201 protein-coding genes and 5 tRNA genes are annotated in these 198,298 nt (G+C 72.0%); 64 read left to right on the top strand and 142 right to left on the bottom strand.

The window, feature by feature from the left end; genetic code table 11:
• Window positions 1-167 precede the first annotated feature (167 nt).
• The 3 genes from guaB to ABZ497_RS05320 all read right to left on the bottom strand — a co-directional run bounded on the left by guaB (window position 168) and on the right by ABZ497_RS05320 (window position 3,627).
• Window positions 168-1,670, bottom strand: a complete 1,503-nt coding sequence (gene guaB / locus ABZ497_RS05330) for an IMP dehydrogenase (protein WP_359803510.1) — start codon at window positions 1,668-1,670, stop codon at window positions 168-170.
• A gap of 260 nt (window positions 1,671-1,930) precedes the next feature.
• On the bottom strand, window positions 1,931-2,515 hold the full coding sequence (shbA, locus tag ABZ497_RS05325) for an RNA polymerase sigma factor ShbA (RefSeq protein ID WP_329492134.1): 585 nt from the start codon (window positions 2,513-2,515) through the stop codon (window positions 1,931-1,933).
• A gap of 500 nt (window positions 2,516-3,015) precedes the next feature.
• The gene (locus tag ABZ497_RS05320; RefSeq protein ID WP_014136228.1) at window positions 3,016-3,627 is read right to left on the bottom strand and encodes a response regulator transcription factor; all 612 of its coding nucleotides are present in this window, start codon (window positions 3,625-3,627) and stop codon (window positions 3,016-3,018) included.
• Between the two features lie 559 nt (window positions 3,628-4,186).
• Between ABZ497_RS05320 and ABZ497_RS05315 the strand changes: the two genes are divergently transcribed.
• On the top strand, window positions 4,187-4,513 hold the full coding sequence (locus tag ABZ497_RS05315; protein WP_329488083.1) for a WhiB family transcriptional regulator: 327 nt from the start codon (window positions 4,187-4,189) through the stop codon (window positions 4,511-4,513).
• A 79-nt stretch (window positions 4,514-4,592) separates the two neighbouring features.
• Here ABZ497_RS05315 and ABZ497_RS05310 read toward each other — a convergent pair whose 3' ends face one another.
• The 3 genes from ABZ497_RS05310 to groES form a co-directional block, all read right to left on the bottom strand.
• Window positions 4,593-5,612 (bottom strand): LysR family transcriptional regulator, encoded by a 1,020-nt coding sequence (locus tag ABZ497_RS05310; RefSeq protein ID WP_359803509.1) that lies wholly within the window; start codon window positions 5,610-5,612, stop codon window positions 4,593-4,595.
• Window positions 5,613-5,744: 132 nt separating this feature from the next.
• On the bottom strand, window positions 5,745-7,373 hold the full coding sequence (groL, locus tag ABZ497_RS05305) for a chaperonin GroEL (RefSeq protein ID WP_329488086.1): 1,629 nt from the start codon (window positions 7,371-7,373) through the stop codon (window positions 5,745-5,747).
• A gap of 132 nt (window positions 7,374-7,505) precedes the next feature.
• A complete protein-coding gene (groES, locus tag ABZ497_RS05300) occupies window positions 7,506-7,811 on the bottom strand; it encodes a co-chaperone GroES (RefSeq protein WP_014136232.1) in 306 nt (101 codons plus the stop codon).
• Between the two features lie 369 nt (window positions 7,812-8,180).
• Between groES and ABZ497_RS05295 the strand changes: the two genes are divergently transcribed.
• A complete protein-coding gene (locus tag ABZ497_RS05295; protein ID WP_352291289.1) occupies window positions 8,181-9,356 on the top strand; it encodes a class I SAM-dependent methyltransferase in 1,176 nt (391 codons plus the stop codon).
• Between the two features lie 12 nt (window positions 9,357-9,368).
• On the opposite strand, the gene ABZ497_RS05290 is transcribed toward ABZ497_RS05295, so the two are convergent.
• The 5 genes from ABZ497_RS05290 to tsaB form a co-directional block, all read right to left on the bottom strand.
• Window positions 9,369-10,307, bottom strand: coding sequence for a polysaccharide deacetylase family protein (locus tag ABZ497_RS05290; RefSeq protein ID WP_359803507.1), 939 nt, complete (start codon window positions 10,305-10,307; stop codon window positions 9,369-9,371).
• 60 nt (window positions 10,308-10,367) lie between these two features.
• Window positions 10,368-10,703 carry a hypothetical protein gene (locus ABZ497_RS05285; protein WP_359803673.1) on the bottom strand — a complete coding sequence of 112 codons (336 nt, stop codon included), beginning with the start codon at window positions 10,701-10,703 and terminating at the stop codon, window positions 10,368-10,370.
• Between the two features lie 14 nt (window positions 10,704-10,717).
• Window positions 10,718-11,806, bottom strand: coding sequence for a tRNA (adenosine(37)-N6)-threonylcarbamoyltransferase complex transferase subunit TsaD (gene tsaD, locus ABZ497_RS05280; RefSeq protein ID WP_329488090.1), 1,089 nt, complete (start codon window positions 11,804-11,806; stop codon window positions 10,718-10,720).
• Complete coding sequence (gene rimI / locus ABZ497_RS05275; protein ID WP_359803671.1) at window positions 11,799-12,278, bottom strand: ribosomal protein S18-alanine N-acetyltransferase; 480 nt, start codon at window positions 12,276-12,278, stop codon at window positions 11,799-11,801. Before rimI ends, tsaD begins: the two co-directional genes overlap by 8 nt.
• Window positions 12,279-12,358: 80 nt before the next feature.
• Entirely contained in the window at window positions 12,359-13,015 is a 657-nt protein-coding gene (gene tsaB, locus ABZ497_RS05270) for a tRNA (adenosine(37)-N6)-threonylcarbamoyltransferase complex dimerization subunit type 1 TsaB (RefSeq protein WP_329488092.1), read from the bottom strand.
• A 174-nt stretch (window positions 13,016-13,189) separates the two neighbouring features.
• Between tsaB and ABZ497_RS05265 the strand changes: the two genes are divergently transcribed.
• Window positions 13,190-13,762 carry a hypothetical protein gene (locus tag ABZ497_RS05265; protein WP_329492136.1) on the top strand — a complete coding sequence of 191 codons (573 nt, stop codon included), beginning with the start codon at window positions 13,190-13,192 and terminating at the stop codon, window positions 13,760-13,762.
• Window positions 13,763-13,854: 92 nt separating this feature from the next.
• Here the strand turns inward: ABZ497_RS05265 and ABZ497_RS05260 are convergent, their stop codons facing one another.
• From ABZ497_RS05260 to glmS, 6 genes are all read right to left on the bottom strand, one after another.
• Window positions 13,855-14,052 carry a hypothetical protein gene (locus ABZ497_RS05260; protein ID WP_359803504.1) on the bottom strand — a complete coding sequence of 66 codons (198 nt, stop codon included), beginning with the start codon at window positions 14,050-14,052 and terminating at the stop codon, window positions 13,855-13,857.
• 171 nt (window positions 14,053-14,223) lie between these two features.
• Window positions 14,224-14,721, bottom strand: a complete 498-nt coding sequence (tsaE, locus tag ABZ497_RS05255; protein ID WP_352291294.1) for a tRNA (adenosine(37)-N6)-threonylcarbamoyltransferase complex ATPase subunit type 1 TsaE — start codon at window positions 14,719-14,721, stop codon at window positions 14,224-14,226.
• A gap of 103 nt (window positions 14,722-14,824) precedes the next feature.
• Window positions 14,825-16,306, bottom strand: coding sequence for an alpha/beta hydrolase (locus ABZ497_RS05250; RefSeq protein ID WP_359803502.1), 1,482 nt, complete (start codon window positions 16,304-16,306; stop codon window positions 14,825-14,827).
• Window positions 16,303-17,559 (bottom strand): alanine racemase, encoded by a 1,257-nt coding sequence (gene alr / locus ABZ497_RS05245; protein ID WP_359803500.1) that lies wholly within the window; start codon window positions 17,557-17,559, stop codon window positions 16,303-16,305. Before alr ends, ABZ497_RS05250 begins: the two co-directional genes overlap by 4 nt.
• A gap of 720 nt (window positions 17,560-18,279) precedes the next feature.
• The gene (locus ABZ497_RS05240) at window positions 18,280-19,854 is read right to left on the bottom strand and encodes an NAD(P)H-hydrate dehydratase (protein ID WP_359803498.1); all 1,575 of its coding nucleotides are present in this window, start codon (window positions 19,852-19,854) and stop codon (window positions 18,280-18,282) included.
• Window positions 19,855-20,649: 795 nt separating this feature from the next.
• Complete coding sequence (gene glmS, locus ABZ497_RS05235; protein WP_329488100.1) at window positions 20,650-22,506, bottom strand: glutamine--fructose-6-phosphate transaminase (isomerizing); 1,857 nt, start codon at window positions 22,504-22,506, stop codon at window positions 20,650-20,652.
• A 99-nt stretch (window positions 22,507-22,605) separates the two neighbouring features.
• Between glmS and coaA the strand changes: the two genes are divergently transcribed.
• Window positions 22,606-23,601: a type I pantothenate kinase gene (gene coaA, locus ABZ497_RS05230; protein ID WP_352286377.1), complete on the top strand. Its 996-nt coding sequence runs from the start codon at window positions 22,606-22,608 to the stop codon at window positions 23,599-23,601.
• A 79-nt stretch (window positions 23,602-23,680) separates the two neighbouring features.
• Here coaA and glmM read toward each other — a convergent pair whose 3' ends face one another.
• The 41 genes from glmM to rfbB all read right to left on the bottom strand — a co-directional run bounded on the left by glmM (window position 23,681) and on the right by rfbB (window position 52,399).
• Window positions 23,681-25,045, bottom strand: coding sequence for a phosphoglucosamine mutase (gene glmM / locus ABZ497_RS05225; RefSeq protein ID WP_329488103.1), 1,365 nt, complete (start codon window positions 25,043-25,045; stop codon window positions 23,681-23,683).
• Between the two features lie 179 nt (window positions 25,046-25,224).
• Entirely contained in the window at window positions 25,225-25,728 is a 504-nt protein-coding gene (gene rpsI / locus ABZ497_RS05220) for a 30S ribosomal protein S9 (protein ID WP_329488104.1), read from the bottom strand.
• Window positions 25,729-25,774: 46 nt separating this feature from the next.
• Window positions 25,775-26,218: a 50S ribosomal protein L13 gene (rplM, locus tag ABZ497_RS05215; protein WP_329488106.1), complete on the bottom strand. Its 444-nt coding sequence runs from the start codon at window positions 26,216-26,218 to the stop codon at window positions 25,775-25,777.
• A gap of 287 nt (window positions 26,219-26,505) precedes the next feature.
• Window positions 26,506-28,179 (bottom strand): ATP-binding cassette domain-containing protein, encoded by a 1,674-nt coding sequence (locus ABZ497_RS05210; protein WP_359803494.1) that lies wholly within the window; start codon window positions 28,177-28,179, stop codon window positions 26,506-26,508.
• 41 nt (window positions 28,180-28,220) lie between these two features.
• A complete protein-coding gene (gene truA, locus ABZ497_RS05205; protein WP_329488110.1) occupies window positions 28,221-29,132 on the bottom strand; it encodes a tRNA pseudouridine(38-40) synthase TruA in 912 nt (303 codons plus the stop codon).
• 77 nt (window positions 29,133-29,209) lie between these two features.
• Window positions 29,210-29,698, bottom strand: coding sequence for a 50S ribosomal protein L17 (gene rplQ, locus ABZ497_RS05200; protein ID WP_329488111.1), 489 nt, complete (start codon window positions 29,696-29,698; stop codon window positions 29,210-29,212).
• A 126-nt stretch (window positions 29,699-29,824) separates the two neighbouring features.
• A complete protein-coding gene (locus tag ABZ497_RS05195) occupies window positions 29,825-30,847 on the bottom strand; it encodes a DNA-directed RNA polymerase subunit alpha (protein WP_030232516.1) in 1,023 nt (340 codons plus the stop codon).
• Window positions 30,848-30,976: 129 nt separating this feature from the next.
• Window positions 30,977-31,384: a 30S ribosomal protein S11 gene (rpsK, locus tag ABZ497_RS05190; RefSeq protein ID WP_030232513.1), complete on the bottom strand. Its 408-nt coding sequence runs from the start codon at window positions 31,382-31,384 to the stop codon at window positions 30,977-30,979.
• A gap of 72 nt (window positions 31,385-31,456) precedes the next feature.
• On the bottom strand, window positions 31,457-31,837 hold the full coding sequence (gene rpsM / locus ABZ497_RS05185) for a 30S ribosomal protein S13 (protein ID WP_329488114.1): 381 nt from the start codon (window positions 31,835-31,837) through the stop codon (window positions 31,457-31,459).
• A gap of 179 nt (window positions 31,838-32,016) precedes the next feature.
• Complete coding sequence (gene rpmJ / locus ABZ497_RS05180; protein ID WP_003956441.1) at window positions 32,017-32,130, bottom strand: 50S ribosomal protein L36; 114 nt, start codon at window positions 32,128-32,130, stop codon at window positions 32,017-32,019.
• A gap of 33 nt (window positions 32,131-32,163) precedes the next feature.
• Window positions 32,164-32,385, bottom strand: coding sequence for a translation initiation factor IF-1 (gene infA / locus ABZ497_RS05175; protein WP_003956442.1), 222 nt, complete (start codon window positions 32,383-32,385; stop codon window positions 32,164-32,166).
• Window positions 32,386-32,581: 196 nt separating this feature from the next.
• The gene (mscL, locus tag ABZ497_RS05170) at window positions 32,582-33,007 is read right to left on the bottom strand and encodes a large conductance mechanosensitive channel protein MscL (protein ID WP_329488115.1); all 426 of its coding nucleotides are present in this window, start codon (window positions 33,005-33,007) and stop codon (window positions 32,582-32,584) included.
• 138 nt (window positions 33,008-33,145) lie between these two features.
• On the bottom strand, window positions 33,146-33,985 hold the full coding sequence (gene map, locus ABZ497_RS05165) for a type I methionyl aminopeptidase (protein WP_329488116.1): 840 nt from the start codon (window positions 33,983-33,985) through the stop codon (window positions 33,146-33,148).
• Between the two features lie 131 nt (window positions 33,986-34,116).
• Window positions 34,117-34,770, bottom strand: coding sequence for an adenylate kinase (locus ABZ497_RS05160; protein ID WP_329488117.1), 654 nt, complete (start codon window positions 34,768-34,770; stop codon window positions 34,117-34,119).
• Complete coding sequence (secY, locus tag ABZ497_RS05155) at window positions 34,770-36,080, bottom strand: preprotein translocase subunit SecY (protein ID WP_329488118.1); 1,311 nt, start codon at window positions 36,078-36,080, stop codon at window positions 34,770-34,772. The genes ABZ497_RS05160 and secY overlap by 1 nt, the downstream gene beginning before the upstream one ends.
• Before the next feature lie 320 nt (window positions 36,081-36,400).
• Window positions 36,401-36,856 carry a 50S ribosomal protein L15 gene (rplO, locus tag ABZ497_RS05150; protein WP_329492137.1) on the bottom strand — a complete coding sequence of 152 codons (456 nt, stop codon included), beginning with the start codon at window positions 36,854-36,856 and terminating at the stop codon, window positions 36,401-36,403.
• Window positions 36,856-37,038, bottom strand: coding sequence for a 50S ribosomal protein L30 (gene rpmD, locus ABZ497_RS05145; protein ID WP_030300409.1), 183 nt, complete (start codon window positions 37,036-37,038; stop codon window positions 36,856-36,858). The genes rplO and rpmD overlap by 1 nt, the downstream gene beginning before the upstream one ends.
• Window positions 37,038-37,661, bottom strand: coding sequence for a 30S ribosomal protein S5 (gene rpsE / locus ABZ497_RS05140; RefSeq protein ID WP_030055834.1), 624 nt, complete (start codon window positions 37,659-37,661; stop codon window positions 37,038-37,040). Before rpsE ends, rpmD begins: the two co-directional genes overlap by 1 nt.
• A 48-nt stretch (window positions 37,662-37,709) precedes the next feature.
• Window positions 37,710-38,093, bottom strand: coding sequence for a 50S ribosomal protein L18 (rplR, locus tag ABZ497_RS05135; protein WP_359803488.1), 384 nt, complete (start codon window positions 38,091-38,093; stop codon window positions 37,710-37,712).
• A gap of 3 nt (window positions 38,094-38,096) precedes the next feature.
• On the bottom strand, window positions 38,097-38,636 hold the full coding sequence (gene rplF / locus ABZ497_RS05130) for a 50S ribosomal protein L6 (protein WP_329488120.1): 540 nt from the start codon (window positions 38,634-38,636) through the stop codon (window positions 38,097-38,099).
• 22 nt (window positions 38,637-38,658) lie between these two features.
• Entirely contained in the window at window positions 38,659-39,066 is a 408-nt protein-coding gene (rpsH, locus tag ABZ497_RS05125) for a 30S ribosomal protein S8 (RefSeq protein ID WP_031063036.1), read from the bottom strand.
• Window positions 39,067-39,340: 274 nt separating this feature from the next.
• Window positions 39,341-39,526: a type Z 30S ribosomal protein S14 gene (locus tag ABZ497_RS05120; protein WP_030393303.1), complete on the bottom strand. Its 186-nt coding sequence runs from the start codon at window positions 39,524-39,526 to the stop codon at window positions 39,341-39,343.
• Between the two features lie 4 nt (window positions 39,527-39,530).
• A complete protein-coding gene (gene rplE / locus ABZ497_RS05115; protein WP_030300393.1) occupies window positions 39,531-40,100 on the bottom strand; it encodes a 50S ribosomal protein L5 in 570 nt (189 codons plus the stop codon).
• Window positions 40,100-40,411: a 50S ribosomal protein L24 gene (rplX, locus tag ABZ497_RS05110; RefSeq protein WP_030055828.1), complete on the bottom strand. Its 312-nt coding sequence runs from the start codon at window positions 40,409-40,411 to the stop codon at window positions 40,100-40,102. The genes rplE and rplX overlap by 1 nt, the downstream gene beginning before the upstream one ends.
• Window positions 40,412-40,426: 15 nt before the next feature.
• Entirely contained in the window at window positions 40,427-40,798 is a 372-nt protein-coding gene (gene rplN / locus ABZ497_RS05105; protein ID WP_030393301.1) for a 50S ribosomal protein L14, read from the bottom strand.
• A gap of 102 nt (window positions 40,799-40,900) precedes the next feature.
• Complete coding sequence (gene rpsQ, locus ABZ497_RS05100) at window positions 40,901-41,173, bottom strand: 30S ribosomal protein S17 (RefSeq protein ID WP_030055826.1); 273 nt, start codon at window positions 41,171-41,173, stop codon at window positions 40,901-40,903.
• Entirely contained in the window at window positions 41,173-41,397 is a 225-nt protein-coding gene (rpmC, locus tag ABZ497_RS05095) for a 50S ribosomal protein L29 (RefSeq protein WP_063348970.1), read from the bottom strand. Before rpmC ends, rpsQ begins: the two co-directional genes overlap by 1 nt.
• Window positions 41,397-41,816, bottom strand: coding sequence for a 50S ribosomal protein L16 (gene rplP / locus ABZ497_RS05090; RefSeq protein WP_030393299.1), 420 nt, complete (start codon window positions 41,814-41,816; stop codon window positions 41,397-41,399). Before rplP ends, rpmC begins: the two co-directional genes overlap by 1 nt.
• A 5-nt stretch (window positions 41,817-41,821) precedes the next feature.
• Window positions 41,822-42,646 (bottom strand): 30S ribosomal protein S3, encoded by an 825-nt coding sequence (gene rpsC / locus ABZ497_RS05085; RefSeq protein ID WP_327677868.1) that lies wholly within the window; start codon window positions 42,644-42,646, stop codon window positions 41,822-41,824.
• Window positions 42,646-42,993 (bottom strand): 50S ribosomal protein L22, encoded by a 348-nt coding sequence (rplV, locus tag ABZ497_RS05080; RefSeq protein WP_329488124.1) that lies wholly within the window; start codon window positions 42,991-42,993, stop codon window positions 42,646-42,648. The genes rpsC and rplV overlap by 1 nt, the downstream gene beginning before the upstream one ends.
• A gap of 50 nt (window positions 42,994-43,043) precedes the next feature.
• Window positions 43,044-43,325: a 30S ribosomal protein S19 gene (gene rpsS, locus ABZ497_RS05075; RefSeq protein WP_030055821.1), complete on the bottom strand. Its 282-nt coding sequence runs from the start codon at window positions 43,323-43,325 to the stop codon at window positions 43,044-43,046.
• 11 nt (window positions 43,326-43,336) lie between these two features.
• Complete coding sequence (rplB, locus tag ABZ497_RS05070; RefSeq protein WP_327677872.1) at window positions 43,337-44,173, bottom strand: 50S ribosomal protein L2; 837 nt, start codon at window positions 44,171-44,173, stop codon at window positions 43,337-43,339.
• Window positions 44,174-44,216: 43 nt separating this feature from the next.
• A complete protein-coding gene (gene rplW, locus ABZ497_RS05065; protein ID WP_352286400.1) occupies window positions 44,217-44,540 on the bottom strand; it encodes a 50S ribosomal protein L23 in 324 nt (107 codons plus the stop codon).
• Entirely contained in the window at window positions 44,537-45,214 is a 678-nt protein-coding gene (rplD, locus tag ABZ497_RS05060) for a 50S ribosomal protein L4 (protein WP_329488126.1), read from the bottom strand. Before rplD ends, rplW begins: the two co-directional genes overlap by 4 nt.
• 4 nt (window positions 45,215-45,218) lie before the next feature.
• Window positions 45,219-45,866 carry a 50S ribosomal protein L3 gene (gene rplC / locus ABZ497_RS05055; RefSeq protein WP_327677876.1) on the bottom strand — a complete coding sequence of 216 codons (648 nt, stop codon included), beginning with the start codon at window positions 45,864-45,866 and terminating at the stop codon, window positions 45,219-45,221.
• Between the two features lie 14 nt (window positions 45,867-45,880).
• On the bottom strand, window positions 45,881-46,189 hold the full coding sequence (rpsJ, locus tag ABZ497_RS05050) for a 30S ribosomal protein S10 (protein ID WP_012785157.1): 309 nt from the start codon (window positions 46,187-46,189) through the stop codon (window positions 45,881-45,883).
• Between the two features lie 542 nt (window positions 46,190-46,731).
• A complete protein-coding gene (locus tag ABZ497_RS05045) occupies window positions 46,732-48,546 on the bottom strand; it encodes a phospholipid carrier-dependent glycosyltransferase (RefSeq protein ID WP_359803482.1) in 1,815 nt (604 codons plus the stop codon).
• A 280-nt stretch (window positions 48,547-48,826) separates the two neighbouring features.
• Entirely contained in the window at window positions 48,827-49,606 is a 780-nt protein-coding gene (locus tag ABZ497_RS05040) for a glycosyltransferase family 2 protein (protein ID WP_329488129.1), read from the bottom strand.
• Complete coding sequence (locus tag ABZ497_RS05035) at window positions 49,603-50,004, bottom strand: DUF2304 domain-containing protein (protein WP_329488130.1); 402 nt, start codon at window positions 50,002-50,004, stop codon at window positions 49,603-49,605. The genes ABZ497_RS05040 and ABZ497_RS05035 overlap by 4 nt, the downstream gene beginning before the upstream one ends.
• Window positions 50,005-50,111: 107 nt before the next feature.
• A complete protein-coding gene (locus tag ABZ497_RS05030) occupies window positions 50,112-51,428 on the bottom strand; it encodes a hypothetical protein (RefSeq protein ID WP_329488131.1) in 1,317 nt (438 codons plus the stop codon).
• Entirely contained in the window at window positions 51,425-52,399 is a 975-nt protein-coding gene (gene rfbB / locus ABZ497_RS05025) for a dTDP-glucose 4,6-dehydratase (protein WP_329488132.1), read from the bottom strand. Before rfbB ends, ABZ497_RS05030 begins: the two co-directional genes overlap by 4 nt.
• Window positions 52,400-52,480: 81 nt before the next feature.
• Here rfbB and rfbA point away from each other — a divergent pair, with 81 nt between their 5' ends.
• The 5 genes from rfbA (at window position 52,481) to ABZ497_RS05000 (ending at window position 57,380) form a co-directional block, all read left to right on the top strand.
• Window positions 52,481-53,356, top strand: a complete 876-nt coding sequence (gene rfbA, locus ABZ497_RS05020) for a glucose-1-phosphate thymidylyltransferase RfbA (protein ID WP_329488133.1) — start codon at window positions 52,481-52,483, stop codon at window positions 53,354-53,356.
• Window positions 53,353-53,952 carry a dTDP-4-dehydrorhamnose 3,5-epimerase gene (gene rfbC, locus ABZ497_RS05015; RefSeq protein WP_329488135.1) on the top strand — a complete coding sequence of 200 codons (600 nt, stop codon included), beginning with the start codon at window positions 53,353-53,355 and terminating at the stop codon, window positions 53,950-53,952. Before rfbA ends, rfbC begins: the two co-directional genes overlap by 4 nt.
• A gap of 156 nt (window positions 53,953-54,108) precedes the next feature.
• Entirely contained in the window at window positions 54,109-55,011 is a 903-nt protein-coding gene (locus tag ABZ497_RS05010; protein WP_329488136.1) for a glycosyltransferase, read from the top strand.
• A gap of 67 nt (window positions 55,012-55,078) precedes the next feature.
• Window positions 55,079-56,035 (top strand): NAD(P)-dependent oxidoreductase, encoded by a 957-nt coding sequence (locus ABZ497_RS05005; protein ID WP_329488137.1) that lies wholly within the window; start codon window positions 55,079-55,081, stop codon window positions 56,033-56,035.
• Window positions 56,036-56,147: 112 nt separating this feature from the next.
• Complete coding sequence (locus ABZ497_RS05000; protein ID WP_359803477.1) at window positions 56,148-57,380, top strand: acyltransferase family protein; 1,233 nt, start codon at window positions 56,148-56,150, stop codon at window positions 57,378-57,380.
• Here the strand turns inward: ABZ497_RS05000 and ABZ497_RS04995 are convergent.
• The 9 genes from ABZ497_RS04995 to ABZ497_RS04955 all read right to left on the bottom strand — a co-directional run bounded on the left by ABZ497_RS04995 (window position 57,367) and on the right by ABZ497_RS04955 (window position 68,502).
• A complete protein-coding gene (locus ABZ497_RS04995; protein ID WP_359803475.1) occupies window positions 57,367-57,834 on the bottom strand; it encodes a GtrA family protein in 468 nt (155 codons plus the stop codon). The two genes, ABZ497_RS05000 and ABZ497_RS04995, sit on opposite strands and share 14 nt — an antisense overlap.
• A gap of 29 nt (window positions 57,835-57,863) precedes the next feature.
• On the bottom strand, window positions 57,864-60,269 hold the full coding sequence (locus ABZ497_RS04990) for a hypothetical protein (protein ID WP_359803473.1): 2,406 nt from the start codon (window positions 60,267-60,269) through the stop codon (window positions 57,864-57,866).
• A gap of 94 nt (window positions 60,270-60,363) precedes the next feature.
• On the bottom strand, window positions 60,364-61,371 hold the full coding sequence (locus tag ABZ497_RS04985) for a glycosyltransferase family 2 protein (protein ID WP_329488142.1): 1,008 nt from the start codon (window positions 61,369-61,371) through the stop codon (window positions 60,364-60,366).
• Between the two features lie 204 nt (window positions 61,372-61,575).
• Entirely contained in the window at window positions 61,576-62,769 is a 1,194-nt protein-coding gene (locus tag ABZ497_RS04980; protein ID WP_359803471.1) for an acyltransferase, read from the bottom strand.
• A 209-nt stretch (window positions 62,770-62,978) separates the two neighbouring features.
• Window positions 62,979-64,172 carry an elongation factor Tu gene (gene tuf, locus ABZ497_RS04975; protein ID WP_329488145.1) on the bottom strand — a complete coding sequence of 398 codons (1,194 nt, stop codon included), beginning with the start codon at window positions 64,170-64,172 and terminating at the stop codon, window positions 62,979-62,981.
• A 236-nt stretch (window positions 64,173-64,408) separates the two neighbouring features.
• Window positions 64,409-66,514, bottom strand: a complete 2,106-nt coding sequence (gene fusA, locus ABZ497_RS04970) for an elongation factor G (protein WP_329488147.1) — start codon at window positions 66,512-66,514, stop codon at window positions 64,409-64,411.
• A gap of 39 nt (window positions 66,515-66,553) precedes the next feature.
• Window positions 66,554-67,024, bottom strand: coding sequence for a 30S ribosomal protein S7 (rpsG, locus tag ABZ497_RS04965; protein WP_148644378.1), 471 nt, complete (start codon window positions 67,022-67,024; stop codon window positions 66,554-66,556).
• Between the two features lie 2 nt (window positions 67,025-67,026).
• The gene (rpsL, locus tag ABZ497_RS04960; RefSeq protein ID WP_014144289.1) at window positions 67,027-67,398 is read right to left on the bottom strand and encodes a 30S ribosomal protein S12; all 372 of its coding nucleotides are present in this window, start codon (window positions 67,396-67,398) and stop codon (window positions 67,027-67,029) included.
• Between the two features lie 513 nt (window positions 67,399-67,911).
• A complete protein-coding gene (locus tag ABZ497_RS04955; protein WP_329488149.1) occupies window positions 67,912-68,502 on the bottom strand; it encodes a DUF1707 and DUF4190 domain-containing protein in 591 nt (196 codons plus the stop codon).
• Between the two features lie 239 nt (window positions 68,503-68,741).
• On the opposite strand from ABZ497_RS04955, the gene ABZ497_RS04950 reads away from it, so the two are divergent.
• The 4 genes from ABZ497_RS04950 to ABZ497_RS04935 all read left to right on the top strand — a co-directional run bounded on the left by ABZ497_RS04950 (window position 68,742) and on the right by ABZ497_RS04935 (window position 73,829).
• Window positions 68,742-69,545 carry an ABC transporter ATP-binding protein gene (locus ABZ497_RS04950; protein WP_359803468.1) on the top strand — a complete coding sequence of 268 codons (804 nt, stop codon included), beginning with the start codon at window positions 68,742-68,744 and terminating at the stop codon, window positions 69,543-69,545.
• Window positions 69,542-71,188: a transporter gene (locus ABZ497_RS04945; protein ID WP_359803466.1), complete on the top strand. Its 1,647-nt coding sequence runs from the start codon at window positions 69,542-69,544 to the stop codon at window positions 71,186-71,188. The genes ABZ497_RS04950 and ABZ497_RS04945 overlap by 4 nt, the downstream gene beginning before the upstream one ends.
• A 121-nt stretch (window positions 71,189-71,309) precedes the next feature.
• The gene (locus ABZ497_RS04940; RefSeq protein WP_359803464.1) at window positions 71,310-72,623 is read left to right on the top strand and encodes a DUF2786 domain-containing protein; all 1,314 of its coding nucleotides are present in this window, start codon (window positions 71,310-71,312) and stop codon (window positions 72,621-72,623) included.
• Between the two features lie 99 nt (window positions 72,624-72,722).
• Entirely contained in the window at window positions 72,723-73,829 is a 1,107-nt protein-coding gene (locus ABZ497_RS04935; protein WP_359803462.1) for an ADP-ribosylglycohydrolase family protein, read from the top strand.
• A 48-nt stretch (window positions 73,830-73,877) separates the two neighbouring features.
• Here ABZ497_RS04935 and ABZ497_RS04930 read toward each other — a convergent pair whose 3' ends face one another.
• From ABZ497_RS04930 to ABZ497_RS04830, 21 genes are all read right to left on the bottom strand, one after another.
• Window positions 73,878-75,221: a serpin family protein gene (locus ABZ497_RS04930; RefSeq protein ID WP_359803460.1), complete on the bottom strand. Its 1,344-nt coding sequence runs from the start codon at window positions 75,219-75,221 to the stop codon at window positions 73,878-73,880.
• 58 nt (window positions 75,222-75,279) lie between these two features.
• Window positions 75,280-75,432: a hypothetical protein gene (locus ABZ497_RS04925; RefSeq protein ID WP_359803458.1), complete on the bottom strand. Its 153-nt coding sequence runs from the start codon at window positions 75,430-75,432 to the stop codon at window positions 75,280-75,282.
• A 9-nt stretch (window positions 75,433-75,441) separates the two neighbouring features.
• Window positions 75,442-76,656: a cytochrome P450 gene (locus ABZ497_RS04920; RefSeq protein ID WP_329488156.1), complete on the bottom strand. Its 1,215-nt coding sequence runs from the start codon at window positions 76,654-76,656 to the stop codon at window positions 75,442-75,444.
• Window positions 76,657-76,725: 69 nt separating this feature from the next.
• Window positions 76,726-77,466, bottom strand: coding sequence for a Sir2 family NAD-dependent protein deacetylase (locus ABZ497_RS04915; RefSeq protein WP_329488158.1), 741 nt, complete (start codon window positions 77,464-77,466; stop codon window positions 76,726-76,728).
• 97 nt (window positions 77,467-77,563) lie between these two features.
• Complete coding sequence (locus ABZ497_RS04910; RefSeq protein ID WP_359803456.1) at window positions 77,564-78,172, bottom strand: hypothetical protein; 609 nt, start codon at window positions 78,170-78,172, stop codon at window positions 77,564-77,566.
• A gap of 133 nt (window positions 78,173-78,305) precedes the next feature.
• Window positions 78,306-78,995, bottom strand: a complete 690-nt coding sequence (locus ABZ497_RS04905; protein WP_329488160.1) for a response regulator transcription factor — start codon at window positions 78,993-78,995, stop codon at window positions 78,306-78,308.
• Entirely contained in the window at window positions 78,992-80,197 is a 1,206-nt protein-coding gene (locus ABZ497_RS04900) for a sensor histidine kinase (protein ID WP_359803454.1), read from the bottom strand. The genes ABZ497_RS04905 and ABZ497_RS04900 overlap by 4 nt, the downstream gene beginning before the upstream one ends.
• Window positions 80,198-80,273: 76 nt before the next feature.
• Window positions 80,274-80,942, bottom strand: coding sequence for a hypothetical protein (locus ABZ497_RS04895; protein WP_359803452.1), 669 nt, complete (start codon window positions 80,940-80,942; stop codon window positions 80,274-80,276).
• 172 nt (window positions 80,943-81,114) lie between these two features.
• Window positions 81,115-81,188: transfer RNA gene (locus ABZ497_RS04890), tRNA-Met, on the bottom strand.
• Window positions 81,189-81,401: 213 nt separating this feature from the next.
• Entirely contained in the window at window positions 81,402-85,292 is a 3,891-nt protein-coding gene (locus ABZ497_RS04885; protein ID WP_329488164.1) for a DNA-directed RNA polymerase subunit beta', read from the bottom strand.
• 103 nt (window positions 85,293-85,395) lie between these two features.
• Window positions 85,396-88,872, bottom strand: coding sequence for a DNA-directed RNA polymerase subunit beta (gene rpoB, locus ABZ497_RS04880; RefSeq protein WP_329488165.1), 3,477 nt, complete (start codon window positions 88,870-88,872; stop codon window positions 85,396-85,398).
• 836 nt (window positions 88,873-89,708) lie between these two features.
• Window positions 89,709-90,089 carry a 50S ribosomal protein L7/L12 gene (gene rplL / locus ABZ497_RS04875; RefSeq protein ID WP_329488166.1) on the bottom strand — a complete coding sequence of 127 codons (381 nt, stop codon included), beginning with the start codon at window positions 90,087-90,089 and terminating at the stop codon, window positions 89,709-89,711.
• Window positions 90,090-90,179: 90 nt separating this feature from the next.
• Window positions 90,180-90,743, bottom strand: coding sequence for a 50S ribosomal protein L10 (gene rplJ, locus ABZ497_RS04870; RefSeq protein WP_359803449.1), 564 nt, complete (start codon window positions 90,741-90,743; stop codon window positions 90,180-90,182).
• A gap of 339 nt (window positions 90,744-91,082) precedes the next feature.
• Window positions 91,083-91,943: a hypothetical protein gene (locus tag ABZ497_RS04865; protein WP_359803447.1), complete on the bottom strand. Its 861-nt coding sequence runs from the start codon at window positions 91,941-91,943 to the stop codon at window positions 91,083-91,085.
• A 169-nt stretch (window positions 91,944-92,112) separates the two neighbouring features.
• Window positions 92,113-92,937 carry a hypothetical protein gene (locus ABZ497_RS04860; protein ID WP_359803445.1) on the bottom strand — a complete coding sequence of 275 codons (825 nt, stop codon included), beginning with the start codon at window positions 92,935-92,937 and terminating at the stop codon, window positions 92,113-92,115.
• Window positions 92,938-93,029: 92 nt separating this feature from the next.
• Window positions 93,030-93,854, bottom strand: coding sequence for a hypothetical protein (locus tag ABZ497_RS04855; RefSeq protein ID WP_359803443.1), 825 nt, complete (start codon window positions 93,852-93,854; stop codon window positions 93,030-93,032).
• 171 nt (window positions 93,855-94,025) lie between these two features.
• Window positions 94,026-94,748: a 50S ribosomal protein L1 gene (gene rplA, locus ABZ497_RS04850; RefSeq protein WP_359803441.1), complete on the bottom strand. Its 723-nt coding sequence runs from the start codon at window positions 94,746-94,748 to the stop codon at window positions 94,026-94,028.
• A gap of 76 nt (window positions 94,749-94,824) precedes the next feature.
• Window positions 94,825-95,259 (bottom strand): 50S ribosomal protein L11, encoded by a 435-nt coding sequence (gene rplK, locus ABZ497_RS04845; RefSeq protein ID WP_148644356.1) that lies wholly within the window; start codon window positions 95,257-95,259, stop codon window positions 94,825-94,827.
• A 180-nt stretch (window positions 95,260-95,439) separates the two neighbouring features.
• Window positions 95,440-96,309 (bottom strand): transcription termination/antitermination protein NusG, encoded by an 870-nt coding sequence (nusG, locus tag ABZ497_RS04840; protein WP_352286398.1) that lies wholly within the window; start codon window positions 96,307-96,309, stop codon window positions 95,440-95,442.
• 275 nt (window positions 96,310-96,584) lie between these two features.
• The gene (secE, locus tag ABZ497_RS04835; protein ID WP_329488174.1) at window positions 96,585-96,941 is read right to left on the bottom strand and encodes a preprotein translocase subunit SecE; all 357 of its coding nucleotides are present in this window, start codon (window positions 96,939-96,941) and stop codon (window positions 96,585-96,587) included.
• Window positions 96,942-97,090: 149 nt separating this feature from the next.
• Window positions 97,091-97,163: transfer RNA gene (locus ABZ497_RS04830), tRNA-Trp, on the bottom strand.
• Between the two features lie 274 nt (window positions 97,164-97,437).
• Between ABZ497_RS04830 and ABZ497_RS04825 the strand changes: the two genes are divergently transcribed.
• Both ABZ497_RS04825 and ABZ497_RS04820 read left to right on the top strand, forming a co-directional pair.
• On the top strand, window positions 97,438-98,685 hold the full coding sequence (locus ABZ497_RS04825; protein WP_352286320.1) for a pyridoxal phosphate-dependent aminotransferase: 1,248 nt from the start codon (window positions 97,438-97,440) through the stop codon (window positions 98,683-98,685).
• A gap of 106 nt (window positions 98,686-98,791) precedes the next feature.
• Window positions 98,792-99,889, top strand: coding sequence for an adenosine deaminase (locus ABZ497_RS04820; protein ID WP_329488176.1), 1,098 nt, complete (start codon window positions 98,792-98,794; stop codon window positions 99,887-99,889).
• On the opposite strand, the gene ABZ497_RS04815 is transcribed toward ABZ497_RS04820, so the two are convergent.
• The 6 genes from ABZ497_RS04815 to ABZ497_RS04790 all read right to left on the bottom strand — a co-directional run bounded on the left by ABZ497_RS04815 (window position 99,886) and on the right by ABZ497_RS04790 (window position 102,436).
• A complete protein-coding gene (locus tag ABZ497_RS04815) occupies window positions 99,886-100,935 on the bottom strand; it encodes a UDP-N-acetylmuramate dehydrogenase (RefSeq protein ID WP_329488177.1) in 1,050 nt (349 codons plus the stop codon). The genes ABZ497_RS04820 and ABZ497_RS04815 overlap by 4 nt on opposite strands.
• A gap of 63 nt (window positions 100,936-100,998) precedes the next feature.
• Window positions 100,999-101,421 (bottom strand): MaoC family dehydratase, encoded by a 423-nt coding sequence (locus tag ABZ497_RS04810; RefSeq protein ID WP_329488178.1) that lies wholly within the window; start codon window positions 101,419-101,421, stop codon window positions 100,999-101,001.
• Window positions 101,422-101,425: 4 nt separating this feature from the next.
• On the bottom strand, window positions 101,426-101,884 hold the full coding sequence (locus ABZ497_RS04805) for a MaoC family dehydratase N-terminal domain-containing protein (RefSeq protein WP_329488179.1): 459 nt from the start codon (window positions 101,882-101,884) through the stop codon (window positions 101,426-101,428).
• 115 nt (window positions 101,885-101,999) lie between these two features.
• Window positions 102,000-102,164, bottom strand: a complete 165-nt coding sequence (gene rpmG, locus ABZ497_RS04800) for a 50S ribosomal protein L33 (protein WP_006604855.1) — start codon at window positions 102,162-102,164, stop codon at window positions 102,000-102,002.
• An 83-nt stretch (window positions 102,165-102,247) separates the two neighbouring features.
• A tRNA-Met gene (locus tag ABZ497_RS04795) sits at window positions 102,248-102,320 on the bottom strand.
• Between the two features lie 43 nt (window positions 102,321-102,363).
• Window positions 102,364-102,436 (bottom strand) — tRNA-Thr (locus tag ABZ497_RS04790).
• Window positions 102,437-102,690: 254 nt separating this feature from the next.
• Here ABZ497_RS04790 and ABZ497_RS04785 point away from each other — a divergent pair.
• Window positions 102,691-103,962 carry a hydrolase gene (locus ABZ497_RS04785; RefSeq protein ID WP_359803437.1) on the top strand — a complete coding sequence of 424 codons (1,272 nt, stop codon included), beginning with the start codon at window positions 102,691-102,693 and terminating at the stop codon, window positions 103,960-103,962.
• 303 nt (window positions 103,963-104,265) lie between these two features.
• Here the strand turns inward: ABZ497_RS04785 and ABZ497_RS04780 are convergent, their stop codons facing one another.
• The 7 genes from ABZ497_RS04780 to ABZ497_RS04750 all read right to left on the bottom strand — a co-directional run bounded on the left by ABZ497_RS04780 (window position 104,266) and on the right by ABZ497_RS04750 (window position 114,653).
• Window positions 104,266-104,940, bottom strand: coding sequence for a response regulator (locus ABZ497_RS04780; RefSeq protein WP_359803435.1), 675 nt, complete (start codon window positions 104,938-104,940; stop codon window positions 104,266-104,268).
• Window positions 104,937-107,486 (bottom strand): ATP-binding protein, encoded by a 2,550-nt coding sequence (locus tag ABZ497_RS04775; RefSeq protein ID WP_359803433.1) that lies wholly within the window; start codon window positions 107,484-107,486, stop codon window positions 104,937-104,939. Before ABZ497_RS04775 ends, ABZ497_RS04780 begins: the two co-directional genes overlap by 4 nt.
• A gap of 113 nt (window positions 107,487-107,599) precedes the next feature.
• Window positions 107,600-108,229, bottom strand: a complete 630-nt coding sequence (gene kdpC / locus ABZ497_RS04770; protein WP_359803431.1) for a potassium-transporting ATPase subunit KdpC — start codon at window positions 108,227-108,229, stop codon at window positions 107,600-107,602.
• Between the two features lie 15 nt (window positions 108,230-108,244).
• Window positions 108,245-110,362, bottom strand: coding sequence for a potassium-transporting ATPase subunit KdpB (gene kdpB / locus ABZ497_RS04765; protein ID WP_359803429.1), 2,118 nt, complete (start codon window positions 110,360-110,362; stop codon window positions 108,245-108,247).
• Window positions 110,362-112,023: a potassium-transporting ATPase subunit KdpA gene (kdpA, locus tag ABZ497_RS04760; protein WP_359803427.1), complete on the bottom strand. Its 1,662-nt coding sequence runs from the start codon at window positions 112,021-112,023 to the stop codon at window positions 110,362-110,364. The genes kdpB and kdpA overlap by 1 nt, the downstream gene beginning before the upstream one ends.
• A 1-nt stretch (window position 112,024) precedes the next feature.
• Window positions 112,025-112,114, bottom strand: coding sequence for a K(+)-transporting ATPase subunit F (kdpF, locus tag ABZ497_RS04755; protein WP_238863773.1), 90 nt, complete (start codon window positions 112,112-112,114; stop codon window positions 112,025-112,027).
• Window positions 112,115-112,574: 460 nt separating this feature from the next.
• The gene (locus ABZ497_RS04750; RefSeq protein ID WP_359803425.1) at window positions 112,575-114,653 is read right to left on the bottom strand and encodes an APC family permease; all 2,079 of its coding nucleotides are present in this window, start codon (window positions 114,651-114,653) and stop codon (window positions 112,575-112,577) included.
• 529 nt (window positions 114,654-115,182) lie between these two features.
• Here ABZ497_RS04750 and ABZ497_RS04745 point away from each other — a divergent pair.
• The 4 genes from ABZ497_RS04745 (at window position 115,183) to ABZ497_RS04730 (ending at window position 118,225) form a co-directional block, all read left to right on the top strand.
• Complete coding sequence (locus tag ABZ497_RS04745; RefSeq protein WP_359803423.1) at window positions 115,183-115,857, top strand: HAD family hydrolase; 675 nt, start codon at window positions 115,183-115,185, stop codon at window positions 115,855-115,857.
• A gap of 49 nt (window positions 115,858-115,906) precedes the next feature.
• On the top strand, window positions 115,907-116,128 hold the full coding sequence (locus tag ABZ497_RS04740; protein ID WP_329488197.1) for a hypothetical protein: 222 nt from the start codon (window positions 115,907-115,909) through the stop codon (window positions 116,126-116,128).
• 514 nt (window positions 116,129-116,642) lie between these two features.
• A complete protein-coding gene (locus tag ABZ497_RS04735) occupies window positions 116,643-117,311 on the top strand; it encodes a GntR family transcriptional regulator (RefSeq protein WP_359803421.1) in 669 nt (222 codons plus the stop codon).
• Window positions 117,311-118,225 (top strand): aminoglycoside phosphotransferase family protein, encoded by a 915-nt coding sequence (locus ABZ497_RS04730; protein ID WP_359803419.1) that lies wholly within the window; start codon window positions 117,311-117,313, stop codon window positions 118,223-118,225. Before ABZ497_RS04735 ends, ABZ497_RS04730 begins: the two co-directional genes overlap by 1 nt.
• Window positions 118,226-118,242: 17 nt before the next feature.
• Here the strand turns inward: ABZ497_RS04730 and ABZ497_RS04725 are convergent, their stop codons facing one another.
• Window positions 118,243-119,604, bottom strand: coding sequence for a regulator (locus tag ABZ497_RS04725; protein WP_359803417.1), 1,362 nt, complete (start codon window positions 119,602-119,604; stop codon window positions 118,243-118,245).
• A gap of 989 nt (window positions 119,605-120,593) precedes the next feature.
• Between ABZ497_RS04725 and ABZ497_RS04720 the strand changes: the two genes are divergently transcribed.
• The 21 genes from ABZ497_RS04720 (at window position 120,594) to ABZ497_RS04620 (ending at window position 135,505) form a co-directional block, all read left to right on the top strand.
• Window positions 120,594-120,923, top strand: coding sequence for a hypothetical protein (locus ABZ497_RS04720; protein WP_359803415.1), 330 nt, complete (start codon window positions 120,594-120,596; stop codon window positions 120,921-120,923).
• Window positions 120,920-121,168, top strand: coding sequence for a hypothetical protein (locus ABZ497_RS04715; protein WP_359803413.1), 249 nt, complete (start codon window positions 120,920-120,922; stop codon window positions 121,166-121,168). Before ABZ497_RS04720 ends, ABZ497_RS04715 begins: the two co-directional genes overlap by 4 nt.
• On the top strand, window positions 121,165-121,503 hold the full coding sequence (locus ABZ497_RS04710) for a WhiB family transcriptional regulator (protein WP_359803411.1): 339 nt from the start codon (window positions 121,165-121,167) through the stop codon (window positions 121,501-121,503). Before ABZ497_RS04715 ends, ABZ497_RS04710 begins: the two co-directional genes overlap by 4 nt.
• Window positions 121,503-121,769 carry a hypothetical protein gene (locus tag ABZ497_RS04705; RefSeq protein WP_359803409.1) on the top strand — a complete coding sequence of 89 codons (267 nt, stop codon included), beginning with the start codon at window positions 121,503-121,505 and terminating at the stop codon, window positions 121,767-121,769. The genes ABZ497_RS04710 and ABZ497_RS04705 overlap by 1 nt, the downstream gene beginning before the upstream one ends.
• Window positions 121,766-122,926, top strand: a complete 1,161-nt coding sequence (locus ABZ497_RS04700; RefSeq protein ID WP_359803407.1) for a hypothetical protein — start codon at window positions 121,766-121,768, stop codon at window positions 122,924-122,926. The genes ABZ497_RS04705 and ABZ497_RS04700 overlap by 4 nt, the downstream gene beginning before the upstream one ends.
• Before the next feature lie 22 nt (window positions 122,927-122,948).
• Window positions 122,949-123,188: a hypothetical protein gene (locus tag ABZ497_RS04695; protein ID WP_359803405.1), complete on the top strand. Its 240-nt coding sequence runs from the start codon at window positions 122,949-122,951 to the stop codon at window positions 123,186-123,188.
• A gap of 93 nt (window positions 123,189-123,281) precedes the next feature.
• Window positions 123,282-125,627: an FtsK/SpoIIIE domain-containing protein gene (locus ABZ497_RS04690; protein WP_359803404.1), complete on the top strand. Its 2,346-nt coding sequence runs from the start codon at window positions 123,282-123,284 to the stop codon at window positions 125,625-125,627.
• Window positions 125,628-125,892: 265 nt separating this feature from the next.
• Window positions 125,893-126,084 (top strand): hypothetical protein, encoded by a 192-nt coding sequence (locus ABZ497_RS04685; RefSeq protein ID WP_359803402.1) that lies wholly within the window; start codon window positions 125,893-125,895, stop codon window positions 126,082-126,084.
• A 19-nt stretch (window positions 126,085-126,103) separates the two neighbouring features.
• Entirely contained in the window at window positions 126,104-126,646 is a 543-nt protein-coding gene (locus tag ABZ497_RS04680; protein WP_359803400.1) for a hypothetical protein, read from the top strand.
• 21 nt (window positions 126,647-126,667) lie between these two features.
• Window positions 126,668-126,982 (top strand): hypothetical protein, encoded by a 315-nt coding sequence (locus tag ABZ497_RS04675; RefSeq protein ID WP_359803398.1) that lies wholly within the window; start codon window positions 126,668-126,670, stop codon window positions 126,980-126,982.
• Between the two features lie 117 nt (window positions 126,983-127,099).
• The gene (gene ssb / locus ABZ497_RS04670; RefSeq protein WP_359803396.1) at window positions 127,100-127,606 is read left to right on the top strand and encodes a single-stranded DNA-binding protein; all 507 of its coding nucleotides are present in this window, start codon (window positions 127,100-127,102) and stop codon (window positions 127,604-127,606) included.
• A 107-nt stretch (window positions 127,607-127,713) separates the two neighbouring features.
• Window positions 127,714-128,298, top strand: coding sequence for a hypothetical protein (locus tag ABZ497_RS04665; RefSeq protein WP_359803394.1), 585 nt, complete (start codon window positions 127,714-127,716; stop codon window positions 128,296-128,298).
• A complete protein-coding gene (locus tag ABZ497_RS04660) occupies window positions 128,295-128,648 on the top strand; it encodes a hypothetical protein (RefSeq protein WP_359803392.1) in 354 nt (117 codons plus the stop codon). The genes ABZ497_RS04665 and ABZ497_RS04660 overlap by 4 nt, the downstream gene beginning before the upstream one ends.
• A complete protein-coding gene (locus ABZ497_RS04655; RefSeq protein WP_359803390.1) occupies window positions 128,639-130,204 on the top strand; it encodes a DNA cytosine methyltransferase in 1,566 nt (521 codons plus the stop codon). Before ABZ497_RS04660 ends, ABZ497_RS04655 begins: the two co-directional genes overlap by 10 nt.
• The gene (locus ABZ497_RS04650; protein ID WP_359803389.1) at window positions 130,192-130,551 is read left to right on the top strand and encodes a hypothetical protein; all 360 of its coding nucleotides are present in this window, start codon (window positions 130,192-130,194) and stop codon (window positions 130,549-130,551) included. The genes ABZ497_RS04655 and ABZ497_RS04650 overlap by 13 nt, the downstream gene beginning before the upstream one ends.
• Before the next feature lie 23 nt (window positions 130,552-130,574).
• Complete coding sequence (locus tag ABZ497_RS04645) at window positions 130,575-131,276, top strand: hypothetical protein (protein ID WP_359803388.1); 702 nt, start codon at window positions 130,575-130,577, stop codon at window positions 131,274-131,276.
• A gap of 8 nt (window positions 131,277-131,284) precedes the next feature.
• On the top strand, window positions 131,285-131,551 hold the full coding sequence (locus ABZ497_RS04640; protein WP_359803387.1) for a hypothetical protein: 267 nt from the start codon (window positions 131,285-131,287) through the stop codon (window positions 131,549-131,551).
• Window positions 131,552-131,625: 74 nt separating this feature from the next.
• A complete protein-coding gene (locus tag ABZ497_RS04635) occupies window positions 131,626-132,522 on the top strand; it encodes a bifunctional DNA primase/polymerase (RefSeq protein WP_359803386.1) in 897 nt (298 codons plus the stop codon).
• Window positions 132,523-132,843: 321 nt separating this feature from the next.
• Window positions 132,844-133,758 (top strand): AAA family ATPase, encoded by a 915-nt coding sequence (locus ABZ497_RS04630; protein ID WP_359803385.1) that lies wholly within the window; start codon window positions 132,844-132,846, stop codon window positions 133,756-133,758.
• A 143-nt stretch (window positions 133,759-133,901) separates the two neighbouring features.
• Window positions 133,902-134,075 carry a helix-turn-helix domain-containing protein gene (locus ABZ497_RS04625; RefSeq protein ID WP_359803384.1) on the top strand — a complete coding sequence of 58 codons (174 nt, stop codon included), beginning with the start codon at window positions 133,902-133,904 and terminating at the stop codon, window positions 134,073-134,075.
• 59 nt (window positions 134,076-134,134) lie between these two features.
• Entirely contained in the window at window positions 134,135-135,505 is a 1,371-nt protein-coding gene (locus ABZ497_RS04620; RefSeq protein ID WP_359803382.1) for a site-specific integrase, read from the top strand.
• A gap of 171 nt (window positions 135,506-135,676) precedes the next feature.
• On the opposite strand, the gene ABZ497_RS04615 is transcribed toward ABZ497_RS04620, so the two are convergent.
• A tRNA-Tyr gene (locus tag ABZ497_RS04615) sits at window positions 135,677-135,757 on the bottom strand.
• A 216-nt stretch (window positions 135,758-135,973) separates the two neighbouring features.
• Between ABZ497_RS04615 and ABZ497_RS04610 the strand changes: the two genes are divergently transcribed.
• Entirely contained in the window at window positions 135,974-136,462 is a 489-nt protein-coding gene (locus tag ABZ497_RS04610; protein ID WP_329488198.1) for a YajQ family cyclic di-GMP-binding protein, read from the top strand.
• Between the two features lie 75 nt (window positions 136,463-136,537).
• Here the strand turns inward: ABZ497_RS04610 and ABZ497_RS04605 are convergent, their stop codons facing one another.
• Window positions 136,538-137,221: a hypothetical protein gene (locus ABZ497_RS04605; RefSeq protein ID WP_359803381.1), complete on the bottom strand. Its 684-nt coding sequence runs from the start codon at window positions 137,219-137,221 to the stop codon at window positions 136,538-136,540.
• 95 nt (window positions 137,222-137,316) lie between these two features.
• On the bottom strand, window positions 137,317-137,817 hold the full coding sequence (locus ABZ497_RS04600; RefSeq protein ID WP_359803380.1) for a hypothetical protein: 501 nt from the start codon (window positions 137,815-137,817) through the stop codon (window positions 137,317-137,319).
• A 581-nt stretch (window positions 137,818-138,398) separates the two neighbouring features.
• Here ABZ497_RS04600 and ABZ497_RS04595 point away from each other — a divergent pair.
• From ABZ497_RS04595 to mug, 6 genes are all read left to right on the top strand, one after another.
• A complete protein-coding gene (locus tag ABZ497_RS04595; RefSeq protein ID WP_359803667.1) occupies window positions 138,399-139,844 on the top strand; it encodes an APC family permease in 1,446 nt (481 codons plus the stop codon).
• Window positions 139,841-140,278 carry a hypothetical protein gene (locus ABZ497_RS04590; protein ID WP_359803378.1) on the top strand — a complete coding sequence of 146 codons (438 nt, stop codon included), beginning with the start codon at window positions 139,841-139,843 and terminating at the stop codon, window positions 140,276-140,278. The genes ABZ497_RS04595 and ABZ497_RS04590 overlap by 4 nt, the downstream gene beginning before the upstream one ends.
• A gap of 43 nt (window positions 140,279-140,321) precedes the next feature.
• Window positions 140,322-141,674, top strand: coding sequence for a dipeptidase (locus ABZ497_RS04585; protein ID WP_359803376.1), 1,353 nt, complete (start codon window positions 140,322-140,324; stop codon window positions 141,672-141,674).
• A gap of 217 nt (window positions 141,675-141,891) precedes the next feature.
• A complete protein-coding gene (locus tag ABZ497_RS04580) occupies window positions 141,892-143,010 on the top strand; it encodes an aminopeptidase P family protein (RefSeq protein WP_359803374.1) in 1,119 nt (372 codons plus the stop codon).
• A 200-nt stretch (window positions 143,011-143,210) separates the two neighbouring features.
• Entirely contained in the window at window positions 143,211-144,215 is a 1,005-nt protein-coding gene (locus tag ABZ497_RS04575; RefSeq protein ID WP_359803372.1) for a phosphatase PAP2 family protein, read from the top strand.
• A gap of 74 nt (window positions 144,216-144,289) precedes the next feature.
• Window positions 144,290-144,844, top strand: a complete 555-nt coding sequence (mug, locus tag ABZ497_RS04570; protein ID WP_359803370.1) for a G/U mismatch-specific DNA glycosylase — start codon at window positions 144,290-144,292, stop codon at window positions 144,842-144,844.
• A gap of 48 nt (window positions 144,845-144,892) precedes the next feature.
• On the opposite strand, the gene ABZ497_RS04565 is transcribed toward mug, so the two are convergent.
• The 4 genes from ABZ497_RS04565 to ctaD all read right to left on the bottom strand — a co-directional run bounded on the left by ABZ497_RS04565 (window position 144,893) and on the right by ctaD (window position 148,710).
• The gene (locus ABZ497_RS04565; RefSeq protein WP_329488206.1) at window positions 144,893-145,294 is read right to left on the bottom strand and encodes a YccF domain-containing protein; all 402 of its coding nucleotides are present in this window, start codon (window positions 145,292-145,294) and stop codon (window positions 144,893-144,895) included.
• Between the two features lie 197 nt (window positions 145,295-145,491).
• Window positions 145,492-146,526, bottom strand: coding sequence for a M56 family metallopeptidase (locus ABZ497_RS04560; protein WP_359803368.1), 1,035 nt, complete (start codon window positions 146,524-146,526; stop codon window positions 145,492-145,494).
• A 3-nt stretch (window positions 146,527-146,529) separates the two neighbouring features.
• A complete protein-coding gene (locus ABZ497_RS04555) occupies window positions 146,530-146,955 on the bottom strand; it encodes a BlaI/MecI/CopY family transcriptional regulator (protein WP_329488209.1) in 426 nt (141 codons plus the stop codon).
• Window positions 146,956-147,051: 96 nt separating this feature from the next.
• Window positions 147,052-148,710 (bottom strand): cytochrome c oxidase subunit I, encoded by a 1,659-nt coding sequence (ctaD, locus tag ABZ497_RS04550; protein ID WP_359803665.1) that lies wholly within the window; start codon window positions 148,708-148,710, stop codon window positions 147,052-147,054.
• A 327-nt stretch (window positions 148,711-149,037) separates the two neighbouring features.
• Between ctaD and ABZ497_RS04545 the strand changes: the two genes are divergently transcribed.
• On the top strand, window positions 149,038-149,508 hold the full coding sequence (locus ABZ497_RS04545; RefSeq protein WP_352286288.1) for a hypothetical protein: 471 nt from the start codon (window positions 149,038-149,040) through the stop codon (window positions 149,506-149,508).
• 59 nt (window positions 149,509-149,567) lie between these two features.
• Here the strand turns inward: ABZ497_RS04545 and ABZ497_RS04540 are convergent, their stop codons facing one another.
• Window positions 149,568-150,512, bottom strand: a complete 945-nt coding sequence (locus tag ABZ497_RS04540; RefSeq protein ID WP_359803366.1) for a DMT family transporter — start codon at window positions 150,510-150,512, stop codon at window positions 149,568-149,570.
• Between ABZ497_RS04540 and ABZ497_RS04535 the strand changes: the two genes are divergently transcribed.
• On the top strand, window positions 150,511-151,980 hold the full coding sequence (locus ABZ497_RS04535) for a PLP-dependent aminotransferase family protein (RefSeq protein WP_359803364.1): 1,470 nt from the start codon (window positions 150,511-150,513) through the stop codon (window positions 151,978-151,980). The genes ABZ497_RS04540 and ABZ497_RS04535 overlap by 2 nt on opposite strands.
• 57 nt (window positions 151,981-152,037) lie before the next feature.
• On the opposite strand, the gene htpX is transcribed toward ABZ497_RS04535, so the two are convergent.
• The 11 genes from htpX to ABZ497_RS04480 all read right to left on the bottom strand — a co-directional run bounded on the left by htpX (window position 152,038) and on the right by ABZ497_RS04480 (window position 163,201).
• Complete coding sequence (htpX, locus tag ABZ497_RS04530; RefSeq protein ID WP_359803363.1) at window positions 152,038-152,901, bottom strand: zinc metalloprotease HtpX; 864 nt, start codon at window positions 152,899-152,901, stop codon at window positions 152,038-152,040.
• A gap of 140 nt (window positions 152,902-153,041) precedes the next feature.
• Window positions 153,042-154,643 carry an NADH-quinone oxidoreductase subunit N gene (locus tag ABZ497_RS04525; RefSeq protein ID WP_359803361.1) on the bottom strand — a complete coding sequence of 534 codons (1,602 nt, stop codon included), beginning with the start codon at window positions 154,641-154,643 and terminating at the stop codon, window positions 153,042-153,044.
• A 1-nt stretch (window position 154,644) separates the two neighbouring features.
• A complete protein-coding gene (locus ABZ497_RS04520; protein ID WP_329488215.1) occupies window positions 154,645-156,201 on the bottom strand; it encodes an NADH-quinone oxidoreductase subunit M in 1,557 nt (518 codons plus the stop codon).
• A 66-nt stretch (window positions 156,202-156,267) separates the two neighbouring features.
• A complete protein-coding gene (locus tag ABZ497_RS04515; protein ID WP_359803359.1) occupies window positions 156,268-158,319 on the bottom strand; it encodes an NADH-quinone oxidoreductase subunit L in 2,052 nt (683 codons plus the stop codon).
• Window positions 158,316-158,684, bottom strand: a complete 369-nt coding sequence (gene nuoK, locus ABZ497_RS04510; RefSeq protein ID WP_352286278.1) for an NADH-quinone oxidoreductase subunit NuoK — start codon at window positions 158,682-158,684, stop codon at window positions 158,316-158,318. Before nuoK ends, ABZ497_RS04515 begins: the two co-directional genes overlap by 4 nt.
• Window positions 158,684-159,382 (bottom strand): NADH-quinone oxidoreductase subunit J, encoded by a 699-nt coding sequence (locus ABZ497_RS04505; protein WP_359803357.1) that lies wholly within the window; start codon window positions 159,380-159,382, stop codon window positions 158,684-158,686. The genes nuoK and ABZ497_RS04505 overlap by 1 nt, the downstream gene beginning before the upstream one ends.
• Window positions 159,379-159,933: an NADH-quinone oxidoreductase subunit I gene (locus ABZ497_RS04500; RefSeq protein WP_329488219.1), complete on the bottom strand. Its 555-nt coding sequence runs from the start codon at window positions 159,931-159,933 to the stop codon at window positions 159,379-159,381. The genes ABZ497_RS04505 and ABZ497_RS04500 overlap by 4 nt, the downstream gene beginning before the upstream one ends.
• Window positions 159,934-160,006: 73 nt before the next feature.
• The gene (nuoH, locus tag ABZ497_RS04495; protein WP_359803663.1) at window positions 160,007-160,960 is read right to left on the bottom strand and encodes an NADH-quinone oxidoreductase subunit NuoH; all 954 of its coding nucleotides are present in this window, start codon (window positions 160,958-160,960) and stop codon (window positions 160,007-160,009) included.
• Window positions 160,961-160,962: 2 nt separating this feature from the next.
• Window positions 160,963-162,144, bottom strand: a complete 1,182-nt coding sequence (locus tag ABZ497_RS04490) for an NADH-quinone oxidoreductase subunit C (protein WP_359803355.1) — start codon at window positions 162,142-162,144, stop codon at window positions 160,963-160,965.
• Window positions 162,141-162,794 (bottom strand): NADH-quinone oxidoreductase subunit B family protein, encoded by a 654-nt coding sequence (locus ABZ497_RS04485; RefSeq protein WP_359803354.1) that lies wholly within the window; start codon window positions 162,792-162,794, stop codon window positions 162,141-162,143. The genes ABZ497_RS04490 and ABZ497_RS04485 overlap by 4 nt, the downstream gene beginning before the upstream one ends.
• Window positions 162,785-163,201 carry an NADH-quinone oxidoreductase subunit A gene (locus tag ABZ497_RS04480; protein ID WP_329488224.1) on the bottom strand — a complete coding sequence of 139 codons (417 nt, stop codon included), beginning with the start codon at window positions 163,199-163,201 and terminating at the stop codon, window positions 162,785-162,787. Before ABZ497_RS04480 ends, ABZ497_RS04485 begins: the two co-directional genes overlap by 10 nt.
• 383 nt (window positions 163,202-163,584) lie before the next feature.
• Between ABZ497_RS04480 and ABZ497_RS04475 the strand changes: the two genes are divergently transcribed.
• A complete protein-coding gene (locus ABZ497_RS04475; RefSeq protein ID WP_329492144.1) occupies window positions 163,585-164,724 on the top strand; it encodes a sensor domain-containing protein in 1,140 nt (379 codons plus the stop codon).
• 164 nt (window positions 164,725-164,888) lie between these two features.
• On the opposite strand, the gene ABZ497_RS04470 is transcribed toward ABZ497_RS04475, so the two are convergent.
• Window positions 164,889-166,031, bottom strand: a complete 1,143-nt coding sequence (locus ABZ497_RS04470; RefSeq protein WP_359803353.1) for a trypsin-like peptidase domain-containing protein — start codon at window positions 166,029-166,031, stop codon at window positions 164,889-164,891.
• A gap of 173 nt (window positions 166,032-166,204) precedes the next feature.
• Here ABZ497_RS04470 and galE point away from each other — a divergent pair, with 173 nt between their 5' ends.
• Window positions 166,205-167,191: a UDP-glucose 4-epimerase GalE gene (galE, locus tag ABZ497_RS04465; RefSeq protein WP_359803351.1), complete on the top strand. Its 987-nt coding sequence runs from the start codon at window positions 166,205-166,207 to the stop codon at window positions 167,189-167,191.
• Between the two features lie 45 nt (window positions 167,192-167,236).
• On the opposite strand, the gene ABZ497_RS04460 is transcribed toward galE, so the two are convergent.
• Complete coding sequence (locus ABZ497_RS04460; RefSeq protein WP_359803350.1) at window positions 167,237-169,603, bottom strand: PQQ-binding-like beta-propeller repeat protein; 2,367 nt, start codon at window positions 169,601-169,603, stop codon at window positions 167,237-167,239.
• Between the two features lie 426 nt (window positions 169,604-170,029).
• Between ABZ497_RS04460 and ABZ497_RS04455 the strand changes: the two genes are divergently transcribed.
• Window positions 170,030-170,677, top strand: coding sequence for a TetR family transcriptional regulator (locus ABZ497_RS04455; protein ID WP_329488227.1), 648 nt, complete (start codon window positions 170,030-170,032; stop codon window positions 170,675-170,677).
• Window positions 170,678-170,949: 272 nt separating this feature from the next.
• On the opposite strand, the gene ABZ497_RS04450 is transcribed toward ABZ497_RS04455, so the two are convergent.
• The 6 genes from ABZ497_RS04450 to ABZ497_RS04425 form a co-directional block, all read right to left on the bottom strand.
• The gene (locus tag ABZ497_RS04450) at window positions 170,950-171,894 is read right to left on the bottom strand and encodes a beta-ketoacyl-ACP synthase III (protein WP_359803348.1); all 945 of its coding nucleotides are present in this window, start codon (window positions 171,892-171,894) and stop codon (window positions 170,950-170,952) included.
• 131 nt (window positions 171,895-172,025) lie between these two features.
• Window positions 172,026-173,297: a L,D-transpeptidase family protein gene (locus ABZ497_RS04445; RefSeq protein WP_359803346.1), complete on the bottom strand. Its 1,272-nt coding sequence runs from the start codon at window positions 173,295-173,297 to the stop codon at window positions 172,026-172,028.
• Window positions 173,298-173,422: 125 nt separating this feature from the next.
• Window positions 173,423-174,586, bottom strand: a complete 1,164-nt coding sequence (gene mqnE / locus ABZ497_RS04440) for an aminofutalosine synthase MqnE (RefSeq protein WP_329488230.1) — start codon at window positions 174,584-174,586, stop codon at window positions 173,423-173,425.
• A 62-nt stretch (window positions 174,587-174,648) separates the two neighbouring features.
• The gene (locus tag ABZ497_RS04435) at window positions 174,649-175,611 is read right to left on the bottom strand and encodes a threonine/serine dehydratase (RefSeq protein WP_329488231.1); all 963 of its coding nucleotides are present in this window, start codon (window positions 175,609-175,611) and stop codon (window positions 174,649-174,651) included.
• Between the two features lie 4 nt (window positions 175,612-175,615).
• Window positions 175,616-176,077 (bottom strand): Lrp/AsnC family transcriptional regulator, encoded by a 462-nt coding sequence (locus ABZ497_RS04430; protein ID WP_329488232.1) that lies wholly within the window; start codon window positions 176,075-176,077, stop codon window positions 175,616-175,618.
• Window positions 176,078-176,218: 141 nt separating this feature from the next.
• Complete coding sequence (locus tag ABZ497_RS04425; protein WP_352286264.1) at window positions 176,219-176,872, bottom strand: UbiX family flavin prenyltransferase; 654 nt, start codon at window positions 176,870-176,872, stop codon at window positions 176,219-176,221.
• A 67-nt stretch (window positions 176,873-176,939) separates the two neighbouring features.
• On the opposite strand from ABZ497_RS04425, the gene ABZ497_RS04420 reads away from it, so the two are divergent.
• Complete coding sequence (locus tag ABZ497_RS04420) at window positions 176,940-177,683, top strand: cyclase family protein (RefSeq protein WP_359803344.1); 744 nt, start codon at window positions 176,940-176,942, stop codon at window positions 177,681-177,683.
• Between the two features lie 57 nt (window positions 177,684-177,740).
• Window positions 177,741-178,451, top strand: coding sequence for an MOSC N-terminal beta barrel domain-containing protein (locus ABZ497_RS04415; protein ID WP_359803343.1), 711 nt, complete (start codon window positions 177,741-177,743; stop codon window positions 178,449-178,451).
• Window positions 178,452-178,466: 15 nt separating this feature from the next.
• Here ABZ497_RS04415 and ABZ497_RS04410 read toward each other — a convergent pair whose 3' ends face one another.
• Window positions 178,467-178,859, bottom strand: a complete 393-nt coding sequence (locus tag ABZ497_RS04410; RefSeq protein ID WP_352286258.1) for a VOC family protein — start codon at window positions 178,857-178,859, stop codon at window positions 178,467-178,469.
• A 171-nt stretch (window positions 178,860-179,030) separates the two neighbouring features.
• Here ABZ497_RS04410 and gcvH point away from each other — a divergent pair, with 171 nt between their 5' ends.
• The gene (gene gcvH / locus ABZ497_RS04405; RefSeq protein WP_359803342.1) at window positions 179,031-179,429 is read left to right on the top strand and encodes a glycine cleavage system protein GcvH; all 399 of its coding nucleotides are present in this window, start codon (window positions 179,031-179,033) and stop codon (window positions 179,427-179,429) included.
• Between the two features lie 31 nt (window positions 179,430-179,460).
• Here the strand turns inward: gcvH and ABZ497_RS04400 are convergent, their stop codons facing one another.
• Window positions 179,461-180,348, bottom strand: a complete 888-nt coding sequence (locus ABZ497_RS04400) for a hypothetical protein (protein WP_359803340.1) — start codon at window positions 180,346-180,348, stop codon at window positions 179,461-179,463.
• 116 nt (window positions 180,349-180,464) lie between these two features.
• On the opposite strand from ABZ497_RS04400, the gene ABZ497_RS04395 reads away from it, so the two are divergent.
• Window positions 180,465-180,959 (top strand): GNAT family N-acetyltransferase, encoded by a 495-nt coding sequence (locus ABZ497_RS04395; RefSeq protein ID WP_359803339.1) that lies wholly within the window; start codon window positions 180,465-180,467, stop codon window positions 180,957-180,959.
• A 10-nt stretch (window positions 180,960-180,969) separates the two neighbouring features.
• Here the strand turns inward: ABZ497_RS04395 and ABZ497_RS04390 are convergent, their stop codons facing one another.
• Window positions 180,970-181,590 carry a DJ-1/PfpI family protein gene (locus ABZ497_RS04390; protein WP_359803338.1) on the bottom strand — a complete coding sequence of 207 codons (621 nt, stop codon included), beginning with the start codon at window positions 181,588-181,590 and terminating at the stop codon, window positions 180,970-180,972.
• 283 nt (window positions 181,591-181,873) lie between these two features.
• Here ABZ497_RS04390 and ABZ497_RS04385 point away from each other — a divergent pair, with 283 nt between their 5' ends.
• Window positions 181,874-182,086 (top strand): DUF4287 domain-containing protein, encoded by a 213-nt coding sequence (locus ABZ497_RS04385; protein WP_359803336.1) that lies wholly within the window; start codon window positions 181,874-181,876, stop codon window positions 182,084-182,086.
• A 57-nt stretch (window positions 182,087-182,143) separates the two neighbouring features.
• On the opposite strand, the gene mqnP is transcribed toward ABZ497_RS04385, so the two are convergent.
• On the bottom strand, window positions 182,144-183,052 hold the full coding sequence (mqnP, locus tag ABZ497_RS04380) for a menaquinone biosynthesis prenyltransferase MqnP (protein ID WP_359803661.1): 909 nt from the start codon (window positions 183,050-183,052) through the stop codon (window positions 182,144-182,146).
• Complete coding sequence (locus ABZ497_RS04375) at window positions 183,049-184,500, bottom strand: menaquinone biosynthesis decarboxylase (RefSeq protein WP_329488243.1); 1,452 nt, start codon at window positions 184,498-184,500, stop codon at window positions 183,049-183,051. The genes mqnP and ABZ497_RS04375 overlap by 4 nt, the downstream gene beginning before the upstream one ends.
• Before the next feature lie 113 nt (window positions 184,501-184,613).
• Between ABZ497_RS04375 and ABZ497_RS04370 the strand changes: the two genes are divergently transcribed.
• The 4 genes from ABZ497_RS04370 to ABZ497_RS04355 all read left to right on the top strand — a co-directional run bounded on the left by ABZ497_RS04370 (window position 184,614) and on the right by ABZ497_RS04355 (window position 188,186).
• Window positions 184,614-185,009, top strand: coding sequence for a PLD nuclease N-terminal domain-containing protein (locus ABZ497_RS04370; RefSeq protein ID WP_359803335.1), 396 nt, complete (start codon window positions 184,614-184,616; stop codon window positions 185,007-185,009).
• Between the two features lie 441 nt (window positions 185,010-185,450).
• Entirely contained in the window at window positions 185,451-187,052 is a 1,602-nt protein-coding gene (locus ABZ497_RS04365) for an acyl-CoA carboxylase subunit beta (protein ID WP_329488246.1), read from the top strand.
• Window positions 187,053-187,112: 60 nt separating this feature from the next.
• Window positions 187,113-187,325, top strand: a complete 213-nt coding sequence (locus ABZ497_RS04360; RefSeq protein WP_329488248.1) for an acyl-CoA carboxylase epsilon subunit — start codon at window positions 187,113-187,115, stop codon at window positions 187,323-187,325.
• Between the two features lie 237 nt (window positions 187,326-187,562).
• The gene (locus tag ABZ497_RS04355) at window positions 187,563-188,186 is read left to right on the top strand and encodes a ScbR family autoregulator-binding transcription factor (protein WP_329488249.1); all 624 of its coding nucleotides are present in this window, start codon (window positions 187,563-187,565) and stop codon (window positions 188,184-188,186) included.
• Window positions 188,187-188,216: 30 nt separating this feature from the next.
• Here the strand turns inward: ABZ497_RS04355 and ABZ497_RS04350 are convergent, their stop codons facing one another.
• Window positions 188,217-188,822: a ScbR family autoregulator-binding transcription factor gene (locus ABZ497_RS04350; RefSeq protein WP_329488250.1), complete on the bottom strand. Its 606-nt coding sequence runs from the start codon at window positions 188,820-188,822 to the stop codon at window positions 188,217-188,219.
• A gap of 349 nt (window positions 188,823-189,171) precedes the next feature.
• Between ABZ497_RS04350 and ABZ497_RS04345 the strand changes: the two genes are divergently transcribed.
• A complete protein-coding gene (locus ABZ497_RS04345) occupies window positions 189,172-190,224 on the top strand; it encodes a ScbA/BarX family gamma-butyrolactone biosynthesis protein (RefSeq protein ID WP_359803331.1) in 1,053 nt (350 codons plus the stop codon).
• A gap of 54 nt (window positions 190,225-190,278) precedes the next feature.
• Here the strand turns inward: ABZ497_RS04345 and ABZ497_RS04340 are convergent, their stop codons facing one another.
• From ABZ497_RS04340 to hemL, 7 genes are all read right to left on the bottom strand, one after another.
• Window positions 190,279-190,683 (bottom strand): hypothetical protein, encoded by a 405-nt coding sequence (locus ABZ497_RS04340; protein WP_329488253.1) that lies wholly within the window; start codon window positions 190,681-190,683, stop codon window positions 190,279-190,281.
• A gap of 123 nt (window positions 190,684-190,806) precedes the next feature.
• Window positions 190,807-191,940 carry a c-type cytochrome biogenesis protein CcsB gene (gene ccsB, locus ABZ497_RS04335; protein ID WP_329488254.1) on the bottom strand — a complete coding sequence of 378 codons (1,134 nt, stop codon included), beginning with the start codon at window positions 191,938-191,940 and terminating at the stop codon, window positions 190,807-190,809.
• A gap of 3 nt (window positions 191,941-191,943) precedes the next feature.
• Window positions 191,944-193,743 carry a cytochrome c biogenesis protein ResB gene (locus ABZ497_RS04330; RefSeq protein WP_359803329.1) on the bottom strand — a complete coding sequence of 600 codons (1,800 nt, stop codon included), beginning with the start codon at window positions 193,741-193,743 and terminating at the stop codon, window positions 191,944-191,946.
• 2 nt (window positions 193,744-193,745) lie between these two features.
• Complete coding sequence (locus ABZ497_RS04325) at window positions 193,746-194,519, bottom strand: cytochrome c biogenesis protein CcdA (RefSeq protein ID WP_329488256.1); 774 nt, start codon at window positions 194,517-194,519, stop codon at window positions 193,746-193,748.
• Window positions 194,516-195,124, bottom strand: coding sequence for a TlpA disulfide reductase family protein (locus ABZ497_RS04320; RefSeq protein ID WP_359803327.1), 609 nt, complete (start codon window positions 195,122-195,124; stop codon window positions 194,516-194,518). The genes ABZ497_RS04325 and ABZ497_RS04320 overlap by 4 nt, the downstream gene beginning before the upstream one ends.
• A 110-nt stretch (window positions 195,125-195,234) precedes the next feature.
• Complete coding sequence (locus tag ABZ497_RS04315; protein WP_329492147.1) at window positions 195,235-195,882, bottom strand: histidine phosphatase family protein; 648 nt, start codon at window positions 195,880-195,882, stop codon at window positions 195,235-195,237.
• Window positions 195,883-195,944: 62 nt separating this feature from the next.
• The gene (gene hemL, locus ABZ497_RS04310; protein WP_352286241.1) at window positions 195,945-197,276 is read right to left on the bottom strand and encodes a glutamate-1-semialdehyde 2,1-aminomutase; all 1,332 of its coding nucleotides are present in this window, start codon (window positions 197,274-197,276) and stop codon (window positions 195,945-195,947) included.
• Between the two features lie 431 nt (window positions 197,277-197,707).
• Between hemL and ABZ497_RS04305 the strand changes: the two genes are divergently transcribed.
• The gene (locus tag ABZ497_RS04305) at window positions 197,708-198,196 is read left to right on the top strand and encodes a hypothetical protein (protein WP_218198242.1); all 489 of its coding nucleotides are present in this window, start codon (window positions 197,708-197,710) and stop codon (window positions 198,194-198,196) included.
• The last annotated feature ends 102 nt before the right edge of the window (window positions 198,197-198,298 follow it).

The following is a 198,298-nucleotide window of genomic DNA, read 5'->3' as shown; positions in this document are numbered from 1 at the left end:
GCTCGGGCAGGCAGCACCGGCGCGCCCCTTCGGCTCGGCGCGGGCCCCGATCTGGCTCCGCGGGCCGGGTCGTCCTCGCTTCCTCCCCTACGGCACCGGTCCGCACCCCGGACAAGCACGAGGGACCCACCGCCGGGTGGCGGTGGGTCCCTCGGTGTCGGGCGGTGTCAGCGGCTGGTGTAGTTCGGCGCCTCGACGGTCATCTGGATGTCGTGCGGGTGGCTCTCCTTGAGGCCCGCCGAGGTGATCCGGACGAACCGGCCCTTGCTCTCCATCTCGGCGATGGTGGCCGCACCGACGTAGCCCATGGTCTGGCGCAGGCCGCCGACCAGCTGGTGCAGCACCGCGGACAGCGGCCCGCGGTAGGGCACCTGGCCCTCGATGCCCTCGGGGACGAGCTTGTCGTCCGAGGCCACCTCGGCCTGGAAGTAGCGGTCCTTGGAATACGAGCGGCCCTGGCCGCGGGACTGCATGGCGCCCAGCGAGCCCATGCCGCGGTAGGACTTGAACTGCTTGCCGTTGATGAACAGCAGCTCGCCCGGGGACTCCTCGCAGCCGGCCAGCAGCGAGCCCAGCATCACGGTGTCGGCACCGGCGGCGAGCGCCTTGCCGATGTCGCCGGAGTACTGCAGGCCGCCGTCACCGATCACCGGCACGCCGGCCGCCTGGCACGCGACCGCGGCCTCGTAGATGGCGGTGACCTGCGGGACGCCGATGCCGGCGACCACGCGGGTGGTGCAGATGGAGCCGGGGCCGACGCCGACCTTGACGCCGTCCACGCCGGCGTCGATCAGCGCCTGGGCGCCGTCACGGGTGGCGACGTTGCCGCCGACCACGTCGATGCCGACGGCGGCCTTGATCTTGGCGATCCAGGCCAGCGCGTTGTGGCTGTGGCCGTGCGAGGTGTCCACGACCAGGAAGTCCGCGCCGGCCTCGACCAGGGCCTGGGCCCGGTCGAACGCCTCGGCGCTGGCGCCGACCGCGGCACCGACGAGCAGCCGGCCCTCGGCGTCCTTGGCGGCGTTCGGGTACTTCTCGGCCTTGACGAAGTCCTTGACGGTGATCAGGCCCTTGATCCGGCCCTCGTCGTCGACCAGCGGGAGCTTCTCGATCTTGTGCCGGCGCAGCAGCCCGATCGCGTCCTCACCGGAGATGCCGACCTTGCCGGTGATCAGCGGCATCGGGGTCATGATCTCGCGGACCTGGCGGGTGCGGTCCGACTCGAAGGCCATGTCACGGTTGGTGACGATGCCGAGGAGCCGGCCCGACCCGTCCGCGATCGGTACGCCGCTGATCCGGAACTTGGCACAGAGCGCGTCCGCCTCGGCCAGGGTGGTCTCCGGGCCGACCGTGATCGGGTCGGTGACCATGCCGGACTCGGAGCGCTTCACCAGGTCGACCTGGTTGGCCTGGTCCTCGACCGAGAGGTTGCGGTGCAGGACGCCGACGCCGCCCTGCCGGGCCATCGCGATCGCCATCCGCGCCTCGGTGACCTTGTCCATCGCCGCGGACAGCAGCGGGATGTTGACGCGCACGTTCCGGGAGACCCGCGAGGAGGTGTCGACCTGGTTCGGCAGCACCTCGGAGGCCCCGGGCAGCAGCAGCACGTCGTCGTACGTGAGCCCGAGCATCGCGAACTTCTCGGGTACGCCTGCGGCGTTGTAGGACATTTGGGGGTACCTTCCGTGGCCGGCCTAATCCGCTCGCGCCCTGAGGGTGGGGGCGCACTCCATCGCTCACTCGCTCAGGCCGCCGAAAGCTCGGTGCCATTGGAGGAACCTCCAGGGAAACCCCGCTCGCACCCACGGAACTTTGGCGACCCGCCCAGGCGCCGATACCCCATGGTACTGGCACCGCGAATGTGTCCTCGTGTGCCCTTGACAACACCGACCGCCCATGGGCCATTCCGGCCCCCCACCAGGGCGGACGATCAGGAGGACTCCTCCGCGAGCGCCCGCAGCCGGCTGAGCGCCCGGTGCTGGGCGACCCGGACCGCGCCGGGCGACATCCCGAGCATCTCGCCGGTCTCCTCCGCCGACAGCCCGGCGGCCACCCGCAGCAGCACCAGCTCACGCTGACGGGCCGGCAGGTTGGAGAGCAGCTCCTTGGCCCAGGCCGCGTCGCTGCTGAGCAGCGCTCGCTCCTCGGGGCCGAGCGCCTCGTCCGGCACCTCCGGCAGGTCGTCCTGCGGGACGACCGTCGAGCCGGGGCCGCGCATCGCGGCCCGCTGCAGATCGGCGATCTTGTGCGCGGCGATGCCGTAGACGAAGGCCTCGAACGGGCGGCCCTGGTCCCGGTAGCGCGGCAGTGCGCAGAGCACCGCGACGCAGACCTCCTGGGCGACGTCGTCCACGTGGTGCCGGGCCCCGCCCGGCAGCCGGACCAGCCGGCCGCGGCAGTAGCGCAGTGCCAGCGGGTGGACGTAGGCGAGCAGCGCGTCGATCGCCGGGCCCTCGCCCCGGACGGCGGCCGCGACCAGCTCGCCGACCAACGGGGAGCTGCCGGTGCCGAGCACCGGGGGGCGGCCGGGGCCGATGTCGTCGGGGCCGTGTTCGGGGCCCTGGTCGGAGCCGTGGTCCGGCTCGCCGCCACCGAGATCCGCGTACGACGGACCGCGGCCCGGACCGGAGGGCTCGGCCTCCACCGGGTCAGCCTCGCCGGGAGTACCGGCAACGTCGTCACGCATCGGTCCATGGTGCCTGGTCGAACGGGAAAACGCGGCACCGCGTCCGGAGTTGTGCACCGGAACGTTATGCGGTGCGACGCCGGGCACCGCGCCGTCGCGCACCACCGGCCCCTCCTGCACCGTGCCACCTCCCGCCCCGCTGCCGTCGGTGGTCCCGTCCGTCGCGCCGTCCGCCGAATGCGCTGCGGCTCCGTGGTTCGCCGCAGTGCCTGTCCGCTGGTCCCCGAGGTGCTCCACACCTCCATGGTGCAACCTCGGGACCGTAACGTCACACGCCCCTGCGGGGGGAACCGCGACGAGCGCGCCGCAGCCGGCGGAGCCGGCGGTGGTCAGCGGACCAGGCCCCACCGGAAGCCCAGGGCCACCGCGTGCGCGCGGTCCGAGGCGCCGAGCTTCTTGAACAGCCGTCGGGCGTGGGTCTTCACGGTGTCCTCGGAGAGGAAGAGCTCGCGGCCGATCTCGGCGTTGCTGCGGCCGTGGCTCATGCCCTCCAGCACCTGGATCTCACGCGCCGTCAGCGTCGGCGCGGCGCCCATGTCGGGGCTGCGCAGCCGGCGCGGGGCGAGCCGCCAGGTCGGGTCGGCGAGGGCCTGGGTGACGGTCGCCCGCAGCTCGGCGCGCGAGGCGTCCTTGTGCAGGTACCCGCGGGCACCGGCGGCCACCGCGAGGGCGACGCCGTCGAGGTCCTCGGCGACGGTGAGCATGATGATCCGCGCGCCCGGGTCGGCGGACAGCAGCCGCCGGACCGTCTCGACCCCGCCGAGGCCGGGCATCCGGACGTCCATCAGAACGAGATCGGAGCGGTCGGCCACCCAGCGGCGGAGGACCTCCTCCCCGTTCGTCGCGGTGGTGACCCGGTCGACGCCGGGTACGGTCGCGACCGCGCGGCGAAGCGCCTCGCGGGCGAGCGGGGAATCGTCGCAAACGAGAACGGAAGTCATGACCGTCGTCCTCCGCAGCTGATCCGCGTCACGTTGAGCCTCCTGGCTGGTACGAATCTCTCCGACACGGCCGATTGGCGACGGACTCCGTGCCGATCGCCTGAACTTCCCCGCGATCGTTCCCGACGTCCGGCGCCCGCTAACCGCCTCCGCACTTCCAACGACCGTCACTCGAATGAGTTACGGCTTTCAGGGCCATCTCCACCACTGTACGTGGCCAACCCGTTACCGATCAGCTACCTCGCGGTGCACACGCCGCTCTTTTGTGCAGCTCGCGCGCGGTGGGCGCACCACCCGCACACCGGTGCGGATCGTCGCGCGCCCGTCGGCCACCCGATTGCCACGTCTGCGCCCGCCGAACTCCATGCCCACTTTGCCCGCTTTTATAGCTTTTGTATGGTCATTGACTGTTGTGCCACTCTGTGGGTGACTTGTCCATGGAGTTGCCGTAAGTCATATTTCCAGGTGTCCACACCAGCGCATCGATGCCTCGCCGTGCCGTGCAGCCCCGCCCGCCGATGGCCGGTCCGCGGCCGCGAGCCTCTGAAGGGAATGAGCCATGGCAGATTTCTCCCGCCTCCCCGGCCCCAACGCCGATCTCTGGGACTGGCAGCTCTCCGCGGCCTGCCGCGGCGTGGACAGCTCGCTCTTCTTCCACCCCGAAGGGGAGCGCGGCGCCGCGCGGAGTTCGCGTGAGGCGAGCGCCAAGGAGGTCTGCATGCGCTGCCCGGTACGCACCGAATGCGCGGCGCACGCACTGGCCGTCCGCGAGCCGTACGGCGTCTGGGGAGGCCTGACCGAGGATGAGCGCGAGGAGATGATGGGCCGCTCGCGCAACCGCCTCGTGGAAGTACCGCTGGTCGCGCCGACGGGGCTGCCGCGCTAGGCACGCACCCGCTCCGCGCCATGAAGAAACGTTTCTTCATGGCGCTTCGAGCCGCCGGTGCGCCCGGGCGAACGCCCGGTCAGTGCCCGGCCGCCGCGCCCGCCAGCCGCTCCAGCATCAGCGCCACCGCCGGCACCTCGGCGAGGTCCGGCAGGGTCAGGGCGACCACCTGCCGCACCGCCGGCGCCCCCGAGGCGGTCCGCACCGGCACCGCCGACACGCCGTCGGGGCGCACCGACTCCAGCGCCAGCCCCGGCAGCACCGCCACCCCGAGCCCGGCCGCCACCAGGCCGACCACCGCCGGGTAGTCGTCGGTCGCGAAGTCGATCCGGGGCTCGAAGCCCGCCCCCGCGCAGAGTTCCACCAGGTGCCCCCGGCACTGCGGGCAGCCCGCGATCCACTGCTCCCCCGCCAGTTCGGCGAGTTCCACCGGCCCGCGCCCGTCGCCGCGCCCCGACAGCGGGTGCGCGGCGGGCAGCAGGCCGACCATCGGGTCGTCGAGCAACGGGGTGACCACCAGGTCGGACCAGTCGGTGGTGGCGCTGAGCTGCTGGGCCTCCAGATTGGCCTCGGCCCGCGCCTCGCGCGGCGTGCCGTGCCCGGGAGCGGACGCCGGAAGGGGCGTCGGCGCGCCGCCGGGGGCCTGCGGATACCTGAAGGCCAGCGCGATCTCGCACTCGCCGCCGCGCAGCATCGCCAGCGACTCCGGCGGTTCGGCCTCGACCAGCGACACGCGCACCCCCGGATGGCTGTCCCGCAGCCGGGCGACGGCCGGCGGCACCAGGGTGGAACTCGCGGTGGGGAAGGAGACCAGCCGCACCCGCCCGGCCCGCAGTCCGGCGATCGCCGCGACCTCCTCCTCGGCGGCGGAGAGCCCGGCCAGGATGCCGGTGGCATGCTTGAGGAGCACCCGCCCGGCCTCGCTCAGCTGCATGCCGCGCCCCGAACGGACCACCAGCGGGGTGTCGACGGACTTCTCCAGGGCCTTCATCTGCTGGCTGATGGCGGGCTGCGTACAGCCCAGCTCACGAGCGGCGGCGGAGAAGGAGCCGGTGCGGGCGACGGCACGCAGAACGCGCAGGTGGCGGGCCTCGATCATGCCTCAGTTATAAGGCAATCTTTGCTTTATGCAAAATTCAACTGATAGTTGAAGAGTCAAACGCCCCACACGCCGCAGGCCCGGCCCGTACCCCGAGGGGCGCGGACCGGGCCTGCGGTCACTGATCAGGCGTCAGTGGGAGTGGCCGTGGCCGCCGTGCGAGTGGCCGTTGTCGGCCTCCTCTTCCTTCTTCTCCACCACGAGGGTCTCGGTGGTGAGCAGCAGGGAGGCGATCGACGCGGCGTTCTCCAGCGCGGAGCGGGTGACCTTGACCGGGTCGATGACGCCGGCCTTCAGCAGGTCGCCGTACTCACCGGTGGCGGCGTTGAAGCCGTGACCGGCCTCCAGCTCGGCGACCTTGTGGGTGATGACGTAGCCCTCGAGGCCGGCGTTCTGGGCGATCCAGCGCAGCGGCTCGGCGAGCGCCTTGCGGACGACCGCGACACCGGTCGCCTCGTCGCCCGACAGGCCCAGGCCGCCCTCCAGCACCTTGGCGGCGTGGACGAGGGAGGCGCCACCGCCGGCGACGATGCCCTCCTCGACCGCGGCACGGGTCGCCGAGATGGCGTCCTCCAGGCGGTGCTTGCGCTCCTTCAGCTCCACCTCGGTGGCGGCGCCGACCTTGATGACGCAGACGCCGCCGGCCAGCTTGGCCAGGCGCTCCTGCAGCTTCTCGCGGTCCCAGTCGGAGTCCGTGTTGGCGATCTCGCCCTTGATCTGGGCGACGCGGCCGGCGACGGCCTCGCTGTCACCGGCGCCGTCGACGACGGTGGTCTCGTCCTTGGTGATGGTCACGCGGCGGGCGGTGCCCAGCACGTCCAGACCGGCCTGGTCGAGCTTGAGGCCGACCTCCTCGGAGATGACGGTGGCACCGGTCAGGGTGGCCAGGTCGCCCAGGATCGCCTTGCGGCGGTCACCGAAGCCCGGGGCCTTGACGGCGACCGCGTTGAAGGTGCCGCGGATCTTGTTCACCACGAGGGTGGACAGCGCCTCGCCGTCGACGTCCTCGGCGATGATCAGCAGCGGCTTCGAGGCACCGCCCTGCAGGATCTTCTCCAGCAGCGGGAGCAGCTCCTGGATGGAGGAGATCTTGCCCTGGTTGATCAGGATGTACGGGTCCTCCAGGACCGCCTCCTGCCGCTCCGCGTCGGTGACGAAGTACGGCGACAGGTAACCCTTGTCGAACTGCATGCCCTCGGTGAAGTCCAGCTCCACGCCGAAGGTGTTGGACTCCTCGACGGTGATGACACCGTCCTTGCCGACCTTGTCGATCGCCTCGGCGATGAGCTCGCCGACCTGGGTGTCCTGCGCGGAGAGGGACGCGACGGCGGCGACGTCGTCCTTGCCCTCGATCTCGCGGGCGATGGACAGCAGGTGCTCGGAGACCGCGGCGACGGCCTTGTCGATGCCCTTCTTCAGGGCGGCCGGGCCGGCGCCCGCGGCGACGTTGCGCAGACCCTCGTTGACCAGGGCCTGGGCCAGCACGGTGGCGGTGGTGGTGCCGTCGCCCGCGACGTCGTTGGTCTTGGTGGCGACCTCCTTGACGAGCTGCGCGCCAAGGTTCTCGTACGGGTCGTCGAGCTCGACCTCACGGGCGATGGTGACACCGTCGTTGGTGATGGTCGGCGCACCGAACTTCTTGTCGATGACGACGTTGCGGCCCTTGGGGCCGATGGTCACCTTGACGGTGTCGGCCAGCTTGTTGACACCGCGCTCCAGCGAGCGGCGGGCGTCCTCGTCGAACTGCAGGATCTTCGCCATGTTCCCTATTCCCTCGGGGCTGCGACCGGCACGCCGGCCACCGGACTACGTGAACCAACAACCACGCCCCGGGCCCCTGTCACTGGGACACGGATCCGGGGCGGGCTGGAACGTCTTACTTCTCGGTGCTGCTTACTTCTCGATGATGGCGAGAACGTCGCGCGCCGAGAGGACGAGGTACTCCTCGCCCTGGTACTTCACCTCGGTGCCGCCGTACTTCGAGTACAGGACGATGTCACCGACGGCGACGTCGAGCGGCAGACGCTGGCCGTCCTCGAAGCGGCCCGGGCCGACAGCCAGGACGACGCCCTCCTGGGGCTTCTCCTTGGCGGTGTCCGGGATAACCAGGCCGGAGGCCGTGGTGGTCTCGGCGTCGAGCGGCTGGACCACGATGCGGTCCTCGAGCGGCTTGATGGCAACCTTGCTGCTGGTGGTCACGTCCGAGCTCCCCTTCGGAGATTACGGGGTTGTCTAACGGGTAGTGGCGAACCTACGGGCCTGCCGTCGCGGGGGTCAGACACGCTTCTTCGCGTTAGCACTCTCCTGGTGGAGAGTGCCAAGGACGACCATAGGCCGCGGTTAGCACTCAGTCAACCAGAGTGCCAACGGCGCGCCCGAAACGGTTCTCGCGGGCGGCTGCCGGGCCGCACTCCCGTACGACGCCGCCGATGATCCGCACGCGTGTGCGTCCGATCAGGGCCCACTCCACCAGTGCGCTCGCCCCTCCGCCCCGGTCCGGTCCGGTCCGTCCGCCCCGGGCGGGCCGGCCCCGGGCGGCCCGGCGCACCGACCGGGGAGAATGAGCGGGTGGAGACCGAGAACCTGCAGCCCCTGCTGACCCCCGAGGGGCAGTCCCTGCTCGCCGAGCTGCGCGAGTTCGCGCCCGAGGAGGAGCTGGCGCTGGCGACCAGGCTGCGCCGGGAGCACTCGGCGGAGCTGGTCTCGGCGGCGTTCGGGCAGGCCCGGCTGCGGCAGCGGGCGCGGGCGAAGTTCGGCGCGGACGCCGACCTGATGTACTTCACGCCCAACGGCGTCGAGCAGTCCACCCGGCGCAGCGTCGCGGAGTGGCGGGCACGGCGCTTCGCCGAGCTGGGCGTGCGGCGGCTGGCCGACCTCTGCTGCGGGATCGGCGGCGACGTCCTCGCGCTGGCCCGGGCCGGGATCGAGGTGCTCGCCGTGGACCGGGACCCGGCGGCCTGCGCGGCCACCGCCGCCAACGCCGCCGCACTGGGCCTGGCGGACCTGGTCGAGGTGCGCTGCGCGGACGTCGCCGACGTCGACGTCACCGGCTACGACGCGGTCTTCACCGACCCGGCCCGCCGCACCTCGCGCGGCCGGGTGTTCGACCCCGAGGCGTACGCCCCGCCGCTGTCCTGGGCGATCGAGGCCGGCCGGCGCACCCCGATCGGCGCGCTCAAGGTGGCCCCCGGCATCCCGCACACGGCCGTGCCGGGCGATGCGGAGGCCGAGTGGGTCTCCGACCACGGCGACGTCAAGGAGGCGGTGCTCTGGTTCGGCACCGGGGCCGACCGCCCGCACCGCGCCACCCTGCTGCCGCACGGCGACTCGCTGACCGGCGGCGACCTGCCCGACCCGCCGGCCGGACCGGTCGGCCGCTACCTCTACGAGCCGGACGGCGCGGTGATCCGGGCCCACCTGGTCGCCGAGGTGGCCGAGCGGGTGCACGGCCGGCTGATCGACCCGAAGATCGCCTACCTCACCTCGGACCGGCTGGTCGCCACCCCGTACGCGCACGCCTTCGAGCTGACCGACGTGCTGCCGTTCCACATCAAGAAGCTGAAGGCGCTGCTGCGCGAGCGGGCCGTCGGCACCGTGGTGATCAAGAAGCGGGGGATGGCGATCACCCCGGAGGAGCTGCGCCGCCAGCTGAAGCCGAGCGGGCCGAACAGCGTCACCGTGATCCTCTGCCGCACCGACCAGGGCCCGCTGATGATGCTCGGCCGGCCGGTGGCGCTCCCGTAGGCGGACTCCCGGTCAGCCGGCGGGCGGCCGGATGTAGTCCTCCAGCCGGGCCACCGCGAAACCCTGCTCCTGGATGCGGGCCAGCAGCTCCCCGAACATCTGCGTCATCGTCTCGCCCTTGAGGTCCTTGGGCCCCCGGAAGTGGGCGAGGACGATGTCGCCGGGCCGCAGCTTCTTGTCCGCCGCCTGGTACTGCATGTCGTGGATCTGCATCGACTCGCGCCAGAGCACGATCGCGCGCGGCCCGCACTGCTGCACCGAGGTGTTCAGCGCCGGGGTGTTGGCGCCGTCCCCGTACGGCGGGCGGAACAGCAGCGGCGCGGTGCCGTACTGCTGGGTCAGCGCGGACTGGGCGTCGCAGATCTCGGACTTCTGCTTCTCCGGCGCGACCTTGCTCATCTGGGCGTGGTCGACGGTGTGGTTGTGGATGTGGTTGCCGAGCGCCTGGAGCGGCTTGAAGTAGCCGTAGTTGTCCTTGACGATGTCCCGGGTCAGGAACATCGAGACCGGCACCTTGAGGTCGGTCAGCATCTCGACGAACTTCGGGTCCTTCTCGGCGCCGTCGTCGATGGTGACGAAGACGACCTTGTCGGTGGTCTTCACCTCGCTGAACACCGGTACGGGGCCGGTCCGTTCGAGCTTGACCGGCTTGTCGGCCGGCGCCGGCGGGGCGGGCGGCAGCGGCTTGAGGTTCCACTTCGCCCAGGCCGCCGCGTCCCCGGCGGCGGGCACCGCGGCGGGCGTCGCCGTGGGTGTCGGACTCGCCGCGGCGGACGGCCGCTGCCCGGCCGCCGGCGTCGTCGCGGCGGTCGCCGCGGGCCCGGCGCCCGTGCCGCCGCTGCCACAGCCGGTGGCGGCGGCCAGCAGCGCCAGCGCCCCCACCGCGTACGTCCTCGTCCTGCCCCGCCCGTACCGCTCCACCGCGCCGCGCTCCCAGCTACCGTCCAGCATGCTCTCAGCTATGCACGGTAGTGGCCGGCCGTTCGGTTCCCGGACAGGCCCGGCAGCTCGCTACTCCGGGTCCGCCCCGGACGCCGGGTTCGCGCAGGTCTCCGGGGGCTCGCTGGACTCCACGTACTCGCTGGACTCCACGTGCTCGTTGGACTCCAGGTGCTCGCTGGCGAAGGACCAGCGGTGCACCGGGCGGCCGATCAGCGCGGCGGGCGGCTCGGGGACGGGCACCGGCTCCGCCGTCCACCAGGTGATCAGCAGCACCCGGTCGCCCGGCGCACCGAACAGCTCGGCGCGGACCAGACCGGCCGAGCCGCGCAGCGCGGGCAGCGCGACCTCGCGGACCCAGGCCGACAGCTCGGCCCCGCGGCCGTCGGCGGCCCGCGCCTCCCACATCGCGGCGGTGGTGGTCACCGACCGCCGCCCAGCGCCTGGTACGCCTGGCCGTGCACGTCCGTGTGCGGGACGTGCACCTCGGTGACGGGCAGCGAGGAGTCGGCCGACAGGTCGAAGGACGAGGGCGCGCGGTCGCGCCAGACCATCTCGGACCCCAGCGCGGCGACCATCGCGCCGTTGTCGGTGCACAGGCCCGGACGCGGCACCCGCAGCCGGATGCCCGCCTTGTCGCAGCGCTGCTGGGCCATCTCGCGCAGCCGGGAGTTGGCCGCCACGCCGCCGCCGATCATCAGGTGGTCGACGCCGTTCTCCTTGCAGGCCTTGACCGCCTTGCGGGTCAGCACATCGGTAACCGCCTCCTGGAACGAGGCCGCGACGTCCGCGATCGGCACCTCCTCGCCGGCCCGGCGCTTGGCCTCCACCCAGCGGGCGACGGCGGTCTTCAGGCCGGAGAACGAGAAGTCGTACGCCGGGTCCTTCGGGCCGCTCAGGCCCCGGGGGAAGGCGATCGCCTTGGGGTCGCCCTCACGGGCGGTGCGGTCGACCACCGGACCGCCGGGGAAGCCGAGGCCGAGCACCCGGGCGACCTTGTCGAAGGCCTCGCCGGCCGCGTCGTCGATGGTCGCGCCGAGCGGGCGGACGTCACGGGTGATGTCCTCGCTGAGCAGCAGCGAGGAGTGCCCGCCGGAGACCAGCAGGGCCATCGTCGGCGAGGGCAGGCGGCCGTGCTCCAGCTGGTCCACGCAGATGTGCGAGGCCAGGTGGTTGACCCCGTAGAGCGGCTTGTCCAGCGCCCAGGCGTAGGCCTTGGCGGCACTCACGCCGACGAGCAGCGCACCCGCCAGGCCGGGGCCCGCGGTGACGGCGATGCCGTCGAGGTCGCTCGCCTTGATGCCGGCGGTGTCCAGGGCGCGCTGGATGGTCGGGACCATCGCCTCCAGGTGCGCGCGGCTGGCGATCTCGGGCACCACACCGCCGAACCGGGCGTGGTCGTTGACGCTGGAGGCCACCGCGTCGGCGAGCAGGGTGGTGCCGCGCACGATGCCGACGCCGGTCTCGTCGCAGGAGGTCTCGATACCGAGGACGAGCGGTTCGTCAGCCATGGCGGTCTTCCTTCAGGTCCTTCGGGTCAGTACTGGGGTGGTCGAGGCGCATCACCAGCGCGTCGATGCCGGCCGGCTGGTAGTAGTTGCGCCGGATGCCGACGGGTTCGAAGCCGAAGCGCTCGTAGAGCCGCTGGGCGCGCGGGTTGTCCACCCGCACCTCCAGCAGCAGTTCCGCGCAGTCGCGCCGGGCGGCCTCCCGGATCAGGTCCGTGAGCAGCAGCGCGCCGAGGCCGGTGCCCTGGTGCCGCGTGTCGACGGCGATGGTCTGCACATCGCCCTCGCCGGCCACCGCCATCAGCCCGGCGTAGCCGACGACCGCGCCGTCCGGGGTGGTGGCCACGGTGTAGTGGCGGGTGCCGCCGCGATGGGCCTCGGCCAGCTCGGACCAGTACATCCCGGTCGACCAGGCGTCCTCGGGGAAGAGCGCCAGCTCCAGCTCCATCACCGGCGCGATGTCCCACCAGCGCATCGGGCGCAGCGTGGTGCCGTGGCCCGGTCCGTCGGGGCCGTGGCCTGGTCCGCCGGAGCCGGTCACGCCGTTCGGGCCGGTCACGCCGGGAGCACCGCCTTGTAGCCGGCGGGCACCTGGGCGTCCGGGCGGCGCAGGTACAGCGGCACGTTGGGCAGCAGCTCGCGCCCGGCGGCCAGCTCGGCGGCGGCGAAGTCGGCCAGCGCGCCGGCCGAGACGTGCTCGGGCCCGTGCGCGCCGGGGAAGGCCTCCGGGTACAGCAGCGCACCGGCACCGACGGCCCGCGGCCGCGGCGTCAGCTCGGCCGGGCGGTCCACGGCGGGGCCCTCGGCGCGACGGCCGTCCGCGTCGTACGAGGCCCAGTAGACCTCCTTGCGGCGCGCGTCGGTGGCCACCGTGAACGGCTGCCCGGCGAGGCCCTCGGCGCGCGCCCGGTGGGCGATCGCGTCCAGGGTGCAGACGCCGTGCACCGGGACGCCCAGCGCGTGGCCGAGCGCGGCGGCGGTCACCAGGCCGACCCGCAGGCCCGTGTAGGGGCCGGGGCCGACGCCCACCGCGATGCCGGTCAGCCGGTGCTTGTCGACACCGGCCTCCCGCAGCACCCGGTCGATGGCGGGGAGGAGCAGTTCACCGTGGCGCCTGGCGTCGACCTGGTCGGTCTCGGCGAGGACGGCCGTGCCGTCGTGGACGGCGGCGGTGACGGCAGGGGTAGCGGTGTCGAACGCGAGCAGCAGCACGGGTCAAGGTTAGACCGGTCGGAGCCGTGGACCGCCTCCGGTCCTGGTCCGCCCGATCGACAAGGTGTGCTGGTTCGGAACACACGTCCTACGGGGTGCGGGCGGGAACGAGCGGACCTGGCACGATGGGGCCGACGGGTTTTGGGACGGCGGTGGGAGCGACACGTGGCGAAGATGGGTCCTGGAGTGGTGGTCACGGGGCTGACCCTGGGGGCCCTGGCGGTGGTGAGCCTGCTGGCCTTCCAGGCCAACGGCGCACAGGACCGCGCAGGCGCCACCGGGCCGACCGCGAGCACCACCGCCTCGTCCGGCGGACCGTCCGCGTCGGCCACCCCGACCGCCTCGGCCACCCCGACCGTCCCCGCGCTCCCGACCACCTCGGGCGCCGGTCTGCGGGTCGTCTACTCGGCCGGCAGCCACTACGTCTGGCTGGTCGACCCCAAGAAGAACCCGCAGGTGGTGGCCTCCTTCGCGGTCACCCCGGGATCGGTGGAGCCGACCCCCGGCAGCTACCCGGTGTACAGCCGGGCCGCCACCAGCACGGGCACGGACGGACGGCAGATCGAGCACGTGGTGCGCTTCGCCCAGCAGAACGGCGTGGTGTTCGGCTTCAGCGCGGCCGTGGACGGCGCCACCCCCGCCGCCGACCCGAAGACCAAGACCGGCGGGATCCGCAGCGGTCGGGCGGAGGGGCAGCTGCTCTGGGACTTCGCGCCGAGTGGCACCAAGGTCGTCGTGATCGCCTGAGGACGCGCGACCCGCAGGCCGGGCCGGGGGGCGGCGGGCCCGAGGCGGTATCCGGCTCGGGTGCGGCCCCGGTTCGGGGCGGGTGCCGAGTGTCAGGCCGCGCGGGGCGTGTCGGCCACCGGTTCGGCCGGTGCCGTGCTCTCCCGGCGCTCCGGCGGAGTGGAGACCGCCTCCGCGGCCGCACACGCGGCCAGCAGGGCCCGCATCGGCGCACCCTGGACGCTGCGGGCGGGCTCTCCGGCCCCGGTACCACGCGACGCGCGCTCCGGGGCGGGGGTGGTGCTCGACATGGCGCCTCCCTAGTTAGGCAGACCTAACCGCGACACCCATCCCATCACGCCCGGCACCCCGCCCGCAACACTTTGCCGACAGCCTGTCGGCAACCGTCGGTGTCGGCCCGTGCCCGCGGGTATTCACTTGTGTCGGCCGACGGGCGTCCGTGCCCGCCGGCGCTCGTCGGCTCAGGCCAGCGCGGCCAGCTCCACCCCGGTCCAGCGCGACCCGATCCCGTTCAGCAGCACCCGGCGCGGATCCAGATCGTCGTCGTCCGCCTCGGCGCCGATGGCGCGCTCGATCCGGACCTCCAGCCGGCTCTCGGCGAGCCGTTCGACCTTGCCCTCGCCCCACTCGACCACGACCACCGACTCCGGCAGCGAGACGTCCAGGTCGAGGTCCTCCATCTCGTCCAGGTCCCCGCCCAGCCGGTACGCGTCCACGTGCACCAGCGCCGGGCCGCCGACCAGCGACGGGTGCACCCGGGCGATCACGAAGGTCGGCGAGGTGACCGCCCCGCGCACCTGGAGGCCCTCCCCCAGGCCCCGGGTGAGCGTGGTCTTCCCGGCCCCCAGCTCCCCCGAGAGCAGCACCAGGTCCCCCGGCCGCAGCAGCGCGGCCAGCTCCCGGCCGAGTCGGCCCATCCGCTCGGGAGTGGCGACGGTGAGAGTGGCGTGCGAGCCCATGCGCGATTCAAGCCCTTCGATCCGTACTGCGGCGCACCGACCGCCGGGCGCCTCCGCTACGGTGCCACATCCCCGGCCGGGCGTGCGCCGGTGGCCCGGGCCGCTACGGCGTCTCGCCCACCGAGGAGGGCAGCGGCGCCGCGCCGCGGTAGTCGACCGCCTGTTTGAGCAGCGCGACCAGCCGCTGGTCGACGAGGTCCGGGCGCTCCAGCATCACCAGGTGCCCGGCGTCCTCCACCAGGAGCAGCTCGGCACCGGGCAGCTGCTCGGCCATCGCCTCGCTGTGCGCGGGCGGGGTCAGCAGGTCCTTGGTGCCGGCGAGCACCAGGGTGGGGATGCCTCGCAGGGCCGCCAGCGCGGCGGTCTTCTCGTGCGCGCCGAACACCGGGTAGAACTCGGCCACCACGTCGATCGGCGTGGCGTCGAGCAACTGTTCGGCGAACCGCACCACGCCCGGGTCGACGTCCTTCCCCCCGAAGGAGAACTTCCGGTAGAAGACGGCGCTGACGTCCGCGCCGAGCCGCCGGGTGGCCTCGACCAGCTCGACCTGGCGGCCGAGCAGCTTCATCACGCCGGGTGCGACCTTCTTGAACAGCTTGGCGCCGACCGCCGGCAGACCGAGCGTCACGGCCTCCCAGTCCCCCGCCAGCGTGCCGATCAGCGCGACCCCGGCGACCCGTTCCCGGAACAGCTCCGGCTCCTGGTCGGCGAGTGCCATCACCGTCATCCCACCCATCGAGTGGCCGACCAGGACCAGCGGGCCGGTCGGCGCGACGGCGTCGATCACCGCCTTGAGGTCCCCGCCCAGCTGGTCGATGCTCGCGAGTTCACCGGCCAGGAACGAGCGGGAGCGCTCGGACCGGCCGTGGCTGCGCTGGTCCCAGAAGACCAGGCGCATGCCCTCGCGCAGCGCGGCCCGCTGGAAGTGCCAGCTGTCCTGGTTGAGGCAGTAGCCGTGGCAGAACACCACGGTCAGCGGTTCGCGCCGCCCGACGGCGGCGGCGGGGCCGAGGCCCGAGCGCCGGCCGGCCCGCACCAGCGCGCCGGAGCCGCCCAGCAGACCGGGCAGCCCGCTCCGGTCGACCGGTCCGTCGCCGGTGCCGGTAGCGGTGCCGGCGCCAGAGCCGGTAGCGGTGCCGGGGCCGTCCGTCCGGCGGCGGACGAACCAGCCGCGGCGGGCGGCGGCACTGGTACCGGGGGCCGGGCCTGGGCGTGGGGCTGCGACGACCTCGTCGTCCGGGCGTTCTTCCGGGTGCTCTTCCGCGTCCTCCTCGGGCCGGACGCTGACGGGCTCGGGCCAGCCGGTGCCGTCCAGCTCGACGTACAGCTCGGTGCCGTCGGCGGCGGTCACCGTGCACGGGCGCCCGCGGAGCGAGCCGTACGGGGCGTTGGCGTCCAGCTCCGCGCGGGCCCGGCGGCGGGTGGCCCGGCCGACGGTCAGCCGCTCGATCGCCACACCGGCGGCCGCGCCGGCCGCGACCACGCCGACCGAGATCCCGATCAGACCGGCCCGGCTCACCCCGGAGGCCGCACCGGCCGCCTTGGCCACCGCCGCGACCGGACCGGAGCCGGCCTCCTCGCTCATACGCTCGCGCCCTCGGTCGCCGCGCCCGCCGTCGGCACGCCCTCCGCGGCAGGGGCGTCGGCCGTCGGGGCCTCGGCGGTCGCGCCCAGGTAGCGGCGCGGCACCCGGGCACCGATCCGGGTCACGATCTCGTAGGAGATGGTGCCGCAGGCCCGGCCCCAGTCCTCGGCGGTCGGCTCGCCCTGCTCGCCGTTGCCGAACAGCAGCACCTCGTCGCCGACCGCGGGGGTGTCGCCGCCGAGGTCGACGACGAACTGGTCCATCGCCACCCGACCGGCCACCGTGCGCCACTTGCCCGCGATCTGCACCGGGCCGGTGCCGCTGGCGTGCCGGGGGATGCCGTCGCTGTAGCCCACCGGCACCAGACCCAGGGTGGTCGGGCCGGGCGTGGTGTAGTGGTGGCCGTAACTGACGCCGTGCCCGCCGGGCACCTGCTTGACCAGGGCCAGCCGGGCGGTCAGCGCCATCACCGGGCGCAGCCCGAAGTCGGCCGGCGAGCCGACCTCCGGGACGGGCGAGAGCCCGTACATCGCCAGGCCGGTACGGACCAGGTCGTAGTGCGACTGCGGGAGCAGCAGGGTGGCCGGGGAGTTGGCGAGGTGCCGCACCGCGGGGCGCAGCCCGGCCGCCTCCGCGTACGCGAGCGCCTCGCGGAACGCGTCCAGCTGGGCCTGGATGGACGGGTGGCCGGGCTCGTCCGCCGCCGCGAAGTGCGACCAGACGCCGACCACCGTGAGCAGGCCCTCGGCCTCGGCGCGGCGCGCCGCGCCGACCAGCTCCGGCCAGTCGTGCGGCTGGCAGCCGTTGCGGCCGAGGCCGGTGTCGGCCTTCAGGTGCACCCGGGCCGGGACACCGGTCGCGCGGACGGCGGCGAGCAGCTCGTCCAGCGCCCACTGGGCGCTGACGGAGACGTCGATGTCGGCGAGCAGCGCCTCGCGCCAGGGGCCGCCCGGCGTCCAGAGCCAGCAGAGGATGCGGGCCTGGTCGGGGCGGATCCCGGCGGCGCGCAGAGCCAGCGCCTCCTGCGGGAGGGCGGTGCCGAGCCAGCCGACGCCTGCGGCGACCGCCTCGCGGGCACAGCGGACCGCGCCGTGGCCGTAGGCGTCCGCCTTGACCGTGGCCATCACCGTGGCGGCGCCGACGCGCTCGCGCAACGCGGCGAGGTTGCCGCGCAGGGCGGCCAGATCGATGGTCGCCTCAGCCCGTACGCCGTCGGTGAGAGTGGCCGTGCCGGTCGTGTTCGCAGTTGTCATCAGGGTCAGTCTCCCAGACGTCTCATGGTCCTCGCCGAACGGCCCGTCGGCGCGGCGGCCCGGCCCCCACCCGCCGACCCGCCCCTACACCCCGCCACCTCGTCCCCGACGCCCCCGAAGCACCACCGGTTCCCGCCGGGGCCGGAGCACCCGCGGCACCCTCGGCACCGGGGAGCGGGCGCCGCCGGGGCGGCCGGGGCTGGGCCAGGCGTGGGAGCAGGAAGTCGGCCCGGTCGACTTCCTGCTCCTGCTCGTTCTCCGCCCGGCCCCTCCGGGCTCCGCCGTGCTCCGACCGGACCCGCCGCCGGGGGCAGGAATATGTAGACCGGTCTACCTTTCGGTCCTCGTTCTTCAATTCACCGCACAGGAAGTCGGCCCGACCGACTTCCCACTCCCCCGGCGGTCGCCGCCCGCCCCCGCCCCCGCACTCGCACTCGCTACCGAGCGAATCACCACAGGAAAATATGTAGACCGGTCTACCTTCCGAGGCCAGCCCCCCCAGGACCAACTCGCCGGAGTGGGAAGTCGACCTGTCCGACTTCCCACTCCGGCCTCCACTCTTCAGAGGCTCACAGGCATCCGCCGACCAAATATGTAGACCGGTCTACATCGCCAGTCACTCTCCGCCCCACCTGCACGAGAAGTCGGCCCGGTCGACTTCCCACTCCGCTCCGGGCGCGGCGAGCGCACGCGATCCGCCCACTATGTAGACCGGTCAACCTATTCCCCGCCAGCCCCCACGGCCCCAGCGACCCCCGCGGACGACCGCACATCGCGCCAGACCGCCGACAGGGCGCCCGCCACCTGCAACGCCGTGACTGGCGCACCCGGCCCGCCCAGCGCCCCCTCGTCGCTCGCCATGCCCACACCTGCGCCAACACCCCCCGCCAACCCTGCTGCGCGGCGGCCGGCCAGGCCGTGCAGGTACGCCGCCACCGATGCCGCGTCCAGCGTGGACAGGCCGGCCGCCAGCAGGGAGCCGGCCAGGCCGGCGAGGACGTCGCCGCTCCCGGCCGTCGCCAGCCACGGGGTGCCGGTCGGGTTGACCCGCACCGCGCCTCCCGGGTCCGCGATCACCGTGGTGGAGCCCTTCAGCAGCACCGTCGCCCGGTACGCGGCGGCGAGTCGGCGCGCGGTGGTCAGCCGGGCGGCGGCCAGGTCGTCGGCCGGCGGCGGTGCGGTGCCCGCAGCCCCCGCCCCCGCCAGCAGCCGGGCCGCCTCACCGGTGTGCGGGGTGAGCAGCGTGGGCGCCGTCCGCCCGGTCAGGGCCTGCGGGCCGAGTCGGCCCAGTTCGGTGAGCCCGTCCGCGTCCACCAGCACGGGCACGTCGCTCGCCAGCGCCTCGCCGAGCGCCTGCCGGGCTCCGTCCCCGCCGCCCGGGCCGACCACCCGGGCCTGCACCCGCCCGGCCCCGGCCGGTCCGCCCTCGGTGACCAGCACCTCGGGGAACCGTCGCACCACCTCCTCGGCCGCCGAGCCGACGTACCGCACCGCCCCCGCGCCACCGCGCAGCGCCCCGGCGACCGCCAGCAGTGCGGCCCCCGGATAGGTCGCCGAGCCGGCCGCCACCCCGACGACGCCGCGCCGGTACTTGTCGCTCTCCACTCCCGGGACCGGCAGCAGCGCCGCCACCTCGGCGTGCTGCAGGGCCTCCACGTCGGCCGTCGGCAGCTCCAACCCGATCTCCACCAGTTGCACCGCACCGGCGTAGGAGGCTCCTGGATCGATCAACAGCCCGGGCTTGTGGGTGCCGAAGCAGACCGTGACGTCCGCCCGCAGCGCCACTCCCGCCACCTCACCGGTGTCGGCGTCCACACCGCTGGGCACGTCCACCGCGACCACCACACCCCGACGCGCCGCCCGTGCGTACGGCTCCGCCTCCGGGCGCAGCCCGCCCCGGCCGCCGATGCCGACGATGCCGTCCAGCACCAGGTCCGCGCGCGAGAAGTCGGCCAGGCCGACTTCCTGCTCCAGTACGACCCGCCCGCGCGCGGCCCGCAGCGCGGCCAGCCCGTCCACGTGCGCGCGCTCGGGCGCGAGCAGTACCGCCGTCACCCGCGCGCCCCGCCGCGCCAGTGCCGCGCCGGCGTACAGCGCGTCACCCCCGTTGTCCCCGCTGCCCGCGAGCACCACGACCCGGCTCCCGTACACCCGGCCGCGACGGCGCGTCAGCAGCCGGGCGCAGGTGGCGGCGAGACCGGCGGCGGCCCGTTGCATCAGGGTGCCCTCGGGCAGCCGGGCCATCAGTTCGGCCTCGGCGGCCCGGACCTGTTCGACACGGTGAGCACGGCGCATGCGCAAGCCCCTAACCCTCGGCTGACCCTCGGCAACGACTACCGCCGACGCTACGCCCGCGTCGTGGCCGAGCGACACCTGCCGCGAGCCGACGCCGCGTTCGGCTGCCCCGCAGACCCTCCCACCACGGTGCTCCCCCGCTTCGCGAACACCTACCGTGTCGCCCACGAGGGCCGGCGGAAGGAAGGAGAGGCAGTAAGGAGAAGGGCCGGGCTCGCCACGCCGGCGGTCGAGCGCCCCGCCGGGCCCGGGGAAGTCCTCCAGGCGTTCCTGGGGCCGGGAACACCGCCGGCTTCAAGGCCGTGCCGATCGGGGGCGACATCGTCCTGACGCCACGCCGGACGGAGCGCACGAGGCCGCGTCCGCACCGCTCGACCGGCAGTTCATCCGAAAGGCCGCGATCGAGTTCGACCCGCCGGGCCACCAGGGCCCGATCGCGCGGGGCCCCATGGCGCGGGGTGTGGCCCGATCGAGCGGGGCCCGACCGCGCCGACCGGACGATTCACCCCGGCGGCACCATCAGTCCGGTCGGGGCACTTCCCGAGCCCGAGCGCCGGCTCCCGGCCGGAGGCCTTCGGCGTCCGGCGTCCGGCGTCCGGCGTCCCCCTAGTCTTCGAGGTGACGTCGCCCGACCCGGTCAAGGACCGGCCGACCACGGCAGCCACCGCGACCGCGACGAGGCCCCGTTCAGCGAAGCTGATCGACCCGCCCCGTTCCCCCCGCCGCTCGACACGGTGCCCCTGCGGTAGGACGCAGCCACCGCAGGGGCACCACCCGAGTCAGAACGGCGATCGGCTACTCGACGGTGACCGACTTCGCCAGGTTGCGCGGCTGGTCGACCTCGTGGCCCTTGGCCGTGGCCAGCTCGCAGGCGAAGACCTGCAGCGGCACGGTGGAGACCAGCGGCTGCAGCAGGGTCGGCGTCACGGGGATGCGGATCAGGTGGTCCGCGTACGGGACGACCGCCTCGTCGCCCTCCTCCGCGATGACGATGGTGCGCGCACCGCGGGCCCGGATCTCCTGGATGTTGGAGACGATCTTGTCGTGCAGGATCGACCGCCCGCGCGGCGACGGCACGACCACCACGACCGGCAGCCCCTCCTCGATCAGCGCGATCGGCCCGTGCTTCAGCTCGCCCGCCGCGAAGCCCTCGGCGTGCATGTACGCCAGCTCCTTGAGCTTGAGCGCGCCCTCCAGGGCCACCGGGAAGCCGACGTGCCGGCCGAGGAACAGCACGGACTTGGCGTCGGCCAGCGAACGCGCCAGCTCGCGCACCGGCTCCATGGTCTGGAGCACCTGCTCGACCTGCTTGGGCGCGTCGCCGAGCTCCTTGATGACCGCGGAGATCTCGTCGCCCCACTTGGTGCCGCGCACCTGGCCCAGGTAGAGCGCGACCAGGTAGCAGGCGACCAGCTGGGTCAGGAACGCCTTGGTGGAGGCGACCGCCACCTCCGGGCCGGCGTGCGTGTAGAGCACCGCGTCCGACTCGCGCGGGATGGTCGAGCCGTTGGTGTTGCAGATCGCCAGCACCTTGGCGCCCTGCTCGCGCGCGTGCCGCAGCGCCATCAGGGTGTCCATGGTCTCGCCGGACTGCGAGATCGCGATGACCAGCGTGCCCGGGCCCATGATCGGGTCGCGGTAGCGGAACTCCGAGGCGACCTCGACCTCGCAGGGGATGCGGGTCCAGTGCTCGATCGCGTACTTGGCGATCATGCCGGCGTGGAAGGCCGTGCCACAGGCGACGATGACGACCTTGTCCACCGAGCGCAGGTCAGCGTCGGAGATCCGCAGCTCGTCGAGGGTGAGCCGGCCGTCGGTGCCGATCCGGCCGAGGAGGGTGTCGGCGACGGCCTTCGGCTGCTCGGCGATCTCCTTGAGCATGAAGTAGTCGTAGCCGCCCTTCTCGGCGGCCGAGGCGTCCCAGTCGACGTGGTACTCGCGCACCTCGGCCGGGTTGCCGTCGAAGTCGGTCACCGTGACGCCGTCCCGGCGCAGCTCGACGACCTGGTCCTGACCGAGCTCGATCGCCTCACGGGTGTGGGCGATGAACGCGGCCACGTCCGAGGCGAGGAAGTTCTCGCCCTCGCCGCGCCCGACCACCAGCGGCGAGTTGCGGCGCGCGCCGACCACGACGTCCGGCGCGTCGGCGTGCACGGCGACGAGGGTGAACGCGCCGTCCAGCCGGCGGCAGACGATCCGCATGGCCTCCGCGAGGTCGCCCTCGTACACCTCGGCCAGCAGGTGCGCGACGACCTCGGTGTCCGTCTCGGAGCGCAGCGTGCGGCCGCGCTCGGTCAGCTCCGCCCGCAGCTGGGCGAAGTTCTCGATGATGCCGTTGTGGACCACGGCCACCCGGACGGCGTCGTCCAGGTGGGGGTGGGCATTGGCGTCCGTCGGGCCGCCGTGGGTGGCCCATCGGGTGTGACCGATGCCGGTGGTGCCGCCGGGAAGAGGGGTCTCGGCGAGCGACTTCTCCAGGTTGGCGAGCTTGCCCGCCCGCTTGTCGGTGGCGAGGCTCCACTGCCCGTCGGAGCCCTGCACCTGCACCGCGACACCGGCCGAGTCGTAGCCCCGGTACTCCAGTCGCTGCAGGCCTGCGATTACTACATCAAGGGCGGGCTGAGAGCCCACGTATCCAACGATTCCGCACATGCGTGCCAGCATAAGGGCGCCCGGGACGCCCCATTCGCACCCTTCCCCCACCGTGCGTGACCGACACCACAGCCACCGTGAACGCCGCTACGGCCCACAATGGAGCATGTGCTGACCGAACTCTGTACGCGGGGCGCCGCCACGCCCGGCCCGTCGCCGTCCCCCTACGTGGACCTCAGCCGGGCCGAGTGGAGCGCGCTGCGCGAGCGTACGCCGCTGCCGCTGACCGCCGAGGAGGTGGAACGGCTGCGCGGTCTCGGCACCGCCCTCGACCTGGACGAGGTCCGTGACGTCTACCTGCCGCTGTCCCGCCTGCTGAACCTCTACATCCACGCCACCCACGACCTGCGGGGCGCGCTGGGCACCTTCCTGGACACGCCGGACACCGAACGCACCCGCACGCCGTTCATCATCGGCGTGGCCGGCTCCGTCGCGGTCGGCAAGTCCACCACCGCCCGTCTGCTCCAGGCGCTGCTGGCCCGCTGGCCCGAGCACCCCCGGGTCGAGCTGGTCACCACCGACGGGTTCCTGCTGCCCAACGCCGAGCTGCGCAGGCGCGGTCTGATGGCCCGCAAGGGCTTCCCGGAGTCCTACGACCGCCGTGCGCTGATGCGCTTCGTGGCGGACGTGAAGGCCGGCAAGGAGCTGGTCACCGCGCCGGTGTACTCGCACCTGGTGTACGACATCGTGCCCGGCGAGCGGCTGACCGTGGAGCGTCCGGACATCCTCATCGTCGAGGGCCTGAACGTGCTCCAGCCGGCCCTGCCCGGAACGGACGGCCGGACCAGGCTCGCGGTCACCGACTACTTCGACTTCTCCATCTACGTCGACGCCCGCACCGACGACATCGAGAACTGGTACCTGGACCGCTTCCGCAAGCTGCGGCAGACCGCCTTCCAGGACCCGAACTCCTACTTCCGCCGCTTCACCGAGGTGCCGGAGGAGGAGGCGATGGAGTACGGCCGCCAGGTCTGGCGCACCATCAACAAGCCGAACCTGCTGGAGAACGTGCTGCCCACCCGCGGCCGCGCGACCCTCGTCCTGCAGAAGGGCCAGGACCACAAGGTCCGCCGCGCGCTGCTGCGCAAGCTCTGACCTGGGCCGCCCCGACAGAACGCCGCAGGGCCCCCGCCGTTCGTCACGGCGGGGGCCCTGCTCACACGCTGAGCGGGCGTCAGCCCAGGTACGTGCGGACGGCCTCGGCCAGCCGCTCGGCGACGGCCTTGGCCTGCACCTGGTCGGCGGCCTCGACCATCACCCGGACCAGCGGCTCGGTGCCCGAGGGGCGCAGCAGCACCCGGCCGGTGGAGCCCAGCTCGGCCTCGGCCTCGGCGACCGCCGCGGACAGCTCGACGCAGGAGTTCACCCGGCCCTTGTCCACGCCCTTGACGTTGATCAGCAGCTGCGGAAGCCGGGTCATCACGGCGGCCAGGTCGGCCAGCGGCTGCTTGGTGGCGGCCAGCCGGGCGCCCAGCATCAGACCGGTCAGGGTGCCGTCACCGGTGGTGGCGTGGTCCAGCAGGATGACGTGGCCGGACTGCTCGCCACCGAGCGCGAAGCCGTGCTCCTTCATCGCCTCCAGCACGTAGCGGTCGCCGACCGCGGTCTGCACCAGCTCCACGCCCTCGCGCTCCATCGCCAGCTTGAAGCCCAGGTTGGACATCACGGTGGCGACGGCGGTGTTGCCGCGCAGGGTTCCGGCCTCCTTCATGGCGACGGCCAGGATCGCGATGATCTGGTCGCCGTCGACCTCGTTGCCCTCCGCGTCGGCGGCCAGGCAGCGGTCGGCGTCGCCGTCGAGCGCGATGCCGAGGTCGGCCCGGTACTCCTTCATCGCGGCCTGCAGCCGGTCCAGGTGGGTGGAGCCGACGCCGTCGTTGATGTTGAGACCGGTGGGCTCCGCCCCCAGGGTGTGGACGACCTCGGCGCCGGCCCGGGCGAACGCCTCGGGGGCGACGTAGGCGGCCGCGCCGTGCGCGCCGTCGATGACGACCCGGATGCCGTCCAGGCGGTTGGGCAGCACGCCGATCAGGTGGGCGACGTACTTGTCGAAGCCCTCGGTGTACTCGCGGACCCGGCCGACGGCCTCGCCGGTCGGGCGCTTCCACTCCTCGCCGCCGACGGCGTGGGCGCGGTAGTGCGCCTCGATGGCGTCCTCGATCCGGTCGTCCAGCTTGTGGCCGCCCCGGGCGAGGAACTTGATGCCGTTGTCCGGCATGGCGTTGTGGCTGGCGGAGAGCATCACGCCGAAGTCGGCGCCGAGGGCGCCGGTGAGGTAGGCCACCGCCGGGGTGGGCAGCACGCCGACCCGCAGTACGTCGACGCCCGCGCTCGCCAGGCCGGCGATGACCGCGGCCTCCAGGAACTCGCCCGAGGCGCGCGGGTCGCGGCCGACCACCGCGACCGGCCGGTGGCCGTCGAAGGCCCCCGCCTCACCGAGGACGTGCGCCGACGCGACGGACAGCCCGAGCGCCAGCTCCGCCGTCAGCCCCACGTTGGCCACACCGCGTACGCCGTCCGTACCGAAGAGTCGTCCCACTGTCCCGTCCTCCATCACCGCTGCTGGCAGGTAAACCCGGCAGTCCATTCGATCGAATCCCCGGCCTTCGCACCATGCGCGGGGAGCACGACGCCCCGGAGTACACGGGGTACTCCGGGGCGTGAGAGCGCAACCGGGGGTGTGCACCACCAGGGCGGCACACACCCCCTCGGGCGCGACTAGCGCTTGCTGTACTGCGGGGCCTTACGGGCCTTCTTGAGACCGGCCTTCTTGCGCTCGACGGCACGCGCGTCACGCATCAGGAAGCCGGCCTTCTTGAGGGCGGCGCGGTTGTTGTCCACGTCGGCCTCGTTCAGGGCGCGGGCCACGCCGAGGCGCAGCGCGTAGGCCTGACCGGAGGTGCCGCCACCCGAGATGCGGGCGACGACGTCGTAACGACCGTCCAGCTCCAGCAGCTTGAAGGGCTCGTTCACGGTCTGCTGGTGCACCTTGTTGGGGAAGTAGTTCTCCAGGGTGCGACCGTTGATCTTCCAGACGCCGGTGCCCGGGACGATGCGCACGCGGGCGATCGCCTCCTTGCGGCGGCCAAGGCCGGCGCCGGGGACGGCCTCGCCGAAGCGGCCGGCCAGCGACTCGGAGGTGTAGCTCTCCTCGGAGGTGAACTCGCCCTCGACGACGGTCTCGTCGAAGTCGACCTCAAGGGTTTCAGTGGTCTCGGCCACGGTGTTCCTCAGCTCTTTTCAGTGTTGGGGGGCTAGGTGGCCGGAGTTACTGCGCGACCTGGGTGATCTCGAACGGCACCGGCTGCTGCGCAGCGTGGGGGTGCTGGTCGCCCGAGTAGACCTTCAGCTTCGAGAGCATCTGGCGACCCAGGGTGTTCTTGGGGATCATGCCCTTGATGGCCTTCTCGACGGCCTTCTCCGGGTTGTTCGCCAGGAGGTCGTCGTAGCGGACCGAGCGGAGACCGCCCGGGAAGCCGCTGTGGCGGTACGCCAGCTTCTGGGTCTTCTTGTTACCCGACAGGTGCACCTTGTCCGCGTTGATGATGATGACGAAGTCACCGGTGTCAACGTGCGGCGCGTAGATCGCCTTGTGCTTACCCCGGAGGATGTTGGCGGCCTGGGAGGCCAGGCGGCCGAGCACGACGTCGGTCGCGTCGATGACGTGCCACTGACGCTGGACGTCGCCGGGCTTGGGGCTGTACGTACGCACGGTCGTAGCCTCTGCTTTTCAGTGAGTGAGTCCTGACAGGAGCACCCGGTCGAGGGCATCAGCCTGGCCGCCTTGGACGCAATTCAAGGGGAGCCGCTGGGGTCGTCGACCTGATATCTCCGGCGTACCGACCTCTCACGTGAGATAGAGCGAGCCAATACGCACAACAAGCCCCCAGGCTACCGGGCGCGCCGGGGTCGGTCAAAATCCCCCCTCGGCGTCCGGGCCGGAAAGCGGCCCGGACGGCCCCCGATCGGTGCTCCCGCACCGCCCGGGCGGGGCTCCGGTCAGCGCTCGCGCTCGACCCGGGTGACGTCCCAGACCGGGTCCGCGGACTCGTACACACGGCCGTCCGCACCGAAGACCAGGAAGCGGTCGAAGGTCTTGGCGAACCACCGGTCGTGCGTGACGCACAACACGGTGCCGTCGAAGGCCTCCAGGCCGGCCTGCAGCGCCTCGGCGCTCTCCAGGTCCAGGTTGTCGGTCGGCTCGTCCAGCAACAGCGCTGTCACGCCGTCCAGTTCGAGCTTGAGGATCATCAGCCGGGCCTGCTGGCCGCCGGACAGCGACTCGAACTTCTGCTCCTCCTGGCGGTCCAGCTCGTAGCGCCGCAGCGCCCCCATCGCGGCGCCGCGGCTGAGCGCGTGCTCCTCCTCGACGATCGAGCGCACCGTGCGGCCGAAGAGCTCCGGGTGGGCGTGGGTCTGCCGGAAGTGGCCCGGCACGACACGGGCGCCGAGCTTCCACTGACCCGTGTGGGCGACCGTCTCGTCGCCGGCGAGCAGCCGCAGGAAGTGCGACTTGCCCGAGCCGTTGGAGCCCAGCACGCCGATCCGCTCGCCGTAGAAGACCTCCAGGTCGAACGGCTTCATCAGGCCGGTGAGCTCCAGCTGCTCCATGGTGAAGGCCCGGACGCCCGTCCGGCCGCCCTTGAGCCGCATGGTGATGTTCTGCTCGCGGGGCGGCTCCTCCGGGCGGCCCGCCTCCTCGAACTTCTTCAGCCTGGTCTGCGCCGCGGCGTAGCGGGTGGCCAGCGCGTGGCTGACCGAGGCGGCCTGGCGCAGGGTGACCACCAGCTTCTTGAGCTTGGCGTGCTCCTCGTCCCAGCGCCGGCCGAGTTCCTCGAAGCGGGCGAAGCGGTCCTTGCGGGCCTCGTGGAAGGAGTCGAAGCCGCCGCCGTGCACCCAGACGCTGCTGCCGGCCGCGCCGGACTCGACGCTGATGATCTTCTCGGCGGTACGGGAGAGCAGTTCGCGGTCGTGCGAGATGTAGAGCACGGTCTTGGAGGTGGCCTTGATCGCCTCCTCCAGCCAGCGCTTGCCGGGGACGTCCAGGTAGTTGTCCGGCTCGTCCAGCAGCAGCACCTCTTCGGGGCCGCGCAGCAGGGCCTCCAGGACGAGGCGCTTCTGCTCCCCGCCGGAGAGCGTGTTCAGCCCGCGCCACTGGGCCTTGTCGAAGGGCATCCCGAGGGCCGCCGTGGTGCAGACGTCCCAGTCGGTCTCGTAGTCGTAGCCGCCGACGTCGGCCCAGTCGGAGAGCGCCTGGGCGTAGGCCATCTGCGTCTTCTCGTCGTCCTGGGCGATCATCGCCAGCTCGGCGGCGTCGACCGCGCGGGCGGCGACGGCGATCCGCTCGGGGGCCACCGAGACCAGCAGGTCGCGGACGGAGGCGTCGGCGGCCAGCGGGGCCGGGCCCTGCCGGTCCTCGTCGGCCTGCTTCGCCTCGCGCCCGGTGGTGCCGACGAACTGGCGCATCACGCCGAGGCCGCCGCTGATCGTGACCGAGCCGCCGTGCGGCTGGAGGTCGCCCGCGATCATGCGCAGCAGGGTGGTCTTGCCGGCGCCGTTGGCGCCCACCAGGGCGACCGCGGAGCCCTCGCCGACCCGGAAGGACGCGTCGTCGAACAGCACCCGCCCGTCCGGCAGGTAGTACTCAAGGTGCGAAATCTCGACGTGTCCCATGCGGACGATTCTCCCAAGCCGCGGCCCAGGACCAAAACGGATTAGCCGACCACCGGCTGTCCCGGCAGCGTCCTGATCCGGCGGGCCAGCCGGCTGCGCTCGGCGAGCTGGTCGTCGGCCGGGTAGCCGACCTCCTCCAGCGTCAGCCCGTACGGCCGGATCACGTTGACCGCGGAGTTGCGCACCCCGCCGGCCAGCACCTCGCCGGGGAACTCCACCGGCCGGTGCCCGTCGCCGACCAGCAGCATCGCGCCGACCAGGGCCCGCACCATGTTGTGGCAGAAGGCGTCGGCGCGGACGGTGGCGACCGCCAGCGAGCCCTCCTGCGAGGCGTAGGAGTCGACCGGGACGCGGTCCCAGCGCAGTTCCAGCAGCGTGCGGATGGTCGTCGCGCCCTCGCGCTTCTTGCAGTACGCGGCGAAGTCGTGCTCCCCCAGCAGCAGTGCCGCGGCCGCGTTCATCCGCTCGACGTCCAGCGGCCGGTCGTGCCAGAGCACATGGCCGCGCAGCAGCGGGTCCACCCCGCCGGGGTGGTCGGCGACGCGGTAGGCGTAGCGGCGCCAGATCGCCGAGAAGCGGGCGTCGAAGCCGGCCGGCGCCTCGCCGATCCGGTAGATCCGGACGTCCCCGGGCAGCCGCCCGGCCAGCCTGCGCAGCAGCTTCTCGCGGTGCGCGGCCCACAGCTCGGCCGGCAGGTCGACGTGCGCGACCTGGCCGCGCGCGTGCACGCCGGCGTCGGTCCGTCCGGCGACCGTCAGCGGGTACAGCTCGGTGCTGCGGGTGACGATCTGCAGCGCGCTCTCGATCTCCTCCTGCACCGTGCGGCGGCCACCGCGCTGGCGGGCCCAGCCGGAGAACTCCGCGCCCTGGTAGGCGAGGTCGAGCCGGACCCGGACGTACCCGTCGGCCGGGCCGTCCTTCACCGGCGGACGCTCGGCGCAATCGTCGATCACTGCTTCACTCCAGACAGAAGGAACGGGCCCGCTCCCCCACGGAATGGGAGAGCGGGCCCGCACTGCACCCAAAGGCGTCAGGCCTGCTCGGCCTCGGCCTCGTCGGCCTTGGTGTCCTCGACCTTGGTCTCCTCGACCTTGGCCTCGGCCTCCTTGACGGCGCGCTTGGTGGCACCCTCGGCCTCGCCGACGGCGGTCTGCGCGACGGTCAGCGCCTCGACCAGCTCGATCACGGCCATCGGGGCGTTGTCGCCACGACGGGGACCGATCTTGGTGATACGGGTGTAGCCACCCGGGCGGTTCTCGTAGCGCGGCGCGATCTCGGTGAAGAGGGTGTGCAGCACGGAGATGTCGGTGATCGTCTTGCGAACCAGACGACGGTTGTGGATGTCGCCCTTCTTCGCCTTGGTGATCAGCTTCTCCGCCAGCGGGCGCATCCGACGGGCCTTGGCCTCGGTCGTGGTGATGCGGCCGTACTGGAACAGCTCCCGGCACAGGCCGGCCAGCAGCAGCGGCTCGTGGTGGGGGCCGCCGCCGAGGCGGGCACCCTTGGTGGGACGCGGCATGGAATTACTCCTTGAATCTCCGACTGCGGCCGTACCAGGTACCGCAGCGGGCGTACGGACACGGTGCCCGTACGGCTTTCATGATGACGGGGGCGGCTCCGGGGAACCGCCCCCACCAGCAAACTCTTAGTACTGCTCGGTCTCCGCGTAACCCGCGTCGTCCAGGTCGTCGGCGCCGAAGGCGTCGGCGGCGGCGGTCGGGTCGAACCCGGGCGGGCTGTCCTTGAGGGCCAGGCCCATGCCGGCCAGCTTCGCCTTGACCTCGTCGATCGACTTCGCACCGAAGTTGCGGATGTCGAGCAGGTCGGCCTCGGAGCGGGCGACGAGCTCACCCACGGTGTGGATGCCCTCGCGCTTGAGGCAGTTGTACGACCGAACGGTGAGCTCGAGCTCCTCGATCGGCAGCGCCAGGTCGGCGGCCAGGGCGGCGTCCGTGGGGGACGGGCCCATGTCGATGCCCTCGGCGTCGATGTTCAGCTCGCGGGCGAGACCGAACAGCTCCACCAGGGTCTTGCCGGCCGAGGCCATGGCGTCACGCGGGCGCATGGCGGGCTTGGTCTCGACGTCGACGATCAGCTTGTCGAAGTCGGTCCGCTGCTCGACACGGGTCGCCTCGACCTTGTAGGTGACCTTCAGCACGGGGCTGTAGATCGAGTCGACCGGGATGCGGCCGATCTCCTGGCCGGAAGCCTTGTTCTGCACGGCGGAGACGTAGCCGCGACCGCGCTCGACGGTCAGCTCCATCTCCAGCTTGCCCTTGCCGTTCAGCGTGGCGAGGACCAGCTCGGGGTTGTGCACCTCGACACCGGCCGGCGGCGCGATGTCGGCGGCGGTGACCACACCCGGGCCCTGCTTGCGCAGGTACATCACGACCGGCTCGTCGTGCTCCGAGGAGACGACCAGCTGCTTGATGTTGAGGATGAGGTCGGTGACGTCCTCCTTGACGCCCGGCACGGTGGTGAACTCGTGCAGGACGCCGTCGACCCGGATGCTGGTGACAGCGGCACCGGGGATCGAGGAGAGGAGCGTGCGGCGAAGGGAGTTGCCGAGGGTGTAGCCGAAGCCCGGCTCCAGCGGCTCGATCACGAACCGCGAGCGGAATTCGTCGACGACCTCTTCGGTCAGCGAGGGACGCTGAGCGATCAGCATGTTTTCAGATCCTCCAGTTGTCTTCGGCACCCACTATTTGATGCCGAACAGAACCAGCGTACGGGGTCCCGGACGAACCGGGACCCCGTACGCGGTGTCAAGCGAACACCAGTGCCCGAAGGCGCTGCGTCAGACGCGGCGGCGCTTCGGCGGACGGCAGCCGTTGTGCGGGGTGGGGGTGACGTCCTGGATCGAGCCCACCTCCAGGCCGGTGGCCTGGAGCGAGCGGATCGCGGTCTCACGGCCGGAGCCCGGACCCTTGACGAAGACGTCGACCTTGCGCATGCCGTGCTCCTGCGCGCGACGGGCAGCGGCCTCGGCGGCCATCTGCGCGGCGAACGGGGTGGACTTGCGCGAGCCCTTGAAGCCGACGTGGCCGGCGGAGGCCCAGGAGATCACGTTGCCCGCGGGGTCGGTGATCGAAACGATGGTGTTGTTGAACGTGCTCTTGATGTGCGCGTGGCCGTGAGCGACGTTCTTCTTTTCCTTGCGGCGGATCTTCTTCGCGCCGGCAGCCTGACGACCCTTGGGGGGCATAAGTCTGTTCTCCTACTGAGGTGGTCGGTCCGCTGACCCGCGGGCCGGAGGGATGTCCGGTGACGGGACGGACTACTTCTTGCCCGGCTTCTTCTTGCCGGCGATCGCGCGACGCGGGCCCTTGCGGGTACGCGCGTTGGTGTGGGTGCGCTGACCGCGGACCGGCAGGCCGCGGCGGTGACGCAGACCCTCGTAGCAGCCGATCTCGACCTTGCGGCGGATGTCGGCGGCCACCTCACGGCGGAGGTCACCCTCGACCGTGTAGTTGGCGTCGATGTACTGACCCAGCTTGACGAGGTCTTCCTCGGAGATGTCGCGAACGCGGACATCCGGGCTGACACCGGTCTCGGCCAGGGTCTGCTGGGCGCGGGTACGACCGATGCCGTACACGTAGGTAAGGGCGATCTCGATCCGCTTCTCACGGGGGAGATCAACGCCGGCGAGGCGTGCCATTCAAGGCTCCTGTGTTTCTTCAGAGGTCTTGCGTGCTACCTACTCCGACACCTCACGGTGTGGGAGCCCCGGCCTCTGACCGGGGGTGGCAGTCCGCCCTGCGAAGGGCGGATCGGGTAGCCCGCTTATGACGTTTTCGCGTCGCGCGAAGTACTACGAGAAATGCTGGGGAGAACTGATCAGCCCTGGCGCTGCTTGTGGCGCAGGTTGTCGCAGATCACCATGACCCGGCCGTGACGGCGGATCACCTTGCACTTGTCGCAGATCTTCTTGACGCTCGGCTTGACCTTCATGCTTCAGGTTCTCCGGGTCTAGATCTGACGTTCTTACTTGTAGCGGTAGACGATCCGGCCACGCGTGAGGTCGTAGGGGCTGAGCTCCACCACGACCCGGTCGTCCGGCAGGATGCGGATGTAGTGCATGCGCATCTTGCCGCTGATGTGCGCGAGGACCTTGTGACCGTTCTGCAGCTCGACCTTGAACATCGCGTTCGGAAGAGACTCGATCACGGTGCCCTCGATCTCAATGGCGCCTTGCTTCTTAGCCATGAACTGCGAGATCCACCTTCCGGGACCGGCTACCGTATGCGGCACGCTCGTGCGAACCTGGGTCCACCCCGTCCCCCGAGAGGGAAGAGGGCGTGCTGGAGCACGCTACGAGTGAGCCGACGGTCCATCCTACGCCAGTGCGCCCGATGGGCCAAAACGAGGCCGCCGGACGCGACCGACGCCGCCCGTCCGGCCGTCACAGGCCGGGGCTGACCACCAGCGGCTCGACGTGGGCGGTGCAGGCGCTGCAGCGGCGCGCGGCCTGCGGTATCTCGGTCAGGCACTCGGGGCAGGGGCGCTTCGGGGACTTCGGCTTCTTCGGCAGGTAGCGGGCGGTGGCCTTGGTCACCGGCAGCACGACGCAGAAGTACAGCACCGCGGCGGTCATGAGGAACGCGATCAGCACGTTGAGGAACTGCCCCCACGGGAAGATGACCCCGCCCAGGTTGGCCTTGTAGGAGCTGAAGTCGCCGGCGGCACCGACCACCACGCCGACCAGCGGGGTGAGGAAGGCCGACACGAAGCCGGTCACCACGCCGGTGAAGGCCGCACCGATGACGACACCGACGGCCATGTCGACCACGTTGCCGCGCATCATGAAGTCGCGGAATCCCTTGAGCACTGCACTCTCCTGCTTGATCGAAGCCGCTGAAGCCAGTGAAGCCACTGCCAGCCGATAAAAATAGGACAAAAGCCCTCGAGGTCCAAACCCCCAGGGCTCTGATCCGTTGTCGGGCGCGGTAGTTGACCGCCTCCGCGACTACCCGAGGGGGTCCGGAGCTGCGGTGATGCCCAGCTTCGCGAGTTCGGCGCGGCCGCCGTCGAAGGCCGTCAGGACCAGCGGGCCCTGCTCGGTGACGGCCACCGAGTGCTCCCAGTGCGAGGCCCAGGTGCCGTCGGTGGTCACGACGGTCCAGTCGTCCTCCAGCACGGTGGTGTGCGGAGTGCCCAGCGAGACCATCGGCTCGATCGCCAGCACGGTGCCGGGGATCAGCTTGGGGCCCTTGCCGCGCCCCCGCTCGACGTAGTTCAGCACGTGCGGCTCCATGTGCATCGCGGTGCCGATGCCGTGGCCGCCGTAGCCCTCGGTGATGCCCCACTTGCCCTTCGGCGGGAGCGGCTGGCGCCGGATGAAGCCCTCGATCGCCTTGGAGACGTCCGCCAGGCGGTTGCCCTTCTTCATCTGGGCGATGCCGGCCCACATCGAGCCCTCGGTGACCCGGCTGAGCATCTCCACCTCGGGGCGGACCTCGCCGACCGCCACGGTGATCGCCGCGTCGCCGTGCCAGCCGTCCACGATGGCGCCGCAGTCGATCGAGATGACGTCGCCCTCCTGGAGCACCCGGTCGCCGGGGATGCCGTGCACGACCTCGTTGTTCACCGAGGCGCAGATCACCCCGGGGAACCAGAGCCCGCCGTGGTCGGCGCGGAAGTTCGAGGTGGCGCCGTGGTCGGTGATGACCTTGTCCGCGATGTCGTTGAGCTCCTGGGTGGTCACCCCCGGAGCGACCGCCTCCCGGCAGGCCTTGAGCGCCTCGGCGACGACCAGCCCGGCCACTCGCATCTTCGCGATCTGCTCGGGGGTCTTGATCTCCACCATCTGGTCACGCCTTCCTAGGGTTCCCGCCCGGTCCTTGCCGGACGGCCGTGCACTCGTTCCACCGTACGACGCCGTACGGCCGCGCTGCCCCGGCGAGGGGCGGCGCGGCCGTACGGCGTCGCTCGGTAATGTCAGTTGTCCTGCTTCAGCGCCTCGATCGCGCGCTGGGTCACCTCGTCCACCTTGCCGAGCGCGGGGATCGTCGCCACCAGGCCCTGCTGGGCGTAGTAGTCGATGATCGGCTCGGTCTCGGTGTGGTAGACCTCCAGCCGCGTCCGCACCTTCTCCTCGGTGTCGTCCGAGCGCTGGTACAGCTCGCCGCCGCACTCGTCGCAGACGCCCTCGGCCTTCGGCGGGTTGTAGTCCACGTGGAACACGTGGCCCCCGTCGTTGCGGCACAGGCGACGGCCGGCGATCCGGCGGACGACCTCGTCCTCGGGGACCTCCAGGTCCAGCACGCCGTCCAGCGCGATGCCCTGCTCGGCCAGGAACTCGTCCAGCGCCTTGGCCTGGCCAAGGTTGCGCGGGAAGCCGTCGAGCAGGAAGCCGTTGCCGGCGTCGGGCTGGAGCATGCGGTCCTTGGCCATCCCGATGGTGACCTCATCCGGTACCAGGCGACCCGCGTCCATGAAGCTCTTGGCCTCGAGCCCCAGCGGGGTGCCCTGACCGATGTTGGCGCGGAACAGGTCGCCGGTGGAGATGTGGGGAATGGACAGGGTCTTGGCGAGCAGGTGCGCCTGAGTACCCTTCCCGGCCCCGGGAGGTCCGACGAGGACGATACGCATCAGCGGAGGAACCCTTCGTAATTGCGCTGCTGGAGCTGGCTCTCGATCTGCTTCACAGTTTCGAGTCCGACGCCGACGACGATGAGAACGCTGGTGCCGCCGAACGGGAAGTTGGTCTGCTGCCCGAAGGCCACCAGGGCGATCATCGGGATCAACGCGATCAGGCCCAGGTAGAGCGAACCCGGCCACGTGATGCGGGTGAGCACGTAGTTCAGGTACTCGGCCGTCGGCCGGCCGGCCCGGATGCCCGGGATGAACCCACCATACTTCTTCATATTGTCGGCAACTTCTTCGGGGTTGAAGGAGATGGCGACGTAGAAGAAGGCGAAGAAGACGATCAGCAGGAAGTAGGTGGCCATGTAGACCGGGTGGTCACCCTTGACGAAGTTGGTCCTGATCCACGTCGCCCAGCCGGCCTGGCTGCTGGTCAGCTGGACCACCAGGGCGGGGATGTACAGCAGCGACGAGGCGAAGATGACCGGGATGACACCGGCCTGGTTCACCTTGAGGGGGATGTAGGTCGAGGTGCCGCCGAAGGCGCGGCGCCCGATCATCCGCTTCGCGTACTGCACCGGGATCCGGCGCTGCGCCTGCTCCACGAAGATGACCAGCATCACAACGATGACGCCGACCGCGACCACGGAGAGGAACTCGACCCAGCCGCCGCCGATGGTGCCGGAGGTCTTGATCGCCCACATCGAGCCCGGGAAGCCCGAGGCGATCGAGGTGAAGATGAGGATCGACATGCCGTTGCCGATGCCGCGGTCGGTGATCAGCTCACCCAGCCACATGATGAACGTGGTGCCGGCGGTCATCGTGATCACCATGACGGCGATCCGGAACACCGACTGGTCCGGCACGATCTGGTTGGCGTAGACGCAACCCGAGAACAGCGCGCCGCTGGAGGCCGTCGCCACGATGCCGGTGCCCTGGAGCACGGCGAGCGCGATGGTCAGGTAGCGCGTGTACTGGGTGATCTTCGCGGTACCGGCCTGCCCCTCCTTCTTCAGCGCCTCGAGCCGCGGGATCACGACGGTGAGGAGCTGGAGGATGATGCTGGCCGTGATGTACGGCATGATGCCGAGCGCGAAGATCGTGAGCTGGAGGAGCGCGCCACCACTGAACAGGTTGACGAGCCCGAACAATCCGCTGCTCTTGGTGTCCTTCACACATTCGTTGACAGCTTGGAAGCTGACCCCGGGTACCGGGACGTGGGAGCCCAGCCGGAACAGCACCATGATGCCCAGCGTGAACAGCAGCTTCTTGCGCAGGTCGGGCGTCTGGAACGCCCGCGCGAACGCACTGAGCACGGTGCCTCCTGCGCCTCCCGCGCGTCGTCGGCGGGAGGGTCGGTCCTGAATGGGGAGTTTGCGGTTCGGGCCCCCGTACAGACGGCACAGGCGAGCCTACGCGCAGCCTACAAGGGAACTCCACGGACTCTAACAGTGCGCGGCCGCTCGAAAGAAGCGCGTACGGCCCCTCCCCCACTCACGGGGTACGGGATGCCCGGGTTTGCCACACAAAAGAACGAGGCCCGTACCCGCTTGAGTGCGGCTACGGACCACCGGGACAACGCACGAGCCCCGCACCTCCGTGAAGGAGGTGCGGGGCTCGTGGGGAGTCAGCGGGCTCAGACGAGCTCGGTGACGGTACCGCCGGCGGCGGTGATCTTCTCGGCGGCGGAGCCGGAGACGGCGTCGACCGTCACCTGCAGCGCGACCGAGATCTCGCCGGTGCCGAGCACCTTGACGAGGGAGTTCTTGCGAACCGCGCCCTTGGCGATCAGGTCCTCGACAGTGACCTCGCCACCCTGCGGGTAGAGCTCGGCCAGCTTGTCGAGGTTGACAACCTGGAACGTGATCTTGAACGGGTTCTTGAAGCCCTTCAGCTTCGGCAGGCGCATGTGGAGCGGCATCTGGCCACCCTCGAAGCGCTGCGGAACCTGGTAGCGGGCCTTGGTGCCCTTGGTACCACGACCGGCGGTCTTACCCTTGGAGCCCTCACCACGACCGACACGGGTCTTGGCGGTCTTGGCACCCGGGGCGGGACGCAGGTTGTGAACCTTGATCGGCGAGTCGCCCATAATCAGTCCACCTCCTCGACCGTGACGAGGTGACGCACGGTCTGGGCCATCCCGCGGATCTCGGGACGGTCCTCCTTGACGACCACATCGTGCATGCGCTTCAGACCCAGCGAGCGCAGCGTCTCGCGGTGGTTCTGCTTGCTGCCGATGTAGGACTTGGTCTGCGTGATCTTCAGGCGAGCCATCAGGCACTCACCCCTGCAGCACGAGCCCGCAGCAGAGCGGCGGGAGCCACGTCCTCCAGCGGCAGGCCACGACGGGCGGCGATCTCCTCGGGGCGCACGAGGCCCTTCAGAGCGGCCACCGTGGCGTGCACGATGTTGATCGCGTTGTCGGAGCCGAGCGACTTCGACAGGATGTCGTGGATACCGGCGCACTCGAGCACGGCACGCACCGGGCCACCGGCGATAACACCGGTACCGGGGGCAGCCGGCTTCAGGAGCACGACGCCGGCAGCCTTCTCGCCCTGGATCGGGTGAGGGATGGTGCCCTGGATACGGGGGACCTTGAAGAAGTTCTTCTTGGCCTCCTCAACACCCTTGGCGATGGCGGCCGGAACCTCCTTCGCCTTCCCGTAACCGACACCTACGGTGCCGTCACCGTCGCCCACCACGACCAGCGCGGTGAAGCTGAAACGACGACCACCCTTGACAACCTTGGCGACACGGTTGATCGCAACGACGCGCTCGACGTAAGCGGTCTTCTCGACGGCGGGGGCATTGCCCCGGTCGTCACGCTTACGGTCACGCCGCTCGCCACCGCCGGTGCCGCCGCCGGCGCCGCTACCGCGGCGCTGGGGTCCAGCCATTGGAATTACCTCTCTCGATTACGTCCGTCGACTGAGCCGACGAGCGGCTTAGAAGTCGAGCCCGGCCTCACGGGCAGCATCGGCCAGAGCGGCGATGCGGCCTGCGTACCGGTTGCCCGCGCGGTCGAAGACGACCGACTCGATGCCGGCGGCCTTGGCGCGCTCGGCGACCAGGCTCCCGACCTTCTTGGCCAGCTCGGTCTTGTCGCCCTCGACGCCCTTGATGGACACGTCGAGGGTGGACGCCGACGCCAGGGTGTGACCCTTGGCGTCGTCGATGACCTGGGCGACCATGTGACGGTTCGAGCGCGTCACAACGAGGCGCGGACGCACCTCGTTGCCGACGACGCGCTTGCGAACGCGGATCGCGCGGCGCTTGCGAGCGGCGCTCTTGTAGGCGTTGCCCTTGCCGATCTTGACAGAGACGCTCATCGCTTACTTACCACTCTTTCCGACCTTGCGGCGGATGACCTCGCCCGCGTACTTGACGCCCTTGGCCTTGTACGGGTCGGGCTTGCGCAGCTTGCGGATCTTCGCGGCGACCTCGCCGACCTTCTGCTTGTCGATGCCGTCCACGTGGAACTTGGTGGCCGACTCGACGACGAAGGTGATGCCCTCCGGGGCCTCGACCAGGATCGGGTGGCTGTAGCCGAGCTGGAACTCCATGTTGGAGCCCTTCGCCAGGACTCGATAGCCAACACCGCTGATCTCCAGCGACTTGCGGTAGCCCGCGGTCACGCCGGTGATCATGTTCGCCACCAGCGTGCGGGAAAGGCCGTGCAGGGCCTTCGACAGACGCTCGTCGTTGGGGCGGGTGACGAGCAGCGTGCCGTCCTCGCCCTTGCCGATCTCGATCGGCGCGGCGACATGGTGGGTGAGGGAGCCCTTGGGGCCCTTCACCGAGACCGCCTGGCCATCGATGGTGACGTCCACGCCGGCGGGAACCGGGATGGGCAGCCGTCCAATGCGCGACATTGCTGTACCTCCGTTTCCCGAATTACCAGACGTAGGCGAGAACTTCTCCGCCTACGCCCTTCTTGGCTGCCTGCTTGTCGGTGAGGAGACCGGAGGACGTGGAGATGATCGCCACGCCCAGGCCGCCGAGCACCTTCGGCAGGTTGGTGGACTTTGCGTAGACCCGCAGGCCCGGCTTGCTGATCCGCTTGATGCCAGCGATCGAGCGCTCACGGTTGGGACCGAACTTGAGCTCGATGGTCAGCTTCTTGCCGACCTCGCCCTCGACGGGCTCCTCAACCTTGTAGGAGGAGATGTACCCCTCCTGCTGCAGGATCTGGGCGACGTGCGCCTTGATCTTGCTGGCCGGCATCGCCACGGAGTCGTGGTACGCCGAGTTAGCGTTACGCAGACGCGTGAGCATGTCTGCGATGGGGTCGGTCATGGTCATGATGGCCTCAGGCCTCTCTCGCCGTGGTTTCTCCGCACCAGGTCCCCCGTGTTCCTGAGGAACACGGGGCACAGGCGCAGGGGACCTGCGACGTAGTAAGTCTGGGTGCGAGCCCTCGAAGAGGGTCAGCGGCCGCTACGGAGCGACCGTGACAGGGGGCCCGACCCCACTACCTTACGGGATTCCGTACGGGAGCCCAAAAACGGGCGGTGTGGGATCGGGCACCCTGCTTCGCGTGATGCGACTAGAGCGGTTGCCCTCTAAGGGAAGAGGACTACCAGGAGCTCTTGGTCACGCCCGGCAGCTCGCCGCGGTGCGCCATCTCACGGAGGCACACACGGCACAGGCCGAACTTGCGGTACACCGAGTGCGGGCGACCGCAGCGCTGGCACCGGGTGTAGGCCCGGACGCCGAACTTCGGCTTCCGCTCGGCCTTTGCGATGAGGGACTTCTTCGCCATTGGCTCACGCCTCCTTGAACGGGAAGCCCAGAGCGCGCAGGAGCGCCCGGCCCTCGTCGTCGGTCTGAGCGGTGGTCACGACGGTGATGTCCATACCGCGCTGACGGTCGACCTTGTCCTGGTCGATCTCGTGGAACATAACCTGCTCGGTCAGACCGAAGGTGTAGTTGCCACGGCCGTCGAACTGCTTGGGGGAGAGACCACGGAAGTCACGGATACGCGGCAGAGCCAGCGACACCAGACGGTCCAGGAACTCCCACATGCGGTCACCACGGAGGGTGACGTGGGTGCCGATCGGCTGGCCCTCGCGCAGCTTGAACTGCGCGATGGACTTACGAGCCTTGGTCACGGCCGGCTTCTGACCGGTGATCGCGGTCAGGTCGCGGATCGCGCCCTCGATCAGCTTGCTGTCACGGGCGGCCTCGCCGACACCCATGTTGACGACGACCTTGACCAGGCCGGGCGTCAGCATGACGTTCTCGTACGAGAACTGCTCCTGCAGCTGACCCTTGATCTCGGAGTTGTAACGCTCCTTGAGACGGGGGGTCACCTTCTCAACAGACGTCTCAGACATCAGATGTCCTCACCGGTTCGCTTGGCAACGCGGATCTTGTTGCCCTCGTCGTCGAAGCGGTAGCCAACGCGGGTGACGACCTTCTTGCCGTCCTTCTCCACGACCAGCTGGACGTTGGAGACGTGCACCGGGGCCTCGACGGTGACAATGCCACCCTGAGTACCCGGGCCCGGCTTGGTGTGCTTCTTGACCCGGTTGACACCCTCGACCAGGACCTTGTTCTCGGCGGGCATGGCCTGGATGACCTTGCCCTGCTTGCCGCGGTCCTTGCCGGTGATGACCTGGACCAGGTCACCCTTCTTGATCTTCATGCTGTTCGCCATGGGTTAGAGCACCTCCGGCGCCAGCGAGATGATCTTCATGAACTTCTTGTCGCGCAGCTCGCGGCCCACCGGGCCGAAGATGCGGGTACCGCGGGGGTCACCATCGGTGTTCTTGAGAACCACGGCGGCGTTCTCGTCGAACCGGATGTACGAACCGTCGGGACGGCGGCGCGACTTCACGGTACGGACGACGACGCACTTGACGACGTCACCCTTCTTGACCGAACCGCCGGGGATCGCGTCCTTGACGGTCGCGACGATGACGTCCCCGATACCGGCGTAGCGGCGACCGGAACCACCGAGAACGCGGATGCAAAGGATTTCCTTCGCGCCCGTGTTGTCGGCGACACGCAGTCGCGACTCCTGCTGGATCACAGCTTTCTCCTGATCGTCAACGAGAGCTGACGGGCCGGCCGCTGCTCACACCGGCGCCCGCGAGGGACCCGTTGCACATACGGCCGTACCACATCGACTTCGTTACTTGGCCTTCTCGAGGATCTCGACGACGCGCCAGCGCTTCGTCGCGGACAGCGGGCGGGTCTCCGCGAGGAGGACCCGGTCGCCGATGCCGCAGGCGTTCGCCTCGTCGTGCGCCTTCAGCTTGTTCGTACGGCGGATGACCTTGCCGTACAGAGCGTGCTTGACGCGGTCCTCGACGGCGACGACGACGGTCTTGTCCATCTTGTCGCTGACGACGAGGCCCTCACGGGTCTTGCGGAAACCGCGCGTCTCGTTGGTGTTCTCAGTCATCAGGCGTTCTCCACCGTCTCGATGCCCAGCTCGCGCTCGCGCATCAGGGTGTAGATCCGCGCGATGTCCTTACGGACGAGCTTGAGCCGTCCGTGGTTGTCGAGCTGCCCGGTCGCCGCCTGGAAGCGGAGGTTGAACAGCTCCTCCTTGGCCTCACGGAGCTTGGCAACGAGACCCTCGTTGTCCAGCTCGCGGAGGTCAGCAGCCTTGGTGCCGGCCGACATCAGCTCTCACCTGCCTCGCGCCGGATGATCCGGCACTTCATCGGGAGCTTGTGAGCTGCGCGGGTCAGCGCCTCACGAGCCACCTTCTCGTTGGGGTACGACAGCTCGAACATGACCCGACCCGGGTGCACGTTCGCGATCCACCACTCGGGCGAACCCTTACCGGAACCCATGCGGGTCTCGGCCGGCTTCTTGGTGAGCGGACGGTCCGGGTAGATGTTGATCCAGACCTTGCCGCCACGCTTGATGTGACGGGTGACGGCGATACGAGCGGACTCGATCTGCCGGTTCGTCACGTAGGCCGGGGTAACGGCCTGGATGCCGTACTCGCCGAAGGCGAGCTCGGTGCCACCCTTGGAGGCGCCGCGGCGCTTCGGGTGGTGCTGCTTGCGGTGCTTGACCCGACGGGGGATCAGCATTTGGGTCAGGCCTCCGTTCCGGTGTTCTCGGCAGCCGGGGTCTCGGCGGCGACCGGGGCCTGAGCCTCGGTGCCGGCGGGACGACGGCCACGGCCACCGCGCTCGCCACCACGGCGCTCGCCACCGCGGGCGGGACGACCACCCTCGGGACGGGCCGGACGGTTGCCCGAGCGGGCAGCGGCGTTCTCAGCGCGGACCTCGGCGATGTTCTTGACGTCGCCCTTGTAGATCCAGACCTTCACGCCGATACGGCCGAAGGTCGTCTTGGCCTCGAAGAAGCCGTAGTCGACGTTCGCGCGCAGGGTGTGCAGCGGCACACGGCCTTCGCGGTAGAACTCCGAACGGCTCATCTCGGCGCCGCCGAGACGACCGGAGCACTGGACCTTGATGCCCTTGGCGCCGGACTTCATGGTGCCCTGCATCGACTTGCGCATGGCACGGCGGAAGGAGACGCGGGAGGACAGCTGCTCCGCGACGCCCTGAGCCACGAGCTGGGCGTCCAGCTCGGGGTTCTTGACCTCGAGGATGTTCAGCTGGACCTGCTTGCCGGTCAGCTTCTCCAGGTCGCCGCGGATGCGGTCGGCCTCGGTGCCACGGCGACCGATGACGATGCCGGGGCGCGCGGTGTGGATGTCGACGCGGACGCGGTCGCGGGTGCGCTCGATCTCAACCTTCGAGATGCCGGCGCGCTCCATGCCCTTCGTCATCATGCGACGAATGGCGACGTCTTCCTTGACGTAGTCCTTGTACAGCTTGTCGGCGTACCAGCGGGACTTGAAGTCCGTGCTGATGCCGAGGCGGAACCCGTGCGGGTTAACCTTCTGGCCCATTACCGGGTCCCTTCCTTGCTGCTGACGACCACGGTGATGTGGCTGGTCCGCTTGCGGATCCGGTAGGCACGGCCCTGGGCACGCGGACGGAACCGCTTCAGGGTCGGGCCCTCGTCAACGTACGCCTCGCTGATGACGAGGTCGTCCACGTTGGAGTGGTTGTAGTTGTGCGCGGCGTTGGCAATGGCGCTGTTGAGCACCTTGCTGACCGGCACGGTAGCGGCCTGCGGAGCGAAACGCAGGACCGCCTGGGCCTCCGTGGCGTTCAGGCCACGGATGAGGTCCACCACGCGGCGGGCCTTCATGGGCGTGACGCGGATGTACCGCGCCTGGGCCCTGGCTTCCATGGTTGTCCCCTTGCTGGTGTAAGTCATTGAGTCGGTAATCTCGCTGGCGACTAGCGACGCTTCGACTTGCGGTCGTCCTTGACGTGACCGCGGAAGGTACGCGTCGGCGCGAACTCGCCGAGCTTGTGGCCGACCATCGACTCGGTGACGAACACCGGGACGTGCTTGCGGCCATCGTGCACCGCGATCGTGTGGCCGAGCATGGCCGGGAAGATCACGGAGCGACGGGACCAGGTCTTGATGACGTTCTGGGTACCCGCCTCGTTCTGAGCGTCCACCTTCTTGAGAAGGTGGCCGTCAATGAAGGGGCCCTTCTTGAGACTGCGCGGCATCTGACCTGCTCCTAGCGCTTCTTGTTGGTCTTGCGGCGGCGCACGATGAGAGCGTCCGACGCCTTCTTCGGGCGACGGGTACGACCCTCCTTCTGGCCCCACGGCGAGACCGGGTGGCGACCACCGGAGGTCTTACCCTCACCACCACCGTGCGGGTGGTCGATCGGGTTCATGGCCACACCACGCACGGTCGGGCGAACGCCCTTCCAGCGCATACGGCCGGCCTTGCCCCAGTTGATGTTCGACTGCTCGGCGTTGCCGACCTCGCCGACCGTCGCGCGGCAGCGCGCGTCGACCAGGCGGATCTCACCGGAGGGCATGCGCAGGTGCGCCATCTTGCCCTCACGCGCCAGCAGCTGGATGCCGGCACCGGCGGAGCGGGCCATCTTGGCACCGCCGCCGGGACGCAGCTCCACCGCGTGGATGGTGGTACCGACCGGGATGTTGCGAAGCGGCAGGTTGTTGCCGGGCTTGATGTCGGCGCCAGGGCCGTTCTCGACCCGGTCGCCCTGCGCGATGCCGCGCGGCGCGATGATGTAGCGCTTCTCGCCGTCCGCGTAGTGCAGGAGCGCGATGCGCGCGGTGCGGTTCGGGTCGTACTCGATGTGCGCGACCTTGGCCGGCACGCCGTCCTTGTCGTGACGACGGAAGTCGATCACGCGGTAGGCGCGCTTGTGACCGCCACCCTGGTGGCGAACGGTGATCCGACCGGCGTTGTTACGGCCGCCCTTGCTGTGCAGGGGGCGAACCAGCGACTTCTCCGGCGTGGACCGCGTGATCTCTACGAAGTCGGCCACGCTGGAGCCACGACGGCCCGGCGTAGTCGGCTTGTACTTGCGGATGCCCATTTGGCTCTCTCGTCCTCGTCCTTATCGACGATCACGATCTCCGTTAGGAGACCGGACCACCGAAGATGTCGATGCGGTTGCCCTCAGCCAGCGTCACGATGGCGCGCTTGGTGTCCTTGCGCTTGCCAAAGCCCGTCTTGGAGCGCTTGCGCTTGCCCTGACGGTTGAGCGTGTTGACGGACTCGACCTTGACCGAGAAGACCGTCTCGACGGCCTGCTTGATCTGGGTCTTGTTGGCACCGGGCGACACGACGAACGTGTACTTGTTCTCGTCGAGGAGCGAGTAGCTCTTCTCCGAGATGACCGGCTTCACCAGGACGTCACGGGGGTCCGTGAACGTCTTGCTCGTGATCTCTGCAGCCATCAGGCGGCGCTCCCTTCGAGCTCGCCCTCAGCAGCCACGGCCTTGGCGGACGCGGCGGGACCCGCCACGAAACGCTCGAAGGCGGCCTGGGTGAAGACCACATCGTCGGAGACGAGCACGTCGTAGGTGTTCAGCTGGCCGGCGTCCAGGATGTGCACGTGCGGCAGGTTACGAGCGGACTTGAGGCCCAGCTCGTCCGCGCGCTCGACGACCAGGAGGACGTTCTTGCGCTCGGTGATCTTGCCGAACAGGCTCTTGGCGGCCTTGGTCGACGGCGCCTCGGTCGCGGTCACGTCGGTGATGACGTGGATGCGGTTGTGGCGGGCCCGGTCGGTGAGCGCACCGCGCAGGGCGGCGGCGATCATCTTCTTCGGGGTCCGCTGCGAGTAGTCGCGCGGCACGGGACCGTGCACGACGCCACCGCCGGCGAACTGCGGCGCGCGGGTCGAGCCCTGACGGGCGCGGCCGGTGCCCTTCTGGCGGTACGGCTTCTTGCCGCCACCGCGGACCTCGCCACGCGTCTTGGTCTTGTGGGTGCCCTGACGGGCCGCAGCGAGCTGCGCCACGACGACCTGGTGCATCAGCGGAACGCTGACCTTCGCGTCGAAGATCTCGGCCGGCAGCTCAAGGCTGCCGGTCTTGTCGCCCGAGGGCGACAGGATGTCAATGGTGCTCATATCCTCACAGCCCCTTCGCCGCGGTGCGGACGAGGACGAGGCCGCCGTTCGGGCCCGGGATTGCGCCCTTGATCAGGAGCAGCCCCTTCTCCGCGTCAACGGCATGGATGGTCAGGTTCTGGGTGGTCACGCGCTCGTGGCCCATCCGGCCGGCCATCCGTACGCCCTTGAACACACGACCCGGGGTGGCGCAGCCACCGATCGAGCCGGGCGAGCGGTGCTTGCGCTGCACACCGTGACCGGCGCCGAGGCCCCGGAAGTTGTGGCGCTTCATGACACCGGCGAAGCCCTTGCCCTTGGAGGTGCCGGTCACGTCGACCTTGACACCCGCCTCGAACAGCTCGGCGGTGATCTCCTGGCCCAGCGTGTACTCGGACGCGTCCGTGGTACGCAGCTCGACCAGGTGCCGGCGCGGGGTGACACCGGCCTTGGCGAAGTGACCCGCGAGGGGCTTGTTCACCTTGCGGGGGTCGATCTCGCCGAAGCCGATCTGGACGGCGTCGTAGCCGGCCGGGCTGTCGGCGGTGTGGACCTGGGTCACGACATTGGGCCCAGCCTTGACGACGGTCACCGGAACGATCCGGTTGTTCTCGTCCCAGACCTGGGTCATGCCGAGCTTCTCGCCCAGGATGCCCTTAATCTGCTTAGCCATCTTCGGTGTGCCTCTCAGAGCTTGATCTCGATGTCGACACCAGCCGGCAGGTCGAGACGCATCAGCGAGTCAACCGTCTTCGGCGTGGGGTCGAGGATGTCGATCAGACGCTTGTGAGTGCGCATCTCGAAGTGCTCGCGCGAGTCCTTGTACTTGTGCGGCGAGCGGATGACGCAGTACACGTTCTTCTCAGTGGGCAGCGGCACCGGGCCCGCGACCTGCGCACCAGTGCGAATGACGGTCTCGACGATCTTCTTCGCCGAGGAGTCAATCACCTCGTGGTCGTAGGCCTTGAGCCGGATGCGGATCTTCTGTCCCGCCATGGCTACTCAGTAGTCCTTTGTGTCGTCTGCTGCTTCTACGGCCGGATTCATCCAGGTGGACTGTGTCCGGTGGTGCCTGTGGATGGTTTCCTCCGACCCACGCGGTCGGGCGTGTCGCCCTGTCGCTTGCAAAAAGTCCGCGAAGAGGTTTCCCTCTGCGGATTTCCTACGGATCGGTGAGGTCTTGCATCCACCAGGCGCCGGATCGAGGCCCCGCCCACGCTTCCCGGAAGATTCCCGTACGTCCGCCCCGCAGCTGCCGCGGTGTCGCCTTCACACCACTGCGTCCACATACCTCACGTGAACACATGAACGGCCATCACGGGAACGACGAGTACATGGGACTCGCTTCCAGTCCTCCCGGCGGGAGGCGCGTAGCATCGGCACTCAACCGAGCAACTTGGACATACTGCCACATGGAGCAGCGACAAAGCCAATCGGGGCCGGCGGGGATCTCCCCCGCCGGCCCCGATGGGGTCCGTCCCGGTCAACCGGCGCGTCCGGTCACCCGGTGCGCACGGTCAACCGGCGCGTCCGGTCGCTCAGCGCTTGCGCCAGATCATCCAGCCCTGCTGCTTGTTGGTCCGCTCCACGTACCACTCGTCCGGATGTTCCTTCCAGTAGGACTCCGGCGCCTTCCCCTCCTCGGCGAGCGGGGTGACGATCGCGGTCGCCGCGGCGGGGACGGGCTGCCAGCGCGGGTCCAGGTACCAGACCCGGCCGTCGTAGACCTCGAAGGCCTGGGCCATCCGCAGGCTGCCGTCGAGGTCCCAGGCGAGCACCAGGTTGTCCTTGGGCTTGATCCCGGCGGCCTTGGTGAAGCCCGTCGCGAGCGGCTTGCGCCAGTCCGAGTGCGGGTAGGCGACCTGCTCGGTGATGGTCGCGGTGGCGAACCCGGCGAACAGCGCGAGCGAGAGGCCGACCGCCCAGAGCACCCGGCGGCCGCCGGCCACCAGCATCAGGGCGACGGCGCCGAGGATGATGAACGCCGCGGCGGTCGAGCGCATCATGTTCAGCCTGGACCAGTCGGCGGCCAGGAAGGTCACGTCCGGCATGCCCCAGCCGATGAAGACCTGGGTGTGGAGCAGCTTGCCGGCGGACCAGATCACCAGCTTGGCGAGGACGAGGGTGAGCACCACCGAGCCCGCCACCGTCAGGACGACGTTGCGCAGGCTGAACCGGGCGAGCACCGCGACCCCGGCCACGAAGGCCACCGGGACGAGGTAGGCCACGTAGCGGGCGTAGACCCAGTTGTCGATGCGGGCGTCGTCCGGCAGGGCGGCGGCCGAGGCGAGCGCGGTGCCGACCAGCAGGGCGACCATCACGCCGCCGACGATCCGGTGCGGGCGCGGGAAGCGGCCGCTGAACAGCGCGAACAGGCAGACCACGACCGCCAGGCCGCCGATCCCCCAGGTGGAGACGATGAAGTACCAGATCTGCCCGGTGGTCCTGGTCAGCGTGCGCTGCAGGATGTCGGGGTTCTTCAGGCCGTCGATCAGGTAGCTGCCGACCTTGCTCGGCTCGACGGTGAACTGGCGGTCGAGCCACCAGGAGAGCGCCTTGGCGCCGACCGAACCGACGCCGAGCGCGCCCAGGCCGACCAGCGTGGTGCGCCACGGGGCCCAGCGCAGCACCAGGACGCCGACGAGGACCACTCCGGTGAGCGCCACCACGACACCGCCGCGGTCGTGCGTGGCCATCGTGTACGCGGCGGCCGCGCCGGTGCCGGCCGCGTACCAGTAGCGGTGCTTGACCGGGCCCTCGCTCAGCCAGCCGTGCATGCAGAGCAGCCAGGCCAGGATCAGCACCGGCAGCACGGTGTCCGACATGACGAACTCGGAGTAGAAGATCACCGGCGGCAGCAGCGCGGTGGCCCCGGCGAAGACGTACGCCAGCAGCCGGCGCAGACCGAGCCGGCGCAGCGCCAGGTAGGCCAGCGGGAAGACCAGCGCGTTCAGCAGCGCGTTGATCCCCATGATCAGGTGGTAGGCCATGACCGGGTCGTCGGCGATCCGGAACGCCGGGGAGATCAGCAGCGGGTAGCCGCCCGGGATCACCACGCCGACCGGCATCTCGGTGGTCGGCCGACCGGCCAGCACGCGGGCCAGTACCAGGTACCCGTCCTCGTCCGCGTGGACGGAGGGGTAGCTCATGTGCCGGACGAGGACGAGCCGGAAGAGCACCTCCGCGGCGTACCCGGCCACCAGCGCGGCCGGCCAGAACCAGCGCCGCCCGCGGGCCTCCTCGAACCGCCGCACCGCCCGGGCCGCCAGACCCGCCGACCGCGAGGCGCCGACCCGTCTCGTCCCCTGGACACCGTCCAGCTGCTCGTCGACGGTCTCTGCTGAAGTCTGCACTGAACTCCGACTCTTCCCCTGGTAGCCCGGCTCTGAGGTGGATCCGGCAGGCCGCCCGGCCCGTTCGATGGTGGAGGTCACGCTAACAACTCGCGGAGGGCCCGTGCCCGGGCGCCCCGGCCCGCGGCACGTGCCGGGACCTCACCGCTGCGGTGGACCCGGCACCCATAGCACACTCCGCGCAGCGCTCAGCCTAGCGGCACGCGGCGGAGGTGCCCCGACGACCACCGGCGGCCGGCCCGTGGGGCCGACCGCCGGAGTCGTGTCGATCGCGGTACCGCTAGGCCTTGCCGACCAGCTCGCGCCGGTTCGCCGCCGCCGTGCGGGTGGCGGGCTCGATGGTCTTCAGGTGCTTGGGCATCCGGCGGATCATCGCGAGCAGGAGCACCAGGCCGGCGCGGGCCAGGTAGATCGTCGCCTTGATCGGGGAGGCGCTGGGCGTACCGGTGGTCCGCTCGCGCATCGCCACCGGGACCTGCCGGATGACGAAGCCGCAGCGGGCGGCGCCGACCATGCTCTCGATGGTGTCGCCCAGGTACTCGACCGGGTACCACTGCGAGAAGAACTCGATCATCGGCTTGTTGCAGGCCTTGAAGCCCGAGGTGGTGTCGGTGAGGCGGGTCCGGGTGACCCTCGACAGCACCACCGAGAGCAGCTTCATCGCCCAGCTGCGCGGGCCGCGCACCTTGTAGCTGCCCTGGCCGGCGAACCGGGCGCCGATGACCAGGTCGGCCTCCTGGAGCTTCTCCAGCAGCGCCGGCACGTACGCGGGGTCGTGCTGGCCGTCGGCGTCGCACTGGATGGCGACGTCGTAGCCGTGCAGGTGCGCGTAGCGGTAGCCGAACCGCATGGCGCCGCCGACACCGAGGTTGTACGGCAGCTGCGCGACCCGGGAGCCGGCCGCGGCGGCCACGGCGGCGGTGTTGTCCACGGAGCCGTCGTCGACCACCAGGGTGTCCACGCCGGGGAGCTTCTGCTGGATCTCGTGGAGGATCTTGGGCAGACCCTCCGCCTCGTTCCAGGCGGGGAGGATGATCAGAACCCGCTTGCCGTCGATCATGCCGTCACCCCGGAGTCCGTCGCCTTGCCGGCGTCGTTGCTGCTGCGTGCGATCGGGTACCCGTGGTGCTCGGCCAGGTGGGCCCGCATCATGGCGACGTCCTCGGCCAGGGTCCGGGTCTCCGCCTCCAGCCGGGAGGCCTCCCAGCTCAGGTGCAGCGAGACCATCAGGACCAGGACGAAGCCCGCGAAGAGCACGAGGCTCACGCCGGAGGCGATGCCGAGCCGGCGGGCGGTCGAGTCGAGGATCGTCGGGAAGAACCCGAGCGGCGCCACGACGACGCCGATCGCGAGCCAGATAGCCGCGTACTTCTCCCGGAGCTGCTGTCGGCGCAGCAACTCCAGGATGTAGACGAGCACCAGCACGCCGGTGATCGAAGTGATGACGGTGAGATGCACGACTGGAGGCGCCTTTCAGCGGCAGTGGCGTGGCCAAGGGTAATCACATATTAAAGGCGCGGCGTGAACGTCCCGCCGCCGCCGGCTGTGGGCCCGGCGAACGGGCGTCATACCTCCGACGACTGGTGCGCCGCCAGTGGTGCCCGGTGTTCCGCCACGGGCCGGGCCGGGGCGGACAGCGAGCGGGCCAGCGCCCACAGCATGGCAGCAGCGCTGACCGCCGCACCAGCCAGGTAGGCGAGTTCGACCCTGGTGGCGATCGCCCCGGGTACCAGGGTGACGGCCACCAGCACCACGGAACCGGCCAGCCAGGAGAGCAGCTGGCGCTGGTGGCGCCCGAGCGCGAGCAGGGCCTGGCCGAAGACGGTCGCCAGCATGTAGCAGAGCGTGCCGAGGGCCAGCCAGAGGAAGTCCACCGAACCCAGCACGTCCTGCGCCTTGAAGAACAGCCGGATCGCCCAGGGGCCGAGGATCACCGTCGGCAGGCCCGCCGCGGCGCTCATCAGCACCACGATGCCGCCGGTGCGCAGCAGGACCTTGCGGAACTCCCCGTGGTTGCCGGCCGCGGCGGCGCCGGAGAGCGAGGAGACCAGGGAGGCCTGGATCGCCGCGTAGGCGAAGAGCGGCACCCGGGCCAGCACCACGGCGTTCAGCAGGGCGGCGATCAGCGCCTTGGAGGACGGCGAGAGCACGCCGACGCTGACCACGGCCGCGTTGACCATCAGCTGGGCCAGCAGCGTCGAACCGGTCAGCAGGCCGAGCCCGGTGACGACGTCGCGCCAGACCGGGGCCGGACCGCCGCGCCGGTCCGCGAGGACCGAACGCATCCCGATCGCCGAGGCGGCGAGCGGTGCGGCGACCAGGATCAGCGCGAACGCGAACGCGGAGTGCGCGCCGAACACCGGGATCAGCGCGGCGAGCCCGATCCGCAGCCCGCCGTCGACGGCGAGCTGCATGCCGTACGCGCCGAAGTTGCCCAGGCCGGCCAGTGCCCCGCGGGCCACCGAGCTCACGGCCAGACCGACCAGGGCGCCGCCCAGGCCGGCCACCAGGCCGAGGTCGCCGGAGAAGAAGCGGTCCGCGATCGGCCGGGCGGCGGCCGCGATCACGGCCAGCACCGCCACCAGGACCCCGGCGGTGACCAGCAGGACCCGCCGGATCGCCGGTCCGGGGCCCTGTCCCGCCACGTCACGGGCGGCCACCAGGCGGGTCAGCTCCAGCTCGACCGGCGAGAACAGCCCGTACCCGACGGACATGACCACGGTCCAGAGCATCGAGACGCCGGCGACCTGGGTGGTGTCCAAGCTGTGCCCGGCCAGGGCCAGGAAGATGTACGAGGAGACACCGAGGACCACGGTGCCCCCCGCGACGAGCCGCACACCGGGGGGCAGCGCCCCCAGCAGCTTGGCCACCGGGTTCGTCATCGCAGGGTGGCCTTGGCCTTCAGCGGCTCCCACCAGGCGCGGTTCTCGCGGTACCAGGCGATGGTGGCGGCGAGGCCGTCCTCGAAGCGGACCTGCGGGGCGTAGCCGAGCTCCTCGCTGATCTTGGTGATGTCCAGCGAGTAGCGCAGGTCGTGGCCCTTGCGGTCGGCGACCGGCTCGACCATCGACCAGTCCGCGCCGGCGGCCTGGAGCAGCAGCTCGGTGAGCTCCTTGTTGGTGATCTCGGTGCCGCCGCCGATGTTGTAGACCTCGCCGGAGCGGCCCTTGCGCATGGCCAGCTCGATGCCGCGGCAGTGGTCGGAGACGTGCAGCCAGTCCCGGATGTTGCCGCCGGTGCCGTAGAGCGGCACCTTCCTGCCGTCCAGCAGGTTGGTGGTGAACAGCGGGATGACCTTCTCCGGGAACTGGTAGTGCCCGTAGTTGTTGGAGCAGCGGGTGACCACCACGTCCATGCCGTGGGTGCGGTGGTAGGCGAGCGCCAGCAGGTCCGAGCCGGCCTTCGACGCCGAGTACGGGGAGTTGGGCGCCAGCGGCCACTCCTCGGTCCAGGAGCCCTCGGAGATGGAGCCGTAGACCTCGTCGGTGGAGACGTGGACGAAGCGGCCGACGCCGTGCTTCTTGGCCGAGTCCAGCAGCACCTGGGTGCCCAGGACGTTGGTGACCACGAACGGGCCGGCGCCCTCGATGGAGCGGTCCACGTGCGACTCGGCCGCGAAGTGGACGACCACGTCGTGGCCGGGCATGACCTGGTCGACGGCCTCCGCGTCACAGATGTCGCCACGCACGAAGGAGTAGCCGCTGTGACCGGCGACGGGCGCCAGGTTGGCCTCGACGCCCGAGTAGGTGAGCTTGTCGAAGACGGTGATCTGATCCGTTGCGTCGGCGCCGAGCAGCTGGCGGACGAACTCTGAACCGATGAAGCCGGCGCCGCCGGTGACGAGGATGCGCATAGTGCGGGCAGTCTACCGGTGTGCCCCGGGGCCCTCGCCCCGGGTCAGCGGCGGGCTCCGAACCTCACATAAGCTGCGCGCATGCGTGGAATCCTCTTGGCGGGCGGCACCGGGTCACGACTGTGGCCGCTGACCCGAGCAGTCTCGAAGCAGCTCCTCCCCGTCTTCGACAAGCCGATGATCTACTACCCGCTGTCGACCCTGGTCATGGCGGGCATCAGCGAGATCCTGATCATTACCACCCCGCAGGACCAGGAGCAGTTCCAGCGGCTGCTCGGCGACGGCTCCCAGTTCGGCCTCAAGCTGGAGTACGCCGTCCAGGAGAAGCCGGAGGGCATCGCCCAGGCCTTCGTGCTCGGCGCCGACTTCATCGGTGACGAGCCCGTCGCGCTGATCCTCGGCGACAACATCTTCCACGGCAGCGGCCTCGGCACCCGGCTCGCGCAGCGCACCGCGCCGCAGGGCGGCATGGTGTTCGCCTACCCGGTCGCCGACCCGACCGCGTACGGCGTGGTGGAGTTCGACGACAACGGCCAGGTCATCTCCATCGAGGAGAAGCCCACCCAGCCCAAGTCCCGCTACGCGGTGCCCGGCCTGTACTTCTACGACAACCGCGTGGTCAAGATCGCGGCCGGCCTGCGCCCGAGCGCGCGCGGCGAGCTGGAGATCACCGCGGTCAACGAGGAGTACCTCAAGACCGGTGAGCTGCACGTCACCATCCTCGACCGCGGTACCGCCTGGCTCGACACCGGCACGTTCGTGTCGATGGTGCAGGCCTCCGAGTTCGTCCGGGTCATCGAGGAGCGCCAGGGCTTCAAGATCGGCTGCATCGAGGAGGCGGCCTGGCGGGCCGGCCTGATCGACGACGCGCAGCTGCGCGAGCTGGCCGAGCCGCTGTGCAAGAGCGGCTACGGCGACTACCTGATCGCGCTGCTCGAAGAGGAGGCGGCCCGGTGAAGTTCCGTGAGCTCTCGATCCCCGGCGCCTTCGAGGTCACCCCGCAGCAGCACGGCGACCCGCGCGGCCTGTTCATGGAGTGGTACCGCTTCGACCGGCTCGAAGAGGTGGTCGGCCACCCGCTGAAGTTCGCCCAGGGCAACCTGTCGGTGTCCGCCAAGGACGTCGTGCGCGGCATCCACTTCGCCGACGTCCCGCCCGGCCAGGCCAAGTACGTCAGCTGCGTGCGCGGCGCCGTGCTCGACGTGATCGTGGACCTGCGGGTGGGCTCCCCCGCCTTCGGCCGCTGGGAGTTCGTCCGGCTGGACGACGCCGAGCGCAGGTCGGTCTACATCCCCGAGGGCCTCGGCCACGGTTTCTGCGCGCTGACCGACGACGCCACGCTGTCCTACGTCTGCTCCGAGACCTACAACCCGACCGGTGAGCACGCGGTGCACCCGCTGGACCCGGACCTCGGGATCGAGTGGCCCACCGACGCCCCGCAGCTGTCCGCCCGGGACGACGCCGCGCCCTCGCTGGCCGAGGCGCTCGCCACCGGCCTGCTGCCGGACTACGAGAAGTGCCTCGCCTTCACCGAGAGCCTGCGCACCCGCTGAACCGCCCGATGCCCGGGCCCGCCGCCCTCCGGCGCGGGCCCGGGCATCGTCGTCCGCCCCGGCGGGAGCCGCCGACCGGCTCAGTATGATGGGCCCGCCGCGGGGTCCTCGCCCCGCACCCGGCCCCGACTCAGACCAGCGGATGTGCCCTCCACCATGACCACTCTGGAAATCCTGCTTCCGTACTACGGCGACGTCGCACTGATGCAGGCCGCGGTCCGCAGCGTGCTGGCGCAGAGCGATCCCGACTGGCGGCTGACCGTCGTCGACGACGGCCGGGAGCCCGGCGTCCCGGAGTGGTTCGCCGAGCTCGGCGACCCGCGGGTGCGGTACTTCCGGAACGAGCAGAACCTCGGCGTCACCGGCAACTACCGCAAGTGCCTGGGCATGGCCGAGTACGAGTACATGATGTTCATGGGCACCGACGACATCATGCTGCCCAACTACGTCGCCACCATCCGCTCGATCCTGGCCCAGTACCCCGGCGTCGCGATGATCCAGCCGGGCGTCCAGGTGATCGACGGCGACGGGAAGCCGACCAGCTCGCTGGCCGACGAGGCCAAGCGCCGTATCTACGCGCCCAAGCAGCAGGGCCGCACCCTGCGGGGCGGCGAGGAGCTCGCGGTCAGCCTGCTCAAGGGCAACTGGCTGTACTTCCCGTCGATCTGCTGGCGCACCGAGGCCGTGCGGACCACCGGTTTCCGCGACAACCTGGAGATCATCCAGGACCTCGCGCTCGTCATCGACCTGCTCCAGGCCGGCGAGCACATGGTCGTCGACGACGTCCGGGCGTTCCAGTACCGCCGGCACACCGTCAGCATCTCCTCGAAGTCCGCCTACAGCGGCACCCGGTTCACCGAGGCCCGCCGGTACTTCCTGGACGCCGCCGACCGCCTGGACGCGCACGGCTGGCCGCGGGCCGCCAAGGCCTCCCGGATGCACCTCTCGGCCCGGATCCACGCCCTCACCCTGGTCCCGGGCGCGATGCGCGCCGGCCAGTGGGACGGGGCGAAGGCCCTGCTGCGCAACGCCACCAGCACCGCCGCCCGCCCCCGCTGACCCAGCCGCCACCGTCCCGGGCCCGTCACCGTCCCGGGCCCATCACCGCCCCAGGGAGTCACCGCACATGACCGCACCGCACCCGGCCCCCTCCCGGGTCGCCGTCCTCGGCGGCACCGGCTTCATCGGCCGCGTGGTCGGCGCCCGCCTGCTGGAGCAGGGCGCCGAGGTCGTCAGCCTCGCCCGCAAGGCCCCGGCCGTACCGGCGCCCGGCCGGTTCGTCGCCTTCGACATCTCCTCCGACGCCGCCGCCGACCTCACCGCGCTGCTCGACCGCGAGCGGATCGACACCGTCGTCAACGCGGCCGGCGGCATGTGGGGCCTGAACGACGAGCAGATGTACCAGGCCAACGTGGTCCTGGTGGACCGGCTGATCGAGGCCGTCTGCGCGATGGCCTCCCCCGCCCGCCTGGTCCACCTCGGCACCGTGCACGAGTACGGCATGGCGCCGGTCGGCACCAGCCAGCGCGAGAGCGACCCCGCCGCGCCGGTGATGGAGTACGGCAAGCTCAAGCTCACCGCCACCGAGGCCGTCGTCCGCGCCGTCGAGGCCGGCCGGCTGGACGCGGTGTCGCTGCGGCTCGGCAACGTGGTCGGCGCCGGCCAGCCCGGTCACAGCCTGCTCGGTGTGATGGCCGCCAAGCTGGACGCCGCCCGCCGGGCCGGCGAGACCGCTCAGCTCTCGCTGCAGCCGCTCACCGCCCAGCGCGACTTCGTCGACCTCGGCGACACCCTGGACGCCGTGCTGCTCGCCGCCGTCCGCCCGGACGTGCCGCCGGTGGTCAACATCGGCACCGGCGCCGCGTCCTCCGCCCGGCTGCTGGTCGAGCTGCTGATCGAGGAGAGCGGGGTGCCCACCGAGATCACCGAGGTCCCCGCGCCGGACGGCACCGGCCCGGAGACGGAGTGGCAGCAGCTCGACATCACCGTCGCCCGGGAGCGGCTCGGCTGGGAGCCCCGGCGCACCCTGCGCGAGGCCGTCCGCGACCTCTGGGAGGCCCAGATCGCCGCTCCGCAGGCGTAGGGCCCCGGCCCCCTCGTCCGACGAGCACCGCACGCCACCACGGGGCGGCGTCCGCGACGACCGCGGGCGCCGCCCGGCCGATCCGCCGGGGGGAGCCATCAGCCGACCAGCAGTGCTCCGCCCGCGCGGCACCCTCGCGCGGATCCTCGACGACCGGGCGAACGGGCTCGGCGCGCTCCGCCTCCTACTGGCCGCCACCGTCGTCGTCTCGCACGTCTTCCCGCTCGGCTGGGGACGCCCCGATCCGCTCTGGCTCTGGAGCGGCCGGCAGACCGACCTCGGCAAGGCCGCCGTCCTCGGGTTCTTCGCACTCTCCGGATTCGTGATCACCGAGAGCGCCCGGCGGCTCCCGCCCGGCCGCTACCTCTGGCACCGGGCCCTGCGCATCGGGCCCGGCCTCGGCGGCTCGCTGCTGTTCTCGGCCGCCGTCCTGATGCCCGCCCTGTACTGGTGGCAGCACGGCACCCTGGGCGGCTTCTGGACCCGCCCGGACGGTCCGCTGAGCTATCTGACCAGCCTCGGCAGTGCCGCGCCCACCACCGGCTGGGACGTCTCGGGCGTGATCGCCGAGGGCGTCCGCAGCGGGACCAACTTCGACCGGAGCCTCAACGGCGCCCTCTGGTCGCTCAAGTACGAGCTGCTCTGCTACCTGGCGGCGGGGCTGCTGGCCGCCCTGGGGCTACTGCGCCGGCGGGCGTTCGTCGCCTCGGCGGCGCTCGCGCTCTGGCTCCTGGTCGCGAGCGGCGCCGTGGACCTCCCGGCCGAGGTGCCCCCGGCGGGCGGGCCCGGGGTGGCGCTCCCGCTGCTGGGCCTGGTCACCTTCCACCTCGCCGCCACCCTCGGCCTGGCCTTCCTGCTCGGCGGCGTGCTGCGGCTCTACGCCGAGCGGATCCCGCTCCACGACGCCCTGGCGCTGACCGCCGCGCTCGTCCTGACCGGCTCGGCCCGCTGGGGCGGCTTCGCGGTGCTCGGCGTCCCCGCGCTGGTCTATCTGCTGTTCTGGGCCGCGTCGGCGCTCCCCCGCCGCTGGCGGGCGATCGGCGTGCGCGGCGACTACTCGTACGGCGTGTACGTCTTCGGCTTCCCGGTCGAGCAGGCGCTGGCGCTGACCGGCGCGGCCCGCTTCGGTCCGCTCGGCTTCCTGGCCGGCGCGCTGGCCGTGACCGGTCTGCTGGCGGCGCTCTCCTGGCACCTCGTCGAGGCGCCCGCGCTGCGGCTGCGGTCCTGGACCCCGGGGCAGCGGCGGCGGGCCGCCGGGCGCGGGCCCCGGCCCCCGGCACCGCCGCGGCAGCCCCGGACGCCGTCCCAGCCGCCGCCGAAGCCGCCCGGGGTCACTTCTCCCTGAAGACCCAGACCTTCATCAGCAGGAACCGGACCACCGTCGCCAGACCGTTCGCGGCGATCAGCCCGGCCACCTCGACCGCCTTCGAGGCGTTCGGCGCGGCCAGGTCGAGCAGCGCCAGCGCCCCGGAGCTCAGACCGAGGCCGATCAGGAAGGCCACCGCGCCCTGGAGCTGGTGACGCAGCGCGCCCTCTTTGCCGGTGATCCCGAAGGTGAACCGGCGGTTGGCCGCGGTGTTGGCGACCGCGCTCACCGCGAGCGCGATGAGGTTGGCCGCCTGGGGGTCGACGAAGCGCCGGGCCACCACGTAGAGGAGCAGGTAGAAGAGGGTGCTCAGGACCCCGATCACCAGGAAGGACGGGACCTGGCGCTTGGCCGTCCCGGTGTCGGAGGGCCGCGGGCCCTGGCCGGCCGGCGGCACCTCGGCCGCTTCGGTCGGCTGGTCGGTGGAAACCATGTGAGCACCCATGCGATCGGTTCGGCGGTTCAGGAAATCTCGTACACGGCCATCCGGCCGTTGTCGAAGACCGGCTTGGCGAGGGTCTTCAGGTCCGGCGACTCCGGCGCCACCTTGCGGTTCACCACGACGTAGCGGACGTGGTGCCGCTCGCTCAGCCGGTCGAGGATAGCGGCCGTCGGCCGGTAGACGGAGTCCTCGTTGAGCTTGAGCAGCTCCTGGTCCCAGAAGGACGCGGACTTCGCCGACATCAGCCGCGGCGAGTAGGCCCAGCCCTCCACCAGCACCGAGCGCTCGGAGTAGGCGCTCAGGTAGAAGGACAGGGAGTTCCAGCAGTTCTCCCCGGGGACGGTGTAGTCGCTCTCCGACCGGCAGTGGCCGTTGGTCACCAGGACGTCGGTCGGGTCGCTGTGCGCGCGGACCCAGCGCGCGGCCTCCACCTGACTGGCCGGGAGCGGCCACGCGCCGTCCCACGGGACCTGCCGGGACTGCTGGACGTCGAGCAGCAGCGAGGGCGCGCCGGCCGCCAGCGCCGCGGTGAGCAGCACCACGGCGCCGCGGCCGCGCAGCGCCGGCAGCGCCCGGCCGGCCGCCCACCAGAGCAGGCCGCAGACCGCCGCGGCCCCGGCCAGCGCCGCCGCCGCGGCCAGCGCCGGCACCAGCGCCGTGTAGGACTCGGTGCCGTCGGCGTCGCCGACCGCCTTGAGCGCGAAGGCCGCCCAGTCGTCCGCGTAGTGGTAGATGCCGAGGGTGAGCAGGAGGACGAAGGCCACTGTGCCGGCGCCGAGCGCGAACTTGCCCCGGGTGGGCAGCGCGGCCCGCTCGAAGACCTCGCAGTAGCCCCAGGCCGAGAGCAGCACGCCGAAGGAGAGGCCGGCGAGGGTGAAGTAGCTGGCGTTGAAGCCGTTGACCACCAGGTAGACGGCCGGGCCGGCGATGGCCCCGCCGAGCAGGAACCACTGGGTCTGCTCCAGGCGGAGCCGGCGGCGCCACAGGAGCGGGATCATGCCGACCATCCGCAGCTGGTGGTTGAGCAGGAACGCGATCAGCGTGGCGGCGACGACCACGCTCTGGGTCACCGCCGTCCGGGTCTGCTGCGGATCGGCCCAGTACTTCTCGATGTTGCCGAAGGGCACCACTTCGAGGCCGTAGCTCTCGAAGCGGAACAGCACCGCGGTGGCGAACACCTGGGCGCCGGCGATGACCGCGCCGAGGCCGACGATGGTCCACGGGATGCGCCGCGTGCCGATCAGCACCATCAGACCGGCGAAGGCCAGCGCGGCCAGCGTCACCGGCAGGGAGCTCGCCTTCGCCGCGCTGGAGGCCACCGCGAACAGCGCGGCGAGGACGAACGCGCCCCGGCCGAGCGCCGGGATCCGGGCGGGCCCGTCCTCCTCGGCCCGCGCCTCACCGCCGCGCCCGCGCAGGGCGTCACCGACCACCCCGATCAGGGCCATCAGCAGCGGCTGGCTGTACGTCAGCGAGAGGCTCGCCCAGGACATCAGCGGTACCGCCGGAGCCCCGAAGGTCCAGTGGCCGACGTTGTTGGGGTAGATCGCGTTGAACTCGCCGACCGCGAAGATCAGCAGGGCGGCGACCGGCCCGGCCCACGGCCGCCCGGTCAGCCGGTGCGCCACCACGGCGGTGATCACCATGGCCAGGGCGGCGAGCGCCGGGACCATCAGGCGCATCTGGACCACGGTCAGGTCGATGTGCCCGACCAGGTCGGTCATCGCCATGTGGACGAAGGTGAACCAGTGGTAGTGCAGCGGCTCCCCGGCGGCCTGCGGGAAGGTCAGCGGGAAGTTGTGCTTGGCGTTCCCGGCCAGCGACAGCAGGTAGGGCAGGTCGATGTACTGCCGGGTGGTCTCGCTGTCCGGCACGACCGGGTTCCGGCTGAGCACCGCCCCGTACATGTAGGCACTGGTGAACGCGACGGTGCCGGCGACCGACCAGGACCAGCCCGGCGAGGGGCGGCGGTAGCCGCGCGGCCGCCAGTGCCGCCGCAGCCCGGGCACGGCGGCGAACGGGATCAGCACCGCCAGCGGCCAGGCCGTGGCCACCGACTGCAGGCCGAGCCCGACCAGAACGGCCCAGGCGGCCAGCTCCAGCACCAGGCCGACCACGGCGCCGAAGGCCAGGTCCTCGACCAGCGTGTGCGGACGGCGCCGCAGCAGGCGGAAGACCAGCGTGCCCGGGAGCATGACGCCCCACAGCACGTAGAAGGTGTACCGCGCGATGTCACTGACCGAGGTGTCGGCGGCCAGCAGCAGGACGACCAGGAAGAGGTAGGCCGCGAGCGCGGGCAGGAACGCCACCACCCGGTCGCGCGGGCTCAGCGGGGCACCGCCGGCGTCCGGCGCGGAACTGCCGGTCCGCCCGGCGGGCGGGGTCGGCGTGCCCAGGGCGGGCGCGGTGCTGTCGGTAGTGCCCATCGCTCTTCTTCTCCTGCGGGCTGTGCGTCGGCTTCCTGGCGGTCGGCGGCCGGTCCGTCCCGCGGCGGCCGGCGCCGCGGGACGGACCGGGGGGTCACACCGCGTACTCGGAGACCTTCGCCGCCTTCGCGCGGTCCTCGGCCGAGTCGTACCCGACGAAGTAGGCCGGGCGGGCCTGCGCCGCCGAGTAGATCCGGCCGACGTACTCGCCCAGCAGACCGATGCAGACCAGCTGGACGGCGCCGAGGAAGAGCATGCCGACGAACAGCGAGGACCAGCCGGGCACGGTCTTGCCGAGCGCGTACTCGACCGTGGTGTAGATCCCCAGGCAGAAGCAGAGCACGAAGCTCAGCAGGCCGAGCCAGGTGGCGAGCCGCAGCGGGCTGGCGGAGAAGTTGGTGATGCTGTCGATGGCGAGACGGACCATCTTGGACAGCGGGTAGTGCGTGCTGCCCGCGACCCGCTCCTCGCGGACGTAGACGACCTCGCCGCTGGGGAAGCCCAGCCACGGGACCAGCAGGCGGTAGACCGGCTGGTGCTCGGGCATCGCCTTGAGCGCGTCCACCGCGGCGCGGCTGAGCAGGCGGAAGTCACCGGCCTGGTTCGGCATGTTCTTGCCGACCAGCTTGCGCATCAGCCAGTAGTAGGCGCCGGCCGTACGCCGCTTGAAGAAGGTGTCGGTGCCGCGGTCGCCGCGCACGCCGTAGACGATGTCGAGGTTCTTCTCGCGGGCGAGCGCGAGCATCTCGGGGATCTTCTCCGGCGGGTCCTGCAGGTCGGCGTCGATGGACACCACGTAGTCGCCGTAGGCCCGGTGGATGCCCGCGGTCAGCGCCGCCTGGTGACCGGAGTTGCGCGCGAAGCGGACGATCCGGAACTCCGGCCAGTCCTGGTGGATCTTCTGCATGATCGCCGGGGTGGCGTCGGTGCTGCCGTCGTCGATACCGACGACCTCGTAGTCGATCCCCAGCTCGTCCAGGATCGGGCGCAGGCGCTGGACCGTCAACGGCAGGGCCTCCTGCTCGTTGTAGATCGGCATCACGACCGACAACAGCGGCGCCGGCGGGACGGCCTGCTCTGCCGATACTGCTGCGTTGTACATCAGTTGTCGCCTGTCCCTTATGTCTTTGAGAACGATCGATCGATCCCGGAGTGCGGCCGGGTGGCCCGGACGACCGAGCTGATGGTTGCGAAGGAGGGGTGCGCGGCCTGGGTCCACCCCGTGATGGCGGCCAGGCTAGCAGCAGGATTTTGCGATTGCATGAATGATTCTTGGGACGCCGAATTCACGCGTCCCCCTGCGTTGTCAGTGCTTCACCGGAGCGGGTTCGTCCGAGGCCCGGCGCAGGGTCGCCATCGAACGGTCCAACGCGTTCTTCATCATCTTCGAGACCGGCCGCTCGACCAACCGGTGGATCAGCCAGGCCGCCACCATCACCGCGAGCAGGGTCGTCCCCAGGGCCGCCCGGACACCGAAGTCCTTGGTGAGCAGCCAGTGGATCAGCGTCCAGCCGATCTCCTGGTGGATCAGGTAGAGCGGGTAGGTCAGCGCACCGGCGACCGTCAGCCACTTCCACTGCACCCAGTCGAACACGCCCAGCGCGGCACCCAGCACCAGGGCGAACGCGGCCGTCACCGCACCGGCCATGACGTTCCACGAAAGGGGGTGGCCGAGAACGTTGACGTACACCTCCTGGATGGAGGTCAGGCGGGTCAGCGCGAGGATCCAGGAGAATCCGACGATCCCCCAGAGCAGCAGGTTCTGACCGAAGCGGTACATCAGGAACATGCCGACGCCGGCGATGAAGAACGGCGACTCGTTCGGCATGGCGAGGGTGGTCAGCAGCGGGAGGTCCGCCTGCGGGGCGAGCACCGCGAGGATCGTCCAGATCCCGCAGAACGCCACCACCTTGCGGTAGGTGAGGCCGGTCGCCACGACGATCGCGAAGAGCAGGTAGAACCGCATCTCCACCCAGAGCGTCCAGTAGACGCCGTCGACGTGCCGCATCCCGAGCGGAGTCTGAAGCATGGTCAGGTTGCCCAGGATGGTGCCGGCGTTGAGCCCGTCACCGGCCCCCGAACGGGCGAACTGCTTGAGGTTCAGCACCACCAGGCTGGTGAGCGCTATGCCCGCCCAGTAGCCGGGGTACAGCCGGACCACCCGGGAGACGAAGAACTCCCCCGGCCGCTTCCCCCAGCAGCTCATGCAGATCACGAAGCCGCTGATGACGAAGAACAGCTCCACCCCGAGCCAGCCGTAGGCCGCCATCCGGTTGACCGTCGGCAGTACGTCCTTCGGAGTGACGCCCTGCCACACCCCGGAGATGCCGACGTAGGCGGTCCAGTGGAAGGAGAGCACGCTCAGGGCCGCGAAGAGACGCATCCCGTCGAGCGCGTACAGCCGGGGGCGCTTGGCCCGACCGTCGGGCGACTGGCCCGCACGCGCGGCCGAACGGCGCCGGAGAAGCGAGGGCTTCGTGAGAAGGGGGGCAGAGGTCATTCCGGAGCGCTTTCAGCGAGTGGGGCGGAGAGCCTCGGTCAGCCTCGCCCTGGCGACGGCTGCGGGTGGCTCAGTCTATCCGCAGCGCGATCGCCCTACGCACAGGACCCCCGCGCGCTCCGCGCGACACGCCGAAGGGCCCCGCACACCGAGGTGTGCGGGGCCCTTCGGGCTTCACCTGTGTGACACAGGCAGGTCCAGAGCCTCGATTACTTGAGGATCTTGGTGACCTGGCCGGCGCCGACGGTGCGGCCACCCTCACGGATGGCGAACTTCAGGCCCTCCTCCATGGCGATCGGCTGGATCAGCACGACCGTCATGGCGGTGTTGTCGCCCGGCATGACCATCTCGGTGCCCTCGGGGAGGGTCACGACGCCGGTCACGTCCGTGGTACGGAAGTAGAACTGCGGGCGGTAGTTGTTGAAGAAGGGGGTGTGACGGCCACCCTCGTCCTTCGACAGGATGTAGGACTGGGCCTCGAACTCGGTGTGCGGGGTGACCGAACCGGGCTTGATGATGACCTGGCCGCGCTCGACATCCTCGCGCTTGATGCCACGGAGGAGCAGACCGACGTTCTCACCGGCCTGGCCCTCGTCGAGCAGCTTGCGGAACATCTCGATACCGGTGACCGTGGTGGTGGTCTTGGTCTCCTTGATGCCGATGATGTCGACAGTCTCGTTGACCTTGAGGATGCCACGCTCGATACGACCGGTGACGACGGTGCCACGACCGGTGATCGTGAAGACGTCCTCGATCGGCATCAGGAACGGCTGGTCCACGGCGCGGGCCGGGGTCGGGATGGCCTCGTCGACCGCGTGCATCAGGCCGAGGAGCTTCTCGCCCCACTCCTTGTCGCCCTCCAGCGCCTTCAGCGCGGAGACGCGGACGACCGGCAGGTCGTCGCCCGGGAACTCGTACTCGGAGAGGAGCTCACGGACCTCGAGCTCGACGAGCTCCAGGATCTCCTCGTCGTCCACCATGTCGGCCTTGTTCAGGGCGACGACGATGTAGGGGACGCCGACCTGGCGGGCCAGGAGGACGTGCTCCTTGGTCTGCGGCATCGGGCCGTCGGTGGCGGCGACGACGAGGATCGCACCGTCCATCTGGGCCGCACCGGTGATCATGTTCTTGATGTAGTCCGCGTGACCCGGGCAGTCGACGTGGGCGTAGTGACGCGCCTCGGTCTGGTACTCGACGTGCGCGATCGAGATGGTGATACCGCGCTGCCGCTCCTCCGGCGCCTTGTCGATCTGGTCGAACGGCGTGAAGGGGTTGATCTCCGGGTACGCGTCGTGCAGCACCTTGGTGATGGCCGCGGTAAGGGTCGTCTTACCGTGGTCGATGTGACCGATGGTGCCGATGTTGACGTGGGGCTTCGTCCGCTCGAACTTCGCCTTCGCCACTGCAGTCCTCCTGAGGACAGTTCTGTACGCCGTGCTGACGTCAGTTGGTCTTTGATCGGGTTGGGTATGCGGCGCTGGAGTGCGCCCCATGCCGTCCCGCGGGTGGGGGCGGAGGCCCCCGGGGGAATCCGAGTGGGTTCCCCCGGGTTCGCCTCCTAATAGCCTAAGGGTTCGCAATCGTCCCGAATGTCGGGATGTCCTGCGAGCTCGGGCAAGGACTCGGCTCGCGCCGGTCCTTACTCGCCCTTGGCCTTGGCGATGATGTCGTCCGCCACGTTCCGCGGAACCTCGGCGTACGAGTCGAACTGCATCGAGTAGCTTGCGCGACCAGAGGTCTTGCTGCGCAGGTCACCGACGTAGCCGAACATCTCGGAGAGGGGCACCAGCGCCGAAACGACGCGGGCACCGTAACGCTCGTCCATGGACCGGATCTGGCCACGGCGAGAGTTGATGTCGCCGATCACATCGCCCATGTAGTCCTCGGGCGTGGTGACCTCGACGGCCATCATCGGCTCCAGCAGAGTCGGAGAGGCCTTGCGGGCGCCCTCCTTGAATGCCATCGAGCCGGCGATCTTGAACGCGAGCTCGGAGGAGTCGACGTCGTGCGAGGCACCGTCGAGCAGCGTCACGCGGACACCCTGGAGCGGGTAGCCGGCGAGCACGCCGAACTCCATGGCCTCCTGGCAACCGGCGTCGACCGAAGGGATGTACTCCTTCGGCACGCGGCCACCGGTGACCTTGTTGACGAACTCGTAGCCCTCGCCGGACTCGATCGGCTCGATCGCGATCTGGATCTTCGCGAACTGGCCGGAGCCACCGGTCTGCTTCTTGTGCGTGAAGTCGATGCGCTCGACGGCCTTGCGGATCGTCTCGCGGTACGCGACCTGCGGCTTGCCGACGTTGGCCTCGACCTTGAACTCACGCTTCATACGGTCGACCAGCACCTCGAGGTGCAGCTCGCCCATACCCGCGATGATGGTCTGGCCGGTCTCCTCGTCCGTGTTGACCTGGAAGGACGGGTCCTCCTCGGCCAGGCGCTGGATGGCGGTACCGAGCCGCTCCTGGTCGCCCTTGGACTTCGGCTCGATCGCGACGCGGATGACCGGGGCCGGGAAGTCCATGGACTCCAGGATGACCGGGTGCTTCTCGTCGGACAGGGTCTCACCGGTGGTGGTCTGCTTGAGACCCATGACGGCGACGATGTCGCCGGCGCCCACCGACTCGATCTCCTCACGCTTGTTCGCGTGCATGCGGTAGATCTTGCCGATGCGCTCCTTGCGGCCCTTCACCGCGTTGAGGACGGCGGTGCCGGCCTCAAGGCGCCCGGAGTAGATCCGGACGAAGGTGAGCTTGCCCAGGTGCGGGTCGGACATGATCTTGAACGCCAGAGCCGCGAGCGGCTCGTCGTCCGACGCCTTGCGGGAGATCTTGACCGTGTCGTCGCCGGGCTTGGTGCCCTCGATGGACTCGATGTCCAGCGGCGACGGCAGGTAGTTGACGACCGCGTCGAGCAGGGGCTGAACGCCCTTGTTCTTGAAGGCGGTGCCGCAGAAGATCGGCGTGAAGTCCGAGTTCAGCGTGCCCTTGCGGATCGCGGCGATCAGGAGCTCCTCGGGGACGGCCTCGCCCTCCATGGCGAGCTCCATCACCTCGTCGCTGACGGTCGACACGGTGTCCAGCAGCTGCTCGCGGTACTCCTCGGCCTGGTCCACCAGGTCGGCCGGGATGTCGACGATGTCGTACATCTCGCCCTTGGCGGCCTCGGCCGTCCAGACCAGCGCCTTCATGCGGACCAGGTCGACAACGCCCTGGAAGTCCGCCTCGGCACCGATCGGGAGCTGCATCACCAGCGGGGTGGCGCCGAGGCGCTCCACGATGGTGTCGACGCAGAAGAAGAAGTTCGCGCCCGTGCGGTCCAGCTTGTTGATGAAGCAGATGCGCGGGACGCCGTAGCGGTCAGCCTGCCGCCACACGGTCTCGGACTGGGGCTCCACGCCGGCGACACCGTCGAACACCGTGACGGCACCGTCGAGGACGCGCAGCGAACGCTCCACCTCGACGGTGAAGTCGACGTGACCCGGGGTGTCGATGATGTTGATGGTGTTGTCGACGCCGTCGAGCGTCCAGTGACAGGTCGTCGCGGCCGACGTGATCGTGATGCCGCGCTCCTGCTCCTGCTCCATCCAGTCCATGGTGGCAGCGCCATCGTGGACCTCACCGATCTTGTACGAGACACCGGTGTAGAACAGGATCCGCTCGGTGGTGGTGGTCTTGCCCGCGTCGATGTGCGCCATGATCCCGATGTTGCGGACCCTGGCGAGGTCAAGGGAGGTTGCAGCCATGGTGGCTCGTTCTCTCTCTGTCTAGTGACGGGGTTCGGACTACCAGCGGTAGTGCGCGAAGGCCTTGTTGGACTCGGCCATCTTGTGGGTGTCCTCGCGACGCTTCACGGAAGCGCCCAGGCCGTTGCTGGCGTCGAGGATCTCGTTCATCAGGCGCTCGGTCATGGTCTTCTCGCGACGGGCGCGGGAGTAACCGACCATCCAGCGCAGCGCCAGGGTGCTGGCGCGGCCCGGACGGACCTCAACCGGAACCTGGTAGGTCGCGCCACCGACACGGCGGGACTTGACCTCAAGAGCCGGCTTGACGTTCTCCAGCGCGCGCTTCAGCGCCACGACGGGGTCGGAGCCGGTCTTCTCGCGGACGCCCTCAAGGGCGCCGTAGACGATCCGCTCGGCGGTGGAGCGCTTGCCGTGCAGCAGGATCTTGTTGACCAGCTGGGTGACGACCGGGGAGCCGTAAACCGGGTCGATGATGACCGGGCGCTTCGGGGCGGGGCCCTTACGAGGCATTCTTACTTCTCCTTCTTGGCGCCGTAGCGGCTGCGAGCCTGCTTGCGGTTCTTGACACCCTGGGTGTCGAGCGAACCGCGGATGATCTTGTAGCGGACACCAGGAAGGTCCTTCACACGACCACCGCGCACCAGCACGATGGAGTGCTCCTGCAGGTTGTGGCCCTCGCCCGGGATGTAAGCGGTGACCTCGATCCCGCTGGTGAGGCGCACACGGGCGACCTTACGAAGCGCCGAGTTCGGCTTCTTCGGGGTGGTCGTGTACACACGCGTGCAGACGCCGCGACGCTGGGGCGAGCCCTTCAGCGCGGGAGTCTTGTTCTTCTCGACCTTGTCCTGCCGGCCCTTTCGGACCAGCTGCTGGATCGTAGGCACCGTTTCTCCGTTTTCTGTGTGCCAAGGCTTGGTAAAACTAACCTGCGGTGTCTCCATCGCACACGACCCCGTGGTCGACCCACGCGGTCGGGTGTGTTGGGCTTATTCCGACACGGAATCCCATGAGCTGATGTACAGCGACGGCGCTCAACGCGCGGAGCACTGGGAGGCGCTCCGGCTCGGCGCGGCGGCCGGTGTGCATGCACGCACAAGGACCCGGGGACACCCCAGGCACAAGGTCAGAGCGTACCTAGCGCATCGGGCTCGGTCAAAACAAATGCAACGCCGCAGGTCGCGGCGGTGGCCGGGCGGCGCCGGGGTGTCGCGGGCACGACTTCCCGGTGACGAACCGCTCTTCTGCCGCTCTACCACACCCCGGCGGGCGCCGCCACCGGGGCGGGCGCCGGCCGGGGGGCCGGGCGGGCGAGGGCGATCGGCCGGTCAGGCACTCAGGCGCTCAGGCGCTCAGGCGCTCAGGCGCTCAGGCGATCAGGCGATCAGGCGCTCAGGCGATCAGGCGATCAGGGCCAGCATCAGCAGGGTGTAGACGGCGCTGGCCAGGTAGCCGAAGACCAGGCCGACCGTGGCCATGGTGTCGCCCTCCTCGTTGCGCTCCCGGATCTGGGCCTTGGCGATGTGCCCGGTGATCACGGCCGGCAGCCCGAGCCCCATCAGGCCGAGCACCATCGACGCCACGGCCGTGCTGTTGGTCGGGCGGGTCGGCACCGGCGGGGGCGGCAGCAGGAAGGTCTGCGGCACCGGCTGGCCGACCGCCGTCATCGGCGGCATCGGCGTCACCATCGGGCCGGAGGGCAGATCGGCCACCAGCCGGGCCAGCTCGCCGTACGTCTGCGCGGCGCTCGCCGCGTCGAAGCGCTGGCCGTACTCGTCGGCGGAGAGCCGGCCCTCGGCGTACGCGGCCTTCAGCACGTCGACGGTGCGGTCCCGGTCGGTGTGGGCCGCCCGCATCGCCGACTGCGGCATCGGCGCCGGCTGCGCGTAGGACTGGGCGTACGGCTGCGGTTGCGCGTACGGCTTGGCCGGTACCTGGGGCGGCCGTCCTCCGTACCCGGGGCCCTGCTCGCCCCACGGTTGAACGGCCATCCGCCACCTCCGACACCCCGGCGCGCCGTGCGCGCTCACTGGCCTTCATAGTGCAGGACGAACAGGGGGCCTGAGTAGTTGCCACTTTCCGCGACCTGCCTCGGCGGCCCCCGAGGGGCGCCTCACACTCACCCGTTCGGCCCAGCCCAGCCCAAGATCATCGATCCGGACGACAGCCCGCCCCGGGCGATGGCAGGCTGGCCTGGACATTCACCCGTTTCCCAGCAGAGAAGGCCGCCATGCAGGCGTCAGCACCGCCGTCCCCGGTCCCCGCGTCCCCGGTCCCCGCCGCCGTCAGCATCCAGGGGCTGTGGAAGCACTTCGGCAGCCAGGCGGCGGTCGCCGGACTGAGCCTGGAGCTGCCGGCCGGCGCGTTCATCGGGCTGGTCGGCCCGAACGGCGCCGGCAAGACCACCACGCTCTCCATGGTCACCGGCCTGCTCCGGCCCGACCAGGGCACCGTCCTGGTGCACGGCGCCGACGTCTGGGCCGACCCGGTCACCGCCAAGGCCCGGATCGGCATCCTGCCCGAGGGCCTGCGGATGTTCGAACGGCTCAGCGGCCGCGAACTGCTGCAGTACAACGGCCGGCTGCGCGGCCTGCCCGGGGCCGAGGTGGACCGCCGCGCCGAGGAGCTGCTGGCCGTCCTGGACCTCGCCGGTGACGCCGACAAGCTGGTCGCCGACTTCTCCACCGGGATGCGCAAGAAGATCGGCCTGGCCGCCGCGCTGCTGCACAACCCCGACGTGCTCTTCCTGGACGAGCCCTTCGAGGGCGTCGACCCGGTCTCCGCCCAGACCATCCGCGGCGTGCTCAAGCGCTACGCCGCGGCCGGCTCCACCGTCATCTTCTCCAGCCATGTCATGGAACTCGTCGAGCAGCTCTGCGACTGGGTCGCCGTGGTCAACGCCGGCCGGGTGATCGCCCAGGGCCCGCTGGACATCGTACGCGGCGACCGCAGCCTGCACGAGGCCTTCCTGGACCTGATCGGCGTCCGCGAGGACGACGGCCAGGCCCTCGGCTGGCTCGGGGGCGAGCGGTGAGCTCCACCCGCGCCGACACCGGGGTCCGCACCGCCCGCGCGACCGTGCCCGACGGGCGCGTGGTCGTCCGCACCCTGGTGTCGCTCAAGCTGCGACTGCTCCGCAACGGCCTGCGGCGCAGCCGCGGACGCGCCGTGCTCTACGTCGTCGGCACGGTGGCCGGCCTGCTGTTCGCCTCGCTGATCGCGTTCCTGCTGGCCCTGCTGAACGGGCACGCCGGCGCCGGCGACGCGGGCGTGATGCTGGTCGGCGCCCTCACCATCAGCTGGGCCGCGCTGCCGCTGTTCCTCTTCGCCAGCGACGAGAGCGCCGACCCGACCCGGCTCACCATGCTGCCGCTGCGCCCCGGCCCGCTGCTGCGCGGCTCGGCGCTGGCCGCGCTGCTCGGGCCCGGCCCGCTGGTCGCCCTGGTGCTGGTCACCGGCGCGGCGCTGTCCGGCGCGGACGGCGCCGCCTCGGCGGCGGCCGCGGTGGTCGGCGTCCCGCTGACGGTGCTCACCCTGGTGACGCTCTCCCGCGCGGTCGCGGCGGGCAACGCCCGGCTGCTCTCCAGCCGGCGCGGCAAGGACTTCGCGATCTTCGGCGGTCTGCTCTTCGCGCTGCTGATCCAGGTCGCCAACGTCGGTTCGCAGAGCGTCTTCGGCAAGCCGGGGAAGGACGGCCTCGACCTCAGCCCGCTGGCACCGATCGCCTCGGTGCTGCGCTGGGTGCCGCCGGTCGGCGCGGCGGACGCCGGACGCACCGCCGGTGAGGGGCGGTACGGGCTGGCGCTGCTCCAGCTGGCCTCCACGGCCGTCGTGCTGGCCCTGCTGCTGCGCTGGTGGCGGGCCAGCCTCCAGCAACTGATGGTCACCGCCGACGCCTCCACCCTGGAGGTGGCGCGCGGCGTGCAGGCCTCGCGCGGCTGGGGCTTCCTGCCCGCCGGCCGGACCGGCGCGGTGATGCAGCGCCACCTGCGCTACGCCTGGCGGGAGCCGCGCGCCAAGGCCGCCGTCTTCACCAGCATCGGGATGACGGTGGTGATCTGCGTGCTCTCGGTGGTCCAGGGCTGGTCGACCGTCTACCTGGTGGCCGCCACCGGGATGTTCCTCGGTCTGCAGATGCTCAACCTGTTCGGCATGGACGGCTCGGCGTTCTGGATGGTCGCCGCGACCCTGCTGACCCCCGCCGACGCCCGCGAGGAGCTGCGCGGGCGGGCGTTCGCGATCCTCTCCTACGCGGTGCCGGTCACCCTGGTGCTGGCGCTGCTGCTGGCCGCCGTCACCGGTGACTGGGCCGGTCTGGCGCCGGCGTTCGGCCTGGCGCTCGGCCTGCTCGGCTGCGGCATCGCGATCGGCGCGGTGCTCAGCGTGCTGGCCCCGTACACCATGCCGTCCGACAACAACCCGATGCGCAACGCCGCCCCCGGCCAGGGCGGGCTGGTGATGCTCAACAGCTTCGGCTCGATGTTCGGCGCCGCGCTGCTCAGCCTGCCGGTCTCCGGCTACCTCGGCTGGGCACTGCTCTCCGACGGCCCGGCCTGGCCGGTGCTGGCGCTCGGCCCGCTGTACGGCGCGCTGGTCGCCTTCCTCGGCATCCGGCTGGCCGCCGGCCGCCTGCTGGAGCGTGCCCCGGAGATCCTGGCCAAGGCCGTCGAACGCTGACGGCCAGCCCGTCGGGCACCCCCGTGAGCGCCCGGTCCCCGTCCTCGGGGCCGGGCGCTCCGGCATCATGGGCGGAGGCCGCCCCGACCGCGGGACGGGCACGACGAGAGCAGGCGACACCGTGGGCAAGCGCAGGCAGCAGGGCGGGACCGGGGCGGACGGGAGCGCCGGACCGCTACTGGAGCAGGCGGTGCGAGCGGTGCTGACCGCACCGGACGAGGGGCTGGACCTCGCCCTGGACACCGGCGCCTCGCTGCTGGCCGCCTCCCCCGCCCAGTGGCCGGCGGTGAGCCGGGCACTGCTCGGGTACGCGGACACGGCGGTCGGGCGCTGCTGGTCGGCGGGCTGGCGGCCGGCCGACCTGGCCCGGGTGGTGCGGCGGGAGCTGAAGCCGGTGCACCTGGCCCTCGCGGTGGACCTCATCGCCGCCGAGAACCGCCGCCACCCGGCGGCCACCACCGACCGGCGCTGGCAGGAGCAGCTGCGCGAGCTGGAGACCGCGGTGTGGTGGCCGGGCGACGAGGCGTACCTGGGTGCCTTCGCCGACCGCCACCGGCTGGACCGGTTCGCGCTGGCCACCCACGTGCTGGAGCTGTTGCGCAGCTGGGGCCGGCTGCCCCCGATCGCCCCGGTCGGCCCGGCTCCCGGGCCGGGCGGGCAGGCCCCCCGGACGGAGCGGCGGGCCGCGGGCCCGGTGCCGGGCGAGCCGCGGATGCTGTCCCGGATCCGGGCGCTGCTGGCGAAGGCCGAGTCGACCGAGTACCCGGAGGAGGCCGAGGCGCTGACCGCCAAGGCCCAGCAGCTGATGGCCCAGCACAGCATCGACGACGCGCTGCTGGCGGTCGGCGGCGAGGACCGCGACGCCCCGGCGGCGCTGCGGATCGGCGTGGACAACCCCTACGAGGTCCCGAAGACGATGCTGCTGGACGCGGTGGCGGCGGCGAACCGGTGCCGGGTGGTCTGGGCGAAGGAGTTCGGCTTCTGCACCATCATCGGCTTCGACGGCGACCTGGACGGCGTCGAGCTGCTCTACACCTCGCTGCTGGTGCAGGCGACGCACGCGATGAACAAGGCCGGTTCGCGCCAGCACCTGGACGGCGCCTCCCGCACCAAGGCGTTCCGGCACTCCTTCCTGGTCGCGTACGCGGCGCGGATCCGTGAGCGGCTGACCGCCGCGACCGAGCAGGCCACCAGCGACGCGGCGGCCGGCCGGCACCTGCGCGAGGACGGCACCGAGGAGCAGCTGGTGCCGGACGAGCGGCTGCTGCCGGCGCTGGCGGCCCGGACCGAGGCGGTCGACCAGCAGGTCGGGCGGATGTTCCCGAAGCTGGTCTCGCAGCGGGTCCGGGTGAGCGACGGCGAGGGCTGGGTGGCGGGCCGGGCGGCGGCCGACCGGGCCGCCCTGCACGGCCGGGCCGGGGAGATCCGGCGGTAGCGGTCGGGCCTGATAGAACGGACGTCGGCAGGGCCGGTCCGGCCGGTCCGGCCTCGGCCCGACCGGCCGGGCGGGCCCCGGGAGCAAGGGGGAGCGACGGTGGCGGTGACGGAGTCGGGGTATGCCGACCGGGTACGCGGGGCGCTGCTCGGCGGGGGCGTCGGCGACGCCCTGGGCTGGCCGGTGGAGTTCCAGCAGCTGCAGCAGATCCGGGAGCAGTACGGCCGGGCCGGGGTGACCGGGCTGCCCGGTGGCGGCCGGATCGCCGAGGTCACCGACGACACCCAGATGACGCTGTTCACCGCCGAGGGGCTGATCCGCGGCTTCGTCCGGGGCTGGTCGGGCGGCGGCGGATCGGTGCCGGAGGCCGTCCACGGCGCCTACCGGCGCTGGCTGCTGACGCAGCAGCAGGGCGCTCCGGACCAGGGCCCGCTCCCCCGCCCGTACGACGGCTGGCTGCTGCGGCAGCCGTTCCTGTACGCGCGGCGGGCGCCGGGCAACGCCTGTCTGAGCGGGGTGTCGTACCACCCGGAGTTCCGGGCACCGGCGCCGTTCGGGCAGCCGGGGCCGATCAACGCGCACTCCAAGGGGTGCGGCACGGTGATGCGCTCGGCGCCGTTCGGGCTGGCCCGGCTGGGCGTCGAGCAGTCCTTCGGGCTGGCCGCGCAGTGCGCGCAGCTCACCCACGGGCACCCGACCGGCTACCTGGCGGCGGGCGCGTTCGCGTCGCTGGTCGAGCGGCTGGTGGACGGGGTCGAGCCGTGGACGGCGGTCGGGCAGGTCGTCGAGCAGACCCGGGACTGGCCGGGCTCCAAGGAGACCGTCCTGGCGCTGCACCGGGCGGTGCGGGTGGCCGAGGAGGCCGAGCCCTCGGCGGAGGCGGTGGAGCGGGTCGGGCTCGGCTGGATCGCCGAGGAGTGCCTGGCGATCGCGGTGTACTGCCTGCTGGCCGCCGCGTCCGGGCCGGACCCGGCCCGGACCGCGCTGCTGCTGTCGGTGAACCACTCCGGGGACAGCGACTCCACCGGCGCGGTCTGCGGCAACCTGGTGGGCGCGGCGTACGGCGCGGCGGCCCTGCCGACGGCCTGGACCGAGGCGGTCGAGGGCACGGAGACGCTGCTGCGGGTGGCGGACGACCTGCTGGTGCTGTTCGGCAGCCGCGAGCCGACCCACCCTGCCCTGGACGGGCGCTACCCGGCCTGGTGACCGGGCGGGCCGCCGGGGCGGGCCGCCGCACGGCCCCGGCGGCGCCGGTCACCCGGCCTGCGGGTCGGTGACCTGGCCGAGGAAGAGCGGGCGGCCGGTCGTGGTGTCCCTGATCAGGAACAGGAACGGCCGGTCGATGTGCAGTTCCTCGGCCCTCTTGGGGACCGCCCCGGCCGCCGCCTCGATCCCGGCGCCGCTTCCGGCGGCGGCCACCGTGCCGTCCTCGTCCACCTGCACGGTGGCCTTCTGCACCACCGTGCCGACCTTCAGCCGCTCGTCCGTCCCCGGTCCGGGAATGCCGCCGAGGTCCGCGGCGTCGAAGGCCGCGGCGACCCCGAGCGCCCGCAGGGTCGGCGTCAGCTCGTTGGCGGTCTCGAAGTGGAAGCGCGGCAGGGTGAGGTCGACCGAGCGCTCGGTGAGCGAGTCGAGGATCATCGTGAGCTGGGCCTGGTCCAGGCCCTTGCGGAAGGCCTCGAACCCGCCCTGGGCGGGCACCAGCAGGTCCATCGCCATCCCGCCGTCCGCGTAGGGCAGTTCGACGGCCTGCCAGGGCTGGCCGAGGATCCCGCCGGAGCCGTCGGCGTAGCGCAGGGTGCCGGTCCGGGCCATCGTGGCGACGGACGGGGTCGAGCCGTCCGGCCGGTGGAACGGCCGGTCGGAGGTCTGCGAGGCCTTAAACGGGGCGGCCCACCTCGCCTTCAGGTAGAGCGCGTCGGTGAGCGCCAGGCGGGTGTCCTGGTTGATCGTCCGCTCGGCGAAGAGGTCCTTGATCCGGCCCTCGGTCGCCTTCTCCACCGTCGCGTTGACGGTCCTGCGGGCGCTCTCCGGGTCCTTGCGGAAGTCGGCGGTGTGCACGCCGGTGCCGAAGGCGGCGGCGAGGGTGGCCAGGTAGCCCTGGTCGAGCGGGAAGCCCTGCTGGACCCAGAGGTCGTCCGCCTGGCGCAGGGTCAGGCCGTCGGTGGGCGGGCCGGTCCGGTTCAGGGCGCCGGTGGCGAGGGCGTACTGCTCCGGGGTGAGCCCGGTGTGCAGGGCCTTGGCGAGCTCGTCGGCGGTGGCGCCGCGGGCACCGGGCAGCACCATGGCGAGCACGGTGGCCAGGCCGGACGGCGAGAGCACGAGGTTGCGGCCGGTCCCGTCGGGCGTGGCGGTGAGGGTGTGCAGCAGGTCCAGGCCGAAGGCGTTGGTGGCGGCGGCGGTCGCCGCGACCTGAGCCGGGTCGGTCGGCGGGGCGGAGGTGGGTGCGGGGGCCCGGACGACCTGGTTTGCGACGCCGGTGCTGCCGCAGCCGGTGAGCAGCGGTGCGGCGAGCGCGGCGACGAGGACCGGGGCGAGGAGCGGGGCCGCCGGGCGGCGGCGGGTGCGACTGCGGGTGCTGCGCGTGCGACTCGTCATGGCGGTTCGACGCGGCGCCCGCCGGACCGGTTCCCCCGCCCGACCGGCTCCCTCGCCCTCAGGCGGCCCGGCGCACGGCGGCCACCGGGTCGTCGGGCAGCAGCCAGTCGGGGTCGTGGGCGGCGATCAGCTCGATCGTGCGGAATTCGGTCATCCGCCCCAGGGCGTCGCCGAGCGCCAGGCCCAGCAGTGTTCCGGTCGCCTTGTCCACGGCTCCCCCTCAGATCTCGACCAGCAGTTCCTCCAGCCCCCGGATCACGTAGCCCGGGCGCCACCGCGGCTCGCGGACCAGCCGCAGGCCGGGCGCCCGGCGCAGCAGTGCGCCGTAGGACTCGGTGAGCTCCAGTCTGGCGAGCGGGGCGCCGAGACAGAAGTGGATTCCGGCGCCGAAGGTGACGTGCGGGTTGTCGGCACGGCCGAGGTCGAGCCGGTCCGGGTCGGCGAACCGGGCCGGGTCCCGGTTGGCGGAGCCGAAGAGCAGCGCGACCTCGGAGCCGCGCGGGACGGTGACGCCGCGGACCTCGATGTCCTCCAGCACCCAGCGTTCGAACATCTGGAGCGGCGTGTCCCAGCGCATCAGTTCCTCGACCGCGGTGGGGAGCAGCTCGTCCACCGACCCGCGCAGCCGGGCGAGTTCACCGGGGTTGCGGAACAGCGCCCACCAGCCGTTGCCGGTGGTGTTGACGGTCGCCTCGTGGCCGGCGTTCAGCAGCAGCACGCAGGTGGAGACCATCTCCTGCTCGCTGAGCGCGTCGGCGCCCTCCTGGGCCTGGATCAGCGCGCTGATCAGGTCGCCGCCGGGCTCGGTCCGGCGCTCGCGGATCAGGGCGCGCAGGTAGTCCGAGAACTCGGTGCTCGCGGTGACGGCCCGGCGGGCGGCCTCCTCGGTCGGGTTGAGCTCGAACATGCCGGTGATGTCGGCCGACCACGGCCGCAGCAGGTGCCGGTCGCCCTCCGGTACGCCCAGCATCTCGGCGATCACCGCGACCGGCAGCGGCTCGGCGACGGCGGCGACCAGGTCGCCGCCGCCGGCCGCGAGCAGCCCGTCCACGAGCTCCGCGGCGAGCCGCCGGACGGTCGGGCGCAGCCCCTCGACCATGCGCGGGGTGAAGGCCTTGGAGACCAGCCGCCGGATCCGGGTGTGGTCCGGCGCCTCCAGGTCGAGCAGCCCGTGGTCGTTGAGGGTGTGGAACGGCTCGTGCGCCGGGTCGGGCGCGGGCCGGCCGAACTCCTCGTGGGTGAAGCGGTGGGTGTACGTCCGCCCCAGCCGCCGGTCCCGCAGCAGCGCGCTGACGTCCTCGTGGCGGGACACCAGCCACTGTCCGGTCGGCTCGTAGTACGTCACCGGGGCGTGCTCGCGCAGCTCGGTGTACGCGTCGTAGGGGTGGGCCACGAACGCCGCCGACCAGGGGTCGAACTTCGCCGTCGTCGTCATCGGTCGATCACTCCTGGCCGTGAGGGGGAGCCGGGGTGATCATCGTACGCAGGTGGCCGATCCGGTCCGCTAGGCCTGCTCGGCCACCAGCCGGCGGACCAGGGCCGGGAGCGCGGTGGAGATCGGCTCCCGGATCACCTCGTCCGCCGCCTCGTCGAACGGCGTGGGCTCGCCGTTGACGACGACCAGCCGGGCACCGGACTCCAGCGCGATCTGCGGGAGGGCGGCCACCGGGTACACCTGGAGGCTGGTCCCGACGGCGACGAACAGGTCGCAGGCCCGGGCCACGGCGTCGGCCCGCTGGAGCACCACCGGGTCCAGCGCCTCGCCGAACATCACCGTGCGGGGCTTGAGCACCCCGCCGCACGCCCGGCAGGCCGGGTCCGGCTCACCGGCGGCGACGCGTTCCAGCGCCTCGGCCGTCGGGCCGACGACGTGGCAGCGCACGCACTCCACCTCCCGCGCGGTGCCGTGCAGTTCGAGCACCTTGCGGGCGGGCAGCCCGGCCCGCTGGTGCAGGCCGTCCACGTTCTGGGTGAGCACCCGCACCGGCAGACCGCTGCGCTCCAGCTCGACCAGCGCGAGGTGGCCGGCGTTCGGCTCGGCGGCCAGTGCGCCGGTGTCCCGGCGCAGCAGCCAGGCCCGGCGGCGGACGTCCGGATCGGCCAGGTAGGGGCCGATGGTGACGAGTTCCTGGGCCCGCGGATCGCGCTGCCAGAGGCCGTTCGGGCCCCGGTAATCGGGGATGCCGGAGTCGGTGGAGACGCCGGCGCCGGTGAGAACGGCGATCAGCGGGCGCTTGGCGGTCATGCCCGGGACGTTACGGGCCCGCCGCCACGCGCCGCCACCGGAATTCCCCGGGCACGACGGGCCGGCCGCCCCACCCCCGTGCGAACGGCCCGCCCGCTCAGGCCGCGACCGGGCGGCGCACCCCGCCGAACCCCGCCAGCGGTGCCAGCGCCGCCAGGTAGAGCGCGGCGGCCGGCGGGATCAGCGCCAGGTCGGCGGCCGTCATCGCCGTCCCGACCAGCACCAGCACCGGGCTCCACCACCGCAGCGCCCGGGTCGCCCCGGCCGAGGCGGCGACCAGCAGCGCCAGCAGGCCGACGTAGAACAGCAGCGGACCGACCGAGTAGAAGGCCGGCAGCACGCCCGGCCGGCTCTGGATGCCGTCGAACAGCCGGTGCTGGTCGGCCTTGTCCACGGCGACCGCCCCCACGTACAGGTCGATCCCGATCTGGACCACCGAGGCCGCCAGTCCCGCGAAGGCCACCGCCGTGGCCGCGTTCGCGGCGATCCGGCCGGCCGGACGGCGCGGTGCGAGCAGCCCGCGCAGCGCGGCGAGCAGCGGACCGAACAGCAGCAGCCCCGCCAGCATCAGGGCGTGGCCCACCGTCCAGCCGGGGCCGGGCTCCCGGGAGCCCTCCAGCAGCCGGACACCGCCGTACAGCGCCATCAGGACGGGGGCGCCGACGGCGGCGATCGGGGTGAGGCGGTCGAGCCTGGGGACGGTCATGGGTGTTCTCCGCTCCGCGAGTGCGTTTCCGACTCTCCGGATGCTGTCCGCCGGGCCCCTCGTCGCGGATCACCCGCACCGGCGATCCCGCCGGCTCCCCCGCGCGGGGGACTCCCCCCGGGCCGGGCCGCCGTCAGCCCTCCCCCGCGACGACCGCTCCCGCCTCGTACGCGAACACCACCGCGTGCACCCGGTCCCGCAGCCCCAGCTTGCTCAGCACATTGCTGACGTGCGTCTTCACGGTGTGCTCGCTGACCACCAGCTCGGCGGCGATCTCCGCGTTGGAGAGCCCCCGGGCCAGCAGCCGCAGCGTCTCCCGCTCCCGCAGGGTCAGCTGCTCCAGCAGCCGGGACGGCGCCCGGACGCCCTGCGCGGGCGGCCTGGCCCCGCCCGGCCGGCGGGCGGCGAACTCGCCGATCAGCCGGCGGGTCACCGACGGCGCCAGCAGCGCCTCGCCCGAGGCCACCATCCGCACGCCGTGCGCCAGGTCGTCCCGGCGGACGTCCTTGAGCAGGAACCCGCTCGCCCCGGCGTAGAGCGCGTCGAAGACGTAGTCGTCGATGTCGAAGGTGGTCAGCATGATCACCTTGGTCTCCGGGTGGTCCGCGCAGACCCGGCGGGCCGCCTCCAGGCCGTCCATCACCGGCATCCGGACGTCCAGCAGCAGGACGTCCGGGCCGTGCTCGCGCACCGCCTCGACCGCCTCGGCGCCGTCGCGCGCCTCCGCGACCACCTCGATGTCCGGCTGTGCGTCCAGGATCATCCCGAACCCGGCCCGCACCAGCTCCTGGTCGTCCGCGACGACCACCCGGATCGGCTTCACCGGCCCACCCTCTCCCTCGACGCACCCTCGCCCAGCGGCAGCCTGGCACTCACCAGGAAGCCGTTCCCCTCCGGTCCCGGCCCGGCCTCGGCCCGCCCGCCGCAGGCCGCGGCCCGCTCCCGGATGCCGACCAGCCCGCGCCCGCCGGACCAGTCCGCCGCACGGTCCGCCGGCCGGCGCACCCCGCGCCCGTTGTCGGACACCACGACCTCCAGCACCCCGCCCGAGCGGACCACCCGCACGGCCGCCCGGTCCGCCCCGGCGTGCTTGACCGTGTTGGTCAGCGCCTCCTGCACGATCCGGTAGGCGGCCGCCTCCACGTCCGCGGGCAGCGGGCCCGGCGAGCCTTCCGGGTCCAGCTCCAGCTCCACCCGCAGTCCCGCCCCGCGGACCCGCTCGACCAGGCCCGCGAGCTCGGCCAGCCGCGGCTGCGGCGCCAGCTCCGGAGCCGCGCCGTCCTCCTTCAGCACCCCGAGCACCCGCCGCAGCTGCACCATGGCGTCCCGGCCGGAGTCGGCGATGGTGTCGAAGGTCCTGATCGCCCGCTCCGGGTCCTTGTGCACCACCAGCGGGCCGGCCTCCGCCTGGATCACCATCAGCGACACGGCGTGCGCCAGGATGTCATGCATCTCCCGGGCGATCCGGCCGCGCTCCTGCGCCACCGCGCGCGCCGCGTCGCTGGCCGCCCGCCGGCCGGCCTCCCGGGCCCGCTCCGCCTCCACCTGCGCCAGCCGGCGCAGTTCGCGCACCAGCGAGCCGAAGACGAAGGCACCGACCGAGGTCAGCAGCGAGAACAGCATGCCGTTGAGCGAGTGGGTCCCCACCACGTTGGCCGCCACCACCACGGCCAGCACCGCCCAGCGGTGCCGGTCCGGCGCGCGCTCGGCCACCGTGTACACGGTGATCACCGCGTACAGCGGCAGCTGCGGCATCACCGGGTGCGCCACCACCGAGAGCACCGCCGACACCCCGCCGCTGACGGCCATCACGGCGAGCGGGGCCCGCCGCCGCCAGGGCAGCGGAAGCGCGGTGCCGAGCGCCAGCAGATAGACCCACCAGGGCCGGGTGACGTCGTCGTGGTACACCGCCCAGAACGAGACCCCGGCCGATCCGACGGCCAGCAGGGTGTCCAGCACGTAGGGGCTCACCCCGGCGAACCGCGCCCGCCAGGCCCGCCCCGGCGCGAACCGGTCCTCGTCCACGTACCCCCCGTACCCGGGGACCCCGCCCCCGCGGAGAAGATCATGCCCTACCGGCAGCACCGTGGGCACCGGCCCGTCAGGCACCGCCGACCGTCACGCCGCCGGTCTCGGCCCGCGCCGTGATGCTGCGCGCCGCCCCCGCCGCGCGGGGCACCTCCACCGAGACGTCGCCCGTCCCGGCGCTCGCGTCCACCGCGTACGCCTGCCCCGCCGGCACCCGGACCCGGACCCCGCCCGTCCGCGCCCGGGCCTCCACGGTGGTCGGGCTCCCCGCGAAGGAGGCCTCGATCCCGCCCGTCCCGGTGCTCAGCCGCACCACCGGCGAGGTCAGCCCGCTCGCCTCCACACCACCGGTGCCGGCCTTCACCTCCACCTCGGCGGCCAGCCCGGTCAGCCGCACCCCGCCGGTCTCCGTGCCGACCCGCACCCGGGTGCCGGCCGGCACGTCCACCTCGTACCCGACCCCGCAGTTGTCGCAGTCGTAGCGCAGCGTCAGGGTGCCGTCCCGGACCTCGTGGCTGCTCGTCGGCGCCGCGCCCCGGTAGTTCTGGTGCTCGGTGACCCGCACCGCCTCCCCGCCGCCGCGGATCGTGACCCCGCCGGTGCGCCCCTCGACCACCAGCTCCCGCACCGGCCCGTCCACCCCGTAGCCGACGTCCCGCCGCTGCTCGTCGCCCCGCAGACAGCCCGACACCCCGGCCAGCACCGCCCCGGTGACCGCCATCGCACCCAGTACCCGCTTCATCGCCGGCTCCCCTCCACGTCCGTCGTTCCGACGCCGCCCAGCCTCTCCCGCCGCCCCCGGCCGGCGCCTCGCCCTCCCGAGCGGTTCCCCCGGCTCCCCCGCGCGAGGGAGGCGGGCGACCCGGGAACGCCGAAGGGCCCGGAGGCTGAATGCCTCCGGGCCCTTCACTGTGTAGCGGGGACAGGATTTGAACCTGCGACCTCTGGGTTATGAGCCCAGCGAGCTACCGAGCTGCTCCACCCCGCGTCGGTAAACACGACTCTACGCGACTTCGTCCGGGGAACCTAATCGGTTTGATATTCGCCCCCGCCAACGGCCCCGCGGAGCCGGTGCGGAGCCCCCGCCGCGTCCTCTCCGACCCCGCCGGCCCCCGGGAAGGCCCCCGGAAGGCCCCGGGAAACGCCGCCGGGCGGCCACCCCCGTGAGGGGTGACCGCCCGGCGGTTCAGAGACCGTCGACTCAGCCGGTGTAGGGGCCGTAGTCGTAGTCGTCCAGCGGCACCGCCTGGCCGGAGCCGGCGCCGAAGGGCGACAGGTCGTAGTCGTCGTAGCCGACGGCCGAGTACATCGCGGCCTTGGCCTCCTCGGTCGGCTCGACCCGGATGTTGCGGTAGCGGGGCAGACCCGTACCGGCCGGGATGAGCTTACCGAGGATGACGTTCTCCTTGAGGCCCAGCAGCGGGTCCGACTTGGCGTGGATCGCCGCGTCGGTGAGGACCCGGGTCGTCTCCTGGAAGGAGGCGGCCGACAGCCAGGACTCGGTGGCCAGCGAGGCCTTGGTGATACCCATCAGCTGCGGACGGCCGGAGGCGGGGTGACCGCCCTCGGAGACCACACGACGGTTCTCGGTCTCGAAGCGGCCGCGCTCGACGAGCTCGCCCGGGAGCAGCTCGGCGTCGCCCGACTCGATGATCGTCACGCGGCGCAGCATCTGCCGGATGATGATCTCGATGTGCTTGTCGTGGATCGACACGCCCTGCGAGTTGTAGACCTTCTGGACCTCGGCGACCAGGTGGATCTGGACGGCACGCTGGCCCATGATCCGCAGCACGTCGTGCGGGTTGGTGGCACCCATGGTCAGCTTCTGGCCGACCTCGACCGCCTCGCCCTCGCTGACGAGCAGCTTCACACGCTTCGAGACCGGGTAGGCGATCTCGTCGGTGCCGTCGTCCGGCGTGACGACCAGCTTGCGGGTCTTCTCGGTGTCCTCGATGCGGACCCGGCCCTGCGCCTCCGAGATCGGGGCCACACCCTTGGGGGTACGGGCCTCGAAGAGCTCGACGACACGGGGCAGACCCTGCGTGATGTCGTCACCGGCCACACCACCGGTGTGGAAGGTACGCATGGTCAGCTGGGTACCGGGCTCACCGATGGACTGGGCGGCGATGATGCCGACCGCCTCACCGATGTCGACCAGCTTGCCGGTGGCCAGCGAGCGGCCGTAGCAGAAGGCACAGGTGCCGACGGCCGACTCACAGGTCAGGATCGAGCGGGTCTTGACCTCGCTGATGCCGTGGCGGATCAGCTCGTCGATCAGCACGTCACCGAGGTCGGTGTTGGCGGTGGCGAGGAGCTTGCCGTCCACCGTGATGTCCTCGGCCAGCATGCGGGCGTAGACGCTGGTCTCGACGTCGTCCGTCTTGCGCAGGACGCCGTTCTCGACCGTGCCGATCGCCAGCTTGAGGCCGCGCTCGGTGCCGCAGTCCTCCTCGCGGATGATGACGTCCTGGGAGACGTCGACCAGACGACGGGTGAGGTAGCCGGAGTCGGCGGTGCGCAGCGCGGTGTCGGCCAGACCCTTACGGGCACCGTGGGTCGAGATGAAGTACTCGAGAACGGTGAGGCCCTCACGGAACGACGCCTTGATGGGACGCGGGATCGTCTCGTTCTTGGCGTTGGACACCAGACCACGCATACCGGCGATCTGACGCATCTGCATCATGTTTCCACGAGCACCCGAGTCGACCATCATGAAGATGGGGTTCGTCTTCGGGAAGTTCGCGTTCATGGCCTCGGCGACCTCGTTGGTCGCCTGGGTCCAGATGCCGATGAGCTCCTGCTTGCGCTCGTCGTTGGTGATCAGGCCGCGCTCGTACTGACGCTGGACCTTCTCCGCCTTCGCCTCGTAGCCCTCGAGGATCTGGGGCTTGCTCGGCGGGACGACGACGTCGGAGATCGAGACCGTGACGCCCGAGCGGGTGGCCCAGTGGAAGCCGGCCGCCTTCAGGTTGTCCAGGGTCGCCGCGACGACGACCTTGGGGTAGCGCTCCGCCAGGTCGTTGACGATCGCGGAGAGCTGCTTCTTGCCCACCTCGTAGTCGACGAACGGGTAGTCCTCGGGCAGCAGCTCGTTGAAGAGCGCGCGGCCCAGGGTGGTCTTCAGGCGGAAGGACTCGCCCTCGAACCAGTTCGACTGACCGTCCTCGTCGACCGGCGGGGTCCAGCCACGGGGCGGGACGGTGCCGATCGGCAGGCGGATGTCGATGACGGCCTGGACGTCCAGCTCCTTGGCGTCGAAGGCCATGACGGCCTCGGCGGTCGAGGAGAAGGAGCGGCCGGCGCCCTTGACGTTGTCGCGGTCCGAGGTCAGGAAGAACAGACCCAGCACCATGTCCTGGGTCGGCATGGTGACGGGGCGACCGTCGGCCGGCTTCAGGATGTTGTTCGAGGACAGCATCAGGATGCGGGCCTCGGCCTGCGCCTCCGCGGAGAGCGGCAGGTGGACGGCCATCTGGTCACCGTCGAAGTCCGCGTTGAACGCGGTGCAGACGAGCGGGTGGATCTGGATGGCCTTGCCCTCGACCAGCTGGGGCTCGAAGGCCTGGATGCCGAGGCGGTGCAGGGTGGGCGCGCGGTTCAGCAGCACCGGGTGCTCGGCGATGACCTCTTCGAGGACGTCCCACACGACCGGACGGGCACGCTCGACCATGCGCTTGGCCGACTTGATGTTCTGCGCGTGGTTCAGGTCCACCAGGCGCTTCATCACGAACGGCTTGAAGAGCTCCAGCGCCATGGCCTTGGGCAGACCGCACTGGTGCAGCTTGAGCTGCGGGCCGACGACGATGACCGAACGGGCCGAGTAGTCGACTCGCTTGCCGAGCAGGTTCTGACGGAAACGACCCTGCTTGCCCTTCAGCATGTCGCTGAGGGACTTCAGCGGGCGGTTGCCGGGGCCCGTGACCGGGCGACCACGACGGCCGTTGTCGAACAGCGCGTCGACGGCCTCCTGGAGCATGCGCTTCTCGTTGTTCACGATGATCTCGGGGGCACCGAGGTCGAGAAGGCGCTTCAGGCGGTTGTTGCGGTTGATCACGCGGCGGTACAGGTCGTTCAGGTCGGAGGTCGCGAAGCGGCCACCGTCCAGCTGCACCATCGGACGCAGGTCCGGCGGGATGACCGGGACGCAGTCCAGCACCATGCCGTTGGGCTTGTTGGTGGTCTGCAGGAACGCGGAGACGACCTTGAGGCGCTTCAGCGCACGGGTCTTCTTCTGGCCCTTGCCGGTGCGGATGATCTCGCGCAGGCGCTCGGACTCCTCCGCCAGGTCGAAGGTCTCGAGGCGGTCCTTGAGGGCCGCCGCGCCCATCGAGCCGGAGAAGTAGGTGCCGAAGCGGTCGCGCAGCTCGCGGTAGAGCAGCTCGTCGCCCTCCAGGTCCTGGACCTTGAGGTTCTTGAAGCGGGCCCACACCTCGTCGAGGCGGTCGAGCTCGCGCTGCGCGCGGTCGCGCAGCTGCTTCATCTCGCGCTCGGCACCCTCGCGCACCTTGCGGCGCACGTCGGCCTTGGCGCCCTCGGCCTCCAGCTCGGCCAGGTCGGTCTCGGCCTTCTTGGCGCGGGCTTCGAGGTCGGAGTCGCGGCGGTTCTCGATCTGCTGGCGCTCGACCGAGACGTGCGCCTCCAGGGACGGGAGGTCGCGCTGGCGACGCTCGTCGTCCACCCAGGTGATCATGTAGGCGGCGAAGTAGATGACCTTCTCGAGGTCCTTCGGCGCCAGGTCGAGCAGGTAGCCCAGGCGGGACGGGACACCCTTGAAGTACCAGATGTGGGTGACCGGGGCGGCCAGCTCGATGTGGCCCATCCGCTCACGGCGCACCTTGGCGCGGGTCACCTCGACGCCGCAGCGCTCACAGATGATGCCCTTGAAGCGGACGCGCTTGTACTTACCGCAGTAGCACTCCCAGTCCCGGGTCGGACCGAAGATCTTCTCGCAGAAGAGTCCGTCCTTTTCGGGCTTCAGGGTGCGGTAGTTGATGGTCTCCGGCTTCTTGACCTCGCCGTGCGACCACTGGCGGATGTCGTCGGCGGTGGCCAGGCCGATGCGGAGCTCGTCGAAGAAGTTGACGTCAAGCACTGGTCGTCAAGCCCTCTTTCGTAAGTCGAGAGTCGTTCATGTGGTCTGAGGGGGGCCTGGGGGCGGGCCGGCTCCCAGTGGTGAAGAGCCGGCCCTGCCTCCGTCAGACCTCTTCGACGCTGCTCGGCTCGCGCCGGGACAGGTCGATGCCGAGCTCCTCGGCGGCGCGGAACACGTCCTCGTCGGAGTCCCGCATCTCGATGGACTGGCCGTCCGAGGACAGCACCTCCACGTTGAGGCAGAGCGACTGCATTTCCTTGATGAGCACCTTGAAGGACTCGGGAATGCCGGGCTCGGGGATGTTCTCGCCCTTGACGATGGCCTCGTAGACCTTCACGCGGCCGAGAACGTCGTCGGACTTGATGGTGAGGAGTTCCTGCAGCGCGTAGGCGGCGCCGTACGCCTCAAGGGCCCACACCTCCATCTCACCGAAGCGCTGACCACCGAACTGCGCCTTACCACCCAGCGGCTGCTGGGTGATCATCGAGTACGGGCCGGTCGAACGGGCGTGCAGCTTGTCGTCGACCAGGTGGTGCAGCTTGAGGATGTACATGTAGCCGACCGAGACCGGCATCGGGAACGGCTCGCCGGAGCGGCCGTCGAACAGCCGGGCCTTACCGGTGGAGTTCACCAGGCGCTCACCGTCACGGGTGAGGGTGGTGTTGTCCAGCAGGCCGGTGATCTCGTCCTCGCGGGCACCGTCGAAGACCGGGGTGGCGAGGTTGGTGCCGCCCTGGACGGTGTCGGCGCCGATCGCCTGGAGGCGCTGGGCCCACTCGTCGGCGAGGCCGGAGACGTCCCAGCCCTGCTTGGCGAGCCACCCGAGGTGGATCTCCAGGACCTGTCCCGGGTTCATTCGGGACGGGACACCCAGCGGGTTGAGGATGATGTCGACCGGGGTGCCGTCCTCCAGGAACGGCATGTCCTCGACCGGCAGGATCTTCGAGATGACGCCCTTGTTGCCGTGACGGCCGGCGAGCTTGTCACCGTTGGTGATCTTGCGCTTCTGGGCCACGTAGACGCGGACCAGCTGGTTGACGCCCGGGGGCAGCTCGTCGCCCTCTTCGCGGTCGAAGACGCGGACGCCGATGACCTTGCCGGACTCACCGTGCGGCACCTTCAGCGAGGTGTCGCGGACCTCACGGGCCTTCTCACCGAAGATCGCGCGGAGCAGGCGCTCCTCCGGGGTCAGCTCGGTCTCACCCTTGGGCGTGACCTTGCCGACCAGGATGTCACCGGTGACGACGTCGGCGCCGATCCGGATGATGCCGCGCTCGTCGAGGTCGGCGAGGACCTCCTCGGAGACGTTCGGGATGTCCCGGGTGATCTCCTCGGGGCCGAGCTTGGTGTCACGGGCGTCGACCTCGTGCTCCTCGATGTGGATCGAGGAGAGGACGTCGTCCTGCACGAGGCGCTGCGACAGGATGATCGCGTCCTCGTAGTTGTGACCCTCCCACGACATGAACGCCACGAGCAGGTTCTTGCCGAGGGCCATCTCGCCCTCGTCGGTGCACGGGCCGTCGGCCAGCACCTGGTTGACCTCGACCCGGGCGCCCTCGTCCACGAGCACCTTCTGGTTGAAGGCGGTGCCCTGGTTGGAGCGGGTGAACTTGGCGGCGCGGTACGTGGTGTACGTGCCGTCGTCGTTGGCCACGGTGACGTAGTCGGCCGAGACCTCCTGGACGACACCGGCCTTCTCGGCGGTGATGACGTCCGCGGCGTCGACGGCGCAGCGGTACTCCATGCCGGTGCCCACCAGCGGAGCCTCGCTCTTCAGCAGCGGCACCGCCTGGCGCATCATGTTCGAGCCCATGAGCGCGCGGTTGGCGTCGTCGTGCTCGAGGAACGGGATCATGGCGGTCGCGACCGACACCATCTGGCGCGGCGAGACGTCCATGTAGTCGATCTCGGTGCCCGGGATGTAGTCGATCTCGCCGCCACGGCGGCGGACCAGGACACGCGGCTCGGCGAAGGTCAGCTCCGCCGTCAGCGGGGCGTTGGCCTGCGCGATGACGTAGCGGTCCTCCTCGTCGGCCGTGAGGTAGTCGACCTGCTCGGTGACGACACCCTCGATGACCTTGCGGTACGGGGTCTCGATGAAGCCGAACGCGTTGACCCGGCCGTACGAGGCCAGCGACCCGATCAGACCGATGTTCGGGCCTTCCGGGGTCTCGATCGGACACATGCGCCCGTAGTGCGAGGGGTGCACGTCACGGACCTCGAAGCCGGCGCGCTCACGGGAGAGACCACCGGGGCCGAGGGCGGACAGACGGCGCTTGTGGGTCAGGCCCGACAGCGGGTTCGTCTGGTCCATGAACTGCGACAGCTGGCTGGTGCCGAAGAACTCCTTGATGGAGGCGACGACCGGCCGGATGTTGATCAGGGTCTGCGGCGTGATCGCCTCGACGTCCTGGGTGGTCATGCGCTCGCGCACGACGCGCTCCATACGGGCGAGACCCGTACGGACCTGGTTCTGGATGAGCTCGCCGACGTTGCGCAGACGACGGTTGCCGAAGTGGTCGATGTCGTCGACCTCGACCACGATGTCGCGGCCCTCGGTGTCGCGCCACTCGGTCTCGCCCGCGTGCAGCTTCACCAGGTACTTGATCGCACCGATGATGTCGGGCTCGGTGAGCACGCCGGAGTCCAGCGACTCGGCGTTGCCCAGCTTGCGGTTGACCTTGTAACGGCCGACCTTGGCGAGGTCGTAGCGCTTCGGGTTGAAGTAGAGGTTCTCCAGAAGCGTCTGCGCGGCCTCGCGGGTGGGCGGCTCGCCCGGGCGCAGCTTGCGGTAGATGTCGAGCAGCGCGTCGTCCTGGCCCTGGGTGTGGTCCTTCTCCAGGGTGGCGCGCATCGACTCGTACTCGCCGAACTCCTCGAGAATCATCTCGTTGGTCCAGCCGAGCGCCTTGAGCAGCACGGTGACGGACTGCTTGCGCTTGCGGTCGATGCGGACGCCGACCATGTCGCGCTTGTCGATCTCCATCTCCAGCCAGGCACCACGCGAGGGGATGACCTTGCAGGAGTAGATGTCCTTGTCGGACACCTTGTCCAGGGTGGAGTCGAAGTACACACCCGGGGAGCGGACGAGCTGCGAGACGACGACACGCTCGGTGCCGTTGATCACGAACGTGCCCTTGTGGGTCATGAGCGGGAAGTCGCCCATGAAGACCGTCTGAGACTTGATCTCACCGGTCTCGTTGTTGGTGAACTCGGCCGTGACGAAGAGCGGGGCCGCGAACGTGAAGTCGCGGTCCTTGCACTCGTCAATGGAGTTCTTCGGCGGCTCGAAACGGTGGTCGCGGAAGGTCAGCGACATCGACCCACTGAAGTCCTCGATCGGCGAGATCTCTTCGAAGATCTCCTCCAGACCGGACTTGGTGGGGACGTCCTGACCACTCTCCAGGGCCGCCTCGACCCGGGCCTTCCAGGCCGCGTTGCCGAGCAGCCAGTCAAAGCTCTCGGTCTGCAGGGCCAGGAGGTTCGGGACCTCGAGGGGCTCCTTGATCTTCGCGAACGAAACGCGGAGCGGGGCGGTGGATGCGGCGGAATTGTTCGAGGCGTTGCGCGGCGCGGCCAAGAGGGGGGTCCTTCCGAGGGCTCGGAGCTCACTGCGCGCGTACCGGCCGGGCCTGGAAAGGCTTGGTCCCACCTCCCTCGCCACTGGCCTCTGCCGGGTCGTGAAACCCGAGGTCAGAGCCGTTTTGCGGAGGCGGTGCCAGACCCCTTCAGGGCAACGCAAACTCCGGGCGACGAGTCACGGAGCAGCTAACAGGCAGCGCAAAGGGACAGTGTAGCCAAACGGCACACTGCTGTCCAGCTCTGATTCGGAAACCGAATCGGAGACTCCTCCCGGTAGCCGGCGAACGCGAACGCCCGCCGGGTACTGCACTGGCCCGGACACCGCCGGGCCGCCTCGACTCACGTGGAGTCACTTCCCTCCGGAGCCGCTGGTTATGCATCCACCAGCGAACCAACCGGGGCGGACTCGCGCCACGAGAATCGCGCGCCGCGCCCGGTTCGTCAAGGGCCCGCCTCCGGCACGGACCTCGACCCGTCCATCGCCCTGGACCCGCCCGGCGTTACAGAAGCCGTGGTGAGGGCCACTCTCGATGACAGCGATCACCCTACCCGCCCGCACCGACGGTGCCGAGTGCGCTCTCGGCCACTCCGGTGCCGCCGGGTAGCGGGGGCCGCCGCGGGGCCGCCGCGGAGCCCCTCCGGCCCGTCGGCGGCCCGCTCCGGACGCTTCTGCCCGGCCCCCGGCGCCGGCGCCCGCTCCGGACCCTCCCGGGGCCCGGGAACGCGAAAAAGGCCGGGCCGACCACCCGCGAGGGTGATCGGCCCGGCCCGTGGCATCCTCCGCCCTCAGTGAGGGCGTGCGGCTGCCTCCCGGCCCTCAGGGCCGGGGAGGAGTCACTTGACGGTGACCTTGGCGCCAGCGGCCTCGAGGGCAGCCTTGGCCTTCTCGGCAACGTCCTTGGCAACCTTCTCCAGGACCTTGGCACCAGCGGTGTCAACGAGGTCCTTGGCCTCCTTCAGGCCGAGGGAGGTCAGGGTGCGCACCTCCTTGATGACCTGGATCTTCTTGTCGCCGGCACCGTCGAGGATGACGTCGAACTCGTCCTGCTCCTCAACAGCCTCGACCGGGGCAGCGCCACCGGCGGCGGCAACGGCGACCGGAGCGGCAGCGGTGACGTCGAACTTCTCCTCGAACGCCTTCACGAAGGCGGCGAGCTCGATGAGGGTGAGCTCCTCGAACTGCGCGAGCAGCTCGTCCTGGGTCAGCTTCGCCATGATTGGCGTCCTTCCACTAATTCGGCAGGTGGTGCCGTATGTACGGGTTGGCGGGCGTACGGGCCCGCAGCGAGGCGTGAGCCTGCGGAATTACTCCGCGGCCTCGTCCTCGGCGGCGGGAGCCGGCGTACCGGCACCGCCCTGCTCGACCTTGTCGCGCAGCGCGTCCACAGTGCGGACGAGCTTCGACGGCAGGGCCTGGAAGAGCGCGGCAGCCTGGGACTGCTTGCCCTTCAGCGCGCCGGCCAGCTTGGCGAGCAGCACCTCGCGGGACTCGAGGTCCGCGAGCTTCTTGATCTCATCGGCGGTCAGCGCCTTACCGTCAAGGACACCGCCCTTGATGATGAGAGCGGGGTTCTCCTTGGCGAAGTCACGCAGAGCCTTCGCCGACTCCACCGGGTCACCGGTGACGAAGGCGACAGCCGTCGGACCGGCGAACAGGTCGTCGAGCTCCGTGATCCCGGCCTCATTGGCCGCAATCTTGGTCAGCGTGTTCTTCACCACGGCGTACTGGGCGTTGTCACCCAGCGAGCGACGCAGGGTCTTAACCTGCTTCACCGTCAGACCGCGGTACTCGGTCAGCACGGCCGCGTTCGAGGCACGGAACTGCTCCGTGATCTCGGCGACGGCGGCAGCCTTGTCGGGCCTAGCCATAGGCTTACGCCTCCTTCCGTGATGTCGAAGTCAGGCCGACCGCGAAAGTCGACCATTCGAACCTCGGACCACCGGACGGAAGGAAAGCTCCTGCGGAAAAGCAGATGAGCCCCGGTGCGCAGGCGCACGGGGCTCAGTTCGACCTCGACGGGTCCACGTGCGAACACGCGGGTCCCGGAAGTCCAAGCTCCAAACAATCCTGCGCGGGCTGCCTGCGACGAATCGCAGATCCTTCGGTCCCCGCGCCCCTTGCGAGTGCACGGCGACAACCAGCGGTCTTTGGCTTCGGTAACACTAGCCGGACTCGGCCGTCCGGGGCAAATCGCCCACCCGGGGCCCTCAGCGGGCCAGCGGGGAGATGCTTCGGGTGCCCACGTCCACGGTGTCCGCCTCGGCCGGGGCCTGCACCGAGAGGGTGCCGGCGAAGTCGCTGTAGAGCACCGCGTCGTCCGCCCGGCCGCTCGCCCCGGTGCCCGTGCGCTGCAGCCGGACCAGCTGGTCCTTGTCGTTCAGCCACAGGTCCAGGGTCAGCGAGACCGAGCCGCCGGGGGCCAGCGCGGCCCGCAGGCCGTCCCGGCGGGCCTGGCCCAGCTGGACCTGGGCGGCCGCGTAGCGCTCGGCGTCGGTGGTGACCCGGAAGTGCTCGACCGCCGAGTCCTCGAACTTCTCCTCGCCGAGGTACTGCGCCTCGATCCCGTCGGCGGTCGCGGCGGCCAGCGCCTCGACCGGGTTCAGCAGGTCGATCAGCCCGGCGTAGGGGATCTCCCGGTGGCCGTCCGCGGTCGGCGCCACGGAGAACCGCTCCCAGTGCCGGCCGGCCTGCCGGGCCGCGGTGGCCGCGTCACCGCCCTGGTACGCGACGGTGTCCACGACGATCAGCTGCTCGGCCTCGGCCGAAGTGGAACGTCTGACCTGGAGCGCGGTCTTCGGCTGCCAGAACAGCGGGCCGGAGCCGGCGTCCGCCCCCAGCCGGTAGCTGACCTTGGCCCGGCGGGCGGTCTGCATGGTGAGCTGGGCGGAGAGCAGGACGCCGTGCGGCGACCGGTCGGTGGGCTTGGCCGGCCCGGTCGCGGCGACGGTGCTCGGCGACGGGGTGCCGGACGGCACCGGCGAGGCGCCCCCGCCGCTGCCGCACGCGGTGAGACCGCTCGCCAGGAGCACCGCGGCCGTGATGGCCGCCAGTCGCTGCCGCACCGCCATGCCCCCTCTCCTTCCGTCCGGTCACCACTGCGGCGGTCCCGCTGCGGGCCGCCCCGTCCCCGGCCGCCGTGGACCGGCCGTGCTGTTCCAGCCACCTTGCCACCAGGGACCGGACCGACCTGCGGCGACCCCCTCGGCCCGTCGGGCGGTGTCGCCGGGCCCGGTGGGGTCAGCTGCGGAAGACCTTGGCGAAGTCGGCCCCCTTGCCGACGTCGCCCGCGGCCGGTGCCTCGATCTTGGGCGCGGCGCCGAGGCCCGAGTAGGTGACGGTGACGGCCGAGGACTCGCCGCCCTTGTCGCCGTACTCCCGGAGCTGGACGAGCTCCTGCTTGTCGTTGATCCAGAAGTCCACGGTCAGTGTGCTGCCGCCGGTGTCGAGCGTCTGGCGGACGGCCGCGCGCTGGTCGCCGCCGAGCGCGCTCAGGCTGTCGGCCAGCTTGGCGACCTCCTCGACGGCGCGGTAGTGGGTGGTCTGGACCCCGCCGACCGCCTCCGCGCCGACCTTGGTGAGCTTGCCGCCCTGGGCCGCCGCCGACAACTGGAGGACCGGGTTCGTCAGTTGCGCGACGGTCAGGAACATCACCGACATCGAGCCGACGATCGGGTCCTTCGGCTCGATCCTGGCCCAGTGCTTCCCGCCCAGCACGGCCGTGGTCTGCAGGCCGCCGCCGAGGTAGACCTCGTCACCGATGATCCTCGCCCTGGTGCCCGACTCGGTCTTGGCCGCGACGTCGACGACGGTCCGCTGCTGCCATTCGGCGGTACCGGCCATCGGGCCGGCCTCCGCGGTCAGCGCGAGCGAGCCGTTGCCGGCCCGCTGCATCACCACGGCCGAGGCGGCCAGCGCCGCCCGCGGGTCGAGTCCCGCCGCGGCGCCGGCCACGGCGTCACCGGCCGCCTTGGTGCCGGTCGTACCGTCGCTGCCGCAGGCCGCCAGCCCGGCGGCCAGGACGGTCGCCGCGACCGTGACGCACGCATGGCGCAGAACGCGCATAAGGAGCCCCCCAAAGACCTGATCATCAGAAAATACCCAGCGGACTCTAATGGATCACCGGGCGCCTTCCCCACCGCGTGCGGTGGCGCCGCCTAGCCCGCGGGGGCCGGGCTCTCGGTGCCCGTCCCGAGCTCGGAGACGTCCGTCGTGGTGACCACGGTTCCGGCGCTGCCCACGGCGGTGGCGCGCAGCCGCAGCAGGCGGTCGCCGGGCGCGATCCAGACGTCGTACCCGATGGCGGTCACGCCGCGCTCCCGGTAGTAGCGGAGGACCACCGCGAGCCGCTCGGGGGTGAGGCCCTGGTCCGCGGCGAAGTACTCGGCCACCGGCGCGCTCCCCTGGTAGTGCGCCACGGTGGTGCCGGCGAGCTCCTCCCCGCCGAGCGAGGCGAGCCGGCCGGCCAGTGCCATGGTGTGCGCCGAGTCGCCCGGGTTGGATATCAGCCCGGTCATCCAGCCGCCCGCGTAGCCGCCCGCGCCCGGGACGGCTCGCGGGTCGAGCGACTCGGCCTCGGCCCGCTCGGCCCGCAGCGGCGCCGCCCCCTCGTACCCGAGGTCGACCGTGCCGTCCTGGCTGCGCAGCCGGCCGGTGCCCCGCTCGTCGGTGACGGTCAGCTCGGCCGCGTCCCGGGGGCCCCAGACCACGGTGCCGGCGGCGGTGCGCCGCCCGGCCGGGCCCTCCTCGACCGTCCGCACCCGCGCGCCGCCGGTGTCGTCCAGTGTCTGGGTGGCCGAGAGCAGCACCTGCTTGGGCGGGCGGACCGTCGCGGGCGTGCCCAGCGGCGTGCGGTCCCCCGAGACCGCCAGCAGGCTGCACGCCGTCAGGCCGCTGGCGAGCACCAGGAGGGCCGCCCCCCAGGCGGCGGGGCGAAGGGCGGGCAGCACGGCACACTCCGGCGGTCGGCTTCGGTCGGGCATCGATCAGATGATCGGACCGGCCGAGCGTACGACGAGCCGCCCGGGAGTTCCCCACCGCCGGGATCTCGATCCGGACACGACGACGGGCCCGCACCCCCGGTGAGGGGGTACGGGCCCGTCGTGCGGACTACTGCTGCGCCCAGGACGCGGCTACCGGTCGGAGCTCAGGGCTCAGACGGAGGCCGGGTCCTCCTCGACCAGGAGGTTGCGGGTGCGGTTCGGGTCCACCAGGATGCCGGGGCCGATCGTGGTGCTGATCGCGGTCTTCTTGATGTAGCGACCCTTGGCGGCGGACGGCTTGGCGCGGAGCACCTCGTCCAGCGCGGCGGCGTAGTTCTCGACCAGCTGCTCGTCGGTGAAGGAGGCCTTACCGATGATGAAGTGCAGGTTCGAGTGCTTGTCGACGCGGAACTCGATCTTGCCGCCCTTGATCTCGTTCACGGCCTTGGCCACGTCCGGGGTCACGGTGCCGGTCTTCGGGTTCGGCATCAGGCCACGGGGACCGAGCACGCGGCCCAGGCGGCCGACCTTGCCCATGAGGTCCGGGGTGGCGACGACGGCGTCGAAGTCGAGGCGGCCCTTGGCGACCTCGTCGATGAGCTCGTCGGAACCGACGATGTCGGCGCCCGCAGCACGCGCGGCCTCGGCACGCTCGCCGGTCGCGAAGACCAGGACCCGAGCGGTCTTACCGGTGCCGTGCGGGAGGATCACGGTGCTGCGGACCATCTGGTCGGCCTTGCGCGGGTCGACGCCCAGACGCATGGCGACCTCGACGGTGCCGTCGAACTTGCTGGTGCTGGTCGCCTTGGCGAGGCGGATGGCCTCGAGGGGGGCGTAAAGGCGCTCGCGGTCGACCTGTGCGTCCGCGGCCTTCAGAGCCTTGCTGCGCTTCACTGCTGCTCCTGAATGGGGAATGGAGTCGTGGTATGGACGGGCCGCGCAGGCCCTACCACAAGGACGAGAAGGGTGATCAGCCCTCGACCGTGATGCCCATCGACCGGGCGGTGCCGGCGATGATCTTGGACGCGGCGTCCAGGTCGTTGGCGTTCAGGTCGGGGAGCTTGACCGTGGCGATCTCGCGGACCTGGGCGGCCGTGAGCTTGGCGACCTTGGTCTTGTGCGGCTCGGCCGAGCCCTTGTCCACGCCCGCGGCCTTCAGGATGAGGCGCGCGGCCGGCGGCGTCTTCGTGATGAAGGTGAAGGAACGATCGTCGTAGACCGTGATCTCCACCGGCACGATCATGCCGCGCTGCGACTCGGTCGCGGCGTTGTAGGCCTTGCAGAACTCCATGATGTTGACGCCGTGCTGACCCAGCGCGGGGCCGACCGGCGGCGCCGGGTTGGCCGCACCGGCGTTGATCTGGAGCTTGATAAGCCCCGTGACCTTCTTCTTCTTGGGAGGCATTTCTCTCCGGGTCCTTCCGAGAGGTGATTGCTGGTGCGTGCGGAACCGGGGCGACACCCAGCCGCCAGCACACACATCGGACCAGGCTAACGCGGATGCGCCGCTGGACCAAAACGACTTCGGGGCGGAGCCGAAGCCCCGCCCCGAAGCCGAGGACTCGTCCGAGTCCCCGCGGCCGTACTAGTTCTTCTGGATCTGGTCGAAGGAGAGCTCGACCGGGGTCTCCCGGCCGAAGATCTCGACCAGGCCCTTGACCTTCTTCGAGTCCGGGTTGATCTCGTTGATCGTCGCCTGGAGGGTGGCGAAGGGGCCGTCGGTGACGGTGACCGAGTCGCCGACCTCGAAGTCCAGGACCTGGATCTCGCTGGGCTTGACCGGCGACGGCTTGCCGGCGTCCTTGGCCGCCTGGCGCTCGACGTCGGGGGCGAGCATCTTGACGACCTCGTCCAGCGTCAGCGGGTACGGGTCGTAGGCGTTGCCGACGAAGCCGGTGACACCGGGGGTGTTGCGCACGACGCCCCAGGACTCCGGGGTGAGGTCCATGCGCACCAGCACGTAGCCGGGGAGCTTGTTCTGGCGGATGGTCTTGCGGTCGCCGTTCTTGATCTGGACGACCTCCTCCTGCGGCACCTCGGCCTGGAAGATGTACTCCTCGACGTTGAGGGAGACCGCGCGCTGCTCCAGGTTCTGCTTCACCCGGTTCTCGTAGCCGGCGTAGGTGTGGATCACGTACCACTCGCCGGGCATGAAGCGCAGGTCCTCGCGGAACTTGGCGACCGGGTCGACCTCGACGGCCTCCTCGGCGGCTTCCTCCTCGGCCTCCGCCTCGGCGCCGGCCTCGTCCGCTGCCTCGTCCTCGTCCTGGTCCTCGGCGGCCTCGGTGTCCTCGGCGTCGAGCTCCTCGGCGGACTCCGCGTGCAGCGCGGCCTCCTCGGCGGGCTCGCCGGCCTCGGCCTCGTCGTCCGCCGCGACCTCGTCCTCGTCGCTGTCCGCGGCGTCCACGATCTGCTCGGCGGCCTCGGCTTCGTCAGCCAGCTCGGCCGCGTCCAGCTCGGCGGCGACATCCGCCTCGCGGACGGTCTCGTCGGCGTCGTACAGGGGGGACTCAGACACGGTGGCTGCTTCTTTCCTGGAGATGGTGAAGGTGGCGCGCTCCGGGACCTTTCCGGCGCCGCTCTGCTTCACACGGGCGCCAGGAGATGACTCGGAGACTTCAACAGTACCGAGTCAACGGTAGCGGCCTCGTACGTCCGGCGCCGACAGCTCGACCCGGGCCGAAGAATCGGCCCGGGTCGGGAAGCTGTTTCGAAGGTGGGACCGCTCGGTCAGCCGAAGACCCAGAGGCTGAGCTTCGAGAAGCCGTAGTCGAGGCCGGCGACGAACGCCATCACGACCACGACGAACACGACCACCACGGTGGTGTAGTTGACCAGCTCGTTGCGGGAGGGCCAGACGACCTTGCGCAGCTCCGCGATGATCTGGCGGTAGAACAGCGCGAGCCGGGCGAAGGCGCCCTTCTTGGCACGCTTGCCGGACTTCTTGTCCGCGCGGCCTGCCCGCTTGCGGTCGCGGCGCGACTGCCCCTCGTCCCCGCCCTCGGCAGGCGTGGTCTCGTCAGCGCCGTCGGCACCCTCGGGGTTGCCGCTCTCAGGCGTTGCGGTGGAGCCCGTGGTCTCCGTCACTCGTCCTCACCTGAATCCGGGTCCTGCCGAGCATCACCTGCGTGCCCGAGAGGGCACGAGCGGCCGGCTAAAGCGGTGCTGTTCGGAGCCCTCTCCGCATCAAGCCCGCTCGCTCTGTGGAGCGAACGGGCTGAATACGGATCAAGCAGCAGGGCAAGAGGGACTTGAACCCCCAACCGCCGGTTTTGGAGACCGGTGCTCTACCAATTGAGCTATTGCCCTACGGTGCCTCTCGGCCCCTGTAGCGACCACCAACCTACCGCATCTCCCGCCGCTGCATGCACAGGCGGTGGAAGCGTGGCTTCTCGGTGGCCGTCGAGGAGTGAGTGTACGTGGTCGAGAGGCGTTTGGTCGAACCTCTTCTTTCACGTCCGACCACCGAACCGGCCGCCTGACGACCACGGACCGGCCCCGCTCCGGGCCACCATCCGGACGAGCCCGTACATATGGTGAAACCCCCATGCCCGGTCCGTCCCGGTTCTGCGACCATGCAGGCATGAGCGCTTCCACCCCGCAGCCCGACAGTTCCGTCCGCCCCGCCGACCGCCGGGTCTCCGCCCGGATCGGCGCGATCGCCGAGTCCGCGACCCTCGCCGTGGACGCCAAGGCCAAGGCCCTCAAGGCGGCCGGCCGGCCGGTCATCGGCTTCGGCGCCGGCGAGCCGGACTTCCCCACCCCGGACTACATCGTCGAAGCCGCCGTCGAGGCCTGCCGCGACCCGAAGAACCACCGCTACACCCCGGCCGGCGGCCTGCCGGAGCTGAAGGCCGCGATCGCCGCCAAGACGCTGCGCGACTCCGGCTACCAGGTGGACGCCTCCCAGGTGCTGGTGACCAACGGCGGCAAGCAGGCGATCTACGAGGCCTTCGCCGCGATCCTCGACCCGGGCGACGAGGTCATCGTCCCTGCCCCGTACTGGACCACCTACCCGGAGTCGGTGCAGCTGGCCGGCGGTGTGCCGGTGGAGGTCGTGGCCGACGAGACCACCGGCTACAAGGTCTCGGTCGAGCAGCTGGAGGCCGCCCGCACCGAGAACACCAAGGTGGTGCTCTTCGTCTCGCCGTCCAACCCGACCGGCGCGGTCTACACCGAGGCCGAGGCCCGGGCCATCGGCGAGTGGGCCCTGGAGCACGGCCTCTGGGTGCTGACCGACGAGATCTACGAGCACCTGGTCTACGGCGACGCGAAGTTCACCTCGCTGCCGGCCCTGCTGCCCGAGCTCGCGGACAAGACCATCGTGGTCAACGGCGTGGCCAAGACCTACGCCATGACCGGCTGGCGGGTGGGCTGGCTGATCGCCCCCAAGGACGTCGTCAAGGCCGCGACCAACCTGCAGTCGCACGCCACCTCGAACGTCTCCAACGTCGCGCAGCGCGCCGCGCTCGCCGCCGTCAGCGGTGACCTCGCCGCCGTGCACGAGATGCGCACCGCCTTCGACCGGCGCCGCAGGACCATCGTGAAGATGCTGAACGAGATCGAGGGCGTCCTCTGCCCCGAGCCCGAGGGCGCGTTCTACGTCTACCCGTCGGTCAAGGGCCTGCTGGGCAAGGAGATCCGCGGCACCCGTCCGCAGAGCTCCGCCGAGCTGGCCGCGCTGATCCTGGACGAGGTCGAGGTCGCGGTCGTCCCCGGCGAGGCCTTCGGCACCCCGGGCTACCTGCGGCTCTCCTACGCGCTCGGCGACGCCGACCTGGTCGAGGGCGTCGGCCGGATGCAGAAGCTGCTCGCCGAGGCCACCGCCTGACGGTCCCGACCGTCCCGCTCCACCGCGGACCGCCCCCTTTTCACCCCTTCGGGGGACGGGAAGGGGGCGGTTCCCGTATCGGGGCCCGATACGGCAGTATCGGCGAATGGAACGCCTGCTGAATCCGCGAGACGTCAGGGACCTCCCCAAGGCCCACCTGCACCTGCACTTCACCGGCTCGATGCGCCCCGCCACCCTGCTGGAGCTGGCCGACAAGCACGGCGTCCGGCTGCCGGAGGCGCTCAGCTCCGCCGAGCCGCCCAGGCTGCGGGCCACCGACGAACGCGGCTGGTTCCGCTTCCAGCGCCTCTACGACACCGCCCGCTCGGTGCTGCGCGACGAGTCCGACATCCGCCGCCTGGTGCTGGAGACCGCCGAGGACGAGCGGCGGGACGGCTCGCGCTGGCTGGAGATCCAGGTCGACCCGACCTCGTACGCGCCCCGGCTGGGCGGTCTGATCCCCGCCCTCGAACTGATCCTGGACGCGGTGGAGCAGGCCGCCGGGGCGACCGGCGTCGGGATCCGGGTGCTGGTCGCGGCCAACCGGATGAAGTCCCCGATGGACGCCCGGACGCTGGCCCGGCTGGCCGTCCGCTACACCGACCGGGGGGTGGTCGGCTTCGGCCTCTCCAACGACGAACGGCGCGGCCTCGCCCGGGACTTCGACCGGGCCTTCGACATCGCCCGCAAGGGCGGGCTGCTGGCCGCCCCGCACGGCGGCGAACTGGCCGGGCCCGAGTCGGTCCGGGACTGCCTGGACGACCTGGGCGCCGGCCGGATCGGCCACGGCGTCCGGGCCGCCGAGGACCCCCGGCTGATGCAGCGGCTGGCCGACCGGCAGGTCACCTGCGAGGTCTGCCCGTCCTCCAACGTCTCGTTGGGCGTCTACGAGCGGGCCGAGGACGTCCCGCTGCGGCGACTGTTCGACGCGGGCGTCCCGCTGGCACTGGGCGCCGACGACCCGCTGCTGTTCGGCACCCGGCTGGCCGCCCAGTACGAGCTGGCCCGCGACGTGCTCGGCTTCTCCGACGCCGAACTCGCCGAGCTGGCCCGCCAGTCGGTGCGCGGCTCACGCGCGCCGGACAGCGTCCGCAAGGAGCTGCTGGCGGACATCGACGGCTGGCTCGGGGACGGCACCACCCCGGGGGTGGCGGCCGCCCGGGGCTTCCCGGCCGCCCAGCACCCGGGCCGCGCCGCCGGCTAGAGCTCGACGCCCACCATCACCGGCTCGTTGACCAGCTCCACGCCGAACGCGGACCGGACGCCGTCGCGGATCTCGCGGGCCAGCGCCAGCAGGTCCTCGGCGGTGGCCGCGCCGCGGTTGGTCAGGGCCAGGGTGTGCTTGGTGGAGAGGGTGGCCGGGCCGCTGCCGTACCCCTTGCCGAAGCCGGCCTTGTCGATCAGCCAGGCCGCCGAGGTCTTGGTCCGGCCGTCCGGCGCCGGGTAGGCGGGGGCGGTGAGCTCGCGCGCGGCCGCCAGCGCCAGGAAGGCGGCGTACTGCTCGGCGGTCAGCACCGGGTTGGTGAAGAAGGAGCCCGCCGACCAGGTGTCGTGGTCGGCCGCGTCGAGCACCATGCCCTTGCCCGCGCGCAGCGTCAGCACGGCGTTCCAGGCGGTGGTGAGGTCGACCCGCTCACCCGGCAGCACGCCCAGGTGCCGGGCCGTCTCGGCGTAGGCGACCGGGGTGGAGAGCCCGCCGCCGTCCTCCAGGCCGAAGCGGACCCGGAGCACGACGTAGCGGTCCGGGTCGGCCTTGAAGCGGCTGTGCCGGTAGGAGAAGCCGCACTCGGCGTTGGTGAGGGTGACCACCCGGTCGCTCCGGCGGTCGTAGGCGACCACCTCGGTGATCGACTGGGCGACCTCCTGGCCGTACGCACCCACGTTCTGGACCGGGGTGGCACCGGCCGAGCCGGGGATCCCGGCCAGGAACTCGATCCCGGCCAGGCCGTGCTCCAGCACGGTCCTGGTCACCGCGTCGGCCCACACCTCACCGGCCGCGAGTTCCAGGGTGGTGCCGTCCAGCACGAAGCCGGTGGTGGCGATCCGCAGCACCGTCCCGGCGAAGCCGGCGTCGCCGATCACCAGGTTGGAGCCGCCGCCGAGGACCAGCAGCGGCTCGCCGGCCGCGTCGGCCTCCCGGACGGTGGCGATCACGTCCTCGTCGGTCTGCGCGGTCACCAGTCGGCGGGCGGGACCGCCGAGCCGCAGGGTGGTCAGCGGGGCGAGGGGGGCGTCGAGTTCTACCAGCACGCCCCCAGCGTACGGGGAGGGGCCGGTCCGCCCCTCCCCGCCGGGCGCTCGGGCTCCGGGCGCTCAGGCCAGCCGGACGACGGCGCGGGACATGCCCAGCACCTTCAGGCCGCCGAAGGTCGCCAGCAGGTCGACCTGCACCTTCCGGTCGTCCAGCAGCTTGGCGACCTTGCCGGTCACCTCGATCACGGAGCCGACGCCGTCGTTGGGCACCGTCACCGGCCGGGTGAAGCGCACGCCGTACTCGACCACCGCGCCCGGGTCGCCGACCCAGTCGGTGACCACCCGGACCGCCTCGGCCATGGTGAACATGCCGTGCGCGATGACGTCGGGCAGGCCGACCTCCAGCGCGAACTTCTCGTTCCAGTGGATCGGGTTGAAGTCCCCGGAGGCGCCCGCGTACTGCACCAGCGTGGCGCGCGTCACGGGGAAGGACCGCGCCGGCAGCTCGGTGCCGACCGCGACCTCGTCGTAGCTGATCGCCATGGTGTTACTCCCCCGCCTCGTCGGCGGCCCGGGCCACCAGGGTCATGACCGACGTCACCACGTGCTCGCCGGTCGCGTCCGTCACCTCGCCGCGCACCGTGAGCACGTCGTTGCCCGCGAGCGACTTGATGTTGTCGATGGTCACCGCGACGGAGAGCCGGTCGCCGGCCCGCACCGGGCGGGTGTAGACGAACTTCTGGTCACCGTGCACCACGCGGCTGTAGTCCAGGCCCAGCTGCGGGTCCTCCACCACCTGGCCGGCGGCCCGGTAGGTGAGCACGAACGGGAAGGTCGGCGGGGCGATGACGTCCGGGTGGCCGAACGCCTTGGCCGCCTCCGGGTCGGTGTACGCCGGGTTGGCGTCGCCCACGGCGACGGCGAACTCGCGGATCTTCTCCCGGCCGACCTCGTACGGCTCGGTGGGCGGGTACGTCCGCCCGATGAAGGAGGGGTCGAGTGCCATGGCAGCTCCTCAAGAGCGCGGTGAATGACGAAAAGACTCCGGGCCGCACCCTGTGAGGGGTACGGCCCGGAGTCGTAGACCTGTGATCACACAGGCCCGCGGACACGCGACAGGGTCAGCGGGTCTCGCGGTGCGCGGTGTGCGAGTTGCAGCGGGGGCAGTGCTTCTTCATCTCAAGACGGTCCGGGTCGTTACGCCGGTTCTTCTTGGTGATGTAGTTCCGCTCCTTGCACTCCACGCAGGCCAGCGTGATCTTCGGGCGGACATCGGTGGCAGCCACGGGAGTGCCTTCCTTGGACATTGAATAAGAACACAACAAGAGTAGCCGACCGGGAGTGCGATCTACCGACCGACTACGCGGGGTAGCGGTGACCGGACTTGAACCGGTGACACAGCGATTATGAGCCGCTTGCTCTACCAACTGAGCTACACCGCCACAGTGATCCGGAGCACAGCCGAAGCTGACTCCTTCTCACCAGAGCCCCCATGCGGAATCGAACCGCAGACCTTCTCCTTACCATGGAGACGCTCTACCGACTGAGCTATAGGGGCGAACGAGGAAGAGATTACACGTTCCGCGCCCAGAGGTGAAATCCGTATCCCGGCGCGAAGACCGCAGGTGGGCGAGGTGCACGGGCGAGCGATCGAAGGCAGGGCGTTCGATCGGCCCCGGTGGGGCGCGGCCCGACCCGATACGACTATTGCCCGCGTCCCCGCACCCCGTGCCCCCGCGCCATAGGCTCGTCGCTCATTGATCGGGACGGGCCGGGGATCCGCACCGGCCGGCGCGAGGGAGGAACCGGGCGATGGACAGCGCACCCTCCGACGGGCCCCACCCCGGGTCCGGACCGGCCGCCAACCCGCTGGGGCACGGCCCCGTCCTGCTGCTCACCGACGCCCGGCTCGCCGACGGCCGGGTGGTGGACGTACGGATCAGCGGCGACCGGATCCAGGCCGTCGGCACCACCGGGAGCCTCGGCCCGCTGCCGGCCCTGCCCGGTGCCCCCACCACGACCACCGGGGCCCGGATCGACCTCAAGGGCTATCTGCTGCTGCCGGCCCCCGCCGAGGCGCACGCCCACTACGACGTCGCCTTCTCGGCCGCGCTGCCCGCACCGCCGCCGGAGACCTCCGGCGACCTGACCCGCCGGGTCACCGAGGCCGCGCTCACCTCGCTGGGCTACGGCGCCACCGCGCAGCGCACCCACGTCCGGATCGGCGACGTGCACGGGCTGCGCCGGCTGGAGGCGGTGCTCACCGCCCGGCAGGCGCTGCGCGGCCTGGCGGAGCTGCAGGCGGTCGCGATGCCCCGGCTGCTCACCGGTCTGGCCGGCGCGGACGGCCGGGCCCAGCTGCGCGACGCGCTCAAGCTCGGCGCCACCGCGGCCGGCGGCTGTCCGGAGCTGGACCCTGACCCGGCCGGGTACGTCCAGGTGCTGCTGGAGGCCGCCCGGGAGGCGGACTGCCCGGTGGACCTGCACACCACCGGGGCCGACGCGGCGCAGCTGGCCCGGCTGGCGAGCGCGCTCGCCCCGCTGCGGCCCCGGGTGGTGCTCGGCCCGTGCGGCGCGCTGGCGCCGGGCGGGCCGGCGGTGCTGGCCAGCAGCGGCGTCCGGGTGGTCTGCCTGCCGCAGAACGGCGGCTGCAGCGGTCTGGAGGGCCGGGCGGCCGGGATGCGGCCGGGGCTGCCGCGGGAGCTGGCGCAGGCCCGGGTACCGCTCTCGGCCGGCAGCGGCTCGCTGCGGGACCCGGCCAACCCGGTGGGCCGGGCCGATCCGCTGGAGGCCGCCTACCTGCTGGCGGCGAGCGGGGTGCTGGACGTGGAGGAGGCGTACGACGCGGTGGCCAACCAGGCCCGGGCGGCGCTCGGGCTGCCGCCGGTCCGGGTGGACGCCGGGTTCCCGGCGGAGCTGCTGGCGGTGCGCGGGGACAGCCTGGCGGGGGCGCTCGCGGGCGGACACAGCCGGCTGGTGGTGCACAGCGGGCGGATCGTCAGCCGGACCAGTGCCGTGCGGGAGTTCGCCGACACGGTGGCGCTGGCGCTGCCGCGGCAGTCGGGGAGCACGGGCGGGGGCTGAGCGGCGGGCCGGCGGCGGCCCGACCGGGACAGCTGAGCAGGGCCGAGCAGGACAGCTGAGCAGGGCCGAGCAGGTGACAGGGGCGCGCGTCGTTGGTCGCGCGCCCCTCCCCCACCGGTCGGCCGCCGAGGCGGCGGAGCGGTCCCGGCATCCCCCACATGGAGCAGGGCCGCTCGCTCACCGACGACGCTACGCCCGCCGACCGCCCCGTCCGGCCCGTCCTGACGCCCTCCTGTCGCCCGGCGGCCCACCTTTGACGCTCCGTTGACGCGCGGCCGTCGGGGCGCCGCCGCCGTCCCGGCGTCAGGGCTCGTACCGGTAGCCGAGACCGGGCTCGGTGATCAGGTGGCGCGGCCGGGCCGGATCGCGTTCCAGCTTGCGGCGCAGCCCCGCCAGGTAGACCCGCAGGTAGTTGCCGCGCCCCTCCTGCGCCGGGCCCCAGACCTCGCGCAGGATCCGCCGGCCGGGCACCAGGCGGCCGGGGTCGGCGAGCAGCAGCGCCAGGATCCGCCACTCGGTGGGGGTGAGCCGGACCGGGCCGTCCGGGCCGGTCACGGTGGTGGCGGCGAGGTCGACGGTGTGGGCGCCGATCACCCGCGCGGCCGGGGCCGGGCCGCCCGGCGGACGGCGCAGGACGGCGCGCAGCCGGGCCAGGAGTTCCTCCATCAGGAACGGCTTGGTGAGGTAGTCGTCGGCGCCGGCGTCCAGGGCGCCCACCTTGTCGGCCGCGCCGGTGCGGCCGGAGAGCACGATGATCGGTACGGCGCTGCGGCTGCGCAGGCCCCGGATGACCTCCAGGCCGTCCAGGTCGGGCAGGCCCAGGTCGAGCAGGACGGCGTCGGGCGAGGTCCGGGCGGCGCGGTCCAGGGCCTCGCCGCCGCTGGCGGCCGTCCGGACGGCGTACCGGCGGGCGCTCAGGTTGATCCGCAGGGTACGCAGCAGCGCCGGTTCGTCGTCGACGATCAGGATCTCGCTCATGCGGGCGCTCCTCCCGGGTGGGCGGCGGGCAGGGTGAGCAGCATGGTGGTGCCGCCGCCGGGGGTGTCCTCGACCTCCAGGCCGCCGCCCATGGCCTCGGCGAGGCCGCGGGAGAGGGCGAGGCCGAGGCCGACGCCGGTGGTGTTGTCGGTGTCGCCGAGGCGCTGGAAGGGCAGGAAGACGCGGTCGCGGTCCTCGGCGGCGATGCCGGGGCCGCGGTCGATCACCCTGACCTCGACCCGGTCGCCGAGGTGGCTGGCGGCGACCAGGACCGGAGTGCCGGGGGCGGTGTGGCGCAGGGCGTTGGCGATGACGTTGGCCAGGACGCGCTCCAGCAGCGGCGGGTCGACCAGGACGGCCGGGACGCCCTCCTCGATGTCGAACGTGAGGTCGAGCGGCCGTACCGGCGCGTACGGGTCGGGGAGGGTGTCCAGGGCCCGGGGCAGGATCTCGTCCAGGTGGGTCTCGGCGAGGTGGAGGGTGAGGGCCCCGGCCTGGAGGCGGCTCATGTCGAGCAGGTTGTCCACCAGCCGGGTGAGCTTGACCAGGGACTCGTCGGCGGTGGCCAGGAGTTCGGCCCGGTCCTCGGCGGAGAACTCGACGTCGGGGCTGCGCAGCGAGCCGACCGAGGCCAGGGCGGCGGCCAGCGGGGTGCGCAGGTCGTGGCTGACGGCGGCGAGCAGGGCGGTGCGCATCCGGTCGGCGGCCCTGATCGGTTCGACCTCGGCGGCCACCACGGCGAGCCGGTCGCGTTCCAGCGCGGCGGCCACGTGGGCGGCGAACGCGGTGAGGACGCGCTGGTCGGCGGCGGGCAGCCGGCGGCCGGTGAGCGCCAGCAGGGCGTCGGCGCCGACCGGGACCTCGGTGGTCCCGCCGGGCCCGGCGGGCCCGCCCTCGCCGTCGCAGCGGGCCAGCACCGCGCCGCCGGTGCGTTCCAGCAGGGCGACGGAGTCCATCCCGAAGGCCGTCCGGGACTTCTCCAGCAGGGCGGGCAGGGCGTCGGCGCCGCGCAGCACGCTGCCGGCCAGGGTGGAGAGGGTCTCGGCCTCGGCGGTGGCCCGGGCGGCCCGGGTGGTGAGCCGGCCCGCGTGGTCGACCACGGTGGAGACGGTGAGCGCGACGGCGGCGAACACCAGCAGGGCGACGAGATTGTTGGTCTCGCCGATGGTCAGGGTGTGCAGGGGCGGGATGAAGAAGTAGTTCAGCAGCAGCGAGGCGACGAGGGAGGCCAGCAGGGCCGAGGTGGCGCCGCCGAGCAGGGCGACGACGACCACGCCCAGCTGGAAGATCAGCGCGTCGGTGGTCAGGTTGACGGTGCCGTGGGACTGCGAGAGGCCGGCCGTCAGCAGCCAGGGCAGCACGAGTCCGGCGGCGTAGCCGGCGACGGTGCGGCGCCTGGAGTGGCGGCGGCCGAGCGGGGGCAGCCGGCCGCGGCCGGTGAACGCGTGGGTGACCATGTGGACGTCGATGTCCTCGGAGGCGTCCACGGTGGTCTCGCCGATGCCGGGGCCGGTGAGGAGCCGGGTGATCCGGCCGCGCCGGCTGGTGCCGAGGACGAGCTGGGTGGCGTCGTGGGCGCGGGCGAAGGCCAGCAGCGCGGTGGGGATGTCGTCGCCGACCACCACGTGGTAGCTGCCGCCCAGCGCCTCCACCAGCTGCCGCTGCTGGGCGAGCGCCCCCGAGGACGCCCCGGCCAGGCCGTCGCTGCGGGTGACGTGCACGGCGAGCAGGTCGCCGCCCGCCGTGCGGTCGGCGATCCGGGCGGCGCGGCGGATCAGCGTCTCGCCCTCGGGGCCGCCGGTGAGGGCGACCACCACCCGCTCGCGGGTCTCCCAGACGCGGTCGATGCGGTGGCTGGCCCGGTAGTCGCGCAGCCCCTCGTCGACCCGCCCGGCCACCCAGAGCAGGGCGAGCTCGCGCAGGGCGGTGAGATTGCCGACCCGGAAGTAGTTCGAGAGCGCGGCGTCCACTTTCTCCGCCCGGTAGACGTTGCCGTGGGCCATCCGGCGGCGCAGCGCCTGGGGGGCCATGTCGACGAGTTCGATCTGGTCGGCCCGGCGGACCACCTCGTCCGGGACGGTCTCGCGCTGGGGGATGCCGGTGATCTTCTGGACGACGTCGTTCAGCGATTCCAGGTGCTGGACGTTGACGGTGGTGATGACGTCGATCCCGGCGGCCAGCAGCTCCTCGACGTCCTGCCAGCGCTTGGCGTGCCGGCCGCCGGGGACGTTGGTGTGCGCGAGCTCGTCCACCAGCACCAGGGAGGGGCGGCGGGCGAGCAGCGCGTCGAGGTCCATCTCCTCGAACTCGGCGTCCCGGTAGGACCGTCGGGCCCGGGGAGCGACGTCCAGGCCGTCGAGCATGGCCTCGGTGTGGCGGCGGCCGTGGCACTCGATGTAGCCGACCACCACCTCCGCGCCGCGGTCCTGTCTGCGCCTGGCCTCGTCCAGCATCCGGTAGGTCTTGCCGACACCGGGGGCGGAACCGAGGTACACCCTCAGCCGGCCGCGGCGGGGGCCGGTGCCGGGGGCGAGGTCGCGGGCCATGGGCGCTGCTCTTTCGTCTTCGTACGGGGGTCGGGGCGTACGGCGGCCGACCCGGGCGCGGGGTGGTGCCCCGGCCCGGGTCGGCCTGTCTCACGGCGCTGCCTGCCTGGCCGTCACTTCTGGTGTGCCAGAGCCGTGTTGAGAAGGACGATGTTGACTCCCGGCTGGCCGAGGAAGCCCAGCGAGCGACCCTCGGTGTACCTGTCGATCAGCTTCTCCACCGTCTCCACCGGCAGGTTCCGGGCCCCGGCGACCCGGGCGGCCTGCTCCTCGGCGTAGGCGACCGAGATGTGCGGGTCGAGGCCCGAGCCGGAGGCGGTGACCGCGTCCACCGGCACCTTCGCCGGGTCGACGCCGTCGAACGCGGCGACCGCGGCGCGGCGGTCCTCGATCGCCTTGGCGAGGTCCCCGCTGTTCGGGCCCAGGTTGGAGGCGCCGGAGCTCTTCGGGTCGTACCCGCCGGCGGAGGGCCGGGGCTGGAACCACTCCGGGTCCGGCCGGGCCGCCTCGTTCTCGTCGCCGGGGTTCCGCTTGGGCAGGTCGAAGGTCTGGCCCAGCAGACTGGAGCCGACCTCCTTGCCGTCGGCCCTCACGATCGAGCCGTCGGCCTTGTCGGCGAAGGCGACCTGGCCGATGCCGGTGACCAGCAGCGGGTAGGCGAGGCCGAGGATCACCGTCATCACCAGCAGCATCCGCAGTGCGGTGAGGTGCGTGCGCACGGTGGTGGGCAGGGGCTTGGACATCTGGATTCTCCTCTCTCAGCTCAGGCCGGGGACGAACTGGACGACGAGGTCGATCAGCTTGATCCCGACGAAGGGGACGACCAGACCGCCGAAGCCGTAGACCCCGAGGTTGCGACGCAGCAGGGAACTCGCTTCCGACGGGCGGTACTTGACCCCGCGCAGGGCGAGCGGGATCAGGCCGACGATGACCAGGGCGTTGAAGACGATCGCCGAGGTGATCGCGGACTGCGGGCTGTGCAGGCCCATGATGTTGAGCCTGTCCAGGCCCGGGTAGACCGCCGCGAACATCGCCGGGATGATCGCGAAGTACTTCGCGACGTCGTTGGCGATCGAGAAGGTGGTGAGCGCGCCGCGGGTGATCAGGAGCTGCTTGCCGATCTCGACGATCTCGATCAGCTTGGTGGGGTTGGAGTCCAGGTCGACCATGTTGCCGGCCTCCTTGGCCGCCATGGTCCCGGTGTTCATCGCGACGCCGACATCGGCCTGGGCGAGGGCGGGGGCGTCGTTGGTGCCGTCGCCGGTCATCGCGACCAGCTTGCCGCCCGCCTGCTCCTTCTTGATCAGGGCCATCTTGTCCTCGGGGGTGGCCTCGGCGAGGAAGTCGTCCACGCCCGCCTCCTCCGCGATCGCCCTGGCGGTCAGCGGGTTGTCGCCGGTGATCATGATGGTCTTGATGCCCATCCGGCGCAGTTCGTCGAACCGCTCCCGCATGCCCTCCTTGACGACGTCCTTGAGGTGGATGACGCCCAGCACCCGGGCCGGGGCCGAGGCCGTGCGCGTCGCCACCACCAGCGGTGTGCCGCCGGCCGCCGAGATGCCGTCGACCAGGGCGGAGACCTCGTCGGTGACCGTGCCACCGTGGCCGGTGACCCAGAGGGTGACCGCGGCGGCCGCGCCCTTGCGGATCTGGTGGACCCCGTCGGCCTCGTCCAGGTCGACGCCGGACATCCGGGTCTGCGCGGTGAACGGCACCCAGGTGGCGTGCGTCAACTCGCCCTGGGCACGCGCCCGCAGACCGTAGTCCGTCTTGGCGAGGACGACGATCGAACGGCCCTCCGGCGTCTCGTCCGCCAGGGACGACAGCTGCGCCGCGTCCGCGAGGTCCCCGATGCCCACACCCTGGGCCGGCTGGAACTCGGCGGCCTGGCGGTTGCCGAGGGTGATGGTGCCGGTCTTGTCGAGCAGCAGCGTGTTGACGTCACCCGCCGCCTCGACGGCCCGGCCGGACATCGCCAGCACGTTGCGCTGGACCAGCCGGTCCATGCCCGCGATGCCGATCGCCGACAGCAGCGCGCCGATGGTGGTCGGGATGAGCGCCACGATCAGGGCGACCAGCACGATCATCGACTGCGGCGCACCCGCGTAGGTGGCCATCGGTTGGAGCGTGACGACCGCGATCAGGAAGACGATCGTCAGCGAGGCCAGCAGGATGTTGAGCGCGATCTCGTTCGGCGTCTTCTGCCGGGCCGCGCCCTCGACCAGGGCGATCATCCGGTCGATGAACGACTTGCCGGGCTCGGAGGCGATCTTCACCACGATCCGGTCGGAGAGCACCTTGGTGCCACCGGTGACCGCGCTGCGGTCACCGCCCGACTCGCGGATCACCGGCGCGGACTCACCCGTGATCGCCGACTCGTCCACCGAGGCGACCCCCTCGACGACGTCGCCGTCGCCGGGGATGATCTGCCCGGCCTCGACCACCACGTGGTCACCCAGGCACAGCGCCGTCCCCGGCACCTCCTCCTCGGCCCGGCTCGCCGGCCAGTCGGTGAGCCGGCGGGCCATGGTGTCCGTCTTGGTCCTGCGCAGGGTGTCCGCCTGCGCCTTCCCGCGGCCCTCGGCCACCGCCTCGGCCAGGTTGGCGAAGACGGTGGTCAGCCAGAGCCAGACGGTGATCGACCAGGCGAAGACGGACGGGTCGGCGATCGCGGCGATCGTGGTCACGACCGAGCCGACCTCGACCACGAACATCACCGGGTTCCTGACCATCACCCGGGGGTCGAGCTTCTTCACCGCGTCGGGCAGCGACGCGACGATCAGCTTCGGGTCCAGCAGTCCGCCGGAGACCCTGTGCGGCGCCGCCGCGGGTGCCTGCGGCTGCGCGGCCGGCTTGTCGGTAAGGGTGGAGGACATCAGGAGAGACCTTCCGCGATCGGCCCGAGAGCCAGGGCCGGGAAGTAGGTGAGACCGACGACGATCAGGACGACGCCCGACAGCAGGCCCACGAACAGCGGCTTGTGGGTGGGCAGGGTGCCCGGGGTGGCGGGGACCGGCTGCTGGCTCGCGAGCGAGCCGGCCAGCGCCAGGACGAAGACCATCGGCAGGAACCGGCCGAACACCATCGCCAGTCCGATCGCGGTGTCGTACCAGTCGGTGTTCACCGTGATCCCGGCGAACGCCGAACCGTTGTTGTTCGCGCCCGAGGTGAACGCGTACAGCACCTCGGAGAAGCCGTGCGCACCGGAGTTGAGCATCCCGGCCCGCTCACCGGGCAGCGCCATCGCCACCCCGGTGCCGACCAGCACCAGCGTCGGCGTGGTCAGGATGTAGAGCGAGGCGAACTTCATCTCCCGCCCGCCCAGCTTCTTGCCCAGGTACTCCGGGGTCCGGCCGACCATCAGACCGGCCACGAAGACCGCGACGATCGCCAGCACCAGCATCCCGTACAGGCCCGAACCGGTGCCGCCGGGCGCGATCTCGCCCAGCATCATGTTGAACATCGTCAGCCCGCCGCCGAACGGCGAGTACGAGTCGTGGAAGGAGTTCACCGCGCCGGTCGAGGTGAGCGTCGTCGAGGCCGCGAACAGGCTGGACGCCGCGATGCCGAACCGCTGCTCCTTGCCCTCCATCGCGCCGCCGGCCGCCTGCAGCGCGGTACCGGAGTGCCGGGCCTCGGAGAGGGTGATCAGCGCGACCGAGGCGACCCAGAACAGGCCCATCACCGCGACGATCGCGTAGCCCTGGCGGTGGTCGCCCACCATCTTCCCGAAGGCGCGCGGCAGCGCGAACGGGATCAGCAGGATCAGGAAGACCTGCAGCAGGTTGGTGAACCCGGTGGGGTTCTCGAACGGGTGCGCCGAGTTGGCGTTGTAGAAGCCGCCGCCGTTGGTGCCCAGCAGCTTGATGACCTCCTGCGAGGCCACCGCCCCGCCCGGGACCGCCTGCGGGTCGCCCGCCAGGGTGGTCACCTCGTGGAACCCGTGGAAGTTCTGCACCACCCCGTTCGCCACCAGGACCAGCGCGAAGACGATCGAGACCGGCAGCAGCAGCCGCAGCGTGATCCGGGTCAGGTCGACCCAGAAGTTGCCCACCCGGTCCGTCCGGTTGCGGGTGAAGCCCCGGATCAGCGCGGCCACCACGGCGATGCCGACGGCGGCGGAGACGAAGTTCTGCACCGCCAGGCCCGCCATCTGCGCCAGGTGCCCCATCGCGGACTCGCCGCTGTAGGACTGCCAGTTGGTGTTGGCGGTGAAGGAGATCGCGGTGTTCCACGCCTGGTGCCCCGACATCTGCGGGACCCCGAGGCTCAGCAACAGGTGTCCCTGGAGCCGGATCAGACCGTAGAGGAAGAGCACCGAGACGGCCGAGAAGGCCAGCACCGAACGCAGGTAGACCGGCCAGCGCTGGTCGGCGTCGCCGTCCACCCCGACGACCTTGTACAGGCCGCGCTCCGCTCTGAGGTGCTTGGACGTGGTCAGGATCCGGGCGACGTAGTCGCCCAGGGGCCGGTAGCACAGGGCCAGCGCGCCCACCAGGGCGACGACCTGCGACCAGCCCGCGAGAACGGAACCCATGTCAGAACTTCTCCGGGTAGATCAGCGCGACGACGAGGTAGCCGACGAGGGCGACGGCCACGATGAGACCTGCGACGTTCTCGGCGCTCACAGCTTCTCCACCCCCCGCGCGATCAGGGCGATGACGGCGAACACGGCGACCGTGACACCGACGTGGATGAGATCGGACATGGGCTCCACCACAGTGGTTCGGAGGTGGCCGCGAACCGGCCCCTGCGGGCGGTCGACGCGGCACCGGCGGTGGGCCGGCCTCGCCAGCCAACCGCGCCTACGGACCGTCACCGCCGTTCTTGACGCCCTCCATACGGCGCCCGTTCGATTGTTGACGGGCTCCATACGGTGACTCCACGCGGCGCCCCTCACGCCTCGCCCGTCGCACTGCCGGGCGTCCCTCGGAAGGCCGCGCGGATACGCCGAGAGCCCCGGACCGCGTGGTCCGGGGCTCTCGGCGTGGGAGCGGGGCTCCGGCCGTGACCGGGGCTCTCGGCGTGGTCCGGGGCTCCGGCGTGCTCCGGGTTCCGGCGTGGTCCGGGGCTCTCGGCGGCGACGCCTCAGGCGTTCTCGGGCGCCGGCAGCCGCTCGTACTCCGACCGCGTCGCCGGCTCGCCGCGGCGGACCGCCCCGGGGGCCCGGCGGGACGGGTGGTGCGCCTTGCTGGAGGAGGTCAGCTGCCACGGCACGCTGATCACCATCACGCCCGGGGTGAAGAGCAGCCTGCTCTTCAGCCAGAGCGCCGACTGGTTGTGCAGCAGGTGCTCCCACCAGCGCCCGACCACGTACTCGGGGATGAAGACGGCCACCGCGTCCCGGGGGCTGGTCCGGCGGTACTCGCGCACGTACGCCACCACCGGCTTGGTGATCTCCCGGTACGGCGAGTCCAGCACCTTCAGCGGCACCCGGACGTCCAGTTCGCCCCACTGCCGCTCCAGTTCGCCGGTGGCCTCCCGCTCCACCGCCACGGTCAGCGCCTCCAGCGAGTCCGGCCGGAACGCCTCGGCGTAGCCGAGCGCCCGCAGGGTGGGCTTGTGCAGCTTGGAGACCAGCACGATCCCGTGCACCTGGGAGGGGCGCACCGAGTCGGCCTCCGGGTCGTCCACCGCCAGTTCCTCGGCGACGCGGTCGTAGTGCCGGCGGATGCCCCGCATCATCACCCAGAGCACCACCGCCGCGACCACGGCCAGCCAGGCGCCCTGGGTGAACTTGGTGAGCAGCACGATGACCAGCACCAGCGCGGTGGTGACCGCGCCGAAGGCGTTGATCACCCGGGCGCGCTGGGCCGGGCCGCGCACGCCCGGCTCGGTCTCGGTGCGCAGCACCCGGTTCCAGTGCTTCACCATGCCGATCTGGGAGAGCGTGAAGGAGGTGAAGACACCCAGGATGTAGAGGTGGATCAGGCTGGTGACGTCCGCCTCGTACAGCCAGAGCAGCCCGCCGGCCACCACCGCGAGGGCGATGATGCCGTTGGAGAAGGCGAGGCGGTCGCCGCGGGTGTGCATCTGCCGGGGCAGGTAGCGGTGTTCGGCCAGGATCGAGGCCAGCAGCGGGAAGCCGTTGAAGGCGGTGTTGGCTGCCAGGATCAGCACCAGCGCGGTGACGGCCTGGATGAAGTAGAAGAGGAAGCTCCGGTCGCCACCGAAGATCGCGGCCGCCAGCTGGGCGATCACGGTCTGCTGCGGCGCGGTGTGGCAGTCCCCCGCGAAGCCGGTCAACGTGCAGGCGTCGTCGGCGATGTGGACCTTGGACATCAGCGCCAGCGCGGTGATGCCGACGAACATGACCACGGCCGTGGTGCCCATCACGGCCATCGTGGCGGCGGCGTTCCTCGACTTGGGCGCCCGGAAGGCCGGGACACCGTTGGAGATCGCCTCCACGCCCGTCAGTGCCGTGCAGCCGGAGGCGAACGCCCGCAGGCCCAGCATCAGCAGACCGAGGCCGGCCAGGGTGTCCTTGCCGTCCACCGGCAGGATCCCGTACGAGGCGCTGGCCGCCACCGGGGTGTCCCCGAAGAGCGCCTTGACCAGTCCGGTGACCACCATCAGCAGCATGCCGCCGATGAACAGGTACGTCGGCGCGGCGAAGGCCTTGCCGGACTCCCGGACCCCGCGCAGGTTCATCGCCGCGAGCAGCACGACGAAGGCGACCGCCAGTTCGACCCGGTGGTCGGCCAGCGAGGGCAGCGCCGAGATGATGTTGTCGACGCCCGAGGCCACCGACACCGCGACCGTCATCACGTAGTCGACCAGCAGCGAAGCCGCCACCACCAGGCCCGAGTTGGCGCCGAGGTTGCGGGACACCACCTCGTACGAGCCGCCGCCGCTCGGGTAGGCGTGGACGACCTGGCGGTAGGACATCACCACGACCGCCATCAGCGCGACCACACCGGCCGCGACCCACGGGGTCAGGTACAGGAAGGCGGTGCCACCGACGGTGAGCACCAGCAGGATCTCCTGGGTCGCGTAGGCGACCGAGGAGAGCGGGTCGGAAGCGAAGATCGGCAGCGCCAGCCGCTTGGGGAGCAGCGTCTCGCCCAGCTCCTCGCTGCGCATGGCTCGGCCGATCACTAGGCGCTTGAGCGCCTGGGGCAGGTTGAACACATGGGCGAGCGTAAGGGCGGAAAACGGCCCGTCCATGGGCCCGAGCGGAGTACCGCGAGCGCCGGACACGCCCTTTGGGCGGGGTGTTCCCGCAGGTGGAAGCCGCTATGGGGGGCGTGCTCCGAGCGGCTCGGAGGCGTTTCGGGGGCGTCAAGGGGGGCCGTTAAGACCTCGTCAAGATATGACGATCAGATAGGACATTTACGGCATAGGCTCTTAATTGCCCCCATTGGCGAGCCGCTCCTGAGGCACCGCTCCCCGGCCGCTACATCCGCATCCGCAGCCGGCATGCCACCGCGTCGGTGTGCCGGGGCCGCGCCGCTCGTTGACACCTCGCAGGGGGTTCCTGCGCGGGGTGGGCGGGCCGATGTCCCGGCGGGCGCCGGTTGGGAAGACGATCAGCTCGGACGGAGGACTCCCGGCGCGCCTGGGCACGTCCGGAACTTCTCGGCGGGGAGGCTGAACGGCCCGGCCCCACCCCTCGGAGAACACTCTGCTGCCCCCAGGAAGCAATTGCAAGTAATGCGCAATAATGCCGACCCCTCCGGCGGGCTACGCTCCGCGCATGGATCACCACTCTCCGCAGGCGAGCCCGCTCCTCCTCATCGACCTCGACCACACCCTGGTCGAACGCGACGGCGGCACCGACGCCTGGGCCACCGCGTTCTGCACCGCCCACGCCCTCCCCCTGGACACCGCACCCACCATCGTCACGCTGGTGCGCGCCGACCGCTCCCCGGCCGGCTTCGCCGGGATCGCCGCCCGCTACGGCCTCCGGCAGTCCGGCGAGGCCCTCTGGGAGGAACACGTCGCCCACGAGGCCGCCCGCACCCACCCGATCCCGGGCGTAGCCGCCGCCCTCACCGCCCTGCGCGAAGCCGGCTGGACCATCGGAGTCGTCACCAACGGCTACACCGACGTCCAGCGCGCCAAACTCGCCCGGACCGGCCTGCTCCCCGCCGTCGACGCCGTCTGCGTCTCCCAGGAGGCCGGCGCCCGCAAGCCCGACCCCGAGATCTTCCGCCTGGCCGCCACCCGCCTCGGCCGCACCCTCACCCCGGACACCTGGATGGTCGGCAACAACCCCGCCACCGACCTGCTGGGCGCCCACGCCTGCGGCATCCGCTCCATCTGGATCACCCCCACCCCACCTCCGCCGCTCCCCCCGGCCCACCCCGCCCCCACCCGCACCGCCCCCGACACCCCCACGGCGGCCGCCCTCCTCCTGGCCGCCCCCTGAGCCGCACCGGCCGCCCGCCGATGTCGGCCCCCTCGGGCAGGCTTCACTCATGCGCGCACCACGAGTCCAGTGCCCCGCCTGCGGCCGACCGGTCGCCCTGATGCCCACCCGCCGGGCCGGCTACGGCGTCATCCACGACCACAAGAGGGACCGCCGCTCCCTCCTCCTCTGCGAGGCGAGCATGCGACCCCTCCCGCTCTCCCGGGCCACCGCCTGGCAGGACGCCCTCCCCGGCGTCACCCCCGACCCTCCGGCCCCCACGCTCTTCTGACCCCCCGGCACCGCCGAACCGGGACGCCCGCGCCCGAGACCCGCCCCCGGGTACGACAAAACCGGCCCTGAACAACGTTTCCGCTGTTCAGGGCCGGTCTGGTAATCCAGTGGCTGGTGCAGGGTTCGAACCTGCGTAGCTTACGCGGCAGATTTACAGACCACGCACCTGAGTGCCCCTCGCCTGCACCGCAGTGGCAACCCAGCCCAACTGTCCCACCCATGGCCCACAGGCACCGCCCCTCCGCCCCGAAAGAGCGCAGAGCCGTTCCCGGCGCCCCGCTCTCCCGCGAGGTCGCCGGACAACTGCCCCCGGGCTGTCCGGTTGCTGTCCGGTCCGTTTCTCCAGGTCACACCCCTAACCGGACACCCGGACAGGCCGGACACTTCATCACCGGCAGCCTGTCCGGTCAGAACCCCAAGACCGACCTCTTCCGATCAAGGCAGATCTGGACCAGTCGGCTCGGGGGATAGCTGGACTAGCCTGAACAGGTCAGGCAGAGGTAAGGGGACTCGTGATCAAGTCGAGAAGCAGCACGGCCTACGAAACCATCGCCCAGGAGCTGTCCCAGGAGATCTCGTCCGGCACCTACCGGCCCGGTGAACCGCTCCCATCAAGCTCGGAACTCTGCCAGCGCTTTGGCGTGGCACCGATGACGTTGCGCAACGCGTTGAGGCTTCTGGAGGGGCACGGACTGCTGGCACTACGCCAGGGGCGAGCCCCCCTAGTTCTCGCGCGAGGTGACGAAGCGGGAAGCAAACGCGAACAGGTCGCGAAGCGACTTCACGCGGACATCATCGGGGGTACATACGCCGCTGGCTCAACGCTTCCCTCGGAGCAGGAGCTGATGCAGAAGCACAGCGCCTCCCGGGACACCGTCCGAGCGGCGCTAAAGGATTTGGAAGCCCTCGGCGTTGTCGTACGACGACGGGGGCTACGCCGACAAGTAGCCGGCGCGACGGGCGAAGCGGACCTGGCCTACCTGAGAACGGCTGCCCGCATTCGTGAGGACATCGAGAGCGGGACATACCGCCTCGGAGCTGTGCTACCTGGTGCCGAAACCCTGGGCAGGACGTATGGAGTGAGCCGCCCCACGGTTAGCGCCGCCCTGGACCAACTGGAGCGGTCAGGCGTGATCGAGCGAACGACAAGCGGCAGGCGCCGTGTGACGGAGGTCAACTGATGACGAACTTGGCCCTGGATGAGTTCAGTGTGAGCAACACGACCAAGATCGCCGAAGCCGTCTGCCGCGCGAACGGATGGGCCGCCAACGTGCATCTTCTCCGCCTTGGCCAGAACGCCACCTACCGAATCCAGGAACCTTCCCTGGTACTCCGAGTGGCCCGCACTACGAACCGCGAGGACGTTACGCGCGAGATCGAAGTAGCGCGCTGGCTGGCCAAGCACGATTACCCGGCGACGCGAGTTGCTGACGACATCGCGCCGGACCAACCCGTCGAGTGTGCTGGCCGCTTTACGAGCATCTGGGAGCCGCTGGAGGAGGACTCAGATGTCAAACCCAGCATGAACGACCTGGCTCACCTTCTCAGGAAGCTCCACGCGCTTCACGCGCCGCCCAGCCTCGCACTGCCAGCGTTCGACCCGCTCGGCCGGATGCCGGAACGAATCGCTGCTGCGCCAGATTCGGTGAGCGAGGCCGACAAAGAGTTCCTCGTCCGCTATGCCAAAGAACTACAAAGCGCCTATGACGGCCTGACATTCAACCTTGCCAGCGGCCCTATCCATTCGGATGCACATCCCGGAAACGTGCTTCGCGCAACAAATGGATCCAGGTACCTTGTGGATCTGGAGTACTTCGCCAATGGGCCCCGCGAGTGGGATCTAATGCTTCCCGCAGCCTATCGCTACGGATTCGATTGGATCTCAGCCAGTGAATACGAGAGCTTCGTATCCATCTATGGATACGACGTATCCCGTGATTCTTGCTTTCCTGTCCTTCGAGCGATCCGCGAGCTGAACATGACAGTCTGGATCATGCAAAACGTCGACCACCGGGACGACATCCGCATCGAGTTTGAACAGCGGGTTTCGGACCTGCGGAATCCATCTGCCGAGCGCCGCTGGAAGCGATTTTAGGGCGGTCGACAGAAGCATTAGCTCTGAAGAATTCCGGTCGCGTCGCGATGGAATTCTTCAACGCGCGATTCCTTTCGGTAAGGCTGGAGCCGCGCAAGGAACTCGCGAATGTAGGCGGCAGTTCTCACGGACTGAAGTCCTCCCCGCGCCACGTCGACCACATCGCTCGCGATGGAGAGACCTTGATCCAGCTCGCCGCGCGCGATGTGGGACGTGGCCAGCACCGTCCGCACGAATGTCATGCTTCGGACGTACTGACTGCCGTGCAACGCCATAGCGCGGGCAGCATACTCGGCAGACAGGCCGGGCTTGCCAAGTTCGCGAAAGCAGTGCGCATGCTCCGCCGCCAACTCTGCCTCATCGAAGTAGTGAAGCCAGTATGGATCATTTTGCGGTGAGCGCCGCTCAAACCAAGATTCCGCAAGCGCAAGGGCGCGAATGCATGCCGCCTCGTCCCCCTTTGAGGCCAACGCTCTGGCTTCCATTGCATGGAATAGAGCCATGCCAGTTGCGGTGGCGACCCCGCCTGCTCCGCGTACTGCCGTGCGCGCGAGATTGACCGCCCGATCAAAGTCGCCAAGAAAGTTAGCCTGATGGCTCATGCCTGCGAGGATCCGTCCGCCGAGCGCCCGGTTCCCCGCCGCTTGCGCAAGTCGAAGGGCCTGCGCAAAATACCGCTGCGCCGCCCCATGCATTCCCATGTCATATGAAGACCACGCAATCAGCCGTAGCAGCGCGGCGCCTTCCTCGTAGAGCGCCTGCCCTACTTGAGTTTCAGCATTCGCCGTCCGAAGCGCTGGCGCCACACCGCTCTCGAAGTATGTGAGAAATGCTTGACGCGCGTGACCGCCCCCGAAGCGGTAGTCGATCTGCGCAAACGACTCAGTGGTGTACCGGACCGCAACCGCGGGGCTCAGCGAAGACAGGTCCCTCGGGTCAATGCTTTGTGCGTCGTCGGGCGCAAGCAACCACTGCACCATCAGGTCAGTCCATGCCTCGGACGAGACTCCTGGCAGGGTCGCGGTGGCGCTCCCCGCGAGATCGGCCTTGATCATCGACAGAGCAGCCGCTACCCCACCCACCGCAGCCTCCGCATAGGTCGGCTCAGGGAAGGCGGGGCCCTCTGCGGTCTCCATGCCGATGTCCACGAGCGACACCGGCCGTCCAAGCTTGCGCGAGAGGGCGGTGGCAATGAACTGCGGTACCGCACCGCGTGGTTGCGCTCCGTCAAGCCAACGCTTGACGGACACGTGGTCGTAGGAGACCTGCACGCCTGCTTCGCCGGCGATCGTTACGACGTGCCGCGCTAGGCGCTGATTCGAGAACTGAGCCAACGCCAGCATCGCTGCGAGCTTCAGGTTTGGCTGCTTCGTCGCCATCTATCCCCCCGGTGGCTACGGCCCACGACCGGAACGTGGGGCGAACATCCTTCCACCAATCAGATCCCTTGAACACCACGGCGCGCACCCCCAAACGCACCCCCCATGAACAACGTCACCGACCTGCGCACGGTGCCGGATTCAACGCCGCTGCGGTTCCCTGGAGTCAGCCCGCTGGGTCGCTCGGACCAACGGATCTCCGCGAACAGCTTGACGTGGAGTCAGGTCCGTGTCTGTAATAGCGATGTACGGACCTCGCTAGTTCAGATGGGCGAGGTTGGTGGCCCTTCTTTGGGCTGCCTGGACCTTGAGAACTGAAGAGTGATCGTGCGGGACCGACGCGAGGGCGGCGGTCGCGGCAGGCGCCTAGGTTGAGGAACCGGGGGCGAACCGCCGCGATGAACGAAGCCCTCCCCCTACGCAGTGGCATGCCACCCTTCCGGGGGTGTGGGGCCGAACGGGACGCTGACCAGGCCGATTCGTACGGCTGGCTGGCGCCCCGGGAGTACAGCGGAGTCCCAACGCACGTGGCGGATATGAGAAGACCGCCCCCGTGGTGACCGGGTGATGTCGCCGGCGGCTGCGAGCCACGCAGCACGCCCCGATCCGGGGCGTGTGCCGCCCTGCTGGTGCTGAGCAGAGAGAGGCACCGGACCAGGCCCGAGAGACCTGACGCCCGTAGGACGGGCAATCCCCAACCGCTCGCCCCGTCAGGGGCTTTGACGCGAGGAGCCTGCCATGTGCAAGGCCCGAACCCATACCCGGCCCCGCCGCTGAACAGCGCGGTGGGGCTTGCCGAACCTTCGGTCGCATTACCAGCGATCACGGCTCCCGGCGCGCGCCACCCGCCCCGACGGGCGGCGAGTGCGCGTCGGGTTCCGCGGCTGCTCGTCGAGCGCCGATTCCCCATGCGGCTGCGGCCCCGGTGCTGTAACACCGGGGCCGCTCAGGGCCGCCCAGTCCCGTTTCGTCGAAGGGAACCACGACCCATGCGCACTATCGTCGCAGGCCAGCACGCGGCCTCCAAGGAGGAGTTCGCGGAACTGGCGCTCGGTGTCGACACCGAGCTGTTCACCGGTCCCGCCGGCCCCGAGTCCCTGACCGAGCGCGCCGCGCGGCTGGCCGCCGCCGAGGACATCCTCGATGTCCTGCGCCGGGAGGACCCGGAGCTGGCCGCCCACGCCGAGAATCTGATGCTCCACGCCGCCCAGGCGGCCGCCCCGACCGTCGAGCTGGGCCGCCTGCGTCTGGTCGTGGACGGGAACACTCGCTCGGGCAAGTACCTGCCGGCCTCGGTGTTCGGGCAGGTGGCGGCATGAGCCTCACCACCGAGCGCGAGCGCGAGATCCGCGCCCTCGCGGACGACGAGTCCCGCACCACCTTCACCCTGGACGACGCCGTCGAGGACCTCCTCGCCGCGCTGGACGCGGTGCGCGACCGAATGCGGTCCATGGCCGCCAAGGTCCGCGCCGTCGCCGACGACATCGAGGCCGGCCGCACCCCCGAGGTCGCCGGCCTGCGCCGCGCCGCCCAGCTGGCCGCCATGGACGGGGTGCAGCGGTGAGCGCCCACATCGTGCGCCGCGGCGTTCGCGGCACCGTCCGTCCCACGCTGACCGGCCGCCCCGCCGAACTGGTCGCCAAGGTCGTGCTCTCGCCGGAGGGCGCGCTGCCGGGCGCCGCTTGCACCGACGTGGACCCGGACCTGTTCTTCCCGGCCGACGACGACGAGTTCTCCGAGCGCCGGGCCCGGCAGATCTGCGCCGGGTGCCCGGTGCGGGAGATGTGCCTGGCGCTGGCGATGAAGCGCCGCGAGCCCCACGGCATCTTCGGCGGCCTCGACGAGACCGAGCGCCAGGCGCTGGCCCGTCGGCAGCGCCGCGCGAGGAGGGCCGCGTGATGGCCCACACCAAGCGCCTCGGCTTCGCGGCGGTGCTGCTCGCCGTGGCCTTCCCGGCCGCCGCCAGGTCCGTCCTCGTCTTCGTCTCATCGCTCGCCGCGCTGCTGCTGGCCCACCCCTCGGCCGTCTGCGCGCTGGGAGCCGGGTTGCTGCTGGCCAGCCTGCTGCCCGCCCTGCGCCGGCGCGTCTCCCGGGCCCGCCGCCGCAGGGCGCTGCGTGGCGTGATGTCCACGATCCGTTTCGACCTCGCCGGAGGTACCCGATGAGCGTCACCGAGTTGCGGCCCAACGGCCGCTCGCGTCCGCCGGCGAAGTCGGCGTCGAAGGAGGCGGCCGAGGCCGAGGCCCTGCGGGCCAAGACCGAGGCCGCCAGGGCCGCCGCCGAGATCGGCAACCAGCTGAAGGCCGCGAAGGCGGCCGCCGAGATCGCCAGGGGCGAGGCCGAGGCCGAGGAGATCCGGCGCCAGAGCGCCGAGCGCGCCGCCGAGACCGCCCGCCGGCAGGCCGAGGCCGAGGCCGCCCGCGAGAAGGCCCGGCACTCCGCCGAGCAGTGGAGGAGGTACGCGAAGGCCATCGCGATCACCTGCGTGATCGTGTCGCTGCCGCTCCAGCTGATGGCGTTCTGGTCGCCGGACGCCCCGTTTCTGCTGGCCGCGCCGCTGGTCCTGGAGGGCCTCGCGTGGGCGCTCCTCAAGGGTGCCGAGGCCGCCATCGACGAGGCCCGCCCGTCCTGGCACTACCGGGCGCTCGCGGGTGCGGTCGCGCTGTTCGCCGCCGCCGTCAACTACATGCACGGATCCGCCGAGTTCGGCCTCGGCACCGGGCTGGGCGGGGCGTTCTGCTCGCTGGCCGGCCCGATGGTGTGGGACCTGCACGAGCACGGCCGCATCCTCAAGCGCGACGGCCGCAAGTCCCGCCGCGAACGCCGAGAGGAGGCCCGCCGCCTCGCGGCCGAGGTCATCGAGAGGAACGCCGCCGAGCAGCGCGAGGCCGACGACCGTGAGGCCCGCGAGGTGAACCGCTCGGTGCAGTGGCCGCAGGTGTGGGAGCGCGCGGTCGCCCTCGCCGCCGCGCTCGGCGAACTCCACCCCAGCGACGCCACCTGGAAGCGCGCGTGGGACGACGTCGAGGGCGCCACGCTCGGCGACACTGCCGCTTCCATCGCCACCCGCGTGGCCGCCAAGGCCGCCGTCAAGGACGCCGCCAACGACCCGGCAAAGCAGGGTGAAAAGGTCGAAAAGCCGCAGGTCGAATCCCAGATGGCCGCCCCCGCGAAGAGCACACGCGTGCGGACGCCGGACGGGCGCCGCAACAACGGCGGGACCCCGCCCGTGCGCCGCGCCGGCGACACCCTCGGCTACTCGCCCGTCGCCCGCCGCGCCATGTCCCTGGCCGCCCGGCAGCAGCGCCGCGCCTCCGCCTGAATCGATCCCCAGGAGAACCGCCATGACCATCCTCGACCGCAACGGCATCCCGCTCACCGTGAACGAGCTCCGCCGCCGCGTCGTCTCCGCCGCCGCCCGCGCCGAAGGGTGCCTCTGCGCCAACCCGGAGCAGCCGGAGGCTGCGCAGGCCTGGGCCGCCGTCACCCACGCGCTCATCGCCGCCGCCGCGGTGCAGGCCGAACTGGAGAACGCGCCCGCGCCGCAGGCCGCCACGGCGCGCCCCGACGTCGACGCGCGCTGACCTCGCCCCGGGACGGCCGTCCAGCCGCCAAGCATCGGCGGCCGTCCCGGGCCCCTTCACCCGCGCAACTACCGCTGTGAGGAAGGACCGCCAGTGAACCACGAGGAGCACACCCCCGACCTGCCCGAACCCGAGACGGCCCCGGTCGTCGAGGGCGGCGAAGCGAAGATCCTCCCCTTCGACCGCCTCACCAAGACCGCCCCGCCTGCCACCCCCGCCCTGCCGCCCCAGACCGTCCCGGTGGCGCCGGACGAGTCGGTCTACCTGACCGATGACAGCCCGGCCGAGACCGTGGCGGACGTCCCCGCGGTGGTCTCGGCGGCCGGGCGGGAGGATCTGGCCGGGGACCGGCCGCTGATCCCGGGATGGATCCGCACCAGCGAGGGCCGGCGCACCCTGGCCCGTGCACGCGCCAAGCAGACGCGCCGCGCCGCCCGCCGCTGGGCCTCCCGGCAGGCCACCCCCCGCGGGCACGCCGCCCAGGCCTGGCGCGGGATACGGCGTTCGGCCCAGTGGACGGCCGGGTTCGAGGGCGCCCACGTGCAGGCCGCCGCCCACCAGGCCCACATCGCCACCCGCGAGGCCCGCGACCTGGCCCGCCGCGCCCGCTTCACCCTGCTGCCCGGCGAGCGGACCCTCGCCCAGAAGAACAGCGCCGCCGCCGTCGCCGTCGCGGTGGCGGCGGTCGCCGCCCACAAGAAGGCCAAGTCCAACCGGCGCCGCGTGCGCTTCCTGCGCGCCTTGGTCGCCTACGGGATCCCGATCGCCGCCGTCCTGACCGCCTACATCGCCCTCGGCGCCACCGGCCTGGCCCTCGGCGCGCTGACGGTGTTCTCCGTCGAGGCGTTCCTCGGCCGTCACCCGGACCGCGAGACCGAGTGGGACGCCGACGTGCGCTCGCTGTCGGACGGCGACCCGATGACCGAGACCATGCTCGACCGGGCGTTCAAGGCCGCCAAGGTCATCGGCGAGTCCCAGCGCCTGACGATGGTCACTCCGTGCGCCGTCGACCCGGCCGTGCCCGACGCCTGGCACGCCGTCATCGACCTGCCCGACGTCACCGTCAAGAAGGCCCGGGACAAGGTCGACGAGATCGCCGCCGCGATGGGCATCGACCGCACCAACCTCGACATCCGACAGGTCGGCTCCAACGGACGGCGCATGGCCGTCTGGGCCTGCGGCCAGGACCCGTTCCTGGCCACCCGCCGCAACCCGCTCGTCGCCACCGGCGCGAAGTCCGTGAACACCTGGCGCGACGGCTTCCCGCTCTCCTTCGACAAGCGCGGCACGATCCTGCGCCCGACCCTGTCGGACTACTCGTTCCTGTTCGCCGGCGCCACCCGCTCCGGCAAGGGCATGGGACTGGCGAACCTGCTCGCCGCCGCGATGCTCGACCCGCGCGTGCGGATCCGGCTGTTCGACGGCAAGGGCGCCGGCGAGTACGTCCCCCACGCCCGGGTGCTGGCCACCTTCGTGCGGCGCAACCCCAAGCGCCTGGTGAAGTTCCTTCGCCTCATGGCCGAGGAGATGAACCGCCGCACCGAGATCCTCGTCGAGGCGGGCCTGTCCAAGGCCAGCGAGTCCCTGATCGACAAGCTCGGCGGCATCGAGCTGGTCATCATCGACGAACTCGCCACCTACACCGCGAAGAACGGCCCCAGCGGCAAGTACGCCGAGGAGATCACCGAACTCCTCGCCCAGATCGCCGCCGTCGGCGCCTCCGTCGGCATCGTCCTCGCGCTCGCCACCCAGTACCCCGAGGCCGAGATCGTCACCCCGCGCCTGCGGGGCAACCTGGCCGCCCGCATGGCCATGCGCGTCGAATCCCCCGGCGCCTCCAACGTCATCCTGGGCGACGGCATGGTCGGCCAGGGCTACGACGCCTCGAAGATCCCGATCGAGAAGACCAGCCGCGGTCGCGGCTGGCTGACCACCCCCGACACCGGCGTCATCGAGGTCCGCTCCCTGTTCATCGACGAAGCAGCCGGGGAGATCCTGCCGCTCATCGAACAGGGCGTGAAGCTCCGCGCGGCGGCCGGATGCCTGCCCGGCCACTACGACGACCCGGTCGAGGCCGCCATGACCGTCCTCACCGGCGTGAGCGCCGCCGCCGGCGGCGAGGACGGCCTCGGCACCGTCGTGCGTCGCACGATCCTCGACCACATGCTCACCGCCGCCGAGGCCACCGGCCACGGCTGCGTCTCCAGCTCCGACCTCCTCGCCCACCTCGCCACCGTCGACCCCACCCGCTACGGACGCGGCCCCACCGAGACCGACGCCGCCTGGCTCTCCCGCACCGGCAAGACCCTCAAGGCCGACCTCGCCGACCTCGGCACCCCCGTCGAGGCCACCCGGGTCACCCTGCCGGACGGCTCCCGCCCCAGCGGCTTCGACCTCGCCACCCTGCGCACGGCCGCCGCCACCCTCGACGACGACTAGCCGAAACGCCCGATCCGCCCCGCATCACACCCCCGACAGACCCCTGCCGCCGCCGGGAAACCCGCAGGTCACAGCCCTGCGACCCCGGGCGTGACCCCTGCCCGCCCCTGCCACCCGCAGCACGATCCGGGCAGGGGTCGGCAGGGGTCCGCCACCAACCGGCACCCCTGTGACCTGCGGTTTTCCAAACCCGGCAAGGGTCCGTCAAGGCGCCCCACGCCCCCCGAACCACCCCAAACCACCCACTCCGCAAGGGAGTCGCCCCGTGCTGCTCACCGTCTCCGCCGCCGTATTCTTCGGCGCCGTCCTCGTCGTGATGCTGCGCCAGAAGGCCGTCGGCGTCGGCGGCGCGCTCGTCGCCGCGCTGTTCGGCTTCTACCTCGCCTCCACCGGCGTCGCGCCCGCCGTCAACGACGCGATCACCAACCTCTTCCGCGCGCTTCCCGGCGCCCACTGACCCGGACGGAGAACCCGCGATGACCACCACTCTCGCCGGACTGCTCGCGATGCCGGACCTGGCGTTCGTGGCCGACGGCGGCGCCCTCGTCCGCGAGGTCGAGCACTACCTCGCCACCCTCCCCGCACCCGCCCGTCCGATCGCCGTCCCGCCGATCTGCGCGCTCGGTCAGGCACCGATCACCTGGGACCTCGGCATGCCCCGCCCCCACGCCACCCTGCTGGACCGCGCCAGGCGTCGGCCGCCGGCACCGGTGGCCATCGACACCGCCACCCACCTGCGCCTGCTCTCCCGCTACCTCACCGTCCACGGCTGGTGCCAGGGCGCACTGTGGGACGGACGCGGCCGCCGCTGCCTCCTCGGCGCCCAAATCGCCGTCCTGGCAGCCGGATACGGCACCCAGGCCACCGTCATGGAGGCCCGCCGCCACCTCATGGAGCAGTTCACCGCCCTCGACCGGTCGGTGCGCTCCGTCGACCAGTGGAACGACGCCCCCGGCCGCACCCCGGCCCAGGTCCACCGCCAACTCGACATCGCCGCCGCCCGCGCAACCCACCGCTGACTCAAGCCCGAAAGGCCGCCCATGGACGACGACTTCGACGCACTCGACTACGCCGACCAGCCGACCCGCGAGGAAGAGAAGAGCGCCGAGATCGCCCTCGACCTCGTCGGGGAACAGCGCCACCTTGAGGAGGAGCAAGCCAACCCTCGGCCCGGCCACACCGAGTTGTGCGAGGGCTGCCACGGCACCGGCGGTGGCTACGAGGACGAAGCCTGGGACGACGAGGCCCAGGACTACGTCCCCATCGACTACGACAACTGCCCCGAGTGCGGCGGCTGCGGCTACTACGACTGCGACGGCACCTGCGACTTCGCCCAGAACCCCGACGAGATCTGATCCGGCCCGTGCCGACCGCCGTGCTACCCGGACCAACGCCGCGAGCGGCGCGGGGCCCGGGTGGCGCGGGGGACGGGCAGACCCCGCTCCCGACACCCCAGCGCCTTTGGAGGCACCGTGTCCGTGGGAGAGACCCCGATCACCGTCGTCGGCAACCTCACCGACGACCCCGAACTGCGCTTCACCAACACCGGCGTGGCGATGGCCCGCTTCACCATCGCCTCCACCCCCCGCAGCTACGACAAGACCAGCGGGCAGTGGAAGGACGGCACCGCGCTGTTCCTGCGCGCCACCGCCTGGCGCGAGGTCGCCGAGCACGCCACCGAGACCCTGACCAAGGGCATGCGCGTGGTCGTCACCGGCCGTCTCGTCCAGCACAACTGGCAGACCCCCGAGGGCGAGAACCGCTCCATGCTCGGCCTCGACGTCGACGACATCGGACCCAGCCTCAAGTTCGCCACCGCCAAGGTCACCAAGACCCAGCGCACCGGCACCGCCCCCGGCGCCCAGACCGACCCGTGGTCCACCGCCACCCCCGGCGGCGCTCCCGCCGCTCCCGCCTCGACCGGCGCGGGCGCCTGGGGCGGTAACCCGGCGGGCGCCTCGCCCGAGCCCCCGTTCTAGCCACGCGCCACGCGCGGCACGAAGCCCCGCAGCAGACGGCCATCCCGGCAAGGTCGTCCGGCTGCTGCGGGGCCTCTTCGATCCCCTCTCAGAGATCAGGAACCAGCATGCCCGAGTTCGACCACAACACGCTCGCCGTCATCGACGACATCCGCGACCGGGAGCAGGCCTCCGACGGCCACTCCCGGTACGGCGCCTACCTCGCCAAGAGCGCCGAACGCTTCCACTACGACGGCGAGCCGCTGCCCGCCGCCCAGTTCGCCGTCATCGCCTGGCGGACCGCGACCGCCCCGGTCATGGCCCCCGGCTACGTGAGCGTGCGCCCCGACCTCCTCGACCTCGGCCCCGTCATCGGCCCGGACGGCGGCCTGAGCCTGCGCGCGCGTGTCGCCCTGCACCACCGCCACCTCGCCCAGCACCCCGCGGGGCTCGCGGACTGGCGGCTCAACCCCTGGCACGACCACGAGCGCTGGCAGGTCTTCGGCGCCCCGGACGCCACCGACCGGCCCGTCCTGCTGGTCACCGCCGAGGTCTTCGTCCCGGTCCCCTCGCACCTCCTCGCCCAGCCGAGCACGGCGCGGCCGGGCCGCACCCTCACCTACGAGGCCAAGGCGGCCGTCGCCACCCTGACCTGGCAGGCCAACCGGTACCTCGCCCCGCTCCTCGACGAGCTGCTCGGCGGTGTCCGGTGACCGCGCTGCCGCGTGTGGTCGGCCCCGAGCGCGCCGCCGCCCACACCCTGCGCCTCGCCCGCCGCATCGCCGCCCTCGACCACCTGGCCCCGGCCGCCGCCCTTCGGCTGGCCCGCGCCCGGGTCGAAGCCGGCGACCCGCTCGCCCTCGCCGCTCCCGGCCAGATCTGGGCCCTGCGCCCCGACGTCGAGGAGGACGACGCCCCGGCGTGCGCGCTCGGCATCCTCGCCCGCCACGCCGAGCCGCCCGCCCTCCTCGCGCAGGACGAGCACGGCACCGTCGAGACCCTCCCCCTGGCCGTCCTCGACCTGTTCCACCTCACCACCTGGAAGGACGAACCGTGGGCCTGACCTACATCGACTTCTTCTGCGGCGCCGGCGGCAGCAGCACCGGCGCCGCCGCCGTCCCCGGCGTGACCCCAGTCCTCGCGGCGAACCACTGGGACAAGGCCATCGCCTCCCACTCCGCGAACTTCCCCCAGGCCGACCACTTCCTCGGCGACCTCCACGACGCCGACGTCGCCACCTTCCCCGCCGCCGACCTGTTCTGGGCCTCCCCGGAATGCCCGAAGTGGTCCAACGCCCGCGGCAAGAAGCGCGACTTCGACAAGCAGCCCGACCTGTTCGGCGAGACCCTCCCCGACGCCGCGACCGACCGCTCCCGCGCCCTCATGTGGGACGTCCCCCGCTACCTGGAGGCCATGGCCGCGCGCGGCAAGCCGGTGCTCGCCGGTGTCGTCGAGAACGTCATCGACGTCCGCGCCTGGGACCTCTGGTCGGCCTGGGTCGGCGACATCCGGGCCCTCGGCTACCGCACCCGCCTCATCGCCCTGAACTCCATGCACGCCCGCCCCGCCACCACCCCCGTCGCCCCCCAGTCCCGCGACCGCCTCTACCTCGCCTACTGGCGCGCCGACCTCGGCCGGGGCCCGGACTGGGACAAGTGGCTGCGGCCCATGGCCTGGTGCGAGGGCTGCGACCGGGCGGTGCGGGCCGTGCAGGTGTTCAAGAAGCGCGGCGCCGACATGGGCCGCTACCGCCAGCAGTACGTCTACCGCTGCCCCAACGTCACCTGCCGCAACGCCGTCGTCGAACCGCCCGTCCTCCCGGCCGCCGCCGTCATCGACTGGTCGCTGCCCGGCCGCCGCATCGGCGACGGCAAGCCCACCAGGAAGTTCACCCCCTACGCGCCGGCGACCCGCGAGCGGATCCGCGCCGGAATCCTCAAGTACGGCGTCCCGCTGCTCGCCCCGGCCGGCGGCACCTGGCGCGAGAACGCGACACCGCTCACCCACCCGGCACCCACCCGCACCACCCGCGAGAACGACGGACTCGCGGTACCGCCCCTGCTCGTCCCCACCGAGGGCCGCGACGGCAAGAGCGCCGGACCGGCGACGGACCCGCTGCGCACCCAGACCGCCCGCAACGAGACCGGCCTCGCCTGGGCCCCGTTCATCACCGAACTGCGCGGCGGCTCCTCCGACGCCCGGCCCGTCCTCGACGCGCTCGCCACCGTCACCGCCTCCGGCAACCACCACGGCCTCACCCTGCCGCCCGCCTCCGGCACGGCCGACTGGCCGGCGCTGCTGACGCCGTACTACGGCACCGGCACCGCCCGGCCCGTCGGCGAGCCGGTCGGCGCCCTCACCACCCGCGACCGCTACGGCCTCGCCGCGGGAGGCCGGCGGGCCGCCACGGACGTGGACGAGGTGCTGTTCCGGATGCTGGAGCCGCACGAGATCGGCGCCGCGATGACCTTCGCCCGCGACTACGTGGTGGTCGGCAACAAGCGCGAGAAGGTCCGCCAGTACGGCAACGCCGTCACCTCCAACGTCGCCGAACTCCTGCTCGGCGCCCTGGTCGAGGCCGTCACCGGCCAGGACCTGCCCACCGGATGGGCGTCGTGACCCGCCGCGCCGCGCCGCTCGCCGACAGCGGCCTGTGGCAGGCCGTCACCGCGGCCGCCGCCGGCCGCTGCCAGTGCCGGGGCACCTGCGGCAGGTCCCACGACAAGGACGGCGGCCGCTGCAAGACCGCCCACGGCGACCACCCGCGCCACGGCCACGGCCCCGTGCGCCTGGTCGCCGCCCCCGCCGCCCCCGCCGACCTGCTCCTGCCCCCGCACCACGCGGCCGCCCTGCCCAAGGCCGCGCTGGCCGCCTGGTGCCCGGCCTGCCTCGACGCCACCACCCGCGCCACCCGCAAGACCCACCAGGCGGCCAACCCGCCCGCCGAACCCGACGCCCTGTTCTGAGCCCACCCGAGGGGAGCCCCACCGTGTCCGTGACCATCACCGACCTGCCGCACCTGGTGCGCCAGCTCACCCCGCACATCGCCACCGACGACACCCTGCCGCCCATCCACGGCATCTACCTGGAGGCCACCGGCACCCACCTGTTCGCCGCCGCCACCGACCGCTACACCTTCGCCCTCACCCGCCGCGAAGCCACCGAGGCCGCCCACCCGTGGAAGGCGTTCATCGCCCGCACGGACCTCACCGCCCTGCGCGCCCTCTTCCCCACCCGCAACCGCCCCACCGACCTCTTCCTGACCTACACCGCACCCAAGGCCGTCGACCGCTCGGACGCCCGGCTGGCGGTCGGCGACGGAACCCGCTCGCTGAGCCTGTCCGCCCACGCGCCGCTCGCCGCGAAGTTCCCGGCCTGGCGGCCGCTGTTCGCGGACGCCCTCGCCGCCGAACCCCGCCAGGACACCGAAGCCTGCTACAACGCCGACCTCCTCGCGCGCTGGGCCAAGGCCGCCCACCGCTACCAGCCGCTGACCACCTGGACCGCCGGACCCGGCAAGCCGCTGCTGATCGCCGCCGGGCCCGACTTCCTCGGCCTGCAGATGCCCGTCCGCGCCGCCGAGCACAAGTCCGGCACCCCGGCCCGCGAGCGCCACGACCGCGCCGCCCTGCGCACCACCTGGACCGACACCCTGACGGCCGCCACCGGCCGCCGTCTCAAGGCCGCCTAGGAGATCCCGTGATCCGCGCCATCACCTTCCACATCGTCACCTGCGACGTGTGCGGCGACGAGGACACCGACGACTGCGTGCTGCCGCTCTTCGACACCCCGCGGATCGCCGCCGACAACGCCCGCCGCTGCGGCTGGCTCGTCACCGCCGACCAGCGCACCATCTGCCCCGACACCGACCGCCGCCACCGCGCCGCCCTCCACGCCCTCATGCCCCCCGAGCCCGGCACCGAGACCGACGGCCAGCTGCCCCTGCACCCCGACCCGGCCAACTAGCCGACCAACCGCGCCCGGGGCGGGCGAGTCACCGCCCGCCCGCCCCGGGCACGCTCCCGGAAGGAGAGAGACCGGTGAACCCGAACCCCCTGCTGGCCGCCGCCCTGGCCGCCGCCGACCGCGGCCGCCACGTCCTTCCCGTCACGCCCGGAAGCAAGAAGCCCCCGGCCGTCAAGGACTGGGAGAAGCGCGCCACCCTCGACCCCGAACGCATCCGGCGCTGCTGGAGCGCCGGGCCCTACAACATCGGCATCGCCTGCGGCCCCTCCGCCCTGCTCGTCATCGACCTCGACATGCCCAAGAACCCCGACGACCGGCCGCCCGAGACCTGGGCACTGCCCGGTGTCGTCAGCGGCCACGACGTCTTCGCCCTCATCTGCGAGCAGCACGGCCAGCCCTACCCCGACGACACGTTCACCGTCACCACCCCGGGCGGCAGCACCCACCTGTACTTCGCCGTCCCACCCGGCACGGGCCTGCGCAACACCAGCGGGGACTGCGGGCGCGGCCTCGGCTGGAAGGTCGATACCCGCGCCGGAGGCGGCTACGTCGTCGCGCCCGGAAGCCTCATCGCCGGCCGCCCCTACACGGTCGTCCGCGACACCGACCCGGCCCCGCTCCCGCCCTGGCTCCTGACCCTGCTCACCCCCGCCCCCTCCCGTCCGGCCCCCCAGGCGTCCATGGCGGCCGGGCGGGGCGGCCACAGCCGGCCCGCCTACGCGGACGCCGCCCTGCGCGGCGAGGCCGCCAACGTCGCGAACGCCCCCGAGGGAACCCGCAACTGGACCCTGACCCGGGCCGCCCGCGCGCTGGGCCGGTTCGTCGCCAGCGGCCAGCTCCACCGTGGCGACGTCGAACAGGCTCTTAAGGCGGGGGCGGAACGGGCCGGACTGCCCCCGCGCGACGCCGCCGCGACCATCACCAGCGCCCTCAACTGGTCCATCGCCCACAACCCCGCCCACCCCTCTTAAGAGCACCAAGACCCCGCCGCTCCGCACCTGCCGCCGATCCCGCCCCGACCCGAAAGGCCCCACCATGACCGTTCCCCCGCCGCCGGCCGCCACCTGCCCCCGCCCGGGCGCCGCGTGACCCGCCCGGCCGGTCCCGGGGACGCACCACCCGGCCCGCGGCTGCGAATCGTCGGCGACGACGAGCCGGACATCCCCTGGCCGGACGAAGCGGCCCCGCACGCGGACCCCTGGCCGACTCCCGACCCCGGGCCCCCGCCCGCCCCCGTCGAGGCCGCCGCGACCCCTTCCCGGCCCCGCACGGTGTGGTCGGCGGCCGACCTCATGGCCACCGACTTCCCCGAACCCCGCTGGGCCGTACCCGGGTTCTTCGCCGAGGGCGTCAGCCTCCTCGCCGGACCGCCCAAGGTCGGCAAGTCCTGGCTCTCCCTCGGCCTCGGCCTCGACGTCGCCGCCGGCCGCCCCGCCTTCGGCCGCATCGACGTCGAGCCCGGCCCCGTCCTCTACCTCGCCCTTGAGGACACCCCACGCCGCCTCAAGACCCGCATGGGCAAACTCCTCGCCGGACGCGACGCCCCCAAGGCCCTCACCCTCGTCACCGAGTTCCCGCCCCTGCCCCAGGGCGGCGCCGACGCCCTCGACGGATGGCTCACCCGCAACCCCGGCGCCCGCCTGGTCGTCATCGACGTCTTCGCCAAGGTCCGTGGCAACTCCGCACCGGGCACCGCCGCCTACGACGCCGACTACGCCGCCATCGGCCACATCAAGCAGGTCGCCGACCGCCACTCCGTCGCCACGATCCTCGTCCACCACGTGCGCAAGATGGCCTCCGACGACTTCCTCGCCGAGGTCTCCGGCACCAACGGCCTCGCCGGCGCCGCCGACGCCACCCTCGTTCTCAAACGCTCCCGCGGCAAGGCCGACGGTGTCCTGCACATCACCGGCCGCGACGTCGACGAGAACGAACACGCCCTGGAGTTCTTGCCTGACACCGGCAGCTGGCAGCTCCTGGACGGCCCTGCAAGCGACCACACCGTCGGCGACACCCGCGCCCAGATCCTCGCCCACCTCCGCGCCAGTCCCGACAGCAAGCCCATGGAGATCGCCGCCGCCACAGGCATCGACGTTGAGCTGACCCGCCGCACCTGCTCGCGCATGGCGAAGGACGGACAGCTTCACCGGTCTCCCGGTGGCTCGTACTCCCCGCCGACATCACCGGACACCCTGCCCGCCACCTGAACTGTCCGGCCTGTCCGGCTGTCCTGCCATCCCGCCTGAGCAGCGGAAAGAAGCCGGACGGCTGACCGGACACCCATCGCCAACTGTCCCACCCGGACAGCCGAGAACTGAATCGAGGAAGACCGACCTTGGCCGAGCCCGCGATGCTCAAGCTGCCCGACGTGCTCCGAGAGCTGGGCATGTCCCGCCCCGCCTTCTACCGGATGCGCGCCCGGGGACACGGTCCCCGGCTGATCAAGCTGCCGAACGGGCACATCCGATGCCGTCGTGCAGACCTCGACGCGTGGCTGGCCAACCTGGAGCAGACCGCCGCCTGACGCCCGCCCCGCCGGGCCCCGGTAGCCGCCGGGGCCCTCCTCTGCAAGGAGTTCCGAAATTGCCCAAGCCCACGTTCAAGGTCCGGATCTGGGCGATCCGGGAGAACCAGCGCTCAGGTCCCAACACGTTCGAACTGAGGTGGAAGGTCGGCAGTACGCCGTTCTCCACCACCTTCAAGACAAAGACCCTCGCGGATGGCGAGCGCTCCAAGCTTCTGACCGCTGTCAACAGCGGCGAACCCTTCGACGAGATCTCGGGCCTGCCGATGTCGGCGGTGCGCGCCCGGGACGACGTGAGCTGGTACACACACGCCCGGGACTACGTGGAGATGAAGTGGCCGGAGTCTCCGGCAAAGACCCGGACGACGCACGCGGACATGCTGGCCGTCGCCACGCCGCAGCTGGTGAGGTCACGGGTGGGCATGCCTCCCATCCGTGAGCTGCGGACGGCCCTCTACAGCTGGGCATTCAACATGAATCGCTGGACACAGGAGCCCCCGGAACAGGTTCGGAAGGCTCTGGAGTGGGTCGAGCGTCATTCCCTGCCGATGAGTCAGCTCGACGACCCCATGGTGATCCGCCGGGTGCTCACGGCCTTCGCCAAGAACCTCGACGGCTCCAAGGCCGCGCCGTCCAGCGTGATCCGCAAGAAGAACATTTTCCACAACGCTCTCGGGTACGCCGTCGAGGCCCGCCGCCTCCCCCACAACCCGCTCAAGCTAGTCCAGTGGACAGCGCCCAGCACCGTCGAGGAGGTGGACCCCGCCGTGGTGGCCAATCCCCGCCAGCTTCGGGACCTGCTGGCCGCCGTTCGCAGCCAGGGCGCCCGGGGCCAGCACCTCGAAGCATTCTTCGGCGGGATGTATCACGCGGGCATGCGGCCGGCCGAGGCCGTCTTCCTCCGGGATGCGAACTGCTACCTCCCGCCCGGTGGTGCGTGGGGCATGTTGACCCTCGGCAGGACCCGTCCGCGCGTGGGCAGCTCTTGGACGGACAGTGGCAAGCCGCACGACGACCGGGGTCTCAAGTGGAGGCCCGAAAAGGACACCAGGCCCGTTCCGATCCCCCCGCTCTACGTGGCAATGCTTCGTGATCACATCGCCACGCACGGTGTGGCCCCGGACGGTCGGCTGTTCCGTACCTCGCGCGGCGGCATGGTGCAGGAGAGCGGTTACGGCGTTGTCTGGCAGCGGGCCCGCGAGAGGGTCCTTACGCCCGAGCAGGCCTCCTCGCCGCTGGCCAAGCGCCCCTACGACCTCCGGCACGCGGGGATCTCGCTCTGGCTTCGGTCCGGCGTGGACCCTGCGGAATGCGCCCGGCGAGCCGGCCACAGCATCGCCGTGCTGCTGCGCGTCTACGCGAAATGCCTCGACGGCGCGATGGAGGCAGCGAACAACCGGATCGCCGAGGGGCTCAGCGAGTGGGACTGACCGCAGATCCGCCCGGGGCCGTCCCACAGATGTCCCACACGCGCTGGTCAGGAGGTGAGACAGGCCGAGACAACCCGGTCATTTCGACCTTCGTTCGACCTTTATCGCGGCGAACATGAGAAAGGGCCCGTGTTCTGCGTTTCCGCAGTTCACGGGCCCTTCTCTATCCTGTGGCTGGTGCAGGGTTCGAACCTGCGTAGCTTACGCGGCAGATTTACAGTCTGCTCCCTTTGGCCGCTCGGGCAACCAGCCAGGATTTGGCGCCTCGCGGGGCTTGCCCCGTTCGACTCCGTAAACGATACCTGATGCCGGGGGGTGGTTCGCCACCTGGTTGGTCACGTGATGATCAAAGGATGTGGCGTGGCTGTCGGGGGCGGGGGCGGGGTGGTGCTGGATAGGCTGGGGCTGCGGGCGTCCGGTGGGGCGGGCCGTGTCAGTGAAGCCAGAGCATCAAGGAGACCAACACCCATGGCCGACTCCAGTTTCGACATCGTCTCGAAGGTCGAGTGGCAGGAGGTCGACAACGCGATCAACCAGACCTCGCGTGAGATCGCCACCCGCTTCGACTTCAAGAACGTCGGCGCCGAGATCAGCCGCTCCGGCGAAACGATCGAGATGAAGGCCAGCGGCGAGGAGCGGGTGAAGGCCATTCTGGACGTGCTGCAGAGCAAGTTCATCAAGCGTGGCCTGTCGCTGAAGGCGCTGGACGCCAAGGAGCCCCAGCTGTCCGGCAAGGAGTACAAGATCTTCGCGGACGTGAAGGAGGGCATCTCCCAGGACGATGCCAAGAAGGTCGCGAAGATCATCCGTGACGAGGGCCCGAAGGGCGTCAAGGCCCAGGTCCAGGGCGACGAGCTCCGCGTGACCTCGAAGAGCCGCGACGACCTGCAGACCGTCCAGGCCCTGCTCAAGGGCAAGGACCTCGACTTCGCGCTCCAGTACGTGAACTACCGCTAGTCCCGTCGGGACGCGCAGCGGCGGCGGCCCCCGGACACCGTGTGGTGTCCGGGGGCCGTCGTGCCGGGCGGTGGGTCAGGGGCCGGTGAGGCGGGTGGCCGTGCCGGTGGTGGTCGCGACGGTGTCGGGGGCCAGAGCCGTGACGGACTGCTGGACGGCGGCCCGGCCCGGCTTGGCGGCCGTGGCGGCGTCGACCAGGGCCTTGGCCTTGGCGCCGAGCGAGGCCAGCCGGTCCTCCAGGGCCTGCGGCGGGAGCGCGGGGGTGGTGGTGCGCGGGGGATCCGCCGCCGGCTGCTGGTCCAGCGGGGCCGGGACCGGCACGGGGGCCGCCGCCGGCGCCGCGGGCAGCTGGGCCAGCAGGTCCTTCGTCGCCGCGTCGAGCGTGGCGATCAGCTGCTGGAGGACGCCGAGGTCGGGGATGCCGGTCGACGGAACGGCGGCCGAGAGCAGGCCGCTGACCAGCTTGAGGACATCGCCCAGGCCGCCCAGCACCCCGAGCGCGGCGGCCGGGTCGGGCACGGCGGCCGGCGCCGCGGCGAGGTCGGGTGCGGCGGGGAGCACCGGAGCCGGGGCGGAGACCGGCGGGGCCGCGACCGGCGGCACGCCGACCGGCAGCGGGACGTCCGCGAGGAACGCCGGGAGCGAGCTGGCGGGGGTGAGGGCCGCGGCTTCGTTGCCGGCGGCGGTGGCGGACGCCGTGGCGACCGGGGTCAGCGCGATGGCTGCGGTCAGCGCGGCGGCCATCCAAGTGGCACGCATGGGTGATGCTTCCTCTCGATGTGAATCAGGCGAAATGCCTGATTCACACGTTGGGGCAAGCCAGTTGACCCAGCCACCGGGGTACGCCGAACGGTTCACGCCCCGTCGGGAGCGGCCCAACCGTCGGTGCGGCGGTGGGCGGTCAGGCCGACCGCCTCGAACTCGTCGTGGTGGTGGGCGTCCACGACGCGGGCACCGATGCGCCGCAGGGCGCGGGAGATCGGGGTGCCCTCGGGCGGGCTGGGTTCGAACTCGCCGCTGACGAGCGGGCCCAGGTCGAGCCGGCCGTCGGCCCAGACGGCGGCGCGCTGGGTGCCGCTGCCACCGAAGTAGTCGGCCTCCACACAGGCGATCGGACCGGCCTTGGACCACGCGGCGAGCCGGCGTTCGAGGCCGTCCGGGAACCAGTCGAAACCGGACTCACCGCCGAACCCGGGCTCACCGCGGCCGAACTGGAGCGCGGACAGGAAGGCGGGGGTGGCCGGTATCAGGGCCAACCCCTGGGCCAGCGGACTGAGACGGGCGGCCGGGACCTCCGCGGCGGCCACCGCGAGCAGCTCCGCCGAACCGATCAGCGCCTGAAGTTCGTACGACATTCAGTCATCCTGAACCAAGGCACTGACACTCCGCCCGGCATTTACCATTCCGTACCCGGACGGGTAGGGGATGGACGGCGCGGCTCCGGGTTCGGGCGCCCGGGGCAGGCCCCGGGCAGGGTTTCGGGCAGGGCCCCGGGCAGGGCCCCGGAGGTATCGGACGGCCCGGGCGCATCGGACCGCCGGAGGCCGCGGCGCGGCGTGCGGACGGCCCACGCGGACGGACCAGGCGGTCCTGACCGCCGGAGGCACCGGGACGGCCGACCGGATGACCGACCGGGAGGGTGAACCGGGCACCGGGGCCCCCGCGGGCCAAACCTCCGCCGCGCATCCCTGACAGTCGCTCACCCGAGCGGGCGCACGCCGCATGCGACACCCCCGGCAACCGGGTGAACTGGCCGGGTACGGCCCGCCCCCGGGGCTCTCCCGGGGCGAACCCCACCGCCGGAGCGGACCCCGGTGGACGTACCCCGGGCCGCACCCGAGGAGGACGCATGAGTTCGATGGAGGCACCCTCGCCCGGCCGGGGCAGCCCCGGCCCGAGCGCCGCCCGCAGGAGCGGCGGCGCGGTCGCCACCCGGATGGCCGGCGCACCACGGATGTCCTGGCTGACGCTGGCGCTGATGACGACCAGCTCCGTGGCCAGCCTCCGGGCCGCGCCGACCATGGCGGTCTACGGCCTGGCCTGCGTCTTCCTCTACCTCGTCCCCGCGATCGTCTTCCTGCTGCCGACCGCGCTGGTCTCCGCCGAGCTGGCCTCCGGCTGGGAGGGCGGCGTCTACCGGTGGGTGTCGGAGGGCCTGTCGAAGCCGCTGGGCTTCCTCGCCGTCTGGTGCCAGTTCGCGATGACGATCTTCTACTACCCGTCGCTGCTCGCGTACGTGGCCTCGACGATCGCGTACGTGGTCAACCCGGCGCTGGCCAGCAACGGGCCCTACACCGCCGTCGTGATCATGGTGCTGTACTGGACCGGCGTCTGGGTCTCCTCGCGCGGGACGAAGGCCGTGGCCGGCCTCTCCTCCTGGGGCCTGGTGATCGGCACCCTGATCCCCGGCACGCTGCTCGTGGTGCTCGGCCTCGTCTTCCTCGGCCAGGGCAACACCTCGGCCGCCCCGATGAACGCCGCGCACCTCTTCCCGCAGTGGACCGGCCTGGCCAGCCTGGTGCTGATCGTCAACAACTTCCTCAGCTACTCCGGCATGGAGATGAACGCGGTGCACGTCTCCTCGCTCCGCGATCCGGCCCGGGAGTTCCCGCGGTCGATGTTCACCGCCTCCGGGATGGTCCTGCTGATCTTCATCCTGCCCGCGCTGGCGATCAGCTGGGTGGTGCCGTCCAGCCAGCTGAGCCTGACGGCCGGCGTGATGCAGGCCTTCGACTCCTTCTTCCAGTACTTCCACATCGGCTGGCTCACCCCGGTGATCGCGGTGGCGCTGATCGCCGCCTCCCTCGGCGGCATGCTCACCTGGCTCGCCGGACCGTCCAAGGGCCTGCTGATGATCTCCCGCCAGGAGGGCTACCTGCCACCGTTCCTGCAGCGGCTGAACAAGGAGGGGATCCAGCAGAACCTGCTGGTCACCCAGGGTGTGGTCACCACGGTCATCGCCCTCGCCTACGCCCTGATCCCGAACGTCTCCAGCGCCTACTGGATCTTCTCGGTGATCACCACGCAGGTCTACCTGATCGTCTACCTGCTGATGTTCGCCGCCGCGATCCGGCTGCGCCGCACCCAGCCGGACCACCCCCGCGGCTACCGCGCCCCGGCGCTGGTCCCGGTCTGCGTGACCGGCCTGATCGCCTCGGCGGCCGCGATGGCGATCGGGTTCGTCCCGTCCTCGCAGTTCGGCAGCGGCAGTGTCTGGTCGTACGTCGCGATCGTCGGCGGCGGCCTGGTGCTGCTCGGCCTGGTGATCCCCTACCTGTTCCTGAGGCTGCGCAAGCCTTCCTGGCGCAACGCCGACGCCCAGGCCGAACTGGCCGAGCAGGAGGCCGAGGAGCGGCGCGGCACCACCGGAGGTGCGGCATGACCGGCACCATGATGGCCTCCCGCCACCGCTGGATCTACCTGGGCGCGATCGCCCTGCTGGTCGGCATGCTGATCACCGGTCTGCTGACGTACTCCCAGCTGCACAGCACCAACGAGGCCAACGACAAGGCCAAGCAGCTCTCGTCCGCGCTGACGGCGGCCGGCTACCCGGTGCCCAGCCAGAGCCAGATCGTGCACACCCTGGGCGAGGACGGCGGCGCGGTCTGCGAGAACCCGGCCGACGCGCTGAACCAGGCGCAGTGGAAGTACGGGATGTCCAACGGCGCGGGCGGTCCCGGGCAGCGGCCGGTGCTCTCCGACCGCGAGGTGGTGTTCGCGGAGTCGATCGTGCTCTCGGTGTACTGCCCGGACAGGCTCGCCGACATCCGGCAGAAGATCGACGACCTCAAGCTCCGCGACACCGTGCGCAATTGACGATCAGCCCACCGAACCGACCGATCGCCCAGGAGCCGTACCCATGACCGACGAACTCGCCCGCCGGATCGCCGCCCTGATGCCCCGGGCCAAGGACGACCTGGCCGAGCTGGTCGCCATCCCCTCCGTCGCCGACCCACGCCAGTACCCGCCGGAGAAGTGCCGCGAGGCTGCCGAGTGGGTCGCCGCCGCCTTCACCGGGGCCGGCCTGCGCGACGTCCACCTGGAGGAGACGCCGGACGGCAGCCACGCCGTGATCGGCCACCGCCCGCCGCCGCCCGGCGCCCCGACCGTCCTGCTCTACTGCCACTACGACGTCCAGCCGCCGCTCGACGACGCCGCCTGGACCTCCCCGCCGTTCGAGCTCACCGAGCGCGACGGCCGCTGGTACGGACGCGGCACCGCCGACTGCAAGGGCAACATCGTCATGCACCTCACCGCCCTGCGGGCGCTCGGCGACGACCTCCCGGTCGGCATCAAGTTCGTCGCCGAGGGCTCCGAGGAGCAGGGCACCGGCGGGCTGGAGGCGTACGTGCCGCCGCACGCGGGCGAGTTGCACGCCGACGCCCTGCTGGTCTGCGACACCGGGAACGCGGCGGTCGGCGTGCCGACCGCCACCACCTCGCTGCGCGGGGTCACCAACGTGGTGGTCGGCGTCTCGACCCTCGCCGGCGACGTGCACTCCGGGATGTTCGGCGGGCCCGCCCCGGACGCCCTGGCCGCGCTGATCCGCGCCCTCGACTCGCTGCGCGACGCCGAGGGCGGCACCCGGATCGACGGCCTGGACGCCACCGGTACCTGGCGCGGCGTCGGCTACGACGAGCAGCAGTTCCGCACCGACGCCGGGGTCCGGGAGGGCGTCCGGCTGACCGGTTCCGGCACCGTCGCCGACCGGCTCTGGGCCAGGCCCGCCGTCACCGTGCTCGGCATCGACTGCCCCCCGGTGGTCGGCTCGGCGGCCGCCGTCCCGGCCACCGCCCGCGCCCGGGTCAGCCTGCGGGTGCCGCCCGGCACCGACGCGCGGGCCGCCCAGGACGCGCTGACCGCGCACCTGAAGGCCGCCGTGCCGTGGGGCGCGCAGGTCACGGTCGAGCCGGAGAGCGTCGGTTCGCCGTTCCAGGCCTCCACCGGCGGGCCGGCGTACCAGGCGCTCGACCGGGCCATGCGGGAGGTCTACGGCAAGCCGATCTCCTTCCTCGGCCAGGGCGGCTCGATCCCGCTCTGCAACGTGTTCGCCCGCACCTACCCGGACGCGGAGATCATCCTGATGGGCGTCGAGGAGCCGCGCTGCCTGATCCACGCGCCCAACGAGAGCGTCGATCCCGGCGAGATCGAACACATGGCCCACGTCGAGGCGTTGTTCCTCCGGCACTACGCCGGGTCCGCCCGGACGTGAGGGAGTTCGGTACGCGCGACAGCCCGCGCCCGGCGGCCGGCCCGACCCGGACGGCCACCGGTCCGGGCCCGGTTCCAGAACGGGAAGGACGGCGGGGAAGACAGCGGGAAAGACAGCGGGGAAGAAAGCGGGGAAGACCCAACGGGACAGAAGCGGAATTCCGGTACGGGGCAGACGCAGCACTTCCGGTACGGGACAGACGCAGAGAGGAACCCTCATGCCACGACCGTTCAGCACCGAGGACTACACCGCCCGGATGGCCCGGGCCACCGCCGACGCGGCCGCCGCCGGACTCAGCGGCCTGGTCGTCGCCCCCGGCCCCGACCTGGTCTACCTCTGCGGCTACCAGCCGACCGCGATCACCGAACGGCTGACCGCGCTGCTCCTCACCGACGGGCGCGAACCCGCCCTGATCGTCCCCAAGTTGGAGCGGCCCGACGCCGAACGGGCCACCGGCGCCCCCGGCCTGCGGCTGCTCGACTGGACGGACGGCGAGAGCCCCTACGACACCGCCGTCCCGCTGCTCGACCCCGCCGGCCGCTACGGCGTCTCGGACAACGCCTGGGCGATGCACCTGCTCGGCCTCCAGGCCGCCCTGCCGGGCGCCGGCTGGACCTCGCTCACCGAGGCGCTGCCGATGCTCCGGGCGGTCAAGGACACCGACGAGCTGGAGCGGCTGGCCGCGGCCGGCGGCGCCGCGGACGCCGCCTACCGCGGCATCCTGGAGGTGCGGTTCGCCGGCCGGCGGGAGACCGACGTGGCCGCCGACCTCAGCGCCCTGCTCATCCAGTACGGGCACAGCCAGGTCGACTTCACCGTGGTCGGCTCCGGCCCCAACGGCGCCAACCCGCACCACGAGGCGGGTGACCGGGTCATCGAGGCCGGGGACACCGTCGTCCTGGACTTCGGCGGCCTCAAGGACGGCTACGGCTCCGACACCACCCGGACGGTGCACGTCGGCACGGACGTCCCGGCCGAGGTGCGGACGGTGCACGACGTCGTCCGGCAGGCGCAGCAGACCGCGTTCGAGGCGGTCCGGCCCGGCGTGACCTGCCAGGAGATCGACCGGATCGCCCGCCGGGTGATCACCGAGGCCGGGTACGGCGAGTACTTCATCCACCGCACCGGGCACGGCATCGGCATCACCACGCACGAGCCGCCCTACCTCGTCGAGGGCGAGGAGCAGCCGCTCGTCCCGGGGATGTGCTTCTCGATCGAGCCCGGTGTCTACCTGCCCGGCCGCTTCGGGGTGCGGATCGAGGACATCGTGACGGTGACCGACCAGGGCGGCCGGCGGTTCAACAACACGCCCCACGAGCTGGGCACCGTCTCCTGACCGCCGTCTCCTGACCGCCGTCTCCTGACCACTGCCGACCGGCCCCGCGACCTGCCGCGGAGTCCGCCCGCCCCGCGCCGCACGGGGCCGATCGGGCGGGCCAGGCCGTTCCGCTGTCCGGCGTCTTTCTGAGTCTTTGCTGGACGACAGGCCGTTCGCGTGAAGAGTTCTCAAAGAATGCCTTGCTAGCTTCGGCTGGCATGACCAAACTGCTCCGCCCGGCGCCGCCCCCACCCGCGAGCGCCGGGCGGCTGCGTCCGGTGACCCGGCCGCTGCCCGGTGCGCGCGCCAGCGCACTGACGCGGCTGCGGCTCCTGGCGTGGCCGCTCTACCTCGTCGCCCTGCTCTGGTACGTGCGCACGTACGGCCTGCCGTACTCCAACGACGTGGTCTTCTGCTGGCTGATCGGCGCGCTGCTGGCCGCCGCCGTGCACAGCGGCCACGGGACGCGCGGCTTCCTGCTGGTGCTGCGCGACTGGGTGCCGGTGATGGCCGTCGTCTGGGCGTACTCGCTGCTGCGCGGGTACGGCGCGCACACCCCGTGGGCCCCGCACTGGCGGCCGCAGCTGCGGGCGGACGAGCTGCTCGGCTTCGGTGAGACCTGGACGGTCCGGCTGCAGCACGGGCTCTACACCGCCGGTTCGCCGCACTGGTACGACTACGCGGCGGTCCTCGTCTACATGTCGCACTTCTTCATGATCTTCGTGGTGCTGGCCGTGCTCTGGCGGCGCCGCCACGACCGGTTCCGGCACCTGCTCACCTGCTACCTCGCGCTGACCTTCGCCGGTTTCGCGACGTACATCCTGTTCCCGGCCGACCCGCCGTGGCTCACCGCGCAGGAGGGCCACATGCCGGCGCTCACCCGGGTGGTGTCGGACGTGCTGACGCAGAGCGGGCTGCCCCGGGCCGGGTCGGTCTTCGAGAACGGCAGCCGGTTCGCCAACGACGTCGCCGCGATGCCCTCGCTGCACTCCGCGTACCCGGCGATGCTGCTGTTCTTCTTCTGGCCGACGGCCGCGCGGTGGGTCCGCGTGCTGCTGGTCGCGTACCCGCTCGCGATGGCGTTCACCCTGGTCTACGGGGCTGAGCACTTCATCGTCGACGTCCTCGCCGGCTGGGCGTACGCGGCGGCGGTGGTCTACGGCGTGCGGTGGCTGCGCGCACGGCGCCGGGCCCGGCTGCTGGCGGTGGCCGTACCGGGGTAGCCGCGCCGCCCGGCCGGGTGCGGACCGCACCACCCCCGTACCCGGCCGGCGGCCGCCACCGGCAGACTGGGCGGGTGACCGAGACACCCAGGAAGCCCACGCAGGACCAGCTGCTCGCCGCTCGCGGCAGCACCATCGCGGACATCGCCGGCCCCGGGCTCCGGGTGCTGTTCTGCGGGATCAACCCCGGCCTCTGGTCGGGCGCCACCGGTCACCACTTCGCCCGGCCGGGCAACCGGTTCTGGCCCGCGCTGCACCGCTCCGGCTTCACCCCGCGCCAGTTCCGCCCGGACGAGCAGCGCGAGCTGCTCGACCTCGGCCTCGGCATCACCAACGTCGCCCCGCGCGCCACCGCCAAGGCGGACGAGCTCACCGCCGACGAACTGCGCGAGGGCGGGGCCGCGCTCGCCGCCCGCGTCCTGGCGCTGCGCCCGCGGGCGCTGGCCGTGCTCGGCATCGGCGCGTACCGGACGGCCTTCGGCCGGCGGACGGCGGCGGTCGGCCGGCAGCCGGAGGGCCTCGGGGAGACCGAGGTCTGGGTGCTGCCCAACCCGAGCGGGCTCAACGCGCACTACACGCCGGACGCGCTGGCACGGGAGTTCCGGCGGCTGCGCGAGGCCGTGGAGTGACCGGGGCCGGGACCGCCGGAGGGCCGACAACCGGCCCGCGGGGGCGGTTCAGCGCGCGCCGAACCGCTCGTCGGTGGGTACCACCTCGCGCCCCAGCGGCATCAGCGAGATCGGGATCATCTTGAGGTTGGCCCAGCCGAACGGGATCCCGATGATCGACACGAACAGCGGGATGCTCGTCGCGATGTGCGCCAGTGCCAGCCACCAGCCCGCGAACACCAGCCAGATCACATTGCCCACGCAGGACGCCGCCCCGGCCTCCGGCCTCTCCACCGTCGTCCGGCCGAACGGCCAGATCACGAAACCGGCGATCCGGAACGAGGCGATGCCGAACGGGATCGTGACGATGAGGACGCAGCAGATGATGCCGGCGATGACGTAGCCGAGCGCCATCCAGATCCCGCAGAAGATCAGCCAGATGGCGTTCAGGACGAACTCGATCACCTTCATGGTGGGCACCCTCTCACGACGGACGGCCGACCCCTATGACGTGCCATGCCCGCTGTCCGCCGTGTCTACGCCGCCGCCCGCCGGACCGACCGCAGAACCGACCGCAGAACCGACCGCAGAACCGACGACCGGACCGACCGCAGAACCGGCCCGCCACGCGCGGTCCGCCGGTGCCGGGCCCCTACAGCGCCCGGCCCCTACAGCGGGGTGACGGCCTTCAGCACCAGCAGCAGCGCCACCGCCGCGTTGACCGCGCAGAGCGCCGACGCGGCCGTTCCGATCGCCGCCACCATGGCCGCGAGGCCCGCCCGGGTGTGGGCCGGCGGCCAGTTCCGCGAGGACGGCACCGGGCCGAGCAGCGCGGCCACCCGGCGCGGCACCGGGCCGGGCACGGCCCCCGGCGCGGCGAAGGCGGCGAAGCCGGGAGCGGGCGCCCGGTGCGAGACCAGCGCCGCCCGGGCCACCGCCCGGGCCGTGATCCGCCGGTCGCCGACCGCCTGGGCCGACTCCTCGTCCGCCCACCGCTCCGCGCTGTACGCCACCGCCTGCTGCAGGGGCCGCAGGAACGGGTTGACGCAGCCCGCGAGTTGGGTGATCAGCAGATAGCGGTGGTGCCGGTGCTCCAGGTGCGCCCGCTCGTGCGCGAGCAGCGCCTCGCGCTCGTCGGCCGCCAACCCGGCCAGCATCCCGGTGGAGACCACCACCCGCCCCGGCGAGCCGGGCAGCGCGTAGGCGTAGGGCCGGTCGTCCGGCAGCACCGCGAGGTCGTCCGGGAGCCCGCCGGGTGTGCCGCCGAGTCCGTACCCGGCGGTCCCGGCGAGTCCGTACCCGGTCGTGCCGCCGAGTCCGTACCCGGTCGTGCCGCCGAGGTCGCGGCCGAGCGCCCGGCGGGCCCGGGCCCGGATCCTCAGGTGTCGCACCACCGTGCGCAGACAGGCCCCGGCCACCACGGTCAGGACGCAGATCGCCGCCGTGCCGACCGTCTCGTGGTACGGCAGCGCCGCCCGCACCTCCGGGTCGGACCAGCTGTCCGGCAGCGGGTTGCCCGGGATCTGGGCGGTGCCCACCACCCCGGTCAGGCCGAGGCAGACGGCGCTGCACAGCGCCATCACCGCACTGATCACGGTCAGCAGCCGGGACGCCCCGCGCGGATGCAGGTGCTGTTCGGTGAGCCGGGCGATCGGGACGGCGGTCAGCGGCAGGATGAGCGGGAGGAAGACGAAGACGCCCACGGGTCAGCTCTCGTGGTCGGCCACTGCCGGGTCGGCACCGGCGCTGTCCAGCAGCGTCCGCAGCAGCTCCTCGTCGTGCGGCAGCAGGGCGGTGACGAAGCTGGCCAGGACGGCGTCCCGGTCCGGCTCGCCGTCCAGCATCCGGCGCATCCGCAGTGCGGCCAGCCCGGCCGCGTCGGAGGACGCCTGCCAGAGGTAGGAGCGGCCCGAACGGGTCCGCGAGACGGCCTTCTTGGCGTGCAGCCGGGACAGGATGGTCATCACGGTGGTGTACGCCAGGCCGCCGTCCAGCCGCTCCTGAACCCAGACCGCGGTGGCCGGGCCGGGCGCCCGCTGGAGCACCGCCAGCACCTGGGCCTCCAGCTCGCCCTGGCCTCGCCGGCGGGCCCGTGGATCCCCGGCCGCCGGGGCGTGCCTCTCCTCTGCCATGACGGCCACTCCCTCCGGATGCCGCGCCCCGCAGCCGGCGGGACGCGCTCTCATCCTAACGAGCGGCCGCCGGCCCCCGGCCGCCCACCGGCCCGCTCAGACCAGCGGCTCACGGGCGTTCTGCCGCCGGTCCAGCTCGGCGATCCCGGGGTGGTGCAGGTCGAAGGCCGGGGACTCCGATCGGATCCGGGGCAGGGTGACGAAGTTGTGCCGCGGCGGCGGGCAGGAGGTGGCCCACTCCAGCGACCGCCCGTACCCCCACGGGTCGTCCTCGGTGACCCTGCGGCCGTACCGCGCGGTGTGCCAGACGTTGTAGAGGAACGGCAGGGTGGAGATGCCGAGCAGGAAGGAGCCGATGCTGGAGACGGTGTTCAGCGTGGTGAAGCCGTCCGAGGCCAGGTAGTCGGCGTAGCGGCGCGGCATGCCCTCGGCGCCCAGCCAGTGCTGCACCAGGAAGGTGGCGTGGAACCCGACGAAGAGCGTCCAGAAGTGGATCCGCCCGAGCCGCTCGTCCAGCATCCGTCCGGTGAACTTGGGCCACCAGAAGTGGAAGCCGGCGAACATCGCGAAGACCACGGTGCCGAAGACCACGTAGTGGAAGTGGGCGACGACGAAGTACGAGTCCGAGACGTGGAAGTCGATCGGCGGCGCCGCGAGCAGGACCCCGGTCAGCCCGCCGAACAGGAAGGTGACCAGGAAGCCGACCGTCCAGAGCATCGGGGCCTCGAAGCTCAGCGAGCCCTTCCACATGGTGCCGATCCAGTTGAAGAACTTCACCCCCGTCGGCACCGCGATCAGCATCGTCATGATCGAGAAGAACGGCAGCAGCACCTGGCCGGTGACGAACATGTGGTGCGCCCAGACCGTGATCGACAGACCGGTGATGGCGATGGTGGCGGCGATCAGCCCGGAGTAGCCGAAGACCGGCTTGCGGCTGAAGACCGGGATGATCTCGGTGACGATGCCGAAGAACGGCAGCGCGATGATGTACACCTCCGGGTGCCCGAAGAACCAGAACAGGTGCTGCCAGAGCAGCGCCCCGCCGTTCGCCGCGTCGAAGACGTGCGAGCCGAACTTGCGGTCCGACTCCAGGCAGAGCAGCGCGGCCGCCAGCACCGGGAAGGCGAAGAGCACCAGGACGGCGGTGAGCAGGATGTTCCAGACGAAGATCGGCATCCGGAACATCGTCATCCCGGGGGCCCGGAGGCAGACGATCGTGGTGATGAAGTTGACCGAGCCGAGGATGGTCCCGAAGCCGGAGAAGGCCAGGCCCATGATCCACAGGTCCGCGCCGAGGCCCGGGCTGTGCTCGGCGCTGTTCAGCGGCGCGTAGGCGAACCAGCCGAAGTCGGCCGCGCCGTCCGGGGTGGCGAAGCCGTAGAGGGCGATCAGCGAGCCGAACAGGTAGAGCCAGTAGGCGAGCGCGTTCAGCCGGGGGAAGGCCACGTCGGGCGCGCCGATCTGCAACGGCATGATCCAGTTGGCGAAGCCGGCGAACAGCGGGGTCGCGAACATCAGCAGCATGATCGTGCCGTGCATGGTGAAGAGCTGGTTGAACTCCTCGTTGGAGAGCAGTTGCAGCCCCGGCCGGGCCAGCTCGATCCGCATCAGCATCGCCATCAGCCCGCCGACCAGGAAGAACAGGAACGCGGTGGTGATGTAGAGGGTGCCGATCCGCTTGTGGTCGGTGGTGGTGAGCCAGCCCACCAGGGCCCGGCCGCGCCGTCGGCGCGCGGCCGCCCGCCGGCGGTCCAGTCGCGGCGTGCGCGACGGGCGCGGAGCCCGCTCCACGGCGTCCTTCGGCAGGAGAGTCACGCGGCGCACCTTCCGTACTCGGGGCCGGGCCCCGGTCGAGCCCGCCGGCCCGGGCCCGGACAGCAGTCGGACAACGACTACCAGCCGCCGCCCGGCCCCGCCGGGGGCGCGCGGGGCCGGTCACCCGAACAGGCGCGGTCCGGTTGCCCGGCGCCCGGCCGCGGCGGACGGTCGAGGTCCGTACCCCTTTCCGTGCGCCTGTTCGCCGTCGGTCCGGCTCCGGCCGGGTACCGCCGACGACGCCGGCCCGCGGCCCAGGAGGAGTCCATGAGCACCTCGTCGCCCACCCCCGACCAGCCCCCGCCCTGGCGCTCCGGCACCGGGGCGCCGCCCCCGCCGCCATCGGCCGACCGGTTCCGTGACTGGGCCCCCGGCCTGGTGATGTTCGCGGGTGTGCTGATGCTCATCAACGGCTTCATGGAGGCGGTGCGGGGCATCATGGCGGTCGCCGACGACGACATCTTCGTCTCGACCCCGCGCTACGTCTTCCGCTTCGACCTCACCGGGTGGGGGTGGGTGCACATCGTCATCGGCGCCCTGGTCGCGGTGGTCGGTGCCTTCGTCCTCAAGGGCGCCGCCTGGGCCCGCTGGGCCGGTGTGTTCCTCACCGCGCTGAGCGCCCTGGACAACTTCCTGGCCCTGCCGTACTACCCGCTCTGGTCGATCGTGGTGATCGCCCTGGACGTCTTCATCATCTGGGCGCTCTGCGTCTACCGGCCGGAGGACGACGTGTACTGACCGGCCGCACCGACCCGCCCCGCGCCCGTACCGCACCGCCGGTACGGGCGCGGGCCGTCTCAGCTGCGGGCGCGCTGGGTGACCGCGATGCAGACCAGCACCACCACCGCGGTGACCGGCGCCGCCACCGGCAGCTCCTCGCCCAGCAGCAGCACCGCCCAGACCAGCGTCAGCAGCGGCTGGGCGAGCTGGAGCTGACTGGCCCTCGGCACCCCGATCGCCGCCATCCCCCGGTACCAGAGCACGAACCCGCCGAGCTGCGACACCGCCGCCGTGTACGCCAGTCCGGCCAGCGCCTTCACCCCCGGGTGCGCCGGCTCGCCCGGCAGCGCCAGCGCCGTGGTCACCACGGTGACCGGCAGCGCCGCGACCACCGCCCAGGCGATCACCTGCCACCCCGGCAGCTCCCGCGAGATCCGCCCGCCCTCCGCGTACCCGGCCGCGCAGACCACCAGCGCGGCGAACAGGTAGAGGTCGGCGGTGGTCGGCCGCCCGTGGCTCTGCAGCAGGGTGAAGGCCAGCACCGCCGCCGCACCGGCCAGCGCCGCGCACCAGAAGGCCCGGGACGGGCGCCGGCCGGTGCGCAGCGCCGAGAACGCGGCGGTGGCGAGCGGCAGCACACCGATGACCACAGCCGAGTGGGCGGTCGAGGAGGCCCGCAGCGCCAGCGTGGTGAGCAGCGGGAAGCCCAGCACGCAGCCGGCCGAGACCACCAGCAGCCCGGGCCAGTGCCGGCGCGCGGGGAGCGGGACCCGGGCGGCCGCCAGGCAGAGCGCGGCGAGCAGCCCGGCCACGGCGCCGCGCAGGCCGGTCGCCGTCCACGGACCGAACCCGGACAGGGCCCAGGCGGTCGCGGGGAAGCTGAAGGAGAAGGAGAGGACGCCGAGGGCCGCCAGGGCCGTACCGGAGCTGCCGGAGCTGGCGGAGCTGCCCGAGCTGGCGGAGCCAATCGGTGCCTGCGGTGCTATCGCGATCGGGCGGGTAGCGCTATCTTGTGCCGTCATGAACGAGCGTAGCAGCGTGACCGATCTGGCCGACAGCCTGCGCCGGGAGGTCGAGCGCTACCCGGAGGGACGCAAGCTGCCGTCGAGCCGGGCCCTGATGGAGCGTCACCAGGTCAGCCCGGTGACGGTCTCCCGGGCGATCGCCGTGCTGGCGGCCGAGGGCCTGGTGGTCTCCCGGCCGGGGGCCGGGGTCTTCCGGGCCGCCGCCTTCGCGGGCGGCGGCATCACCGGCGGCGGTTCGCCGCTCGCCGCGCCGACCGCCCGGCCCGGCGACCTCTCCTGGCAGGAGCTCGCGCTGAGCGCCGACGCGGGCCCGCGCGACCGGGGCGCGGGCGCGCTGTTCGCCACCCTGAACGTCCCGCCGCCCGACGTGGTCGACCTGAACGGCGGCTACCCGCACGCCTCGCTCCAGCCGGAGCGGCTGCTGGCCGCCGCCCTGGCCCGGGCCGGCCGGCGGCCCGGCGCCTGGGAGCGCCCGCCGGTCGACGGGCTGACCGAACTGCGCGCCTGGTTCGCCCGGGACATCGGCGGCAACGGCGGGCCGCTGGGCGCGGGCGACGTCCTGGTCACGGCGGGCGGGCAGAGCGCGCTGACCGTCGCGATCCGCTCGCTGGCCGCCCCGGGCGCACCCGTGCTGGTGGAGTCGCCGACCTACCCCGGGACGCTCGCGGTCGCCCGCGCGGCGGGCGTGCGGCCGGTCCCCGTCCCGGTGGACGAGGACGGCGTGCGCACCGACCTGCTGGCGGCGGCCTTCGACGCCACCCGGGCCCGGGTCTTCGTCTGTCAGCCGCTGTTCCAGAACCCGACCGGCGCGGTGCTCTCCCCCGAGCGGCGCGCCGAGGTGCTGCGGATCGCCCGGACGGCCGGCGCGTTCGTCGTCGAGGACGACTTCGCCCGCCGGCTGGTCCACGCCGACTCCCCCGCACTGCCGCGCCCGCTCGCCGCCGACGACCCGGACGGCGTGGTGGTCCACCTGCGCTCGCTGACCAAGGCCACCTCGCCCAATCTGCGGGTCGGCGCGCTGACCGCCCGCGGCCCGGCCCTGCGGCGGCTGCGGGCGACCCAGGTGGTGGACAGCTTCTTCGTGCCCCGGCCGCTCCAGGAGGCGGCACTGGAACTGGTCGCCGACCCGGGCTGGGCGCGCCACCTGCGCACCCTCGGCGCCGAGCTGCGCGACCGCCGGACGCTCACGGTGGCCGCGCTGCGCCGCGAACTCCCCGGGCTGCTCGGCCCGCACCGGCCCGGGGGCTACCACCTCTGGCTGCGGCTGCCGGAGGGCACCGACGAGGCCGCGCTGGCCACCGCCGCGCTGCACGCCGGAGTGCTGGTCGCCCCCGGAAGCCCCTACTACGCCGCCGAGCCCCCCGCGCCCCACCTGCGGCTGAGCTATGCCGCCGTCGACAGCCCGGCCCGGATCGCCGAGGGCGTCCACCGGCTGCGCCGGGCCTACGAGGGTCTCACCGGCTGAACGCGGCCGGCCGCCGAGCGAGCGGGCGGGCGGGGGCGCGGGGCAGGCGGGCCCCCGTCAGCCCCGGTAGCCCGCCATCCGCTCCAGTCGGGCGATCCGCTCCGCCATCGGCGGGTGCGTCGAGAAGAGCTTCGTCCCGGCCTCGCCCGGGCGGAACGGGCTGGCGATCATCATGTGGCTGGCCGTCTGGAGCTGTGGCTCCGGCGGCAGCGGCAGCTGCCGGGTGCCGACGTCCAGCTTGCGCAGGGCGCCCGCCAGGGCGAGCGGGTCGCCGGTGATCCGAGCACCGTCGGCGTCGGCCTGGTACTCCCGGGAGCGGCTGACGGCCAGCTGGATCAGCGAGGCGGCGAGCGGACCCAGGATCATGATCGCGAGCATCCCGAAGAGCCCGGGGCCGTCGTCGTCGTCGCTGCGGCCGAACGGCACCAGCCAGGCGAAGTTCACCAGGAACATCACCACCGAGGCGAGCGCCCCGGCGACCGAGGAGATCAGGATGTCCCGGTTGTAGACGTGGCTCAGCTCGTGGCCGAGCACCCCGCGCAGCTCCCGCTCGTCCAGCAGCTGGAGGATGCCGTCGGTGCAGCACACCGCCGCGTTGCGCGGGTTGCGGCCGGTGGCGAAGGCGTTCGGGGCCGGGGTCGGGGAGATGTACAGCCGCGGCATCGGCTGGCGGGCCGAGGTGGAGAGCTCACGGACGATCCGGTACAGCCGCGGCGCCTCGATCTCGCTCACCGGGCGGGCCCGCATGGCGCGCAGGGCGAGCTTGTCGCTGTTCCAGTACGCGTAGGCGTTGGTCCCGAGCGCGACCAGCAGGGCGATCACGAAGCCGGTGCGGCCGAAGAAGCTGCCGATCACCAGGATCAGCGCCGAGAGGCCGCCGAGCAGTGCGGCGGTCCTCAGTCCGTTGTGCCGGCGGTGCACGGCAGGCCCTCCAATGGTGCGGTGGGGAAGCCCTCGCTGCCTCGTCCCTCTGCCCGCTCAACGGGCGAGCCCGGCGGCCTTGTTCCCTTGTGACCACCGCTACACCCGGACCGCCCAGCCGCCCGCCCCGGCCGGCGGCCTCAGAACAGCGTGCCGCCGACCACCTGGAGGACCAGCTGCGGGGCCACCGAGAGCACCACGGCCACCGAGGCGGTGAGCCCCAGGGTGGCCGTCAGCGAGGCCGGCAGCCGGCGCTCGGCGACGGCGGTGACCGCGTCCTGCGACGGCGCCGGAGCGAAGAGCCGCGCCATCCAGAGCAGGTAGTAGTACAGCGCGATGACCACATTGACGGCCATCACCACGGCCAGCCAGCCCAGCCCGGCGTCGACGGCGGCGCGGAACACCACCACCTTGCCGAACAGGCCGATCACCCCGGGCGGGAGCCCGGCCAGGCAGAGCAGGAAGAACGCCAGCGCCAGGGCCGTCCAGCGGCGCCGGGCGAACAGGCCGCGGAACTCGTCCACGCTCGTCCCGGCCCGGCGGCCGACGGCGGCGACCACCGCGAAGGCGCCCAGGTTCACCACGCCGTAGATCAGCGCGTACGCGGCGGTGGCGCCCAGGCTGTCCGCCCCGGTCCGTGCGTAGCCGGCGGCGGCGAGCGGCACCAGCAGGTACCCGGCCTGGCCCACCGAGGACCAGGCGAGCAGCCGCACCGCGCTGTACCGGGTGTCGAACCGCTGGCGCAGCGCGCCCACGTTGCCGACCGTCATGGTGACGGCGGCCAGCACCGCGAGCACCAGGCCCCAGGTGTGCGCGTACGGCCGGAAGGCGATCGTGGTGACCAGCGCCAGGCCGGAGAGGCCGGCCGCCTTTCCGACCACCGAGAGGTAGCCGGCCACCGGCAGCGGGGCGCCGACGTAGGTGTCGGGCACCCAGAAGTGGAACGGGACGGCGGCGACCTTGAAGGCGAAGCCGACCAGGGTGAGCACCGCGCCGGCCTCGGCCAGCGGCCCCAGCTGGGCGGGGGCGTGGGCCAGGCCCTCGGCGACGGCGCCCAGGTGCAGGCTGCCGCTCGCGGCGTAGACGAAGCCGACGCCGAGCAGCATCACCGCGGTCGCGGTGACGGAGGAGAGGAAGAACTTCAGCGCGGCCTCCGCGCCCCGGCCGTCCCGGCGCAGCGCGACCAGGGCGAAGGCCGGCAGCGAGGCCACCTCCAGGGCGACCACCAGGGTGGCGAGGTCCCGGGAGGCGGGCAGCAGGGCGGCGCCGGTGGCGCTGGAGAGCAGCAGGAACCAGTACTCGCCGCCGGGCAGCCCCGCGGCGGAGCCGTCGTCCGATGCCGGGCCGTCCACGGTGTGCATGGAGAGCAGCGCGGCGATCAGCGCGCCGCCGAGCGCGAGCAGCTGGAAGACCAGCGCGAAGTGGTCCGCGACGTAGGAGCAGCCGGTGTCCCGCACGCAGAAGGTGCTCCGGGGCGAGCCGCCGGTGAGCGGGAGCAGGGCGAGCAGCGCGAGGGCGAGGCCGCCCACGGCCAGGGCGCCGAGCAGCTTGCGGTGGCGCGCGGGCAGGAAGAGGTCGGTGACCAGCACCGCGAGGGCGGCCAGCGCGGCGATCAGCGGGGGCGCGATCGCCACCCAGTCCACGGACTGGATCAGGCTGCCCGGGTCGGCTACGGCGAGGGAGGTCACAGTGGGCTGCCCCGTGGAGTGAGGTCCGAGTGCGGCGAGCTGGGGTCCGAGCATGTCAGCCACCCCCGAGGAGGTGCTTGACGGCCGGGTCGGAGAGACCGAGCAGGAGCGCGGGCCAGAGGCCGGCGAGCAGGGTGAGGGCGGCCAGCGGGGTCCAGCTGACGGCCTCGTACGGGCGCAGGTCGGCGAGCTCGGCCACCGGAGCCGGCTGCTTCGGGTCGCCCATGCAGACGCGCTTGACCACCATCAGCAGGTACCCGGCGGTGAGGAGGGTGCCCAGGCCGGCCAGCACCATGTAGGTGACGAACGCGGGGCGCGAGAGGCCCTCGGCCGGGTCGAACGCGCCGAACATCGCGAGCAGCTCGCCCCAGAAGCCGGCCAGCCCCGGCAGGCCGAGGCTGGCGACGGCGGCGAAGGCCAGCAGGGCGCCGATCCGCGGGGCCCGTCCGTAGAGGGCGGCCCCGGTGGAGCCGGCCAGGGTGTCGAGGTCCGCCGTGCCGTAGCGGTCCTTCAGGGCCCCGACCACGAAGAACAGCAGGCCGGTGATCAGCCCGTGGGCGATGTTGGCGAACAGCGCGCCGTTGACGCCCACCGGGGTGAGGGAGGCGATGCCCAGCAGCACGAAGCCCATGTGGCCGACGGAGGAGTAGGCGATCAGGCGCTTGAGGTCGCCCTTGGCCCCGGGCCGGACCAGCGCGAGGCAGGCCAGCGAGCCGTAGACGATGCCGACGGCGGCGAACGCGCCCAGGTAGGGGGCGAGCGTCGCGGTACCGTCCGGGACGACCGGGAGGAGGACCCGGACCAGGCCGTACGTCCCCATCTTCAGCAGCACGCCGGCGAGCAGCACCGAGCCGACCGTGGGGGCCGCCGTGTGCGCGTCCGGGAGCCAGCTGTGCAGCGGCCAGGCGGGGGCCTTGACCACCAGCCCGACCATGATCGCCAGGGCGGCGACCACCTGGGTGGTGTGGCTCAGGCCGCTGCCGTGCGCGGCGGCCAGCGCCTGCATGTCGAAGGTGCCCGCCTTGCTGCCGACCAGCAGGAAGCCGAGCAGCATCACCGCCGAGCCGAGCAGCGTGTACAGGATGAACCGGTTGGCGGCCGGCACCTTCGCCCCGGTGCCCCAGCGGGCGATCAGGAAGTACATCGGGATCAGCACGATCTCGAAGGCCAGGAAGAAGAGCAGCAGGTCCAGCACCGCGAAGGTGGCGAGCATGCCGACTTCGAGCAGGAGGAACAGCCCGGTGAAGGCCCGGGCCGACGGGACGCCCTCCCCGGTCGGCAGCCGCTTCTCCGAGTACAGCGCGCAGAGGAAGGTGAGCAGCGCGGTCAGCACGATCAGCGGGAGCGAGACGCCGTCCACGCCGAGGTGGAGGCGCACGCCGATGGCCGGGATCCAGGACACGTCGGTGGTCGCCTGCATCCGGCCGGGCCCGTCGTGGTCGAAGCCCGCCGCGAGGACGATGCCGAGCACCAGGACGGCGCCGGTGACCACGGTGTTCAGCCGCAGCGCGCGCCGGTCGGCGGCGGCCGGGTCGGCGCCGAACGCCGGTACCAGGGTCAGCGCGGCCCCGGCCAGCGGCAGCACCAGGAGGGCGATGAGGACTGCGTTCATCGGGGGCTCCTACGGGCTGCGGTCGGCGGGGCTGGGCGGCGGGGCTGCCTGTTCTGGTCCATCCGGCTACACCGCCACCAGGACGGCCAGCAGGACGACGCCGGCGAGCAGCGCGCTGAGGTAGGTCTGCGCGTTCCCGGTCTGGGCGAGCCGGACGGCCCGGCCGAGCAGGCCGGCCGCCGTCCCGCTGCCGCGCACGTACGTCTCGACGACCTCGCGGTCGAGGAAGCGGACCAGCCGGGCCGCGGCGGTCACCGGCCGGACGAACAGCGCGCTGTAGAGCCGGTCGACGCCGAAGCCGTGCCGGGCCGGGCCGAACAGCGGACCGAGCAGGGTGCGGCCGGGGTCGGCGACGATCACCTCGGCGGCCGGGGCGCCGGCCTGCTCGGGCACCCGGCCCAGCGGTGCGGCGGGCGGCAGGCCGGCGCCGAGCCGCGCGGTGGCGGAGCGCCAGGCCCCGTACGCCAGCAGCGCGCCGACCACGGCGAGGCCGGTGCCGGTCACGGCGGTGACGGCCGAGGGCCGCAGCGAGCCGCCGTCCAGCAGCGCGGGCAGCCAGTCCGAGCGCAGGCTCGTCACGCCGAAGGCCATGGTCGGGACGGCCAGCACCCAGAGCGGCCAGCGCATCGCGGGCGGCTCGGCGGTGGCCGGGTCGGCCTCGTCCACCTCGGGCGAGTAGGGCGCGTCGGCCTCGTGGTCCGCCGGCGAGGCGAGCGCGGCGGGCGCGGCGGGCGCGGCGGCGCCGGCGGCGGCCGGGCTGTGGAACGCCACCAGGAACAGCCGCGCCGCGTACGCCGCGGTCAGCAGGGCGGTGAGCGCGGCCGAGATCAGCACGATCCAGCCGGCCGACTGCGGTACCGCGGACACCGGGCCGAGGCCGTTGGTCAGCGCCTCGCCGTTGGCCGCGTGCTCGGCGGCGGTCAGCACCGCCTCCTTGCTGAAGAAGCCGGAGAACGGCGGCAGCCCGATCAGGGCGACGAGCGCGATGCCCATCGTCCAGTAGGCGTCCGGCACCCGCTTGCGCAGCCCCGGCATCCGGGACATCGCGGAGATCGAGTTGGTGTGCGCGGCGTGGATCACCACACCGGCCGCGAGGAACAGCAGTGCCTTGAACGCCCCGTGGCTGACCAGGTGGAAGACGGAGGCCTCGCGGTCGCCGGCGGCCAGGGCGCCGGCCATGTAGCCGAGCTGCCCGACCGTCGAGTAGGCGAGCACCCGCTTCAGGTCGTCCTGGGCGAGCGCGCAGAGCGCCGAGCCGATCATCGTCACGGCGGCCATCACCGCGAGCACCACCAGCGCCGCGCCGGAGAGCAGGAAGACCGGCAGCAGCCGGGCGACCAGGTAGATGCCGGCCGCGACCATGGTGGCGGCGTGGATCAGCGCGGAGACCGGCGTCGGACCGGCCATCGCGTCCGGGAGCCAGGTGTGCAGCGGGAACTGCGCGCTCTTGCCGGCCACGCCGGCGAGCAGCAGCAGCGCGGTCAGCGTCGGGTGGCCGAGCCGCCCCTCGGCGGCGGCGGCCAGAACGTCAGAGATCCGGAAGCTGCCGGCGTCGGCGCCGAGCAGGAAGATGCCGAACAGGAACGGCACGTCACCGAGCTTGGTGACCAGGAAGGCCTTCAGCGAGGCCGACCGGGCGTCCGCGGTCTCCCAGTGGTGGCCGATCAGGAAGTACGAGCAGATGCCCATGACCTCCCAGCCGACCAGCAGCACGATCAGATCGCCCGAGTAGACGACCAGGAACATCGCCGCCGTGAACAGCGAGACCAGCGCCGCGTACGACGGGTAGCGCGGGTCGTCCTTGAGGTAGGCGGTCGAGTACACCTGCACGCAGGTGGCGACCAGGCCGACCAGCACGGAGATCAGCGAGCTGTAGCCGTCCAGGTAGAGGCCGAGCGTGAGGTCCGGACCGCCGGTCGGGGTGAGCCGGGTGCCGGCCTCCAGCACCTGGCCGGTGCCCAGCTGGAGGGCGACCACCAGGGCGAGCACGGCCGAGACGGCGACCGGCACGATCGCCAGCGGCCGGGCCAGACCGGGCGCGCGCCTGCCGACGGCCAGGGTGGCGGCCGATCCGAGCGCGGGCAGGACGGGGACGAGGACGGGCAGGGCGAGGTTCATGCGGCGGCCTGGCCCTTCAGTGCCCCGGCGCCGGCCGGCGCCTCCTCGGCGGACTCGGCGGGATCACCGAGCGCGGTGGCCCGGTCGATGTCCGCGGTGCCCCGGGCCCGGAAGAGCAGCAGGACGATGGCGAGCCCGAGGCCGATCTCGGCGGCGGCGATGGTGATGGTGAACAGGGTGAGCGCCTGGCCGGCGTGCAGAGAGTCCCGCAGCCAGGCGTCGAAGGCGACGAGGTTGAGGTTGACGGCGTTGAGCATCAGCTCCACGGACATCAGCACCAGGACGACGTTGCGCCGGGCGAGCACGCCGTACACGCCGACGCTGAACAGCAGCGCGGCGAGCACGACGGGGTAGGCGAGATGCATCAGCTCTCCTCCGCCGAGGTCGTCGGGGCGGGAGCCGCGGGCTCGGCCGGGGCCTTCGGCGCGGTGGCGGCGACCGTCCCGTTGGAGCCCACCGGCCGGCCCGCGCGCAGCTTGGCGGCCCGGGGCGGCGGTACCCGCCGGCCGGCCCCGCGGGACAGCACGAGCGCGCCGACCAGTGCGGCCAGCAGCAGCACCGAGAGCGCCTCGAAGGGCAGCACCCAGGTCCGGAACAGGCTGGTACCCGTCGCCTGCGCCGAACCGCCGCCCCCGCCGAGGTCGATCCACGACGTCCGGAAGGCGTCGACGAGCAGCGTCACCAGCGTCCCGGCCGTGGCCAGCGCCACCACCAGGGCGACCCAGCGGTTGCCCGAGTCGGCGTCCGGCGAGCGCCCGATCGGCGCCCGGGTGAGCATCAGCCCGAACAGCACCAGGACGACCACCGAGCCGAGGTAGATCAGCACCTGCACCCACGCGATGAACTCGGCGGTGAGCAGCAGGAACTCCACCGCCAGGCCGCCGAGCGCGACCACCAGCCAGAGCGCGGCGTGCACCAGCTGCCTGGTGGTCACGGCCATCACGGCCGAGCCCAGCACGGCGACGCCGACCAGCAGGAAGACGATCTCGACCCCGGTCGGGGAGAGGAACGAGCGGGCGGCCGGGTCCAGCGACCCGGCCGCGGTCAGCAGGGCGGCACTCATCGCGGGTCACCCTCCTCCGGCGCCGCCGAGGCGGCGGCGGCCAGCTTGTCCGCGGCCTTGCGCGCGGTGGCGATCTCCTTGGGCTCCTCGGCCGCCGGGTCCAGCGCCGGCGGCGCCGGCACCGTCCACATCCACTCGCGGAGCTTGTCCCGCTCGTGGGTCAGCTCCAGGATGTCGGTCTCCGCGTACTCGAACTCCGGGGACCAGAACAGCGCGTCGAACGGGCACACCTCGATGCAGATCCCGCAGTACATGCAGAGCGAGAAGTCGATGGCGAAGCGGTCCAGCACGTTGCGGGTCCGGGCGCGGGCGTTCGGGTCGGCGGCCGGCAGCGTCTCCTTGTGGGAGTCGATGTAGATGCACCAGTCCGGGCACTCGCGGGCGCACAGCATGCAGACCGTGCAGTTCTCCTCCAGCAGCGCGATCACGCCGCGCGAGCGCGGCGGCAGCGCGGGCTGCACGTCGGGGTACTGCGCGGTGACGGTCTTCTTCGTCATCGTCCGCAGGGTGACGGCCAGGCCCTTGGCCAGTCCGGAGCCGGGGAAGCTCATGCGCCCACCCCGCTCCGCCGGGCCGGGGCGTCGGCCCCTGCGTGCCTGTCGGCCACGAGCTCGCTGCGCTCGGTCATGAGATCGCCACCTTGATGATGCCGGTGAGGGCGAGCTGGACGAGGGCCAGCGGGATCAGCACGAGCCACGCGAAGCGCATCAGCTGGTCCTCCCGCAGTCGCGGGTAGGTGACCCGCAGCCAGATGACCACGAAGGCCAGCGCGAAGGTCTTCAGGATCGTCCAGAGCCAGCCGAGCTCGTCCGGCAGCGGACCGTGCCAGCCGCCCAGGAAGAGCACCGCGGTAAGCCCGGAGACCACCAGGATCCCGACGTACTCGGAGAGCAGGAAGAGCGCGAAGCGCAGCCCGGTGTACTCGGTGTACGCGCCGAAGATGATCTCCGAGTCGGCCACCGGCATGTCGAACGGCGGGCGCTGGAGCTCGGCCAGGCCGGCCGTGAAGAAGACGAAGGCGCCGATGAGCTGCCACGGGATCCAGTACCACTGCCAGGCGTCCAGGATCCCCGGGAGCGAGAGCGTGCCGGCCGCCATCGCCACCGAGGCGGCCGCGAGCACCATCGGCAGCTCGTAGGACATCAGCTGCGCGGCCGTCCGCAGACCGCCGAGCAGCGAGAACTTGTTCGCCGAGGCCCAGCCGGCCATCAGCTTGCCGATCACGCCGACGCCCATCACGGCCAGCACGAAGAAGAGGCCGGCGTCGATCGCCTGGCCGACGAAGCCGTCCGGCCCGACGGGGATGGCGAGCAGCACGAACAGGTAGGGCAGCAGGGAGACGGCGGGCGCCAGCTGGAAGATCCTGCGGTCCGCCCCGGCCGGGACGATGTCCTCCTTCTGCGCGAACTTCACGCCGTCGGCGACGAGCTGCGCCCAGCCGTGGAAGCCGCCGGCGTACATCGGACCGAGCCGGCCCTGCATGTGCGCCATCACCTTGTGCTCGGTCTGGCCGATGACCAGGGGGAAGGTGAGGAAGACGACGAGGGTGGCGACGCAGCGCAGCAGCGTGTCGAGCAGGTTCACGTGCTGTCTCCGTCCTGGTCGGCCGGGTCGGCCGGCGTCTCCTTCGTCCCGTCCTCCGCGCGCTTCCCGTCCTCCGGTCCGGTCGCACCGGCCGCCTCGCCGGGCGCCTCGGGCGCGGCAGCGGCAGCGGCAGCGGCAGCGGCAGCGGCAGCGGCAGCGGCAGCAGTCTCGGCCTCGGGTGCGGCAGTGCCCTCAGGTGCGGCCTCGGCCTCGGAACCGTGCGCGGGCACCGGGGCGTGCCAGGGCGCGTCCGCGGACTGGGTCCGGGCCGGCGCCGGCCGCCCGGGCTTCGGCTCGGCGCTCTCCACGACGGGCTCCCCGGCGGGGGCCTGGCTCGCCGAGCCGTCCGTGACGGACCTGGTCCGGCGCGGCCGGTCGGCCCGCACCGGCGGCGCCGCCTCGGCGGCGGCTCCCTCGGCGACGGTCTCGGCGGCCTGGCTCACCGAGCCCGCGTCGACCGACCTGGTCCGGCGCGGCCGGTCGGCCCGGACGGCGGGCCCGCCCTCGGCCGAAGCGGCGGCCGCACCTGCGGCGGCCGCACCGGCCCGGGGCGTACGGGCCGCCGCGCCGGCCGCCCGCGCACCGCGCGCGGGCCGCTCGGCCACCGGCGGCAGGGTCCCCTTGAGCGGGCCCCACTCGTTCGGGTCCGGGACGCCGGGCGGCTGCATCTTGCGCCGCGCCGGTCCGTCACCGTGGTCGGACTCGCCCGGCTCCTTGGCGCCCGGCCAGGCCTTGGCGACCCGGGCCGCGAGCACGAACTCCTTGCGCAGCGGGAACCCCTCGAAGCCGTCCGGCAGCAGCAGGGTGACCAGGTGGGGGTGCCCGGGGAAGTCGATGCCGAACATCTCGTGCGTCTCGCGCTCGTGCCAGCCGGCCCCCGCGTACACCTCGACGGCGGTCGGCAGGGCGGCCCCCGCCCGCGCCACCTTGGTGCGCAGCGCCAGGTGGCGCACCCCGGGGCCGTCCGCGGCGGCCAGGTGGGCGACCACCGAGAAGCCCTCGGCCAGCTCGTCGACGGCGCTCAGCCAGTCGAAGAACCGCAGTCCCAGGACGTCCCGGGCCGCGGTGAGCGCCTCGATCCAGTGCTCGGCGGGCACGTCGACGGTGACCAGCCCGTACGCCTCGGCGCCGGTGGCCCACTCGCCGACCGACGCCGCGTACTGCTCGGCGGTGCTCACGAGACGCCTCCTTCGGACGGCGCGGGGCCGGCCACCAGCGGGCGGCGCAGGGCGCTCGCGGGCGCGGCGTACCGGCCGGGCAGCGACTCGGCGGCGATCTTCTCCTGGAGCTTGAGGATGCCCTGGAGCAGGGCCTCCGGCCGGGGCGGGCAGCCGGGCACGTAGACGTCGACCGGGATGATCTGGTCGACGCCCTTGGTGACGGAGTAGGAGTCCCAGTAGGGTCCGCCGGAGTTGGAGCAGGCGCCGAAGGAGATGACGTACTTCGGCTCGGGCATCTGCTCGTAGAGGCGCTTCACGGCGGGCGCCATCTTGTCGGTCACCGTCCCCGAGACGATCATCAGATCGGCCTGTCGGGGGCCGGGCGCGAACGGAATCACACCCATCCGGATGAAGTCGTGCTTGGCCATCGACGCGGCGATGAACTCGATCGCGCAGCAGGCGAGGCCGAAGTTGAAGCACCAGAGGCTGTAGCGGCGGCCCCAGTTCAGGACGACCTTGACCGGGTCGGGCGCCAGCCGGGCGAGCGGGCCGAGGCTGCTCCGCCCGACGGCCGCACCGGGGCGCGACGGGTCCGGCAGACCGAGCGGTACCGGGCCCCCGGCGCCCCCGGTGCCGTGCGCGTGCGAGTGGTTGTGGGTCACGTCCATTCCAGAACGCCCTTCTTCCAGGCGTAGAGCAGCCCGACCGCGAGGAAGCCGATGAAGACGAACATCTCGATCAGCGTCCCGGCGCCGTAGCCGGCGGCGGCGAAGACGGTCGCCCACGGGAACAGGTAGATCGCGTCTACCGCGAAGATCACGTACAGGAAGGCGTAGACGTAGTAGCGGATCTGGGTGTGCGCCCAGTCCTCTCCCACCGGGTCCACGCCGCACTCGTAGGCGAGGAGCTTCTCCGGCGAGTACACCACCGGCCGCAGCAGCCGGTTGGCGGTGAACGCCACGGCGACGAAGAGCACGCCGACGACGGCGAGCAGGCCCATCGCGGCGTACGCGTCGAAGTAGCCGCTGCCGGCGGCCGGGTCGGCCGCGACGGCAGCTGCCGGCTGCCCCTCCATGCCCCTCGCCTCCACATCGCCTGGGAAAACCGCCCTCACGGCAGTTCTACGACGTTTCTTTACACGGTCATAACCATCGCCAATGCGTGAGTCTAAGTGCACGGCCGTGGAGCACCGCATCCCGCCCGATCCGCAAGACGGCCGATGGACATTCGGTGGACGACCGCGCCCGCCGGCCGCCCCGGGCGGGGGTGGGGATAACCCCCGGGCGGGAAGACGTATCACCCCCATGGCCCCGCGCGCCCCCGACCGGGGAAGCTTGGATCACCAGCTCGACTCCAAGGGACGGTAGATCCGACATGAAGCCACTGCACCGCCGCGCCGCGGATGCCCTCAAGGAGCAGGACGCGGGCCCCGAGCGCGCCCCGCTGTACGGCGCGCGGATGTGGCGGCAGGCCGGGCAGCTGATGCTCAATCTGCCGCTCGGCCTCGCCGGGTTCGTCTTCACCGTCGTCCTGCTCTCCGTCGGGCTGGCGCTCTCCATCACCGTGATCGGCCTGCCGCTGCTGGCCGCCGGGCTGGCCGGATGCCGACTCCTGGGCGCCTTCGCCCGCCGCCGGGCCCGCTCGGTGCTCGGCTCCGAGGTGCGCGAGCCGGAGCCGGTGCGCCGGAACCGGCCGGGGATCACCGGCTACGCGATCGCCTACCTCACCGACCCGCTCAGCTGGCGCTCGGCGCTCTACAACGTGCTGCTGCTGCCCTGGGGCCTGCTGAGCTTCGCGGTGACGCTGATCTGCGTCATCGTCGGCTGGCCGGTGCTGCCCTGGGTGGTCCGCTTCCAGGCGGCGATCGACCGGATGCTGGTGGAGGTCCTGCTCTACCCGGGCGCGCTCTCCGAGCGGGTGCGGGAGCTGGAGGACGACCGCGGCACGGTGATCGACACCGCCGCCGCCGACCTGCGCCGGATCGAGCGCGACCTGCACGACGGCGCCCAGGCCCGGCTGGTGGCCCTGGCGATGGACCTCGGCATGGCCAAGGAGAAGCTGAGCGAGACCGAGACGCCCGAGGACGTGGCGGCCGCGGCCCGGATGGTCGGCGCCGCGCACGGCGAGGTGAAGCTGGCCCTGCAGGAGCTGCGCGACCTGGCCCGGGGCATCCACCCGGCGGTGCTCACCGACCGGGGGCTGGACGCGGCGCTCTCCGCGGTGGCGGCCCGCTGCACGGTGCCGGACGGGGTCAAGGTGCACGTCGAGCTGACCGCCGCCGACGGCACGGTGGAGCGTCCGGACTCGGCGGTCGAGGGCATCGCCTACTTCACCGTCAGCGAGTTGCTGACCAACATCTCGAAGCACGCCCGCGCCCGCTCCGCCACGGTGGACGCCTGGCGGGCCGGCGACCAGCTGATGCTGCTGGTCCGGGACGACGGCAAGGGCGGCGCGGCCGCCTACCCGGGCAGCGGCCTGGCCGGGCTGGCCGAACGGATCCGGGCGGTGGACGGGGTGTTCCTGGTGGAGAGCCCGGACGGCGGGCCGACCACGGTCACCATCGAGCTCCCCTGGCGCACCCGCGCCGCCCGCCGCTGACCGTTCCTCCGGCCCCCCGCCGGACACGTCAACGGGCCGGGACTCCGTCGAGGCAGTGACGGAGCCCGGCCCGTACCCGTGCGGCGGCCGCCCGCCGACCCTTGCGCGGTGCGCGGGCGGCCGCCGCCGGGAACCCGAGGGGCCAGGGCTTGTCCCACCCGGCCCTAGGGCGTTTCCAGCGTGCCGAGGGTGACGTCGGCGGTCTTGGCCTGGCCGTCCCGGGTGTAGCCGACGGTCGTCGTGGTCCCCGGGGTGAGCGAGGCGAGCGCGCTGGTGAGCCCGTTCAGCGAGTCGACGGTGGCGTCGCCGACCTTGGTGATCACGTCGCCGGGCTGGAGCCCCGCCGAGGCGGCCGGCCCGCCCGCGCTGACGGCCACCACCACGGCGCCGGCCGGGCGGAAGTTCTGGTCGAAGTACGTCCGGGCGGTGACCCCCAGCGCGGCCCGGCCGGAGTTGGTGACCTTGCCGTCCTTGATCAGCTGGTCGGCGATGCTCGTGATGGTGGACGCCGGGATGGCGAAGCCGATACCGGGCGCGGCGGCCCCGTTGGCCTCCGGCTCGGTGGCGGCGAGCGTGTTGATGCCGATCACCTGGCTGTTCAGGTTGACCAGCGCGCCGCCGCTGTTGCCCGGGTTGATCGCCGCCGAGGTCTGCACCATGTTGCCGATGGTGGCACCCGGCGAACCACCGCCCTGGGGCTCCGAGACGGTCCGGCCGGTGGCCGAGACGATGCCCTGGGTGACGCTGCTGGACAGGCCCAGCGGACTGCCCATCGCCAGGGTGATCTGCCCCAGCTCGACCTTGGCGGAGTCCCCGAAGACGGCCGGCTTGAGGGCGCTCGGCGGGCTGGTCAGCTTGATCACCGCGAGGTCGGAGTCCGGGTAGGAGGCGACCAGCGTGGCGTCCAGGGCCTTGGTGCTGTTGGCCAGCGTGACGGTGAAGGTGGTGGCGGTGCCGACCACGTGGGCGTTGGTGACGATGTCGCCCTTGTTGTCGTAGACGATCCCGGAGCCGAGCCCGGTCGCGGTGGTGATCTGCACCACCGAGGGCAGCACGTCGGCGATCACCTTCTGGTAGGCGTCCTGGAGCTGGTTGCCGCCGGCCGGCTGGGCGGCGGACGACGAGGACGCGCCGGGGGTGGTGGCGGTCGACGAGGAGGAGGACGATCCGCTGCTGCACCCGGCCACCGTCAGCGCGGTCAGCGCGGCGACGGCCGCCGGCCCGGTCAGTCGCCCGGCGAACGCCCGGGGGCCGGTGGGGCGCGGCCCGGCCGGGAGCGGGCGGGTGGGTTCCTTCTTTCGGTTCACCTGGGCTGCCTCCGATTCCATCGGCCGTACCGGGGCCGTCGAGGTCCGTGCGGAACCATCGAGATCACAGAGATCTTTGTCAGCATTTCACCGATATGTCCGAATCATTGCCCCGACGCGCCCGTCACCGGGCACGACCTGGGGCAAGGCGGACAAGCCCTAGGATTCACGCCATGACTTGGTTGATCACCGGTGGTGCCGGGTACATCGGCAGGCACGTGGTGCACCAGCTGGTCGAGGCCGGCGAGCGGGTGGCGGTACTGGACGACCTCAGCACCGGCGACCGCGCCCGGCTGCCGCGGGGAGTCACCCTGATCGAGGGCTCCACCCTGGACCGCGCCGCGCTGGACACCGCCCTGCGCTCCCAGGACATCGCGGGCGTGCTGCACTTCGCGGCGAAGAAGCGGGTCGGCGAGTCGGTCGAGCGGCCGTTCTTCTACTACCGGGAGAACCTCACCGGCCTGCAGAACGTGCTGGAGGCCGTCGCCGAGGCCGGGGTGCCGCGCTTCCTCTTCTCCTCCTCCGCCGCCGTCTACGGCATGCCCGACGTCGAGCTGGTCACCGAGACGGCCCCCTGCGCCCCGATGAACCCCTACGGCGAGACCAAACTGGCCGGCGAGTGGCTGGTGTCCGCGGTCGGCCGGGCGCACGGCATCTCCACCGTCTCGCTGCGCTACTTCAACGTGGCCGGCGCCGCCTCGCCCGAGCTCTCCGACGAGGGCGCCTACAACCTGATCCCGATGGTCTTCGAACGGCTCACCGCCGGGCGCGCCCCACTGATCTTCGGCGCCGACTACCCCACCCCGGACGGCACCTGCGTCCGCGACTTCATCGACGTCCGGGACATCGCCTCGGCCCATGTGGCGGCCGCCCGGCGGCTCGCCGCCGACCCGCCCGGCGAGACCTCGCTGGTCCTCAACATCGGCCGCGGCGAGGGCGTCAGCGTCCGGGAGATGCTGGACGTGATCGCCCGGGTCACCGGCTACGACACCACCGGCGAGGTCACCCCGCGCCGCGCCGGCGACCCGGCCCGGGTGGTCGCCTCCGCCGAGCTGATCCACCGCGAGCTGGGCTGGACGGCCCGCCACGGGGTCGAGGAGATGGTGACCTCGGCCTGGGAGGGCTGGTGCGCCCGGCACCCGGGGGCCCGCAGGCGGTAGGGCCGGTCCTCGGGATCCCGCCTGCGGGGCGTTCGGGAGGGCGGCTCAGTGCGAGGGCACCGCCGTGCCGTAGAAGGCGTCCAGCGCGTACACGCAGCGGTCCTTGCTGCCGACGAAGACCCGCCCGCCGACCGCCACCGGCGAGCCGGTCAGCTCGCCCTTGGTGCCGAGCTCCCACCGCAGCTGACCGCTCACCAGGTCCAGGGTGTGCAGCGAGTGGTCGCGGCTGCCCAGGTGGACCAGGCCGTCGGCGACCGCCGGCGAGCCGACGATCTCCCCCCGCGCGGTGTAGCGCCAGCGCTCCCGGCCGGTGGCCGCCTCGAACGCGTAGAGCACGTCCCCGCTGCCGACCAGCACCATGCCGTCCCCGACGACCACCGGCTCGGCGCCCTGCCGGTTGCCGGTGGCGGCGCGCCAGCGGTCCCGGCCGGTCGCCGCGTCGAGCGCGTAGACCGTGCCGAGGTAGTCGGCGACGTAGACCGCGTCCGCGTCCAGCGTCGGCGGGGTGAAGAGCACCACCGGCGCCTCGAAGCGCCAGCGCTCGGCGCCGCTGGCCGCGTCCAGCGCGTACACCCGGGTGCCGGCCGTCACGTACAGCACGCCGGCCCGCTCGGCGGGGCGCGACGGCACGTCCTCACCCACCGGGAAGGACCAGCGCAGGCCCGCACCGCGCGGATCGACGCAGCGCAGCCGCCCGCCGCCGTAGTAGTACGCGGCGCCGCCCACCAGGGCCGGCCCGGACTGCGGGTTCTCGTAGTCCTGCTGGGCGTCGTCGGCGCGCCACAGCTCGGCGCCGCCGGCCGCCGAGCGCAGCTGCACCCCGCCGCCCCGGACGCCGCAGCAGAGCACGCCGTCGGCGGCGTCCAGCGAGTAGACCCAGCCGTCCAGCGAGTTGCGCCAGCGCTCGGTGCCGTCCGCGACGTCCACCGTGTACAGGTGCGGGCCGTCGGCGGCGTGCACCCGGCCGGCGTCCACCGCGAGCGCCCAGGCGACGTCCCGGGTCTTGTAGCGGCGCTGGCCGGAGGCGACGTCCAGGGCGTGCACCTCGAAGCTGGAGACGAAGAGCGTGCCGTCGGCGACCACCGGGGTGCCCCAGACGTCGTTGGACATCCGGAACCGCCAGGGGCGCCAGCGGGCGGCCTGGACCGGCGGCGGCGTGGCCCGGCGGACCCAGTCCGTCTCGGCGGGCGCGGCCCCCGGCCCGGCCTGCTCGGCGCGCGGACCCGGGCCTATCCGGACCGAGGCCCCGGGCAGCCGGACCTCGGCGGCGCTCTCCCCGGCGACCGGGGCCCGGTGGCGGCGGGGGGCGGCGAGCTTCTCGGTGGCGGCCTCGGGGTCCGGCCCGGGCAACGCGTGCACCGGCCCGGGCGCGGGCGGCGCGTACCGCTCGGCCGGATGCCGGGTGCGCGGGTCGTCCTGCGCGGGGCGCTGGGGCGGCAGCGGCTGGTGCGGGTGGGGCGGCGGGGCCGGCTGCGGCGGCACCGGCGCGGGCGCCGGAGCGGGGGCGGGCGCCGGGGCCGGGCGGCGGCCGCGCTTGCGTTCGATCAGCTCCAGCGCGTTGGCCGGCAGCCAGTCCCCCGCCTCGCCCGAGGCGTCGTCACGGGAGAACAGGTGCGGGGCCAGCTCGGCCTGGATCTGCGCCGGCGAGGGCCGGTGCTCCGGGGAGGGCCGCATGCAGGCGCGCACCAGGTCCACCAGCTCGGCCGGCAGGCCGGAGAGGTCGGGCTGGTCGCGCAGCAGCTGGAAGACCGTCTCGACCGGGTTGGCGCCCCGGTACGGCGGGTGCCCGGTGGCGCAGAAGACCAGCAGCGACCCGAGCGAGAAGACGTCGCTGGCACCGGTGACGCCACGGCTGTCCCGGGCCTGCTCCGGCGACATGTACGCCGGGGTGCCGACCGCGACGTTGGTCATGGTGAGCCGGGTGCTGGAGACGCCGGCGGCGATGCCGAAGTCGATCACCCGCGGACCGTCCTCGACCACCAGCACGTTGGAGGGCTTGAGGTCACGGTGGACCAGCCCGGCCGCGTGGATGGACTGGAGCGCCTCCGCGATGCCCGCCACCAGCCAGCGCACCGCCCCCGCGGGCAGCGGCCCGCACTCGGTGACCAGGTCCTCCAGGGACGGCGCCGGGACGTACGCGGTGGCCAGCCAGGGCACCCGGGCGTCGGCGTCGGCGTCGACCACGGCGGCGGTGTAGAACCCGCCCACCGTCTTGGCGGCCGCGATCTCCCGGGCGAAACGGACCCGGAACAGCTCGTCCTCGGCCAGCTCCCCCCGGACGGTCTTGATGGCCACTCGCCGGCCGGACGCGGAGCGCGCCAGGTAGACCAGGCCCATCCCGCCCGCGCCGAGCCGCCCCAGCACCTCGAAGGGCCCGATCCGCCTCGGATCGTGCGCCGTCAGCTGGTCCACTCCGCTGCCACCTCCCCGTCTTCCGCACCCGCCACGGGGTGCCGCAGCCGATTCTCCAATGCCGCCCCGGTCAACTCCAACCTCCCCCGCCCGGAGGCCCCTCCGGCTCACCGTCCGGTCAGTGCCGCCGGAACGGCCGGATTCTGACGCCCGCTCCGCCTGCGGCTTGCACACGAGATGCCCGCAACTCTTTTTCGGGCACCTCGGACCCGGCCGCGATCGTCACGCTCTGTCACTCGACCACCCCTCAGCGGAGGGTCCGTCACGCTGTGGGGTCATAAGCACACGGGGGGGCTTCAACAGGCGCCTCCGGAGCCCGGTGAATATCCGTCCGAAGTCGTTCACGCCCCCTATAGCAACCCCCCGTGCGGAGTAATAGTCGCATCACCGAATCGCGCCAAGATCGTGCCACGGTAAGCTGACGGCATGACAGGACAAGTTCGCACCGTCGACGGTCGCGTCGCCGGGCGACGCGGACAGGAGACGCGGCAGAAGCTGCTCGACTGCCTCCGCGAGATGCTCAGCACGTCGCCCTATCGGGACGTCAAGGTCATCGACGTCGCCCGTATGGCGGGTACCTCCCCCGCGACCTTCTACCAGTACTTCCCGGATGTCGAGGGCGCAGTCCTCGAAATCGCCGAGGAAATGGCCAAGGACTCCGACACCCTCAAAGAGCTGGTGGCCGGAAAGTCCTGGGCAGGGAAGTCCGGCACGACCACTTCGGAAGAACTGGTCGACGGATTCCTCGCCTTCTGGCGCAAGAACGACGCCATTCTCCGAGTGGTCACGCTCGGTGCCGCCGAAGGGGACAAGCGGTTCTTCAAGATCCGCATGACGGTCCTCAACGCGGTCGCCAAGCCCCTCACGGAGGCCGTCAAGGAGCTCCAGACGAAGGGCCAGGCCGACAAGTCGCTCGACCCGGCCGCCGTCGCCGGCTCGCTGGTCTCGCTGCTCGCCTCGGCGGCCGAGCACCAGAAGGCGTTCACCTCGTGGGGCGTCAAGGTCAAGGACCTGAAGCCCAACCTCGCTCCCCTGGTGTACCTGGGTGTCACCGGCAAGAAGCCGCCCAAGTAGACCGATCCCGCCTACCCACCCATCCGCTCCGCACGCAGCCCCGGCCTCCTGTCCGGGGAACGACGGACGGCGGCCGTGTCCTCGGGGGAGGTCCGCCGACGTGCCGCAGCGTGCCAGACATGCCGGTGGGCGGGCACCCGTGCAGGGTGCCCGCCCACCGGCATGCGCGTGTGAGAGGGGGCTTCCGGGCCTCCGGGGACGCCCGGGGGCCGGAAGGGGCCGTGGCGGGCGCCCAGGGGCGCCCTGGGGTGCCCTGGGTGCTCAGGGGGCCGCTAGGGGCAGCGGACGACCTGGCCGGCGTACGCGAGGCCGCCGCCGAAGCCGAACAGCAGCACCGGGTCGCCGGGCGACAGCTCGCCGCGTTCGACCATCTTGGAGAAGGCCAGCGGAATGGACGCCGCCGAGGTGTTGCCGGAGACCACGACGTCCCGGGCGACCACCGCGTCGGGCGCGCCCAGCTTGGCGGCGATCGCGTCGATGATCCGCAGGTTCGCCTGGTGCGGCACGAAGCCCTTGAGCTCGGACGGGTCGATGCCGGCCTTCTCGCAGGTCTTCCGGGCCAGCGGGGCGATCTGGGTGGTGGCCCAGCGGAACACCGACTGGCCCTGCTGGCTGATCACCGGATCCCAGCCGGTGATCACCACGGCGTCGCTCTTCTCCGGCTCCGAGCCCCAGACCACCGGGCCGATGCCCGGCTCGGCGCCGTCCTCCTGGGCCTCCACCACCGCCGCGCCGGCACCGTCCCCGAAGATCACGCAGGTGGTCCGGTCGGTCCAGTCGAGGGTGTCCGACATCCGCTCGGCGCCGATCACCAGCGCGCGGGTGGCCGCACCGGCCCGGATCGCGTGGTCGGCCGTGGCCAGCGCGTAGGAGAAGCCCGAGCAGACCGTGTTGATGTCGTAGGCGGCGGGCGCGCGCACGCCGAGGCGGGCGGCGACGGCGGCGGCCGTGTTGGGGCTGCGCTCGACCGCGGTACAGGTGGCGACCACGACCAGGTCGATCTCGGCGGCCGAGCGGCCGCTGTTGGCCAGCGCCTTCTGGGCCGCCTCGGTGGCCAGGTCGACCAGGGTCTCACCCTCGGCGATGTGGCGGGTCCGGATCCCCACCCGGCTGCGGATCCACTCGTCGTCGGTGTCGACCAGCACCGCCAGGTCGTCGTTGGTGAGGACCTTGGGGGGCTGGTAGTGGCCGAGTGCCACAATGCGCGAACCGCTCATACAGCCACTCAACCGGGTTACCCGCTGGTCAGCGGGGCGCGACCGGCTACAGGATCCGCCCCCGGAAGCTGTAGGAGGCCGACAAGGGCCGTTGCGGCGCCTGGGGAGTGGCGGCGGCCCGGACGGCCGGTTCAGGCGGCCAGTGAGGCCGAGTCACCCATCACGATCACCGGATGGGCCGCCGGATCGAGGGTGCGGATCAGCTGGGCCATCTTGTCCTCGGGCACCGAGACGCAGCCGTGCGTCGGGCCGCCGTGGTCGACGTGGATCCAGATGCCGCCGCCCTTGGAGGAACCGCTGGGGCGTCGCGGGTCGAGCGGCGAGTTGCCGGGCACCCGGTTGTAGTTGATCGCGATCACGTAGTCGAAGGAGCCGGCCAGCGACTCGCCCGCGAAGCCCTTCCCGGAGACCACGAAGTTGGCGTCCTTGTCGTACGGGAGGCGGCTGCCGGGGTCGGCGTTGCGGCCGCCCGCGTCGGTGAGCGAGAAGACCCCGATCGGGCTGCGCAGGTCGCCCTCGTTGTGGTCGGTGGTCCAGCCCTTGTTGGCGTTGTGCCCCTGCCAGGTCTCGCCGGCCAGCCAGCGACCCTCGGCGGTGCGGGTCCAGAGCGTGACGGCGGTCCGGTTGGCGTCCTTGTCCTGACCGGAGGCGAGCACGACCTGGGTGGTCTCGGCGGGTATCCGCGCGGTGAAGGCGGCCCCCAGACCGGGTATCGCGGCCACCGAGCCGTCCGGGCGGGACTCGCTGCGGTCGGCGGCGGGGGCCCCGGTGTGCCGGTCGCTCGCGGCCTGGGCGGCCGGCGCGGCGGCGGCCGGGGAGGGCTGGTCCGGGGCGGAGACGCCCTCCGGACCGGGGCCGTCGGCGGCGGTCACGCCCGGGTGGCCGGAGTCCTGGCCGACGGTGTACCAGCCCGCGGCGGCCGCGAGCAGCAGCGCGGTGCCGGCGGTCACGGCCTTGCCCCCGCGCTTCTTCTTGGGCTTGCGGCGGTGGCCGCGGGCGGCCGCCCGGGGACCGGCCGCGGCGGCGGCCGGGGCGGCCGCGGGTGCCTGGCCCCGGGGCCGGACCGGTGCGGCGGCGAGCGGCGCCACCGGCTCGGCGGGCTGGGGCTGGAACGGCCGGTCGTAGGCGTCGTAGCCCTCGGCGGCGGTGGCCTGCGGGACGTAGACCGCCTGGTGGTCCGGGTGGTTCTGGTGGGCCTGGTGGTTCCAGTGGTCCTGCTGCGGGTAGCCGTTCCAGCCGTCGTGGAACGGCTGGTTCGGGTCGGCCACGGCCTGCGCGGGAGCGTCCCAGCCCTGGTGGGACTGCTGCTCGTAGACCCCGTAGGACTGCTGCGGCACCTCGTACACCGGCTCGTGCATCGGCTCGTACGACGGGTACGCGGTGGCGCGATGGGAACCGGACATGGCGCTGATCCTGCCAAACCCGGACCCGGTTGGGAAACCCGGGGGCCTGTGCGGACCCGGTGAAGAACACCGCCTCCCGGGCCGACGGGCGGCCCGGGAGGCAGTGGAAGCCGGTCGGGGACCGGTCAGAGGCGCATCGCCTGCGGGGTCTCCCGGCGCGTCAGGTCCGGGCCGTCGTACTCCCGGATGACCTCGTAGCGGGTGTTGCGCTCCACCGGGCGGAACCCGGCGTCCCGGATCAGCCCGAGCAGGTCGTCGCGGCCGAGCTTGTTCGGCGTGCCGAAGTTGTCCGCGTCGTGGGTGATCTTGTACTCGACGACCGAGCCGTCCATGTCGTCCGCGCCGTGGCTGAGCGCCAGCTGCGCGGTGGTGACGCCGTGCATCACCCAGAAGACCTTGACGTGCGGCACGTTGTCGAACAGCAGCCGGGAGACGGCGAAGGTCTTCAGCGCCTCGGCGCCGGTGGCCATCTCGGTGCGCGCCATCAGCTTGTTGCGCACGACGCCGTCCTTGGAGTCGTGGAAGTCGTGCTGGTAGCGCAGCGGGATGAAGACCTGGAAACCGCCGGTCTCGTCCTGCAGCTCACGCAGCCGCAGCACGTGGTCGACCCGGTGGCGGGGCTCCTCGATGTGGCCGTACAGCATGGTGGAGGGCGTCTTGAGGCCCTTGCTGTGCGCGAGGCGGTGGATCCGCGACCAGTCCTCCCAGTGGGTGTCGTGGTCCACGATGTGCTGGCGAACCTCCCAGTCGAAGATCTCCGCGCCGCCGCCGGTCAGCGACTCCAGGCCGGCGTCGATCAGCTCGTCCAGGATCTCGTCGGCCGGCAGGCCGCTGATCTTCTCGAACCAGTGGATCTCGGTGGCGGTGAAGGCCTTCAGCGAGACGTTCGGCAGGGCCGCCTTCAGCTCCCGCAGCGAGCGCGGGTAGTAGCGCCACGGCAGGGTCGGGTGCAGCCCGTTGACGATGTGCAGCTCGGTGAGGGAGTCGACCTCCATCGCCTTGGCGAGGCGGACGGCCTCCTCGATGCGCATCGTGTACGCGTCCTTCTCGCCCGGCTTGCGCTGGAACGAGCAGTACGCGCAGGACGCGTTGCACACATTGGTCATGTTGAGGTGGCGGTTGACGTTGAAGTGGACGACGTCGCCGTTCTTCCGCGTCCGCACGTGGTGGGCCAGACCGCCCAGCCAGGCCAGGTCGTCGCTCTCGTAGAGCGCGATCCCGTCCTCGCGGGTCAGCCGCTCACCCGCGTAGACCTTCGCCTCCAGCTCGCGCTTGAGCCCTGCGTCCATGCGGTGCCCCGCCTCCTCCGACTTCGAATCGTTGCCGGACCGAGCGTACGCCTATGCCGGCGTCACGCCGCGAGCAGCTCCGCGAGCAGCGCCGGATCGATGTTCCCACCGCTGACCACGGCGGCCACCGCGCGGCCACCGATCTCGCCCGCGCGGTGGAAGTACGCCGCCGGGGCGACCGCGCCGGAGGGCTCCGCGACCAGCCGGCCGCGCCGGGCCAGCACGGCCACCGTGGCGCGGATCTCGTCCTCGGTGACGGTGACGATGTCGTCCACGTACGCGGTGAGGTGCTGGAACGGCAGCTCGCCGACGGAGGGGGTGCGCAGCCCGTCCGCGATGGTCCGGTAGGTGTCGGCGACCGGCCAGGCCAGCCGCTCGCCGGCCCGCAGGCTGGCCTGGGCGTCGGCGGCCAGCTCGGGCTCGACGCCGACCACCCGGATGCCCGGGCGGGTGAGCTTGAGGGCGGCCGCGACGCCGGAGATCAGGCCGCCGCCGCTGACCGGCACCAGCACGGTGTCCAGCTCGGCCGGGGCATCCTCGGCGATCTCCAGGCCGACCGTGCCCTGGCCCGCGATGATGTACGGGTCGTCGTAGGGCGGCACCCAGACGTAGCCGTGCCGCTCGGCCAGCTCGCCGGGCACGGTGTCCCGCTCCTCCGGCGAGACCAGCAGCACCTCGGCGCCGAACGAGCGGGTGCCCTCGACCTTGACCGCCGGCGAGGTGTCCGGCATCACGATCACGGCCTTGATGCCGAGCAGCCCGGCCGCGTACGCCACCGCCTGGGCGTGGTTGCCGCTGGACTGGGCGACCACACCGCGGGCCCGCTCCTCGTCGTCGAGCGCGGCGAGGCGGTTGTAGGCACCGCGGGTCTTGAAGGCGCCGGTCGGCTGGAGGTTCTCCGGCTTGAGCCAGAGCCGGCGCTCGCCGTCGCCCGCCCAGGGGGCGGGGACCAGCGGGGTGCGGACCGCCACCCCGGCGATCCGCTGCCGAGCCGCGCGCAGCTCCTCCAGACCGACCAGTGCCATCGTGTTACTCGCCTTCGACCATCGGGAGTTCGCTCACCCGGTTCTCCCACTTCGTGGAGAGTACGACGGTCGTACGGGTCCGGGCCACGCCTTTCGTGCCGGAGATCCGCTTGACCACCGATTCCAGGCCCTCCACGTCGGAGACCCGGACCTTGAGCATGTACGAGTCGTCACCGGCGATGAACCAGCAGTCCTCGACCTCGCCGAGGTCCTTCAGCCGGAACGCGACGTCCTCGTGGTCGGCCGCGTCGGTGAGCTGAAGGCCGATCAGGGCCGTGACGCCGAAGCCGAGCGACGCCGGATTGACCGTCGCGCGGTAGCCGGTGATGACCCCCGCCTGCTCCAGACGGTTGATCCGGTCCGTGACGCTCGGGCCGGAGAGGCCCACCAGTCGGCCCAGCTCGGCGTAGGACGCGCGGCCGTTCTCCCGGAGCGCCTGGATGAGCTGTCTGTCCACCGTGTCCATATACCGTCCGCGTCCTTCCGAACCTCACCAGACCCACAGATCATTATCCGGATTCAAAGGCGCCGTGCGCGGAACAACCCGGATATCGCAGAGAACATACTCTCCTGCCCCGGGGCCGCCCACTCCCCCCGGGACCGGCCTTCACCCGCCCTGGCCTGCCGGGCGGGCGGCCGCGCCCAACTCGCCCTCCCAGCGCCGGTACAGCGTGTGCGGGACGCCGACGGCGTCCAGGACCCGGCCGGCCACGAAATCGACCAGTTCGCGGACGGTGGAGCCGCCGGCGTAGAAACCGGGCGAGGCGGGGAGCACGACGGCGCCCTGCGCGTCCAGCTCGACCAGGTGCTTCAGGGTCACCCCGTTGAGCGGCGCCTCCCGGACGCAGACCACCAGCGGCCGGCGCTCCTTGAGGGTGACGCTGGCGGCCCGCTGGAGCAGGTCCTTGCTCAGGCCGAGCGCGATCCCGGCCACCGCGCCGGTGGTCGCGGGGACGACCAGCATGCCCTTGGCCGGGTAGGAGCCGCTGGACGGCCCGGCCGCGAAGTCCCCGGACGACCAGTACCGGACGTCGTCGAGGCCCTCGTCGCCGCCCAGCCAGGCCGCGAGGTCGGCGCGCCAGTGCGCGTCCCGGAAGGAGATCCCGGTCTCGTCCAGGATGGTCAGCCGGGCGGCCCGGCTGACCACGAGGTCCACCGGCTCCCCGGCGGCGAGCAGAGCCCGGATCACCGAGGCGGCGTACGGCGTACCGGAGGCGCCCGAGACCCCGACCACCCATGGCTGACGCGTTTCTGTTCCCATGGCCCCTTTCTATACGGCGGCCCCCGGGGCGGGCCCATCCGCGTTCACCCCTGCGAGGATGGGCGCCATGGCAGCGACCCTCGTCGACCTCACCCATCAGGTGACCACCGCGATGCCGGTCTACCCCGGCGATCCGGCCGTCGTCCTGACGCCCGTGCTCACCACCGCCACCGCCGGGGTGAACGTGCTGGCCGTGCACCTCGGCTCGCAGTCCGGCACCCATGTGGACGCGCCGTACCACGTGGACGTCACCTGGCCCACCCTGGACGGGCTCCCGCTGGAGCGGTTCACCGGGCCCGCCGTCGTCGCCGACCTGCGGGGGCTGGAGCCGCGGGCCGAGGTGACGCCGGAGCAGCTCGCCCCGGCGCTGGAGCGGGCGGGCGAAGGCACCGTGCTGCTGCTGGCCACCGGCTGGGCCCGGCACTGGGGCACCGACGCCTACCTGGCCCATCCCTGCCTGAGCGCGGCGGCGGCCGAGGCGATCGTCGCCGCCGGGGTGCGGACGGTGGGGGTGGACGCGCTCAGCGTCGACCCCACCCCCGACCCGGGCCCGGGCGACCCGGCGGTCGCCGCGCTGCTGGCCGACCTGACCGACGAGCACGACCAACCCGCCGCCCCGGAGCCCACGCTGGCCGCGCACCGGGTGCTGCTCGGGGCCTCCGGCGGGGGCGTGATCGCCGAGAACCTGACCGATCTGCGGGCACTGCTGGACGCCCAGCAGGCCGGCCGGCCGGTGGAGGTGTCGCTGTTCCCGCTGCGTCTGGTGGCCGCCGACGGCGCGCCCGTCCGGGCGGTGGCGCGACTGGGCTGACGCTCGTCGGCACTTGGTCTAGACCATCCCCGGCGGGCGCCGCTACGCTTGCGCGCCATGGCAGAGATCATCGGAGTGATCGAGCAGCTCTGGCGCTACCCCGTGAAGTCCACCGGCGGCGAGCGGCTCGACTCCGTCGAGCTGGACGAGCGCGGCCTGGCCGGCGACCGCCTCTACGCGGTGCGCGACGGCGCCGGGAAGCTGGGCTCCGGCAAGAACACCCGGCGCTTCCGCCGGATGGACGGCCTGCTGCGGCTCTCCTCCCGGCTCGGCCGCCGGCTCGACGGCCCCGAGCTGTTCGACCCGTTGGGCCGGCCGGTCGCCGATTCCACCGCCTTCCTGCGCGCCTACCTCCAGCGCCCGGACGTCGCGCTCGCCCGCGAGGACGCCGTCTCGCACTTCGACCAGCTGCCGGTCAGCGTGCTCACCACCGCGACCCTGGACTGGGTCTGCGGGGCCGCGCCCTCCGTCGTCGTGGACGTGCGGCGGTTCCGGCCCAACATCCTGCTGCGGACACCGCCCGGCACCCCGCCGTTCGTCGAGGACGGCTGGTTCGGCCGCGAGGGCGGCGCCGGCACCGGTGCCCGGCTCTCCTTCGTCCGGGCCAGCGAGCGCTGCGCCATGACCACCGTCGCCCAGCCCGGCCTGCCGCACGCCCCGGAGATCCTCAAGGCCATCGTCCAGGCCCACGACGGCCGGCTGGACGCCCTCGCCGAGGTGGTGGCTCCCGGGCGCCTGAGCGTCGGTGACGAACTGTCGCTCGGCTGAGTCCGGCCGCTCCCGTCAGGCCCGCGGGCCACTCCCGGAGGCGGCCGGGAGCAGGCAGAACGGGTGGCCGGCGGGATCGGCGTAGATCCTCCAACCGCCGGCGTCTCCCAGTCGGGTGGCACCGAGGGCGAGGACCTCCCGCTCGGCCCGGTCGAGGTCCGGCACGTCGATGTCCAGGTGCGCCTGCTGCGGGTGGGCCGGGTCGGGCCAGCGCGGCGGCCGGTGGTCGGCCACGCCCTGGAAGCAGAGCACCGGGCCGCCCCCGACGTGCAGGGTCGACCACGCGCCGTCCAGCGACCACCGGGGGTCCGGCCGGTCCACCTCGCCGCCGAGCAGGGCCGCGTAGAACCGGGCCAGCACGGCCGGCTCCGGGCAGTCGAGGACGATGCACTGCAGTGTGCCGATCACGGCGCTCCCTGGTGACGGACGGGTGGTTCGCCGCCATTGTCCTCCGCGGGCCGGAGGATGGGACTCACTCCTGCGAGTGAACGTCCCGGCCGGGCCCCGGGGTCTGTAGCAGGCTCGTCCGCGTGGCTGGCGCACCGTCAGCCACCCGGCGACGAACCCTCGGAGAGCCCCATGACGAACATCCCGACCGACCGGAAGTACTCCAGGGACCACGAGTGGGTGCGGTCCCTGGACAACGGCCGGCTGCGGATCGGCATCACGGACCATGCCCAGAGGCAGCTCGGCGACATCGTCTTCGTCGAACTGCCCAAGCAGGGCGACGTGTTCGAGGGCGGCGAGCCGTTCGGCAGCGTGGAGTCCGTGAAGTCGGTGAGCGAGCTCTACATGGCGCTGGGCGGCACGGTGAGCGTCGTGAACGAGGAACTGAACGACTCCCCCGAGCTGCTCAACGAGGACCCGTACGAGGAGGGCTGGATCATCGAGGTCACCCCGGCGGCGGGCAGCGGCCCGGAGGGCCTGCTGACCGCGGCCGAGTACCAGGACTACATCACGTCCGAGACGGCCGAGTAGCCGCCGTCCGGCCCCGGGGCACGGCGGCGGGCTACCCGGCCGGCCGCCGGCTCTCGGCGGCCACCGCGTCGACCAGGCGTGCCAGCCCCTGCGGGGCGCTCCGCAGGAACAGGTTCGGCTCGATCAGCTCCAGTTCCATCACCACCGGCTCGCGGGCGTCGTTCAGCGCCAGGTCCACCCGCGCGAACAGCAGGGCGTCCGGGGCCGGGACGGCCGCCAACGCCGCTCGGGCGGTGCGCAGTTCCGCCTCGGTCGGCAGGTACGGGGTGACGCCGGGGTGGGGCATCCGGTCATTGTCGATCACCCCGGGCTCGGTCAGCACGGGCCCCTTGCGGATCGCGTGGCTGAAGGCTCCCGCGATGAAGACCAGCGCGCGCTCCCCCTCCTCGACCAGCGGCAGGTACGGCTGCACCATCACCGTCCGCCCCCGCTCCAGCAGCATCCGGGCGTGGCGGAGCGCGTCGGCGGCCCGGCCGGGCTCGTAGCGGGCGGTGTCCTGCGCCCCGGCCGAGACGGCGGGCTTGACCACCACCCCCGGGGCCAGGTCGAAGTCCGCCTCGTCGCAGCGGTCGCCGGGGGCGACGAACCGCGTCGGCACGGCCGGGACGCCGCGCTCGGCGAGCACCGACAGATAGCGCTTGTCGCTGTTCCAGCGCACCACCGGGGCCGGGTTGCGCAGCCGGGTGACGCGGGCCGTCGTGTCGGCCCAGGCCAGGAACTCGTCGAGGCGTTCCGCGTAGTCCCAGGTCGACCGGACCACCGCCAGGTCGAACTCCCCCCACCCCGGGGCGGCCGCGTCCCAGGGCACCGCCTCGGCCGTCAGGCCGCCCGCCCGCAAGGCGTCCACGATCAGGGGCAGGTCGGCGTCGTACTCCGCGGCGGCGGTGGCGGTGACGACCGCGATCCTGGCAGTACCCATGCGTGCTCTCCCGTCCGACCGGTCGACGATCTTCCGAGTCCAGGGAGCGGCGAGGCGGCGGTCCGCGAGCCGGCCTACGGGCGGACGCCCGGTCGACGCCCCCCTACTCTCGGGGCATGACGACGAGACTGGAGCGACTGCGGGCCGACCACGCGCCGGCCCTGCTGGCCTTCGAACGGGAGAACCGGGAGTACTTCGCCCGCTCCGTCCCCGACCGCGGGGACGACTACTTCGCGGCGTTCGCCGACCGGCACCGCGCGCTGCTCGCCGAACAGGACACCGGGGCCTGCCACTTCCACCTCCTGGTCGACGAGCGCGGCGAGCTGCTCGGCCGGGTCAACCTGGTGGACGTGGCGGCCGGGAGCGCCGAACTCGGCTACCGGATCGGCGAGCGGGCCGCCGGCCGGGGCGCGGCGACGGCGGGCGTCGAGGAGGTGTGCCGCCTGGCCGCCGCCGAATACGGCCTGACCGGACTCACCGCCGTCACCACGATCGACAACCCGGCGTCGAGGGCGGTGCTGCGGCGGACCGGGTTCACCGTGACCGGGGAGACCGTCGTCGACAGCCGCCCCGGTCTGCGCTACCGGCGCGGCCTCGACGCCCCACGGTAGCGGCGGCTCCTCAGCCGAGCGTGCGGGTGCGCTCCAGGACGGCGGCCGGGGCCTTGGCCACCGAGCCGGTGTCGAACGGGGGTCGCGGGTCGTACTCGGTGTACAGCTGGATGGCCTGGGCGGTGAGGTCGTCGGTGAGCAGGGCGGCGAGCCGCAGGGCCATGTCGATGCCGGCGGAGACCCCGGCCGAGGTGATGATCCGGTCGTGGCGGACGACCCGCTCGGCGGTGTAGGTGGCGCCATGGGCCTCCAGCTCGGCGACCGCCGCCCAGTGGGTGGTGGCGGTGAGGCCCTTGAGCAGCCCGGCCGCGCCGAGCACCAGCGCGCCGGTACAGACCGAGGTGGTGAACCCGCTCTCCCCGTGCACCGCACGGACCCAGTCCAGGAAGTCCTCGTCGGCGACCAGCGCCCGGGCCCCGGCGCCGCCGGGGACGAGCAGCACGTCGCAGGACCCGATCTCCGAGTACCGGGTGGGGACGTCGACCGTCAGCGCCCCCAGCGCATCGGTGACCCGCCCCGGCTCGGGCGCGACGAAGCGCACCTCGGCGCCCGGGACATGGCCGAGGATCTCGTACGGCCCGATCGCGTCGAGCGGCTCGAAACGGTCGAAGAGCGGGATCACGATGTCCATGGGCGCAGCGTAACGGCGGCCCCGCCCGGGCCGGTCGGCCGCGCGGCCGGGTTCACGGGATGGAGTGATCGCGCGGCTGCGGGGGAATACCGGGGGCCGTCAGCGCAGCGCGTCGAACCCGGCCCCGATGGCGGCCCGGAGGCCGTCCTGCGCCGGGCCGAGCGCATACCGGGCGCCCCTGTGACGCGGGTCACTCCGGCGGACCGATGAGTTCGGCGGTCCGCTCCGGTCCAACTCTCGGAAACACCGCGAAGGCGACCGAACACCCCGACAGGAGACTCCCGTGACCGCGTCCGTGAAGGGCCCCGCCAGCTACTTCCCGTCGATCGAGAAGACGTACGGCCGGCCGGTCGCGCACTGGCAGGAGCTGATCCGCTCCTCGCCGCTGACCAGGCACGGCGAACTGGTCGGCTGGCTCAAGTCCGAGCACGGTCTGGGCCACGGCCACGCCAACGCCCTGGTGAAGCACACCCTCGACGAGGACGCCGGCCGGTAGGACGGGCCGGGCCCGGCCGGGGCGTCCGGGTCCCGGCCGGGCACGAGCGGATCCGGGTCAGGTCCCCAGACCGCGCAGGAGCAGGTCCACCAGGGCGAAGAAGAACAGCGAGATGCCGACGAAGCCGTTGGTCTGGAAGAACGCCCGGTTCAGCTTCGACAGGTCGTGGGGCTTCACGATGGTGTGCTCGTAGACGAACGCCCCGGCCACCACGAGCAGGCCGACCCAGAACGCCGGACCGGCGTCGGTCAGCACGGCGTACCAGCCGAGCAGCAGCGTGGTCAGCACGTGGCAGGCGCGGGCGCCGCGGATCGCCGCCGGGACGCCGAAGCGCGCCGGTACCGAACGCACGCCCCCCGACCGGTCGGAGGCGACGTCCTGGCAGGCGTAGATCAGGTCGAAGCCGCCGATCCAGATGCCCACCGCCACGCCGAGCACGACCGCGTCCCAGGACCAGGAGCCGGTGACGGCGAGCCAGGCGCCGACCGGGCCCATCGCCTGGGCCAGGCCGAGGATCGCCTGCGGGAAGTCGGTGAACCGCTTGCCGTACGGGTAGACCACCATCGGCACGACGGCGACCGGCGCCAGCGCCAGGCAGAGCGGGTTGAGCAGCGCGACGGCGCCGAGGAAGACCACCAGCGCGACCGCCGAGCCGATGTACGCCGTCTTCACCGACACCGCGCCGGTGACCAGTTCGCGCCCGGCGGTGCGCGGGTTGCGGGCGTCGATCTCGCGGTCGATGATCCGGTTGGCGGCCATCGCGAAGGTCCGCAGACCGACCATGCAGACCGTGACGATGAACAGTTCGGCCCAGTGCACCCGCTCGTCGGCGAGGAACATGGCCGTCAGCGCGGCGATGTAGGCGAAGGGCAGGGCGAAGACCGAGTGCTCGATCATCACCAGCCGCAGGAACGCCTTGACCTTGCCGGGCGGGACGTCGGGGAGGGCGGCGGCGGTACCCATCAGAGCCCGTACTCCTTCCAGCGGCGGTCCACCAGGGCGGCGGTGGCCGGGTCGGAGGAGACCATCTCCGGCCAGCCGCCGTCGCGCGTGTAGCCCTCCTCGGGCAGCTTCCGGGTCGCGTCGATACCGGCCTTGCCGCCCCAGAACTGCTGGTAGGAGGCGTGGTCGAGGTGGTCGACCGGGCCCTCCACGACGGTGAGGTCCCGGCTGTAGTCGACGTTGCCGAAGGCCCGCCAGGCGACTTCCTGGTAGTCGTGCACGTCGCAGTCGGAGTCCACCACGATGATCAGCTTGGTCAGCGACATCATGTGGGCGCCCCAGATGGCGTGCATCGTCTTCTGGGCGTGCTTGGGGTACTTCTTGTCGATCGAGACGATCACGCAGTTGTGGAAGCCGCCGGCCTCGGGCAGGTCGTAGTCGACGATGTCCGGAATGATGATCTTCAGCAGCGGCAGGAAGAACCGCTCGGTGAACTTGCCCAGCGGGCCGTCCTCGGTCGGCGGCCGGCCGACCACGATGGACTGCAGGATCGGCCGGCGGCGCATCGTCACGCAGTCGATCGTCAGCGCCGGGAAGGGCTCCTGCGGCGTGTAGAAGCCGGTGTGGTCGCCGAACGGACCCTCGGGCAGCATCTCGCCGGGCTCCAGCCAGCCCTCCAGCACCACCTCGGCGTCGGCCGGGACCTGCAGCGGGACGGTCTTGCAGTCGACCATCCGCACCCGCTCCCCCGCCACGAAGCCGGCGAACAGGTACTCGTCGATGTCACCGGGCAGCGGCGCGGTGGCGGCGTAGGTGACGGCCGGCGGGCAGCCGAAGGCGATCGCGACCGGCAGCCGCTCGCCGCGCTTCGCGGCCACCGCGTAGTGGTTGCGGCTGTCCTTGTGGATCTGCCAGTGCATGCCGATGGTCCGCCGGTCGTGCCGCTGGAGCCGGTAGAGGCCCAGGTTGCGCACGCCGCTGTCCGGGTCCTTGGTGTGGGTCAGGCCCAGGTTGAAGAAGGAGCCGCCGTCCAGCGGCCAGGTGAACAGGGCCGGCAGGGCGTCCAGGTCGACGTCGTCGCCGGTGAGCACGACCTCCTGGACCGGGGCGTCCTTGACGTTCTTCGGCGGCACGTGGGCCATCGAGGCGAGCTTGCCGAAGGCGTCCCGGAAGCCGGTGAAGCCCTGCGGCAGCTCCGGCTTGAGCAGCCCCGCGATCTTCTCGGCGATGTCCTCGGGCCCCTTGAGGCCGAGCGACTTGGCGAGCCGGGCCTCGGTGCCGAAGACGTTCATCGCCAGTGGCATCGACGAGCCCTTGACGTTCTCGAACAGCAGGGCCGGGCCCTTGGCCTTCTGAACCCGGTCGACGATCTCGCCGATCTCCAGATGGGGGTCCACCTCGGCCTTGATGCGCTTGAGATCGCCCTCGCGGTCGAGGGCCCGCAGAAACGAGCGGAGATCGTCGTATGCCATGCCAGCCAGTATCCGCCACCCGATAGCCTGGCTCGGTCAAGGGCCCCCGTGAAGCCGTCCACCGCTTCCGGGCCGCCCGCCGCAAACCGCCGTCGCCGGGGGAGATCGCCGCCGTGCTGAGGATCCTGACCTTCGTACTCCCGCTCGCCCTCTGGGTGTGGGCGTTCATCGACTGCCTGACCACGCCCGAGGACGAGGTGAAGCACCTGCCCAAGGTGGTCTGGGTGATCATCGTGCTGCTCTTCCCGCTGGTCGGCTCGATCGCCTGGCTGGTGGCCGGCAAGCGGCGCGGCGCGGCGGTGGCCGGCGGCCCCGGCGGCTCCCCGGAGTACGAGCGCCCGCGCGGCGGCCGGCCGCTCGCGCCGGACGACGACCCCGAGTTCCTCGCCTCGTTGAAGAAGGACGACAAGAAGCACGAGGACATGCTCAAGCAGTGGGAGGCCGATCTGCGCCGCCGCGAGGAGGAGCTGCGCGGCAAGGACGAGCCGGAGGACGGCCGGAAGAGCTGACCCGGCTACCCCGGACAGCCCAGCCGGACCGGTTCCGGGTGGGCTGCGGTGTTTTTGGCGCATCCCTACGAGTGGCGGACGCCCCGACCCGCTGCGCCGCGCCGGCCGCGACCGCCCGGCGGCCGTCGCCGGCCGTCCGCGGCGTGCCCCGCCCGGCCCCTCGGCGCACGCCCCTGACCTGCACGTTCCCTCATGTTCAGATCATCTTCCGGAAGCCGTGACGACGGCTTCGGGTAATCGAACGGACACCTACCGTACGCAGTCCCACCGACCGGTTTCTGTGCAGCCCTGACATCTAAACGGACCCGACCTTGTACGGAATCGACGCCGAAACCAGCGTGCGGCCCCTCGTACAGTCATAAGTGAAGAAAGTGATTCGCAGCCGGGGGCACAGCAGACGTTGGCTGTCGGACAGTTCCCTCACCCTTGGAGTGGTTCGAGATGACGGTTGTGCATGAGGCGCCGGTCGGCGACGAGATCCCCGAGATCGCGGCCGACGCCCACGGGCGGGTCGCCGAGCTGCACGAACTGCGCGACCAGGTCCGCCGCGGCCCGAGCGAGAAGGCCACCGAGGCCCAGCACGCCAAGGGCAAGCTGACCGCACGCGAGCGCATCGAGCTGCTGCTCGACGAGGGCTCGTTCCGCGAGGTGGAGCCGCTGCGCCGGCACCGCGCCCAGGGCTTCGGCCTGGAGGCCAAGAAGCCGCACACCGACGGCGTGGTCGTCGGCTGGGGCACCGTGCACGGGCGGACCGTCTTCACCTACGCCCACGACTTCCGGATCTTCGGCGGCGCCCTGGGCGAGGCCCACGCGCAGAAGATCCACAAGATCATGGACATGGCCATCGCCGCCGGTGCCCCGCTGGTCTCGCTGAACGACGGCGCCGGCGCCCGGATCCAGGAGGGCGTCACCGCCCTGGCCGGCTACGGCGGCATCTTCCAGCGCAACACCCGGGCCTCCGGGGTCATCCCGCAGATCTCGGTGATGCTCGGCCCGTGCGCCGGCGGCGCCGCGTACTCCCCGGCCCTGACCGACTTCATCTTCATGGTCCGCGAGACCTCGCAGATGTTCATCACCGGCCCGGACGTGGTCCAGGCGGTGACCGGCGAGAAGATCACCCAGAACGGCCTCGGCGGCGCCGACGTCCACTCCGCGGTCTCCGGCGTCTCGCACTTCGCGTACGACGACGAGCAGTCCTGCATCGAGGAGGTCCGCTACCTCCTCTCGCTGCTGCCGCAGAACAACCGCGAGATGCCGCCGACGGTCGTCAGCGACGACCCGGTGGACCGCCGCAACGACGTGCTGCTCGACCTGGTGCCGGCCGACGGCAACCGCCCGTACGACATGCGCAAGGTGATCGAGGAGATCGTCGACCACGGCGAGTACCTGGAGGTCCACGAGCGCTGGGCCACCAACGTGCTCTGCGTGCTCGCCCGGATCGACGGCCACGTCACCGGCATCATCGCCAACCAGCCGCAGTCGCTGGCCGGCGTGCTGGACATCAACGCGAGCGAGAAGGCCGCGCGCTTCGTCCAGATGTGCGACGCCTTCAACATCCCGCTGGTCACCATGCTCGACGTGCCCGGCTTCCTGCCCGGCGTCGACCAGGAGCACGACGGCATCATCCGGCACGGCGCCAAGCTCCTCTACGCCTACTGCAACGCCACCGTGCCGCGCATCCAGCTCATCCTGCGCAAGGCCTACGGCGGCGCGTACATCGTGATGGACTCCCGCTCGATCGGCGCGGACCTCTCGTTCGCCTGGCCGACCAACGAGATCGCCGTCATGGGCGCCGAGGGCGCCGCCAACGTGATCTTCCGCCGGGACATCAACGGCGCCGAGGACCCCGAGGCGATGCGGGCGCAGAAGATCAAGGAATACAAGAACGAACTGATGCACCCGTACTACGCGGCCGAGCGCGGCCTCGTGGACGACGTCATCGACCCGGCCGAGACCCGCCAGGTCCTGGCCTCCTCGCTGGCCATGCTGCGGACGAAGCACGCGGACCTGCCGTCCCGCAAGCACGGCAACCCGCCGATGTAGCACCGCGGTTACCACGCCACCGACCACACACCACACTTGCGCCGGGGGAGAAACCGAATCATGACCGCTTCCGCCGAACCTCTCGTCCGTATCGTCCGCGGCTCCCTCGACGACGAGGAACTCGCCGCCCTGACCGCCGTCCTGCTGGCCCGCGCCGCGGCCGCCCAGCAGGCCGCGGCCGCCGCCGCCCCGATCGAGCCGATCGCCAGCTGGCAGCGCCTGGAGCGCCGCCCGGCGTACTACTCGCCGGTCAGCTGGCAGCAGGCCGCCTGACGGCCCGACACGCCCGCCCGACGGCCGGCCACCCTCCCCGGGTGGCCGGCCGTCGGCGTACCGGGGCCCCGCTCACCGGGCGTCCCGGCCCGGACGGACCCGTCCCGGCCCCGGACGGTCCCGGTCGGGCCCGGGGCGGCTCGGTAGAATACCTACTGGACGGTATGTGATCTCCGCGCCGTCGCGGCCCTAGGATCAGCCGCTGCCGGAGCGTGCGAACTACCCAGGGAGGCTGCGATGGCCAGGCAGGCCCGGGCACTGGCGACCCGCCAGGCGGTGCTCCTCGCCGCGGCCGAAGTCTTCGACGAACGCGGCTACGCCGCGGCCACCATGGCGGACATCCTGGAGCGGGCCGGCGTCACCAAGGGGGCGCTGTACTTCCACTTCCACTCCAAGGAGGAGCTGGCGCTGGCCGTGATCGAGGGCCAGGCCGACTGGCTCGCCACCTGGCGGCCGACCTCCGACAGCCCGGTGCAGACCCTGATCGACCTGGGGTACGCCTTCGCCCACGCCCTGCTGGACGATCCGCTGGTGCGCGGCAGCATCAGGCTGACGATCGAGCACGGCAGCTTCACCCAGCCGCAGATCGAGGCCTACCAGGGCTGGTCGGACGCGGCACGCGCGCTGCTGGAGCAGGCCCGGGAGGCCGGCGACCTGCACCCGGGCCTGGACGTCGCGGCGGCGGCCGGGGTGATCACCGGGGCGGTGACCGGGATCCAGCTGAGCTCCCAGGTGCTGGCCGGCCGCCGGGACCTCCTCCAGCGGATGACCGACCTCTGGACGCTGCTGCTGCCGGGCCTGGTCCAGCCGCACGCACTCGCCCGGCTCAGCGTGGCCGAGCGGGGCGCGGGCGGCGGCTGATCCGGCGGCCGCCGATCGCGGGGTGCGGCGCTACGGCGCGCAGGTCCGGTAGGCGGCGCAGCGGTCCCCCGGGACCAGCGCGGGCAGCGCCGCTCCCCACAGGCTCCGCACCGCCTCCGGGCGGAGCCGGTCGGCGTCCTCGGGGGCGAGCAGCACCAGCCCCGCCGCCAGGGTGGTGAGCAGTTCGGCGGCCGGGCGCGGATCCAGCCCCGGGCGCAGCTCGCCGGCCGCCGCCGCGCGCTCCAGCAGCCGCCGGACCACGGCGGTGAGGCTGTGCCAGGCGTCCGAGCCGCCCCGGGCGCCCTGGCCGAGCTGGACTCCGGCCCGGACCACGACGTCCTCGCGGAGCAGCCGGGCCAGTTCGTGCGTGAAGTCGATCAAGCCCTGGAGGGCCGGTCCGCCACCGCGCAGGGCGCGGAGCGCGGCCGAGCCGATCTCGCGCCCGGCCGCGGCCCGGACGCCGTCGGCGAGTGCCTGCTTGGAGACGAAGTGGAAGTAGAGCGCGCCCTTGCTGACGCCCGCCCGGCGGCTGATGTCGATCAGGCTGGCGGACTCGAACCCCGCGTCCGCGAAGGTGACCGCCGCGGCGAGCAGGACGGCCTGCCTGGTCCGACCCGCGCGTTCCTGCTTGACCACTCGGCCCCTCCGGCCTCGGCGCCGGCGAGATCGCGGCTCGCCCGGCTGCTCTCAGGGCGTCGTCGTCGACGGTGCGACGCCTCGCATGCGGACGGGCCATCCCAAACCGCATGGTTGGTATCTAATCTAGCCCCTCGCTCGACGCCGCCGTCCAGGGGGGAGCGGCGCCCGTCCGGGTCGCGGACTTCTCCCCTCGGCACGTTCCCGCAGTCCAGCCCGCGGGTACCGTGATCACGCGGAGTGCTCGGCAACGACGACCCCGCCAGTAGTGCGCAAACCGGGTGGTCTGTATGTTTTACCGAGGCCGTCTGCGCGGCCGGTCGGCCGAGACCCGGGAGTGGGGCCAGTCATGCCATTGATCGTAGATCCGGACGCCGGCATCCCCTATGCCCACCCCGGTCCCGGCTACGACTTCCACGAGCGGACCGTCTCCCGGCACCTGGTCCACCGCTCCTGCGTCTCCGACGTCCTCATCACGGGTTGGCAGTCGGCCGGCCCCTACGACTTCCTGCTGGGCGCCCAATGGCCGCGGCTGCACGGCTTCTACCGGCTGCCGGACGACCGGTACCACGATCCGCTGCTGATGGCCGAGACCGTCCGCCAGGCCGGTCTGCTGATCGGCCACGTCGGCTTCGGCGTGCCGCGCGGCCACCACTTCACGCTGGACGAACTCTGCTTCACGCTCGGCCCGGCCGGGCTGGACGGGCTCGCCGTGGGCGCCGGACCGGCCTCGCTGATGCTCAAGGTCGGCTGCCAGGACGTCCGGATGCGGCACGGCCGACCGGCCTCGCTGCGGGTGCACGTCGAGGTCGAGCGGGACGGCCGTCCGGTCGGCCACGGCTCCGGAGAGCTACGAGTGCACTCCCCCGCCGCCTACGCCCGGCTGCGCGGTCCGGGGCCCCGGCCGGTGCCTCCCCGGCTGTCCGGCGCGCCCCCGATGCGGGCCGCGGCGCTGTCCGCGCCGACCGCGCCCGAACTCGTCGGCCGCGAGCGGTCCGCCGACGTGGTGCTCGGCGCGTCCCCCGCGCCGGACAGCTGGCTGCTGCGGGTGGACCCCGGCCACCCGGTGCTGTTCGACCCGGCGGCAGACCACGTCCCCGGGATGCTGGTGCTGGAGGCCGCCCGGCAGGCCGCCCAGCGGCTGCGGCACCCCGAGCCGGTGGTACCGGTCGAGCTGCTGTCCTCGTTCGACCGCTTCATCGAGCTGGACCGGCCCTGCCTGGTGCGGGCCGTCCGGGAGAGCGGCGCGGACGGCCGGCGGGTACCGGTCCGGGTCCAGCTGGTCCAGGACGGCCGGACGGCGGCCGAGTGCCGGCTGCTGACCGAGCCGGCCCGGCAGGAGGCCCGGGACACCCGCCCCGCCGGCTCCGGACGCGCGAGGGGCCTGCCGCTCGCCAGCTGACCCCGGACCGGTGTCCGGGGCCGGCGGGCGACCGGCAGGCCCTCGTCCGCACCCTCAGGCGGCCACCAGCGCCGCGGGGCGGCCGGCGTGCATCACGCTGAGGTTGGCGGCCAGCCTGGTCGGGTCCTGGGCCAGCCAGAGCCGCAGCGCGGCGCCCAGCATGGCGCTGGCCGAGCCGATCCGCACCTGCGTCACCTGGGCGATCCGGGCCGCCCCCGGCACCAGCAGATCGGCCAGCGGCGTCGGCAGCCAGACGGTCAGCGCGCACGGCGCGGGGGCCGTCAGGGCGCCCAGCAGCCGGTAGGCGTCCGCCTGCGAGCTGAGCGTCGGAATGATGTCCAGCAGGCCGTCGGCCACGACCTCGGACACGTCGCTGCGGTGCCCCTGGGCGAGTCTGCGGAGCAGCGTGCGCTCGGCGGCGGTGATTCGGACGGTCAGCATGACCTCGTCGCACTCCATTGCGCGATTTCCTCCTCGGTTCCTCCCCGTGCCGGACCGGGTGGCCGGCACGAACTACCCCTGTCGCACCACGGCCCGGCTTCCTTGGTCGGAGCGCCGGGCCGGTGGGTGGTGCAGCCCCGGTCAGAGCCCCGCGTACGAGTGCTTGCCGGTGACGAAGATGTTCACGCCGTAGTAGTTGAACAGGTAGCAGGCGAAGGCCAGCACCGCGAGGTACGCGGCCTTGCGGCCCCGCCAGCCCGCCGTGGCGCGGGCGTGCAGGTAGCAGGCGTAGGCGACCCAGGTGATGAACGACCAGGTCTCCTTGGGGTCCCACTCCCAGTACTTGCCCCAGGCGGCCTCGGCCCAGATCGCGCCCGCGATGATGGTGAAGGTCCAGAGCGGGAAGACCAGGGCGTTGATCCGGTAGGACAGCTTGTCGAGCGTGGAGGCGGCGGGCAGCCGGCGCCAGATCGACGGCGAGGTGCCGAGCGGGCCCTTGGCCAGGCCGGCCGCCATCCGCTTGTCGAAGGAGTCCTTGCCGAGGTACAGCAGGGTCGCGATGAACGCCGCGTACAGGGCGCCGCCGCAGATGATCGCGGTGGAGACGTGGATCGCCAGCCAGTACGAGTGGAGCGCCGGGACGAGCTGCTCGGACTCGGTGTACAGCACCGAGACGGCGATGCCGAGGGTCAGCAGCACCGCCAGGGTGACCGGCAGGCCGAGCCAGCGGACCGGCTTCTTCGTCAGCAGCAGGCCGAGGAAGGCCACCGTCATGGCGAGCGCGAAGGCGCAGGAGAACTCGTACATGTTGCCCCACGGCCAGCGTGAGACCGAGAGGCCGCGGGTGACCACGCCGCCCGCGTGCAGCATGGCGCCGAGCACCGTGAGCGAGATCGCGATCCGGCCCGACAGGTCGGCCTTCTCGCTGGTGCCGGCCGCGCCCGGGCCGTCGACCTCGCCGTCGCCGCGCCCGCTGGTGACCACCGTCGCGCCCTCGCCCGCCAGCGCGGTGCGGGTGAGCGTGGTGGTGCCGCCGCCGGCCGAGGCGACCGTGACGGTCACCTTCTTGCCGCTCCCGGCCGCGGGCGCGGCCTCGGCGACGGTCTCGGCCAGGCCCGCCTGCGCGGACGAACGGACGGCGACGGCTCCCTTGGAACCGAACGTCCACTCGAACATGTAGGCGAACATGGCGATCAGGTAGACGGCCATGGCCGAGTAGATCAGCTTGTTGGACAGGTCGGCCAGCTGTGGGTCGACCGCCGAGGCGAGATGCACCGTCTACTCCTTGGAGTTCTGGTCGGCAGGGACTGCGGGGTCTGCGGGTGCCGAGGGCTCGGGGGCCGCTGCGGCCCCGTCGGGCTCGGCGGGTTGATCGGGCTCGGCGGCCCCGGCGGGTTCATCCGGCCGGTGGGGACCGGTCGCGCCGGAGTCCGGCTCGTCGGCCGCCGGAGCGTCGTCCTGGAGGTCGACCGCCAGCTCGGCAAGCTCCTCGGCGGTCTTCGCCGACTCGCTGCGGCCCAGCCCGGCCAGCTCGACCAGGGTGCCGCCACCGGGCAGCGCCACCGCGCGCACCCAGATCCGCCGGCGCTGCACGAAGAGCGAGCCGATCAGGCCGAGGATCGCCAGCACGCCGCCGGTCAGGGCGATCGCGTTGCCCGGGCGGTGCGAGACGTTGAAGCTGGCCCACTGCTTGTAGCCCTCGAAGGTGACGCTTCCGTAGCCGTCCGGCAGGTCCCACGCCTGGCCCGGCTTCAGCCGGACCTTGGCGATCTTGCCGTCCTGCTGCAGCTGCGTCAGGTTCTTGGTGTTGAGCTGGTAGACGTTCTGCGGCAGGCCGGAGTCGGTGCCGAGGTCGCCCGCGAAGGCGTTCAGCACCAGCGCCGGGTCGGCGTCGCCGGGGAAGAGCGAGCGCGGACCGGTGTTGGCGTCGAAGGCCACCGGGGCGGTCGGCAGGAAGAAGCCGGAGAAGCCCATCTGGGTCCGCTTGCCGTCCTTCTCGCCGTAGTCGGAGACCTTGATGACGCCGGTGGAGGTCAGGTTGGGGTCCTGCGGCAGGAACGGCGTCGCACCGGTGTAGACCACCGTTCCGGCGGCGTTGCGCACGGTGACCACCGGGGCGTAGCCGTGGCCGATCAGGTAGACCTTGCTGCCGCCGATCTCCAGCGGGTGGTTGACCTCGATCGAGCCCTGCTTCAGCTTCGACGCGTCGCTGCCGGAGTAGTACTCGACGTTCGCGGTGAACTCCCGGGCGGCGCCGATCTGGTCGCCCTTGGTCTGGAAGCGCGAGGTGAAGTCGTTGAGCTTCAGGTAGAACGGGTCGAGGTCCTGGGAGCCGTAGAACCGCGAGCCGGTGAAGTCGTCGAGCTGGGTGATCGTGTTGGAGTAGCCCTCGCCGGCGACCATCAGCTTGCCGCCGGTGCCGCTGGCCAGGCTCGCCCAGGCGAAGCCGCCGAGCAGCGCGAACAGCGACAGGTGGAAGACCAGGTTGCCGACCTCGCGCAGGTAGCCCTTCTCGGCGGCCACCGCGCCGCCGGCCAGGTTCGCCCGGAACCGGCGGCGCCGCAGCAGCCGGTGCGCGGCGGCGTTCACCTCCCGGGGGTCAGCCTCGGTGCGCCAGGCCGCGTAGACCGGCATCCGGGTCAGGTTGCGCGGCGCGGCCGGCGGCTGGGCGCGCAGCACGCCGACGAACTGCCAGGTGCGCGGGACGATGCAGCCGGCCAGCGAGACGAACAGCAGGATGTAGATCGCCGAGAACCAGACCGAGCTGTAGACGTCGAACAGCTGGAGCTTCTGGTAGATCGGCGCGACCGTGGTGTGCCGGGCCTTCCAGGTCTCGACCTTGAACTCGTTCTGGCCGCTCTGCGGGATCAGCGAGCCCGGGATGGCGGCCAGCGAGAGCAGGAAGAGCAGGATCAGCGCGACCCGCATCGAGGTCAGCTGGCGCCACATCCAGCGCAGCCAGCCGAACGCCCCTATCCCACCGGGGCCGTCCGACTCGACCGGGGCGCTGGTCAGCCGCTCGGCCGCGTCCTCGACCGCCTGGGGGGGCAGCTCGGTATCGGTCGTGGTCTTGCTCACGGTCAGATTCCGATCTGGAAGTCGGCGGTCCAGGACTGCAGTTCGTTCACCATCGAGTCCCAGACCCCGGTGACGAGCAGCAGACCGACCGCGACGAGCATGCCGCCGCCGATCCGCATGACGAGCGGGTAGTGCCGCTTGACCCAGCCGAAGGCGCCCAGGGCCCGGCGGAAGGCCACCGCGGCCACGACGAACGGTACGCCCAGGCCCAGGCAGTAGGCCGTCATCAGCAGCGCGGCGCGGCCGGCGTCGGCCTCGTTGAGCGCCAGGTTCTGGACGGCGGCCAGGGTCGGGCCGAGGCAGGGCGTCCAGCCGACGCCGAAGACCACGCCCAGCATCGGCGCGCCGAGCAGGCCGACCGCCGGGCGGCGGTGCGAGCGCACCTCGCGCATGCTCAGCCCGGGCACCAGGCCCATGAAGGCGAGGCCCATCACGATGGTCAGTGCGCCGAACACGATCGAGATGACCCGCCGGTGCTCCTGGAGGGTCGAGCCGAAGAAGCCGAACAGCGCGCCGGTGGAGACGAAGACGGCGGTGAAGCCGAGGATGAACAGCAGCACCCCGAGCAGCATCCGGCCGCGCCGGGCCCCGCGCGCGTCGGCGAGGTCGGCGGCCGAGAAGCCGGTGACGTAGGAGAGGTAGCCGGGCACCAGCGGCAGCACGCACGGCGAGAAGAACGACGCCAGACCGGCCACCAGCGCGATCGGCGCGGCCACCAGCAGCGCCCCGCTCTGGATGGTCCCGGTGGTGTCGGCGAGTTGGGCCGCGGCACTCACTGCTGCTGCTCCGCGAGGACCGGCTGGAGCATCGACTCCAGGCCGTCGTCCAGCTGGCCGCCGACGGCCCGCACGGCGAGCCTGCCCTCCCGGTCGACCACGATGGTGGTCGGCACGGACTGCGGGTTGAGGCTGCCCTTGGGGAACTTCAGCAGCTGCGTCCCGGCCGGGTCGTAGAGGCTCGGGTAGGTGACGCCCCGCTCCTGCTCGAAGCGGACGGCGTTGGTGATCTCCGGGTCCCGGGTGTTGATGCCGAGGAACTGGACGCCCTGGTCCCTGTACTTGTCCCAGATCCGCTGGAGGTCGTCCGCCTCGGCCCGGCAGGGCCCGCACCAGGAGCCCCAGACGTTGAGGACGACGACCTTGCCCCGGTAGTCCGAGAGCTTGACCGGGGTGCCCTCCAGGGTGGTGCCGGAGAGGTCCGGCGCGTCCTGGCGGTGCCCCACCGCGGCCTTGGAGATGTTGCTGCCCTTGGCCGAGACGAAGCCGATCTGGCCGTCACCGCTGGCCGACGAACCTGAGGAGCTGCAGCCGCTGAGGGCGAGCGCGGCAGCGGCGGCGGTGGCGGCGGCCGCTGCGGCGACACGGGGACGGGGGCGCGTCATGCCAGACATGTGAAAAGTTTCGCATGGAGTTGCGGGCAGGTTCGGGGGGGTCCGACATTCCGTGTCGAACCCCCTCTGACCTGCGGCTGGGCCAGACCACCCGACGGCGGTCAGGCGCCGAAGCTCTTACCCACCGGCTTGCTCTTCCCGCCCTTGCCGACCAGGTGCGCGGGCAGCAGGTCGCGGGCCGGCTCGCGGTAGCCGACCGACACGATCCGGTCGCCCTCGTAGGTGAAGCTGGTCAGCGAGGCCAGCGAGCACTGGCGGTTGCGCGGGTCGTGCCAGAGCCGGCGGCGCTCCACGAAGGAACGCACGATCCAGATCGGCAGCTGGTGGCTGACGCAGACCGCCTCGTGGCCGCGCGCGGCGTCCCGGGCGGCGGCCAGCGCGCCCATCATCCGCACCGCCTGCTCCAGGTACGGCTCGCCCCAGGACGGCTTGAACGGGTTGGTCAGGTACTTCCAGTAGCCCGGGTTCTTCAGCGAGCCGTCGCCGACCCCGAAGGTCTTGCCCTGGAAGATGTTGTCGGCCTCGATCAGCCGCTCGTCGACCGCGAGGTCCAGGCCGTGCGACTTGGCGATCGGCTCGGCGGTCTCCTGCGCCCGCTCCAGCGGGGACGCCACCACGTGGGTGATGTCCCGGCCGGCCAGGTCCTCGGCGACCCGGTCGGCCATCTGCCGGCCCAGCTCGGACAGCCGGTAGCCGGGCAGGCGGCCGTACAGGACGCCCTCCGGGTTGTGCACCTCGCCGTGTCGCATCAGGTGGACGACGGTGGTGTCGTTGGTGCTCACTTCTCAGTACTCCTGGTGGTCGGCCGCGGCTACGCGGGCTGGGCCTCGGCGGCCGCGCGGGCGGCGGCCGGCAGTGCGGCGGCGATCCGCTCGATCGCCCGCTCGTCGTGGGACGCCGAGACGAACCAGGACTCGAAGGCGGACGGCGGGAGGTAGACGCCCTCGGCGAGCATCGCGTGGAAGAAGGCGTTGAAGCGGAACGCCTCCTGGGTCCTCGCCTCGTCGTAGTTGGTCACCGCGGCCTCGGTGAAGAACACCGAGAACATGTTCCCGGCGGTCTGCAGCCGGTGCGCCACACCCTCCTTGGCCAGCGCGCCGGAGACCATCGCCGACAGCTCGGCGGCCACCCGGTCCACCGTGGCGTACACCTCGTCGGTGCAGCCGCGCAGCTGGGCCAGGCCCGCCGCGGTGGCGATCGGGTTCCCGGAGAGGGTACCGGCCTGGTAGACCGGACCGGCCGGGGCCAGGTGGCCCATGACGTCCGCGCGGCCGCCGAAGGCCGCCGCCGGGAAGCCGCCGCCCATCACCTTGCCGAAGGTGAGGAGGTCCGGCGCCCAGCCCTCGTGCGCCGCCTCCAGGCCGTACCAGCCCGCCTTGGAGACGCGGAAGCCCGTCATCACCTCGTCCGAGATGAACAGCGCGCCGTTCTCCCGGCAGAGCCGGGCCAGACCGCCGTTGAAGCCGGGCAGCGGCGGGACGACGCCCATGTTGCCGGGCGAGGCCTCGGTGATCACGCAGGCGATCTCGCCCGGGTGCGCCCGGAAGGCCTGCTCGACCGCGGCCAGGTCGTTGTACGGCAGCACGATGGTGTCGCCGGCCTGGGCGCCGGTGACGCCCGGGGTGTCCGGCAGGCCGAAGGTCGCGACGCCGGACCCGGCGGCGGCCAGCAGCGCGTCCACGTGACCGTGGTAGCAGCCGGCGAACTTCACGATCTTGGCCCGGCCGGTGAAGCCGCGGGCCAGCCGGATCGCGGACATGGTCGCCTCGGTGCCCGAGGAGACCAGCCGGACCTGCTCGACCGGGGCGATCCGGGCGACGATCTCCTCCGCCAGCTCGACCTCGCCCTGGCCGGGCGTGCCGAAGGAGGTGCCGTGCGCGACGGCCCGCTGCACGGCGTCGATCACCGCGGGGTGCGCGTGGCCGAGGATCATCGGGCCCCACGAGCACACCAGGTCGACGTACTCGCGGCCGTCCGCGTCGGTGAGGTAGGGGCCGCTGCCGGACACCATGAAGCGGGGCGTACCGCCGACCGCGCGGAAGGCGCGCACCGGGGAGTTCACGCCGCCGGGCGTGACGACCGAGGCGCGGTCGAAGAGCGACTGGGACTGGGGGGCTTCGTAGGGGTAGCTCACGGGAGACATGGTCTCAAATCGTGTCCTTCACCTCTGCATGTCGGACCTCATCATCTGGAACGATGATCCGGGTGACGAAGTCTGTACGGTTATCCGTACAACGGGGGTCCTGGCGACCCCGGCTGCACGGACCAGTCAGACTGTGTACTCCGGGCGTGCGCAAGCTCCGGTGTTTCAGGGGTGTGAAGAGGACTGCCGCGTGCCATGACTGGGTACGGCGGCGCATGACGGGTAAGGAGCACGACCGGTGGGACGCCGGACGTGCGGGGGTCTGTCGATTCCGGCGAATTCCGGTGAGGATGGTCCGAGTGTCCGAGGCGCAGGACGGCTACGACGAGGCCGCGGGTGGCCCCCGCCGCCCCGCCGAGGCCGCACGCGGGGGTACGGGAGCGGGTACGGGGCGTGGCGGTCGCGGTGGCGAGAGGCGGGGTGAGGGACGCGTGGGGGTGACGTACAAGTACTTCGGCGCACCCGACCGCGCCACCGCCGCCAGAGTCCCCACCGCGCTCGGCCCCGGAGGGCTCGGCCTGGACGCGGGCGAGCTCGGCTCGCTGGGGCGGCTCGGCGACCTGATGGAGACCAGCGGCTCGCCCAACGGGCACCTCTCCACCAAGATCAAGCCGGAGACCATGAGCGCCATGGTCCTCACCGGCATCCAGGGCGTGCCGCTGCACCAGGTGCCGCCGCTGGAGCTGGTCGTGCTGCACCCCGACTACGCGGTGGTGCAGCTCCCGCAGAACGTCGTCGAACCGCTGCGCAAGGCCGACGAGACCGAACTCGGCGCCGCCGCGTTCATCTGGTCCACCGTGCCCGACCGCCGCGGCCCCCGGGACGCCTTCGTGATCTACAGCATGCTGCACGAGTGGCAGGACTTCGCCAACCGGCTGCACGACGCCGGCCACCAGCTGTACTGCCTGGTCTGGCCGTAACCTCCCGCCGCCCGCACGCGCGTCCGCCCCGGAGCGGGTGCTCCGGGGCCCGCGGCCGCCTCGCTCCGGGCGGTGCGGGCCGAGGCCGAGCGGGAGAACGCC

This window comes from Kitasatospora sp. NPDC005751 (assembly GCF_040630835.1).
In the GTDB taxonomy this organism is placed as follows: domain Bacteria; phylum Actinomycetota; class Actinomycetes; order Streptomycetales; family Streptomycetaceae; genus Kitasatospora.
This window is presented reverse-complemented; position numbering and strand designations above follow the sequence as displayed.

Excerpts from the sequence above, each read along its gene's own strand:
- guaB (WP_359803510.1), bottom strand. The coding sequence starts at position 1,670 with ATGTCCTACAACGCCGCAGGCGTACCCGAGAAGTTCGCGATGCTCGGG.
- ABZ497_RS05320 (WP_014136228.1), bottom strand. The coding sequence starts at position 3,627 with ATGACTTCCGTTCTCGTTTGCGACGATTCCCCGCTCGCCCGCGAGGCG.
- ABZ497_RS05315 (WP_329488083.1), top strand. The coding sequence starts at position 4,187 with ATGGCAGATTTCTCCCGCCTCCCCGGCCCCAACGCCGATCTCTGGGAC.
- ABZ497_RS05310 (WP_359803509.1), bottom strand. The coding sequence starts at position 5,612 with ATGATCGAGGCCCGCCACCTGCGCGTTCTGCGTGCCGTCGCCCGCACC.
- groL (WP_329488086.1), bottom strand. The coding sequence starts at position 7,373 with ATGGCGAAGATCCTGCAGTTCGACGAGGACGCCCGCCGCTCGCTGGAG.
- ABZ497_RS05290 (WP_359803507.1), bottom strand. The coding sequence starts at position 10,307 with ATGCTGGACGGTAGCTGGGAGCGCGGCGCGGTGGAGCGGTACGGGCGG.
- ABZ497_RS05285 (WP_359803673.1), bottom strand. The coding sequence starts at position 10,703 with ATGTGGGAGGCGCGGGCCGCCGACGGCCGCGGGGCCGAGCTGTCGGCC.
- tsaD (WP_329488090.1), bottom strand. The coding sequence starts at position 11,806 with ATGGCTGACGAACCGCTCGTCCTCGGTATCGAGACCTCCTGCGACGAG.
- rimI (WP_359803671.1), bottom strand. The coding sequence starts at position 12,278 with ATGCGCTGGTGGGACATCGCGCCGGTGATGGAGCTGGAGCTGGCGCTC.
- ABZ497_RS05265 (WP_329492136.1), top strand. The coding sequence starts at position 13,190 with ATGGGTCCTGGAGTGGTGGTCACGGGGCTGACCCTGGGGGCCCTGGCG.
- ABZ497_RS05260 (WP_359803504.1), bottom strand. The coding sequence starts at position 14,052 with ATGTCGAGCACCACCCCCGCCCCGGAGCGCGCGTCGCGTGGTACCGGG.
- tsaE (WP_352291294.1), bottom strand. The coding sequence starts at position 14,721 with ATGGGCTCGCACGCCACTCTCACCGTCGCCACTCCCGAGCGGATGGGC.
- ABZ497_RS05250 (WP_359803502.1), bottom strand. The coding sequence starts at position 16,306 with ATGAGCGAGGAGGCCGGCTCCGGTCCGGTCGCGGCGGTGGCCAAGGCG.
- alr (WP_359803500.1), bottom strand. The coding sequence starts at position 17,559 with ATGACAACTGCGAACACGACCGGCACGGCCACTCTCACCGACGGCGTA.
- ABZ497_RS05240 (WP_359803498.1), bottom strand. The coding sequence starts at position 19,854 with ATGCGCCGTGCTCACCGTGTCGAACAGGTCCGGGCCGCCGAGGCCGAA.
- glmS (WP_329488100.1), bottom strand. The coding sequence starts at position 22,506 with ATGTGCGGAATCGTTGGATACGTGGGCTCTCAGCCCGCCCTTGATGTA.
- coaA (WP_352286377.1), top strand. The coding sequence starts at position 22,606 with ATGGAGCATGTGCTGACCGAACTCTGTACGCGGGGCGCCGCCACGCCC.
- ABZ497_RS05210 (WP_359803494.1), bottom strand. The coding sequence starts at position 28,179 with ATGGGACACGTCGAGATTTCGCACCTTGAGTACTACCTGCCGGACGGG.
- rplQ (WP_329488111.1), bottom strand. The coding sequence starts at position 29,698 with ATGCCGCGTCCCACCAAGGGTGCCCGCCTCGGCGGCGGCCCCCACCAC.
- ABZ497_RS05195 (WP_030232516.1), bottom strand. The coding sequence starts at position 30,847 with ATGCTGATCGCTCAGCGTCCCTCGCTGACCGAAGAGGTCGTCGACGAA.
- rpsK (WP_030232513.1), bottom strand. The coding sequence starts at position 31,384 with ATGCCCCCCAAGGGTCGTCAGGCTGCCGGCGCGAAGAAGATCCGCCGC.
- rpsM (WP_329488114.1), bottom strand. The coding sequence starts at position 31,837 with ATGGCACGCCTCGCCGGCGTTGATCTCCCCCGTGAGAAGCGGATCGAG.
- rpmJ (WP_003956441.1), bottom strand. The coding sequence starts at position 32,130 with ATGAAGGTCAAGCCGAGCGTCAAGAAGATCTGCGACAAGTGCAAGGTG.
- infA (WP_003956442.1), bottom strand. The coding sequence starts at position 32,385 with ATGGCTAAGAAGCAAGGCGCCATTGAGATCGAGGGCACCGTGATCGAG.
- map (WP_329488116.1), bottom strand. The coding sequence starts at position 33,985 with ATGGTGGAGATCAAGACCCCCGAGCAGATCGCGAAGATGCGAGTGGCC.
- ABZ497_RS05160 (WP_329488117.1), bottom strand. The coding sequence starts at position 34,770 with ATGCGTATCGTCCTCGTCGGACCTCCCGGGGCCGGGAAGGGTACTCAG.
- rpmD (WP_030300409.1), bottom strand. The coding sequence starts at position 37,038 with ATGGCTCGCCTGAAGATCACGCAGACCAAGTCCTACATCGGCAGCAAG.
- rpsE (WP_030055834.1), bottom strand. The coding sequence starts at position 37,661 with ATGGCTGGACCCCAGCGCCGCGGTAGCGGCGCCGGCGGCGGCACCGGC.
- rplR (WP_359803488.1), bottom strand. The coding sequence starts at position 38,093 with ATGAGCGTCTCTGTCAAGATCGGCAAGGGCAACGCCTACAAGAGCGCC.
- rplF (WP_329488120.1), bottom strand. The coding sequence starts at position 38,636 with ATGTCGCGCATTGGACGGCTGCCCATCCCGGTTCCCGCCGGCGTGGAC.
- rpsH (WP_031063036.1), bottom strand. The coding sequence starts at position 39,066 with ATGACCATGACCGACCCCATCGCAGACATGCTCACGCGTCTGCGTAAC.
- ABZ497_RS05120 (WP_030393303.1), bottom strand. The coding sequence starts at position 39,526 with ATGGCGAAGAAGTCCCTCATCGCAAAGGCCGAGCGGAAGCCGAAGTTC.
- rplE (WP_030300393.1), bottom strand. The coding sequence starts at position 40,100 with ATGTCTGAGACGTCTGTTGAGAAGGTGACCCCCCGTCTCAAGGAGCGT.
- rplX (WP_030055828.1), bottom strand. The coding sequence starts at position 40,411 with ATGAAGATCAAGAAGGGTGACCTGGTCCAGGTCATCACCGGCAAGGAC.
- rpsQ (WP_030055826.1), bottom strand. The coding sequence starts at position 41,173 with ATGACTGAGAACACCAACGAGACGCGCGGTTTCCGCAAGACCCGTGAG.
- rpmC (WP_063348970.1), bottom strand. The coding sequence starts at position 41,397 with ATGTCGGCCGGCACCAAGGCTGCTGACCTCCGCGAGCTGGACAACGAG.
- rplP (WP_030393299.1), bottom strand. The coding sequence starts at position 41,816 with ATGCTGATCCCCCGTCGGGTCAAGCACCGCAAGCAGCACCACCCGAAG.
- rpsC (WP_327677868.1), bottom strand. The coding sequence starts at position 42,646 with ATGGGCCAGAAGGTTAACCCGCACGGGTTCCGCCTCGGCATCAGCACG.
- rplV (WP_329488124.1), bottom strand. The coding sequence starts at position 42,993 with ATGGAAGCCAGGGCCCAGGCGCGGTACATCCGCGTCACGCCCATGAAG.
- rpsS (WP_030055821.1), bottom strand. The coding sequence starts at position 43,325 with ATGCCGCGCAGTCTCAAGAAGGGCCCCTTCATTGACGGCCACCTTCTC.
- rplB (WP_327677872.1), bottom strand. The coding sequence starts at position 44,173 with ATGGGCATCCGCAAGTACAAGCCGACTACGCCGGGCCGTCGTGGCTCC.
- rplD (WP_329488126.1), bottom strand. The coding sequence starts at position 45,214 with ATGAGCACCATTGACATCCTGTCGCCCTCGGGCGACAAGACCGGCAGC.
- rplC (WP_327677876.1), bottom strand. The coding sequence starts at position 45,866 with ATGGCTAAGCAGATTAAGGGCATCCTGGGCGAGAAGCTCGGCATGACC.
- rpsJ (WP_012785157.1), bottom strand. The coding sequence starts at position 46,189 with ATGGCGGGACAGAAGATCCGCATCCGGCTCAAGGCCTACGACCACGAG.
- ABZ497_RS05040 (WP_329488129.1), bottom strand. The coding sequence starts at position 49,606 with ATGATCGACGGCAAGCGGGTTCTGATCATCCTCCCCGCCTGGAACGAG.
- ABZ497_RS05030 (WP_329488131.1), bottom strand. The coding sequence starts at position 51,428 with ATGACGAACCCGGTGGCCAAGCTGCTGGGGGCGCTGCCCCCCGGTGTG.
- rfbB (WP_329488132.1), bottom strand. The coding sequence starts at position 52,399 with ATGCGCATCCTCGTCACCGGCGGCGCCGGCTTCATCGGTTCAGAGTTC.
- rfbA (WP_329488133.1), top strand. The coding sequence starts at position 52,481 with ATGCGTGGAATCCTCTTGGCGGGCGGCACCGGGTCACGACTGTGGCCG.
- ABZ497_RS05010 (WP_329488136.1), top strand. The coding sequence starts at position 54,109 with ATGACCACTCTGGAAATCCTGCTTCCGTACTACGGCGACGTCGCACTG.
- ABZ497_RS05005 (WP_329488137.1), top strand. The coding sequence starts at position 55,079 with ATGACCGCACCGCACCCGGCCCCCTCCCGGGTCGCCGTCCTCGGCGGC.
- ABZ497_RS04995 (WP_359803475.1), bottom strand. The coding sequence starts at position 57,834 with ATGGTTTCCACCGACCAGCCGACCGAAGCGGCCGAGGTGCCGCCGGCC.
- ABZ497_RS04990 (WP_359803473.1), bottom strand. The coding sequence starts at position 60,269 with ATGGGCACTACCGACAGCACCGCGCCCGCCCTGGGCACGCCGACCCCG.
- ABZ497_RS04985 (WP_329488142.1), bottom strand. The coding sequence starts at position 61,371 with ATGTACAACGCAGCAGTATCGGCAGAGCAGGCCGTCCCGCCGGCGCCG.
- ABZ497_RS04980 (WP_359803471.1), bottom strand. The coding sequence starts at position 62,769 with ATGACCTCTGCCCCCCTTCTCACGAAGCCCTCGCTTCTCCGGCGCCGT.
- fusA (WP_329488147.1), bottom strand. The coding sequence starts at position 66,514 with ATGGCTGCAACCTCCCTTGACCTCGCCAGGGTCCGCAACATCGGGATC.
- rpsG (WP_148644378.1), bottom strand. The coding sequence starts at position 67,024 with ATGCCTCGTAAGGGCCCCGCCCCGAAGCGCCCGGTCATCATCGACCCG.
- ABZ497_RS04955 (WP_329488149.1), bottom strand. The coding sequence starts at position 68,502 with ATGGCCGTTCAACCGTGGGGCGAGCAGGGCCCCGGGTACGGAGGACGG.
- ABZ497_RS04950 (WP_359803468.1), top strand. The coding sequence starts at position 68,742 with ATGCAGGCGTCAGCACCGCCGTCCCCGGTCCCCGCGTCCCCGGTCCCC.
- ABZ497_RS04930 (WP_359803460.1), bottom strand. The coding sequence starts at position 75,221 with ATGACGAGTCGCACGCGCAGCACCCGCAGTCGCACCCGCCGCCGCCCG.
- ABZ497_RS04920 (WP_329488156.1), bottom strand. The coding sequence starts at position 76,656 with ATGACGACGACGGCGAAGTTCGACCCCTGGTCGGCGGCGTTCGTGGCC.
- ABZ497_RS04915 (WP_329488158.1), bottom strand. The coding sequence starts at position 77,466 with ATGACCGCCAAGCGCCCGCTGATCGCCGTTCTCACCGGCGCCGGCGTC.
- ABZ497_RS04910 (WP_359803456.1), bottom strand. The coding sequence starts at position 78,172 with ATGACCGTCCCCAGGCTCGACCGCCTCACCCCGATCGCCGCCGTCGGC.
- ABZ497_RS04895 (WP_359803452.1), bottom strand. The coding sequence starts at position 80,942 with ATGAAGCGGGTACTGGGTGCGATGGCGGTCACCGGGGCGGTGCTGGCC.
- rplL (WP_329488166.1), bottom strand. The coding sequence starts at position 90,089 with ATGGCGAAGCTGACCCAGGACGAGCTGCTCGCGCAGTTCGAGGAGCTC.
- rplJ (WP_359803449.1), bottom strand. The coding sequence starts at position 90,743 with ATGGCTAGGCCCGACAAGGCTGCCGCCGTCGCCGAGATCACGGAGCAG.
- ABZ497_RS04865 (WP_359803447.1), bottom strand. The coding sequence starts at position 91,943 with ATGGCGGTGCGGCAGCGACTGGCGGCCATCACGGCCGCGGTGCTCCTG.
- ABZ497_RS04860 (WP_359803445.1), bottom strand. The coding sequence starts at position 92,937 with ATGCGCGTTCTGCGCCATGCGTGCGTCACGGTCGCGGCGACCGTCCTG.
- ABZ497_RS04855 (WP_359803443.1), bottom strand. The coding sequence starts at position 93,854 with ATGCCCGACCGAAGCCGACCGCCGGAGTGTGCCGTGCTGCCCGCCCTT.
- rplK (WP_148644356.1), bottom strand. The coding sequence starts at position 95,259 with ATGCCTCCCAAGAAGAAGAAGGTCACGGGGCTTATCAAGCTCCAGATC.
- ABZ497_RS04825 (WP_352286320.1), top strand. The coding sequence starts at position 97,438 with ATGAGCGCTTCCACCCCGCAGCCCGACAGTTCCGTCCGCCCCGCCGAC.
- ABZ497_RS04820 (WP_329488176.1), top strand. The coding sequence starts at position 98,792 with ATGGAACGCCTGCTGAATCCGCGAGACGTCAGGGACCTCCCCAAGGCC.
- ABZ497_RS04810 (WP_329488178.1), bottom strand. The coding sequence starts at position 101,421 with ATGGCGATCAGCTACGACGAGGTCGCGGTCGGCACCGAGCTGCCGGCG.
- ABZ497_RS04805 (WP_329488179.1), bottom strand. The coding sequence starts at position 101,884 with ATGGCACTCGACCCCTCCTTCATCGGGCGGACGTACCCGCCCACCGAG.
- ABZ497_RS04785 (WP_359803437.1), top strand. The coding sequence starts at position 102,691 with ATGGACAGCGCACCCTCCGACGGGCCCCACCCCGGGTCCGGACCGGCC.
- ABZ497_RS04780 (WP_359803435.1), bottom strand. The coding sequence starts at position 104,940 with ATGAGCGAGATCCTGATCGTCGACGACGAACCGGCGCTGCTGCGTACC.
- ABZ497_RS04775 (WP_359803433.1), bottom strand. The coding sequence starts at position 107,486 with ATGGCCCGCGACCTCGCCCCCGGCACCGGCCCCCGCCGCGGCCGGCTG.
- kdpC (WP_359803431.1), bottom strand. The coding sequence starts at position 108,229 with ATGTCCAAGCCCCTGCCCACCACCGTGCGCACGCACCTCACCGCACTG.
- kdpB (WP_359803429.1), bottom strand. The coding sequence starts at position 110,362 with ATGTCCTCCACCCTTACCGACAAGCCGGCCGCGCAGCCGCAGGCACCC.
- kdpA (WP_359803427.1), bottom strand. The coding sequence starts at position 112,023 with ATGGGTTCCGTTCTCGCGGGCTGGTCGCAGGTCGTCGCCCTGGTGGGC.
- ABZ497_RS04750 (WP_359803425.1), bottom strand. The coding sequence starts at position 114,653 with ATGGACGGGCCGTTTTCCGCCCTTACGCTCGCCCATGTGTTCAACCTG.
- ABZ497_RS04745 (WP_359803423.1), top strand. The coding sequence starts at position 115,183 with ATGGATCACCACTCTCCGCAGGCGAGCCCGCTCCTCCTCATCGACCTC.
- ABZ497_RS04740 (WP_329488197.1), top strand. The coding sequence starts at position 115,907 with ATGCGCGCACCACGAGTCCAGTGCCCCGCCTGCGGCCGACCGGTCGCC.
- ABZ497_RS04730 (WP_359803419.1), top strand. The coding sequence starts at position 117,311 with ATGACGAACTTGGCCCTGGATGAGTTCAGTGTGAGCAACACGACCAAG.
- ABZ497_RS04725 (WP_359803417.1), bottom strand. The coding sequence starts at position 119,604 with ATGGCGACGAAGCAGCCAAACCTGAAGCTCGCAGCGATGCTGGCGTTG.
- ABZ497_RS04720 (WP_359803415.1), top strand. The coding sequence starts at position 120,594 with ATGCGCACTATCGTCGCAGGCCAGCACGCGGCCTCCAAGGAGGAGTTC.
- ABZ497_RS04715 (WP_359803413.1), top strand. The coding sequence starts at position 120,920 with ATGAGCCTCACCACCGAGCGCGAGCGCGAGATCCGCGCCCTCGCGGAC.
- ABZ497_RS04705 (WP_359803409.1), top strand. The coding sequence starts at position 121,503 with ATGGCCCACACCAAGCGCCTCGGCTTCGCGGCGGTGCTGCTCGCCGTG.
- ABZ497_RS04700 (WP_359803407.1), top strand. The coding sequence starts at position 121,766 with ATGAGCGTCACCGAGTTGCGGCCCAACGGCCGCTCGCGTCCGCCGGCG.
- ABZ497_RS04695 (WP_359803405.1), top strand. The coding sequence starts at position 122,949 with ATGACCATCCTCGACCGCAACGGCATCCCGCTCACCGTGAACGAGCTC.
- ABZ497_RS04680 (WP_359803400.1), top strand. The coding sequence starts at position 126,104 with ATGACCACCACTCTCGCCGGACTGCTCGCGATGCCGGACCTGGCGTTC.
- ABZ497_RS04675 (WP_359803398.1), top strand. The coding sequence starts at position 126,668 with ATGGACGACGACTTCGACGCACTCGACTACGCCGACCAGCCGACCCGC.
- ABZ497_RS04665 (WP_359803394.1), top strand. The coding sequence starts at position 127,714 with ATGCCCGAGTTCGACCACAACACGCTCGCCGTCATCGACGACATCCGC.
- ABZ497_RS04650 (WP_359803389.1), top strand. The coding sequence starts at position 130,192 with ATGGGCGTCGTGACCCGCCGCGCCGCGCCGCTCGCCGACAGCGGCCTG.
- ABZ497_RS04630 (WP_359803385.1), top strand. The coding sequence starts at position 132,844 with ATGGCCACCGACTTCCCCGAACCCCGCTGGGCCGTACCCGGGTTCTTC.
- ABZ497_RS04625 (WP_359803384.1), top strand. The coding sequence starts at position 133,902 with ATGCTCAAGCTGCCCGACGTGCTCCGAGAGCTGGGCATGTCCCGCCCC.
- ABZ497_RS04610 (WP_329488198.1), top strand. The coding sequence starts at position 135,974 with ATGGCCGACTCCAGTTTCGACATCGTCTCGAAGGTCGAGTGGCAGGAG.
- ABZ497_RS04605 (WP_359803381.1), bottom strand. The coding sequence starts at position 137,221 with ATGCGTGCCACTTGGATGGCCGCCGCGCTGACCGCAGCCATCGCGCTG.
- ABZ497_RS04600 (WP_359803380.1), bottom strand. The coding sequence starts at position 137,817 with ATGTCGTACGAACTTCAGGCGCTGATCGGTTCGGCGGAGCTGCTCGCG.
- ABZ497_RS04595 (WP_359803667.1), top strand. The coding sequence starts at position 138,399 with ATGGCCGGCGCACCACGGATGTCCTGGCTGACGCTGGCGCTGATGACG.
- ABZ497_RS04590 (WP_359803378.1), top strand. The coding sequence starts at position 139,841 with ATGACCGGCACCATGATGGCCTCCCGCCACCGCTGGATCTACCTGGGC.
- ABZ497_RS04585 (WP_359803376.1), top strand. The coding sequence starts at position 140,322 with ATGACCGACGAACTCGCCCGCCGGATCGCCGCCCTGATGCCCCGGGCC.
- ABZ497_RS04580 (WP_359803374.1), top strand. The coding sequence starts at position 141,892 with ATGCCACGACCGTTCAGCACCGAGGACTACACCGCCCGGATGGCCCGG.
- ABZ497_RS04575 (WP_359803372.1), top strand. The coding sequence starts at position 143,211 with ATGACCAAACTGCTCCGCCCGGCGCCGCCCCCACCCGCGAGCGCCGGG.
- ABZ497_RS04565 (WP_329488206.1), bottom strand. The coding sequence starts at position 145,294 with ATGAAGGTGATCGAGTTCGTCCTGAACGCCATCTGGCTGATCTTCTGC.
- ABZ497_RS04555 (WP_329488209.1), bottom strand. The coding sequence starts at position 146,955 with ATGGCAGAGGAGAGGCACGCCCCGGCGGCCGGGGATCCACGGGCCCGC.
- ABZ497_RS04545 (WP_352286288.1), top strand. The coding sequence starts at position 149,038 with ATGAGCACCTCGTCGCCCACCCCCGACCAGCCCCCGCCCTGGCGCTCC.
- ABZ497_RS04535 (WP_359803364.1), top strand. The coding sequence starts at position 150,511 with ATGAACGAGCGTAGCAGCGTGACCGATCTGGCCGACAGCCTGCGCCGG.
- ABZ497_RS04540 (WP_359803366.1), bottom strand. The coding sequence starts at position 150,512 with ATGACGGCACAAGATAGCGCTACCCGCCCGATCGCGATAGCACCGCAG.
- ABZ497_RS04525 (WP_359803361.1), bottom strand. The coding sequence starts at position 154,643 with ATGCTCGGACCCCAGCTCGCCGCACTCGGACCTCACTCCACGGGGCAG.
- ABZ497_RS04520 (WP_329488215.1), bottom strand. The coding sequence starts at position 156,201 with ATGAACGCAGTCCTCATCGCCCTCCTGGTGCTGCCGCTGGCCGGGGCC.
- ABZ497_RS04515 (WP_359803359.1), bottom strand. The coding sequence starts at position 158,319 with ATGAACCTCGCCCTGCCCGTCCTCGTCCCCGTCCTGCCCGCGCTCGGA.
- nuoK (WP_352286278.1), bottom strand. The coding sequence starts at position 158,684 with ATGCATCTCGCCTACCCCGTCGTGCTCGCCGCGCTGCTGTTCAGCGTC.
- ABZ497_RS04505 (WP_359803357.1), bottom strand. The coding sequence starts at position 159,382 with ATGAGTGCCGCCCTGCTGACCGCGGCCGGGTCGCTGGACCCGGCCGCC.
- ABZ497_RS04500 (WP_329488219.1), bottom strand. The coding sequence starts at position 159,933 with ATGAGCTTCCCCGGCTCCGGACTGGCCAAGGGCCTGGCCGTCACCCTG.
- ABZ497_RS04485 (WP_359803354.1), bottom strand. The coding sequence starts at position 162,794 with ATGGACGTGACCCACAACCACTCGCACGCGCACGGCACCGGGGGCGCC.
- ABZ497_RS04480 (WP_329488224.1), bottom strand. The coding sequence starts at position 163,201 with ATGGAGGGGCAGCCGGCAGCTGCCGTCGCGGCCGACCCGGCCGCCGGC.
- ABZ497_RS04475 (WP_329492144.1), top strand. The coding sequence starts at position 163,585 with ATGTGGCGGCAGGCCGGGCAGCTGATGCTCAATCTGCCGCTCGGCCTC.
- galE (WP_359803351.1), top strand. The coding sequence starts at position 166,205 with ATGACTTGGTTGATCACCGGTGGTGCCGGGTACATCGGCAGGCACGTG.
- ABZ497_RS04455 (WP_329488227.1), top strand. The coding sequence starts at position 170,030 with ATGACAGGACAAGTTCGCACCGTCGACGGTCGCGTCGCCGGGCGACGC.
- ABZ497_RS04450 (WP_359803348.1), bottom strand. The coding sequence starts at position 171,894 with ATGAGCGGTTCGCGCATTGTGGCACTCGGCCACTACCAGCCCCCCAAG.
- ABZ497_RS04445 (WP_359803346.1), bottom strand. The coding sequence starts at position 173,297 with ATGTCCGGTTCCCATCGCGCCACCGCGTACCCGTCGTACGAGCCGATG.
- mqnE (WP_329488230.1), bottom strand. The coding sequence starts at position 174,586 with ATGGACGCAGGGCTCAAGCGCGAGCTGGAGGCGAAGGTCTACGCGGGT.
- ABZ497_RS04435 (WP_329488231.1), bottom strand. The coding sequence starts at position 175,611 with ATGGCACTGGTCGGTCTGGAGGAGCTGCGCGCGGCTCGGCAGCGGATC.
- ABZ497_RS04430 (WP_329488232.1), bottom strand. The coding sequence starts at position 176,077 with ATGGACACGGTGGACAGACAGCTCATCCAGGCGCTCCGGGAGAACGGC.
- ABZ497_RS04425 (WP_352286264.1), bottom strand. The coding sequence starts at position 176,872 with ATGGGAACAGAAACGCGTCAGCCATGGGTGGTCGGGGTCTCGGGCGCC.
- ABZ497_RS04420 (WP_359803344.1), top strand. The coding sequence starts at position 176,940 with ATGGCAGCGACCCTCGTCGACCTCACCCATCAGGTGACCACCGCGATG.
- ABZ497_RS04415 (WP_359803343.1), top strand. The coding sequence starts at position 177,741 with ATGGCAGAGATCATCGGAGTGATCGAGCAGCTCTGGCGCTACCCCGTG.
- gcvH (WP_359803342.1), top strand. The coding sequence starts at position 179,031 with ATGACGAACATCCCGACCGACCGGAAGTACTCCAGGGACCACGAGTGG.
- ABZ497_RS04400 (WP_359803340.1), bottom strand. The coding sequence starts at position 180,348 with ATGGGTACTGCCAGGATCGCGGTCGTCACCGCCACCGCCGCCGCGGAG.
- ABZ497_RS04395 (WP_359803339.1), top strand. The coding sequence starts at position 180,465 with ATGACGACGAGACTGGAGCGACTGCGGGCCGACCACGCGCCGGCCCTG.
- ABZ497_RS04390 (WP_359803338.1), bottom strand. The coding sequence starts at position 181,590 with ATGGACATCGTGATCCCGCTCTTCGACCGTTTCGAGCCGCTCGACGCG.
- ABZ497_RS04375 (WP_329488243.1), bottom strand. The coding sequence starts at position 184,500 with ATGGCATACGACGATCTCCGCTCGTTTCTGCGGGCCCTCGACCGCGAG.
- ABZ497_RS04365 (WP_329488246.1), top strand. The coding sequence starts at position 185,451 with ATGACGGTTGTGCATGAGGCGCCGGTCGGCGACGAGATCCCCGAGATC.
- ABZ497_RS04360 (WP_329488248.1), top strand. The coding sequence starts at position 187,113 with ATGACCGCTTCCGCCGAACCTCTCGTCCGTATCGTCCGCGGCTCCCTC.
- ABZ497_RS04355 (WP_329488249.1), top strand. The coding sequence starts at position 187,563 with ATGGCCAGGCAGGCCCGGGCACTGGCGACCCGCCAGGCGGTGCTCCTC.
- ABZ497_RS04345 (WP_359803331.1), top strand. The coding sequence starts at position 189,172 with ATGCCATTGATCGTAGATCCGGACGCCGGCATCCCCTATGCCCACCCC.
- ABZ497_RS04340 (WP_329488253.1), bottom strand. The coding sequence starts at position 190,683 with ATGGAGTGCGACGAGGTCATGCTGACCGTCCGAATCACCGCCGCCGAG.
- ABZ497_RS04320 (WP_359803327.1), bottom strand. The coding sequence starts at position 195,124 with ATGACGCGCCCCCGTCCCCGTGTCGCCGCAGCGGCCGCCGCCACCGCC.
- ABZ497_RS04315 (WP_329492147.1), bottom strand. The coding sequence starts at position 195,882 with ATGCGACACGGCGAGGTGCACAACCCGGAGGGCGTCCTGTACGGCCGC.
- hemL (WP_352286241.1), bottom strand. The coding sequence starts at position 197,276 with ATGTCTCCCGTGAGCTACCCCTACGAAGCCCCCCAGTCCCAGTCGCTC.